Origin of the sequence: Bradyrhizobium sp. 149 (assembly GCF_023073915.1) — a bacterium.
Taxonomy (GTDB): domain Bacteria; phylum Pseudomonadota; class Alphaproteobacteria; order Rhizobiales; family Xanthobacteraceae; genus Bradyrhizobium.
In genome coordinates, this window is record NZ_JADPKK010000022.1 from 894,626 (window position 1) to 1,120,291 (window position 225,666).

Consider the following 225,666-nt stretch of genomic DNA (forward strand, 5'->3'; position numbering starts at 1 on the left):
GGCATCCGCGAGCTGCATTGGCACCAGGCTGCCGAATGGGCGATCATGACTTACGGCTCTTGCCGCATTACCGTGCTCGACACGCAGGGGCGCCCCTATGTCGGCGATCTCAAAGCCGGCGACCTCTGGTATTTCCCGCCGGGCGCCCCGCATTCGTTGCAGGGTTTGGGTCCCGATGGCTGCGAATTCGTAATCTGTTTCGACGACGGCCACGCCAATGAGTTCAACACGCTGCTCGTGACGGATTGGCTCGCCCATACGCCGCCCGAGGTGCTGGCAAAGAACTTTGGTGTGCCGGCTGACACGTTCGTGAATATCCCGCTGAACAATCTTTGGATTTTCCAGGGCACAGTGCCCGGAGATCTCGCTGCCGATCGAGCCGCAATCGCCAAGCATGCGGAGGCACCGCCCTATCCGTTTATCCATTCGCTCGGCAGCTCGACGCCGGTCAAGGAGAGTTCCGCCGGAAGCATTCGCGTCGCCGACAGCAGCAATTTCAAGGTGGCCACCACGGTTGCCGCGGCGCTGGTGACGATGCCGCCGGGAGCAGTCCGGGAGCTCCACTGGCATCCGAACGCCGACGAGTGGCAGTACTACATCAAAGGCAAGGCGCGCATGACGGTGTTCGACACCGGCCCCAACGCGCGGACGACGGATTTCTCAGCCGGCGATATCGGCTATGTCCGGCGCAATCTCGGCCACTATGTCGAGAATGTCGGCGACACCGAGCTGCAGTTCGTCGGTGTGTTTCGCGCGCCCCGCTACGAGGAGGTGTCGCTGTCCAACTGGCTGACGCACACGCCCCCCAGGTTGGTCGCCCAGCATCTCAGCATCGACGAAAAACTGATCGCCCAATGGCCGGACAACAGCCCGGGCGTCGTGCCCAAATCCTGAAGCAAGGCCATATAGGGCCAGAACGAGAAAGGCGCCGAAACCGGCGCCTTTCTTTTTTGTCCGCGGTTCGCGCCGTGCAGCCGTCAGTAGTGATCGTCCGCAGGGACCGCCTTGCCGCGGAAGACGCGATAGCCGACGGCGACATAGAGCAGCATCAGCGGGAATACGAACAGGCCGGCGCCCCAGAACATGAATGCGAGACTTGCATGAGGCGCCGCGGCTTCGTCGATCGTGACGACGAACGGAATCATGTAGGGCCAGAACGACAGAGCGAGCGTGGCGAAGGCCGCCACGAAGATCAACGCGACCATATGGAATGGCCAATAGTCATCGTGCCGCAGGATGCTCTTGGCCAGCATCGCGGCCGCACCGGCGCCGACTACGGGAAACACGAGCAGATAGGGCCGGTCGGTCCAGCGCTGCAGAATCGGAAGATGTTCGGCAAGCGCATAGGCAAAGACGATGACCAGGAACACCAGGACGCCGATCGCCAGCGGCGGGATCCGGCGCCGTGCGTCATCCCGAACGGGACCATCGCACTTCCGTACCAGCCAGCAGGCACCGAGCAGTGCATAGCCGAAGCAGAGCCCGATCCCGCACAGGGTGGAAAAGGCGGTCAGCCAGCCGAGCGTTCCGCCGGTATAATCGCCGTTAGAGAACTGAAGTCCTTCGACGAGAGCGCCGACCATCGCGCCCTGCATGAAGCTGGCGGCAAACGAGCCAGCGACGAAGCTGACGTCCCAGATCCAGCGCGAACGGCGCGCCTTCCCGCGAAACTCTAACGCGACGCCGCGCAGGATCAGTCCAAGCAGCATCACGACGACAGGGATATAGAAGGCCGACATCACCATGGCGTAGACCAGGGGGAACGAGCCCCACATGATCACGCCCGTGACGATCAGCCAGGTCTCATTGCCGTCCCAGACCGGAGCGACCGTGCTCAGCATGGCATCCCGCTTCGCCTCGCTGCCGGCCGCACCGAACAGCATGCCGACGCCGAGATCGAACCCATCGAGGAGGAGATAGATCAGGATGCTGATGGCAAGGAGGGCAACCCAGTACGTCACCATGGCAATTCTCCTGCCTCGAGATAGCCGCGCGCGCCCGACACCTGATCGGCGAGCGATATCGGCCGATTGGGCACGGGAACGTGGAGCGGCTTGCCGCCCAATCCCGCTGGGCCGGCACGCAGCAGCCCATAGATGTAGTACGTTCCGAACGAGAAGATGAAGGCGTAGACCGCGACGAACAGGATCAGGGAAGCCGTCGCCGCCGACGCGGTCAGGAACGGCGTCACAGCGTCCGCTGTGCGCAATACGCCGTAGATGGTCCATGGCTGGCGGCCGACCTCCGCGGTGTACCAGCCGGTGAGAATGGCAATCCACGGGAGCGGGAAGCTGAGGAAGATGCCCCACAGCAGGAGGCGGCTCCGATCGAGCCGGTGCTTGAGGCCGAGATACGTCCCGAGCCAGGCCAGCCCCAACATCACGAAGCCACAGCCGACCATGATGCGGAAAGCAAAGAACGGGATCGCCACCGGCGGCCGGTCCTGCGGCGCGAAGCTGGTGAGGCCGACCTCCCTCGACGTCAGGCTCATGCTGCCGATGATGCTCCCGAGCACGGGAATCGATATCGCGTATTTGTTCGACTCAGTGCTCGAATCGGGAATTGCGATCAGCACCTCCGAAGCTGGCTGCTCGTCATGCCAGCGGGCCTCGATCGCGGCGAACTTGGCCGGCTGGTAGTCGTGAACATAGTCGCCGACGAGATGCCCGATGAAGAGCTGGACCGGCAGCAGCATCGCCGCAAGCGCAAGGCCCATCCGCAGCATGACATGGGCCTCAGCGCGATAGGTCCGCCGCAGCAGGTACCACGCGCCGGTTGCGGCCACACAGAATGCGCCCGTCAGATAGGACGCAAGCAGCATGTGCGGAAACCGGACCCAGACCACCCGGTTGAAGATGATCCGCGCCCAATCGTTCGGTACGAACTGGCCGTTTTGCAGGACGTAGCCGGTCGGCACCTGCATCCAGCTGTTGTTGACCATGATCCAGAACGCCGAAAGCGTCGTTCCGAGTGCGACCATCGCGGTTGAGAACAGGTAGAACCACGGAGGCACCCGGGGCCGGCCGAAGATGAGGATGGCGAAGAAGCCCGCCTCCAGCATGAAGGCGGTGAATGTCTCGTAGGACAGAAGCGGGCCCTGGATCGGACCCGACATCTTCGAGAGCACGCTCCAGTTCGTTCCGAACTGAAACGCCATCACCACGCCCGACACGACGCCCATGCCGAAGGCCACGCCGAAGATCTTCAGCCAGAACCCGAACAGGATCCGGTAGACGGGCTTGCCACTGTATTGGTGCATCGCTTCCAGCACGGTGAGCCACGCGGCAAGCCCGATCGTGAACGCTGGAAAAATGATGTGGAACGAGATGGTGAAGGCGAATTGCAGCCGCGACAGGAGGAGTGCCGTCGGATCCATCGGACAATCTCCCGTTCGCTTACGCCCGATTCGCGGCCATTGGCGCGCGTGCGGCCGGGCGCTGGATATCGTCAGCCTTGAGAACCGCGGCCGTACCCCAGAGCTTATCCGAGGGAACGTTCACTCCACCCAGGCTGTCGTTCTCTTTACGGAGGTCGTTCATCCTTGCCTCTCATGGCGATTGATGTCGGAAGCACTTCGCCGCATCGATCGAAAGTGTACGTAGCGCAAGGTTTGCACGCTTCTGCGAACGAACGTGCTTTTGCCGAATGGCATGGTGGGAGCCTCGGCCTGCAGTGCGACGGGCGCGATGTCAGTGCGAATGGCTTCGCTTGCGGCACAGCCAGAGAACCCATGCCGACGATGCGATCGGCAGAGCGAGGCTCCATGTTCCCAGCCATTTCGTTACGCAACCACCGACAGCGACCCCGAGCAGGAACATCAGGCAGAGCGCAAGCATGGTTCCAGCGCCGCGCCCCGCATCGCGATCGGACGCCGCAACGAACTGATCGATGGCGCGGAGCATGTTTCCGGTGACGGCCACCGAGAGATACTTCCAGCGGCCGACCTCTCTAAAACTCGCCGATTGCAGCGCGACGCCAAACGAGATGACAAGGATTACGATCTCATTGGGAACACGATGGAGCAACGGCATCGCCGCAGCCAGGCAGACGATCTCTCCGACGAGACAGCGCAGCGCCGCCCGGGTGCGGATCGCCACCGCCGCCCCGACGATGAAGGCCGCGAGCGGAAGGAGATGGTGAAGCGCCCGCTGCCATTCCCCGGACAGGCCATAGAGCCCGAGGAAGACGACGTTGCCGGTCTGCGAGCTCGCGAAGACGCCGAGCGACAGCCAGGTAAAGGCGTCGAGGAAACCTCCCGACATGCTCAGCAGAGAGGCAACGAGCAGCGATCGTTCCGGAGCGCAGACCTCGACGCCTACCTCAGCCAAAGGCTCCGGTGATGCAGCTTGCATCGCCATGTTCGGTGGTCCGCAGGGTCAGCAGCCGGCGCGCGGCGCGGCCTCGTCAGGAAGCAGAACGCGGCGCGGGTGCGTGAAGACGCCGTATCCGTCATCGCGGGCGATGGCGAGCAGCGTGATCCCCGCCTCATCCGCAGTCCGGATTGCGAGCGCGGTCGGCGCAGAAACGGCGACGATGACCGGCGCGCCGATCATCGCGGCCTTCTGCACCATCTCCACCGAAACACGGCTCGTCAGCAGCACGGCGCCGTCACGGGCCGAGTTGCCGTCGCGGACGATTGCACCGGCGAGCTTGTCGAGCGCATTGTGACGCCCGACATCCTCCCTGACCAGGGTAATGGCGGTGAGAGGATGCCAGAAGGCTGCCGCGTGAACGGAGCGCGTGTGCTGATTCAAAGTCTGGAGAGGAGACAATGCGTGCATGGCGTTCAGCAGGTCTCGCGCCTGGAAGGCAAGGCCGCGCCCTTCGACCCGCGACGGCGCGCGACGTGCCTGTTCGAGGCTTTCGATGCCACACAATCCGCACCCCACCGGCCCGCTGATAGCACGGCGGCGCGAGGCAAGGGACGCCGCACGGTCGCCATCGAGCCATATCCGCACTTCCATGCCGAGCTCGTTCGAGATCAGCTCGATGCTCCTGATCTCGCTTGCGCAGCCGATGATTCCTTCGGTGAGGCTGAAGCCGACGCCAAAATCCTCCAGATCGGCCGGCGTCCCCATCATCACCGCATGGGTCGATCCGTTGTACGTGAGCGCGATGGCGCTCTCCTCGGCAATCAACCGTGACGTCGATTTCGTGCGACCGCCGCGCCAGGCGATCTCGCGGTGCCGCGTGAATGTCGAACCTGTCGTCATGGCTCACACCGTCGCCGGCTCGGCCGAATGCCGCGAGGCCCGGCTCCGGAGCGCGAGCCCGAATGCAATGAAACCCCAACCTTGGAAGACCAGATCGACGACCAGCATTGCACCGAGCAGCCACAGGCCAATAGCAGGCCAGACCGCAACCAGCATCACCCCGACGCAGAACGTCACAACGCCGGCGGCAACGATCCAGCGCCAGCCCGCGGCCGGCCGCATATGGAAACCTGCCCAGATCCGCGTCACCCCGGCGACGACCAGAAAAGCGCACATTACGAGCGACAGCGAGACCGAAGCCAATAGCGGATCGTAGAGGATGACGGCTCCGGCAGCGGCATAGACGATCCCGGCGAGCAGCCAGCACAGGAAGCCGCGCAGGCCGTGCACCGAAAAGGCATGCACGATCTGGAAGATCCCGGCGACTGCCATCGTGACGCCGATGACGAGCACGGAGGCGAGGCTCGCCGCCATCAGATTGGCCGACGCAATGCCGCCAAGAATCAGTTCACCGCCCCCCAGCGCAACGAACCAGCCCCACTTTCCGGCGATTGCGTGAATGGCCCTTCCGAGCGACGCCTTCGAGTTCGACATATCCGTCATGGCGTTATCCTTGTACGTATGACCGACCTGCCGGTCATGGATGCGGTCAAGTGTATAGGTATCTCTTCCAGTCATCTTTCGCGGATGCAGCGACATTGTTTCATCCGCACGATGCTGGCCCGGCGCGCCGGCCTGGCCGATCAATTCGAAGACAATCAACCACCAATACACGGGAGCGAGGGTCTCCCTCGCTTCCGCGCCGCCGCAACGATCGGCCGGCGCTTTCCGGCCGCATGACATACCAGGTATTTACGAGCTAGAACCGCCTCGGCCGGTCTCGTACAGGAACCAGATCCGTCGCTCCGTCTCGTCGATCCAGTTTTCCAGCAGGCTTGCAGTCGCGACGTCGCCGTATTCGTCGCAGAGCTCGTGGACCCGGCGCATTTCCCGTGTCAACTGTTGGTTGTCGCTGCGCAACTCGGCTAGCATGTCCTGCGGATCGACATAGTCGGCGTCGTTGTCGAGAATGCGCTGCTCGCGCGCGATCTGGCCGATCGAGCGCAGCGTCGTTCCGCCGATCTTGCGCGCCCGCTCGGCAATATCGTCGGTCATGGCAAAAATCTGCTCGGCCTGCTCGTCGAGCAGCAGGTGATAGTCGCGGAAGTGCCTGCCCGACACGTGCCAGTGAAAGTTCTTGGTCTTCATGTACAGCGCGAAGACATCCGCCAGCAGCGCTCTCAGCGCGGCGGGAACGTCACGGTTCGCATTGGCCCCAAGATCCGTCGGGCTCTGGAGGTCTGCCTTGGTCATTGTCGTCATCCTTGCTGGGGGTTGAAAAAAGTTAGCCGCGCGTTTCGCGGTCGCGCGAAGCGCTCATTCTGCCGGCGTCGTCCTGTTCCGAAGTGGAAAGAGTGCGATTGCCCCGAACACGCCGTCGCGGCGGATCAGTGCGTGGAACAGCGCTGCCGCCAGATGCAGCAGCACGAGGGCAAAGAATGCGAAGCCCAGATAGAGATGGGCATTCCACAGCAGCGTGTGCACGCGGTCGCTCTGCGGCAGCAACGCTGGAATGTGGATCCTGCCATACAGGACAACCGGATAAGCCGCAGCCCAGAGCATGCCGAGACCCAGCAGCGGCATGACGATCATGAAGCCATACAGGGCCAGATGGGACAATTGCGCTCCGAGCTTGATCGCCGGCGGCAGATCTGCCGGCAACGGCGGCGCGCCGTAATGGAGTCGCAGCGCGAGCCTGATCACGACGAGAGCAAGAAGCGTAACGCCGAGCGTCTTGTGGATCAGGATGAGCGGCAGATATGTCGGCGCCACGCTGGAGACCATGCCGACGCCGATGAAGAGCATGGCAATGATGCAAGCCGCCATCAGCCAGTGCAGCAACCGCTGGATCGGGGCAAAACGATGGGATGCGTTGCTCATGGCTTGGCCGCCACGGTTCGCGGATAGTCGCTGGCTTCGGCCGCACGCAAATCGTAGGACTTGCGGTAGACCGACGAGCGCGCGGCCGGGAAAGGATCGTCCGACACCCGGATTCCCCGCGGCAGAACGGTCGGGTCGAAGTTGATGTCGCGGCAAGGCCCATCCTGCTCCGGCTCGATCCGCTGCACGATGAGCGTCCCGACCTGCACCGTGCGGCGGTTCTCCGGCCAGGCCTTGCTCGGGTCTGCCGTCGGATCGCCGGGATCGGCAACCGTCGTGACCATGGTCCAGCGTTGCGGGCCGGCGGTCCGGACCCGCTCCGTTATCTCGTGCTCGAGAAAATCCGGACCGTGCGTTTTCAGCTCGGCTTGCGAAACCGGAAAGATCCGTGCCGCCGGCAGCAGCGACCACCGAACTGCATGCTCGCCGCCCCTCGCGTCCGTGAAGATAAAGCTGTTGAGCCCGTGGTAAGGCTCCTCCGCATAGCTGGCGGTCCAGGGCGCTGTCTTGGCCCAGGCCGCAAAGGCGGCGAATTCCGGATTTGCCTGGATGAAACTTTTCATCGCCTCCGGTTCTTTCTTTCCGGATGCAATCAGCAGATCGTGAAACGCCTGCGGCGTGGAAACTGCAAAGAACGGCGGATTGATCATCGCCATCCGCCATTCTTCGCCGTCAGCCGCTGCAATCTGCAATCCCAAACCGCGCACGCGGATAGTTGCATCCACGGCGTTCGGATCGGCGGTGCCGAGATTGAAGCGCCCCAGAGCCGGATAGGTGCCCCGCTCGAAGACCTTGGCCTGCGAGAGCTCGACGCCGTTTCCGTTCGCCTCGAAGATGCCGGTGAAGCAGATTCCCTTCGCGTGATTTCGCCGGTGCCCGAGCGGCGCGCCGCTCGGGGGCGTCAGCGCCGCGATCATCCGCTCCGGTGTCAGGCGCCCGGGCGAGAGCCAGCCTGCGGTATATGCGAACGCGGCGGCGCCACCTCCGAGGACTAATGCAATCATGACGAGCGATCCAAAACCCGATCGCGATAGCTTGCCTGGCAGATTCATTCGGTCTCCTTGTGGCGCGCGAACCGCATGGTGACCGGATACGCGCAGCCCTGTTCTCGAAAGATCGTTGTAGCGGGTCGCAACGGCCCTGATCTTCTCAGTCTCACCGCCAATTTCGCGAAGGCACGCCAGCATCTGCCGGACCTTTCCCGGTTCGAGCCTTGGCCGGAGGCTCATGCGCCCCCGCTTCGGGCGTTCTGGAAATATTTCGTGCTTTTTGAAAATGGCTGGTCAGGCTCGAAAGACCCGCCCCTGCGCCGGGAGCTATTTCAGATGCTCTTCTCGCAAGGGCAGCGGCCGATCACCAGACGATGGACCGCGTCGCAACGATGTTGCCACTCTCGCGAAGGCTGGAATGCGATTGGGAATCGAATGAGCAAAGTGATCATCTTCACAGGAGCTGCAAACCGCATCGGACGAAGCGCCTGCAAGGAACTGGCGCAGGCGGGCCACACGGTCTACGTTTCGATGCGGGAAGCAGCTGGCTACAATGCGCACGCCCTTGAGGAGACCGGAGCGGAGGCCGGCAAGGATGGCGTCGGTCTTCGCACCATCGCGTTCGACGTCTCCTCGGAAGCCTCTATGAACTCCGCCATTGAAGCCATCATCGCGGAAAACAGCCGCCTCGACGTCATCGTGCATAATGCACGGCAGGTCGTTTACGGACCCACCGAGGCCTTTACGCCGGAGCAGCTCGCCGAGCTATACGATACCAATGTGCTGAACGCACAGCGCCTCAATCGCGCTGCATTGCCTCTGATGCGTAAGCAAGGTCAGGGCTTGCTAATATGGATCACGTCGAGCAGTGCGCGTGGCGGCTCCGTCCCCTTCTTCGGCGCCTACGCTTCGTCAAAAGCGGCGATGGACGCGCTCGCAGTCGGTTATGCCGGCGAGCTCGCGCGTTGGGGCGTTGAGACAACGATCGTTGTTCCCTGTGCTCTCGGGCCCGGCCATTATCTTCGCTCCGGTCGGCCAGCCGATACCCTTCGCGCCGAGGAATATGCGGATGGTCCGACTGCCGACGTAAGCGAAATCGCCCTCTCGGGACTTGCACAGCTTTCGCCGGAGGATCGAACTCCGCAGGACGTCGCAACCGCCATAGCCAAAGTCGTCGATATGCCATTCGGACAGCGTCCGCTGCGAATTCATTTCGGTCCGGACGACGACGGAGCCGCAGCCCTCGACGCCCTCGCCGACCGCGCACGCGCGGAACTGCTCCGCCGCATCGGGCTGGAAGACATTCTCAAGCCGGCGTCCATCGGATAGAATACAGCCCGCTCTCACAACCCAACGGCAGGCGCGCATGAGCGATCCACCTGGACCACAAAGGCCGAGAGGCGCTCGCGCATATGGCACGGAGTTTGCCGACTGTTTTGCCATGCCCGAGCCGCCGACGCATGTCCACCGTTCTTTGCGCCGCGGACTCCTTGCGGTCACCGAATTGCGGTTCGACCAACCGATCGAGCAGAGCACCTCGTTGGGATATGATGACGCATTCCTCGCATCGGTCTTTCTCAAGGACATCGTCGATCACGAGTGCTGGTACAACGGCCGCCCTGTCCCGGTCGAGACCTGGGATGCAGGCAAGACCTATATCTTCGATCTGAGACAGGACCCCAGAGCACTCGTGCGCGGTCCTTCGCACGTCGTCCATTTCTATCTTCCGCTCGTATCGCTCAATGCCTTCGCCGACCAAAATGATTGCGGCAAGGTCTCGGAGCTGATCCACAAGCCCGGCATCGGCGGCGACGACAGCGTGATGAGGCATCTTGCACGAGCCGCCCTGGCGTCATTGAGAACGCCGCACGCGACGACTGGACTGCTGCTTGACGAGATCCTGAACGGAGCATGTGCGCATGCGCTCGGACGCTACGGCACCACGCGATTCCCTGCTACGCGCGCTGCGGGCCTTAGCCAATCGCAGGAACACCGGGCGAAGGAAATCATGAGCGAATCAATGGATGCGTCGCTTTCCGAATTGGCACGGGAGTGTGGTCTATCGGTGACCCATTTCACACGCGCTTTTCGACATTCGACCGGCGTATCGCCGCATCGATGGCTGCTTGGCCAGCGTGTGGGCAAGGCAAAGAGCCTCCTTGAACGATCGGACCTCACATTGGCGGAGATTGCAACACTCTGCGGCTTCTCAAGCCAGAGCCACCTCACTGCAGCGTTTAAGCAACATGCCGGCCTCAGCCCCGGACGGTGGCGGCGCACATTCAAGCCGTGACGACGATCAGCCGCTGCTGCGTCCGCTTACGTGAATCACGAGCACGGTTCTGGTTCTTTTCCGCAATCGAGGGTCATTTCCTGAAAAATTGGAAGACCAGTTGGCGCCCCGTCCTCACATAGACGAAAGTGATTTGCCTTCGATCACAGTGATCCTTTATCCCAATCGTACCGAATGTTACGCTTGAGACCGCCACTACGTTCATCCGTCTTGGTACGTTTCCAGGTCATAGAACGTGGCACGTCGGTTGTCGGATTGATATTTCCAAATGGCCCCACGCTGGCAAAGTAACAACATAACAGCCGCTGCTGGCCCGACCCAAGACGAAGCCGCCCAGGAGATCTTCGTCTTCGGGCCGTTTCGCCTCGTCCCCGCACAGAGGCGGATTGAAAGGAACGGGAGCCCGGTCCAGCTGTCGGCGCGCGCATTTGACATCTTGCTCGCGCTGGTCCGGCAGGCCGGCAACGTGGTCAACAAGACGGATCTGATAGCCACGACATGGCCGGGTGCCGACGTCGAGGAAAACAGCCTGCGTGTCCACATCGCGGCACTCCGCAAGGCACTCGGAGACGGCAACGGCGGCGCCAGATATCTGAGCACGGTCTCCGGACAAGGCTACTGCTTCGTCGCTGCGGTCTCGCGCCCGGAACAGAGGCAACCTGCACCGACCCATCCGACTTACGTCCACAACCTGCCGGCACAACCCCGGCAGGTGGTGGGACGCGAGCAAGCCATGCAGGACATCTCGGAAAGACTGAGAGCCAAACGCTTCGTCACGATCGTCGGACCGGGCGGCATCGGCAAGACCACGGTCGCGGTTTCCGCGGGACATGCGCTGCTCGCGGAATTCGCCGGGCACGTCCACTTCGTCGGTCTGGGCGAGACGGGCAACGCCGCGCTGGTTCCCGCAGCCGTCGCATCTTCACTTGGGCTGCTGGCTCGATCGAATGATCCCACCGGCAGTCTTGCGACACTCCTGCGCAAAGAGCGCATGCTGCTCGTTCTGGACTGCTGCGAGCATGTCATCGAAGCGGCGGCGGCGCTGGCCGAACGGCTCTATCAGGCGGCACCGGAGCTGCACATCCTGGCAACGAGCCGGGAGCTGCTGCGCGTCGAAGGCGAATTCACGTACCGTCTCCCGCCGCTGCCGAGCCCGCCAGAGAGGGCCGTTCTGACGGCCGCGAACGCCCTCGCCTATGCTTCCGTGAAACTCTTTGTCGAGCGCGCGACTGCGGGAGGCGGCGAATTCGCGCTGTCGGACGCGAACGCCTCTGATGTCGGCAATCTTTGCCGCCGGCTCGACGGCATCCCGTTCGCCATCGAGCTTACCGCCGCCCATGTGGGCGTATACGGCGCGAGAGCGATGGTCCAGCTCCTCGACCAGCACCTCAATCTGCTGTGGGAGGGACGACGCACCGCACTGCCGCGACACCGGACGCTGCGCGCAACCATCGAATGGAGCTACAATCTACTAAGCGAAACGGAACGCGTGATCCTCGGTCGGCTGTCAGTGTTCGTCGGCAGCATGACCCTGGATGCCGCGCGGTCGATTGCCGCGACCACGGAGGACGACGACACGATCCTGGCGATCATCGACAGCCTCGTCGCCAAGTCGGTGCTCGCGCTGAACATCGGCTCGCAACCGACCCGCTACCGCCTAGCCGACTCGACCCGGGCATACGCGCAAGAGAAACTTGCCGCCAGCGGAGAGGCCGGCGCGGTCTCGCGACGTCACGCCTGCTACTTTCACGGCCTCCTTGAAAAGATCGGCAGCGAAGCGAACCGAGACCTCTCGGCGGCTGCCGAAGAGTTCGGCAACGTCCGCGCGGCACTGGCGTGGTGCTTCTCCGATCAGGGGGACCGCAGGGCTGGCGTGGCCCTCGCAGCGGCATCAATACCGCTATTCTTCAAGCTGTCGCTCCTGGCAGAATGCGAACTCTGGGTCACCCGCGCCATCGAAGCACTCGATGAAACGACTGGGAGCATCCGGCACGGTCTCGTCCTTCACACTGCGCTTGGGGCGGCCCGCATGCTCACGGGACAGCTGGATGAATTGGGCGCAAGTCACCTCAACCGGGCGCTCGAACTGACAGAGAAGATCGGCGACATACAAGGGCAGATCCGCTTGATCGACCAGTTACATTTGCTGCAATTGTTCGTCGGCAAGTATGATGAGGCATTGAGTACTGCCAAACGCGGCGAAGCCATCGCTCTCGCCAGCAACGATTCCATTGCGGTGGCGCGCATGCGCGTGTTGCTCAGCATCTCCTGCCAATATCTCGGAAAGTTCGTAGCCTCTCGCTCGTACATCGAATCGGCGTTGCTGCATCCTGACCTGGGTGGGGACGTCCCTAGCAGACTTACGCTCGAATATCCCAGACGCGCTCAGATCACCCTTGCACGCGTTCTCTGGCTTCAGGGACATCCGGATCAGGCGACGCAAATGGTGCGCCGCGCCATCTCGGACGTCATTGCAGCGAACCATCCGGTGATGTTCTGCCGAGCGCTGCCATGGGCATTCGACGTCTTTTTCTGGAATGGCGACACGGAAGATTGCGAAGATCATATCGACAGATTCATCGTGGAGGCTCGAAGGCACGACCTCGCCGTCCTCCGGATGGTCGGCGAGGCCATGAAGGGGGTTACACTGCTGGCCCGGAGCGAGACCGACGTCGGGTTCGCCATGCTGAGAGGCTCGATCGAGAAGCTTCAGAGCCTGGATTTCGGTGCGGTGGCAGGGCTTCGCACGCCTCTCGCGGAAGCCCTGGCGGCGACAGGTCACGGGGACGAAGCCCTGGACACTATTGATCAGGCGATTGCTGAAGCCCGGCACAGCAACTTCATGATGGACATGCCCGACATGTTGCGCGCGAGGGCGGTAGCGCTGATGCACAAGAGCAATCCGGATCTTCCGCAAGCGGAGCTGAACCTCGTGCAGGCGCTCGACGTCGCTCGCCGTCAGGGGGCGCTGGGCTATGAGCTTCGCGCGGCGATCCCGCTTGCGAGACTGTGGCAGCGAAGCGGCCGCCGCCAGGAAGCGCACGATATCCTGGCGCCCATCTATCAGCGATTTACCGAGGGATTCCAGACACGCAGCCTCGTGATGGCAAAAGGCTTGCTTGCCGAGCTCAGCCCGCCACTCTCGTGCTCGTTTGCGGCCAAATGACCGCGGGGTGCGGTCACGAACGATGCGAGCGGGTTGCCGGTCCATGCTGGCATGCGATGAGCCGTCGGCGCGCAGCACAGGCGCCGTCACAAGCGAATTGCGAAAGGTTCTAGGGCACGGAGGGATGCGGCGCTGATGTCGCTCCCCGGGGCATCGCTTACGATCCCAACTTCGCCAGCATTGCGCGCGCGTCGCGGAGGTCGGCTGTCTCGAAGCCTTCGGTGAACTTGTCGTACGCGGACGCCAGAACATTGCGTGCATCGGCCGGACGTCGCTCGCTCATCCTCAATCGAGCCATACTGATCGCCGTCCTCAGCTCCCAGAACAATGCGCCCTGGTTCCGCGCTAGTTCGAACGCCCTGTCGAAGGCCCGCGCGGCAGAGATCGTCGAGCGGCGCTCGCCGGGAAGCAGCAGCAGTTCGCCCTTGATGCGCCAGAGTTCGGCGATATACCACCCCTCGTATCTCGCCTCGCATCGCGCGAGCGCGTCGGCGGCGGTCGCAAGCCCCTCCGACACGTCGCCGGCCTCGCCGAGACATGCCGCGAGTTCGCCGAGGGGAAGCAGAAAGCGCGGCAGGTAGCGCGCCTCGCCCGCGACCTCAAGCGCCTTGCGCAGCAAGGGTAATCCGGCCGCGAGGTCGCCTTGGCGCGAGATCAGCATGCCCCTGAAGGCGCGCGCCCATACGTTCCACAGGCGGATCGGGTGACGCTCAGTGTGCTCGATCAGCATCGTGCAATAGCGCTCGGCCGCGTCGAGATCGCCAGCGAGGAAGGCAATCGGGCAAGCGCCCTGGCCGAGGACGCTACAGAATGTAAGGGCGTGACCACTGATCCGGCCTTCCTCGACGTTGCTCTCAACGACGTCCAAGGCCTGATCTGCGAGGCCAAGCAGCCACAGGATCCGCGCCTGGAAGTAGCGCGTCGAGACCCGCAGGTCGAACCGGAACCGGATGACCTGAGGCTTGGCCGCCAGATCCGAGAGGCGAGACATTGTTCGTCCGATATGATGATACGCCTGCCGCTGATCGCCGAGATAATGCAGCGTAGTGGCGAGCAGCCGGTCGGCCATCATGCGGTCGACCGGATTGCCGGCGTCGGCCACGACCGTCGCGAAACGATGCGCAAATTCGAGGGCCCTCTGGAATTCGCCATTGTTGAACTGATCGATGCAGAGCCCCCAAAGCGCGCGCAGCAGATAGTCTCTGTCCTCGAGCTGCTCGGCAAGCTGCAGGGTCTCAGCCCAGGCGGAACCGGCCTCCCGGGCCCTTCCAACACCGTACATCAGCGACCAGCCGCGTGCGGCCGACAGCTGCATACGAATTCGCAGCCCGTTCGCGGCCGTCGGATCGAGGCGCGCCAGGGCGAGTTCGGTCCGCTCGCGGCATTCGGTGAGGAGCGACAATTGAACCCAGAGTGGAACCGCCGCCGCCGTCAAGGCTGCCCCGAGTTGGGGGTCTCCGCCGGATGAGAAGGCCCAATCAAGACTCGTGCGCACGTTATCGATGTGCCGCCCATAGACGGCGAGCCACTCCGCTTGCGACGTTGTTTCGCTGTCCGCTTCGGCGCCCGCGAAGAATCTGCAATAGTATTTCGCCTCGCGGCGGGCGGCGTCCGGATATTCTCCGGCGGCGTGCAGCTTCTCCAACGCATAGGCACGCGTTGTATCCAGCAAGCGATAATGAGGGCTGTCGCCGCGAATATCGGCCAGCACGAGCGACTTTGCCACCAGTCGGGAAAGCTGGCCGGTCGCGTCGCCGATGCCCTCGCCGGCTGCCGCAATCACTGCATCGAGCTGAAATTCTCCGGCGAATATGCCGAGCTGCCGGAGCAGCCACGCCTCGTGATCCGGCAGCAGGTCGTAGCTCCAGTCGAGCGTTGCGCGCAGCGTTTGCTGCCTCGGCAACGCCGTGCGCCGGCCGGTCGTCAGAAATTTGAACCTGTCATCGAGAAGTGCGGCGATCTTCGGCGGGCTGAGCATGACTGCGCGCGCTGCCGCAAACTCGATCGCGAGCGGAATGCCGTCGAGCCGCCGGCAGATGGCTGCGATGGCGCCGATGTTCTCCTCGTCGGACACAAAGCTTGAACCCAGCGCCTTCGCTCTTCTCGTGAATAATTCCACTGAGCTGTACGCAGATGCGGCGGCGGGTTCGAGCCGGACTTCAGGCGGCACACCCAGAGGGGGCACGCGGTAGACATGCTCCCCCTCGATGCGCAGCGCCTCCCGGCTTGTCGCAACAATGAACGTCCCGGAGCAGCGGCTGATAACCAATTCGGCCACCTGCGCCACTGCATCAATGACATGTTCGCAGTTGTCGAGGATGAGCAACAATGGCCGAGGACCGATCGCGCGCGCGATGGAGTCCGGCGAAATTTCCTCGCCCTCGAGCTTGGTGCCAAGCACTCCAGCGATGACAGAGCAGACGAGTCTGGGATCGGACAGTGAGGCCAGTTCGACCAGCAACCGGTCAGCCAAAAAGCCGGTCGGCGGCGTTCTGGCGGCCTCCAGCGCCAGCGCAGTCTTTCCGATCCCACCGGGCCCGACCAGGCTCACCACGCGATAGGCCGACAGAAGCCGCCACAAATGCGCGATCTCGGCGCTCCGGCCGATGAGGTCGAATGATGCGCTGGGGATATTGATCGACGGCGGCAGCCCGGTTGCGGCAGATCGTTGTGGCGTGTCCATATGCCGGATCCGCCACGTTCCCAGCAGGCGATAGCCTCGGCCAACGGCAGTTGACAGCATGTCGCGATCAGAACCAAGGGCTTTTCGGATCGCTGCGATATGGACGCGAAGTGCACTCTCCTCGACAAAGACGCCCCGCCAGACGCGCTCCGTGAGGTCCTTCTTGGTGACGAGTTGACCCTGCGCCTGAACCAATTCCGCAAGAATCTCGAAGGCACGTCCTCCCAAGGGAACGAGCTCCCCCGCCGAACGCAACTCGCGTCTGACAAGATCGATTTCCCATTCCGCGCAAATGTAGACGGGTCGCGGGCCTGGCTCAGCCATCATTGGGACAGCCCAAGCGGTTTCATCATTTTCAGTCCAGCTTACCATCAATCCTTCGAAGGACACAGGTCGCCGGACGGCGGGTGCCTGCGGCCCCGTGTCACGATGCGCTCTCTTCAGCAACCGCGGCAGATCGATCCTTCCAGCATCTTCTCGAGCCGAGCGTCTTCCTTGGTGATAGTCGAATCCGTGCCGAGCAACGGTCCCATGGTCGCGTGACCACGACTGTCCGACGGAAGCGCGGTGCCCAGCGAGTTCGTTCCAGGCGCGGCGGCGCTCGTGCCGAGCGCGCCGCCGCTCTCCATCGACATATGCGATCCCATGCCGCCGCGGGCCGACGCACTGTCCGAGAGGGCAACGCTAGCGAGGATAAAAATAACAGCAAATGATCTCATCGCTTACACTCCAGATGTTTTGAACTGTCCGCCTCCCAGAAACGAACACCGGACGAGTTTGACCACGCACAACCGCGCGAGAATTCTGACAACGATGACAGACTCTTCCCGCAAGAGTGATGCACATTCGCCAGGGTTTTCCACCAGGACAACCTACATAAGCATCATCAAGAACAAATTTCGGAAACGCCACCAGCCGAGCAGCGATCATCGCCAAGCGTCTCTCCGCACAGAGCAAGCAATGGAGAATCGCTATGAGTGCATTCAAGATCTTGATCGCCGCGGCGCTGATCTCAACGGCAACGATATCGTCCGCATCCGCAGCCTGGTCCTTCGCCGATCAGGAGCCGGCTGCCTTCGCATCGATGTACCCCGATCGCGACGTGCTGAATGGTGGCGCGCTGACGCCCGCCGGCCGAATGGGCCTCGAGCGGCCGGGTGGTGCCGCGCCCGTATTCGGCGTGGGCCGCCTTCACAACCAACATTGGCGTCGATGACGACACGCTGCAATCGGGCATCCTGCGTCCTGCGAGGTGCAGATGATGGTGTCCGCAGTCCGGGAGTGCGACCGCGCCGTGCGGCGCACCCTGCCGGCGTCTCAGCAAGGCCGATCACGAGGATCCCGACAACCGCGCCCCGGGAACTGCAGAACTTGACAGTTCTTCAGCATCCTAAACCGGCCGCGGCGCCGCGCTATAGTCGGACCGCCGGCTGCTACACGCCCTCCTCCAGCGCCCCGCAATGCACGGCCCTGCGGCGGCGATCTAGCGCACGAGAGAATCGTGCGGGTTGCCGCGGACCTCGAGCGCGACGCTTCCATTCCGGCATTCGAATAATGACATCGCCAACGGACTTCCGTCGATCGCGCATCTCCAGATGATGCGCTTCACCGGCGAGAGATGGGAATGGTTTTGTCCGCTGCCGGACGCGTGCGGACCAGGCGGCGCGTTCGCCTGACTAGTGCGCGACGGTCTCGGTCGGATCAGCCGTCGATGCCTGACGTCAACGCGCCCGGCGACTTCGTGCAAAGACGAAAAGGTTCGTTCGATCAACACTGCGGATGCGACGCGCGCATGCACATGTCTTGCGTGCGGGCCGAGGCGTTCCCGGCGTCGCTTTCTCAAGGAGATGTTCGATGACTACACTGAAGCTCTTGTCAGCCGGATTCGTGGTCGCAGCCATGATTGCCCCCCCCGCAATGGCGCGCGAAGGCAACGTGAAGCGTACCAATGCCGAGGCCTATGCGTCGGCTCAGCGCGTGCCTGACACCTCCAAGCGCGGCTGCACCCGTGCTCCCGACGTCGGCGCGTACGCAACCGCCCCCTGGCGCCGGCCGCCCTGCGAGCCCACGTCAGGCTACTGAGCTCGCGAACCGGACAAGTCCGGTTCACGCCGACTGGAAGTTGATCGTCTCAACGTTCCGGATCTTGACCTCTCGGCGGGAGTAAGACGGCGGCTCACGATCAGGCCGCCGTTCCTGCCGCTGGTTGCGCGTCTCCTGGAAGCATTTGCGCTCCGGAGCTGTTGCGCTGACCATTCCCGGCGATGTGGCAAATGATGCCTTCACCTGATGGCATCAGCCGCCTTCGACCGCCCCTCCCATTCTGACACACGCCCGACCTCGTCACGAATTCGTGTATCGAACACGAGCGCGTCGGGTGTCAGCATTGACGATGAACGAAGCGCCGGCGACGGAGCGGGCCTTCTTGACACGCCGGCGATCTCCCTGCAGGAGACCCAAGCGCATTGGCGCTTTCAAATTCTTGCCAAGGGTCGGTGATCTCAAGGACGGACTCGTGATTTCCGCCGGATCACAGCAACGGAATTGATTCACGGACCCGCTATGTCATCGCCGGTTGATCGCACTTACTCTTTCGGAGATTGGCTGATTGATTGCCAGCGGAGAGAGCTGAGGTACGACAACGTCGCGGTGCCGATCGGCAGCCGCGCATTCGAGATTCTCGAGAAGCTGGTCGGCTCGGCGGGTCTGCTCGTCACCAAGGACGATTTGATCGGGAGCGTCTGGTCGGGCCTGACCGTTGAAGACAATACGCTTCAGGTTCATATTTCGGCCGTCCGCAAGGCACTCGGCGAGGATCGCAATCTCCTCAAGACGGTTTCGGGTCGCGGATATAGTCTCGCGGGAGCCTGGCGAAGCGGACATCTGGATCACACCGCAGCCGCGCCTGTCGCTGTGCCGGCCGACGCGCTTTTCTCCAGCAACCTGCCTGGCATCCGCGCACCTCTCATCGGTCGCGAGGACTGTCTGAGCCAATTGGCCGATGTGTTGTCGGCCTTTCGGGCCGTGACCCTGGTCGGACCCGGCGGCATCGGAAAGACGAAGCTGGCAATCGAGCTCGCACGTAGCGTCGCGCTCTCGTTCAATGATTCCGTGGCATTGGTCGAGCTCGCGACCCTGCAGGATGCGGCACTTGCAGCATCCGCATGCGCCCGCGCCCTCAAGCTCGCCTCGAATGACAAGGGAGCCTCGGCCGCAAGCATTGCGCAAGGCATCGGGACCCGCCGTCTGCTTCTCGTCCTGGACAATTGCGAGCATGTGATCGAAGCGGCCGCGCAGATTGCCAGCGCCGTGCTGCGCTATTGTCCGAACGTCACGGTCCTCGCGACGAGCCGCGAAGGCCTCCGTATCGACGGCGAATACGTTGCGGCCATTCCGGCGCTGTCGGTTCCTGGCGCCGATGTGCACGATCCCGACCTGTTGCTCCGGGAAAGCGCTGTACAGCTGTTCGTCGCGCGAACGCGGGCCTTGCGCGCAAGCTTCGCCGCGGGCACGGACGAGCTTCAGAAGATCGCCGCCATCTGCCGTAGGCTCGATGGCATTCCGCTCGCATTGGAATTTGCCGCAGCCCGGGCCGCCAATCTCGGGGTGAACACCGTATTGCTTCGGCTGGACAAGCGCTTCGAGCTCCTGAACGGCGGTCGCCGCGATCAGTTGCCGCGCCACCAGACCCTTCGTGCGACACTGGACTGGAGCTACGACCTGTTGCCTCCGGCAGAGCAGAACCTGCTTTGCCAGCTCGCGGTGTTTCCGGCCGGCTTCACGCTCGATGCGGCCAGTGCGATGACGGACAACACATTGGCCCGGTCGGACGTCATCGAAACCCTCTTCAATCTGGTCGGAAAATCGCTGGTGTCGCTGGACCCCTCGTTCGAGGGACGATGGCGCCTCCTGGAGAGCACCCGCGCTTATGCGCTGGAGAAGCTCGCGGATGCAGGCCTTGTCGAGCAGGCTGCCAAACGGCAAGCCGGCTTTCTCAGGCAGATCATCGCGCCGCTCGGCGATGCCTCTCCCGCTCCTGACGACATCTCTCGTTTCGCCCAGGAGATCGGAAACGTGCATGCGGCGCTCGATTGGGCGTTCTCGCCCGGGGGCGATACGGCGCTTGGAATCGAGCTGACCGCCGGTTTCGTTCCGGTATGGATGCAATTGCTGTCCTTCGTGGAATGCTCGACACGGATCGAGCATGCGCTTGCGCATTTCAGTCCCGGGTTCAGCTGCGTTCCGAAGCTGAAGGCGCAGCTCTATGTCGCCTTGGGATTCTCACTTCTCAACACGACGGGATCGGCGGATCGCATGAAGGCGGCGCTGAGCACCGGCCTCGTGCTCGCCGAGGAATTGTCCGATCTCGAGCTTCAGCTCAAGGCGGTCTGGACTTTGTGGAGCTATAACCTCAACTCTGGTCAATATGCCGCGGCGAAGAAGGTCGGCGAACGCTACCTCGAGATCGCACTGCGCACCGAAAATCCCGCCAACGAAGCGGTGGGCCGTCGCCTGATCGGCGCCGCCACCCATTTCTTTGGCGCGCAGGAGGATGCTCGGCGCGAACTGACTCTGTCGCTGGACCATTCGGCTCACGGATTGAACGGCGGTGCGAACCAGGTGTGGTTTCTGCTGAACCAGAGCGTTCTTGCCAAGGCGATGTTGGCGCGCGTCCTGCTGTTGCAGGGAAAGATCGCCCAGAGCAGATCCCTGGCCGCCGAATGCCTCCAGGAGGCTGAGCGTGAGAACGACAAGCTTGCGATCGCCTACGCACTCCGGAATGCCGTCTGCCCCATCGCGCTGATGACGCATGACCTCGTCACCGCTGATCAGGCGATATCCTCCCTTCTCGATCTCGTCACACGCGAGGGGATAGCTTTCTGGACCAGCTGGACGTCTTGCCTGAAGGGACAATTGCTGGTCCTGCAAGGCAACCGTGGCGATGGAATAAGGCTGCTGCGCAGCGGCCTGAAAGCGCGAACCGAGAACGGATGGCTGATGCGCAATCCCGAGTTCCTCGGATCGCTCGCCGAAGGCCTGCTGGCGAGTGGCGAGGCTGCGCAGGCGCTGGCCGCGGTGGAAGAGGCCTTGTCCATGTCACGGCAAGGCCGGCAATTGTGGTGCCTTGCCGACCTGTTGAGGATCAAGGCTGAAATTCTCCTGACCAACGCCCCCTCCGACCTCTCTCGATCCGAATTGCTGTTTGCGAAGGGCCTATCCGTGGCCCGTGACCAGCAATGTCGCTTTTACGAGCTGAAGGTTGCGGCGGCGTGGGCAAGGATCATGGCTGGATCGAACCGTCCGCAGAGCGCACTTGATCTCGTCGGTCCAGTCAGCGCTCTGTTCGATCAGGCGATCGATCTTCCCGCGCTCGCCTTTGCCCGCGCTCTGGCTGAAATACCGGGCATCTTACTTGCGACAGCGACCGGCCCGCGTCTTGCACCTGCCACTAGGTTGCCAAGCCTCGGCCGGGACACATGTCTGCGCTGCCAAAAATAGCCGATCACTCCATGTTCCGGACTTGCTTGAAGAACATCTCTCGACGACAGATTCTGGCCGGCATCCGCGCTTCGGTGTTTTCGCCCGGCCTCATCCGTGCGCAGGGCACTCGACCGATCAGGATCGGCGAGATCAACTATAGAAGCGCACCTGCATTCACCCGCCCTATGGTCGCGGCTGGCAGCTGGCGGTCGAGCAGGTCAACGCGAAAGGCGGCCTTCTCGGGCGCGAGCTGCAGGTCATCAGCCGGGACGACGAAGGCAAAACCCAGCGCCGCATCCGCGCGGCAGAGGAGCTCGTGCACCGGAACGTGGCTCCCTTCGAGCGACTCGGGAGCGTCCAGACTGAGCGATGGCGGATGGCTTTGTCGATGTCAGCTTCGATACGCCGTTTGGAAGGGCAACCTGGCGTTCGATCGACCATCAAAGCACGATGGGAACATTCGTGGGCCGCACCGCGGTCAGGGGCAACAAGGCCGTCATGGTGGACTGGAATACAAAGATGGTAGAAGCATGCTTCCGCCGGATGTCGAAGTTCGCAAGCTGCGCCCGGCAACATGACAACGCGATGCCGTGTAATGCGATAGCACGGAAGGCCTGCAAGGCCACCTCAGCATCCCGGTGGCAGGATCGGCGACACCCCCGGCGTCGGTGCCGCTCCTGAGGCGTTGGCCGGCAGCACCGTCGCTGGCTCCGCCAAATTCATCGAGACCCCTTCCGCGCAAGCTGAACTGTTTGGGCTCGGCACGACGGCGGCATTCGGGTCTATGCCCGTGCCGCCAGCGCCGCTGGTGTCCACCAGGATCGTACCCGGCGGGGGGCTTGCAGGCACTTGCGAAATCGACAACGGCAGAGACGCAGCGCTCGTCACCTGCCCTCCCGACATAGAACTGCACGCCACACTCGCACCTGTTCCCGCCGGCGCGGCCGCGGAAATCGTCCCGATCGAGCTGCTGTTCGGTCCTGTAACAGGCAGGATCGGAGCCGCGATCCCCGAGGTCGGAAGGCCTGTGGGTGATACGACCGGAGTCGGCGGCACCGGCGTCAGCGATGACGACGGTGGGGCGCAGACGACCACCGTCCCCGGCGTCGTCGGATCCGACGCGAGCGGGACGGGCGCCAGCGTGGTATCAGGCGCGCCCGGGACGGTCGTCGCGGAAAACGGCCCCGGGCTGTTAAGCGGCGAGATCACGATCGCGCCCGGCACCGTCGGCAGATCCATTGCCGTACTGCCGGTCCTTGCGACCTGTGCCTGAACAGCACGGCCGCCGAGCAGTAGAGCCAACACCGCTACGAGCGCGATCCGCATCATCGCTCGTGTTCCTAACTCACTTGGGTCTTGCGAACGCTGACCTTGCTACCGTCTGCCAGATCGACCGCAGGATTGAGCACGACCTGATCGCCCGGCTGCACGCCGTCGCGCACTTCCACCGTGGTGCCAAAATCCCTCGAGATCGAGACCTGCTGAAAATGAACCGTGCCATTCCGCACGACCGCGACATGGAGGCCGTTCTGATCGAACACGAGTGCGTCGGAGGGGATCGTCGTCGACTGCGTCCTGCGCGGGATCGATAATTCGACCGTGCAATAGATGCCCGGACTCAGCAGACCATCGGGGTTAGGTACGTCGATCTCGGTCAATAGCGTCCGGCTCCCCGGCTGCAGCGCGGTTGCGATCCGCGTGACCTTGCCCGCAAATGTCCGTCCCGGAATCTCAGGGACACGGATATCCGCATCGACGCCCGGCCCGACTCCGAACGCCTCGTCCTGCGGTACGAAGACTTGGGTTCGGACCACGTCGGAATGCATCATCGTGAACATGAAGGTGGAGCCCGCTTGCACCAGGCTGCCATTGTCCACGTTGCGCTGGGTGACCACGCCGTCGAACGGCGCCACCACACGCTGGTAAGACTTCTCCTGCTGGAGGACGCGAATCTGCGCCTCCTGCGCCGTGATGTTCGACTGCGCGACGCCCACCGCCCCCTGCTGCGCGCGCAGGGTGAGACGGTCATTATCGCCCTGTTGCGCCGTCAACCAGCCTTGCTTGACCAGATTGCTGTCGCGCGAATTGGTGACGTCGGCCAACTCCCGGCTCGCTTGCGCCTGTTGAAGCGCGGCCTGGTCCTGAGCCAGCGTCGCCTGCGCCTGTGCGATCTGCTGGTCCAGCTCCGGCGCGGTGATTTCTACGAGGAGATCGCCCTTCTTGACCCGATCACCGATGTCGACGTAGCGCTTCTCGATATAGCCGCTGGTCCGCGCGAAGATGTTGGCCGCCTCGAATGCGGTCGTCGTCGCCGGCAGGCTGACCTTCATGACATCGCCGCTGGGCTTGACTGTCGCCACCCGCACTTCCGGAACGTGGATCCGAACCCGCTCTGCTACCGCGGCCACGTCATGCGCAGCCTGGTAGTGCCGCCACCCGCCGATGCCGAGGCCGCCCGCAAGCAGCAGGAGCACACCTCCCCCGAGCAGTGCGCCACCGTAACGGCGTCCGGATCGTGCGCTCTTGCCCGGCAGCTCCACGACCCGGAGGCTCTCCGCCCCCGGGCGGTCTCTCGTCGCCTCGCCATCGGTCTTTGCGCGAACATCACTCATTCCGGTTGCTCCTCGAATACGCCGTGACCAGCCTTGCCGTCATTGCCCTTGCGCAGCATCGCAAAGAGATAAGGCACGATCAGCAAGGTGGTCGGGGTTGCAAACAGCAGGCCACCGATGACCGCCCGCGCGAGCGCTGCATTCTGCTCCTCCCCTGGCCCACCGATCGCCATCGGAATCATGCCTACGATCATCGCTGCCGCAGTCATCAGCACGGGCCTGATCCTCGTCCGGCCCGCACTGAGCGCCGCCTGGAAGGCCGAGTGTCCGTTCAACTGCTCGTCACGCGCGAAGGTCACGAGCAGGATGGAGTTTGCCGAGGCAACGCCGATCGCCATGATGGCTCCCATCAGCGAGGGCACGTTCAGCGTCGTCCCGGTGATGAACAGCATCGTCACGATGCCGCAGAATGTCGCCGGCAGCGCCATGATGACGACGAAGGGATCGCCAAAATTCTGGTAGTTAACGACCATCAGCAGGTAGACCAGGATAGCCGCGAACAGCACTCCAATCCCGAGATCGCGGAACGACTGATGCATGCTCTGGATCTGTCCCAGAACCTGAATCGAATTGCCCGGCTGAAGCTGCTTTTGCAGTGTGGACGTCACCTTCGCGATATCAGTCGCAACGCTGCCAAGATCGCGCCCCTGCACGCTCGCATAGACATCGTACACTGGCTGGACATTGGCCTGGTTCGAGTTGGTGGGAACCGTTCCCCGCTTGAAGGTCGCTACATTGCTGAGCAGGCCCGGCACCGTCTGGCCGCTTGCAGCGAGCGAGGCTGACACCGGCGTGTTGCCCAAGGCGTTCAGCGAATTGGCCCTGTATTCGGGCGTCTGCACGGCCAGGTAATATGGGATGCCCGACGTGGGGTCGGTCCAGAAATTCGGCGAGACCTGCGCGGACGAGCTGAGGCTGACATTGATATTGGTCGCCACCGTGCTGGCGTTGAGACCGAGTTGCGCGGCTCGCGTGCGGTCGATGTCGGCATAGAACGCGGGAGCATCGACCTCCTGCTGTAGATGCGCATCGACCAGTCCGGGAACCGCCGCGAGACTCTTCCGTAGCTCCTTGGCGACGGCCAGATTGTTGTTGCCGTAACCGACCGTGCGAACATCAATCTGCGCCGGGAGACCGAAGTTCAGGATCTGCGTGACGATATCGGCCGCCTGGAAATAGAACGTGTCCTCCGGGAATGCCGACGGCAGCACCTGCCGCAGCTTCCTGACGTAATCCGCAGTCGGCTTGTGCCCGTCCTTCAAAGACACCAGAATTGTACCGTCGTTCACCCCGATCGTGGAGCCGTCGGTGAATGCGAGATTGTAGGCCCGCGCCGGGAGACCGATATTGTCGACGATCAGCGCCCGGTCACGCTCCGGTATGACTTCGCGGATCTTGTCCTCGACCGTCTGGAAGATCGCCTCGGTGCGCTCGATGCGCGTGCCCGCGGGCGCCCGAACGTGGAGCTGAATCTGGCCGCCGTCGATCAGGGGATAGAAGTCCCTGCCGACATAGACGAACATGGTGGCTCCGAGCGCCAGCACCAACACTGCAACGACGGGCACGATGGCGCGATGTCGCAGCAAATTCAGCAGGAGATCGGAATACCCATTACGCAGGCGCTCGAAGCCGCGCTCGAATGCCGCCGAGGCGCGCGCGAAGATTCCCGACGGGCGCTCGCCCTCACCATGGCGTCGCTCACCCTTCAGCAGCAGGCCGATGGTGATCGGCGTGAGCGTCCGCGACAGTCCGTATGACGCCAGCATTGCGAACACCACGGCGAGGCCGAGCGGCGTGAACAAATATTTGGCCGGCCCCTCCAGAAATACGACCGAGGTGAACACGCAGCTGATCGCGAGCGTCGACACCAGCGTCGGCACCGCGATCTCGGCGGCGCCATGCAGGGTCGCCTCCGACAACGGCATGCCTTCCTCGGTCCAGAGCCGGTGCGTGTTCTCGATCGTCACCGTCGAATCATCCACGAGAATACCGACCGCGAGCGCAAGGCCGCCGAGTGTCATCGTGTTGAGGGTCTCGCCGAGGAAATAGAGGACAATCAGCGAGGACAGCATCGCCAGCGGGATCGAGATCAGGACGACCAGCGTCGATCGCCACGATCCCAGAAACACCAGGATCATCAGCGCTGTGAGGCCGGCCGCGATCGCACCTTCGCGCAGCACGCCATTGACCGAATGGGTGACGAATATCGACTGGTCGAACAGCTCGTTGATCTTCAGCCCCGCCGGAGCCGACGCGCGGATCGACGTCAGGGCCGCCTTGACGCCGTTGACGACGGCGAGCGTGGAGGCATTTCCGTTCTTGATGACGCTGAGCAGGACGGCACGGTGGCCGTCCTCGCGCACGATGTTCTGCTGGACCTGGGCGCCGTCACGAACCTGGGCGACGTCCTTCAGGAAGATTGTGGCCCCGTTCGCGAACTTGACCGGAATCATGTTGAGATCCTGGATCGTGGCCGGCGTCGCGTTGGTACGAACAGTATACTGGGTGTCGCCGATCTTTGTCGTGCCGGTCGGCAGTGTCAGATTCTGGGTGTTCACCGCATTGACGATGTCAAGCGGCGTCAATCCGCGGGACAGCAGCTTGTTCGGATCGATATCGACCATGATCTGGCGGTATTTGCCGCCGGCAGGCGTGGGCAGAGTCACGCCCGGAACCGGAGCTAGTTGCTGGCGAACCCGGTAAATGCCGAAGTCATAGAGTTGCTGCTCATTCAGGCTGTTCGACTCGAGACTGAGTTGCAGCACCGGCACGCTCGAGGCATTGAACTGCACGATGATCGGCGGCTGGATGCCCGGCGGCATCAGGGCACGGATGGCGTTGGTCGCCGAGACGATCTGCGCGATCGCAAGATCGAGATTGACGTCCGGCTGAAAGTAGACCTTCTGAATCGACAGCCCGTTGAGGGTCTGCGCCTCGATGTTCTTGATGCCGCTGACGTTGGCGCTGATCGAATATTGGCTGTAGGTACTGACGCGCTGCTCCATCTCCGGCGTCGAGAGGCCCGTGTAGCTCCAGATGACCGTGACGACGGGGATACGGATCTCCGGGAAAATATCCGTTGGCATCGACCGGATCGCGATACCGCCGAGGAACAGGATCAGCGCCGCAAGCACATAGAATGTGTGCGGAAGCCGGAGCGCGAAGCGAACAATTCCCATGATGGTCTGCCTGGAGCAAATGTCTCGAGATCGTCAGACAAGTGAGGACGGCCGGAGCGCCGTTCAAATGAAAACGAATTCAGAGGCCACATTTGATGGCGCGTGGCGCATCCTGAGCGGCAAGCATGACGGCCCGCTTGATCTTGGCAAAGGCGCGCATCTCGATCTGCCTGACACGTTCGCTGGATATGGACAATTCGTGGGCCAGCTGATCGAGCGTAACCGGGCATTCCCTCAGCCGCCGCGCCTCGAAGACGTGACGTTCCCGCGCCGCAAGCCCGCCCAACGCAACACGCAAGGCTTTGGCACGATGCACCGTCTGCTCATGATCGACCAGCACCGTCTCTGCGTCGACCGTCCCATCGACCAGCAGGGCTTCAAGCTCGGTTCCGCTGTCCTCGTCGCCGACGCGCGCATTCAGCGACATGTCGCCATGCAGCCGCGCGTCCATCTCGATCACGTCACGCGCCGTCACTTCGAGCTTCGCGGCAATCAATTCGGCGACGTCAGGCGTGAGCCCTGCCATCGCGCTGCCGGTAGCTTTCCTAATCTCGCTGCGGAGTTTGAAAAACAGCTTCTTCTGCGCGGCCGTCGTCCCGATCTTGACGAGGGACCAGGACCGCAAAATGTACTCGTGGATGGCGGCCTTGATCCACCAGATGGCATAAGTCGAAAAGCGTGCGCCGCGGCCGGGCTCGAACCGCGACGCTGCGATCACGAGGCCCAGATTCGCCTCTGAGATCAGATCGACCAGCGGAAGGCCGTATCCCTGGTAGCCGCGCGCCAGCTTGGCCGCGAGCCTGAGATGACTGGTGACGAGCGCGTCCGCCGCGCTCCGGTCCCGCGTCTGCTGCCAGCGACGTGCAAGCTGCTGCTCCTGTCCTGGCTCGAGAAGCTCGTAGCGCCTGATCGCGGCGGAATACGCGGTGAGGAATGGCACCGGCACCGATGCAAGCGACGCTGCGGGGGAATTGTTGCTCGTAACTTCGTGGCTAGTCTGCATCTGTCACTCCCACACTCCGGGCCGGCTGGTCGATCTCGAAAGCATCGCGCGTCATTTGGCTCATCCCACCTCGTCCGCGTCTGCGCGCAGCAATGTCCGCGACCGGCGTGTGGCGGCCCTGCCCGTCCGTCCGGTCCAAGCAAGGATCTCGATCCGCCCTCCGGGCGCCGGACCGATGATCAACCGAAAGCCATGCAGCTTGACGATGGCGGCGACTAGGCTCAGTCCGAGCCCGACGCCCGGCGTGTTGCGCATCTTGTCGGAGCGATAGAACCGCCGCAGCACCGCCTCACGCTCCTGCTCGCTGATGCCGGGGCCGGTGTCGCGTACGCGCACGAGCGCCGTGTCGTCCTCCACCTCCAGAGCGAGCTCCACTCGTCCGCCTGATGGCGTGAACTTGACGGCATTGTCCGCGAGATTGGCGACCGCCTCGAACAGGAGGTCCCGGTCGCCCCACACCTTCACGTCGCGCTCGATAACGACACCGAGGGCGATACGCTTGTCCTCGGCGATGGGTTCGTAAACGTCGCACACCTCCCGCAGGATCTCGTCAAGCGCGACCTCGCCAAAGCCGGCGATGCGGCGGTTGTTCTCGATTTCGGTCAGGCGCAGCAGGGCGGTGACGATCGCGAGCGACTGGTCGATGCCGGCAATGGCCTTGTCGGTAATCTCCTGCAGCTCCTCCAGCGTCTCCGCATGCGTGCGCCCGCGCTCCAGCGCCAGGCGGACGCGCGTGAGCGGAGTCCGGAGGTCATGGGCGATGTCGTTGCCGACGCCGGCGAGCGCGTTGATCATCGTCTCCATCTCGTCGAGCATGCCGTTGACGATCCCGGCCAGCCGAGCGAAGGAATCGTCCGTATTGCCCTCCGGGAGCCGCTCGCGCAGCTCGCCGGCCACGATGCGCTGGACCCGGTGGTTCACCTCCTCCACGCGCCTCTGGGCGCGGAGGCTGAGCCAGGCACCGGCCAGCAGACAGAGGCTGAAGGCCGGCAGCAGGCCGAGGGCCAAGGCCTGCCCCACGACGCTCGATATCTCGCGCGTCTCGTCGACGTTCCGTCCCATCACCAGGACATCGCCGCCATCGAGACGCTTGCCGATCGCCCTGACGACGGGATCGTGGACCGGCAGCTTCTTGATGAGATCGAACCGCACGCCCTGGACCGCGCCGTCGAGCCTGAGTTCGCGCGGGACGCGGTCAATGTTGCCGGCAAGACGGGCGCCCGCGGCGTTGAACAGTCCTGCGTACTGCACGCCCCTGGAATCCTGCTCCAGATGATCTGTGATTGCGCTGACGCGGCGGGCCGGCGGCAGGTCTGCGATGAAGCGCATCTGCATGGTGATCATGCGATCGGATCGCGCGATCAGATAGTCGTCGAGCTTCCAGTAGACGAACGCGAACAGGCCGACCACGAACAGCGCGAAGGCGGCCGCCATGGCCAGGGCCCAGAGGAACGTGCTGGAGCGGATCAACCGGACCTGATGCATCCTGCGCCCCTATTGCCGCGAACGCAGGACGAAGCCGGAGCCTCGGACGTTGTGAATCAACGGCACCTCTCCGGGACCGTCGACCTTGTGCCGCAACCGGCCCATATGCACGTCGATCAGGTTCGTCGTCGCCGGAACGAACTTGTAGTTCCAGACCTCCTCGAGCAGCATCGCACGCGTCAGCAGTTGCTCGTTCCGGCGCATCATGTATTCGAGCAAGCGAAATTCGCGCGGCAACAGGTCGAGTTCGCGTTCGCCGCGTCGCGCGGTCCGCTCGATCAGGTCGAGCTCAAGCGGTCCGACATGGAGGATGGTTTCGCGGCTGTCGATCGGACGGCGCAGCAACGCCTCTATGCGCGCGACCAGCTCGATGATAGCAAACGGCTTTGTGAGATAATCATCTCCGCCCATGCGCAGTCCGCGCACCCGGTCGTCCACCGCGCCGAGCGCGCTCAGGACCAGCACGGGGGTCCTGACTTGATCCTTGCGAAGCGCCTCGATGACGGTCAGCCCGTCCATTCCCGGCAGCATGCGATCGACGATCATGGCATCGGGGCTCGACGCGCGGGCGCGGTCGAGGCCGTCGACGCCGTTGGCGGACCATTGCACCTCGAAACCACGATCGGCAAGTTCGGCAACAATCGCCTCGGCGGTCTCGGCGTCGTCCTCGATCAACAGAATCCGGTTCATGATCCTCGCCCCACGTCCCGCGCTGCGTTTCGGCGCGCGATGGGGAAGCGTGGGTTCGGCGACGCGCGGGCTCATGTCCAATGCCCGCGCTCGTTGAACGTGCGGCACCGACGCCGCCTGATGCCGGCCACTCCCCGCGGTACGGGATAGGCTTGCGGCGCACGGGGCGCCATTGAATTGCAGTTCATGATGTGGCTTGCGCGCCTAACGAGCAGCGCCAGTGCAAGAGCGACCGTTGTTGCCGTTGTCGTGATCATCTTCCGGACTCCGCTCCGAACTGCGCTGCATCGAACATATTTGTTCAACGCGCTCGCTGTCGTCCCACCGGCCACGGATGTTATGGATTCGCACGATCGTGGTTGGGACGCTGCATCGGCTCACAGGCTGTTGAATTACGGTGAGCAAATCGTGCGTTTGAATCACGCCCGATCGCGCACACCTCGATGACCAGCCGGCCTGGTCGGCTTGATGTCATCAAAGGAGAGAGCGAATGACTACGTCCAAACTTTTGTCGATGGGACTGATTGCGGCCGCCGTGCTCGGCGGGCCCGTCATGGCTCGCGAGCATCATGCCCCAACGCGGCAGCCCGCAGTGGAGGTCGATACGATCCCAACGAGTGGGCCCGTTTATCAGGGCGAGCGCGCCTGCATTCCGGCGCCGCGCGTCGGCGCCTTCGCCACCGCGCCGTGGACCGGCAACAACGTGCCGTGCGAGCCCGGCACGGGCAGCTTCTAATCGCGCCAGCGCGTCCGGCCGAATGACTTCGCCGGCCGCCGCACCTCGCACGATAGAGAGCGGGCTGATCCATTCAGCCCGCTCCCTTTGCGCGTGCCGGCACCGCGCGGCGGAATCACCTTGGTGCGCCGCGCCTCTGATGTCTGACGCAGAATTCAGTTGGATTGCCGCGCAGCGCTCTTACCTCCGTTGCATCACACGTCCAGCCATGAGTGGCCTCGCGCGCACGGTGCGGCAGCGGGCTTCAGGGATGACCGGGCTTAACTCGAGAGGAGTTTCCCATGAAACGAGCCATCATGATTTTGGCAACAGCAGCGCTTGCCTCGACGCTCGCCATCGGCGCGGCCAACGCGCACGGCGGCGGAGGCGGCCACGGCGGCTTTGGCGGTGGCGGCTTCGGCGGCGGACATGCGGGCTTTGGCGGCGGCGCGCATTTCGGCGGCGCGGGGCATGAGGGCGGATTGGTGGCGGTGCCCGGTTCGGAGGCGAGCATCTCGGCCTCGACGGCCATGCCGCAACCGGCGGCCTCCGCCAGCACGCGTTTCACCGCTATGATCGCTACCGGCCCGGATATGGATTCTACGGCGCCTATCCGGATTGCTACGATTGGTACGAGTTGCACCCCGGCCGGCCGTTGCCGCTGAGCTGCAGCTAGATCCGCGCGCACAGCGCCGATCGGTTCGGATCGCACAGCGTTACGGTCCGGGCCGATCGAGCTGCGCAGTTCGTAGCGTGGCTGTCGGCACGGGATGTGCCCGCAGACCACAATCGCCGCTCCAGCCTGCAGCCCCGGCTGTAGCAGCCAGGCCAGCAGACACGGGCTGGAGGCCGCTGCGGCGATGAGAAAGTCATGTCACCCGCTGGTGAGACGGTGGACGCCGGAAGAGCACGCACGCCTGTTGGCCATGGCGGCAGCGGGCAGTCGACCGAATGAGATCGCCCACGCGCTGGGCAGGACAGAACCGGCCGTGCGAGTCCGCGTACATCGACACAACACACCATTACGGCAGGTGACGCAGAAGCGACGCAGCTAAGGCGAACAGTCGGCGGCGTCCCAAGCCAGTCGAACCAATCGGAACAGGTCGTCTTATTCCTGCGCTCGCCTCTTGAACCGCCTGCGATCCAGTGCCCTGCGGGTCTCGAACAGGGCGACAATCGATCCGATGATCGTCAGCCCGATGGCCGCCATGACGAGGATGATCGCAAGCACGACTCGCTCCCGCAGTTGAGTTGGTCCTACATACCAAAGTGGACAATTGTTCTAAAGGCCCAACGTGCCGGCCCCCAACAACGGCGCCGCCCTCATCCCGCCAGCAGGAGGACAGCCGCTATCGTGTGCTCGCTGCCCGGCGTGACATTGGCGCCGCGCAGGTCACATGCTTTGCAGACAAACCGGGGTTCGAGATCGGAGAGCCGGACGTGGTCCGGCCACTGGTCCACCACCTTCGGCGAGAGGGACAAGTGGTGGCTGCACCTGTAATCTTGGCAGAAGACAATGAGACCGCGAACGCCAGTGGAGCGCATCTCGCCAGCGTGATCTTGACGGGGCGAGCATCAGGCAGGTTGCGGTTTTCGAGGCGGACAGGTTTGCGCATGTCGCGATCAATTCCGCGCAGTTCCTACTGGGCACTCATCGATCTGTAGAGGGTGGGAACGGCGCCGTGCTACTCCTAATCCTGGGTGTGGACAATCGCGTGATAGGGGCGGCCAACCGAGCGGGCCTCAGGGGAGCTAGAATATGCCGAACTGGCTTGTTCCACTGGTCTGTCTAGTCGCCCTCGTCGGGTTCATTTGCTTTGCATTTCGTCAGGGCACGAAGGTCAAGTCGGATAGGACCGACAATGGCGGCAGCGATCTGCCCGGCATTGGCGGCTCCGGCTAGAGACTCCTCTGCCTAAGCAGTCAGCCGATGGTCCATCTCGTCTTACGTCCAGCGCTTCGCATGACCCTCGAAGCGTAAGTCGTTGAAAATCAACGATCGATTCAGTGCACGACGGCGCTAGGGAGCGCCATTATCCGCCATCGGATGACGCGACGAAATCCGCCGCACCCATGAACCTCCCTGCCCCTCGGCTCCGACCAATGTCCTGTTGGAACCGGATGCAAACCCCATGGCGCAGCGTAGATCTCCGTCGGACGACCAGGCCGGCATTGCCTCGCCGGCGCCGCCGCCATGGATGCAGCGTACGACAGCTTACGCGCCGGAGCGGCGGGCCAGAATGCTGGAGCACATGGCGCGCGCCAGATCGTTGCCTCGGGCCACGGCTGCGCCGGGGGCGTCGCCTCTGGCCGGCAAGAATATCCTCGCTGACGCCTGCGGCTACGCTGTTTTGTTCGGTATCGTTGCGCTGCTGTTTCAATCGCGCGTTCCTCTCTATCTCGGCGCCTTCCTCTTCTTCACCGATGGCGAGCGCATCGAACTCGGGCTTGCCAAGATCGGCATCCGTCTCGAGGCGGGCACGATCGGGCCCGACATCATCAAGGGCTTCGCATCGCTGTTCGGATGGTTCGCGCTGCTGGCGTCGTTGAAAGCGTCCGTCCCCGCGTGGCTCGCGGCATGGCTGCTGCCGGACGCATCCTGGTCCTTCATCGCCGGTATCGCTCTTCTGCTCGCCATCGTCGAAGCATTCGCAACGCGCGCGATGCGGCGTGCACTGCCATGGTTCGGATTTCAGAGCAGGCCGGACGGCCTGGCCTGCGCGACGATCAAGCTCGTCTTGGCCCGTGGCGTGCTGGCTCTGTTAGCTCTACTGGTGCAGCTCGGATGACGCGATCGTGAGATCACGGTCCTTACAATCGCGGCGCTATGCCGCCCGCCCCGACCCGCGCGTTAACCGGAAATTTACCCTTGCTCGTGAGTGCCGGTATCATTTGCTTAGAATTTGATCGCTACCGTGGAATTACGGAAATACTCCGAAACACGATTGGCGCCCATGTCCGTCGCAGACTTCCTCAGGCAGCGTGCAGTGCAAGTCACCGTGAGTGGCAGCTACTCGCTGCCGCGCTGGTACGACTGCGAGGGCAAGCTGCGTAGCTTCGCCTGCCGCACCAGCCGCGTCTCGCCATTTCGCATGATGGTCGACGTGCCGGTGGTCGGCAAGGTCGGCGAGCGCGTGACCTCCTACTTCCAGGATTTTGGCGAATTCCAGTGCACCATCAGCGCGACGCTGAAATCGGGCTTCCTGATGGAGCTCGACATGACCCGGGCCCGGCGCGCCTGGATGTCGGAAAAGCTGACCTGGCTCGAGAAGAAGCAAAAAGACGCCAGCGTCCAGGAGCTGCGGAATGACGCGCGTTTCGTTCCGCAGGTCGCGCACACCTTCCTGACGCTCGCGGACGGCAGCACCCATGCCTGCTTCATTATCGACGTCTCCACGGCCGGAGTCGCGATCTCCTGCGAATACGACCCGCCACTGGGAACCGCGCTCGCGGTCGGCGCCTGCGTCGGGCGCGTGATCCGCAAGTTCGAACACGGCTTTGCCGTCAAATTCGCCGAAAAGCAGTCGCGGGACGACCTCGTTCGGCTGATTGTCCGTACGCCCCTGCTGCTGCAATCGGCCTGATCCTCCGCCCTATCGCAGCCCCATTCCGGGATCAGCTTTTACAGGTCCGCGCCTCGGGCCGGACGTCTTTTGCAGACTTGATTTACGGACTTGCGATCGGGGGACCGAATGGCAGTCGACAAGATCAAAGTGGACAAGATCACCTGGGACAGGGTCGGCCGGGTCACCGAGCCCGGACGCTACATGTACACGTTCGGCTGGCTCACCATCACCGCCGGCGATCTCGATATCTGGAAGCAATACCCGCAGGCCGCGTTCACGCTGATGGCGCAGCATTCCGAGCCAGACGAGACCATCGGCGAGGAATTCCATCTAGGCGCCTTCGACATTGCGCCCGACGCACCGCCACCCTTCACCACGCATTGAGGCAGTCGAAGCGGGCTTGGGATCGGCAGCCCTGCAGATGGCGCAGGCAGCGCAAGGGAACGCGTGGCAGGGGCGTTGCTTTATCATTGCCATGACTCAGATCCCTGCCGTCGACCAGGCCTTCCTGCTGTTGCTCATCGTGCTCTGTCTTGGCACGTGCCTCATTCGCGCCTTCTGGGAGCTGGAGCAGGTAAGGACGCGCCGGATCGCGTCACCCTCCCGCGCAACGAAGCGTGACTAGGCCGGCCCGCCCGGCCGTGCGTTGGCCGGACGAGGTAATCCCGGCTCTGGACTTGCCGCGGCGACGCGTGCATCGTGAATCGAAGAAACCTGCACATTGCCTTGATCTGACTTACCAATCGCGATCCGATGACGGGCGCGCGACTGTTGCCATGGATGACGAAGTGGTTCTGTCATGCAATTGATTGCGCTCGGTTATTCTACACCGCGCGTCGGAGGTCCTGATGAACGCCGGCTGTCGCGCTTGTTAAGGGACGCGACAGCAAGCGCATGACACAAGGTCGCATCGGTGACTGTAGATAAGCGGATCAAGGGAACCTATTTTCGGCGCCGATGTACCTGATTGAAGCGTTACCCACCGTCATCGGAACGGCCGCGATCGCCCCGGCGCTCCTGATGTTGTGGCTTGTCATTGCCGCCGAGGAACGCCCGGGACCGCCGGCCCAGGTCTGGACCGCGTTCCTGCTGGGCGCGGCCAGCATTTCGCTGCTGGGCCTCGCCCGCGCCCCTTTCGCCAAGATGATCGCAGCCCCGGACAACCCGTGGGCGGCGCTGGCCATGCATTCGATCTTCGGCGTCGCGCTGCCGGAGGAAGCGGTCAAGGTGATCGCCATCGTGCTGGTTGCCTCGACCAAGCGGCGGACCTTCGCCAATCCGATGGACACCGTGGTCTATGGCGCCGCGGTCGGCCTGGGCTTCGCCGCCTACGAGAACCTCGCCTATCTCGTCCAGCATGCCGAGATGTGGCGCTCGCTGGCCGCCTTGCGCAGCGTGCTGACCGTGCCGTTCCACGGCGCACTCGGCATCATCGCCGGCGCCTATCTGACCATCGCGCGCGCCGGCACGGCGCTGGGTGCGAACCGCCATCACCGCGACTGGGCCCGTCTCTCCAGCCGCCTGCTGATCTTCGCAGGCCCGCTCGCCCTGCATTCGGCCTTCGACTTCCCCCTGCTCACGCTCCAGCGCATGCCGGATCTCGACCCGACGCTGCGGATGTGGTTGGGCGGCGCGAGCCTGCTGATCGGCTTCAGCTCGATCGCCTTCGCCATCCGCCTGGTGCGGCGCGTCGCGCGCCATCACGCCCCCCGGACCGACGTCGCGCGCGAGCGCCTCAGCCAGCTCCGCCGGATGTGGGCGCTGCTGCTCGCAGGCGGCGGCGTCGGCTTTCTCGGTCTTGCCTTCGTGCTGACCTCGATCCATCACTGGCTCATCAACCCAGAACGCAATCTGACGCTGGCCCTGATCCCGATCGGCCTCGTCTCGATCCTGCTCGGCCTCGCACTTCTGATCGTCACGACCGCGATCTATGTTCTCGGCCGCAACCGCATCCGCACCAGCGGCGACGGTTTTTCGTCGGCGCACGGCGGCGGCTGAACCGCGGGATGGCAAGCGCGGTGTGCACGTACTAGATTAGATCGAGCGCACACCTTTCGATCCGGAGTCTGCCCATGACATCGCCTGAGGATTTTTCCCGGCTGCAATCCGCCATGAGCCAGACGGTCAAGGCGCATTGGAAGGCTTTCCTGTTCGAAGGCATCCTGCTTGTGGTGCTGGGCCTTGCCGCACTGATCCTGCCGCCGCTCGCAAGCCTTGCGATTGCGATCTTCCTCGGCTGGATGTTCCTGATCAGCGGCATCGGCGGATTGATCGCCACCTATTGGGCACGCAGCACGCCGGGCTTCTGGTGGTCGCTGATCTCGGCCGCGCTCGCCGTGCTCGCCGGCATGCTGCTGCTGGCGCGGCCGATCCAGGCCGTGCTGACGCTGACCATCGTGCTTGGCGCCTATTTTCTTGCCGAGGGCGTCGCCACCATCATGTACGCGCTGGAGCACCGCCGCGAGCCCGGCGGCCGCTGGTCGTGGCTCCTGATCTCGGGCCTCGTCGACATCGCGATCTCGTTCATGGTGATCACGGGATTGCCGAGCTCGGCGGAATGGGCGATCGGCATCCTCGTCGGCATCAACCTGCTGTTCGGCGGCGCCACGCTGATCGGCATGGCGCTGGCGGCGCGCAAAAGCAACAGTTGAGGCGCCCGGTGGCCCTCACGTGGCTTTGGGGGGTGACAACCCGCCGATCCCGCGCTATATGACTGACCATGATCAACGTCGCCACCAGCTTTTATTGGTATTTTAGCTACGACAGCTCGCTGGCGGTGGGAGGATCACGCTCAATCTGACAAATTGCAGCATCTAGTCCGAACAGCCGCCAGACCTGGCGGCTTTTTTATTGGCCGGCAGGTTCTCAAAATGACAGGAGCCCGCCGTGCTGAGCACGACCGACGATCTTCGTATCCGCGAACTGAAAGAGCTGAGCACGCCGGAAGAGGTGATGCGGGAAGTCCCGCGCACGCTCACCGCGACGCGCGTGGTGATGGCGGCACGCAACGCCATCCATGCGATCCTCAACGGGCAGGACGACCGGCTTCTGGTCGTGGTCGGCCCCTGCTCGGTGCATGATCCCAGGGCCGCGCTCGAATACGCCGAGCGCCTTGCGAGCTTGCGTGAAGACCTTGCCGACCAGCTCGAGATCGTGATGCGGGTCTATTTCGAGAAGCCGCGCACCACCGTCGGCTGGAAGGGCCTGATCAACGATCCTGATCTGGACGGCAGCTTCGACATTAACAGGGGTCTGCGGCTGGCGCGCAACGTGCTCTCGGCGGTGAACAATCTCGGCCTGCCCGCCGGCACCGAATTTCTCGACATGACGACGCCGCAATACATTGCGGACCTGGTGTCCTGGGCCGCGATCGGCGCGCGCACGACCGAAAGCCAGATTCATCGCGAGCTGGCCTCGGGGCTGTCCTGCCCGGTCGGGTTCAAGAACGGCACCGACGGCAATGTGCGCATCGCGGCGGACGCGGTGAAGTCGGCCTCGCATCCGCATCATTTCATGGCGGTGACCAAGCTCGGCCGCTCGGCGATCGCCTCGACCGCGGGCAACGAGGATTGTCACATCATTCTGCGCGGCGGCAGCACGCCGAACTACGATGGGGCAAGCGTCGCGGCGGCCTGCAACGACCTGGCGAAGTCCGGCGTCGCACCGCTGGTGATGGTCGATGCGAGCCACGCCAATTCGAGCAAGAAGCCGGAAAACCAGCCGCTTGTGACGGCCGACATCGCCGGGCAGATTTCCGGCGGCGAGAGCCGGATCATGGGGGTGATGATCGAGAGCAATCTCGTCGCCGGGCGCCAGGACGTGGTGGCGGGCAAACCGCTCGCCTATGGCCAGAGCATCACGGACGGATGCATCGACTGGGCGACCACGGCAACCGTGCTCAAGCAGCTTGCTGACGCGGTCGAGATCCGGCGCAACACCAAGCGCGCAGGGCGGCACGAGCGCTCCGCCTGACCGAACGATTGCGGGCGGGGTGAGGCTGTCGCACCCTGCCCGCTGCTCCGGCGCCTAGCAGCCGCGGCAGATGCTCTTGATCTTCTTGTCGAGCGCCTGATTTTCCTTGCTGAGGGGATCGTTCGGGTCGCTCAGGTTCTTCTCGCTGGGCACATCGGCGGCGCGCGGCTGGCGATGGCCCACGGGTGCCAACGGCGTGGATCCAGAGGTCGCGCCCCCCGATGTCGATCCCTTGGGGCTGCCGGTCTGCGCTACCGCCGCGCCGCCGAGCAAGACCACGAGCGATACTGCCACCATGATCTTCTTCATGTCTCTCCCTCCATTCCTCGAGCCAGCGTCCCCATCGCGACCGCTCAGGTCTCGGGCGGATAGAGGTGAACGTCGCCGCAATAATCCACAATACGATAGCGCGTTTCCGATGCCGCATCACCCGCATCAGGTGCGGTATTTTGCACCGGCGACACGTAATTCGGCCCCACCGGCGACTTGCCGGCGCCGCCGGGAATGTCGATGACATAGTCAGGCTGACACAGTCCTGACACCCGTCCGCGCAACTGCCGCATCAACTCCTGCCCCTCGGCGAGCGTCGTTCGCAGATGCGCCGTACCCGGCGCGAGATCGCCGTGATGCAGATAATAGGGCTTGATCCGGCATTCGACGAAAGCTCGCATCAAATCCGACAGAGCCGTCCCATTGTCATTGACGCCGCGCAAAAGCACGGACTGGCTCACCATGGGAATTCCGGCATCGACCAGCCGCGCGCAGGCGGCGCGTGCCGGGCCCGTCAGTTCGCGCGCATGGTTGGCATGCAGCGCCACCCAGGTGGTCGCGCCCTCGACTTTCAGCCCCGCAACCATCTCGTCGCTGATGCGCGCGGGCTCGGCCACCGGCACGCGCGAGTGAAGGCGGATGATCTTGACGTGATCGATGCCGGCAAGATCGGCCATGATCTCGCTCATCCGCCGCGGCGACAACATCAGGGGATCGCCGCCGGTCAGGATCACCTCCCAGATCTCCCTGTGCGAGCGGATGTAGTCGACCGCCGCGCGATAAGCGCCGTCCGAGAGCGCGTTCTCCTTGCCGGGTCCGACCATCTCGCGGCGGAAGCAGAAGCGGCAATAGACCGCGCAGACGTGAACGAGCTTGAACAGCACGCGGTCGGGATAGCGATGCACGATCGCGGGAACCGGCGAGTGCGGGTGATCACCGATCGGATCGGCGTTCTCGCCCGGCTGCATCTCCAGCTCCGCGGCCGTCGGAACGAATTGACGCGCGATCGGATCGTCGGGATCGGATTTGTCGATCAGTTCGACCAGCGCCGGCGTAATCGCAACCGCGTAGCGTGCGGCCACACGTTCGAGTGCGGGTAGCGCTTCGGCAGTTACAAGCTGCTCGGCGACAAGTTCGGCCGGCTCGCGCAAAGTGCGTGCAAGATTGCTCTTCGTCATGTCTCACTTAACGTTTCATTTGCAGGCGGCGTCCAGACCACCTGATCAATTCGCGATGCGCCGCTCGCCAGCATCACCAGCCGGTCGAAGCCGAGCGCGACGCCGCTCGCCTCCGGCATTTCGGCGACAGCGGCCAGAAAATCCTCGTCCAGCGGATAGGCCTCGCCGTAGCGGCGCTGCTTTTCCGCCATGGACTCCGTGAAGCGCTTGCGCTGCTCCTCTGCGTCGGTCAGTTCGCCAAAGCCGTTGGCGAGTTCGACCCCGCAGGCATAGACCTCGAACCGCTCGGCAACGCGGGAATCGCCGGCCTTCACGCGCGCCAGTGCCGCTTCTGGAGATGGGTATTCGCACAGAATGGTCAAACGCCCCTGCCCCAGATGCGGCTCGACATGCTCGACCAGGACCTTGCTGAAGAGGTCGGACCAGGTGTCGTCCTCGGCCACGCGGACCTTGCCGGCAGCAGCCCGCGCGAGCGCGGCGCGGTCGCCCTCGCTGCCGGAAATGGTCGCAAGCAGGTCGATCCCCGCGAACTGCTCGAAGGCGCCGGCGACCGTCAAAAGCTCCGGCTCGGCGAAAGGATCGGCGGTCCAGCCGCGGAACGCGAAGGTGCCGATACCGGTGGCCTGCGCCGCACGGGCGACGAGGACGACGCAGTCGGCCATGATGGCGTCATAGGGGGCGTCTGCCCGATACCATTCCAGCATGGTGAATTCGGGCAAATGCAGGTCGCCCCGTTCGCGGTCCCGGAACACCCGGGCGAACTCGAAAATCCGCCTCTCGCCGGCCGCCAGCAGCTTCTTGCAGGCGAATTCCGGCGAGGTCCGCAAATATCGGCTCACACGGCTACCGTCGGGCCGCATGATCTCCGTCCTGGGGGCGTGCAGGTGGGTCTCGTTGCCCGGGGAGACCTGGAGAACGGAGGTTTCGACCTCGACGAAGGCCTGCTCCGCGAAAAATCCCCGTAGAGCCCCGGTGATGGCTCCCCTGGCCTGAAGGAACGGCCGGCGGTCGAGATGCCGCGAGGGAGACCAGAACGGCGACATCGGCTTGTCCCCAGCCATCAGCCGGCCGTCCCGCAGGCCAGCAAAATGCTGGCATCCAACGGCAAAACCAGTATGTTGCGGCCCGAAACGGGTGCCGTGGTCTGATTTGGGGCCCCAGGTCCCCCATCAATTTGACCACGTCCTGGCCTGAGCCGGGCCAAGCAAGCAGGAAATACAGCTTTGAGAGTCATCGCCAGTTCTATTCGCAAGGGCAACGTGATCGAGCAAGACGGCAAGCTATATGTCGTCGTGACCGCCGAGAACATCCATCCCGGCAAGGGCACCCCGGTCAGCCAGATCGAAATGCGCCGAATCTCGGACGGGGTAAAGATCTCCGAGCGCTACAAGACCACCGACCAGGTCGAGAAGGCCACGATCGAAGAGCGCAACTACACCTTCCTGTATGAAGATGGCGACGGCTACCACTTCATGAACCCGGAGACCTATGACCAGGTCCAGGTGTCCAAGGACGTTATCGGCGACTCGGCGGCCTATCTTCAGGAGGGCATGACCGTCAAGCTGTCGCTGCACGGCGCCAACCCGGTGTCGATCGCCCTGCCGCAGCGCGTGACGCTGGAAGTGGTCGAGACCGAGCCCGTGACCAAGGGCCAGACCGCCTCCTCTTCCTACAAGCCCGCCGTGCTCTCGAACGGCGTGCGCACGACGGTGCCGCCGCATATTGCAGTCGGTACCCGCATCGTCGTGATGACCGAGGACGGCTCCTACTCCGAGCGCGCCAAGGACTGACGGGGACCAGAGCGAACACAACAGGTGCCGCCGGGGGGCGAGACAGTGGTTGGGAAGGGTTTCCGCTTCGTCTCGCGGCTTCTGGCGTCGCTTTCGCTCCTCATTGCCTCTCCGCTGGCTGCGGATGAATTCCGCAGTCCCTCGCTCACGGCCCTGCGCGTCGATTGGCGCGCGGCGCTCGACCAGCTCCGCACCGAAATCAACGCCCATCCCCGGGCTGCCGAGGATTTCATCTTCGCACCCCGTCGTTCGGTGCCGCGCTACGATCCGCGCGCGATGCCGGCGCTGGTGCAACTCAACGCGATCTCCTCGCAATTCTTCCCCGGCATCGCGCGCAGTTCCGTGCCCGTGCTGCTGCCGTTCGACCCCGCCGCCTATTTCGAAGCACAGCGCAATGGCGCGCCGGGAGCACTCGCGCTGGCGCGTTACCAGGCTGACTTCAATTCCGTCGATGTGTTCGATGTCGGCCCCGCCGGCTACAGCGCGACCTTCTCGTTCGAGCCCGGCGCCGGCGACGGCATGCCGAGCCGGGTGTTCGCAAGGCCGGTCGAGGTGCAGATCACGGGTTCGGCGCTTGTCTACGACATTGCCGATCCCTCGGGCGGCAAGGGCGAGCCGGTCAAACCGCTCGCAGCGCTTTACCCGGACCTGCGCAAATTCATCCGGGAAGGCTATGTGCGCTACGCTTTCGCCCGTTTCGGCGTCGCCTATGTGGTGTCGATCCAATGCCTCGACAGCGTCGCCAAGCCGCGGCGGCTTGCCTGCAAGGAGGCCTATCCGGTCGCCGAGCGTTTTCTGAAGGCGCTGCGCGTGGCCGGCGGCCAGCGCCTGCGGCCGCTGACGGACATCGCTTCCAGCATTCTCGATCGTCCCGCAGCCCGTTCGACAGATTTCAGTTACCGGCCGAGCGGGGACCTCATCCCGAACACCGGCTATCGCAATAAGAGCGGCCATCCCGACGTGATGGCCTATGCACAGATCCGCTTCCCCCTTGAGAAGGCGCCGGCGTTCGTACGTTCGCAATCCTATGCCAGGCGCGACAAGATCGAGAGCACGACCGCCCATCCCTGGCGCGACAATTTCTGCGAATCCCGCAGTTTCGAGGTCTGGCAATGCGGCGGCGGCTACGGCCACCAGGGCGAGGACATCCGCGCGGCCGAGTGCCCACCCTCCGGAGACGGCCGCGAAGCCTGCAATCCCAAGCAGCGCGGCGTTGTCGCCGTGCGCGATGCGAGAGTCATACGCGGCTCCAAGGACCAGGCCGTGACCCTTCAAGTCAACAGCCGGACCGAGCACATCCGCTTCCGCTACATGCATATGAATCCGCAGGCGATGAACGCCGACGGCCTACTCCATGGCCGCATCGTATCGGAGGGCGAGAAGATCGGCGTGGTCTCGAACTATCTCGACCATCCCGCCGGCACCTCGATGCACCTGCATTTCGACGTGCAAGTGTTTACCCACGACGGCTGGATCTGGGTCAGTCCTTACGTCACGCTGGTCGCCTCCTACGAACGCCTGATCCGCGCCCGCGGCCGCGAGGTCGGCCCGGAGATCGCGGGCACGCCGCAGCCGGTCGCACATGCGCTGCCGGAGGATGTGCTCAAGCCCGACCAACGCGAGGGATCGGGCCGCGACGAGAATTGACGGTTTGCTCGCTCCAATGCCGGGCCGTGCAAAAGATGTTCTCGCACGCACCGCCAGCTCAAAGGCATAGGGAACAGGATTGATGAGTGTCGGGCTGATTGGTCTTCTCGACGATATAGCGGCGATTGCAAAAGTGGCAGCAGCCTCGCTCGACGATGTCGCGAGCCAGACTGCCAAAGCGGGAGCAAAGGCGGCTGGCGTGGTCATCGATGATGCAGCCGTCACCCCGAACTACGTGATCGGCTTTGCCTCGAAACGCGAACTGCCGATCGTGGGCAAGATTGCGGTTGGGTCGCTGCGCAATAAATTGCTGATCCTGCTGCCCATTGCCCTGTTGCTTGGTTATTTCCTTCCCGCCGCGGTCACGCCGCTGCTCATGCTGGGCGGAGCCTTTCTCTGCTACGAGGGCGCCGAGAAGGTGCTCGAAGCTGCGATGCCGCATCATGCGCGCCACCACGAAGCTCAGCTTCAGCCGCTTGCGTTGAATGGGCCGTCGATTGAGGACGAGAAGGTCGCGAGCGCCATCAAGACGGATTTCATCCTGTCGGCGGAGATCATGGCGATCACGCTGGCGGCCATCCCGGCAGGCAGCATCTGGACGCAGGCGCTCGTGCTGGCGCTCGTCGCCATTTTCATCACAATTGGTGTCTACGGGGTGGTCGCCATGATCGTGAAGGCGGACGATGTTGGCGTGGCCCTTGCGCGGTATGACGGCCCCTCGGTCATTGGCGGCGCAATCCGATTGCTTGGACGTGCGCTCGTCCGCGGCATGCCTGCCTTTCTGGCAGTGCTGAGCACCATCGGCACCGCCGCGATGATCTGGGTCGGCGGCGGCATCATCCTGCACGGCATCGAACGATACGGCCCATCGGGGGTCGGCCAAACGGTCCATGCCGCGACCGAGGCTGCCGCGCACCTCCTTCCCTCCATTGCCGGCATCGTCGAATGGTCGGTCGAGGCAGCCATCTCAGGTGTCATTGGGCTCCTTGTCGGCGCGGTTGCGATACCGGCCGTCGCATACGGTCTTTCACCGCTATGGAAACGGTTTAAGCGGTCGCTGCCGACCTGAACAACGGCGATTTCGGATTGCGAGTCCCGGCTACTCCAACAACGTCGTCAACTGCGCGCCTTCGTCCGCCACGAACACCGCGATCAATTCCGCCGGCTCCGTGGTGCTGGCATTGGCCGAGACCAGATGCGTCGAGCCGGGCGGCTCGAAGAAGGATTGGCCGACGCCGAACGTCTCGACCGGGCCGCCGCCGAGCTGGGAGCGGATCTCGCCCTTGGTGATGTAGGCGGTAACGGATCCTGCGTGACGATGCGGCCGTGAGAACCCGCCGGGCCCGTAGAACACGCGCACGATGGTGACGCGCTTGCCCGGCACGTTCGGCAGCGCGTAGGAGCCAATCGGTTCGACCTTGTCGAGGGGCGAGCTTTCGGCGGCAGTGGCGCAAAGCGGCGAGAGTGCACCGGATATGGTGTCCATCGTCACCGGCAACGCCTTGCCGATCGCAAGCGCGCAGGCAAACCCGCCGGCGACGGCGATCGCCATCGAACGCGAGGGCATCGGGCGTTGGGTGGTGGGAAAACTCATTCCTGTCATCATGATCTCCTTCCTTGCAATCTGGATGCCGCCGCATTCGCTGCGACCGGCCGGCTCGCCGGTGTCCAGCGAAACGCCGCACCAAAACGGTTCCAGACGTTGATCGAGGCGACCGCGGAGGTCAGGTAGGTCAGCTCCGTCTCGGAGAATTCACGGCTCGCCTCGGAATAGACATCCTCGCTGACGCCGGCCGGCAGCAACGTCAGCGCTTCCGCCCAGGCCAGCGCGGCACGTTCACGCGCGGAGAAGATCGGCGCCTCGCGCCAGACCGCGACCAAATGGAGCTTGTCCACGGGGACGCCGATCCGCTCCGAAAGCAGGACGTGATGCTGCACGCAAAAGGCGCAGCCGTTGATCTGCGAGGCCCGGAGCTTGACCAGTTCGAGAAGCTGCTTGTCGAGGCCGGCCTTGGCCGCCACCCCGCCGAGCGCCAGCACCAGCTCATACGCATCGGGTGCGATCTTCTTGAAATCCCCGTATTCGCTGCGGGCGTGTGACATTGCCGTTCACCTCGTGGCATTGTAAGAGTCCTTATACAGTATAAGAGCCCTTACATGTCGCGCAAGCCGGCTGATATCACGAGATCGCAACCGCGGCGGAAGGTGCCCACGGCTGCCCCGGCGATCCGCGTGCCAGCTCCAGGAGAAGGCAAGCGCGGCGAGCAGGGCTATCTCGGCTATCTGCTGCGGCAGGCCCACGCCGCAGTCCGTCTGACGATGGAGCGGTCGCTGGCCGATCTCGGTGTCACCTCACCGCAATTCGCGGTGCTGACCATGCTCAATGCCTATCCGGGCCTCTCGGGCGCCGACGTTGCCCGCCTCACCTTTCTGACGCCCCAGACCGTCGGCGTCATCATCCGCAATCTCGAACGTGACGGTGCGATTCTGATGACACCCCATCCCGTCCACGGCCGCATCCAGCAATGGACGCTGACACCGCGCGGCGCGACGCTGTTGAAAGCGTGCCGGGAAAGGGTGATTGCGTTGGAGAAGCGCCTTGCCGCCGGGCTGGATGCCAAGGCCGAAGCAAGCATTCGCCGCTGGCTCGCGAACGTCGCGATGGAGTTGCAGGAGGACTAGGCGACTCTAGTCGCCGCTTCCCCCGTCTCCGCCACCGTCACACCCGCCGACATCCGAGAAATCGCCACCGGAGTCACCGCCACCCTGAATGCCGCGGCCAAAGTTCTCGGCAATGATCATCAGGATCACGAGGAACAGTCCGGCGCCGAACGGCCAGGGGTTGGCACGCATAATGTCGAACAGCTCCCGCATGCGCGCATCATACGCAGACGGAAGCGAACCGACCGTAAAACGTCACGCTTAAAAATGGGGGTATGCGGCCTGGCGTGACGCGCCCTAGCCGCCCTTCAACACTTTCTTAACCTCGCCGTCCGGCCAGGTCTCGCTTGCGGCAAGCACGCGCACCCGGCTTCCGTCGGTCGCGTTCACCAGCACATGCGAACTCACCCGGTCGCCGCTCGGCTCCAGGTGAAGATCAGTCTCGGGCTTCCAGCTCAGCGTCGTCGCGAGATCGCCGGGAAAGATCTGCCATTGCGATCCGTCGTCCAGCTCGACGACATGGCTTTCGGCGTGTGCACGTATCTTCATTCCACCCCAAAGTCTTCCCGAAAAAGCGGGCCCCGGCGATCGGCCGGGACCCAACTCCGTCAGTCGTTGTCGTGATGAATCACGGTCTTGCTGCGATTGCCGAATTCATCTTCCTTCTTGATCACCGTGGTGCGGTCGGCGGGCTCGCGCTCCTTGATCACGGTGGTGCGGTCGCGATCGCGGTCCCGCTCACGATATTCGTGAGACTGTCCGACCGTCACGCCGCCATCGACCGGACCGACGTGAACGCCGACTTCATCGGCAAACGCAGGCGCGGCGACGGCGGTGACCATGGCGGCGGCAAACAGATATTTCCTCATCTTCTCCTCCTCCAACGTGGTGCTGGGGGAATGCGGGAGTGCGACAGTTTGTTCCGGGGAACGCAGGCACGTGGTCTATCCCTCCAGTTCCAGGAACCGGGTCACAGCCGCCATGTTTCCCGCTAGAATGGGTCCATGAAACACGCTGATTCCATAGCCTCTCGCAGCCGCCGCGCTTTGCTTCGATCCACGCTCGGCGCAGCCGCACTCCTCGCATTTCCAACGCGCGTCCTGGCCGCCCCTCCGGGCTTTGAGGAATGGCGCGAGGGCTTTCGCGCACGTGCCATGGCGAAAGGCATTTCGGCCGCGACCTGGCAGCGCGCGATGGCGCGGGTCGAGCCCGACATGAGCGTGTTCAAGCAGATGCGCAACCAGCCTGAATTTCATGAGCAGCTCTGGCAATACATCAACCGCCGCGTCTCCGACTGGCGCATCATCAACGGCAAGCTCGCGCTGAAGAACAACGAGGCGCTGCTCGCGCGCATCGAGCGCGAGTTCGGCGTCGAGCGCGGCACGCTGCTGGCGCTGTGGGGCGTCGAGTCCGCCTATGGCGATCCGCTGGTGCAGCAGAACCACATGACGCCGGTGTTTCCCTCGCTCGCCGCGCTCGCCTGGAACGAGCCGCGCCGAAAGGCCTATTGGGAGACCGAGCTGATCAACGCGCTGCGCATCGTCGACAAGGGCTGGAGCACGCCGGAGCAGATGCAGGGATCCTGGGCCGGCGCGATGGGGCATTCGCAATGGATGCCGGAAGTCTGGCTCAATGTCGGCATCGACTATGATGGCGACGGCAAGGTGTCGCCGTTCGGCAAGCCCGACGACGCGCTGGGCTCGACCGCAAAATATCTGGTCAACCGCGGCAAATGGCACCGCGGCGAGCATTGGGGTTACGAGGTGCGCGCGCCCAGTGAGATGGGCGGAAGCCGCACCTATGCGGCATGGCAGGCAGCCGGCGTCACCCGCGCCGATGGCCAGCCGTTTCCGCAAGCCTCCGCATCCGCGCAGATGTGGACGCCGGTTGCGGGCGGGCCGACCTTTCTGCTGGGACCGAATTTCAACGCGGTGAAGAGCTACAATCCCTCGATGAACTATGCGCTGGCGATCTGCCATCTCGGCGACCGCTGCCTCGGCGCGCCGCCCTTCATCCAGCCCTTCCCGGGTTCGGAGCGCGCGCTGACGCTCGCCGAGGTGCAGGAAATGCAGACGCGGTTGACCAAGGCCGGTTTCGACACCGGCGGCACCGACGGCCGCGTCGGCAACGACACCATGAAGGCGGTCAAGGATTTTCAGCAGCGCGCGGGAATTGCGCCTGCGGACGGCTATGGCGGATTGAAGGTGCTGGCGAAGCTGCGCCAGGGATCGTAGCAAGGATCGTCGGCAGGCTCAGTGCCTATACTGCGGCTCCTCAGCATCGAGCTGGCGACGGATCGCCGCAAGATGCAGCCGGGCCGATTCGGAATCGCCCTCGCGCATCTGCCTGTAGGTTTCGGCGGCGATCGCGTGGTCGACCGGCAGCACCTGTCGCCCCGTCGACATCGCCAGCACCTGCACCTCGGCGGCTCGTTCGAGATAGTAGAGATCGTCCCAAGCCTCGGCGATGGTCGGTGCCAGCACCATCACGCCGTGATGCTTCATGAAGATGATGTCGGCATCGCCGACGGCCGAGGCGATGCGCGCGCCTTCGCGGTTGTCGAGCGCGAGGCCGTTGTAGTCGCGGTCCACGGCCGTGCGACCGTAGAATTTCAGCGCGGTCTGGCCGGCCCAGATCAGCGGATCGCCCTCCGTCATCGACAGCGCCGTGGCGTAGGGCATGTGGGTGTGGAAGGCGACCTTGGCGCGCGGCAGACGCTTGTGCATCTCGGCATGGATGTAGAACGCGGTTGCCTCGGGCACGCCCTCGCCGTCGAGCACGTTGCCATGGAAGTCGCAGATCAGCAGTTTTGACGCGGTCAACTCGCGGAAGGCGTAGCCGTAGGGATTGACCAGGAAGAGATCGTCATGGCCCGGCACCACGGCCGAGAAGTGGTTGCAGATGCCCTCCTCAAAGCCGTTGCGCGCGGCCATGCGGAAACAGGCAGCGAGGTCCTCGCGCGCACTCCGGATCGTGTCGGTGGCGAGGTCAGGCCGGTTCGAGCGGAACGGCGCTGGCGCGGATGACGAAGAGTGAAGGCTATGCGCCATGGCGTAAGGACACCTCTGTCGGTCGGGATCTGCCTGCGTTGTACGGGGGCTGCGCCTGCGCGTCAGCCCCTGCGGGCGCCACCCTGCCCTTCGCAGCCCGCGCGCGGCTTATTGCCGCCGCGGCACGCCACCGGCGTTCATGCCGCCGTCGATGACGAGTTCGCTGCCCGTGACGTAGCGCGAGGCATCGGAGGCCAGATACAGCACGCCGGAGGCAATCTCGGCGGCCTGGCCGGCGCGGCCGAGCGGCGTGACGACGCGCGCGCGCTCCTCCGGATCGATCGGCGCATTGCCCTGGTTTCCGGTCGCCCCGGTCGGGATCTTGCCCCAGATCGGTGTGTCGATGATGCCAGGATGGACGGAGTTGACACGGATGCCGTCGCCGGCTGCCGCACACTCCATCGCGATCGATTTTGCGAACAGCCGCACGCCGCCCTTCGTCGCCGAATAGGCCGACAGCCCGGGCGAGCCGCGCAGGCCCGCGAGCGAGGACATCATAATGATCGAGCCGCCGCCGGTCTTGCGCATCAAGGGCAGGCAATGCTTGACCGAGAGAAAGACGCCGTCGAGGTTGATCGCGTTCTGCTTGCGCCAGTCGCTGAGCGTCATGTCGACGATCGAGGGCACGGCAATGCCGATGCCGGCGTTGGAGACGAGAATATCGAGCCGGCCGAAGCGCTCCGCGACCTCGGCGACGATCTCGATCCAGCGCTCTTCGCTGGTGACGTCCTGCTCCAGGAAAATCGCCTTGCCGCCGGCCTTGGTGATGCGATTGGCGAGCTCGGGGCCTCTCAGCTCGTCGATATCGGTGGCAATGACGGTGGCGCCCTCGCGCACGAATAGCTCGACGATGGCCTCGCCAATTCCGGAGGCACCGCCGGTCACCAGCGCGACCTTGCCCTCAACCTGCCCTGCCATCTTCACTCCCTTTTTTATTGTTTGCTTTTTAGTTGTTTGCCGGACCTATCTAATCATGGATGGTCCCTTGTCGGGTAGCGCGACGTCGGTGACACGGAATTGCACACGCTCGGCGCCCTGGTAGCGATCGACCGATAATGATCCCGCGACATGCAATTGCTGGCCGCGATTGGCAACAAGCGCGTTGCCGAGCTTTTGTCCGACCGAACGGAACGCGATGCCGTTGACGATGGCGCCGTCGCCCGACTTGAAGCGTAGCCTCAGATGCGCCTGTCCGACCTCGTCGGCATAGACGAGCTGGTGCGCCGGCAGCGCCAGCACGACTTCCGGATTGCCGCTGCCGAATGGACCTGCGCGGTTGAGCGTTGTTGCAAGCTCCGTCGTCACGGCACGCGCGGAGACCGCGCCGTCGATATAGAGCTCGTTGACGTGGCGGGCCTCGGCAACATCGCGCGCCAGCGCATTCTCGAGGTAGGCGCGAAACTCGGCGAGCTTTTCCTTCCGCAGCGTCACGCCCGCAGCCATCGCGTGGCCGCCGCCCTTGAGCAGAATGCCGTCGGCGACCGCCTGCCGCACCGCCTTGCCGAGATCGACGCCGGCAATCGAGCGGCCGGAGCCGGTGCCGATGCCGCCGGGCTCCAGCGCGATCGCGAAGGCGGGCCGCGAGAACTTCTCCTTCAACCGGGACGCAACGAGACCGACCACGCCGGGATGCCAGCCTTCGGAGGCCGTCACGATCACGCCGATCTTGTCCTCGAAGCCGATCGAGGCCAGCGCCTCGGCTTCGGCCTGCGCTTCGGCGGCCTGCTCGATGACACGGCGCTCGCTGTTGAGGCGGTCGAGCTCGGCCGCGACCCGCGCGGCCTCGACGCTGTCACCCTCCAGGAGCAGCCGCACGCCCAGATCGGCGCGGCCGATGCGGCCGCCAGCGTTGATGCGCGGTCCCAGCATGAAGCCGAGATGCCAGGCATCCGGCGGGCCGTTGAGCCGCGCCACGTCCATCAGCGCGGTGTGGCCGACATGGTCGCGCCGCCGCATCGCGATCAGGCCCTTGGCGACGAAGGCGCGGTTGAGACCGATCAGCGGCGCGACATCGGCAACCGTGCCGAGCGCGACGTGATGCAGCATGCCGAGCAGATCGGGCTCGGGCATCTCCGCATTCCAGAACCCGCGCTGGCGCAATTCACGATTGACCGCGACCAGCGTCACCAGCACGAGCCCAACGGCGGCGAGATAGCCTAAGCCGGAGAGATCGTCGAGCCGGTTCGGATTGACCAGCGCGTCGACCTCCGGCAGCTCCGTGCCGGCCTGATGGTGGTCGATCACGACCACGGACATGCCGAGACGCTTTGCTTCGGCGAGCGGCTCGATGCTGGTGGTGCCGCAATCGACGGTGACGAGCAGCGTGGCGCCCTTGGCGGCCAGCGCACGCACGGCTTCCGTGTTGGGCCCGTAGCCCTCAAAGATGCGGTCGGGAATGTGGATCAGCGGATCGAGCCCGCAATGGCGCAGATGCCAGGCCAGCAGCGCCGCCGAAGTCGCGCCGTCAACATCGTAATCGCCGAAGATCGCGACCTTCTCGCCGTTCGCTGCGGCATCCGCGATCCGCTTCGCGGCGGCCTCCATCTCCGTCACCGTGAACGGGTCCGGCAGAAGCTTGCGGATGGTTGGATCGAGGAAATCCGCGACAGCATCGATGTCGACACCGCGCCCCGCCAGCACCCGCGCCAGCAGCTCAGGCAATTGGTGCCGCTGCACGATGGCAAGCGCCTTCGCCGCCCCGCGCGCGTCCAGCCGGTCGCGCCAGAGCTTGTCGGTGAGCGAACGTGCCACTCCCAGGAACGCCTGGGGCGCTTCGACGGGCAAGGCGGTGGCGGGCGGCGTCATGAACAGCGGTTGGTTTGAGGAACCTGGGAGCCGGAGGTAGCGCATACGCCCGGCCGGCGGGACGATTGGCCCGGAATCCTCCGGGATTTGCAATGTCTGCGCCGCACAAAGCAGTGGATTGCCGATTCGCTACGCGGACTGACTATCATTTGAGCATTCCGCAAAACAGCAAATTAAGCAGGCGTTAGGCGGAATCTTCGAAAAAGACTCGTATTCGATCTGTCAGTGATTGTTCCGGGTTCGTTGCAGATCAGACCTCATTGCCAAGGGAAGTCCCCCGATGTCCGCTGCGCTGGGTCTCAAGGCCAAGCCGACCGCAACAGAACCCGCCGATGATGATTCCGACATCTCCGCGCTGATCAACCGCCTCACGGCGGAGGTCAACCAAATCGCCGTGGACAAGACCAAGTCGATCCAGCAGATCACCAACCAGATGAAGATGCTGGCGCTGAATGCGCTGATCGAAAGCTCGCGCGCCGGCGCGCAGGGCGCGGGCTTCGCGGTGGTGGCGCAGGAGGTGCGCGGCGTCGGGCAGCAGGTCGAGACCATCGCCCGCGAGCTCGAAAGCCAGCTGACGAAACGGACCGGCGATCTCGTCGCCTCGATCAACCGGATGAGCCAGCGCTCGCGCGGCGAGCGCATGGTCGATTTGTCGCTCAACGCCGTTGAGCTGATCGACCGCAACCTTTATGAACGGACCTGCGATGTGCGCTGGTGGGCGACCGACTCCGCCGTGGTTGATTGCGCGGCCTCGCCAAGCGCCGCGGCCGTTTCCCACGCCTCGCAGCGTCTCGGCGTGATCCTGGGGGCTTACACCGTCTATCTCGACCTCTGGCTCTGCGACCTCGACGGCAACGTCATCGCCAACGGCCGCGCCGACCGCTTTCGCGCCGTTGGCCAGAACGTCGCCCACACCAAATGGTTTCGCGAGGCCAAGACCCTGCGCTCCGGCGATGACTATGTCGCCGGCGACGTCGAGAACCAGCCGCTGCTCGGCAATGCGCAGGTCGCGACCTATTGCGCCAGCGTCCGCGCCGGCGGCCAGGCCAACGGCGCGCCGCTCGGCGTGCTCGCCATCCATTTCGACTGGGAGGCGCAGGCCCGCGCCATCGTGCAAGGCGTGCGCGTCGGCGACAGCGACAAGGCGCGCGTGCTGCTGGTGGATTCCAATCTTCGCGTCATCGCCGCTTCCGATGGACAAGGTATCCTCAGCGAACGCATCTCGCTGTCGCTCAATGGCCAGCGTTCCGGCTTCTACCAGGATCGCACGGGCACGCTGGTCGCGTTCCATGCGACGCCCGGTTACGAGACCTATCGCGGGCTCGGCTGGTACGGCGTGATCGTCTGCGGCGCGTAGAACCGCACGTTCAACCAAAAAGGTGAAAAACAACCCCATGCACAGTAGCGATGGGGTTGAAGACACAGCGTTTTTTTTTGCGCAAGCGATTGTTTGACTCGTCGGGCAAAACACCGGCATTCTGTCATCATCGCAGAGACCATCAGGCCCAGCCATTGGCGCTCGCCTGAGCGCCGACTGCCTTCCTCCCGCAAATCGAAATGCGAAGCACAATTCGCAGCGCGCAGGCATCCGCTCGATGTGCGGACTGACCCCTGACTCATTGCCGACGCCTCGCGACGCGATGTCTTGAGCATTTTTCGGCAAGGCAGGCCCGTTCCAGGCAAGAGCCTGCCGCATTGCTCCTGTAAAACGCCGCCTACATCAGCAGAGCGTGGGCACCGCATGGCCCTGACCATCCCACGCTCGCAAAATGCCCAAGGAGACATGCCATGAAGATCATCGTGATCGGCGGGACCGGATTGATCGGATCCAAGCTCGTCGCGAAACTCAAGCTGCAAGGCCACGACGCCGTGGCAGCTTCGCCGAAATCAGGCGTGAACGCCGTGACCGGGGAAGGCCTCGCTGCGGCGCTGGCTGGCGCGGATGTCGTGGTCGACGTTGCCAACGCGCCGTCCTGGGAGCCTGCCGCCGTGCTGGAATTCTTCGAGCGTTCGAGCAAAAATCTCGCCGCGACCGAGGCGGCTGCGGCCGTGAAGCATCATGTGGCGCTCTCGATCGTCGGGACCGAGCGCTCGCCCGACATTGCCTATTTTCGTGCCAAGCTCGCGCAGGAGACCATCGTCAAGTCATCTCCGGTCCCCTATTCGATCGTGCGCGCCACCCAGTTCTTCGAATTCCTCGGCCCCATCGCCGAAACGGCTGTGGTCGAGGGAAAGATCGTCGTCCCTTCCGCACTGTTCCAGCCGATCGCCGCTGAAGACGTAGCCGATCGCCTCGCCGAGGTCGCGATGGGCCAGCCGCTCAACGGCACGATCGATATCGCGGGACCTGAGAAGGCTCCCTTCAATGAATTCATCGCACGGCGCCTGAAGGCGTCCGGCGACGTCCGGCCGGTGATGGGAGACCCAAAGGCAACCTATTACGGCGCTCCCATTGACGACACATCGCTGAACCCGCTCGGCGAGGCCAGACTCGGGAAAACGCCGCTGGCAACATGGCTTGCGGGGCTCTGAAGACCCGCAAGTCACGCAAATCACGATCGAAACAGCAATAAAGGAAATCCCATGCGCAGATTGCTGACGGCAATTGCGGTTTATACCGCATCTCTCCTGACGGCCCATGCAGCCGAGACGGCTGCGCCATTGGCCAAAGTGACGGTCGTGTTCGACCAGGCCCTGCCGAATGCCGCGGGCAAGAGCATGAAAGGCGTACTGGTCGAGTATGGTCCCGGAGGGTCCTCGCCGGCTCATATCCACGCGCGCTCGGCTTTCATCTACGCCACGGTCCTGGAAGGAGCGATCCGCAGTCAGGTGAATGACAGCCCCGCCAAGGTCTTTCACAAGGGAGAGAATTTCTCCGAAAAACCCGGCGACCGCCATGGCGTCAGCGCCAATGCCAGCGACACCGAGCCCGCGAAGCTGCTCGCCGTGTTCGTGGTGGATACGGCCGACAAGGAACTGACGACGCCAATCGCGAAGTAGCGCCAGGTCAGACAGCGATGCTGGAGCGAGACGCTGGCGTCAGCCGGCACTCGCCACAAACGCGACCGGCGTACCTTTCGAGACACTGGCTGCCACGCGTTCAGCGTCCCAATTGGTGAGACGCACGCAGCCGTGGGATTCCGCTTTGGAAATCTTGTTCGGCGAAGGCGTACCGTGAATACCGTAGCTCTCGGCGGAGAGGTTGATCCAGACGGTGCCGACCGGGTTGTTCGGACCGGGCTTGATGGTGAACGGCTTGCGGGAATGGACGCCCTTGAAGTGATAATCGGGATTGTAGCGGTAGTATGGATTGCGGCTGATCTCCGTGACCTTCAGCGTGCCCGAGGGAGACGGCTTCTCTTCGCTTCCGACCGTCGCTGGATAAAATCCGATCAACGCATTCGACTTGTCGAACAGCTTCAACGTCTGTCGGCTCTTGTCGATCTCGACCCTGTCGGCTTTGGCAAGCGCGGCGCCTCCGCTCGCAGTATCCACGACGACGATGGTGTCGCCGGCCCGATCGAAGCGGCGCCCGGGGTTGAGCGTCGCCAAGAGCTCCTCGCTCATGTGAAATTTCTCGGCCAATCCTTCACGCGGACTCGTGAATCCGAGCTTCGGAATTCCTTTCATCTGCTCCATCCTCGGCGGAAGCTTGCTCAGGAAAGGACCCGACACGTCCTGCTGAGTGATCGTGTAGGTCGCCGTTACCGGCCGGTCGTCCGCCAGCAGCGCCTTCCAGACGTCCTCCGACAGAGCCTCCGAACTCGGCGATTGCTGCGCTTCCGCATAGGCACGCAGCGCCTTCCTGGCGTTCTCTCCGAACTTGCCGTCGATCTCGCCGGGCGAGAAATGCGCCCTGTCCAGGAGCACCTGCAGCCGGACGCCGGCCGGCGTCGGCTTCTCGTTCGAGAGAGTCTTGTTGGTCGGCTGGGCGGAATTGATGGCGGCGGCGTCCATCCCCACGGCGAACGCCGGCGGCGCCGCCAGAGCGAAGACCAGAAAGATGCAAATCTGCCCCGCTTTTCCGAGCGACATCGCCGGGTCCTTTCACGTTTCCGACGGTTCAGTGATGAATTCCCGAGCGGCGGCCAGCTTACGGTACTGGTCTTCGTACTGCCTCGCCATTCGCCTTGCGGAGAAGCGCTCCTCGAAGCGGGCGCGCACCTTCCTTCGATCCAGCTTGCCCAATTCGCCGACTGCCTTGATGGCCTGCTCCTCGTTGTCGACGATGAAGCCGGTCAATCCGTGCTCGATGACTTCGGGGACGGAGCCGGAGCGATAGGCGATCACCGGGGTTCCGCATGCCATCGCTTCGATCATGACCAACCCAAACGGTTCGGGCCAATCGATCGGAAACAGCAGCGCAGCGGCTTCGGCAAGGAAGGGCTGTTTCTTCGCGTCATCGACTTCACCGACAAGCCGGATGTTCTCGCCGTCGATGTTGGGCTCGATGTGCTTGCTGAAGTAGGCTGTCTCGGCGCGCGGGATCTTCGCGGCGATGCGGAGGGGCATCTGGACTGCGCGCGCAATGCGGATAGCGTCCTCCGGACCCTTGTCTGCGGTGAGACGCCCGAGAAACGCCAAATAGGACCCCTGTTCGTAGGACGGGCGAAACAAATCGGACGGCAGACCGTGCGGGATGGTTCCGATCCATTTTGCATCCGGAAGCGGCAGGCGCTGATGATCGGAAATCGACACGAAGCATGCTTCAGGGAATTGCCGAACCACGTCGGGGAACCCAGGCAAGTCGAGGCGACCGTGCATGGTCGTGAGGAACGGCACGCCGAGACGACTGAGCAACGGCAGCGACAGCCAGTCGATATGCGCGTGGATCACGTCGAACTCCTTCGCACGCCTTGCGATCGCCTCCATCAGCATCGCGCTCGCGGCGGTCGGGTCCACCCCCTTCCGTCCGAGACGCAGCGCGCGCGGCCAGACCGGATGAAGCGCACCATTCGTCCTGGAATCGCCGCTCGCAAACAGCGTGACCTCGTGGCCGAGCTCGACCAGCCCGTCCACCAGCCAGGCCACTACCCGCTCGGTGCCGCCGTAGAGCTTCGGAGGGACGCTTTCGGCCAAGGGAGCAAGCTGGGCGATGCGCATGGAAGGCTACCCGTTAAACCGCCGCGCGCACGATCATCACGATCGCGGCGGACAGAAGGTTCGAAATCGCGAGCAGCGTCCACTTCGGCCTTGCACTTGCGGCCGCGACCCGGCAGACGAGCCCTTCCACGAGCCTCAACATTCGTCGTCGGGAAGCCGATCGAGGTAGGCGATCCCGAATCCCGTGAGTTCTTCGGCATCGCTCCCGCGCGCTTCCCATCTCCCTTGCAGATGACGTTCGAGCAGGCAACGACGACTATCCGCGGCATCGACGTCGCGATGCCGGGCGCGGTAAACGGACCAAGCAATATCCACCGCCATTCGTAGCGGATCGTCGTCGACCATGTTCCAGCTCCGAGATGGAGACGTTCATGGGACGGCAACTCGTTACGACGGCGGAAGTTTCCGCTTTTTCCCGGAAAACCCGAAACTACACACCGCCACCGCAGGCCCAAGCAGGCGCTCTCCTCCCCTCCGAGACATCAGGCGACGCGACGAGCCACCATGTCCGCGGCCAGCAGCAGTGCAGCGCGGCTGGCCCCGATTGATCCAATGCCCTGGCCTGCGATGTCATAGGCGGTGCCGTGGGCGGGCGTGCAGATCGGGAACGGAAAGCCGCCGAGCAACGTCACGCCGCGATCAAAACCCATCAGCTTCATCGCGATCTGGCCCTGATCGTGATACATCGTCAGCACCGCGTCGAAGGCGCCGCCCTTGGCACGCAAAAACACCGTGTCGGCAGGGAACGGCCCTTCGACGGCGATACCCTCGCTCTGGCCGGCCGCAACGACGGGCCCGATGACATCGATCTCCTCACGGCCGAAATTGCCGCCGTCGCCGGCATGGGGATTGAGCCCGGCGACCGCGATGCGCGGCCGGGCGAAGCCGGCATTGCGCATACAGGAATCGGTCAGCTTGAGCGCGCGATGGATGCGTTCGCCGGACAGTCGCGCGGCGACGTCCTTGAGCGGAATGTGCGACGTCACGCGTGCGTTCCAGAGGCGGTCCAGCACGTTGAACTCGCTTGCGGGGGTCTTCAGTCCGACCACTTCCGCGGAGAACGCGATCTCGTCGTCATACTCGGCGCGGGCGAGCCGCATCGCCTGCTTGTTGAACGGGGTGAAGCAGACGGCATCGACCCGGCTGTCGCGACCGAGTTCGAGCGCGCGCTTGTAGTTGGCAAGCGCGAACCGGCCGCCGGCAAGGCTCGCAATTCCCTGCCTGATGTCGCCGGGATCGAGGTGGCCGAGATCGACGAACAGCGTCTCGCCCTCCGCCGCGTGCAAGTCAGCCCCCTGCTCCACCATGGTCAGTTCCGGCGTGACGCCCGCAACGCGCGCGCCCTCGTCGAAGATGCGGCGATCGCCGACCACGACGATCCGGCTGTGGGCGCGGATGTCGTCCTGCACCACGAGCTTTGCAGTCAGCTCCGGGCTGATGCCGGCGGGATCTCCCATTGCCAGTGCAATGAGCGGCTTTGCGGTCATATGGTCACCTTCTCTCGAGCTGTCTCTTGAGCCGTTGTCTCGGTCGCGGCAGATGCGGGTTTGCGCCAGAGGCGCGGCAGCTGCAGCACGAGCGGAAGCAGCAACAGCGCGATGCCGGCCACGATCAGGCACGTCACCAGCTTGTTGGCAAAGAAGATTCCGAGTGTTCCCTTGGATATCAGCATCGACTGCCGAAACGCGTCCTCGGCCTTGTCGCCGATGACGATCGCAAGCACGAGCGGCGCCAGCGGATAGAACAGCTTCTTGAAGAGATAGCCGACGACGCCGAAGCCGAGCATCATGACCACGTCCAGATAGGAGTTCGACACCGAATAGGCGCCGACGACGCAGATGATCACGATCAGCGGCGCGATGACGACGAAGGGAATCCGCATCAGCGCCGCGAACACCGGCACGGTCAGCAGCACCAGCACGACGGCCACGATATTGCCGACATACATCGAGGCGATCAGGCCCCAGACGAAGTCCTTCTGGTCGACGAACAGCATCGGCCCGGGATTGAGACCCCAGATCATCAGCCCGCCCATCATGACGGCCGCGGTGGCCGAGCCGGGAATGCCAAGCGAGAGCATGGGCAGCAGCGCGCTGGTGCCGGCAGCGTGATCGGCCGTTTCCGGCGAAATGATGCCTTCGACCTCCCCCGTGCCAAAGTACCGGCCACGGCGCGAGAAGCGACGGGCGATGCCGTAGCTCATGAAGGATGCCGCAGTCGGGCCGCCCGGCGTGATCCCCATCCAGCATCCGATGGCGGCGCTGCGCAGCAGCGCCACGCTGTGGCGCGGCAGGCGACCGATCGCGCGAAACACCTCGCGCCATTCGATCTTGGAGGAGACCGCGCGGGCATGAAATTCTTCCTCGACCGCGACGAGCAGCTCGCCGATGCCGAACAGGCCCATCACGGCGACGACGAAGTTTACGCCCTTGACCAACTCGTCAACCCCCATGGTCAGGCGCACGCTGCCGGAGACGGTGTCGATGCCGATCGCGGCAATGGCAAAACCGATTGCAAGCGCCACGACGGTCTTGATCGGCGCCGCCCCGCCCATACCGACGAAGCTGGCGAAGGCCAGGAAATAGACCGCAAAATATTCCGCCGGCCCAAAGGCGAGTGCGACCTGCGCCACCCAAGATGCGAGGAAGGTGATCAGGATGACGCCGATCAGCGCGCCGAATGCCGCCGAGCCGAAGGCGGTCGCGAGCGCCCTCGTCGGCCGCCCGTCGCGCGCCATCGGATAGCCGTCGAAGGTGGTAGCGACCGACGACGGCTCGCCCGGGATGTTGAACAGGATCGAGGTCACGGATCCGCCGAACAGCGCGCCCCAATACATGCTCGAGAGCAGGATGATGGCGGAGACCGGCTGCATGCCGAAGGTCAGCGGCAAGAGCAGCGAGACCCCGTTCGGAGCACCGAGCCCAGGCAGCACACCGACGAGAATGCCGAGCAGCACGCCGATCACCATCAACGCCAGATGCGGCAGCGTGACCGCGATGCTGAAGCCGTGAAGGAGTTCCCCGAGATTGTCCATCGGCCTCTCCGTCAGAAGCCGAACGCCGCGGCGAGCGCGCCGTGCGGCAAGCTCACCTGGAACATGCGCTCGAACACGATGTAGAGCGCAAGCGCCGTCGCTGCCGCCATGCCAAGGGCGCGCGGCACGGATTGTTGTCTAGGGATCGCCAGCACCGCGAATATGTACAGGGCTGAGGCGACGTACATCCCGAGCAACGGGATCGCAGCCACGAAGATCGCGGCCGGCACGAACAGGCCGGCAAGCCGGCGCAGCTCAATCGCCGTGATGGCAATTGGTACGCTGGCGAGCGTCGCGGCCGGCACGACGCCCCGCACCAGATTGTAGAGGCTGCCGAGCACGATGATGATCCCGGTCAGGAACGGAAACGTCCCGGCGTCCACGCCCGCGCTCGACCAGCCGATGCCGTTATCGAGGCTGGAGACGACGACGGCCACACCAAAGCCGCCGGTGAGGAAGGCGGTCGCAAGTTCGAGAGCGCGGCGCGATATCATCGAGGGAGCTCCGGTCCGTCACGGGACGTCAGGACATCATTGCGGCTTCACCGCCTCACTTGACCAACCAGCCCTGCTCGCCTGCGACCTGCCTGACGCGCTCGAGGTCGTCCTTGATGAAGCTGTCGAGCTCGGCACCGGTCAGGAACGTATCGATCTGGGAGCTCTTCTCGATGTAGTCCTTCCATTCCGGCGTCGCCTGCACCTTCTTCATCAATTCGACATAGAACGCGGCCTGGTCCGGCGTGACCTTGCCGGGGAGCCACACCGTCCGCGGCTGCTCATATTGCTTGATGTCGAGGCCCTGCTCGACACAAGTCGGAACGTCGCCCCAACCTTCGGTCGCGGTGACCTTGGCGCCCTGCGGCAGCCGCTTCGGGCTGAAAACGCAAAGCGGTCGCTGCGTCCCACCGCGCCATTGCCCGAGACTTTCGCTGGGATTGTTGACGTGGGAGTCGAGGTGTCCACCGGCGAGCTGCACGGCGGTCTCGGCGCCGCTCTTGAAGGGGATATAGGTCAGCTTGATGTGGCCGGCCTTCTCGATCATGCGGGTCAGCACCTCGTCCGTGTCCTTTGACTGCGCGCCGCCCATCTTGAATTCGCCCGATGAGGCCGCCTTCAGATAGTCGCCCGCCGTCTTGTAGGGCGCGTCCTGCTTGACCCAGAGCAGGAACTCGTCCTGCGCCATCGCCGCGATCGGAGTGAGATCGGTGTAGTTGAAGGCGACCTTGGAGACGAGCGGCTGCTGCCAGGCATTCGACGTGCCGAAGATGACCTTGTGGGGATCGCCGGCGGACGCCTTGCCGTAGACATAGCCTTCCGCACCGCTGCCGCCGCCCTTGTTGACGACGACGATCGGCTGCTCCACCAGCTTGTGCTTGGTGATGATGTTCTGCACGGCGCGCGCGAGATTGTCGGTGCCGCCGCCGGGCCCGGCGGTCGCCACGAACTCGATCGGCTTTTGCGGCTGCCAGGCGCTGAGCGCCGGCATCGTGCCGGCGAGCACGGCTGCGGCTGCGGAGAGCAGAAGTTTTGACGTCCGACCCATGATTTCCTCCAGCTGATTTTTGTCTCTTGTTCTTGTCGTTCTCGACGTCCGGTCAGGCGACGCGTTCCTCGCGTCTTCCTGATGCCAGGACGATTGCGCCTTCTTTTTCGAGCGCTTCGATCTGCTTCTGGTCGAACCCGTGCTCGACCAGCACCTCGCTTGTATGCTCACCGTAGACCGGCGCGCCCGTGCGCACTTTGCCCGGGGTCTCCGAAAACTTGACCGGCAAGCCGATCGTCTTCACGGGACCGAGCGTGGAATGCTCGACCTCGACGACCATCTCGCGCGCCAGCGTCTGCGGATCGCTCAAGGCCTCCAGCATGTCGTGCACGGGTCCGCACGGCACGCCCTTCTCGTCCAGTGCCGCCAGCCAGTGCGCCCGGGTCTGGGTGCGGAAGCGCTCGCTCAGGACGGCTTCGAGCTCCTTCAAATGCGCCATGCGGTCGGCTCCGGTGACGAAGCGCGGATCGGAGGCAAGCTCGCTCGCACCAAGGGCCTCCAGCATCAACAGCCAGTGCTTCTTGTTGGCGCCGCCGACCACCAGCCAGCCGTCCGAGGCCTCGAAGGCCTGATATGGCGCGTTGAGCGGATGCGCCGAGCCCATCGCGCGCGGCGCCGTGCCGGCGGCGAGCGCGATGGTCGACTGCCAGTAGGTCTGCACCAGCGCGGCCTCATAGAGAGAGGTCTCGACCCACTGCCCTTCACCGGTCTTGAGACGGTGCGTATAGGCCGCGAGGATACCCATGCTCGCCAGCAGGCCGGCGGTGATGTCGGACAGCGGCGGGCCGCATTTCACGGGCGGACCATCGGGGCGTTCGCCGGTAAAGCTCATGATGCCGCTCATGGCCTGGGCGACCAGATCGAAGCCGCGGCGATGCTTGTAGGGTCCGGTACGGCCGAAGCCCGACAGCGAGCAATAGATCAGCGTCGGATGCTGCCTGTGCAGGTCTTCGTAGCCGAAACCGAGGCGCTCCATGGCGCCCGGCGCAAAGTTCTCGACCAGCACGTCGGCGCCCGCGATCAGCCGCCGCAGCACCTGCTTGCCGCCGTCGGTCTTGAGGTCCAGTACGACGCCGCGCTTGTTGCGGTTCATCATCAGGAAGGAGGCAGCCTCGTCGCCGATCTTCGGCGGCACCGAGTGGCGGGTATCGTCACCGTTCGGCGATTTCTCGATCTTGATCACGTCGGCGCCCATGTCGGCCAGCATCAGGGTGCAGGTCGGCCCGGCCATGACATGGGTGAGATCGATGACCTTGAGGCCGGCAAGCGGCCCCGAACGGCGGGAGGTTGATTGCGATCGGTCGCTTTGCATCGGGGCGTCCTATTGGCCGCGCCATTGCGGCGCGCGCTTGGTGAGGAAAGCATCGAGCCCTTCGCGAAAATCCTGGCTCGTGTAGCACATCAGGATGAGGTCCTCGCCCTCGTCCCGCGCCAGCCGCTTTTGCAGGCGCGCCACCGCCTGCTTGGTCGCATTCAGCGTCAGCGGCGCGTGGCTGGCCAAGAGCCGGGCAATCTCGTCTGCGCGCTTGTCGAGCGCGGCGAGATCCTCGACGATTTCGCCGAGCAGCCCGACACTTGCGGCCTCGACGGCGTCGACGAGGCGTGCGGTGAAGATCAGATCCTTGACGCGCGCGGCGCCGATCAGCGCGGTGAGACGACTGACATTGGACATCGACAGGCAATTGCCGAGGGTGCGGGCGATGGGAAAGCCGATTTTCGCGCTTTGGGTGCCGATGCGGAGGTCACAGGCCGCGGCAATGCCCGCGCCGCCGCCGGTGCAGAATCCGTTGATCGCCGCGACGGTCGGCACCCGGCACGCCTCAAGCGTGGTCAGCACCCGATCGATGCGGTTCTCGTAGTCGATCGCGTCCTGGGGCGACTTGAACTCGCGGAACTGGTTGATGTCGGTGCCCGAAGCGAACGCCTTGTCGCCGGCCCCGCGCAAAACCAGCACCTTGATCGCGTGATCGTCGTTGATCTCCTCGCAGATCGCGGCGAGCCGCTCGTACATCGCGAAAGTGAAGGCGTTGCGGGCCTGCGGGCGGTTGAAAGTGATCCGCCCGATACCGTCCTGGCGCTCGAAAAGAAGGTCTTCCGCCTCCACTTGCTGGTCCATTTCCTCATGTCCTTCTGCTTTTCTACATTTTTGAATGCAAAATTCTCGATTTACAAGCTGGAACTTGCAACACTCCGCATATAACTTCATTTCTGAATGCAAAATGGACTTTAGACCTATGCTTCATGAGGAAGTCGTCGGCCGCATCCGCGCCATCCTGCTCGACGGCGAAATCCCGCCGGGCGCGCGGATTCCCGAGCGCGAGCTGTGCGAGCGGCTGCAGATATCGCGCACGCCGCTACGCGAGGCGCTCAAGGTGCTCGCCGCCGAAGGGCTCGTGCAGCTCCTGCCCCACCGCGGCTCGCGCGCGGCAAAACTGACCGACAAGGACATGCGCGACCTGTTCGAGGTCTGCCAGGGTCTCGAGGCGCTCGCCGGCGAGCTCGCCTGCGAGCGCATCACGGACGCCGAAATCGACGAGGTCGCCGCCGCGCATGCCGACATGGTGCGGCACTATCGCGAGGGCGATTTGATCCAGTATTACCGCGGCAACCGCGCCATTCACGAAGGCATCGTCACTGCAGCCGGAAACCCCGTGCTCGCGGGCCTGTATACGTCCGTGACAGCGCGCATCCGGCGCGCGCGTTATGTCACGCCGATGACGCCCGAGCGTTGGGCAGTCGCCGTGAGGGAGCACGATGCAATCCTGAACGCGCTGCAGAGGCGCGACGGCGTCGGCCTCGCCCACATCCTGCGTGCGCATCTGCGCCACAAGCGCGAAGAGGTTTTGCAGGCAGGCTTTGCCGAAACGGAAGCCAATGACCTCGTGCCGCGAATTGCGTGAGGCGGCGTTCGCGACGTAGAAAGAATCTTGCGGTCCCGCAATATCGCGCGGCCAGCAGACACAATCGCGACACAATCATTGACTGCATTCGGCCGCACCGGTCGGATCGTGCTGACGAGAAGAACGTCGGCAACGGACGTCTTTTGTCGCGCGCCGGAATTGCGCATCAACTTCAGCAAGCCGCGATCATCACCAAATCAATTCCCCTTGCTCGCTTCCCTGAACCGGCGCAGCATTCGACGATCGGCGCAGGCCGAATGTAACGCGCGACCAATTGCGCAAAACAAAAGACAAAGCGGAGGAAACGCATGACAATCGATGTCTCACGTCGGTCCTTGTTGGCCCTCGGGGCTGGCCTTGGTGCCAGCGCAATGCTCGGCAGCAGCGCGATGGCGCGCGCTCCCAAGCTCGGCACCCAGACGCCCTACTGGCACCGCTTCGTTCTCGGCGATGCCGAAGTCACCATCGTATCCGACGGACCGCTTCCGCTCGGCGACCCCTCCGGGACCTTCACCGGCGTTCCCAAGGAAGAGGTCAAGAAGATGCTGGCCGACAATTTCCTGTCGCCGGACAATGTCGTGCTCGAGCAGAACTCGCCGATCGTCAATACCGGCGACAAGCTCATCCTGTTCGATACAGGGATGGGCAGTTCGAAGATGTTCGGCCCCACCACCGGGCGGCAACAGAAGAGCATGACCGAGGCCGGCATCAAGCCCGGGGATATCGATGCGGTGGTCTGCTCGCACGCCCATATCGACCACATCGGCGGCATCGTGGACGACGGCGGCAAGCCGCTGTTTCCGAACGCGCAGATCTACATCTCGCAGACCGATTTCGACTTCTGGACCGACGAAGGCAAGCTCGGCAGCGCGGCCAAGGATTTCGTCGTTCACGCGCGCAAGAACCTGCTGCCGGTGCGCGACCGCATCGTGTTCTTCAAGGACGGTCAGGAATTCCTGCCCGGCGTGCAGGCGATCTCAGCGCCCGGCCATACCGTCGGCCATAGCATCTTCCTGGTCTCCTCGGCCGGCAAGTCGTTCGCCTTCCTCGGCGACCTCTCGCACCATTCCGTGCTGCTGCTGGAGCGTCCGCGGATGGAATTTTCCTACGACACCGATCCGAGGCAGGCGGCCGAGTCACGCGTAAAACTGCTGACCATGCTTGCGGCGAACAAGGTCCCGGTGATGTCCTATCATTTCGCCTGGCCGGGCTATGGCCATGTCGCCAAGGCCGGTGAGGGATTCCATTATTATCCCGAACCGATGCAGATGACTTTGTAGCTCGTCAGGTCCGGGCGGCGCGTGCCGCCCGGACCTTTTGCTTGCCCCTCAAACGCCTACCACCTTTAATATCTAATATTCCGATTGCATCGGCTAATATTATTCGTTTGTCAAAATCGTCCTCCTGCGTAGCTTAGGCAGCGCAGCTATCGCCCGCGGCGAGCGGCCGCCACCAAGAATGGCGAAGCACGCGGAGGATGAAGATGACAACGACGCTCGACGCATCGGGAATGCCTGCACGCTCGCCACTGCGGTTCCTCGATCGCGAGCATACGATCGCAAGGCCGGGCTATAGCCGATGGATGGTGCCGCCCGCGGCGCTCTGCGTGCACCTCTGCATCGGGCAGGCCTATGCCTTCAGCGTCTTCAACCTGCCGATGACCAAGCTGCTCGGCGTGACGCAATCGGCACCCGGCGACTGGAAGCTGACCGAGCTCGGCTGGATCTTTTCCATTGCGATGGTGTTCCTCGGACTGTCGGCCGCAGTGTTCGGACGCTGGGTCGAGGAAGGCGGCCCGCGGCGCGCGATGTTCACCGCCGGCGTCGCCTGGGCGAGCGCGTTCCTGATCTCGGCGCTCGGCGTCTATCTCCACAATCTCTGGATCATCTATCTCGGCTACGGCGTCGTCGGCGGCTGCGCACTTGGCATCGGCTACATCTCCCCGGTTTCGACGCTGATGAAGTGGTTTCCTGACCGGCCTGGCATGGCGACGGGCATGGCGATCATGGGCTTTGGCGGCGGCGCACTGATCGCCTCGCCCTTCTCGGTCTGGCTGATGAGCAAGTTCGCCAGCACGACCGACGTCGGCGTGCTCGGCGCCTTCATCACGCTCGGCTGCGTCTATTTCGTCTTCATGATGGTCGGCTCCGCAATCGTGCGCGTGCCTGCGCCGGGCTGGAAACCGGAAGGTTACGTGCCGCCTACAACCGCGACCAAGCTGATGACGAAGAACGACGTGTTCGTCTACCAGGCGATCAAGACCCCGCAGTTCTGGCTGATCTGGATCGTGTTGTTCTGCAACACAACGGCCGGCATCGGCGTGCTCGGCCAAGCCTCGGCGATGAGCCAGGAGATGTTCCCGGGACAAATCACTGCGGTCGCGGCCGCGGGTCTGGTCGGCCTGATGAGCCTGTTCAACATGGGCGGACGCTTCAGCTGGGCCTCGTTGTCCGACTTCATCGGACGCAAGAACACCTATTTCGTCTACATGGTGCTCGGCTTCGCGCTTTACGTCACCGTGCCCTATGCCGGCGCGAGCGGCAACGTCGTGCTGTTCGTGCTGTGCTTCCTGATCATCGTCAGCATGTATGGCGGCGGATTTTCCACGGTGCCGGCCTATCTGCGCGACATGTTCGGCACCCGCTATGTCGGAGCCATCCACGGCATCCTGCTCACGGCATGGTCGATGGCCGGCATCGCCGGGCCGGTGCTGATCAACTACATCCGCGAATACAACGTCACCCACGGTGTGCCGAAGGCGCAGGCCTACAACACCACTATGTACATCATGGCCGGACTGCTCGTGGTCGGCTTCCTCGCCAACCTCTGCGTCCGTGCCGTCGACAAGCGCCATCACATGAAAGACGACAAGGCAGGTCTCGAGCCGGCGCGCGCTTAACGCGCGGCGGAACAGAAGGAGCAACCATGACAACGACATCGCGAAGCGAAGCGTCATTCTCCCAGCTGCTGCTGAGCTGGATCACCTATCGGGTGTTCCGGATGACGGCGGTCAAGCCGGCCCATCGCGCCAGCGAGATCGCTGCCGCCGCCGCGGCAAGCAACAATCCCTCGGGAGCGTGACATCATCATGCATAATGCCCGGACCGTAAAAACCACGCCGCTGCAATTGGCGCTGGCCTGGAGCTTTGCAGGCATCCCTTTGCTTGCGGGCGTCATCCAGACACTGTTCAACGCGATGAAGCTGTTTCAGTAGGCACGAACCCATGCGCTCGACGGACAGGTCCGCAACGCACCTCGGCAGCGCGCGGCAATTGATCGTCGATGAGGGTTTTACCTTCTGCATGCTTGCTGCGGTGGTCGCCGCTGCGGTTCTCGCATTCGGCTTCGATGCGACCGCGGACATCATCGTCGCAATGCTTGCGATCGGCGCGGTGACGGCGGTTGCCGAAACCCGCATGCACCGGCGCCGCTAGCACAGTCCGGCCGCTGCGAGCCAGCTGTCAGCGGATTTTGCGCACGCGCCGCGCCGGCGTTTCCATCACGCGCCGCGCTTGCTCGGCGGCGAGGCCGCGCATGATCGCGATCGCGCTCTGCACATGATCGTCCGACTGGTCGACCGAAGAGACGACATAGGCCGGCATGGAGAACTTTGGTGCGCCGGCCACCAGGTGCAGGCGCCGCGCCTTCAGCAGCGGCTCGACGATCCGGTGGGCGAAGTAGCCGGAGCCGCCGTTTGCCAGAACATGCTGAAGCCCAAGCCAGCCGATATTGGCCGTCAGCGCAGGCCCCGCGAAATTGGGGAAGACGGCGCTGTGGCGGGCATAGAACTCCGGTCCCCAGTCGACATAGACGTAGCCCTCCTGCGGCTCGGGCTCGCTTTTGGGATTGGTCGAGACCAGCACCAGTTGCTCCTCGATCAGCAGTTCGACTTTCAGGCCGGGCCGGCTTTGCGGCGTGTACATCACGCCGATGTCGATGCGGCCTTCGACCAGCCCCTGCATCAACTCCGGCTCGAGCGCGCTCTCCGCGCGAATGGAGATTTGCGGATTGGCCTCCTGCATGCGCGGCAGCCAGAGCAGCAGAAACTCCTCCCACAGCCCGATGCGGCCGCCAACCACCAACGCCCCGCTAAAGCCTTTGGGGAGGCCGACGTCATGCCGGGCCTGCTCGACGGTGCGCACCAGGGTCGAGGCGTGACGCTGGAATTGGCGCCCGGCTGCCGTCAATGCCGCGCCGGCCTTGTTGCGCACGAACAGCGTGCACCCAAGCAGCTCTTCGAGGGACTGAATCCGCGTGCTGACGGTGGACTGGCTGACGTGAAGACGCTCGGCGGCCGTGATGAAATTGCCCGTCGCGACCACGGTCAGGAATGTACGCGCAAGCTCGGTATCCAAAGGCGGCCTCACATCGACATATTCGATATGAAATGCGCTCTCTTGAGGGATGTCAAACCGAAGAAATGCTGATTGGCACTCCAGCGGTCGGCGCTTCCGCCAAGAGCCTTGGCCACGACGTCCCAATTGCCGGAGGCCTCGAGATCGACCTTCTGGAGTGGACCGTATTCGGTCGGCCTTCCGCGAAAGCGGTCTTATCCCGGATCTGGGCTGTCAGCTGCGCGAGCGCTCCTGGAGGGAGCGCAACAGCCTGCTGGCGTCCGAACGATCGCCGCCGTCCGGCTGACCGGCAAAGAACTGCAATTCGTGACGCAGGAGCGTGCGGGCGCGCTCGGTCTCGCCTTTGGCGGCGAGCAGGCCCGCAAGGCTCTCCGCGGCACGCAGGCCAAATCCGCGCTGGCCACGACGCTGGGCAAGCGCAAGCGCCAGCTCGAAGTTCCGTTCGGCGAGCGAGATGTCGTTGACCTGCGCATGTGCGGCAAATCGACCTTCGATCCGAAGGCACTCGGCCTCATACCAATAGTTGCCACCCCGCCCGAAGACGTTACGCGCCTGATCGAGACAACGCCGGGCGTCCGCCAGCCTGTCGGCGCGGACATAGGCCTCCGCGAGCCAGCAAAGATATGTGGGCAGCTGGTAGACGAGGTGTGCCGTCAGCAGGAAATCGCGCTGCTTCTCCAGCATATCGATCCCTTCCGCGAGGCGACCGCTCTCGACGTCGGCCCAACCGAGATAGGTCCGCGCCACCGAGACCCAGAGCGGCAATTCCCGTCTGATCGCCCCATCGAGCGTCCGCTGTGCCAGCGCCCGGACCGTCTGCACGTCCCTCTCCAGCGTGTACATCATGCAGACATGCGCGTAGGCGTAGCCGAGGGTATGGGCGTGCGACAATTGCTGCGCGTGTCCGAGTGCCTCTCGGCCGTGCGTGACCGCATCGGTCACTCGCCCCACCAGCCAGGAGCAGATGCACAGATTTGACAGGCTCGTGATCTGCACGTCGGTGCCGTATGTCACGGCCGTGGCGCGGTCGGCGGCAGCATCGTAGAGCTTGGCTGCCCGATCGAGATGAACGCACGCCTGCTCGGTCTCCCCGTCGAGCAACGACGTGCCGAGCAGCCGATGTCCGACCATCCGATCGGCCCTCGTTCCCTTTTGCTCGGCGAGCGTCAGAAAGTCCTGCGCCAGCGTGCCGGCCTCCCGCACGTTGCTCGCAACGCGCAAGTAAGACCATCTTGCGTACAGCGCCGGAAAGATGCGCGGATCGTTATCGAGGGCGCGGCAGAGCTCGATGGCACGGCTGCTCACGTTGGCGACCGCGTCGGCGCCAAATCCCTGTAGCGCGATCGTCGGTCCGATCAGCGCGAGTTGGGCGTTCAGCTCCAGATTGTTCCGTTCAAGTCCCTCTGGAAGCCTCCTGATCTCCTCCAGCGCCATGTTGAGCTCGGCGATCGCCTCCAGATTTGCCGAACGTTCTGCAGCCTGCTGGGCCGCCTTCAGCCGCATCTGCGCCGCTCGGGAGGTGCGTCCGGCCTCAGACAGATGCTGGGCGAGATAGCCGGGTTCCGTCATGGTAATCTCTGGCAGATGGAGCTCGATCTCCGCAGCCACGCGGTCGTGAAGCTCTCGTCTCTGCCGTTTCAGAAGCGAATAATAGGCGACGTCCCGGACCAAGGCATGCTTGAAGGAGTAGATCTTTTCGTCGTCGTTGCGCTCGAGCCCTATCAGTCCAGACGCTCGCAGCCGCTCGAGGGCGGGTTCGAGGGCGTCGTGAAGCTCGCCGGCAACGGCGTCAAGAAGCCGATGCGGAAAGGTTCGGCCGATCACCGACGCGAGCTGCGCGACCGCCTTGGCATTGCCGAGCCGCTCGAGACGCAGCATCAGGGAATCGTAGAGCGCCGATGGCACTTCGGAAGGTCCGCTGGCGCCGGCCGTTCTGACGCCGGGATCGACCTGGCCGGTCTCCAGGGCAGCCGCAGCCAACTCTTCCACGAACAGCGGCACACCGTCCGATCGTGCGACAACCTGCTGGATCAATTGGCTCGACAGCTGTTTGTCGCGTACGACCGATCCTGCGAGATCGCGGCAGTGCTCGTCGTCGAGCCGCTGAAGCACGATGCGCAGGATCATCGGCGATACGTTACCGACGACAGACGCTCGGCTGGTGACCACCAGGAGATTCCGCGTGGCACCGATCTGGCCGGCAATGCGCTCCACGATCTCGATCGTCGATGGATCGGCCCAGTGAAAATCCTCCACCAGAATCAGGCCGGCCTCGCCGCGCGCTTGCGAGATCAACAGCTGCACCGCCGCATCGCGCGTCTTCCGACGCTGCTCTTGTGCATCGGGAATTGTCGGGCCTGACGCCGCCGACATCGGTAAACCGAGCATCTGACCGATCAGCGTCAACTGCTCCTCGGCGCCGCCACACGTCTCGGCCATGAAACCACGCAGACGCGCCGAATTCGCCTCGGCGTCTTCATCTCTGGCAATGCCGATGCGCTGCTCAAGGGCTCTGATGATCGGGTATAGCGGTGTGCTCTGATGCGGGGCGGAGGCTTGGACCACCAGGATCAGCTCGTCCGGCAGCGCGGCCCTTTCGATCAGCTCCAATGCCAGGCGCGATTTGCCGATCCCGGGCTCCCCGGTGATCTCCACCGTACGCCCCTGCCCGGTCCGCGCCAGCTCCCACGCTTGCAGCAGCTGGCCCATTTCAGCGACCCTGTCCACCAGGCGCGAGGCATTGCGACGGCGTGCACGATGGCCGGCGCCATCTTCCAACGCCTCGCCCACGACGAGAAAGACCTCGACTTTTCGCGACAGTCCCTTGAGCGAACGCATACCGAGCGGTTGCAGGGCGAATTTGCCGCGGAGGAGGCGCCTGGTCTCACCGCTGATCACGAGTGAATTTGGCTCACCCATTTCCAGCAACCGGAATGCGATGTTGGGCGTATCGCCGACGATCTCCGTCGCATCGTGCACATGGCCCGGCCCCGCCTTGCCGATCACCGCTACGCCCGTATGGACCCCGATCCGAACGCGAAGCGGTTCCTGGATCGCCGCAATGGCGCGCTCACTGAGTTCGCGAAGTGCCCGCAACAACACCAGGCCGGCGCGTACCGCGCTCTCGGCCTCGTTCTCCGATGCGAGGGGATAGCCGAATTCCGCACGAATGCCGTCGCCGATGTAGTTGACGACGCTGCCTCCGGCATTGCTGATGCATTGCGAGCTTATCGCCTGGAATTCCAGCAATATTTCTCGCAGATCCTCGATGTCGCAACGCTCGGAGAGGCCCGTTGAATCAACGACGTCGCAGAACAGAACGGTGAGCTGCCGGCGTTCGGTTACTCTGTCGTGAGGGTCGTCCATCACTCATCCCGGAATTCTGACAATGTTCCGCGGTTCGATTTGGCGCCGCTGCCGTTTCCTGAGCGCGCAGAGATTGCGCCCTTCTCTTGAGAGAAGTCCACCTCTCGAGAGAAGTCTACGCCGCTGTGGGTGACAATCAATCAGCCACACTGTCCGACCACGCCCGACGAAATTTCCGGTGCAGGTCGGATACTGCAGGCACGTCAACTTCCGTATGATGGCTCCGGGCTGGCCATCACCGGCTCAGAGCAGATCGGCAAAGAATGGGTTCAGCATGCGTCCGTGCGGATCCTCCAGCCTGACTTGCGCAGAAAACCGCGTCCATCGCGCACCATACGCGGCCGTGACATGCTGCCGGGTGACGAACGGGCTCTGATTCAGCAACGGAATGCCATTCCTCTTGTGCGCGAAATCATTGAACTCTTTCAAAAACCCGTCCCACGCCGGCCTGTCCGTAAAGGCGTGAATGGGGTCGACCGAAAAAACGTCTCCGTCGTGCGAGTAGGACAGCAACGAATGCTCGTCCTTCCGGATGAAGTAGGAGCCAAGCGCCATGTTGCAGCGGAAGTCATGGTCCTTGAAATACTTTTCGCTGAAGTCCACGTAGTCGCGCAGCACATTCAGCCATTCAGCCCGCGGAAATGCCCAGAATGTAAATGCATATCGCGCCGACGGCGGCGTCTTGCTGTAGTCGATCGTCTTGTCGGGATTGTACAGCGTCGCTCCGCCGACCAGGTGCAGGAACGACATTAACAACCGGCTGCCAACGAACCACGTGTCGAGCGACGCATCCCTGAGAGGCTTGGTCGGGATGCTGCTGTCGATAAACCTGCCAACGCGGGCTTCCGTATGGTTCCAGAGGGCACGGCGGCTGGCCGCGAACAGCGACCCTAACGGCCCAACCCTATCGATAGGATGTCGCGTCTGGAAGTGTGCCTTTCGACCGACCGTCCAGCAAATCAAGCCTCGCGATGCATCGATGATTCCATCCACTTCCTTCTCGGTCAGCTCTCCGATCGGGCGCGGCAAATATCTGAAGTGGACCGCTTCCAGCGGCTTGATGCGAAACGTCACCTCGTAGATGACGCCGCACAGGCCATAGCTCGAGCGCATCAAGTACATCACTTGCGGGTTTTTATCCTCCGATGCTTCCGCCAACCCGCCGCTGGGCGTCACCCACTTCATCGCTGTGATGTACGAGCCGACCTGCCCGAACTCGCCGCCGTCCAGGCCGTCCTTGGTGTGGCAGCAGGCCGCCGCGCCGAGTGTCATGTTCCCGATCTCGATATTGGTCAGAAACTGGAGGTTCATCGCCCGCAACGCCCGCGATGCGGCAATGAACTGGAGACCCGCCTCGGCCGTGAACGTCATGCTGTGTGGATCGATCTTGAGGATACGGCTCATCCCGGACATGTCGATGATCGTCCCGTCCGAGGACGCGCAAGGCGTCAAGGAATGATAGCTGCCCATCGCCCGAACAGGGCTTGGGTAGCGGTCGGCATCCCTGAGGATCGATTGAATCTCGTCGACGGAGCGCGGTGACACCAGCTGCGCGGGTGAGCTTGTGATCCCGCCGTCGTAATTGCGAACCATATTGCCCATCTGCGTCACCCCCTTGACGGCGAAACACGCAACTTAAGATGGCTTTTCGGTCTTGCCGACGTCGGTGCCGGCCTGGTTCTCACGAGGTTGTAGCTCGTTGTCGCGCAGCTTCGCCCCGCTCACGAAATTCAGCCGGGTCGCCCGATGCACCCACGGCTGTATGACATCCTATCCGAGCAAACATTTAACCGACAGGAGAAATTGAGTGACGGGCGACCGCAGCGTCCGGCAAGCCGGCGTTGGCAGACGGGCATTTTGGTGCTAAATGAACTGCATTTACTAGTTGCAAGTCGAATTTATTTCACGCGATTGCGTCGGGGAACGTCGATGTCCCGCGAGAATGATGGTTTTGTCTTCCATCGTGGCCTGCTCCAGGCGGTCCTGGATGTTGTCTATCGGGCCATAAACTTCTTTGTCACATGGGACCACCTGCCGACCCTGCTCGGAGCTGCCAATCTTTCGGTGTTCCGCGACCGGCTGCGGGCGCACAACCTCCACCATACCGGCTACGGCACGACGTCGCCTGGCTGGAGCCCTGGCAACGACCGGTGGCGTTCCGCCGACGGCTCGTTCAACAACCTCGACCATCCGCGCATGGGCATGGCGGGCGCCCGGTTCGGACGCAATTTCCCGCTGCCGGAATGCGTCCCGGACAGCGTAGACGATCTGCTCGAACCCAGTCCGCGCGAGATTTCGGAGGAATTGCTGGCGCGCGACCAATTTATTCCCGCAACCAGTCTCAATCTGCTGGCCGCCGCCTGGATCCAGTTCGAAACGCATAACTGGTTCAGCCATGGAGTGCCCGAGTCGGGAAATGAGTTCAAAATCCCACTGAAGGCGGGCGACGAATGGCCTAAGGAGGAGCGGATCGGCGGCTACATGAAGATCCGTCGCACTGTTCGCGACGAGACATCGCGTGAATCATGGCTCGGCGCCGCACCGACATTTCGCAACCTCAACTCGCATTGGTGGGACGCCGGACAGATCTACGGCAGCGATCGCGCGAGGCAGATGCAGATCCGTTCCGGGGTCGATGGGAAGATCGAGATCGGCAACGATGGAATGCTTCCTGCCGATCCAGTTCACCCAGGTGCCGATCTCACCGGATTCAACGACAATTGGTGGGTCGGGCTCAGCCTGCTGCACAATCTCTTCGCGCGTGAGCACAATGTCATCTGCGACGGCTTGAAGACGCGGTATCCCACCTGGATTGACGAGGAGCTATTCCAGCGTGCGCGCCTGATCAACGGAGCCCTGATCGCCAAGATCCATACCATCGAATGGACGCCAGGCATCCTTGGCCATCCTGCACTGGACTTCAGCATGCACGCCAACTGGTCGGGGATACCGTACCGGGTGCTGCGCGCGGTGCTCGGCAAGAACAGCGAAGCCGCCTATGGCATCATCGGTTCTCCGACGGAGCAGCACAGCGCGCCCTACGCCATGACCGAGGAATTCACCGCCGTCTACCGCCTGCACCCGCTGATCCCGGACGACATGGATGTGCGGCGGCTCGACGCCGCAGAGGTCGAACACTGCAAGCTGGTCGACATGCAGGGAGGCGTCTCCCGCAAGTTCATGGAGACGCGCGGCTTCGCCAACCTGATGTACTCCTTCGGCACCGCTCATCCCGGCGCCATTCGCCTCCACAATTATCCCAACTTCCTGCGCCAGTTCACGAAGGACGGGCAGCCGCTGCTCGACGTGGCCGCGATCGATATCATGCGCGATCGCGAGCGCGGCGTGCCGCGCTACAATCGTTTCCGCGAGCTGGTCGGCAAGAAGCGAGTCAAGACGTTCGAGGAAATCACCAGCATCCCCGATGCGGCGAGGAAGATGCGCGCGATCTACAAGGGCGACGTCGACCGCGTTGATCTGATGGTCGGGCTCTTGGCCGAGGACCTGCCGGACGGTTTTGGCTTCAGCGATACCGCCTTCCGCATCTTCATCCTGATGGCATCGCGGCGTCTCAAGAGCGACCGCTTCTTCACCGACGATTACCGGGCGGAAGTTTACACGAACTTCGGTCTGGACTGGGTCCACAAAAACGGGATGAAATCGGTCCTGCTGCGGCATGTGCCGCAACTCGGACCGGCGCTCGAGGGCGTCAACAACGCCTTTGCCCCCTGGAACGTGCTGCGAGGCTGACCCATGGCCCTCATCCTCAGCATTCCGGGCCTCGTCCGCGTCGCGCTCGTCCGCGATCCCGACGAACTGCTCCGCGTCAACAATGCGGGTAGGGTCGCCCGCTCACTGTCTGGCCGCGGTGGCCTGTTCAATCGCTCGGTCGCGGCAAAGCTCGCAGTTTTCCGCACACCTGATGGCGACATCTGGCCGGCATTTCGCGACCGGCACGATCCATTGCGCGCGGCCCATCAGGCGACCCTCGAATCCGCGCTTTCGGATGTCGAGCCACTGTTGCAACGGATCGCGCCGGAGATCGCCGAGCTCGGCAACTACATCCGCGACGGGCACGCGCATCGCAGCATGGGCGTCGTTGTTCAGCAAGCGATAGGCCGGCTCTTCTTCGCCGACTATATTGCGAGCGAGGAGTCCTACGCCGCCGCGCGCACGTTGCAGGCCTGGCTGTCGGCCTGGCCGCTGCGTGCATACTGGATCAGGCGCAGCGGCGCGTTGAAGGCTTCGCTCGATCGAATTGAAGCAACCTCGCGCGGTAATATGGCTTGCGCGCATGCAACTGCGCTTGCAATGGGCAACATCGTAAAGTCGATCGATCTGATGCGCGAGCTGGTGCTTCGCGGCGACAGTCTGGCGAAGATCGAACCGCAGGATGCGCTGCTTCGCACCCTGCGCGCGCCCGCGCGCGTGGTCCGCGAGGCGCGCGATGGAGACTGCGTTGGTTTGATCCGGCTGCGGTCACGGACGTTGGTGCTGCTCGCGGTCGAAGACGCCCGCCAGCAACGTGCCTCCGATCCGGGCTTCGCATTCTTTGCCGACGCGTGGAATCGTTGCCCCGCGCACAGCATTGTCCCCGCGTTGCTCATCGAGGTGTGGCGGGCGGCAAGGACCAACAAGAAGCACAGCGCGACAGGCACGCCGCCGCAAGGTGGACGGCCAAAGTCGCAGCCGCCCTAGCACCCCAGCCGGTCGGCTATCCCGCCAAAATCCTTGGCCACGATGTCCCACTTGCCGGTGGCCTCGAAGTCGACCTTCTGGAGCGGACCGTATTCGGTCGGCCGCGCCACGAAGGCGGTCTTCAGCCCGTTCTTCTGCGCGGCGGCGAGATCGCCGTTGTGGGCGGCGACCATCATCACCTCTTCCGGCTTGAGGCAAAGCAGCCGCGCGGCGCCGAGGTAGGTTTCGGGATCGGGCTTGTAGTGCTCGAACAGCTCGGCCGACATGACGAGGTCCCACGGCAGGCCAGCGAACTTCGCCATGTTGGTCAGCAGCGCAACATTGCCGTTCGACAGCGGCGAGATCACGAATTTCGTCTTCAGCCGCGTTAGCCCCGCGACGCTGTCGGGCCACGGATGCAGGCGATGCCAGCCCTTGGTGAGGTGATCGAGATCGGCTTCGGTCAGGCCTTTGATCGAAAATTGCTCGACCAGCTTTTCCAGCGAGCGGCGATGCAGATCGTCCAGCATGACATAGCCGCGCTCGGGATGTTTGCGCACGTCGTCCATCGAGGCCATGTACATGCCGCGCCAGCCGTCGACCAGGGCGGTCCAGTCGGCGGAGATGCCGCGGCCCTTCGCCCACCACATGAAGTCCGTGATCAGGCTGGTGCGCCAGTCCACGACGGTGCCGAACACGTCGAACACGAGCGCTTTGATGGCCGTGAGGTCTGACATCGACGCTTCCCTGTGTTGCCTATTGTTGGTCATGCCGGGATGCGCCGCGAGGCGCAGGCCCGGAATGACGGCCGCACGTTGTGACTCAGTCCAGGTGGAACTTCGCCAGCTCGCGGTGCTCGGCCTTGATGTAACGCACGGTGCCGGTGACCGAACGCATCACCACCGTCTCTGTCTCGATCACGCCGTCCTTGCGGAATTTGACGCCTGACAGCAGCGAGCCCGTGGTGACGCCGGTGGCGGCGAACAGGCAGTCGCCGCGCGCCATGTCCTCGATGCCGTAGATCATCTTGGGATCGTTCACGCCCATCTTGGCGGCGCGCTCGCGCTTCTCGTCGGAGTCGAGGATGAGGCGGCACTGCATCTGGCCACCGATGCAGCGCAGCGCCACGGCCGCGAGCACGCCTTCCGGCGCGCCGCCGGTGCCGAGATACATGTCGACGCCGGTATTGTCGGGGTCGGCGCAGTGGATCACGCCGGCGACGTCACCATCGGTGATGAGGCGCACGGCGGCGCCGGTCGAGCGCACGCTCTCGATGATGCTGGCATGGCGCGGACGGTCGAGCACGAGAACGGTGATGCCGTCAGGCTTGACGCCCTTGGCTTTGGCGAGGCGGCGGACGTTTTCGGCCGGTGTCGCATCGAGCTCGACGACGCCCTTGTCATAGCCGGGACCGATCGCGAGCTTCTGCATGTAGACGTCGGGGGCGTGCAAGAGCGTGCCGCCGTCGGCCATCGCCATGGTGGCAATCGAGCCCGGCATGTTCTTGGCGCACAGCGTGGTACCTTCGAGCGGGTCGACGGCGATGTCGACCTGCGGGCCGGCGTTCATGCCGACCTTCTCGCCGATGAAGAGCATCGGCGCCTCGTCGCGCTCGCCCTCGCCGATGACGATGGTGCCCTCGATCGGCAGCTTGTTGAGCTCGCGCCGCATCGCGTCCACCGCGGCCTGGTCGGCCGCCTTCTCATTGCCGTGCCCGCGCAGGCGCGCCGAGGACACCGCCGCCCGCTCCGTCACACGCACGATCTCCAGCGTGAGAATGCGCTCGAGCAACGCTTGCGGCGGGACAGAAATATGGGTCGACATCGGCTCACTCCTTCGAAACGGTTTTGGACGGAAATCCCCGTCCGCATCAACTCGTAACACCCACAGTTCGTTCGAACCGTGTCATTGCTGAAGCATGCTCTTTCCGGAAAACCGCTTTGCACTTTTCCGGAGCATGCCCTAGTTCTTCTCGATCCGGATCACCTGCGGCCGCCCGCTGATCACCTTGTCCTTTTGCACGGCCGCGAGCGCGCGGCGCACGGCGTCCTCATGCGTGGCATAGGTGATGAGGATGACAGGCACCGGGACCGCCTTGCCGTCTGCCGGCGCAGCGCCGCCATTGGGATGGCGCTGCACGATCGACTCGATCGAAATCTTCTGCTCCGCGAGGCGGGTCGCGATCGCAGCCGCGGTGCCCGGGAAATCGCGTGCCAGAAGGCGGATGTAGTAGCCGCCCTCGTGGCGCTCCATCGGCGCCTTCTTGGTATCCTGGAGCTGCGAAATCGGCCGGCCGAACGGATTGGCGCGAATGCCTCGGGCGACATCGGCGATATCGGCGACGACGGCGGATGCGGTCGCAGCACCGCCGGCACCGGGGCCGACCAGCGTGATCGGCGGGATGCCCTCGCCATCGATCGTGACCGCGTTGGTGACACCCATCACCTGCGCGATCGATGAGGATTTTGGAACCATGGTCGGATGCACGCGCTGCTCGATGCCCGTGGCGGTGCGAACCGCGACACCGAGGAGCTTGAGCCGGTAACCGAGATCGTCGGCCGCACGGAGATCTTCCGGCGCGATGGAGGAGATACCTTCGACATACACCGCGCTTTGAGCAACTTTCGTGCCGAAAGCGAGGCTGGCGAGAATGGCGAGTTTTTGCGCGGTATCGTGGCCGTCGACGTCGAATGACGGATTGGCTTCGGCATAGCCGAGCCGTTGCGCATCCTTCAGGCATTCGGCGAAGGACAGGCCCTCCTGCTCCATCCGGGTCAGGATGTAATTGCAGGTGCCATTGAGGATGCCGTAGACCCGGTTGATGCCGGTTCCGGCAAGACCCTCGCGTAACGTTTTGATGACAGGGATCGCAGCGCCGACGGCTGCCTCGAAATTCAGCGCGCCGCCGTGCTTTTCGGCGGCCTTGGCCAGCTTGAGGCCGTGCTTGGCGAGCAACGCCTTGTTGGCGGTGACAACGGACTTGCCGGCACCGAGCGCGGCTTCGACCGCCGACAGCGCGGGATCGCCGGAACCGCCCATCAGCTCGACGAAGCAGTCGATGCCGGGATGCGTGGCGAGGGCAAGCGGATCCTTGACCCATTCGATGCCACGCAGATCGACGCCGCGCTTCTTGGCCTTCGAGCGCGCGGTGACGGCGACGACGCGGATTCCGCGGCCGCTGCGGCCCGCGAGCACGCGTGCCTGCGTTTCAATCAAACGGACAACTTCGGCGCCCACGGTGCCGAGCCCCGCTATGCCCACTTTCAGGGGTGCAACCATGATGCTTTGGAAAACCTGCGGAAGAGAACTTAGCGCCGAGTGGCGAGCGGAACGACGTTGTGCAACGTTTCGATGCCGCTTTCAAGGAAGCGGCGCACGCCGCGCGCGGCCTGCCTGATCCGTTGCTCGTTTTCCACCATGGCGATGCGGACATATCCTTCACCATGCTCGCCAAAGCCGACGCCGGGCGAGACCGCGACACCGGATTTCTCCACCATCAGGGTCGCGAACTGCATACTGCCGACGCTGCGGAAGGCTTCCGGCAGCGGCACCCAGGCGAACATCGATGCCTCCGGCGGCGGGATCTCCCAGCCAGCTCGGCCGAACGAGTCAACCAGCGCATCGCGCCGCTTGCGGTAGGTGTCGCGCATCTCCTTGATGCAATCGTCCGGTCCGTTCAGCGCGGCGGTCGCTGCGACCTGGATCGGCGTGAACGCACCGTAGTCGAGATAGGATTTGACGCGCCCGAGCGCCGCAATCACGCGCTCGTTGCCGACGGCGAAGCCCATGCGCCAGCCGGCCATCGAATAGGTCTTCGACATCGAGGTGAATTCGACGGCGACGTCGATTGCGCCCGGCACCTGGAGCACCGAAGGCGGCGGGTTGTTCTCGTCGAAATAGACCTCGGCATAAGCGAGATCGGACAGGATCAGGATCTCGTGCTTCTTCGCGAACGCGACCAGGTCCTTGTAGAAGTCGAGGCTCGCGACATAGGCGGTCGGGTTCGAAGGATAGCAGACCACGAGCGCCAGCGGCTTCGGGATCGAATGCACGATCGCCCGCTCGGCCGCCTCGAAGAATTGCGGCGTCGGCTCCGAAGGCACCGAGCGGATCACCCCGCCCGCCATCAAGAAGCCGAAGGCGTGAATCGGGTAGCTCGGATTCGGACAAAGGATGACGTCGCCGGGCGCGGTGATCGCCTGCGCCACGTTGGCAAAGCCCTCCTTGGAGCCGAGCGTCGCCACCACCTGGGTGTCGGGATCGAGCTTCACACCGAAGCGGCGGGCGTAGTAGCCGGCCTGGGCCCGGCGCAGCCCGGGGATGCCGCGGGAGGCGGAGTAGCGGTCGGTGCGCGGCTTGCCCAGCGTCTCCTTCAGCTTCTCCAGCACATGCGCCGGCGCCGGCAGGTCCGGATTGCCCATGCCGAGGTCGATGATGTCGGCGCCGGCATTCCGCGCGGCCGCCTTGGCCCGGTTGACCTGTTCGAACACGTAAGGTGGAAGGCGGCGGATGCGGTAAAATTCTTCCATGGCTCTCTCGGCTCCGGGCAACCGGTCTGGACAGAATCGACAGGCCATAACGACCATGCGGAAAGGCGCCCGCCTCCTTCGCGAAAATTACTCAAGATCAAATACTTAGAGCAATCATCGACGACGGTGACTGAAGTCGTTCGCCCTGACTCTCGGCTGAACTGAGGTCTTTTAGCACGGCAAGGCCGAGGCGCCAGCGATTACCTTGCAGCGCCTTATTTCGCGTCCTTGGTGGCAACCGCCTGACGGTCGCGCGCGGCAGCGAGCTCGGCCTCGATCTTGGCGCGTTGGTCCGGCGGCATGACCGCCTGATCGCGCTCCGGCGGCAGATCGTGCACCGGCAGATAGCTGCCGGGCTCCCTGGGATGCGCTTGCGCATCGGCGGGCGTCATATCCGCAAGCTGGCTCGAGCAACCGCCCAGGGCGAGCGCCGCCATCAGCAGCGCGCCGCAAATCAGCCGCGACTTTTGCAGGTCCCTCAACGCCAACACTTGGGAAATCCCCACCTCGTCCCAAAGCACGGCCCCGGGCAACCTTACCCAACTCCGCGCCCAAGCTCAAACCATTGCTGCCCAAATGGTGCGAGCGAGAAAACAGCCCGGGACCACCAAGCCGAGCGGTGCGGCTCGATTGTGACGGAACCAAGAAAATTTGTCGCACTGCAACACATCTTCGCGAGTGTTTAACGCCAAACATGCGAGCTTCGCGGTGACGAATACGGAATGAATCGCTACTGTTCTGCTCATGAATATGGCCACTACCGATACGCCCAAACCCGAAACGAAGTTCGATGCGGAAGCCTTCGCGATGAATGTCGCGCGGGCGATGGAGAACGGCGGCAAGGCGCTCGCCGCATATCTCAAGCCGCGCGAGAGCGGCGAGGTGCAGGATCGTCCGCCCGCGGAGCTTGCCGAGGTCGTCAAGGCCTTCACGGCTGTCGCCGAATACTGGCTGTCGGATACCTCGCGGTCGTCCGAGCTCCAGACCAAGCTTGCCAAGGACTATCTCGACCTCTGGGGCTCGGCGGCGCGGCGCCTGGCCGGCCAGGACGCCCCGCCTGCGATCGCGCCCTCGCCGCGCGACAAGCGCTTTGCCGATCCGGAATGGAAGTCGAACCCGTTCTTCGATTTCGTGATGCAGCTCTATCTGCTCACGACAAAATTTGCGCAGGAGCTTGTGCGCGACGCCGAGGGGCTCGATCCGCAGACCCGCCGCAAGGCCGAGTTCTACATCCAGCAGGTCACCAACGCGTTGTCGCCCTCCAACTTCGTGCTGACCAATCCGGAAGTGCTGCGCGCGACGCTGGCCAGCAATGGCGAAAATCTCGCGCGCGGCCTGAAGATGCTGGCCGAGGACATCGCCGCCGGCAAGGGCACGCTGAAGATCCGCCAGTCCGATCCGGACAACCTCGTCGTCGGCGTGAACATGGCGACGACGCCGGGCAAGGTGATCTTTCAGAATGAGATGATGCAGCTGATCCAGTATGCGCCGACGACGGAGAACGTGCTGCGCACGCCGCTCCTGATCATCCCGCCCTGGATCAACAAGTTCTACATCCTCGATCTCAAGCCGGAGAAATCCTACATCAAATGGTGCGTCGACCAGGGCATCACCGTGTTCGTGATCTCATGGGTCAATCCGGACAAGCGGCTCGGAGCCAAGAGCTGGGAAGACTACATGAAGGAAGGCCCGCTCACGGCGATGGACGTGATCGAGAAGGTCACCGGCGAGATGAAGGTGCACACCGCCGGCTATTGCGTCGGCGGCACCATGCTCGCGACCACGCTGGCCTGGCTCGCCGAGAAGCGCCGCCAGCGCGTGGCGTCAGCGACGTTCTTCGCGGCACAGGTCGACTTCACCCATGCAGGTGATTTGCTCGTGTTCGTCGACGAGGAGCAGATCGCAGCCGTCGAGCAGGACATGAAGGCGGCGGGCGTGCTCGAAGGCTCGAAGATGGCGATGGCCTTCAACATGCTGCGCTCCAACGATTTGATCTGGTCCTATGTCGTCAGCAATTACCTCAAGGGCCAGCAGCCAAGCGCGTTCGACCTGCTGCACTGGAATTCGGACGCGACGCGCATGACCGCGTCGAACCATTCCTACTATCTGCGCAATTGCTATCTGGAGAACCGGCTCTCGACCGGCACGTTGGTGCTGGACAACACTCTGCTCGATCTCTCCAAGGTCATGGTGCCCGTCTACAATCTGGCGACCCGCGAGGACCACATCGCGCCGGCGGAATCGGTGCTGTATGGCTCGCAGTTCTTCGGCGGCCCGGTGAAATACGTGCTGTCCGGCTCGGGTCACATCGCCGGGGTGGTCAATCCGCCCGCCTCGAACAAATACCAGTACTGGACCAACGACAACGTCAAGGCCACCAACGTCGCCGAGTGGATGAAGGGCGCGGTCGAGCACAAGGGCTCGTGGTGGCCGGACTGGCGGCAATGGCTGGGCGAGCTCGACCCGGAGGAAGTCCCTGCGCGCACGGTCGGCAGCGAGGCGTTTCCGCCGATCGAGGACGCGCCCGGCAGCTATGTCAGGGTTCGCGCATAGCAGAATCTTTCGCGCTTTCGTATAAGCTCCACGCCTGCAGCAGAGATTGATGAGGGGACCGGGTTATGACGCGTGAATTGTTCTGGCTGACACTGACGGTGGTCCTGACCGGAATCCTCTGGATTCCCTACACCATCAACCGCTGCCAGATTCGCGGTCTCGGTGGCGCGATGGCCAATCCCTCGCGCGGCGACAAGCCGCTCGCCGAGTGGGCGAACCGGCTCATGTTCGCGCACGACAATGCCGTCGAGAATCTCGTCATCTTCGCGTCGCTGGTGCTCATCCTCAACGCGGTCGACTATTCGACGAAATGGACGGTGCTTGCCAGCGCCGTTTATTTCTGGTCGCGCGTGGCGCATCTGATTGTTTACGTGATGGGCGTTCCTGTATTCCGCACAGCTGCCTTCCTGGTCGGCTTCGCTGCACAGGCCGTGCTGGCCGTCGCGATATTCAAGATGGTTTGATCGCGCGTCCCTGACAGGGCGAAGCGCGAGCCGGGATCCAGAAAGCCACAGGCGAAGCAGGAAGAATAGGCCCCGGCTCTGCAGCGCATCATTGAAGAAGTGCTGCGCTGTGCCCGAGGCACAAGTGCCCTACGCCTCCGGCAATCCCAGCATCAGCCGCATGTTCTGCACGGCCGCGCCGGACGCGCCCTTGCCGAGATTGTCGAGCCGGGCGACCAGCACCGCCTGGTGGTATTTGTCGCTGGCGAAGACGTAGAGCTCGAGCATGTTGGTCTCGTTGAGCGCTTCCGGTTCGAGCTTGCCGCCCTTGATCGCCTCGTTCTGCAGCGGCATCGCCGAGACGTATTTTGAGCCGGCGTAACGCTTTGCCAGCGCGGCCTGGAGATCGGCGCCGCTGGGCTTGCCGGGCAGCGTGTCGAGCTGAAGCGGCACCGAGACCAGCATGCCCTGCCGATAATTGGCGACGGACGGGATGAAGATCGGCCGCCGCGTCAGGTTCGAATAGAGCTGCATCTCCGGCAGATGCTTGTGCTCGAAGCCGAGGCCGTAGAGCTCGAAGGACGGCGCGCTGCCGTCCTCGAAGCTCGCGATCATCGACTTGCCACCGCCGGAATAGCCGCTCACCGCGTTGACGGTGATCGGATAGTCCTGCGGCAGCAGGCCGGCATCGACGATCGGCCGCAGCAGCGCGATCGCGCCGGTCGGATAGCAGCCGGGGTTGGAGACCTTCTTCGCAGCCTTGATCTTGCCGGCCTGGTCCGGTGTCAGTTCCGGAAAACCATAGGCCCAGTCGGGCGCAACCCGGTACGCGGTCGAGGCGTCCAGCACCTTCGGGGCCGAGACGCCCATGCTGTCGATGAGGGCGACGGTTTGCTTCGCGGCGTCATCCGGCAGGCAGAGGATGACGAGGTCCACCTCCTCCATCAGCGCCTTCTTGGCCGCGGGGTCCTTGCGCTTGTCGTCGGCGATCGTCTTCACGACCACGTCGCTCTGCAGCTTCAGGCGCTCGTTGATGCCGAGCCCGGTCGTGCCGGAGCCGCCATCGACGAAGACGGTGGCGGGCTTCTTCGTAGCGCCAGCAGTCGGTGCTTTCGTCGTTTCAGTAAGGCTGGTTTCAGAAAGGCTCATGGCGCGCTCCTTTCGAGCATGTTCGTTTCGTTCACGAAGGCTTCCGGCCTCACGTCCTGCATCAGTTGCGCGATCTCTCTGGCACCAGCATGGGCTTGCGCCCCGAGGGCGTTGGCGATCGCCATATAGTCGGCGTCGGATTTGTGCTGGTTGAGTTTGAAGCTGCCTTCGACCTCCTCAACCGTCATGACCAGACCCACGATCGCCTTCTTCAACGTTTCGAGCCGGCCGGCCGCCATCTTGCCCGACGTCCACGGCGTCTTCGGCAACAGCCAGCTCTCGAACTTCTCACTGAGCGTGTCGATCTGCACCGCCAACTCGCTATCCGACAGCAGCCGCACCGGCCCGCTCAGATGCACCGACTGGTAAAGCCAGGTCGGCACCTGATCCGGCGAGACGTACCAGTCCGGCGATACATAGGCATCGGGGCCGTTGACCGCGAGCAGCCAGGACGCCGCGCCGTCCGCCAGCTTTGGCAGCGGATTGTGACGGGCGACGTGAAAGGCGGCCTGCGGCGTGCCGTCAGCGGCATAAGTCAGGTAGAACGGAATTGGCGAGGCGACGGGCTTGTGGCCGTCGAACGCGCACATCGTCCCGAAGCCGCGCTCGCCCGCGAATTTGAGGCTCGCGGCGCGGTCCTGCTTGAAAAAGGGTGGCGTGTACATCGTGGTCTCCTGCTGGCCTCCTTGGGGGCCGCCGGATCAGATCGCGCTGACAGGAGAGAGAATGCCGCGGATCGGATCCAGCGGCAAAGACGATGATCTCAAACGCGATCGACCGCCCAAACCGCAAGACTGCGGCGGCGGCGACGGGCGAACAAAATGGTCGCGGCGTTGATCATGGCGCGGGGCTATAAGGCCATATCGGACGGACGTCAAGGTTTGGAACGATCGGCGGCGCCCCGCCCCGAAGCGACCGGCGGATACCCCGCTATCGCCCTACCATCGCGCGAGGCCGAGACCGCTGAAGAGCGAGCCCCAAAAGGAACTGCCGCCACGGGTCAGCTCGTAGAGACGAGCGCCTGCCTGTTCGTTTCCTCGATCGGACGCCTTGCTGTACCACCTGATCGCCTGCTGCTTATCCTTCGGCACGCCGGTGCCACTCTCGTAGGCCCAACCCAGATTGTATTGAGCCCAGCCGTCGTTCTGGTCGGCGGCCAAGCGTAGCAGGGATATGCCCTTGGCAAGATCCTGCGGCACGCCCTGGCCTTTGACGTGCAACAGACCGAGACTCATCTGCGCGTACGTGGAGCCCTGCTCGGCCGCCCGCGAAAACAGATCGAAGGCCAGGGCAAAGTCCTGTGGAACACCACGACCGTCCCGGTACAGGGCGGCAAGGCGCGCCTGGCTGTAGGCCTTACCCTGCTCCGCCGCCTTGGCGTACCAATCGGCCGCCTGCTTCTCGTCGCGAACCTGCCCCGGACCCGTTTCGTGGAGGTAAGCAAGCTGCTCCTGGCTGTAGGCGTCGCCCTGCTCGGCGGACAGGCGAAACCATCTGACCGCTTCCCCGGCGTCGCGCCTGGTCCCGCTACCGTCCCTGTACATCGCCCCCACATGGGCCTGGGCGCGGGCGTTGCCGATTTCGGCCAGCGGTTTCAACCGCTCCATCGCGCGTTCGAAATCGTGAGCAAGATAAGCATTCGCCCCCTCAGTGTAATCGGCGCTGACCTCAATGACCGAAAATGCGCCCTGCGGGGTCAGGCCGATCGGTGCAGACCTGAACTCATCGAGCTTGTCGAAGCCCTTCTCGATGATCGCGGCAAATTCCGCCGGACAGACCGGCGCGTCGAGCGTGAGGCGAAGCACCGCCGTGGAGCGGATGGTCTTTCCATCGATGTCGATGGTGCCGCGGACCTCAATCCGGCCGTGGACGGATCCGTAGCCCGTCCGGCCTTCGAACGTCTGCGAATAGTCGATCGGCGCAGGTTTCTCGTAGAAGAAGATGTTATCGGGGATCGCGAGTGAAGCGACCTCGCGGTATTCCATCGGCCGGCAAGTGAAAGGCCGGCCACTGGACTGACGCACGGCCAGCCGCAGCAGCGATCGCCTTGGATCGGTCAAAGGCAGCATCCTGACGCGGGCCGGCCTTTCGAGACTGACCGGTTTGGTAATCTGAAACGTGGACGTGATCGCGAAATCGTCCCTCAGCTCGCGCGGATTCGGATAGGTGTAGTCGCCGCTGCCGGTCAGGCCGGCCTGCTCGATCAGCTTCCTGGCGGTCATGCGCCGATCCGCATCATCCAGCCCCTGCGCGAACACGCGTCCCAGCTGCGCGCCGACCCCGGTGCCGGACAGGATCGACTGCGCCTCGCGTTTCCCGTCCTTGCCGAGAACGTAGTCCGTTTCCGCGGCCAGACGGAAGCTCGCCGCCTCGATCATTGGAATGCGTCCCAACGTGCCTTTGTCGATATTGAGGACCGGCTTGCCCGCGAGCTCCGGTGGCAGCGAACCGAAGGCAAAGAGTGAGGCCGTCGGATCGAGATACTGGTCGATCTCCGGGACATAGGCGATCGCATGGTCGAAATTCGGCGTCGCCACTTCGGTAAGCGTGTATCTGGCGCCCGCGTTCACCGCGACCAGATTGGCCTCTATGCCCTGGGCAGCAAGCAGCGCCTTGAACAACGTCGCGTGCGCCTTGCAATCGCCGTAGCGCGACGCGAGCACGGCCGAGGCCGGCTGTGAGATCCAGCCGCCGTCCTCCAGTCCAATTCCGACGTAGCGGATGTTGCGGGCCACCCAATTGTAAATGCGCTCGATCTTCGCCCGTGAGCCGGTCGCATCGCCAGTGATCTCCCGCGAAAGTCGCGTGATCTTCTCGTCCGGTCGCGCCATGGGCGCGTTGCGGGCGTCCAGCCTCGCCGCGAAAGCAGCATAGTCGGCAAATGTGCTCGCTTCGAAACGCGTGGCATATGAGAGAGTCTCATCGTCGATCTGGCCAGGCCTGGGCGTGTCCTGCCGGAAATGCACGCGATGGACAATGCGGTCGTCTACCCTCTCTTCCCAGTGCTCGACATTGCGCGTTGCGATGCGCAGCGGCCTGGACGCCGGTCCGTCCACGATCACTTCGAGCAATTCCGGCGGTTGGTTTGCCGGCTCGCGCCAGACGCGCGCAAATTCGCCTGGAAATCTCGCCTGCCTCGCCTTGTAAATCAGACGCCCGCGGACGCTGTCGCCGGCAGCAACGTGCGGAAAGGCGATGATCCTGTCGCGAACCTCGTCGAAATAGGGCGAAGAGGATTCTATCGAAGCCGGTTGATCGCGGATGGCACGTTCGTCAACCACGACGACGCTGCCATCGGCCTTGAGGGTGGCGAGCGCCGTTGACGACAATTCGTCGAAATAGCCGTTGTACTGAAAACTCTGCTGCGCGATCGCCTCGGCACCCTTTTCATCGAGCGCCTTGATCTCGAACTCGAAGACCTCGTTGCTCAGCCCCGTCTCATCGAATGTGACGGTATGACGTGCTATCGTTCGCCGCCAGCCGGGGTCGATCCAGCCGGTCTTCGTTTCCGGGCCGGGCGGCTCCGCGGCAAACGATCTCGTGCATGGCGTTAGCAGGAGCAACGCCGCCAGGAAGGCTGAATAAATTCGTACGATCATCTATGAGCGCTCGGCCAATCAGGTCCGCAGCTCAACTAGCAAGCGAAAATTACCGGCGGCACTCTCAGAAAGAACGACTTTTAAGTTTCTCCCACCTCGACGGGTCTCCCGACGATCCCCTTGGATCGCGAGCCTGGTTCAATCACACCACGCGCCAGATCCACTCCATGACCTTCGCGATCACGTCGCCGAACAGCAGCAGCGCCGCCGACCAGACCAGCGCCGAGACGAAATTGGCGGCCTGAAAGCTCCAATACGGCATCTCGAAAATGCCGGCGGCAAGTGGCACCGAGGCGCGCAAGGGACCGAAGAAGCGGCCGATGAAGATGCTCGGCACGCCCCAGCTGCGCACGAAGGCCTCGCCCCTGGGCAGGAGTTCCGGATAGCGCGAGAGCGGCCACATCTGGGCGACCTGCTCCTTGTAGCGGTAGCCGAACCAATAGGAGACCCAGTCGCCCAGCGCCGCGCCGATGCCGCCGGCGATCCAGACCGGATAGAAGCTGATGCCGCTCGCGCCAATCAGCGCGCCGATCGCGACCAACGCACCCCAGGCCGGGATCAGCAGCGAGATGAAGGCGAGCGACTCCCCGAATGCGAGCAGGAACACGATGGGAGCGGCCCAGGCCTGGTGAGCGCGCACGAAATCGGCCAGGGCGTGCGCATACTGCTCCATTCAAAAATAGCCTTCCCGCCCTGCCGCATCGTGCTGCCAGATGAAAAGGACTGGTAAGCCAAGGACTTGTGTGACATCAAGTCACAAAGCCCGGTCCAGATGGAACCTGGACGTCAAATTGCCGGGAATTGGTGGGGCTGCGGCGTAAAATCGCCGGGATTGGCTCCCAACCGCAGCCCCCGGCCCGCCCTGCGATAACCTTTCCAGGTCAGAAGTGGCATAGTCGGCCCAACCGATTCGCCGCTGATGCGGCCCCCAAAACGCATAGAGATATATGTCCAAGCAGTTGAAGCCCAAAGCAAAAGACGATTTTTTCGGCGGCGACGAACCGAAGTCGCGCTCTGCCAAGGCAGCGCCGCGCGCAGGCGGCGCCGAAGCCGACTACACCGCGGCTGACATCGAGGTGCTCGAAGGCCTGGAACCGGTGCGCCGCCGGCCCGGCATGTATATCGGCGGCACCGACGAGAAGGCGTTGCATCACCTCTTTGCCGAAGTCATCGACAACTCGATGGACGAGGCTTTGGCGGGGCATGCGACCTTCATCGAAGTCGAGTTGAGCGCGGACGGCTTTTTGACCGTCACCGATAACGGCCGCGGCATCCCCGTTGATCCCCACCCAAAATTCCCGAAGAAGTCGGCGCTCGAAGTCATCATGTGCACGCTGCACTCGGGCGGCAAGTTCGACTCCAAGGTCTACGAGACCTCGGGCGGCCTGCACGGCGTCGGCATCTCCGTGGTGAACGCCCTCTCCTCGCTGCTCGAGGTCGAGGTCGCGCGCAGCCAGAAACTCTACCGCATGACGTTCGAGCGCGGGCACCCGAAGGGCAAGCTCGAGGATCTCGGCAAGGTCAACAATCGCCGCGGAACCCGCGTGCGCTTCAAGCCGGACACCGACATTTTCGGCGCCAAGGCCGCGTTCAAGCCGCAGCGCCTGTTCAAGATGACGCGTTCGAAGGCGTATTTGTTCGGCGGTGTCGAGATCCGCTGGAATTGCGCGCCCGAACTGCTCAAGGGCGTCGACGACGTGCCGGCGGAAGCGACGTTCCATTTTCCGGGCGGCCTCAAGGATTATCTGGCCGCCGCGATCCACGCCGACACGCTGGTGCATCCCGACATCTTCTCCGGCAAGTCGGGCCGCAACGGCGCGCATGGCGCCTGCGAATGGGCTGTGGCCTGGACCGCGGATGCCGACGGCTTCTTGTCGTCCTACACCAACACCGTGCCGACGCCCGACGGTGGCACGCACGAATCCGGCCTGCGCAGCGCACTGCTGCGCGGCCTGAAGGATCACGCCGAGCGCGTCGGCCAGGGCAAGCGCGCGTCGTCCATTACGTCTGAAGACGTGATGGTCGGTGCAGCCGTGATGCTCTCGGTGTTCGTGCGCGAGCCTGAATTCCAGGGCCAGACCAAGGACCGTCTCGCCACCGCAGAAGCACAACGCATCGTCGAACAGGCGATGAAGGATCCGTTCGACCATTGGCTGTCGGGCAATCCGAACCAGGCCAACAGGCTGCTGGACTTCGTGGTCGACCGCGCCGAAGAGCGGCTGCGCCGTCGCCAGGAAAAGGAGACCGCGCGCAAGACCGCCGGCAAGAAGCTGCGCCTGCCCGGCAAGCTCGCCGACTGCAGCGATGCGGGCCTGGAAGGCTCAGAACTCTTCATCGTCGAGGGCGACTCGGCCGGCGGCAGCGCCAAGCAGGCGCGCGACCGCAAGACCCAAGCCGTGCTGCCGCTGCGCGGCAAGATCCTCAACGTCGCGTCCGCCGGCAAGGACAAGCTGACGGCAAACACGCAGCTCGCCGACCTCGTGCAGGCGATCGGCTGCGGCATGCTCGCGCAGTATCGCGAAGAGGATCTACGCTATCAGCGCATCATCATCATGACCGACGCCGACGTCGACGGCGCCCACATCGCTTCGCTGCTGATCACCTTCTTCTACCGCCAGATGCCGCGGCTGATCGACGAGGGCCACCTCTTTCTCGCCGTGCCGCCGCTCTACAAGCTGACCAACGGCACGAAGTCGGTCTACGCCCGCGATGACGCGCACAAGGAAGCGCTGATCAAGAGCGAGTTCAACGCCAACGCCAAGGTCGAGGTCAATCGCTTCAAAGGCCTCGGCGAGATGATGCCGGCGCAGCTCAAGGAAACCACCATGGATCCCGCCAAGCGGACCATGCTGAAAGTGGTTCTGCTCGCCGACGACCGCGACACTACGGCGGATTCGGTGGAGCGCCTGATGGGCACCAAGGCCGAGGCGCGTTTCGCGTTCATCTCGGACAAGGCCGAATTCGCCAGCGAGGAACTGCTGGACGTCTGATCCGCAGGCGCTGGCGCTCCGCATCCCATCAAGAGCCTCGGCACGAAGACCGGGGCTCTTTTGTTTTGGGACGGCAACGGCCCTACCCCGCCGATCCTGCCAATCGTCCGCCTCGCTTTGTTGATTCCCGGCCTCGTAGCATCGCGACTCGGCCAACGACTCACCGAGCAGGACTGATGCAGGACTGCCTCCATTTCGGACAAAGCCGGATTTGCTAACGAGAGGTTACCAAAACTCAAAACTCACAAATCGACATAACCTGCTGAGAATGTGATATTATTTCATCTTCGAGCGACAGCGCCCTGAATCCCCGCCGTGCGGCGTTTCCCGGCGACTGTGCCTGTCCTGCAACAGCAATTCCGCGAGAAGCGGCTATAGTCCGGGCATCAGATCACTCGGACTTCAGTGCGCTCGCGCCTGCCAGACAGACCAAAGCTTGGGGATTTAAAATGAAGAAGATTTTGCTCGCACTGACCACGGTTGCCGCGATGACCGGTTCGGCCTCGGCCGCTGACCTTGGCGCCCGTCCGTACGTGAAGGCCCCGATGGCGGCGCCCGTCGCCAGCTGGACCGGCTTCTACATCTTCGGTGGCGCCGGCGGCGGCCTCTCGGCCTCTGACCAGCGCGTGCAGACCACGGTCGGCGCAGTTCCCCTGACGATCGATCAGCGCCAGGGTGGCTCGGGCTGGTTCGGCACCGTCGGTCTCGGCTACGACTGGCAGTTCAGCGGTACCTGGGTCGCCGGCGTGTTCGCTGACGGTCAGTTCGGGAGCATCCGTGCTACCATCCAGGATCCGACCCTGCTCATCACCGGCAACCAGAAGCTGGAAGACTCCTGGGCCGCTGGTGTGCGCCTCGGCTGGCTGGTCGCTCCCAACGTTCTCTCCTACGTCAACGGTGGTTACTCCGGCGCCCACTTCGGCAGCACCAACTTCATGACCTTGGCTGGCACTCCGGCCGGTGTTCATCTCAACGGCTACAACCGCAACGGCTGGTTCGTCGGCGGCGGCGTCGAGAACAACCTGAACATTTTCGGCATCCAGTCGCCCGGCTGGTTCATGAAGACCGAATATCGTTCGGCCTTCTACAACGCCAAGACGCAGGACATCCTGTTCGATGCCGGCAACGTTCCGGTCGGCAACAGCATCCGCGCCAACAGCTGGAACCAGACGATCTCGACATCGCTGGTCTACCGCTTCAACTGGACCGGTCCGGTCGTCGCGAAGTACTGATCTGACCTAACCGTTCAGACGTCAAAGCCCCGGCATTGTCCGGGGCTTTTTCGTTGTGCGGTGCTTTTAGCGGCTGATGCCCGCTTTCAGTAATGTGTACGCAGAGGGTCGACGCGAGCTGCGGCCGCGACGCTTTCCACGGTCTTGCGTATAGACATGCATCCTCGTTGCGGCCTGCATCAGCGGCCGTTGTATCCGAACCACGGCTACGGCTAGTCTCCGCCAGGTTTTCGGGACTGCGGCAATCGTTTATGCCGCGTCACGACAGAAGCGGACCGATGGGGAGGAATGCATGCGCAGATTTCTGCTGATCGCAGGCCTGTTTGCCCTTGCCGTCGGGCTGCTCTGGATCGGACAGGGCACGGGCACCGTCGCGTGGCCGCGATCGAGCTTCATGGTCAACCAGTTGCAATGGGCCGGCTATGGCGCTGCCATGGCCGGCTTCGGGCTGGTGCTGATCTGGCAAAGCAACCAATAGAAGAAACCAGGGAATAGCAGCATGACATCCAGTCGGTTCGATCTCCGCGGCAAAGTCGCGATTGTCACGGGAGGCAATGGCGGCATCGGGCTCGGCATGGCCCGTGGCCTCGCCGATGCCGGCGCCAATATCGTCGTGGTCGGGCGCAACGAAACCAAATCCGGCGCCGCCGTCGCCGATCTCAGTCAGCGCGGCGTGAAGGCGATCTCTGTTCCCACCGATGTCACCGACCAGGCGGCGGTCGCGGCGATGATCGATCGCGTCGTCAAGGATCTCGGCCGTATCGATATCCTCATCAACAATGCCGGCATGAGCATCCGCAAGCCGCCGCACGAGCTCGAGCTCGACGAATGGAACAAGGTGATCGACACCAACCTCACCAGCGCCTTCGTGTGCTCGAAGCTGGCCTATCCGGCGCTGAAGGCGTCCGGCAACGGCAAGGTGATCAACATCGGCTCGATGATGTCGATCTTCGGCGCGAGCTTCGCGACGGCTTATGCGGCGAGCAAGGGCGGCATCGTTCAGTACACGCGCGCCTGCGCCAATGCATGGGCGCCCGACAACATCCAGGTCAATGCCATCCTGCCAGGCTGGATCGACACCGACCTGACCCGCGGTGCGCGGCAGCAGGTATCGGGATTGCACGAGCGGGTGCTGGCGCGCACGCCCGCGGGGCGTTGGGGCGACATCGACGACTTCGCCGGCATCACCGTGTTCCTTGCCTCGTCCGCATCGAACTTCGTCACCGGCACTGCGATCCCCGTCGATGGCGGCTTCTCGGTGATGGCGTAGGCCGCACGCGAAAAGCCTGCACACAAAAAGAAGCCCCGGACAATGCCGGGGCTTTTAAATTTGGGCCGTGATGGTCTTTTATAGCTGCTTGGTCGTTCGTTGACGCACTCAGTAGCGGGCGATGACCGGCGCGTCGAACTTGTAGCTGGCGCGCACGACGGCCCACTGGATGTCGCGCGGCTTGGCATCGAAGCTGTAATTGCCCGAGGTGCCGCCGAGTTGATAGGTCTGGCCGCCGAAGGCTGCGTAGTTGTACTCGAGGCCGACGATCCAGTTGCGGGTGATGCCATATTCCCAGCCGGCGCCGACGGTCCAGCCGTTGGCCCAATGCGTCTGACCGCCAGAACCGGTGGCCACGCCGACCGTGTCGGTGACCGACAGACGGTTGTTCACGCCGGCGTAGCCGCCCTTGATGTAGAACAAATTGTTCTGCACGGCGAAGCCGGCGCGGCCGACCACTGTCGCGAGCACGTTGGCGCGCCAGCTGAATTGATCATCAAGACCAGTGCCAAAGACATTGTTCGTGATGGAGCCCTTGTTGTCGAGGCCGGAGATGGTGCCTTCCATACCGAACACGTAGTTGTTGGCCTGCCAATTATAGCCGATCTGGGCACCGCCCATGATGCCGGACTTGCGCTGCCGGAAGGAATCGCCCGGTGAAAGATCGCCGAACGGCGCGCCGGTGCCGTTGTTGATGAACTGCTCGTTGGTCCATGCGCCGCCGATGTGACCGCCGACATAGAAGCCGGTCCAGTTGAACATCGACTCCATATAGGCCGGCGCCTTCGTGTAGCGCGCGCCGAGATCGGCGGCGGAAGCCGCGCCGGTCGAAACCAGAGCGGTCGTGCAGGCGAAGGCGGCAATCAATTTGTTACGCATGTTACACCCCGTGTCCTTTGATGGGTGCACGCTCACACGCAGATCTTACTCAAATTTGAATCAAGAAAGTTAAGACCTTGGATTGGCAGGCCGCGTGCCTTCAATCCGTCCGCGCTGTTGCACGCAGGCAACGCGCCGCGCCCGATTTAACACGGCGTTATCCCTACCAAGTCCTTGCAGTAAAGTCCTTGCACTACGGTGCCGGCGCAGCCTTCGACTGCACGTGCTCGGGCCGCACGCCAAGCGCAAGCAGGCGCGCCGGAATGCCCTGGAGCCACGGCAGCGCGGTGATGAGGCGCACGATCAGCGGCACTTTCAGCGGCCGATCGCCGCCCTGCAAGGCGCCGCTGATGATGTTGTTCTGCACGATCATCTGCATTCGCTGCGTCATCTTCACCGGGAATTGGCGGCGACGGCGCACGGCATCGAGCTCGTCCTCGGACGGGCAGCCGTGCCGCATCTTGTCCACCAGCAGGTTTGCGGTCGCGACCGCATCCTGCACGGCGAGATTGACGCCGACGCCGCCGACCGGCGACATCGCATGCGCGGCATCGCCGATGAGAAGCAGGCCCGGCCGCGTCCAGCGCGTCAGGCGGTTGATCGCGACGGTGAGCAGCTTGATGTCGTCGAAGCTCTTCACATCGGCAATGCCGCTCTTCAGGATCGGCGCCATACAAACGATGTCGTCGAGCAGCGCCTGCAATCCCCTCGCCTTCACCGCGTCGTATTGTCCCTTGGCGATGACATAGGCGCATTGCCAGTAGTCGCCACGGTCGAAGGTGATCATCATCTTGCCGGGCTCGACGCGCGCGAACAGGTTCTCGGTCTCGTCCGGCTTGCGGCCGACGCGAAACCACAGCACGTCCATTGGCGCGCCGATCTCTTCGACCTCGAGGCCGGAACGCTGGCGCACGGTCGAATGCCGGCCGTCACAGGCGATGGTGAGATCGGCTTCGATGTCCACGATGCCGTCCGGTGTCTTCGCCCGCACGCCGGCGATCGTCTCGCCGCGGCGGATCAGATCGACGGCTTCCGTGTTCATCATCACCTTCAGCGAGGCGAAGCGCTGGCCGGCCTGGCGCAGGAAATTCAGGAAATCCCATTGCGGCATGAAGGCGATGAACGGGTACTTGGTGCGCAGCCGGCTGAGATCGGCGATGCGAACGGGCGTGCCGCCGAACAGGCCGTCCATCTTCTGCAAGCGCTGATGCGGCAACTTCAGGAAGTCGTCGATCAGGCCGAGCTCGTCCATCACCTGCAGTGTCGAGGGATGCACGGTGTCGCCGCGGAAGTCACGGAAGAAATCCGCGTGCTTCTCCAGCACCACGACATTGATGCCGGCGCGCCCCAGGAGATAGCCGAGCATCATGCCGGCCGGCCCGCCGCCGACGATGCAACACCGGGCTTTTACGGAGGAACCTTGCGGAGCCTGCGACGCATCTGGTTTCACAGCCGGATCCCCCTTTACGACTTAAGTTTTCTGTGCAGTGCAGCAATCAGGATTCATTTGCCGCAATGGCGAATGGCCGTTAGCGTCGCAGCACATTACGATTGTTTCAGGGAATTGCAGTGCGAACTGTCCTTATCGTGCTCGGCGTCTGGATCCTGATCAACGTGCTTTTCGTCGTGATCATGATCCCGCCGCGCAAGCCGCGGAAGTCGAATCCGCAGACGGGCGCGCTCGCGCCCGTGCCGATCGACCAGAACGGCTACCCGTTCGAGGAGCAGGAGAAGCTCCTGCTGCGCCACGTCATCATCTCGATCGCGATGGGCGCGTTCTTCTCGCTGGCTCCGCCCTTGATCGAGGCCGTCGAGTCCTTCAAGCGCTACATCAAGAAGCGCCGCGGGTAGCGGAAGCGCGTACGACGCCTCCGGCGCCGTCATCAGTTGTTGCTGCGGTTCGCGCTGCGGAAGCTCTTGATCTCCGACACGCTGCCGTCGCGATAGGTCAGCTCCACCGAGATGAACTGCGTTGCCGGCGCGAGCTTCATGGAAAGCGGCATGCCGGCGCTGATCGCACTGGGATCACGCATGTCGCAACTCGGCATCTTCAACACCTGGTTCGGAACGGCGGTGTCGATGCCGATGCGCACCTCGCGGATGGCGCAGCGGTAGGACACGAGGTGCGTGTAGTAGACCAGCAGCCCGTTGAACTCGCGGAACGACAGCCAGCTCGTCGCGGTCATGTCGAGGATTTTGCGCTGGTCGCGGATCAGCGCGGCCTCGGGATCGAACCTGATCGGGAACGGCCCCTGCATGTCGCCGGACTGGTCGACATAGCGGACCTCGATGGTGCCGGCCTGCGCGTCCGGCGGCAATTCGATCGACGGGTTCGGCAGCCGCTTGCGCGTGCGCGGGTCGAGCGTGTCGATGAAGCCGGTTTCGCGGAAATCGGTATTGCCGGCCATGCGCCAGGAAATGCCGAGCGTCGGATCGGCGAAGGAGAACACCACGCTCCACCCGCCATTGTGGCGCGAGAAGCTCGCAATCGGCGCGTTGGTGGTCTCCTCCTTCGGCACGCGCGGCACCGACACCGGCGGCAGCGCCGCGAGCTTCTGCGCCGGCGGATCGGCGGGACGCGCGGCGGCGGCCGCGTCCTTGGCGATGCCGCTGAGGAAGACGTCGTCGACCATCTGATCGAAATAGACCGGCACCTGCCTGTGCTTGACCGTGTCTGCCATCTCGCTGACGAGACGGCGCGTACGCTGCGCCACCTGCACCAGGTTTTCGCCGGGCTGGAGCAGCTCCTTGGCGAAAGTGCGCGTGAACACCGAATTGGGATTGGCGTCGTCGTTGGAGAGGCGGTCGAGCGCGGTCTGGCGCGGGCCTGCGGAGAATACCGAGAACACGCCTTCGGGCAGCTGCACCATCGGGGCAAGCCCACCACCACCGGAGACGGCGCGGGTGCCCTTGCGCTCGAACGGGTTGTTGCGGCAGGCGTCGAACACCAGGATCGAGGTTCGCGCTTTCTTGTTCTGGAGGCGCTCCACGATGCGATCGGCCAGGATGGAGGCGTCACGCACCAGCTCTTCCTGCCCTTCCGTCGCCGCCGGCACGTCCGTCGGCAGCAGATAGTTCTGGCCGGCGATTTCGAAGCCGTGGCCGGCATAGAAGAAGAACGCGGTGTCGCCGGGCTCGATCGTCCGATCGAACGCGAGCAGCGTCTCGGAAAATTGCTGCCGGCTCTGGTTCTCGGCAACCATCACCGAGAAGCCGAGCTGCTTCAGCGTATCGCCCATGGTGCGGGCGTCGTTGACCGCCTTGAACAGCTTCGGAACGTTCCTGTAGTCGTTGTTGCCGACGACGAGCGCAACGCGCTTCTCGGCATAGGCGGGAAGCGCGAAACCGCTTAGGCCGGCCGCGAGGCCAAGCGCCGCCAGAATTCTGAAAAGCCGACACGTCATCGAAAAAATCCCTCAAGAACGGCCCACGCCGATTCCCTCGAACAACGGTTTATGGGAACTCCGCCGTTGATGTGATAGTCGGTCCAGCCATATCGCGGGTTCAACGGCCCTGAGGCCGTGAATCGCTGACGCACCGAGGATGTCGAGCCACGCGACCGCTTAGTGCGAAGTACACGCCAAGGGCCGTTCCGCGTCAGCGCCGACGTCGAGGGCGAACGCCCCGCTGATGTCTTCGAATTTTCGTTGCACCAGCTTGCCGGCCCGGTCGAGCCGAAGAGCCTCGCACTACAGTGTCGAGGGCAGCACGCCCGCCCGCTCTCGCTGGCACGACGTCTGATCGCGCGCCAGCTGCAAGACCCGGCCACGCTTTCTTCAAGGCTGCCTAGAGGATGGCCCCAGCGACTTCGGCGCCCAGCCGGAGGGGGCGTTAGCCGACGTTTCGGCAGCTCCGGCCGATCGCTGGATTGGACAGAAAACCGCAACGGCGCCCGCTATTTGGGCGAAAACCTCAGGTTTTTTAGGGTCTTCCCGCGCGTGCTCCATTGACTTTGGCCGATTCCCGCCTATGTTCCGAGGCGACGCGGCTCAGATCGACAAGCGATTCCTGAGCCTGGCGCTTTGTTCGCGTGAGTCAGCACCCCCAGCTTCTTTGAGAGCGCGCCGTTTCGGGGTGGAACGCGACAGCCTTATTACCCTCGATTCCGAACGGCGGTTTCGACCAGAGGCTCAATGTCTTTTAGCAATCTCGGACTATCCGAAAAAGTCCTCGCCGCAGTGGCGGCCACCGGTTACACCACCCCCACCCCCATTCAGGAACAGGCGATCCCTCACGTCCTTGCTCGCAAGGACGTGCTCGGCATCGCCCAGACCGGCACCGGCAAGACCGCGGCCTTCGTGCTGCCGATGCTCACCATCCTCGAAAAGGGTCGCGCCCGGGCGCGGATGCCGCGCACCCTGATCCTTGAGCCGACCCGCGAACTCGCGGCGCAGGTGAAGGAAAACTTCGACCGCTACGGTGCAGGCCAGAAACTCAACGTCGCCCTCCTGATCGGCGGCGTTTCCTTCGGCGACCAGGATGCCAAGCTGACGCGCGGCGTCGACGTGCTGATCGCCACTCCCGGCCGCCTGCTCGACCACACCGAGCGCGGCGGCCTGCTGCTCACCGGCGTCGAGCTGCTCGTCATTGACGAAGCCGACCGCATGCTGGACATGGGCTTCATTCCCGACATCGAGCGCGTCTGCAAGCTCGTTCCGTTCACGCGGCAGACCCTGTTCTTCACCGCGACTATGCCGCCGGAGATCCGGCGCATCACCGAAACCTTCCTGCACAATCCGCAGAAGATCGAGGTATCGAAGCCCGCCACCACCGCGGTCACCGTTACCCAGTGTCAGGTCCCGGCCGGGCGCGAGGCGCATGAGAAACGCGAGCTGCTTCGGCGGCTGCTGCGCGAAGCCAAGGATCTCCAGAACGCGATCATCTTCTGCAATCGCAAGCGCGAGGTCGCCGTCGTTCACAAATCGCTGCAAAAGCACGGCTTCAGCGTCGGCGCGCTGCACGGCGACATGGACCAGTCGGCTCGCACGGCGGCGCTCGAACAGTTCCGCAAGGGCGAGCTACCCCTGCTGGTCGCATCCGACGTCGCCGCCCGCGGCCTCGACATCCCCGAGGTCAGCCACGTCTTCAATTTCGACGTCCCTCACCATGCCGACGACTATGTCCACCGTGTCGGCCGCACCGGTCGCGCAGGCCGGTCCGGCATGGCAATCTCGCTCGTCACGCCGCTCGACCAGAAGTCGATGGTGGCGATCGAGAAGCTGATCGGCCAGACCATTCCCCGCGCCGAAGGCGATTTCGAGATCCGCACCGATGCTTCCGATGCGAGCGAGCGTCCTCGCGAGCAGCGCGGCCGTGAACGTTCACGCGGCGGACGCGGCAAGCCGCAGCGCGGTCGTGATCGTGAGCGCAGCCACGAACCGCGTGCCGAGGCACAGCCTTCAGCCGAAGCAAGGTCCGCTCCCGAGGCAAGGTCCGCTTCAGAAGCAAGGCCCGTTTCCGAAGCAAGGCCCGCACGCGAGGCAAGACCTCAGCGTGAAGGAAGACCTCCGCGTGAAGCAAGGCCTCCGCGTGAAGCCAAGCCATCATCCGAGCCGCGAGAGGGTGCGCGCCAGCAGGCCAATCCGTCGCATGTGCCGTCGATCGGCCGCCCCGAGCCGCGCCGCCAACGCGAGGCCGACAGCGAGCCGGGCGATCACTCGCACCTGCCGGCATTTCTGCTGCGGCCGGTTCGCTCCCCCGCCGGCGCCTAAAGCGCGATGCGGGCCGGTTTCGGTTGAGATAAAGCCTGCGCGCAATTTATGGATGCATTCGAGGACGTATATTTACGGGGCGTTCACGATCGTCCGTTAGCCTACGAACATAATTTAAGAATTGCTGCGGTCGACGGCGCGCCGATCGCTGTGGGGTATGTTCCGTGGTCAAGGTGCTCGACGAACACGAACGCACGATGGCGTTCGCTGAGGTAGCGCTCGGTCAGATCCGATCGCTACGGCAGACGGCAATTCCACGCAATTACGAGATCTGGTACATCTACGCCACCGGCTACAACGCCTCGCTCAACAAGATCATCAACGAGACGCTGGCGCGGAGCGGCAAGCTGACCGAAGCCGATCTCGATCAGATCTACGAGACCTACCTCTCCCACATCAAGACCACTGACCGCATCGACAAGGTCGGCGCGCGCGTCATCGGCGAGATCGACGACGTCATGAGGGTTCTCGGCGACGCGCTCGGGATGACCGGCAGCTACGATGCCAGCCTCTCGGGCGCGACCGAAAAGCTGTCAGCGGCCGAGAGCCGCGAGCAGATCAAGCCGATCGTCGAGACGCTGCTGCGTTCGACCAGCGAGATGCGCGAGACCAACAAGGCGCTGGAAGACCGGCTGACGCTGTCGAGGAGCGAGATCAACAACCTCCAGCAGAGCCTGGAGGCGGTCCGCGCCGAGAGCCTGACCGATCCGCTGACGGGGCTCGGCAACCGCAAATATTTCGATCGCATGATCGGCACGGCCGTGCAAAGCGCGCTCGCCTCCGGCGAGCCGCTGTCGCTGCTGCTGGTCGACATCGATCATTTCAAGTCGTTCAACGATTCCTACGGCCATCTCACCGGCGACCAGGTGCTGCGGCTGGTCGGCCTGTCCCTGAAGCAGACCATCAAGGGCCAGGACATCACCGCGCGCTATGGCGGCGAGGAATTTGCGGTCGTGCTGCCCAACACCGCGCTGCGCCAGGCCCTCACCGTGGCCGATCACATCCGCCGCGCGGTGATGGCGAAGGAATTGAAGAAGAAGTCCACCGGCGAAATCCTCGGCCGCGTCACCATCTCCGTCGGCGTCTCCATGCTCAAGCAGGGCGACGATACCGACGCGCTGATCGAACGGGCGGATGCCTGCCTCTACGCCGCCAAACGCAACGGCCGCAACCGCGTCATCTGCGAGGCCGATCCGGAATTCGCGGTCGAGACGCACAACCGGGTGGCGTGACGCCGAAGCTGCGCACCACCCGCGCTTGACATTCTGACCTGACGAACGACATCTCCCTCGCCGTCTTGAGGCGTCCGACTGCGAGGCATCCGGAGGACTTGTCGTCTTGGCCAACCCGCATGATTTTCACACGCCGCAACCGTCCTACACCAGGAACGAGCTGCTGAGATCGAGCGAAGGCGGCTATTTCGGCCCTGGCAACGCGCAACTGCCGGCACCGCCGATGTTGATGATGGACCGCATCACGGAGATCAGCCTGAACGGCGGCGAGTTTGGCAAGGGCCACATCGTCGGCGAACTGGATATCGCGCCCGGCCATTGGTTCTTCGATTGCCACTTTCGCGGCGATGCCATGATGCCAGCGTCTCTGGGGCTGGATGCCATGTGGCAGATGATCGGCTATTGGCTGGGATGGTCGGGCTCACCGGGCAAGGGCCGCGCCATCGGCGTCGGCGAGGTGGCGTTCACGGGCTCCATCACACCGGACACGCGATGCGTGCGCTACGAGGTCGTCATGCGCCAGGTGAGGCGCGGCAGGCTGATCCTGGGATTTGCCGACGGCCGCGTGCTGGCTGACGGCACCTGCGTTTACATCGCCAAAGACATGAGGGTTGGCCTGACAAAGGCCGTGGACTGAGCTTAACTTGGTCGCCTGGCGCGCTTCCCAACCGGGCTCTTTTTGCTGGCCTTCTTCGGCACTTTCGTAGGCTTGGCGGCCTTCTTCGCCGGCTTGCTCGCCGCTTTCTTCGTCGCCTTCTTCCCCTTCGGCCGCTTCTTCACCTTGGCGCGCTGGGCGGCGGCGAGAGCCGCCCTCGCCCATTGCGCAAACTCCTCGGAATCGTCGAACAGGCGGGCCGGCAGCTCCCAGTAGGAGTTCACCAGTACGGTCTTGGCACGGGTCGAGTATTGGAACGGCTTTGAGCCTTCCGCCTCATAGTCCGGGATGGTCGTCTCGTCGGCGCGGAAAAACAGGCCGGCGCGCAAGGCCAGCGCGAAGTTGATGCCGTCGGCGGAGATGCCGTAGCCGGAAAACATTTTCCGGATGGCGACGGGGCCGAAATCGGCGAACAGGTCGATCAGGAATTCGCGGTCCATGGGCTTCCCGGAGCAAGCAGGCCAGCCTTCATACCACCGCCGTCATTGCGAGCGAAGCGAAGCAATCCAGACTGTTTCCGCAGAGACAGTCTGGATTGCTTCGTCGCATCAGCGCAAAATTGCTCTGCAATTTTGTCGCGAGCTCCTCGCAATGACGGGAAAGACTACCCGTCGATTTGCGCCGGGCGGAGCTCGACCGACTCGCCGCAGCCGCAGGCGGAAATCTGGTTGGGGTTGTTGAAGACGAACTGGGCCTGCATCTTGTCGGCCTTGTAGTCCATCTCGGTGCCGAGCAGGAACAGCACGGCCTTCGGATCGACCAGGATCTTGACGCCCTTGTCCTCGACGACCTCGTCGGTCGGGCGGACATCATGGGCGTATTCGACGGTGTAGGACTGTCCGGCACAGCCGCCGTTCTTGACGCCGACGCGCAGACCCACGATCTCGGAATCGGCGCGCTGGGTCAGCTCGCTGATGCGCTGGGCAGCGGCGTCCGTCAGCCGCATCACCTGCGGGCGGGGCCGCCGCGGCTTCGGAGTGGATGCTGGTGTCGAGCCCGACGATATCTGTGTCATGTCAATGATGTGGTCCGTTGCGGCGCAAATTCAATGCCAAGGATCAAAAGCCAAGATTACGCGTCACCACATATTGAGCACGAGGCGGGCCTCGTCGCTCATGCGTTCCGGAGTCCAGGCCGGCTCCCAGACCACCTTGACGTCGACCACGCCGACGCCGGGGACGCTGGCGACCGCGTTCTCGACCATGGTCGGCAGCTCGCCGGCGGCCGGACAGTTCGGCGTCGTCAGCGTCATCTGGACGTCGACCGAGCGATCGTCCTTGATCTCGACCTTGTAGATCAGCCCGAGTTCGTAGATATCGGCCGGGATTTCCGGATCGAACACGGTCTTGAGCCCGGCGATGATCTCGGTGGTCAAACGCTCGGTCTCCTCGGGCGGCAGCGCCGACCGGGTCTCCATCGGATTGGCTTTGATTTCGGCCGTGTCACTCATGCGAACAAATCCCGCGCCTTCAACAGCGCCTGTGCCAGATGATCGACTTCTTCCCGCGTATTATACATGCCGAACGACGCCCGGCATGTGGCTGTGACGTTGAACCGCTCTAAAAGCGGCATCACGCAATGGGTGCCGGCGCGCACGGCGATGCCCTGGCGGTCGATTACGGTGGCGACGTCATGGGCGTGCGCGCCCTTGAGCTCGAACGAGATCACCGGGCCCTTGCCCCGCGCCGTTCCGATCAGCCGCAGCGAGTTGATCTCGCGCAGCTTGTCCTGGGCGTAGGTGACGAGATCGTGCTCGTGCGCGGCGATACGCTCCTTGCCAATGGAATTGACGTAATCGATGGCGGCGCCAAGTCCGACGGCCTCCACGATCGCCGGCGTGCCCGCCTCGAACTTGTGCGGGGGATCGCCATAGGTGACGACGTCGCGCGAGACCTCGCGGATCATCTCGCCGCCGCCGTTGAACGGACGCATCGCGACGAGGTGGTCGTACTTGGCCCAGAGCACGCCGATGCCGGTCGGACCGTAGACCTTGTGGCCGGTGAAGACGTAGAAGTCGCAGCCGATGTCCTGGACGTCGATCGGCAGATGCACGGCGCCCTGGCTGCCGTCGACCAGCACGGGGATGCCGCGGGCGTGAGCGATCTTCACGACCTCCTTGACCGGGACGATGGTGCCGAGCGCGTTCGACATCTGCGTGATCGCGACCAGCCTGGTCTTCGGTGTCAGCAGCTTTTCGAACTCATCGATGAGGAAATTGCCCTCGTCGTCGACCGGCGCCCATTTGATCACCGCGCCATGGCGTTCCCTGAGGAAATGCCAGGGCACGATGTTGGAGTGGTGCTCCATGATCGAGATGACGATCTCGTCGCCTTCTTTTATGTTCGGCGCGCCCCAGGACGAGGCGACCAAATTGATCGCCTCGGTCGCATTGCGGGTGAAGATCACTTCCTCAGGTCTCGGCGCGTTGATGAACTGCGCCACCTTGATGCGGCCGCCCTCATAGGCTTCGGTCGCGGCATTGGCGAGGTAGTGCAGGCCGCGATGCACGTTGGCGTATTCGGAGGTGTAGGCCTGCGTCATGCGGTCGAGCACGACGCTCGGCTTTTGCGCCGAGGCGGCGTTGTCGAGATAGACCAGCGGCTTGCCGTAGATCTGCATGGCGAGCGCCGGAAAATCCTGGCGCACGCGCGCGACGTCGTAAGAGCCGTTCTTGACTGCCGGATGCGTGCTCATTGGCGCCGCTCCAGCCAGCGCTCGGCAATGCCGATCACATGCTCGCGCAGATCATCATCGGCGATCTGCTCGATCGCCTCGCCGACGAAAGCCTGGATCAGCAGCGCCTGGGCCTGCTTCTCCGGCAGGCCGCGCGCCTTCAGATAGAACAACAGACTGTCGTCGAGCGCGCCGGCGGTGGCGCCGTGACCGCAGGAAACGTCGTCGGCGAAGATCTCGAGCTCGGGCTTGTTGTCGGCTTCGGCTTCGTCCGAGAGCAGCAGCGCGCGAATCATCATCTTGCCGTCGGTCTTCTGCGCATCCGGACGGACGATGATGCGGCCCTGGAACACCGAATGGGCGCGGTCGTCGATCACGGCGCGGAAAACCTCGCGGCTGACGCAGTTCGGCACGGCGTGGTCGACCACCAGCGTGGTGTCGCCATGCTCGGTCTTCTGCAACAGGTTGACACCGTTGACCGAGAGTTCGCTGCCCTCGCCCGCCAGCGTGATGAAGCCCTGGAGGCGGCTGACCGCAGCACCGGTGGTCATGTTGAAGAAATTGAGCTTTGTGTTCGCGCCGACCGTGACGAATTGCGAGGTGATGTTCACCGCATCCGGTGAATCGTCCATCAGGCGGATATGCGCGACGTCGGCCTCGTCGCCGACCGAGAGGATGACGGCATCATTGACCTGGTAGGCACTGGCACCGGCCGCGACAAAGCTCTCGATGATGGTGGCACGCGCGCCCTTCCCGATAGCGACCTGCGAGCGGGTGAAAGCCGACGCGGAAGCAGCAGTCGCGATGTGGATGATCTGGATCGGTGCGGACAGCTGCGCGCCGTCGGCGATATCAAGCACGACACCGTCGGTCGCCATCGCCGCGTTCAGCGCGATCACCGCATCGGTGGCCGCGGTCTTCAGCAGCCCGGCATCCTTCTCCAGCGTCTCCCGCAGGGTCCTGAATCCCGCCTCGGAGGCGAGCGCCTTGACGTCGGAGAGATCGGCGGCGAACACACCGTCGACCAGCACCAGCTTGCGGGCGCCGGCGATCGCATGCGCTTTCACCGCGTCCGCGGCGCGCTTCAACGCGGCAGCATCGGGCGCAGCCGCGAGCGGCAGCACCTCGCCGACCAGCGCACGCAGATCGGTGTATTTCCATTCTTCGATCCGGCGGTGCGGCAGGCCGAGACGCTCATAAGTCTCGAACGCCTCGCGGCGCGCCGCGATCACAGAAGGCGAACCCGGCAGGCGGCCTTCGGCGCTGGCGAACAGATCGCTCACCGCGCGGCCGTTTCCGGTCTTTGCCACAGCAACGTTCATCGCAAAATTCCTTACGCAGCGTCCTCGAACTGGGCGTAGCCGGACGCTTCCAGCTCCAGCGCCAGTTCCTTGCCGCCGCTCTTCACGACACGGCCCTTCGACATCACGTGCACGATGTCGGGCACGATGTAGTTGAGCAGCCGCTGATAGTGGGTGATGACGACCATCGCGCGCTTAGGCGAATGCAGCGCGTTGACGCCGTCGGCCGCGATGCGCAGCGCATCGATGTCGAGGCCGGAATCCATCTCGTCGAGGATGCACAGGCTCGGCTCGAACAGCGCCATCTGCAGCACCTCGTTGCGCTTCTTCTCGCCGCCGGAGAAGCCGACATTGACGCCGCGCTTGAGCATGTCCTGCGGGATGTTCAGCGACTTCGAGACCTCGCGAACCTTCTTCAAAAAGTCAGGCGTCGAATATTCGCTCTCGCCGCGCGCCTTGCGCTGCGCATTCAGCGCGGTGCGCAGGAAATTCATAGTGGAGACGCCGGGAATCTCGACCGGATACTGGAACGCCAGGAACACGCCCTTGGCGGCGCGCTCGTTGGGGGCCATCTCGAGCAGGTCCTCGCCCCTAAACAGGATCTGGCCGTCGGTGACCTCGTAGCCCGGCTTGCCGGCGATGACGTGGGACAGCGTCGACTTGCCGGAGCCGTTCGGCCCCATGATGGCGTGGATCTCGCCTTCGTTCACGGTCAGCGTCAGCCCGTGGAGGATCTCACGCTCCTCGACACGAACCTTCAGGTCTTTCACTTCGAGCAAAGCCATCTTGGTGTCCAGTTTATTCAAATGATGCATGGGGCGCGCGATGCGCGCCGCGAGGGTCGGCGCTAGCCGACCGATCCTTCGAGCGAAATCGAAATCAGCTTCTGCGCTTCCACCGCGAATTCCATCGGCAGCTGCTGCAGCACGTCCTTGACGAAGCCGTTGACGACGAGGCCGACAGCTTCTTCCTGCGTAAGGCCGCGCTGGATGCAGTAGAACAGCACGTCCTCGGAGATCTTCGACGTGGTGGCCTCGTGCTCGAACGTCGCCGACGAGTTCTTGGCTTCGATGTAGGGCACGGTATGCGCGCCGCATTTGTCGCCGATCAACAGGGAATCGCAGGCGGTGAAGTTGCGCGCGCCGGTCGCCTTGCGATGCGCGGTCACGAGACCGCGATAGGTGTTCTGCGATCTGCCCGCCGCGATGCCCTTGGAGATGATGCGGCTCGACGTGTTCTTGCCGAGATGGATCATCTTGGTGCCGCTATCGACCTGCTGATAGCCGTTCGAGATCGCGATCGAATAGAATTCACCACGGGAATTGTCGCCGCGGAGAATGCAGCTCGGATACTTCCAGGTGATCGCCGAACCCGTCTCGACCTGGGTCCAGGAGATCTTGGAATTGTTGCCACGGCAGTCGCCACGCTTGGTGACGAAATTGTAGATGCCGCCCTTGCCTTCCGAATTGCCGGGATACCAGTTCTGCACCGTCGAATATTTGATCTCGGCATCGTCGTGCGTGACGAGCTCGACCACGGCGGCGTGCAGCTGGTTCTCGTCGCGCTGCGGCGCGGTGCAACCCTCGAGATAGGAGACGTAGGAGCCCTTGTCCGCGATGATCAGCGTACGCTCGAACTGGCCTGTGTTGCGCTCGTTGATGCGGAAGTACGTGGACAGTTCCATCGGGCAGCGCACGCCCGGCGGCACGTAGACGAACGAGCCGTCCGAGAACACCGCCGAGTTCAGCGTCGCATAGAAATTGTCCGACGTCGGCACCACGGAGCCGAGATACTTCTGCACCAGCTCGGGATGCTCGCGGATCGCCTCCGAGATCGGCATGAAGATCACGCCGGCCTTCTTCAGCTCCGCCTTGAACGTGGTCGCAACCGAGACCGAATCGAACACCGCGTCGACCGCGATCTTGCGCCTGGCCGGATCTTCCTCGCCGGGCTTGGGCTCGACGCCTTCGAGCATGGCGACTTCGCGCAAGGGGATGCCGAGCTTCTCGTAGGTCTTGAGGATCTCCGGATCGATCTCGTCGAGCGAGGTGATCGTCTTCTTCGGCTTCGGAGCCGAATAGTAGTAGAGGTCCTGGAAGTCGATCTTGGGATAGTCGACACGCGCCCAGGTCGGCTCGGTCATGGTCAGCCAGCGCCGATAGGCCTCAAGCCGCCACTGGAGCATCCAGGCGGGTTCGTTCTTCTTCTCGGAAATGAACTTGACGGTCTCTTCCGACAGCCCCTTTGGGGCCTTGTCGGACTCGATCAGGGTCTCAAACCCATAACGATACTGATCGACGTCGATGCGCTTCACGCGCTCGACCGTCTCTTGCACGGCTGGCATTCTATCCTCCGCTCGCGGTTTCAAGGACCGCGGTGGATCATCAAATTCGGACGACTATTACGATGTTTCGGGGCGAGACGCACGCGCTTAGAACCGTTCAAGCCGTGTTTCATCGCTTATCCCTTAAGTAGGGTATTACCGAGCTTTCGCCAAGCCTCTAACGCCCTATTGATGTCATCCGGCTCCGTGGACCAGCCCAGACTGAGGCGCACCGCTCCTTGGGCGACGGTGGGATCATACCCCATCGCCGACAATACGTGGGACGGCTGCACTTTTCCTGAGGAACAGGCGGAGCCTGAGGACACAGCGACTCCCTCAAGGTCGAAGCCGATCACCGCGGTCTCGGCCTTAAAGCCGGGAGCCGTGAAAAGAACGGTATTGGGCAAACGCTTGACGTCGTCTGAGAAGACCATGGCGCCGGCAACGGCGCGAATGCCATTTTCCAAGTGATCTCTGAGAGTTGCCATACGCTCCGCATCCTCGGTCAAAGCCTGTACGGCGACCCGCACCGCTGCCCCGAAACCGGCAATCCCGGCGACATTCTCGGTTCCCGCCCGCCGGTTCAGCTCCTGCCCGCCGCCCCGCAGCACCGGCTCAAGTCCGGCCACGCCCTCGGCCACGACCAGCGCGCCGATTCCCTTGGGGCCGCCGATCTTGTGCGCAGAAAAGGTCGCAAGGTCTGCGCCCATAGTCTTGATTTCAAACGGGATCTTTCCGAGCGCCTGGACTGCATCGACGTGCAGGAGGCCACCGGCCCCGTGAACGATTCCCGCAGCCTCGGCGACCGGCTGCAGCGCGCCCGTCTCATTGTTGGCCGCCATGATGGAGACCAGCGCCGGCGGGCCGTCGCTGAGCAGCGCCTTGACATGGTCGAGATCGATCACGCCGGAGCGCGTGACCCGGATCTGGCCGATCTTGTCCGCCGGGAACCGGCCGCCTGCCAGCACCGAAGCATGCTCGATGGCCGAGACCAGAAGCCGCTCGACAGGCCTGCCAGACGGCCCCCGCAGGCCCGGCGACAGCGCCAGCGCATTGGCCTCGGTTCCGGAGGAGGTGAAGACGACGTTCCGCGGCAGCGCGCCGACGGACGTCGCAAGCGTCGCCCGTGCGTCCTCGACAAGCCGTCGCGCCTCGCGCCCCTCGGCATGGATCGAGGACGGATTGCCGATCAGCTCATAGGCTCTGAGCATTGCGCTTCGCGCCTCGGCGCGGAGCGGCGTGGTCGCATTCCAGTCGAGATAAACACGCATCGGCATAAAGTATTATATTACCTACTGGTGGCTGCTTCGGCTGCGCCGGTACCCGACATGGGCCCCGCTGGAGCACTTGGCAATCTCGATTCCGGATCCCCATCGCGCGATGACGCGGCCATGACACGCTAACATCTTGAGCTCATTGGGCGATGTTCAAGATGCTTGCTTTTTGACCCTCGCCTCATGTTAGAACGCGCGCGTCAGTTCACCGCGCGCCGCTCGCGCATCATCCGAGGGCGCCGCTCCACCCTTCCCTTCGCGGCTTGGTCGGCGCAGCAGCCGACGAAGTCCACGCAATCGGTTGATTGCTGAGGACCGTCTTCAAGGGATCAATCAAGAGATCATGCATGCCTGAAGTTATTTTCACCGGCCCCGCTGGCCGTCTCGAAGGCCGCTATCATCCGGCCAAGCAGAAGAACGCGCCGATCGCGATGGTCCTGCATCCGCATCCGCAGTTCCACGGCACGATGAATCATCAGATCATCTACCAGTGCTACTACGCGTTCGCGCATCGCGGCTTCTCGGTGCTGCGGTTCAATTTCCGCGGCGTCGGCCGCAGCCAGGGTTCGTTCGACCACGGCACCGGCGAATTGTCGGATGCCGCCGCGGCGCTCGACTGGGCGCAGACCATCAATCCGGAAGCGCGCGCCTGCTGGGTCGCCGGCTTCTCGTTCGGCGCCTGGATCGGCATGCAGCTGCTGATGCGCCGCCCCGAGGTCGAGGGCTTCATCTCGATCGCGCCGCCCGCCAACCTCTACGACTTCTCGTTCCTCGCGCCCTGCCCGTCCTCGGGCCTGATCGTGCATGGCGAGAAGGACGCGGTGGTGCCGCCCAAGGACGTCAACACCCTGGTCGAGAAGCTGAAGACGCAGAAGGGCATCGTGATCGACCAGCAGGTCATCCCCGGCGCCAATCATTTCTTCGACGCCAAGCTCGAGCCGCTGATGGAAACCATCACGGCCTATCTCGACATGCGCCTCGCCAACGTGCGCTAAGGCACGCGTTATGGTTTGAGCATGATCTTATCGGAAAACCGCTTCACACTTTTCCGGATCATGCTCTAAGCCAACTTGAGCGCGACGATTCCCATCAAGACGAGCGCGATGCCCGCAAGCTTCATCGCGCTCAAGGTCTCGCCGAACAGGACGACGCCCATGACGAACGTGCCGGCCGCGCCAATGCCGGTCCAGACCGAATAGGCGACGCCGACCTCCAGCACCTTCAGGGCGCGCCCGAGCAGGAAGACGAAGGCTGCGAGCAGCACAAGCGAGACGAAGCTCCAGCCTGCGCGCGTATAGCCCTCCGCATATTTCATCGAGATCGCCCAGCCGACATCGAGTGCGCCGGCGATCACCAGCATCAGCCAGGCCATGGATTGCGACATCGCCGTGGGCTCAGGCCGCAAGCTTGAGCAGATGCGCGTCGTGGCGCACGAGGAAGGCGCGCAGCAATTGCGGATAGTCCGCGCCGACCGCAGTGCGGACGCTCGGACGCTTCGCCAGCTCGGCGCGCCAGGCCCGGACCTTCGGCAGATCCTTGAAGATGCCGAGTTCGATCAATTCATCGAACACGTCGAAATAACGGAAGACCGGGGCAAACACCGCATCGACCAGACTGAACGCATCGCCGGCGAAGAACGGGCCTGCGCTCAGCGCGCCCTCGATACGCGCGAACTTCGCCACGAGCGCCTGGCGCTTGCCTTCGAATGTTGCGGGATCGGTCGTGGTCTCCAGGCCCCAGAGATCGCCCAGGATCGCCGAGCCGAACTCCATCCAGGCGCGGTGCCCTGCGCGCGCCAGCGCGTCGGCTGGATGCAATCTGGCGCCGCCTTGCGTCTCCTCGATGTACTCGCAAATCACGTTGCTCTCGAACAGCGCGACCTCGCCCTTGTCGGTCGTCACGACCAGCACCGGCACCTTGCCGAGCGGGGACAGTTTGAGAAACCAGTCGGGCTTGTTGGCGAGATCGATGTCGACCCGCTCGAACGGGACGCCCTTCTCCTTGAGCGCGATCACCGCGCGCTGCACGTATGGACAAAGCGTATGGCTGATCAGTTTGAGCGTGGCGGTCATGGCAACGATCCCGGCGGTTGGATGCAACTGCATCCAAGATAAATGCAAATGCATGCACCCGTCAAGGTCCATGCATTTGCATTATCCCGCGCTGATCTCGGGCTCGCTGATCTCAGGCTTGTTGATCCCAGGCTTGGAGATCAAGGCCGCGCCATCACCCCACCCGTCATCGGCATCGGCACGCCCGTGGTAGCCGGATAGGACAGCGGCAGGCCCTTCAGGCCACGGGCGGCGAGGAAGCCGAAGGCCTGCGCCTCGATGGCGTCGGAGGCCCAGCCGACCGTTTCGGCGGCCTCGACAGTCGCGGACCCCACACGCTCACGCAGCATCTGGAGCATGGTCCGGTTGCGGGCGCCGCCGCCGCAGACAATCCAGCTCCGGGGCCTGCGTGGCAGCAGCGGAATGATGCGGGCGATCGCCGCTGCGGTGAAGGCGGTGAGCGTCGCGGCGCCGTCCGCCGGCGGCACATCGCCAAGCTTCAGCGCGGCAAAATCGTTGCGGTCGAGCGATTTCGGCGGCGGGCTTGCGAAGAACGGCAGCTCCAGCGCCTGCGCGATCCAGGCTTCGTCCGCCTTGCCGAGCGCAGCGAGCTTTCCGTCCGCGTCGAACGCCTGGTTCATGGTGCGGTACATGAAATCGTCGAGCAGCGCGTTACCGGGCCCAGTGTCGCAGGCAATCAGCGTGTCATTGCCGTCGATATAGGTGATGTTGGAGACGCCGCCGATGTTGACGACAACGATCGGCCCTTCGCGCTCCAGCGACTGGACGAGCGCCCGATGGTAGACCGGCACGAACGGCGCGCCCTGCCCGCCGGCCTCGACGTCAGCCGCGCGGAAATCATGCATCACGGGGATATGGATCGCCCTGGCCAGCGCCGGCGCGTCGCCGATCTGCACCGTCAGTCGCTTCTCGGGGCGGTGCAGCACGGTCTGGCCGTGGAAGCCGACGATGTCGATATCCTCCGGCTTCATTCGGTTCTGGGCGAGGAAGGCGGCCACCGCCTCGGCATGCGCCTGGGTCACGGCGCGCTCGGCCTCGGCCAGAACGCCCGGCCGGGCATCGCGTTGCGGCAGGTGCACGGCCTCGCTCAGCGCCTGGCGCAGCAAATTGCGCTCCGCCGGGCTATAGGGCCGGTAGCCGGACGGCCCGAACGCCTTCACCTGCTTTCCGTCGGTTTCGATCAGCGCGACATCCACCCCGTCCAGCGAGGTGCCGCTCATCAAACCGAGTGCCGTCAACATCATGGATCAGCGTCCTCAAGAGCCCCCTCCGGCATGCCGATCTTGTGCCAGAGGGACACATCTTATAATGCCACAGGCCAAAGTGGCGGGCAGCAATCGAGTTCCCACGGAAGACCTTTAAATTGCGCCCAAAACAGTAAACCAAGAATTGTCAGGCACGCCGACAAATGACTGCATTCAAATCGGATTTCCTCAACACGCTGCAGGAACGTGGATTCATCCACCAGTGCTCCGATTTCGAGGGGCTGGACGCACTCGCGGCCAAGGGCGAGGCGACCGCTTATGTCGGCTACGATTGCACCGCCCGCTCGCTGCATATCGGCAATTACCTGACCATGATGATGCTGCACTGGCTGCAGCAGTCCGGCAACAAGCCGATCACGCTGATGGGCGGCGGCACCACCATGGTCGGCGATCCCTCCGGCAAGGACGAGACGCGTGCGATTCGCACCGTCGCCGAGATCGAGGCCAACAAGGCCTCGATCCGCGGCGTGTTCGCAAAAGTGCTGCGCTATGGCGAGGGCAAGAGCGACGCCATCATGCTCGACAACGCGGAGTGGCTGACCAAGCTCAACTGGATCGAGATGCTGCGCGACGTCGGCCGGCACTTCTCGGTCAACCGCATGCTGACCATGGACTCCGTGCGGCTCCGCCTCGAACGCGAGCAGGAGATGAGCTTCATCGAATTCAACTACATGATCTGCCAGGCCTACGACTATGTCGAGCTCGCCAGGCGGACCGGCTGCAGCCTGCAGATGGGCGGCTCCGACCAGTGGGGCAACATCATCATGGGCGTCGATCTCGGCCGCCGTATGGGCACGCATCAGCTGTTCGCGCTGACGACGCCGCTGCTGACGACGGCGTCGGGCGCGAAGATGGGCAAGACCGCGCAAGGCGCGGTCTGGCTCAACGCCGACCAGTTCTCGCCGTATGATTTCTGGCAGTACTGGCGCAACACCGAAGACGCCGACGTCGGCAAATTCCTCAAGCTGTTCACCACGCTGCCGATGAGCGAGATCAGGAAGCTCGAGGCGCTCGGCGGCTCCGAGATCAATGAGGCCAAGAAGGTGCTCGCCACCGAGGCGACCGCGCTCCTGCATGGTCGCGACGCGGCGAACGAGGCGGCCGAGACCGCGCGCCGTACCTTCGAGGAAGGCGCGCTGGCCGAGAGCCTGCCCACCGTCGAAATTCCGCGCGGCGAGTTCGACGCGGGCCTCGGCGTGCTCAACGCCTTCGTCAAGGCGGGCCTCGTTGCCTCCAACGGCGAAGCACGGCGCCAGATCAAGGGTGGCGGCCTGCGCGTCAACGACGAGCCCGTCACCGACGAGAAGATGGCGCTGTCGGCGGCCAACCTGACGCCCGAGGGCGTGATCAAGCTGTCGTTCGGCAAGAAGAAGCACATCCTCATCAGGCCTGCATAGGCGTATGAGCTTTTCGCTGCTTGTCAGGGCGCGCCGAAGCGCGCTCCCTGATCGGCAATGGATCAGAACACGCCCAAGGAACAGTCCAAGGAACAGTCCAAGCAAGCGGCCAGCGAACGCGTCACGGCGACGCCGCAGGGCGTCGTGCGCACCGCGCTCGTGGTGCTCGCGCTCTGCTTCACGCTCGCTGTGCTCGGCCGCGGCCTCAGCGAGAGCTTCACCGTCTTCCTGAAGCCGATCTCGGAAAACTTCGGCTGGGATCGCGCCCAGGTGGTCTCGATCTATTCGCTGACCTGGCTCGTCAGCGGACTGACGGCGCCGCTGGTCGGACGCCTGTTCGATCATTCCGGACCGCGCATCGTTTATGCACTCGGGCTGTTGCTGCTTGGCTCGGCCTTCCTGATCGCAAGCCATGCGCAGGCGCTCTGGCAATTCCAGCTCTCGATCGGATTGTGCGTCGGCATCGGCGTCGCCTTCATCGGCAATGTGCCGAACTCGATCCTGCTCGGCCGCTGGTTCGGGCCAAAGCTGCCGACCGCGATGGCGGTGGTCTACTCGGCGATGGGTGGCGGCGTGCTGGCGCTGCTGCCGGCCTCGCAGCTTTTGATCGATCATCTCGGGTGGCGCGAAACCTACCAGCTGTTCGGCTTCGCGACATTGGGCCTGCTGGTGCCGCTGCTGCTCCTGCCCTGGCGCATGTTCTCGGCCGGCTCGCCGCACGTGACCAAGAAGACCGATCCCGATTTCATCGACAACGGCTGGACGCTGGTGAGCGCGATGCGGCACCACGCCTTCTGGGCGCTGTTCTCGACCTTTTTCTTCACCGCTGTCGGCATGTATGCGATCGCAGCCCAGATCGTGGCCTATCTGATCGATGCCGGCTTCCCGCCGCTCCAGGCCGCGACCGCCTGGGGTTTTTCGGGCGTCGTGCTAGTGTTCGGCATGTTAGGGGTGTCCGCGCTGGACGGGCTGATCGGACGCCGGCCATCCGTGCTACTCAGCTACGCGATCTCGATCCTCGGCATCTTCCTGCTCTGGCTGTTGCAGTACTATCCAAGCATCATCCTGCTCACCGGCTTCGTCGTCTGCTTCGGCAGCATGATGGGCTCGCGCGGCCCGCTGATCACCGCGACCGCGATGAAGATCTTTCGCGGCAAGCGCGTCGGCACCATTTTCGGTACGATCTCGATCGGCAGCGGACTGGGCTCGGCGTTCGGCTCCTGGAGCGGCGGCCTCATCCACGACGTCACGCACGGCTACAATCTCCTGCTGGTCTTCGCACTTGCGAGCGTGATCCTCGGAATGATTCCATTCCTGGTCGTCCCTGCCTTGCGGCGCTAGGTCTCCCAGAGGTAACCTGAGCGCATTCGCGTCACCGGGAAATTACGGATGGGCGTGGCGCAAAAAGCCGAAAAAATGCGGATCGCGCGGGGCTGAAAGTGCTGGCTGCGGTGTTTTGTCCGACATGACAAAAATGTCAGCGCAAATTGCCCTCGGGTGGCTTGCGAGGCGGAACTGAATACGGTCCAAGTCGGGCATTGGATGGAGGGCACAAACCAATGAACTTTCCCTATCTCGTTCGCTTTCAACCGGTTCTCTTGAGCCTGTTTCGCTTCGTCACTGGCCTGCTGCTGTTCCAGTACGGCGTCGCCAAGCTGTTCAAGTTTCCGGTGCTTCCCTATTTCGCGAACATCCCGCCGATCATCTACGCAGCCGGTACGCTTGAGCTCGTGCTTGGCGCGCTCCTGATGATCGGCCTGTTCACCCGCCTCGCCGCTTTCATCCTCTCTGGTGAAATGGCCTTCGCATACTTCATGGGCCACATGTTCAAGGGCGAGACGCCGGTGTTCCTGCCGCTGCTCAATGGCGGCACCGCGGCGATCCTGTTCTGCTTCGCCTGCCTCTATCTCTCTGCGGCCGGCGGCGGCTCGGTCAGCGCCGATGCGGCGATGGGCAAGGACTAGCGGCGATCGGCAGAACTCACGCGGGCGCAATCAACGCACAAGCAACGAACGGCACCGGCAGCCTTGCCGGTGCCGCCTACCGCGAGCCCAGCACGTCCCAGATGAGAACCAAGGCCGCGACGAGCAGCACGGACATGATGAGGCGGTGAACGAATCGGTTCATGGCCTCTCCGGCTGAGCTCGATGACCACCAAACCCCGTGATCGATCTTCTCCACCGTGCGCGCTGAGGCGCGCCGGCGCATGACCGTTTGCCTGCACGATTGCGCATGAGGCTGCGAGCGGTCACGCGCACAGCCGGCCGCCGCATGGCTATGTTCATGATTAGTAAGAACTTCATGCTACCGCTGTTGACAATAACAACCATTCCGTCGAGGCCGTGATGAAGCTGCTGAGCCATTTGAAGATCCGCACCAAGCTCGCCAGCATGGTCTGTCTGTCGGCACTCACGGTCACGGCCATCATCGGGGTATCATCCGTCCTCAGCAAGAGCCGCATGCTGGAGGATCGCGTCCAGCAGATGCGGACCGCGGTTGATATGCTCTACAACCTCGCCCAATCACTTGAAGAGGAGGTCGGCGCCGGGAAACTGACGCAGGCCGAAGCGAAGGTCCAATTCCATCTGCGCGGCCGCCGCATGAGCTTCAATGGGGGCCAAGGCTATCCCGTGGTCTATAACGCCGATACCTCGATCCTGGTCAACGGCGCGAACCAGCAGCTCGAAGGCAAGATCACAGGCGCGAAGGACTCCAACGGTGTCCTCATCGCAGATGCGATCGTCAGTGCCGGCAACCAGGCCGCTCAGGGCGGCGTAACCTCATATCTCTATCCCCGCCCGGGCCAGACCGAGCCCGTGCGCAAGACGGTTTTCGCGCGCAAATTCGCGCCCTGGAACGCGACGATCAGCTATGGCCTCTATGTCGACGATATCGACGCCGACGTGCGAGCCTTGACGCTGGAGCTGGGTGCGATCGGCATCGGCCTGATGCTGCTGATGGCGACGCTGTCCTGGCTGATCGCCCGCGACGTGCTCGGCGCGCTCGACCGCCAGAAGAACCGCATGCAGGCAATTTCCGAAGGTGCCATCGACACGGCGGTCGAGGAGACCGGTCGCGGCGACGAGATCGGCCGCATGGCCGAAACCCTCGAAGTGCTCCGGCAGACCGCCTTGACGGCGCGCAAGCTGGAGGCCGAGCAGGTCGCCGCCAAGACCCGTACCGAGCAGGAGAAGCGCGACGCCCTGATCGCGCTGGCCGACCGGTTCGATGCCTCGGTGGGCCAGCTCGTCGGCCTGATGGCCTCGGGCTCCGGCGAGCTGGAGGTCACCGCCAAGTCGATGTCGTCGACCGCGGAAGGCACCAACCGCCGCGCCGCCGTCGTCGGCTCGGCCGCCACCGAAGCCAGCCAGCGCGTCCAGACGGTCGCGGCCGCCGCCGAGGAGCTCTCCTCCTCCATCACCGAGATCAGCCGTCAGGTCGCGCAGTCCGCCGAGGTCACCGGCCGCGCGGTCGACAGCGCACGCCGCACCGACACCATCGTGCGCGCCCTCTCCGACGGCGCCCAGCAGATCGAGCACGTCGCCGAGCTGATCTCCAGCATCGCGGCACAGACCAATCTGCTCGCGCTCAACGCCACCATCGAGGCCGCACGTGCCGGTGAAGCCGGCCGCGGCTTTGCCGTCGTCGCCTCCGAGGTGAAGTCGCTGGCAAGCCAGACCGCGGAAGCCACCCGCGAGATCGGCGACAAGATCGCCCAGATCCAGGGCGCGACCAAGGAAGCGGTGGACGCCATCGGCGGCATCACCGCCACCATCGAGGAGGTCAGCCGGATCGCCACCTCGATCGGCGCTGCGATCGAGGAGCAAGGCGCCGCCACCGCCGAGATCGCCCGCAGCGTCTCGCAAACCGCGGAGGCGACGCAGGAAGTCACCACCAATATCGGCGGCGTCAGCACGGCAGCGAACGAGACCGGCAATGCCGCCGGCATGGTGCTTGCCGCTGCCTCGAACCTCTCCAAGCAGGCCGAGCAGCTCTCCGGCGAAGTCGGGACGTTCCTGGCCGGCGTGCGCGCGGCATAACGGCCGGTACCAAACCCGGCAAATCGTCATGGCCGGGCTTGTCCCGGCCATCCACGTTCTGCGCGCTCATGGAAAGAAAGTTGGCGGAGCCCGGGCCCGGACGTGATGCTTCCGGCAGCCTCGCTGCTATCGCCGCGCGAGGGTGCAGCCGCTCGATAGCTGGCGCGTCGATGCGGTCGAGCCATCGTTCGACTGCGACGGGAATTCCTCGAACGGCGAGTTCTGCTTGCCGGTGTTGAATTCGAAGATCTTGCGGAACAGGCCGGGCGCCATCGCCGAAATCGGATTGACGCGCATCACGGGCGCGGCCGGCGTGCCGACCACCTCGTAGGTCACGCCGATCAATCCCTCATTGTTGCCGCCGCCGAGGAAGATGCCGAACAACGGGATCTGGCCGAAGATGTTGTTGACGCCATACATCGGCACGAAGGTGCCGCTCATGCACACCTGGTTGCCGGGAAAGTCGATCGAGCCCTCGATGGTGGCGCCGATCATCGGTCCCTTGACCACGCCGTCACGGATCGTGAGCGCGCCGTTCTGCCGCGTGAACTCCGCACGCATCGCCGTGAACGCGACGCCGCTCTGCGCCCCGTTGGGAGCACCCGCCGCGACGCGATCGAGTTGATCCATTCCCTTGACCGAGAAGTCGCGTACGTTGATCAGGCCTTCCCTTGTCGTAGGCTCCGATGTCGGCGGCTCCATTGCCACCACCATCTGGCCGCCGTAGACCTTGTTGGTGGTATCTGTGAAGCGCAGGAAGTTGCCGGCATCGCTGGTCTGGAGATAGATCACCTCGCGGTTGCCCTGGGCGCGGCCGCCGCGCAGATCGGCGGCCACTGGCGTGTCTTTTCCGATCCTGCCGCTCAGCGTGAAGGCTTTGACCGCACCATTGCGGCGCGACATCTTGGCCTCGACGCTGCGCATCGCCTCGCCGTTGAAACCCATGACGGCGCCGAGTTTCACGTCGATATCGAAGTCGACGTTCTTCATCTTGCTCTTGGCATCGTCCTTGGAATTGCCTGAGATCGCCGACTTCAGGAAGCCGCGGCCGTCGAATACATCGCCGCGCATCGTGCCCTTGACGACGCCGTCCGGGCTGCGCTCCACCTTCAACGACGCCTTGTCGCCGTCGGAGGGCGCGTAGGTCGGGAAGTTCGCGTTCATGAGGTCGCCGTTGGAATCGACCTCGAGCGATCCCTTGATCGAGGCGCCGCCGCCTTCGATGACGATGTCCTCCAGACGGGTCGATTGCGCCGTCGGCACCACCTTGAAGCTGGCCTTGCCGGCTTTACCGGGCAGCTTGACCCAGCCGGGCAGGATGTTGTCGAGCTTGACCGAGGTCAGGTCGGCCTCGATGCCGAGCCTCGTCGTCTGGTCGGGTCCCCCGGCGATCTTGCCCGACAACTTGATCGGCAGCGATCCGCTGACGGCGGGGCTCAAATCGAAACCGAGGCGCGCGCGGCTCGCATCGTCGAGCGTGGTCTGCAATTTGACGTCCGCATCGCCCTCGGCCGGCTTGCGGTAGTCGAGCGAGGCCGCCTGCCCGTTGATCTTGACGTCGCCCTTGACCTGGTAGCCCTGGTTGCTCGCGACGATCTTGAGGTTGTTGGCCTCCAGCTTCTGGTTCATCACCAGCTTGTCGGCGGCAAAGCCGTTGAGATCGGCGGTGACGGTGTAGGTGGTGTCGGCCTTGGTCAGCTCGCCCTTGACCGGCAACCCAAGCTGGATGTTCGCCGAGAACGTCCCCTTGCTGGTATTGGGATCGATGGTCGTCGAGGACAGATCGCTCAGGCGATCATTGGAAAGCATTTCGGCGGCCGCAGGCACCGGGCCTTCGGCACGGAACCTGGTCCGCGACGGCGACGGCTTGGGCGCCATGTCGGGCACCTCGAAGACGAAGTCGGAAATCGTGACCTTGCGGCCCGCCGGCGTATCGGCGATGCCCTGCCCGATATTCACGGTCGCGGTGCGGCCGGTCACGCGCGCCTTCAAATCGGCATCGTGCACCACAGGCATGCCGTCGACGGGGCGAACCGCGACACCGCTTGCCACGATATTGACCGACAGGCCGTCGTCGGGAATGGGCGGCCCCTTGCGCGGAAGATTCTTCGTCGGCGAATTGACGCCGATCTCGATGCGCTGGAGCGTTCCACGCTCGATCCGCTCGATCACCCATTCGCGCAACTCGGGAACGACAAGCGTCGGCCACATCCGCTTGAGCGCGGAGGCCGACATCGGCGTTCCCGCAAAACCCAATGTCAGCCGCGGCTCGCCCGAATAGTCGATGGCACCGGTGCCGGCGACGCCGATCTCGCCGTTGGAGATATCGGCCTGTGTCAGCAGCAGCCTCTTGTGGTCGGTGTCGAAGCGGAAGCCGATCGCAATGCGGTTGAAGACCAGCGGCGGCTCGTTGTCGATGCCGCCGAGCAGGATCGAGCCGCCGCTGAAACCGAGCTGCCAGTCATTGACGGTGCCGTTGGGCGGCTCGAGATGCGCCAGAAGGGTCAGTCGGTTCGCGCCCGAGAGGATCTTGAAGGGCGCGACCAGCACCCGCCGGTTGGCGTCCCACTCGACATTGATCTCCGCCGAGTCGATCCCCATCGGATAGTCGGGCGTATCGGTGTCGATGATGTTGCCCGCACCGACCGCGATCTTGCCGCGAAAGAAGGTCGGCACGCCGTCGCGGCCGAGCTCGCCCTTGAGCTCGCCGGTGAGCGGCAGGTCGGCAGTGTAAGTGAGGTCCTTCACCCGCAGCGCCAGCAGGATGTTGGCGGTCGAGACCTTGTCGGCGCGGATGTCGACCGAGCGCACGCCGTTCTCGGTGGGGCCGATCGTGGCACGCAGCGACCACGGATGCGCGCCCTCCTCGCCGAGGCTGAGCGCGACGCCACCACGGCTCGGTCGACGCAGGCTGAGCGTGATGTTCTCAAACGTCCATTTGCTGCCGCGCTGCTGATCGTCGACGATCAGATTGCCGTTCTTCAGGCCGATCTCGTTGAGGTTCTGGCCGTCGAGGCCGGTCATGCTCAGGCTGTCGAGCCAGTCGAGGCCCTGAAGAATGCCGGTCGGGGTCGTGGCCTGGGGCACGGCTTGCGATGCGTCGGGGTTTGCAGGCGTCGTGGCGAACGGCGGCGGCGGGACACCGTTGCGCGGGAATGTCGGCGGCAGCCCTGCGTCCTTCTTGGAGGCGACGCCGGTCGCGAGCGGCTTCGCGGTGTCGCCGGCCGACACCGTGACGGTGCCGTCCGGCGCGATCCGGATCGCGAGCTCGGCATCGACGAGGTTGAGGCTTTCGGCGCGCAGATGCCCCATCAGCAGGCCTGCCCCCGACAGCTTCACCTCGGCCTTCGGCGCGGTCGCGACAATGGCGTGATCCTGGTCGCGCACGACGATGTCGCGGATGCGCACGGCGATGCGGACCCGCCCGGCCCGCTCGATCTGCGTGCCGCCGACCTCCACGGTGTTGCCGTGGCCGATATTGTCCTCGATCGCGGCGGCGAGCCACGGTGTCGCAATGTCGAGATTGATGGGACCGGCGCCGAGCCGCCACCACAGCGCGCCGAAACAGCCGACGAAGATGACGATCAGGGCACCGACGACCACGGCCACGCGCTTCAGCCAGCGACCGCCGCCCAGCCAGCGGCGCAACGGCCCAAACCCGTCACCGATGCGATGGAAGCCTGAATTGGAACGCGACAACAGCCGGCGCGCCCGATGGCCCGCCGCCGCTTCCTGATCCGGATCCCAATCGGCGTCATCCCATTGCTGCGGCTCTGGTTGGCCGCCGCGCCGATCCAAATCCCGATTGTAATCCTGGGGCGACGTATTCCTTGCCATTGCCTCTCGATACAGGCGCCCGTCGTGGGATTGAGCGCCGCCGGGACCGCAGCCGTCGACCGGAAGCGAAGCTCCCTGCGCCGGCATTGCCGCCATACCTCGAATATTCCTGCTGTTCGTCATTTCGCCCCGGGAGCGCGTTCAACGAGCAGTGGGGTGGTGCGTGGAATTCCTTGTATCCAGACTCCGGCGTCGTCAGACTCGCCCAGCCGAGGGCACGATTCCGGCATACCGGACGAGGGCTGCAATACCGCTTTGGTTGACCCGCCGAAAGCGACGAAAGGAAGGCGTATGTCCCAGAAATCCCGAAAGAAATCGTCCAAAACGCCCTCCGCCAGTCCGACGGCTAAAAAGACGCCCGTAAAAACGCGGGCTGCGACTCAAACTAAGCCCGCGAAAACACAGCGGACACCGGCGAGCAAATCAACTGGGACCCTAGCAAAGACAGCATCGCACAAGGCCGCATCGAAACGGTTAATTTCTTCCAAATCGGCATCCGCGCCTGAAACGACGGCGAAGGCCGGCCTGGCCGAAGGCCAGAAGGCTCCCGCCTTCCGCCTGCCCCGCGACGGTGGCGGCGTCGTCGCGCTGTCGGATTATGCCGGCCAGAAGCTCGTCCTGTTCTTCTACCCCCGCGCCGACACGCCGGGCTGCACCAGGGAGGCCATCGATTTCACCCGGCTGGCCGGCGCCTTCGCCGCGGCTGGCACCGCCGTGCTCGGTATCTCCGCCGATCCGGTAAAGGCTCAGGACAAGTTCCGCGACAAGCACGGTCTCGGCATCCCCCTCATCTCGGACGAGAAACACGAGATGCTGGAGACCTACGGGGCCTGGGGAGAAAAGTCTATGTACGGCAAGAGCTTCCTCGGAGTTCTTCGCACCACGATACTGCTTGGCGCCGACGGCAAGATCGCCAAAATCTGGCGCAATGTCCGGGTCGAGGGCCACGCCGACGACGTGCTGGACGCGGCAAGGAGCCTTTAACCAATCCTTTAAATTCGAGCGGTTCCGTTTCCGGAAAATTAACCATGACCGGCCCAGATTGCCGCGGCAATTAGGCCGTACGGACTCATCCGACCGGCGCGGGAGTGCCGATGTCGAAAAGTTCTGCCCAACTTTCGCAGTACACCCAACATCACCCGCACGACCACGGACGGGCCTTTCATCGCCGTGCTGCCGCGTCGGCAACCGCCCTTCCCCTCCCGGACACCGACGACGCCTACACCATCGTGCATCACGGCAAGCAGGTTCGCCTGGGACCTGTGGTGTTCTGGATCGTGGTCGGCACCGTCGTGTTGCTCGGGCTCTGGTCGGCCGCAACCGCTACCTATTTCGCCTTCCGCGACGACGTCCTCACCCGGCTGATCGCCCGGCAGGCTGAGATGCAATACGCCTATGAGGATCGCATCACCGAGCTACGGGCCAAGGTCGACCGCACCACCAGCCGGCAATTGCTCGACCAGGAGCAGTTCGATCAGAAGCTCGACCAGATCATGAAGCGCCAGACGGCGCTGGAGTCCCGGGCCACGGCGCTCGGGTCCATGCCAGACGTGACCGGATCGATTGCCCGTTCCACCCCGCAGCGTGGCGATTCGAGCCAGACGACGCAGGGCACGCCAAAGCCCTCGCCGATCAGCGACACCGTGATCTTCGTGGCGCCGCCGGATCGCGAAGCCCGGCTCGAGTCGCGCGCGCCGACCCTCGCAGCTGCGCCCGTCAATCAATTCGCCAAGAACCAGGGGTTCGACAACATCGTCATCAGGCTCACGACCTCGCTTGACCAGGTCGAGCGTCGCCAAATGGCGGCGCTCAGCGCCGTCGAGGAAAGCATGGATTCACGCATGCGCCGGATGCGCGGCGTCGTCAGCGATCTCGGCCTGAACCTCGCGAACCTCGAAGCCGCCGTGCCGCGCACAGCGATGGGCGGGCCTTTCGTACCCGTTAAACTCACGGCAACTTCAGGGCCGTTCGAGAAGCAGCTCTATCGCATCAACAGCACCCGCGCCGAGATGGACCGGCTCAATCGCACGCTGGCACTCGTGCCCTATCGCAAGCCCGTCATCGGCGAGGTCGAGTTCACCTCCGGCTTCGGCGTGCGCAGCGATCCGTTCCTCGGCCGGCCTGCGATGCATACCGGGCTCGACTTCCGCGCCGCGACCGGCGATCCCGTTCGCGTCACCGCCAACGGCAAGGTCGTCTCGGCCGGCTGGTCCGGCGGCTACGGCCGCATGATCGAGGTCGATCACGGCAATGGCCTTGCGACCCGCTACGGCCATCTCTCCGAGATCAATGTCAGGGTCGGCGAGATCGTGAAGATCGGCCAGGTCGTCGGTCTCGTCGGGTCGACCGGCCGTTCCACCGGCCCGCATCTGCATTACGAAACCCGTATCGACGGCGAAGCGGTCGATCCGCAGAAATTCTTGCGCGCCGGCGTGCGACTCAGCGCGGGCTAGCGTCGGCTCACAGCCGACATTTCATTGGCTGCGCTCGTGGCCGACCTCACCGGTGATGACGTCGCCGAACAGCTCCCAGGCCTGCCCGTTGAAGCGCATCAGCTGCATCTGCTCGATCGGAAAATAATCGTCGGCTGAGGTGTTCACCATGATGCCGGGCAGCATCAAGTCGGTGTGAAAATTCTTCAGGCTCGTGGCCTGCTTCATGACGTTGTCACGCGTGAGATTGTCGCCGCACTGCTTCAGCACCTGCGCCATCGCCTCGGCCTGGACGTAACCGTAGACATTGTTGGAATTTGCCTTGTCGCCATCAGGGTAATATTTGTCCATGAACGCGCGCCATTTGATCACCGCAGGATCCTTGTCCCAGGTCGGATCGGTCGGGTCCTTGAGATAGACGGTCGAGATGATGTCCTTGGCATAATCAAGCCCGGCGGGCTTGAGCACCGAGGCGACCGAGGTCGCGGTGTTGGCCAGGAAGAATTTCGGCTTCCAGCCGAGTTCGCCGACCTTCCGGATCGCCTGCGCCGATCCCTTTGGCGCGGCCCATGAGAAGAAAATGTCGGCGCCGGAATCGTGCAATGCCACGATCTGCGAGTCGATCGAGGGATCGCTGACCTCGTAGGATTTGTCGGCGATGATCATGCTGGCCTTGTCGCCAAGCCCATCCTTCAGGCCCTTGAACTGGTCCTTGCCGGCGTCGTCGTTCTGCCAAAACACCGCGATCTTGCTGTTCGGAAAATTGTCACGGATATACTTTGCGTAGATCCGTCCCTCGCTCTGGTAGTTCGGCTGGAATCCCATGGTCCACGGGAAATTCTTGGGGTCACCGAACTTGGTGCCTCCGGACGCGACGAAGAGCTGCGGCACTTTCTTGGCGTTCATGTATTTCATGATCGCGGAATTGGAGGGCGTGCCGAGCGGCTGGAAGATCAGCAACACCTCGTCGCTCTCGACCAGCTTGCGCGCCTGCTCGATCGCCTTTGGCGGCGAATAAGCGTCGTCATAGCTGATGAAGTCGATCTTGCGGCCGTTGATGCCGCCCTGGTCGTTGATCATCTTGAAGAAGGCGGCCTCGGTCTTGCCGATCACACCATAGGACGACGCCGGCCCGCTATAGGGCATGATGTTGCCGAGCTTGATTTCGGTATCGGTGACGCCGGGATCGTATTTCTTCTGCGCCAGAGCTGATGTTGCCGCCGACACTGCGGCAGCAAGCATGACGAGGGCAGCAAGGTTGTTGCGACGACCCGGCATCGTTCTCTCCCCTGTATTTTATAGTCTTGTTTTGCCGAGAGTGTCGCAAGGCCGCTTGCGGCTGGCAAGCGCCGTGATTTTCCGCGAGGTGAAACGGCGGCTCTGGAACTTAAACGACGCGCCGCGGCAGGTTCATGAGGCGTCCGTCAATCACCAGCAATGCGCTGCCGATGACAATTGCGCCCGCGATCTCATGCATGGAGATCGGCTCATCCAGGACCAGCCATCCCAGAAGAATGGCGGTGACGGGAATGAGCAGCGTCACCAGCATCACATTGGTCGCGCCCGAGCGCCGCAGGATCTGGAAGAAGACGATATAGGCGAGCGCCGTCGACAAGCCGGCAAGGCCAAGCACCGCGAGCCATGTCGTGAGGCCCGGCATCGCCAGACGCCACGGCTGCTCCACCGCGCCCGCGACGAGCGCCATCATCACCGTGGAAGCCATCAGTTGAAACGCTGCCGTCCCCAGCGGGGTCGAGTCCTTCAACAGCCGCCGCGCCGCCAGCGCCGCAAAGCCATAGCTGAAGGCGCCGCCCAGGCAGAGCAGGATGCCGAACCCCTGTCCTGCCCGTGTTTCAACGCCCCATCCGCGCAGGATGATCACGCCGGCGAGGCCCAGGGCTACGCCGGCGACGCGCCGCAGCTGCAAGGCCTCTTCGCCCGCGGCCGCCATCACCATCACCGTGAACAGTGGCGTGGTCGCGTTCAGGATCGACGCCAAACCGCTCGGAATGAGAGTCTGGCCGATCACGATCAGAGAGAACGGGATGACGTTGTTGAGGAGCCCGATCGCGACGAACGGCTTCCAGCCCGTGATACCCTTGGGAAAACCGATGCCCTGGATACGGAGCAGCGGCACCAGAATGGCCGAGCCAAGTGCAACGCGCAAAAACACCAGCGTGAGCGGCGGCAATTCCCGTAGCGCGGCGCCGTTGAAAAAGAACGAGCCGCCCCAGAGGACCGAGAGCACAGCGAGCAGCGACCAGTCTCGCGCGTCAATCCGGTTGTCGTTCGGGGGCATGGCGTCTCACCTGGGTGGCCGAGCCTGCCGCCTAGTATGGCGCGTCCGAAACAGCCACCCGATTTCCGATGAAGCATCGGTTTACGAAGCCGATGCACGAACGGAGCGAACGAGGCTGCCCCATGTCGATGTGATCCGCTAGGACGGCTTCTTCGGTCGCGACACCAGCTCGATCATCTTGCCTTCGTCGTCATGCGGCATGGCGGCTTTCGCCCGCGCATAGGACTCGACGGCGGCACGCGCGACCAGCGGCTTGTCCGCCAGCAGGCCTTCGGCGAGCTTCACGGCGTAGGCGGCATCCTTGTGCCGCAGCGCCGACGTGAACGTCGCGCCGCTGAAATCGCGAGCCACCATGCGCTTGGAGTGGCGCTGCACTTGCGGGCTCGCGGCCACGCCTGACAGAATCGATTCCAGCACCAGGTTCATCTCGAGCCCCGCCTGCTCGGCGATCGCCAGTCCCTCTGCGAGGCCGGCGATCTGGATCGCACCCATGAGATTGTTGATGAGCTTGTAAACCGTGCCGGAGCCGACCGCGCCGAAATGGCGGATGGTCGAGCCGATCGGTTCGAGATAGGGCCGTGCCCGTTCGAGATCGGCCGCGTCGGCGCCAACCAAGAGCGTCAGCTTTCCGCTGGCGGCAGCATCCGGCAATCCGGTCACGGGGCAATCGATGTAGATGAGCCCGCGCGCGTTCAGCTCGCGGCCCATCTCGCGGGCGTGGTCATACGAGACGGTGGAGCATTCGACCGCGATGGTGCCGGCCGTGGCCGTCTTGCCCGCGCCCTCGGGTCCGAGCCAGACGGCGCGCGAGGCCTCGTCATCGGCGACCATGGTCACGACGGCGTCGGCGTCGATCGCGGCATCCTTCGGCGAGGTCGCCCAGAGCGCGCCGCGCGCGATCAAGTCTTCCGCCTTGGCCTTGCTGCGATTCCACAGCGTCACCGTAAAACCGGCATCGAGATAGCGGCCGGCCATGCCGTGGCCCATCCGTCCAAGCCCGATGAAGGCTATTCGGCGCATCAATCGACGTCCTCGATGTCCGCGCCCGTGGTGCCGAAGGCGCGCTGCGCCAAGGTCGCGGCCATGAACTCGTCGAGATCGCCGCCGAGCACGCCTGATGTGTCGGAGGTCTGCACGCCCGTGCGCAGATCCTTCACCATCTGATAGGGCTGCAGCACATAGGAGCGGATCTGGTGGCCCCAGCCGATATCGGTCTTGGCGGCCTGGTCGGCGGCGGCCTTCTCTTCACGCCGCTTCAGCTCGATCTGGTAAAGCCGCGCGCGCAGCATGTCCCAGGCCTGCGCCTTGTTCTTGTGCTGGGAGCGGCCGGCCTGGCAGACTACTGCCACGCCGGTCGGGATATGCGTCAGCCGTACCGCGGACTCGGTCTTGTTGACGTGCTGGCCGCCGGCACCACCGGAGCGCATGGTGTCGACGCGGACGTCGGATTCCTTGATGTCGATCTTGATGCTGTCGTCAATGACGGGGAACACGGCAACCGACGAGAACGAGGTGTGCCGCCGCGCGTTGGAATCGAATGGCGATATCCGCACCAGGCGGTGCACGCCCGCCTCGGTCTTCAGCCAGCCATAGGCATTGTGGCCGGAGACCTGGATGGTCGCGGACTTGATGCCGGCCTCTTCGCCCTCGGACTCTTCCAGCATCTCGACCTTGAAGCCGTGGGTTTCGGCCCAGCGCGAGTACATGCGGAGCAGCATCTGCGCCCAGTCCTGGCTCTCGGTGCCACCGGCGCCGGCATGCACTTCGAGATAGGAATCGAAGCTGTCGGCTTCGCCCGATAGCAGCGCCTCGAGCTCGCGCCGCGCGACTTCCTTTTTGAGGTTCTTCAGCGCAGCTTCGGCTTCCTTGACGACGCCCTCATCGCCCTCGGCTTCGCCGAGTTCGATCATGCCGACATCGTCTTCGAGCTCCTGCTCGACCTTGCCGATGCCGGAGAGCGAATCCTCAAGCGAGGTTCGCTCCTGCATCAGTTTCTGGGCTTTCTGGGGATCGTTCCAGAGATTGGGATCTTCTGCGAGCTTGTTCAGCTCAGCGAGGCGCGCCGTCGATTTCTCGACGTCAAAGATGCCTCCTCAGCAGCCCGACTGACTGCTTGATCTCTTCTACCAACCGTTCGATTTCGGCGCGCATGTGGTTCTCTGGTCTCGCGGAATGGTCCCGCGTGCATGGCGCATGATCCGGGAAAGTGTGCAGCGGTTTCCCGATCAGATCATGCGCAAAACAAAACTCTGAAGCGCGATGATTCATCATCGCGCTTTGTCGGATGTAGCGGCGGCGGCTGCAAAGCGCAACCGCCGCCGCGAAGAACGTCTGTCTTGTCCTAAGCCCTAGTACAACCCGCCGGTGCCCGGGCGCATGAAGAAGCCCGAATCCGGCTGCTGCTGCTGCGATGCCGGCATGCGACCGTCGGCATCGGCAACGCCGATGACGGAGTAGTTGTCCGGCGGCGCCGTGCCGGGCTTGAAGGCTTCGAGAATGGTTCCGCCGGTCTCGCCGGGACCTGCGCGCATGCCGGTCTTGGAGACGACGCGCACCAGCTTGATGCCGGCCGGCACCTTGAACGGGACCGCGGGCTTGTCGGCCAGCGCGAGCTGGAGGAAGTCGCGTGCGATCGGAGCTGCGAGATGGCCGCCGGTCGCAGCGTTGCCTTTGCCGAGCGGGCGCGGCTTGTCGTAGCCCATGTAGATGGCAACGGCGACGTCGGGCGAGAAGCCGACGAACCAGGCGTCCTTGGCCTCGTTGGTGGTGCCGGTCTTGCCGGCGATCGGCTTGCCGACCGCCTTGACCACGGTCGCAGTACCGGCCTGGACCACACCTTCCATCAGCTCGGTGATCTGATAGGCGGTCATGGAATCCAGCACCTGCTCGCGGCGGTCGATCAGCTGCGGCTCGTTCTGGTTCTTCCAGCCGCCCGGCGCGTCGCAGCCACGGCATTCGCGCTGATCGTGCTTGAAGATGGTGTGGCCGTAGCGATCCTGGATGCGGTCGATCAGGGTCGGCTTCACCCGGCGGCCGCCATTGGCGAGCATCGAATAGGCCGTGACCATGCGCATCGCCGTGGTCTCGCCCGCGCCGAGCGCGTAGGACAGATAGTTCGGCAGCTCGTCATAGACGCCGAAGCGGCGGGCATATTCGCCGATCAGGGGCATGCCGATGTCCTGGGCGAGGCGCACCGTCACCGTGTTGAGCGACTGCCGCAGCGCATTGCGCAGCGTCACCGGGCCCTGGAACTTGCCTGAGGAGAAGTTTTCAGGCCGCCACACGCCCGCGCCCTGGCCCTGGTCGATTTCAATGGGAGCGTCAAGCACGACGGTGGAGGGCGTATAGCCGTTGTCGAGCGCGGCCGAATAGACGATCGGCTTGAACGACGAGCCGGGCTGCCGATAGGCCTGCGTGGCCCGGTTGAACTGGCTCTGGTCGAACGAGAAGCCGCCGACCATCGCCAGCACGCGGCCGGTCCAGGGGTCCATCACCACCATCGCGCCGGACACTTCGGGGATCTGGCGCAGCCGGTACTGGCCCTCGACGGGCTGGCCGTCCTTGTACAGCGGATCGGCATAGATCACGTCGCCGGGCTGGAGCACCTGCGACACCGCGCTCGCCGCCCTGCCCTTCGCAGCCCCCGAGGCCGCCCTTGCCCATTTGATGCCATCGAGCGTGATGAGGCCGGTCTCGCGCTGCTTGCTCACGGCGCCGCCGAGCTCGCGGCTCGGCTGGAAGCCGATGCGCGCGGACTGATCGCTGGTCTCCAGCACCACCGCCATGCGCCATGGCGAGATGTCGGAGAGCGCCTTGATCTCGGCGAGTTTCACGCCCCAATCGCCCGAAATATCGAGCTTGCTCATGGCGCCGCGATAGCCCTGCTGCTCGTCATAATTCACGAGGCCGGAGACCATGGTCTTGCGCGCCATCACCTGGATCTTGGGATCGAGCGTGGTGCGGACAGAGAGGCCGCCCTCGTAGAGCTTCTTCTCGCCGTAGCGCTCGAAGATGTCGCGGCGCACTTCCTCGGCGAAATATTCGCCGGCGAAGGTGTGGGCGCCGTTGGAACGGCTGGTGACGGCGAGAGGCTCCTTGCGCGCCTTGTCGGCGTCGGCCTGCTTGACCCAGCCATTCTCGACCAGGCGGTCAATCACGTAGTTGCGGCGCTCGATGGCGCGATCGCGGTTACGGACGGGATGAAGCGTCGCGGGCATCTTCGGCAGCGCCGCGAGATAGGACGCTTCCGCCACCGTCAGCTCGTTCACCGACTTGTCGAAATAAACCAGCGACGCGGCCGCGATGCCGTAGGCGCCAAGGCCCAGATAGATTTCATTCAGATACAGCTCGAGGATCTTGTCCTTCGAGTACGTCTTCTCGATCCGCATGGCCAGCAAGGCTTCCTTGATCTTGCGGGCGAAGGAGACCTCGTTGGTCAGAAGGAAGTTCTTGGCGACCTGCTGGGTGATCGTGGATGCGCCCTGCGGACGGCGGTTGGAGCCGTAGTTCTGGATGTAGACCACGCCGGCGCGCGCCATGCCGGTGTAGTCGATGCCGCCATGCTCGTAGAAATTCTTGTCCTCGGCTGCGAGGAAGGCGTTGATCACGAGTTTCGGCACCGCCTGGATCGGCAAATAAAGCCGCCGCTCCTTGGCGTATTCGCCGAGCAGCGAACCGTCGGTCGCATGCACGCGGGTCATCACCGGCGGCTCGTAATCCTGAAGCTGAGAGTAGTCCGGCAAGTCCTTGGAGAAATGCCAGATCAGGCCTGCGACGGCACCGACACCGACGAGGAACAACACCGTTCCCGCGGCGAACAGGAAGCCCATGAACCGCACCAGCAAGCGCATTATGTATTTATCCGTTCAAACTCTGGTTCAGCCCAGGATCAGCCAAGATCAGCTCAAGATTGATCAGCCTTTGGCACATAAAACAGGCGCCAATCTCACGTCACGAATTCACCGGCCCACTCAATACTGTCCGTGCCGGAACCAAGACGCTTGCCGAACGGGATTCTCGCCGATTCCGGAACCCCCTGCGGGGTTTTTATAAAGCGCCCGCTGTGGCCAAACTAGGGCTTTTGCGGCGGGACGGAAAATCCCTCTCAGAATCCCTTGCTCAATTCGACGATCCCCCCGGTCGTCAATTCGACGATCCGGCCGTGACCAGCCGCTTGGCCAAAAACCCGTCGATCGCCTGCGCCATCGAGCCCACGGCACGCGACCGCCATCCCTCGGAGACCAGATGCTCGAGGTCGCCCTTGTTGGAGACATAGCCGATCTCGACCAGGACCGACGGCACGTCGGGCGCCTTCAGCACCCGGAAGCCGGCCGACTTCAGGGGATGCTTGTGCATCCGCACCGTCGACTTCATTTCGCCCATCAACAGGCGGGCAAAACGACTTGAAAAGGTGCGGGTTTCCCGTTGGGTGAGATCGATCAGGATGTCAGCGACATCGGTCGGCTCCTCCGCGAGGTTGAAGCCGGCAATAGCGTCCGCCCGGTTTTCCGCGTCCGCCAGTCGCTGCGCCTCGGCGTCGGAGGCCTTGTCGGACAAGGTGTAGATGGTCGCGCCCTGCGCATCGCCTTCGGCACGCGGCAGTGCGTCGGCGTGAATAGAGACGAACAATGCCGCCTTGAGGCTGCGGGCGACTTTGACCCGGTCGTTGAGCGGGATGAAGGTGTCGTCGTCCCGTGTCATTACCACGCGATATTTGCCGGTCTTTTCCAGCCGTTCGCGCAGCGCCAGGCCAAACGCCAGCACCAGATTCTTCTCGCTCTCACCGCTCGACTGCGTGCCGTTGTCGATGCCGCCATGGCCGGGATCGATCACGACCACCGCGCGGCCATCGGCCTTTTGCCCGGCGTCAGGGGGGGCGGACGCGGGAACCGTCGCGGGCGGCGGATCGGCAATAGCGGGCCGCAACTCAGGACGGTTTTCCGGAGGGAGCGACGCCACGAAGGCGGAGCGTTCGACTTCCTCCAACTCGAGCACCAGCCGCGCCGGCTGACCGTTGGCGGCCTCCACCACATAGGAATTGGCGATCTTGGCCGGGCCCGCCAGATCGAACACGATTCGCGACCCGCCGGGCATCACCAGCCCGTAGCGGAAGGCCTTGACCAGTCCCCGTCCCGCGGCCCCGGTCCCCGCGGGGAGTTGAAAATTGACCTGGGGGACGTCGACCACCACCCGATACGGGTCGGCCAGCGTGACGGCGCGGAAGGTAACGGCCTGGTCGATGTCGAGGATAAAGCGAGTCTGCTTGCCGTCACCGGCCAGCCGGGCGGCCGAGGCCGTTGGGAAATTCGCTGACGCAACAGTGGGTTGAGGCCGACTTTCCGCCGCCTTCAGGCGCGAGGAATCAGCGCACGGCAATACCGCGGCGCAGAGCAGCACGCATCCCAGCAAGATCCTTTGATTTGCGCGGCTCGCCACCGATTCCGTGCCTCCGAGCAGCCTCTTTAACGCAATAGAACCACAGGGTTAAACGATCCTTAATGACAGACACGCGAAACTCGCTGACTGTGACCACCGTGCGACGCTCCTTGCACGGATGGCCCAATCCACGTATGTACGGAATGCTGACGGCCGATATTTCCGGTTGTGTCGCATTCAGCCTCCCGGTGCAGCGCCGGAACTCTCAAGGTTTGGGAATTCCAGCGTTTTTCCGTTCCCCTCTAGGTCCAGCGCGGTGCGCGGCAGCGAGGTGGAGCGGGGCAAGCCCCGGCGGCGGACGGTCCCCGGTTACCACCACGTTTCCGGGACGGTTCTGACAGCGGCGCAACCCGTTACCCGGTCCCTTAATCCCAAGGGAGCGGTTCGTAATACCCAAGGCGAGCGCGCTCGCGCCATGCCTGGCCAGCAGCAACTGATTGATGGGCGGCCCCGCCGCCCAATGTTTCATACGGGCCGACGCTTGATGCGCCAGACTGTGCCGACCAATTCTGAAGGACCATTCGCGACGCTGCGGAGTGACAATTCCGCGCGCCGCTTCGGTCCTCCGGCTTCCGGTTCGGCAAGGCGCGAGAGACGGCGTTTCGGCCTTCCCCTCACCCCCGAATCAGGTGGACCGTCGCGTCACCCGGCAGCGCTGATGGCGCCCACGGTGAATCGCGCCCGCCGCCGCCAAGAGTTAAGACATGCCCAACAAGATGTTGATCGATGCCACCCACCCGGAAGAGACCCGGGTCGTCGTGGTCCGCGGCAATCGCGTCGAAGAGTTTGATTTCGAGACCGCGCAACGCAAGCAACTGCGCGGGAACATCTACCTCGCCAAGGTCACAAGGGTCGAACCCTCGCTCCAGGCCGCCTTCGTCGAATATGGCGGCAACCGCCATGGCTTCCTCGCCTTCAGCGAAATCCATCCCGATTACTACCAGATCCCGGTCGCTGACCGGCAGGCGCTGATCGAAGCCGAGGAGCAGGCCCATCGCGAGGCCGAGGAAGAGAGCGAGAACCGTTCCCAGGGCCGCCGCCGCTCGCGCCACCGCAACTCCCGCCGCCGCAGCCATGGCGAGCGCGTCCGCAGCGACATCGTCGAAGGCGCCGATCCCGCGACCCAGCAGATCCAGGGCGCGGCCCTGCCTGAGGGCGCTTCGCACGAGGGCGAGCACCTGCACGCAGGCGCGGAGCATCACGGCGAGCACGAAGGCCACGATCATCACGATCATGACCACGAAGGACATGACCACGACGACCATCATCATGCCCATGGTGAGGGCCAACACGCCCACGATCATGACGACCAGGGTCATCACGGCGAGCACGATCATCACGACCATGATCACGCCGACGAGACGCCGGCGCCTGTCGCAGCAATCGGCGCCGAGCCCGCGGTCGCAATCGAGGCCTTCGCCGAGCCGCAGGCGGTTGCCTCCGATGCACACGCCGACGATCTCGCCGAGGCCGTGACATCCGCCGTTGAGCCTGCCGACGCCGTGTACGCCGCAGGCGAGAGCGCCGAGACTCCGCATCACGAATCCGAGGACCACGACACCGACGAAGACGAGGACGACGAGGAAGCCGAAGAGGACGTCGTTGAATCCGTCGGCGGCGACGATGCGCTGGAGGAAGTGCCGGAGCGCACCTTCCGTCCGCGCCGCCAGTACAAGATCCAGGAAGTCATCAAGCGCCGCCAGGTGATGCTGGTGCAGGTCGTCAAGGAAGAGCGCGGCAACAAGGGGGCGGCGCTGACGACCTACCTCTCGCTCGCCGGCCGCTATGCTGTTTTGATGCCGAACACCGCGCGCGGCGGCGGCATCAGCCGCAAGATCACCAGCGCGCAGGACCGTTCACGCCTGAAGGAAGTGGTGCAGGATCTCGACGTGCCCGAGGGCATGGGCATCATTCTGCGCACGGCGGGTGCCGCCCGCACCAAACCCGAGATCAAGCGCGATTTCGAGTACCTGATCCGGATGTGGGAGACGGTGCGCGACATGACGCTGAAGTCGCAGGCCCCGACCCTCGTCTACGAGGAAGGCTCGCTGATCAAGCGCTCGCTGCGCGACCTCTACAACAAGGAGATCGACGAGATCCAGGTGGCGGGCGAAGCCGGCTACCGCGAAGCGCGCGACTTCATGAAGATGCTGATGCCCGCCAACGTGAGCGCGGTGAAGCAGTATCGCGACGGCCAGCCGCTGTTTTCGCGCATGGGCGTCGAAAGCCAGCTCGATGCGATGTTCTCGCCGACCGTGCAGCTGCGCTCCGGCGGCTATATCGTGATCAACCAGACCGAAGCGCTGGTCTCGATCGACGTCAACTCCGGACGCTCGACACGCGAGCATCATATCGAGGACACCGCGCTCAAGACCAATCTCGAGGCCTCCGAAGAGGTTGCGCGTCAGCTTCGGCTGCGCGACCTCGCGGGCCTGATCGTCATCGACTTCATCGACATGGACGAGAAGCGCAACAATCGCGCGGTCGAGCGCAAGATGTCCGATTGCCTCCGGCAGGACCGTGCGCGCATCCAGGTCGGACGCATCTCGCATTTCGGCCTGCTCGAGATGTCGCGCCAGCGCATCCGCGCCAGTGTGCTGGAGTCCTCGACCGATCCCTGCACGCATTGCGGCGGCACCGGCCATGTGCGCTCGGTGTCCTCGGTTGCGCTCCAGTTGCTGCGCGGCCTCGAAGAGACCCTGATGAAAGGCGCGACCCACAATCTCGTGGTCCGCACCCGCACCGACGTCGCGCTCTACGTGCTGAACCAAAAGCGCGGTCATCTGCGCGACCTCGAGAACGGCTTCAAGGTCACTTTGTCGGTCATCGCCGACGCAAGCGTCAGCGGACCGCAGGCCTATGTCATCGACCGCGGCGAGCAGGTGCATACGCTGGAAGCCGCCAAGGCTCTGCTGGCGGCGCAGGCGGCCGCAAGCCCGCCCCCCCTGGTCGAAGAAGCCTATGACGAAGAAGAGTTCGACCCGGAGACCGAATCCGAGGTCGAAACCGAGGAGACCGAAGGTCTCGCGGAGGAGCAGGTCGCAGGCGACGCCGCTTCCGAGCAGGACAGCCAGCGCCGCAAGCGTCGCCGGCGCCGTCGCGGTCGCGGTGGCCAGCGCGACGAGGAGTCGCGCGAGGATGGCGCTCCCGCTGTTGCCGAGACTGCCGTGGCGGCCGGCGAAGGCGAAGAGGATGTCGAGGCCGAGCCGGACGGCGAGGAAGGCGAGGACCAATCAGCCCGTGGCGAGCAACAGGGCAGCGCCGACCGCCGTCGCCGGCGTGGTCGCCGTGGCGGACGCCGCCGTCGTGGTCCGGGCGAGGAAGGTCTCGCCGGCTCCATCGGCGACGAACTCGCTGCCAATGCGCCGTCGGAGGCGACCGACGCAGTCGCCGATTTCGATGGTTTCGGCGGCGAGGCTGCGCCCTCGATCGCGCAGACGGAGCACAGTTCAGAGCCGCAGGTCACCCAGCCCGAGCCGCGCGCCGAGGCACGGATCGAGGCAGCGGCCCGGCCTGAGCCGGCTCCTGCTGCCGCGGACGAAGAGCGCGCCGACGACAAGGCCGCACGACGCCGTTCTACGGTTCGGGAAAAGGTAAGCTTCCTGTCGGGCAGCCAGAGTGAACCGGCACCCGTTACGCAAGCGGCCGAGCCGGTTGTCCCGCCCGCACCGGCTCCGAAGCCCGCGCCGACAGCGGCAAGCGAGACACCGACCGCACCGCGTCGCGCCGGCTGGTGGTCGCGCCGCTTCGGCGGCGGCGAATAAACAAGCGCCAATCAAAAACGCCCGGCCTTGGCCGGGCGTTTTTCGTTGCACGCTCGCTTTGCCGAGTTCAGAGCGACGGCGGATCGCCTGCGATCGGCGCCGCGTCGCGCGATGCGATCCGGCGGAGCTGATCATAAAGGTCAGGCGCCTCGCTGGTGCAGAGGCAGACGCCTGTCGCAGAAGGCGCATCGCCGGCGTTGAGGTAGGCGTGGCCCATGGTGCTGTCGAGATAGATGCCGTCGCCCTCGCCCAGGATCTCCGGCGCGTAGAACTCAGTGTGGACGGCAACGCGTCCGCTCGTCACCACGAAATATTCCTCGCCGGCGTGGCGCAGCAGCGGACCGAACTCCGCCAGTGAGCGCGCCCGGACTTCCGCCAGGATCGGCACCATGCGTTTGCCGATCAGATCGGTGCATTGGTACGTGTAGGTGTAGAAGCCCGTCGTGATCACCTGCCCCTGCCCGGCACGGCTGATGCTCCGGCGCGCCGTGACCGGCCGGGTCTGTTCGGGACGCGGGGGCGCCGGATTGAACAGCTCGGCGATCTCCATCTTCAAGCCCGAGGTGAGCTGGAGCAGCTTGTCGTAGGTTAGCGACATCAGCCCGTTCTCGACCTTGGACAGGGTCGACAGCGCCATCCCGGTCCGCTCCGCCACTTGCTTCAGCGTCAGCCCTCGCGCCTGCCGGGCAGCCTTGAGGCATTGGCCGAGCTGGGAGTTCGCGCCCTCCGGCGTCGTCATGATCTCGCTCATAGAGCAAGTCTATCACGGCGGCAGAGAAAATGTTGACCGATCCGTCTAATCTGTTCGGCCGAAATCGATCCCACGCTCCCCATTTGGTCGCCGGTTGAGTAGATTGGCCAGCATTTGCGCATGAAACAGCCGGATCTGGCGAATATTGATGCGCCGCTCCTACTTTCCGATATGCTAAATCGTTTTCAGAATATGAAAGGGATTGGCGTTGTCCGAACTCTGCGATTCCACCGCTATTGAGCTGCGCCGCCGCCTGGCCGCCCGGGAGATCTCGCCCGTCGAGCTGCTGGATTCGTGCCTGTCGCGGATCGCCACCGTCAATCCCGCCGTCAACGCCGTGGTGACGCTGGACGAACCTGGCGCTCGCGCCGCTGCCAAGAAAGCCGAGGCCGCCATCCTCCGCGGCGAGGATGGGGGCGCGCTCCATGGGCTTCCCGTTCTCATCAAGGACACCCAGGATACCGCTCGGCTGCGCACCACCTATGGCAGCCCGTTGCAACGGGACAACGTCCCGGCCTCCGACCAAGCCTCGGTCGCGCGGCTGCGCGCGGCCGGCGCCATCATCTTCGGCAAGACCAACACGCCGGAATGGGCGGCTGGGGGCAACACCCGCAACCCCGTGTTCGGCGCGACCGGCAATCCGTTCGATCCGATGCGCTCGGCGGCCGGCTCTTCCGGCGGCTCGGCGGTGGCGCTCGCCTGCGGCATGGCGCCGCTCGCCTCGGGCTCGGACACCGGCGGCTCGTTGCGCAATCCGGCGGGCTTCGCCGGCATTGTCGGCATGCGTCCGTCCTACGGCCTCGTGGCCAGCGAGAAGCGCGTGTTCGGCTGGTCCAATTTGTCGACCGACGGGCCGATGGCGCGCAATGTCGCCGACACCGCGCTGATGCTGTCGGTGATGGCGAGCGACGACGCTCGCGATCCGCTCGCCTATACCCTGCCCGGCGAGCCCTTGCGCGCTCGTGCCGAGCGCTGGGCCGCTCCGCGCCCCGCAGAACTCGGCGGGCTGCGCCTCGCCTTCACCGAAGACTTCGGCTTCGCCCCGACCGAGCAGGCGATCCGGCGCGTGTTCCGCCATCGCGTGAGCAAGCTTGCACCGCTCTTCGCCGAATGCCGCGAGGCGACGCCGGATTGCGCCGGCGCCGACGATGCCTTCGCGGTGCTTCGTGCCGGCATGTTCCTGGCGACGCACGGCAAGAACTACAAGGAGCGGCCCGAGATGCTCGGCCCCAATGTCCGCGCCAATGTCGAGGAAGGCCTCGGCTACACGCTGGAAGATCACGCCCGCGCCGCAACAACGCAGACGCGGATCTATCGCGCCTGGCAAAGCTTCTTCGAAAGCTGCGACGTGCTGATCAGCCCGACCATCACGCTCAGCCCGCGGCCGTGGTCGGAGCCTCATCCCGCCGAGATCGACGGGGTAGCTACGAAATCCTACTTCCATTGGCTCGCGCTCGCTTATGCCGTCACGCTTCCCGGCCATCCCGCGATCAGCATTCCTCTCGGCCTCGATGAAGCCGGGCTGCCTTTCGGTCTCCAGATCGTCGGTCCGCGTGGCGGCGACGCCGCCGTGCTGTCGGTGGCCGCGAGCCTCGAGGCGGCGTTCGCCGGCGACGCGCAATTGTGCCGGCCGGCGCCCGATCTGGCGCGGCTTGCCGCGGCGGCGCCGCTGTCGGCCGTACCCGGCTTCCTGACTTGGGAATGAACAAAACCTGGGAATGACCCGAAGCCAGTCCTAGCTGCAGCGCCGGCGCAACGGAGACGAGGATGACGGAATTGCCGAGGCGGACCAGCGCCGTCGCATTCGTCCTGCTCTACATCGCCTACTGCATCTCCTATGTCGACCGCGCGGCGATCTCGCTGGCGCTGGCGCAGATCGGCAAGGACTTCAACCTCCAGGCCGCAGATCTCGGCATCGTCATCAGCATGATGACGACGTTCTTCGCCGAGCGCGAAAAGTATCTGCTGATCGGCGCCTCCGCATTGACCGGCATCTTCCTCTACGCCATGTACAAGACGGAGACGATCGTGATGCTGATCACCTACCAGTCGGTGGTCTATTTCTTCAAATCCTTCGTGCTGGCCTCGGTGATTGCGCTTCCGACCAAGCTGCTGCGCGACGACCAGATCGGATCTGGGATCGGCATGGTCAATCTCGGCGGCCAGAGCGCGGGCTTCGTCGCACCCGTCGCCATCGGCTTCATCGTGACCGGAACCGGATCGTTCGATGCCGCCTTCGGCTTCCTCGTGGCGATGACGGCGTTGTCCGTCGTGGTCGCCGCGACCATCAATACGGCCGAGCCGAAGCTCGCTCCGCAGACGGCCTGACAGGGGATTTCTTCCGATGCAAAGCGCGATCGTACTCGGCGGCGGCATGATCGGCGTAAGCGCGGCGCTGCACCTGCAGCAGCGCGGCTGGTCCGTCACGCTGATCGACCGCAGGGAGCCGGGCCGCGAGACCAGCTACGGCAATGCCGGCATGATCCAGGCGGAAGCGGTGCGCCCCTATCCGATGCCGCGCGACCTCGCCACGCTCCTGAAGATCGCAACCGGCCGCACCAACGACGTGCGTTACAGCCTGTCGTCACTTCATCTCCATATCGAGCCTCTGCTCCGCTATTGGTGGCATTCCGCCCCGAAGCGGCACCGCGAGGCGATCGGCGCCTGGGCGCGGCTGATCGCCTACGCGACGGCGGAGCACGACATCCTCATTCGCGAAGCCCATGCCGACAATCTGATCCGCCGCGCGGGATACCGGCATCTGCATCGCGACGCAGTTTCGTTCGATCTCGCCGTCAAGGCGGCGGAAGAAGACCAGCGCGAATTCGGCGTGAGGTTTCGTGCGCTCTCGGGCGCCGAGCTCGCCAAGGCCGAACCTGTGCTGCGCGACGATTTGCCCGGCGCGATCCATTGGCTCGACACCTGGACCGTGTCCGATCCTGGCGCGCTGGTCACGGCCTATGCCGAACTGTTCGAGCGTCTCGGCGGCACCATCGTGCTCGGTGATGCCCAGAGCTTGCAACAGACCGCCACCGGCTGGTCGGTCGATACGGATCAGGGACGCATCGATGCCGCCCATGCCGTCGTGACGCTCGGGCCGTGGTCGCCAGATCTCCTGCTCAAATTCGGCTATCGCATCCCGCTGGTGCGCAAGCGCGGCTACCACATGCATTACAGCGGCGGCGCGTCGCTCGATCTGCCGCTGGTCGACAAGGCCGGCGGCTACGCCATGGGTCCGATGGCGAAGGGAATCCGCATCACCACCGGCGCGGAGCTGACCGGGCTGGACGCGCTCGCAACCCCCGTGCAGCTCGCCAGCGCCGAAGCCTCCGCGCGCGAGCTGATCGACCTCGGCAGGCGCGTCGAGCCCGACCCGTGGTTCGGCACCCGCCCCTGCACGCCCGACATGCTGCCGGTGCTCGGCCCTGCTCCGCGCCATCCAGGCCTCTGGATGAACTTCGGCCACGGTCACCAGGGTTTTACGCTGGGGCCAGCGACCGGACGCCTGCTCGCCGAGATGATGAGCGGCGAGACGCCCGCGATTGATCCGACGCCATACCGGCCGGAGCGGTTCTAGCTCGCTGCGCTCGCCGCAAGCACCGCGAGCGCCGAAAGAAACAGGGCTGATCGAGGATCTCGACCAGCCCTGTTATTTCAAGACCTGACGGCGCGCCGTCGGTGACGGCTTGCAGATCAGTCCGTCGTGACAGCGGTTTCCATGTCAGTGGGATCGATCTGCTTGGCGAGGTTGGCGTTGAGCTTGTCGCGATCGAGTTCGCCCTCCCACCAGGCGACGATCACGCAGGCAACGCCGTTGCCGCACAGATTGGTCAGCGCGCGGCACTCGCTCATGAACTTGTCGATGCCGAGCACGATCGCCATGCCCGGCACGAGGCGCGGATCGACCACGGCGAGCGTCGCCGCCAACGTGATGAAGCCCGCACCTGTGATGCCCGAGGCGCCTTTCGAGGTCAGCATCGCCACCACCAGGATGGTGAGTTGCTGGCCGAAGCTGAGATCGACGCCCAGCGCCTGCGCGATGAACAGCGTCGCCAGCGTCATGTAGATGTTGGTGCCGTCAAGGTTGAAGGAATAGCCCGTGGGCACCACGAGGCCGACCACCGACTTGGAGCAGCCAAGGCGTTCGAGCTTTTCCATCAGTGACGGCAGCGCGCTTTCCGAGGACGAGGTGCCGAGCACGATCAGCAGCTCGTCCTTGATGTAGGCGAGAAACTTGAAGATCGAGAAGCCGGCAAGGCGCGCGACGATTCCGAGCACGACGAACACGAACAGCGCTGCCGTTGCGTAGAATGTCGCGATCAGCCCGAGAAGATTGCCCAGCGCCGTCGGGCCGTACACGCCGATCGTATAGGCCATCGCGCCGAACGCCCCGATCGGCGCCGCGCGCATCACGATGGAGATGACGCCGAACACCGCATGCGCGGCGTCATCGATGAAGCTGCGGATAGTGTGGCCGCGCTCGCCGAGCCCCATGATGGCGAAGCCGAACAGCACCGAGAACAGCAGCACCTGCAGGATCTCGCCTTGCGCGAAGGCGCCGACGACAGTGTCCGGAATGACGTGCAGCACGAAGTCGACCGACTTTTGCGCCTTGGCCTGATCCGCGAATTTGGCGACCGCCTGCGCATTCGCCGCGGCATTGCCGAAGCCTGCGCCGGGCTTGACGAGGTTGCCGACCAGGAGGCCGATCACCAGGGCGAAGGTCGAGACGATCTCAAAATAGACCAGCGCCTTGACGCCGATGCGGCCGACCTTCTTGGCATCCTGGATGTGGGCGATGCCCGAGACCACGGTGCAGAAGATGATCGGCGCGATCACCATCTTGATCAGCTTGATGAAGCCGTCACCGAGCGCCTTGATCCATTCGTTCTTGGCGAAGTCCGGCCATAGCCAGCCGACGACGGCGCCGAGCACGATCGCGATCAGCACCTGGACATAGAGAACCTTGTACCACGGCTTGGCGGCGGGCGGCGCGACCGGCGCCCCCACCATCGTTGTCGTCGTCATCGTTTCACTCCCCCTCAAAACGCCAGGCCAGCCAAGATCAACTCGGCCGGCCCTGTCAATTGGAACTGCTCGTTATTGCGCGTTTTACCCGCGACCGACGACCCGGCGTATCGCCGGCATCAACGCCGCGCCCAGCGCGTTCTTGACCAGCGACGCCGCAATGAACGGCATCAGCCCGACCTGCCACGCCTTCGCGGCGCCCAGGCCGAGGCCGAAGGCCAGCCAGCCAAAGCCGGCGGCCAGAATGAGGATGTGGCCGACGGCCATGGCCGCAAACAGCCGCACCACGCTGCGATCCCAGCCGCGCTCCGCGAGCCAGCCGGTGACGAAGGCGGCGCCAATGAAGCCGAACAGATAGCCCGCGGTCGACCCGACCAGCGGTGCAATTCCACCGACCGGGCCGGCGAACACCGGCAGGCCCATCGCGCCCTCAGCGAGGTAGGCGATCATGGTTGCGCTGCCAAGCCGCCAGCCATAGGCGGCACCAATCATCAACACCACCAGCGTCTGCAATGTCATGGGCACGTAAGGCAGCGGCAGGTTCACCTTGGCTGACAGCGCCATCAAAGCGGTGCCGAGCGCAATCAGCACGACAGCGCGCAAGGCGCCGACGGTTTCACCCGGCCGGATCGGCCACATCAATGCGGCGAGAGGAGAATGCGGCGTGGCGACGGACGGGAGGGAACGGTCGGGCAAGATGAACTCCGCAGGGCTGTTTTCGAAACGGATGTTTTCGAAGAACGGCTGTCGAAAACTCGCGGCTATTTAAGCCAGTCAGCGATCCGGTCAACTGCTTCCCGCATCTCCTCAGCCGAACGCGCATAAGAAAGCCGTATGAATGAACGACCATGGACGGGATCGAAGTCGAGGCCGGGCGTGACCGCGACATGGGCCTGCTCCAGCATCTGCTTGGCGAACTCGAAACTGTCGGCGGTGAAGTCCGAGACGTCCGCATAGAGATAGAAGGCGCCGTCGGCCGGCAGGAACCTGGTCAGGCCGGCCTTGGGCAATCCCTCGATCAGGATGCGCCGGTTTTCCTGATAGCCATGCTTGATCTCCTCCATCTCGGCCGCGCCGTCGAAGGCGGCTTCGGCTGCGATCTGCGACAGCGACGGCACCGAGATCGACAGGTTCTGCTGGAGCCGTTCGATCGGCCGCACCAGGATCTCGGGCACGACCATCCAGCCGACGCGCCACCCCGTCATGCAGAAATACTTCGAGAACGAGTTGATCACGAGCGCGTGGTCCGACAGCGCCGCCGCCGTCACCGCCGGAAACGCGTAGTCGAGTCCGTGATAGATCTCGTCCGAGATGAAACGGATGCCCGCGTCTTCCGCCGCCGCGATCAGCCCAGCGAGCGCCTCGCGGGACATCATCGTCCCGGTCGGATTGGCGGGGCTACCGACCAGCACGCCCTTCAGCGGCGCCTTGCGATGGGCGGCCAGCAGCGCCTCGCCGGTCAGCGCATGGCGCGTCTCGTTGGTGGTCTCGATCAGCACCGGCTCGCAGCCGAGCGCGGACAGGATATGACGGTAGGGCGGATAACCCGGCACGGTCACGGCGACGCGGTCGCCCGGCTCGAACATTGCCAGGAAAGCCAGAATGAACCCGCCGGAGGAGCCGGTGGTCACCACGATCCGCTCGGGGCTGACGTCACAGCCATAGGCATCGCGATAGTGCCGCGCGATGCGCTCGCGCAGGCTGGGGATGCCGAGCGCGGAGGTATAATCGATCCGCCCTGCCTCAAGCGCCGCATGGGCGGCCGCAATCGCGGTCTTTGGCGCGCCGGCGGCGGGCTGGCCCACCTCCATGTGGATGACATGGCCCCCGGCCGCCTCGATTCGAGCCGCCGCGGCCATGACATCCATCACCATGAACGGGGGAACATCGCTGCGGTGGGAGGGCTCGAGCCACTGCCCCAACCGGTTCCTCAATGTCGCATCGTGCATCGATTTCTGCTATTCGCTGGCGGACCGGTCCGTCCGGCCCGGGAACGGGGTGCTTGCGCCCCAGACTGGCCGCATTGTACGGCTCATAAGGGGCACGGCTCTTGAGGGGTATGGCTCAAAGGGCATATCGCGTATCCGGGCCGCCGCCAATCGCCAAAACCAATCACGAAACTGCTTGACCAAAACTGCTTGACCAAGACCGTTTGACCCAGACCGCTTGATGTTGCTCCCGATCGCATTGCGCAAGAAGGCCACCGCCCTCACCTCCCTCGTGGCGGCGGCTGCGATCGCGCTGACGCCGTTCTCGGCCGCACGTGCGCAGGCCAAGGGGCCGCCGGTCCTGCGCGACACCGAGACCGAGCAGTTGCTGCGCGAATACACGCGCCCGATCCTGCGCGTCGCCGGTCTGGAAAAGCAGAACATCCAGATGGTGATCGTCAACGAGGGCTCGTTCAACGCGTTCGTCGCGGACGGACGCCGCATCTTCGTCAACTACGGCGCGATCCTGCAGTCGGAGACGCCGAACCAGATCATCGGCGTGCTCGCGCACGAGACCGGGCATCTGGCCGGTGGTCATTTGTCCAAGCTGCGCGAACAGCTTGCCAACGCCCAGACCCAGATGATCATCGCGATGCTGCTCGGCGCCGGCGCGATGGCCGTGGGCAGCACCCGCGGCAGCGGCAGCGCCGGCAACAATGGCCTTGCCAATGCTGGAGCCGCCGCCATCGCCGGCCCGCAGGAGATGATCCGTCGTACGCTGCTGTCCTACCAGCGCCAGCAGGAGGAGAACGCCGACCGCGCCGGCGTGAAATTCCTGACTGCGACCCAGCAATCGCCGAAGGGCATGTACGAGACTTTCAAGCGCTTCACCAGCGAGAGCCTGTTCGCTGCACGCGGCGCCGATCCCTATCTGCAGTCGCACCCGATGCCCGCCGAGCGCGTCGCTTCACTCCAGGAGTTCGCCAGCGCCAGCCCTTATTGGGACAAGAAGGACGATGCCGCGCTCCAGCTCCGCCATGACATGGTCCGCGCCAAGATCTCCGCCTTCATGGAGCGGCCGGAGACGGTGTACCGCCGCTATCCCCTGACCAACGACAGCATGCCGGCGCGCTATGCCCGCGCCATCAGCACCTATCTGCACGGGGATTTGCGCAGCGCGCTCGCCCAGATCGACGCGCTGATTCAGGTCCAGCCCAACAATGCGTATTTTTACGAGGTGCGCGGCCAGGCCCTGCTGGAGGGTGGCAAGCCGGCCGAGGCGATCCCTGCCCTGCGCAAGGCTGTCGCACTTTCGAACAATGCGCCCCTCATCGAGATGTTACTTGGGCAGGCTCTGGTTGGGTCCGATAATAAGGCCTACACCGATGATGCCGTTCGGATTCTCCGGGCCGCGGTGGCACGGGAACCGGAGGCTGCGCTCGGCTACATGCAGCTCGCGATGGCCTATGGCCGGAAGGGCGACTATGCCGAGGCGGATCTGGCGTCGGCACAGGCCGCTTATCTGCGCGGCGACAACAAGACCGCCCGCGAGCTTGCGACGCGCGCGAAAACCCGTTTCGCCGTCGGCACGCCTGGGTGGGTCAAGGCCGATGACATCGTGGCGTCAAAATCGCCGCGCAACTAGCGCGACCAAGACTAACGTGATCAAGACCAACTCGACCAAGACGACGCCTTGCGCCACGACGTCACGACAACGAGCCTAAGTCCGCCGGGACGTTTTCCGAAACCTGCTTTGGATAAGAGGATTTGCCTATGCCTTCGCTGCGCCTGCTTGCTCCCGCGCTGTTTGCGCTCGCCATGTTCGGCGCGGCCGCGCCCGCGTCGGCCGACAGCTTCTCCGATGCTCAGCGCACCGACATCGAGGCGATCATCAAGAACTATCTCGTCACCCATCCCGAGGTGCTCGAGGAAGCGATGACCGAGCTCACCAAGCGCCAGGCTACGGCCGAGACGCAGAAGCACGAGGCCAGCATCGCGCAGAATTCCGACGCGATCTTCAACTCGCCGCGCCAGGTCGTGCTCGGCAACAAGGACGGCGACGTCACCTTCGTCGAGTTCTTCGACTACAATTGCGGCTACTGCAAGCGCGCGATGGACGACATGCTCACCCTCATGAAGGCCGATCCGAAGCTGAAGGTGGTGCTGAAGGAGTTTCCGGTGCTGAGCCAGGGCTCGGTCGAAGCAGCCCAGGTCGCCGTCGCCGTGCGCATGCAGGATCCCTCCGGCAAGAAATATCTCGATTTCCATCAGAAGCTGCTCGGCGGTCGTGGCGCGGCCGACAAGGCGCGCGCGCTTCAGGCGGCCAAGGAAGCCGGCCTCGACACCGCCAAGATCGAGAAGGACATCGGCAGCGCCGAGGTGCGCAGCACCATCGAGGAGAACTTCAAGCTCGCCGAAGCCATGGGCATGAACGGCACGCCGAGCTACGTGATCGGCAAGCAGATCGTTGTCGGCGCCGTCGGTGTCGAAAGCCTCAAGGAAAAGATCGGCATCGCCCGCTGCGGCAAGGCGACTTGTTAAAAGGCGACTTGCTGATCTGGCATTTACAACGACACGATGAGACAAGGCCGGCTGATGAGCCGGCCTTTTTTGTTTGCACTGCTTTCATCGCGAACGTGGCGCGAATCCGACGTACGCATTCATCTCGCGTTTAGGAAACAAATGCCGCGGAACCCCCGATGTTCCGGAACAACTCAAATCTCCTTTCGTTGTCGGCGCGGGCAATGACGCAAAGAAACACGTGAGGAGAATTCCATGTCTAACCGCTTTATGATCTCGGTTGCCGCACTCGCGCTCGTCGCGGGCACCGGTCTGGCAAACGCACAGGGCACCACGAACCGCGAGAGCGGTGGCGGCGCCGGCGGTGCGCAGATGCAGCATTCGCAGCCTTCCGGCGGCGGTGCCGACCGCGGCGGCTCGATGGGCCGCGAATCCTCCGGCGCCGAGAAGGGCACCGTTGGCCAGGCGGGCGGCTCCAGCAGCATGAAGTCCGGCACGTCTGCCGAGGACAAGTCCTCCGGCGCGACCAAGGACGAGCACTCCGGCGGAGCGATGAACAAGAACGCGGCTGAGGACAAGGCCGGCGCCACCAAGGGCCAGCGCACCGACGAACGCGCGCAGGGTCAGCAGGACAAGTCCCAGCAGGACAAGTCCAAGAGCATGAGCCAGGACACCAGCAAGTCCGGCCAGAAGGACAAGGACCAGAAGGCTGAGGGCAGCAAGAGCGGCACCTCGACCAACAACGCCGACAGCCGTCAGGGCACCGGCACGAGCACCAACCAGAATGCGCAGGGCCAGACCGGCACCAGCACCAACCAGAACGCCCAGGGTCAGGGTACAACCTCGACCACGGTCGGCCAGGCCGGCGCGGCTGCGAAACTTTCGACCGAGCAGCGCACGCAGATTACCTCCGTGATCCGCGAGGAGCGCGTGCGGCCCGTGACCAACGTCAACTTCTCGATCTCGGTCGGTACCCGCGTGCCGCGCGAGGGCATCGAGTTTCACGCCCTGCCGTCCCGCGTCGCCACCATCTATCCGGAGTGGCGGAGCTACAAGTACGTCCTGGTGCAGCAGCAGATCGTGATCGTCGATCCCAACACCTATGAGATCGTCGCCGTTCTCGACGTCTAAGCCAAACCGGCAGTAACCTCGGAGGGCGGGCAGCGATGCCCGCCCTTTGCGTTAGGCCGGCAGCCATGCTTCGGACTGGTTAACAAGCAATTTCCGCAGCTTCCGCACAGGTTTTTGCACCCCGGATGAGGTATCTGAAGCCGCCTCCGAGGTCCTTCAAGGCTTCCCCTGCGCCACTTTGTTACCTATAACCCCCGCCACGCCGAAGCACCTCTTGCGGGATTGGAATGGCCGAACCAGCAACCGACACGATCCTTGTCCTGAACGGGCCGAACCTCAACATGTTGGGGACGCGCGAGCCCGAGAAATACGGACATGCGACGCTGGCCGACGTCGAGGCGCTGTGCCGGGAGAGCGCGGCGACGTTCGGTCTCAAGGCCGACTGCCGGCAGTCCAATCGAGAGGGCGAGCTGATCGACTTCATCCACGAGGCCTACGCCCGCAAGATGAAGGGCATCATCATCAATGCCGGCGGCTATTCGCACACGTCGATCGCGCTGCACGACGCGCTGCTCGCGGTGCAGATCCCGACGGTCGAAGTGCACGTGACCAACATCCATGCCCGCGAGAATTTCCGTCACCACTCCTATACCGCGCGCGCAGCCTTCGCCTCGCTCTGCGGTTTCGGCATCGAGGGCTACCGCCTCGCCATCCAGGGCCTTGCCGCCAAGCTCGGCATCAAGCCCAAAGCCTGACGCTCCCCCTTCACACAGAACATTCGGATCAAACAACATGGCGCGCCAGCCAGACGACAAAGCAGCCGCAAAGTTTTCCAGCGAGGATTCCGCCCTCGTCCGCGAGCTCGCTTTGCTGCTTGACGAGACCAGCCTCACCGAGATCGAGATCGAGCGTGCCGGCCTGCGCCTGCGCGTCGCCCGCAACATCAGCGTCGCCGCGACCATGCCGATGCAGATGGCGGCCCCCCCCGCCGCTGTCCAGGCTGCCGCAGCTGCCGCCGTGCCAGCCGCCGCCGACCTGTCGAAGCACCCCGGCGCGGTGACCTCGCCGATGGTCGGCACCGCCTATTGGGCGCCGGAGCCCGGCGCCAAGCCGTTCATCGAGGTCGGCAGCAAGGTCTCGGTCGGCCAGACGCTGCTGATCATCGAAGCCATGAAGACCATGAACCAGATCCCCTCGACGCGCGCTGGCACGGTGACGCAGATCCTGGTCGAGGACGGCCAGCCGGTCGAGTACGGCGAGCCGCTCGTGATCATTGAGTGACGGACGAGGGCGGCCATCACCGCCCTCGCCAATTCCCGCGCGTCAGTCCTTAAGGACACCATGTTCGACAAGATCCTCATAGCCAATCGCGGCGAGATCGCCCTTCGCATCCTCAGGGCCTGCAAGGAGCTCGGGATCGCGACCGTCGCCGTGCACTCCACCGCCGACGCCGATGCCATGCATGTGCGCCTGTCGGACGAGAGCGTGTGCATCGGGCCACCGGCGTCCAAGGACAGCTATCTCAACGTGCCCGCGCTGCTCGCGGCCTGCGAGATCACCGGCGCCGACGCCGTGCATCCCGGCTACGGTTTCCTGTCGGAGAACGCGCGCTTCGCGGAAATCCTCGCCGAGCACAATCTGCATTTCATCGGCCCGAAGGCCGAGCACATCCGCCTGATGGGCGACAAGATCGAGGCCAAGAGGACTGCCAAGAAGCTCGGCATTCCCGTGGTGCCCGGCTCCGACGGAGGGGTCGGCCCCAACGACGACGCAATGGCGATCGCCAAAAAGATCGGCTTCCCCGTGCTGGTCAAGGCCGCTGCCGGCGGCGGCGGCCGCGGCATGAAGGTGGCCGAGAGCGAGGCCGATCTTCAGGTTGCGCTATCGACGGCCGCCAACGAGGCCAAGTCCGCGTTCGGCGATGCTTCCGTCTACCTCGAAAAATATCTCCAGAAGCCGCGCCACATCGAGATCCAGATCCTCGGCGACGGCCGCGGCGGCGCGATCCATCTTGGCGAACGCGACTGCTCGCTGCAACGACGCCACCAGAAGGTCTGGGAGGAAGGCCCCTCGCCGGTGCTGACCGCAGCTGCACGCGCCAAGATCGGCGAGACCTGCGCCAAGGCGATGCGCGAGATGAAATATCTCGGCGTCGGCACCATCGAATTCCTGTTCGAGGACGGCGAGTTCTACTTCATCGAGATGAACACCCGCATCCAGGTCGAGCATCCCGTCACCGAGAGCATCACCGACATCGACCTCGTGCTGGAGCAGATCCGCATCGCCGCCGGCGGCGATCTGCCGGCGAGGCAGGAAGAGGTCCAGGTCATCGGCCACGCGATCGAGTGCCGCATCAACGCCGAAAATCCGCAGACCTTTCGTCCGTCGCCCGGCCGCATCACGCAATATCACCCGCCGGGGGGGCTCGGGGTGCGGATCGATTCCGCGGTCTATCAGGGCTACACGATCCCGCCTTATTACGACTCGCTCGTCGGCAAGCTGATCGTGCACGGCAAGACCCGTGGCGAGTGCTTGATGCGGCTGCGCCGGGCGCTGGACGAGATGGTGGTCGAGGGCATCGAGACCACCCTGCCGCTGTTCCGCGCGCTGGTGCGCGAAGACGACATCATCAACGGCGACTACCACATCCACTGGCTGGAACAATATCTCGCGGGCAAGGCGGAACCCGCCCCGAGGTAATCGTCCCTGCCGTTGGAACCCTTTGGCCCCAATCGCGTTCGGGACGATGGGGACAGTTCCGAGGGGGCGTTTTGAATTCCGCCAAGCCTGATCGAGCGAGACCGTCGTGACCGCTGAGGCGCAGCGACGGCGTAGATTTTGGCAGATCCTGCTGTTCGCAGCGGGGCTCGTGGTGCTGACCGTGATCAGTGCCGGCTCCGTCTACCTCGTCAACAAGGCGAGAGACGACAGCAAATGGGTGATTCACACCATTGAGGCCGAGAACCAGATCAACGCCCTCCTGCTGGAAATCCGGCGAGCCGAGAGCGCCGCCCGCGGCTATCTTCTGACACAAGGGGAGGATTTCAAGGTTGACCACGACATGGCCGTGGCGGCCATCATCCCGGCTCTCGACAGGCTCACGCGCCTGATCGGCGACAATCCGGCGCAACGCCAAAGCATCGAGAAGCTGAGCACGGCGATCGAGACCCGGCTCGGCCAGTTCGTGCAGGAGATGGATTTCATTCGCCAGGGTGAGCCGGAGAAGGCCGCAGCGCTGGTCCGCGAGATCGCCTCCGCGGACGCCACGGCCGCGATCGCCAAAGTCGCGACGGAGATGATTCAGGAAGAAGAACGGCTGTTCCGGCTCCGAACGGTAAATTCGGACCGCAGCCAGACACTCGCCGCCTCGATGACCGGCATTGGCTCCGGCCTCGTCGTGCTGCTGGCGCTGATCTCGATCTGGCTGGTGCGGCGCTCGGCGCAGGGCCGTGACGACGCCGAGGTGCGCCTGCGTGACGCCAATGTCAATCTGGAGGCCGTGGTCGACGAACGCACGGCCGATCTGCGCGAAGCCAACAACGAGATCCAGCGCTTTGCCTATATCGTGAGCCACGATCTGCGCTCGCCACTCGTCAACATCATGGGCTTCACCAGCGAACTCGAAGAGCTCGGCGGCGACATTTTCCGCCGTATCGGCAGCCTCACGCATGTCCCGGCCGACGGGCCGCCGCTGCCGGACGGCGGAATCGCGCTCGAAGGTCCCGACAAGCAGCTTTCAGAGGATTTTTCCGAAGCGCTGGGCTTCATCAAATCGTCGATCGCCAAGATGGACCGCCTGATCTCGGCGATCCTCAATCTCACCCGCGAGGGTCGGCGCGCGTTCCAGCCGGAAAAGATCGACACCCGCGAGCTGATCGAAGCGATCGTGTCAACGCTGGCACATCAGGCCGCCGAAGCGCAGGCTGAGATCCACGTTGCCCCCTTGCCGGATCTGGTCAGCGACCGCCTGGCGCTGGAGCAGATCTTCTCCAATCTGATCGACAACGCCATCAAATATCTCAAGCCCGGCGCCCCCGGCGAGATCAGAATCCGCGGGCGCACCAAGCTTGGCTACGCTATCTTCGAGATCAGCGACAACGGCCGCGGGATCGATCCGAAGGATCACCAGCGGATATTCGACCTGTTTCGCCGCGCGGGAACCCAGGACAAGCCCGGTCAGGGCATCGGTCTTGCGCATGTACGTGCACTTGTGCGTCGCCTCGGCGGCACCATGTCGGTATCATCGGAACTGAATCACGGCAGTACCTTCACCATCACGTTGCCCATCACCTGGAACGCCAGCAACCGGAACGTGGATCAATGACTCAACCGGTCAGCATCATCATGATCGAGGACGACGAGGGACACGCGCGGCTGATCGAGCGGAACATCCGCCGATCCGGCGTCAACAACGAGATTATCTCCTTCGCCAATGGCACCGACGCGATGAAGCACCTGTTCGGGCCCGACGGCAGCGGACTGGTGCAGAAGGGCAATGCGCTCCTGATCCTGCTCGATCTCAACCTGCCCGACATGACCGGGATCGACATCCTGAAGCAGATCAAGGAAAACAAATACCTGAAGGCCTCACCCGTGGTGGTGCTGACCACCACCGACGATTCCCAGGAAATCAAGCGCTGCTACGAGCTCGGCTGCAACGTCTACATCACCAAGCCCGTGAACTACGAGAGTTTCGCCAATGCCATCCGGCAGCTCGGCTTGTTCTTCTCGGTCATCCAGGTCCCGCCCGCCGCCCCATGAACCAGCGCATGCCCACACTGCTCTACATCGACGATGACGGGGCGCTGGCGCGCCTGGTCGACCGCGGCCTGACACGGCGCGGCTACAAGGTCGTTCACGCCGCGAGCGGCGAGGAAGGCCTCGAGCTGATCCGCCGCGCTGGGAGGACCGGCGGCATCGACGTCGTGGCGCTCGACCAGTACATGCCCGGTCTCGACGGGCTGGAGACGCTGGAGCAGATCATGGCGATCGCAGATGCACCGCCGGTGGTCTTCGTCACGGCGTCGCAGGATTCCAGCATTGCGGTGACGGCGCTGAAAGCGGGGGCGGCCGATTATCTCGTCAAGGACGTCAAGGGCGACTTCATCCCCCTGCTTCACGTCGCGGCTGAGGGCGCGCTGCGCCAAGCTGAATTGCAGAAGGCGCGCGAGGAAGCCGAAGCCGAGATCCATGCCTCGCGCGACCGCTACGCAGCGCTCGCTGCCGAACGCGAGCTGCTGCTGCGCGAGGTCAACCACCGCGTCGGCAACTCGCTCCAGATCATCGCCTCGCTGCTGCATCTGCAGGCAAGCTCCGCCGCGCAAGACGAGGTCAAAGCTGCGTTGACCAATGCGATGGGCCGCGTCGCCGCGGTCGCGCAGGTGCACCGCCGCCTCTACACCTCGCAGGATCTGAAGAGCGTGGTGCTGAACCAGTATCTGGACTCGCTGCTCGAGGATCTCCGCCGCTCGGCCGAGGGCAACCGGATGTCGCGTCTGACGCTGAAGGCCGAACCGATCGAGATCGATCCGGACCGTGCGGTCGCCGTCGGCATCATCGTCAACGAGCTGGTGATGAACGCGGTGAAATACGCCTATCCTGACGGCGCCGGCCCGATCCATGTCGAGCTGACCTCACACGGCGACGATCTCCTGCTGACGATCACCGACGACGGGGTCGGCGACAACGTCAAGGCGGATCCGCGCTCCACCGGCATGGGCCAGCGCATCGTCGCAGCCATGGCCGCCAAGCTCGACGCTTCGGTGGAGCGCGACACCACCCATTCCGGAACCCGCATCATGTTGCGGTTCCGCCGTGTGCCAGCTGCCGCGGGCAAGCCGAATGCTGCCGCAGCGAACTGATCCGCACCGCCCATCGCAACCGCATTGCGATCCTGCTATTGTGGCGAGCCATGACTTCGCGCGACTCTGCCCCGTCTGAAATCACGCCAGCCGTGCTGCTGCGCGCCTATGCCTGCGGCATCTTTCCGATGGCCGAAAGCGCCGACGATCCGTCCCTGTTCTGGGTCGAGCCGGAGTTGCGCGGGGTCATCCCGCTCGACGGATTTCGCGTAGCCGCCCGGCTGGCGCGCACCGTGCGTTCGGATTCATTCCGCGTGACCGTCAATACCGCCTTCAAGGCCACGATCGCCGGCTGCGCCGCGCCGCAGGCGGGGCGCGAGGACACCTGGATCAACAAGCGCATCCGCGACCTCTATGGCGGCCTGCACGAGCTCGGCCATTGCCACAGCGTCGAAGCTTGGCAGGGCGAGGACCTCGTCGGCGGGCTTTACGGCGTCAGCCTGGGGCGGGCCTTTTTCGGCGAGAGCATGTTTCACACTGCGCGCGATGCCTCAAAGGTCGCGCTGGTGCATCTGGTCGCGCGGCTCATCCATGGCGGCTTCGAGCTGCTCGACACCCAATACGTCACCGAGCACCTGAAGAGTTTTGGCGCGGCCGAGATTTCGCGGCGGCGCTACACCGCGCTGCTCGACAAGGCGCTCGCGGGCGAGCCCGGCGATTTCCTGAAGCTCTCTGCTGGTGAAGCGATCCCGGGCGCACGCGCGCTCGAGATCATCGCCTCACGGCAATAATCAGGGATATTACCGGCCGAACCCGGGGGGATTTGGCCTAGCGGCCAAACCCCGGGATACCGAACAGACCCGGCCGCTGCTCGGGCGGCGGAGGTGGCGGCGGTGCCGGTTGCTGCTGCTGGATCGGCGGCAATGGCTGCGGCGGACGCTGCTGCACGGCCTGCTTGGGCGCGGCCTTCTTCTGCGCGGGCGGCGGCGGCGCGGCCGGCCTGGTGCCGGGATCCGGTGCCGCGGTCGCGATGGTCTGCTGCGGCTCCTTGCAGTCGGTGAGCCAGATATCGTAGATCGGGTGCTCGACGCCGTGCAGGCCCGGACTTGCCGCATACATCCAGCCTGAGAAGATGCGCTTCACCTCACCCTGCAAGGTGATCTCGTCGACCTCGACGAAGGCGTCGGTGTTGGTGGCCTCCGTCGCTGGCCGCGTGTAGCAGGCGTTGGTTTTGACCCGTAACGCGCCGAACTGCACGGTCTCGCCGATCTCCTCGTCGAAATTGATGATGCGCCCGGTGATCTTGTCGAGGCCGGAGAAGGTCGCCTTCTTGTTCACGATCTTCTGGGCCGGCGGCTCTGTGACGACCTCGTCACCGGGCTGAAGGCTCGCCGGCGTCTGCGGGACAGTGCCGCCCTTCTGTTGCGGCTGGCGCTGACCGGGCGCACCCGGCTGCGGAGTGCCCTGCGGATTCGGCGGAGCGACCGCCGCGGACGGCGGCTGGTTTGGCGGAGCGACGCTAGAACCGGGCGGCGGCGCCAGCGGTTGGGTCTCGACCGGCCCCGGCATCACATTGCCCTGCCGGCCGGGCGGCGGCGGCGCCATTGGGCGCGAGGGCAGCACACGGCCCTGCGGCGGCAGCTCCGGCACCTCCTCATCGTCATCAGGGATCTGGGGCTGCGGCTGCGGCTGGCCGCGCGGAATGTTGCCGGGCGGCCGCAGCGGCGGCGGATCGGAAAAGATCGTGCCGATCTGCGCCTGCGCCGGTGTCGCAACCGTCAGTGCGGTGGCGGCCAGAAGCGCCGCAAGACCTGTCAGGGTAAATGTTCGAAACATCTCGCGCGGCTTCAACAGCGAATCGGGCTTGCTGGCATTCTACAGGGGATACCGCCGCTCGCAGGCCATCCGGTTAACACGGCGAATACGGCGGGGGAAGGGCGGCATCCCTGCCCTTCCCGGCCCGGTCTGGCCAGATCGGCCCCCGGATGGGATAGTCGAACACCCTTTCTAGGGGTTCGAGGCGGCCATCGCCCCCGAAAACGACGTTCAACCATAACTAAAACCCGGAGGTGGCCCCATGCCCGTTGTGCTCGATCCCGATGCCGCCGCCGTCTACAAGGCCTTCCAGGAGGCCGACCGCCCCGCCTACGAGACCCTGACTGCACCGGAAGCGCGCGCCTATTACGCGCAGGCGCGCTTTGCGACCAATCCCGAGCCACCGGAACTCGCGCGCGTCACGCCGCTGTCGATCCCGGCGCCGCACGGCGCCATTCCGGCGCGCCTCTACGTTCCGAAACAGCCGCGCCGGCATGACGGCTTGTCGCCCGCGCTGGTGTTCTTCCATGGCGGCGGCTGGGTAATCGGCGATCTCGACTCCCATGACGTCGTCTGCCGCCAGCTCGCCGACGCCGGCGCGCTGCTCGTGATCTCGGTCGACTACCGCCTCGCGCCCGAGCACAAATTTCCCGCCGCCACCGATGACGCGATCGCCGCGACCAAATGGGTCGCCGCCAACGCTCGCGAGCTCGGCATCGACGCCTTCGGGCTTTCGATCGGCGGCGACAGCGCCGGCGGCAATCTCGCCGCGGTCGTCGCGCTTGCCGCGCGTGACGGCGACGGTCCTGCGATCGCGGGGCAGTTGCTGATCTACCCCGCCGTCGATTTCGCCATGACGCACGGCTCTCACCGCGAGCCCGAGACCAGCGTGCTGCTGACGCATTCGGTGATCCGCTGGTTTAGCGACCATTATCTCAACGGCGCCGCCGATATCGACGACTGGCGCGCCTCGCCGGCACGCGCGGAAAACCTTGCCGGCCTGCCGCCGGCCTATGTGCTGACCGCCGGCGCCGATCCGCTGCGCGACGAAGGCGACGAATATGCCGATCGCCTCAAGCAGGCCGGTGTACCCGTCACTTACAAGCACTATCCCGGCCAGTTCCACGGCTTCCTCACCATGGGCAAATTGTTGCGAGAGGCCAATGTTGCCGTAAGCGAGATCGGCGCGTGGTTGAAGGGATTGGGCTGACGCCGCCGTCCCGCATGTCATCCGCCTTTCAAACCGTTGCCGCCCTCCCCCTGCGCGGGCTGACATGGCTCGGCGGCCAGGGCACCCGCGCGGTGGCCGCCGTCGTGTTCATTGCCGCTGCGGTCCCGCCGCTCGGCGTTCTGCTCCGCCCCTACGTCACGGAGGCGATCTTCGTTCTGCTCTGCATCTCCTTCATGCGGGTCGACCTCGCCGCGATCACCAGCCATTTGCGCCGGCCGGCGCTGGTCGCGACCGCGACTGCCTGGACCATGATCGGCGTGCCTGTGATCGTCGGGCTGATCGTGCATGTCACAGGACTCACCGCACGCTCGCCCGGCCTTGCCCTGGCCCTGATGCTCCAGAGCATGGCCTCGCCGATGATGGCCTCACCGGCGCTGGCCGCACTGATGGGTCTCGATGCCACGCTTGTGCTGATCACGCTGGTGAGCGCGACCGCGCTCGTGCCCTTCACAGCGTCGCTGTTCGCAAGCCTCTTCCTCGAGGGCATGCTCAGCATCTCGCCGCTTGCGCTCGGACTGAAGCTGCTCGGTATTCTTGCGGCATCGCTGCTTGCCGCGACCGTGATCCGATGGGTGTTCGGCGCGGCCGCGATCCAGCGCCACAGGCCTCCGATCGACGGCTTCAACATCATCATCCTGCTGATTTTCGCGACCGCGATTATGGGCGATGTCGCGAGCGATCTGGTATCGCAGCCGGTTTTCACCATCGGCCTCGCGCTGCTGTCCTTCGCGATCTATTTCACGCTGCTCGCAATCACCACGCTGCTGTTCCGCCGCATCGGCTATGAGCGCGCGCTGGCGCTCGGGCTGATGGTGTCACAGCGCAATCTGGGATTGATGCTGGCAGCGACCGCCGGCGCGCTGCCGCCCACCACCTGGCTCTATTTCGCGATGACGCAGTTTCCAATTCATTTGGCGCCCTACATGCTGATGCCGATCGCGCGGCGGCTGACGGCGCGCGCCAACACATCTGGCGCGGCGGCCGCGAACAGCACCAGCTAGTCGTGTATTTGTGAATCCGGGATCTCTGCTTTCGAGATGAAGTGGACGCGCGGTCCCCTGCTCGGAGTGTCCCCTGGGACTCGCGGCGGAACTCACACACAAACTGAACACGCTTTCTCGTGCAGATGACGCTCAGTAGCTCACGCGATTAATGGGTTGTTAGGAGCCTATACCGCAAATAGTTTCCGCCAACAATAACAACCATGCCGGGTTCCATTGCCCGGAGCAGATACATGAACATACCTGCTTTCCTGATCGCAACGGCTATGGGCGCAGCATTCCTTGCTGTCGAATATCGCTGGTACTACCAGCCGGACATGGTCAGCCCGGATGCGTTGATGAGCACCTTCTCCGGAGAGCACATCAAAGCTCGCGCAGCCGTCCGACATGCGCTGATCGATCCGGACTCCGCCAAATTCGGCACGTTACGTTCAGTCCTGGCAGACGGGACGCGATATGTTTGTGGCGGGGTCCAAGCAAGGGATAGGTCGGGCCATTTCATCGATGCAGCTTTCGTTTACGCTGTGGCCGTCGACTTTGCCCGCATCGACGATGGCGGTCGGATCACGCGCCAGCAGTCAGGATTTCGACCTTGCCCTGCCGAGGAGGACAAGATCGCGCAGCAGACGCCAACTCTGTCACCTGGCGTGTCGTCCCTCATCAAAACCGTGCAGAAGGTCGCCCCACAGGCCGATACGTCAGCTGCGTCAGCCCTGACAACGTTTGCGCCCTCGGGGGGTGGAGCGTCGTCCAGCGGGACAATGGAGCAACAGATCCGCGAGTTGGCCGCGCGCACTGTTCCGGCTGATTCAACAAATGGGCAGCAAGCAAGTCCGATGGTGAAACGCGATGGCGGCAAAGAGAGCGACTTGCGAGTGGATCAGCCTGCGGCCGCATGGCCCACCTTCCCTCCGGGTCACCCTTTGACGAAGCCGACCAGAACACGGACCCCTTCCGAAGCACTTGCCTTGGCGAAAGACGTCGAAGAACGCATCAAGCAAGCGGAATTGTCCGGAGACATCACGACGCGCCCTTCGTCGGACGAGATCAAGGAAGCTTGTCGCGCGCTGCTTACGATTGATCCTGCAGATCGCGAATATCGGGAAGCCTGGGCGGCTTTCTTGCAGCTGCAAAAAAGAGACCGCGACGACACCACCGCAGCGAAGCGGTCTGGCGTTGAGCCGTAGCTGACACGCGAAAGAACGTGCCGCCACCTGATGCGGCCTACTCGTGCACGGGCGGGACTTGGTTGAGGAGTTGTGAGATGGCCGTCACGACCTGTGCCGGCGCGAAGGGCTTTTGCAGAAGGATCGTGTTGGGAACGCCGAGTGACGGCCACTCATCAGCGGCGGCGCCGGTCATGTAGACGACGGGAATGTGGGGATTGAGTTCTCGTGCGCGCCTGGCAACGTCCCAGCCGGTGGCGGCGCCGGTGAGGTTCACGTCCGTGATCAAGGCGTGATATTTGGTTTCTTCGCTCTGGAGAAGCGTGAGCGCTTCTTCCCCGGATGAAGCAAGCTCCGGCTGGAAGCCACCTTCGGCCAGTGCCTCTTCTACGATTGTCTGAATAAGCGGATCATCTTCCACAACCATGATGACAAGCAACTCAGTGTTCACCGCTCACCTCCCATCCACTTCGGCATGGAGGACATCAAGCCGGAGCGGGAACTTTGGTTCCCATGTTTGTATAAAAATGCACACAAGCGGCTCCCGGGATCGGCGCGCAGCCGCCCGTCATGAGCGAACGATGGCTTCCGGCGGAACCTAACCGGCCCGTGCCGCGCGCCGGAGCGCTTGCGGCGGCTGGCCGAAGGCGCGGATGAAGGCGCGCCGCATGCGCTCGGGGTCGCCGAAGCCGGTCGCCTCCGCGACGAGCTCGATCGCCTCGCGCGAGGACTGCACGCGCTCGCGCGCGACCTCGATCCGCAAGCGCTCGATGGCCTTCGAGGGCGTCGTGCCGGTCTCGGCGGCGAAGGCGCGGGCAAAATGTCGCGCGCTCATGCCGGCGCGATCGGCGAGATCTTCCACGGTCAACCGGCTGTCCAGATTCTCGCGCGCCCAGGACAGCAGCGCGCCGAAGCGGCCGTTCGGCGTCTTCAATTCCAGCAGCGAGGAGAATTGCGACTGGCCGCCGCTGCGGCGATGATAGAGCACGAGCTGCCGCGCGGTCCCCTGCGCGATCTCCTCGCCATGATCCTCGGTGACCATCGCCAGCGCGAGGTCGATTCCCGCCGTGATGCCCGCCGACGTCCAGACATTGCCGTCGCGGGTGAAAATCTGGTCCGGCTCGAACTTCACCTTGGGATAGCGCGCGACGAAATCGCGCGTGCGGCCCCAATGCGTGGTGGCGCGGCGGCCATCGAGCAGGCCCGCTTCGGCCAGCACATAGGCGCCCGAGCAGACGCTCGCGACCCGCACGCCGCGGCGCGCCAGCCGCTGCACGAAGGCGCGCGTGATCTCGCACCGCGCGGCGTTCGTCACGCCCGCGCCGCCCGCGATGACCAGCGTTGTGATCGCATTTGCCGACTTTAAATCGCGCGCCATCATCTCCACGCCGGACGAGCTGCGCACAGGGCCTGCGTTCAGCGCCAGCACCCGGATCGCAGGCGCCTTGCCAGTGGCACGTGCCGCGATCTCGAATACCGAGATTGGGCCGGCCGCATCGAGCAACTGGAAATCCGGGAAGATCAGGATGCCGATCATGGGTCATGTCCGAAAGCGAGGGAAAAACGACATTTTGGACAGAAGGGCATCATGCCAATCTGCCGGCGTCAAGCTCATAGTTGGAGGCTCTCATGTCGTCACCGCTCCAGATCGGTCTCTTGGTATTTCCGCGCGTCACCCAGCTCGACTTCACCGGCCCCTTGCAGGTGTTCTCCTCCGTTCCCGGCGCAAAACTGCACCTGATCTGGAAGCGGATCGAGCCGGTGCCGAGCGATTCCGTGCTGACACTGACGCCGACCACGACATTCGCTGATTGTCCGCAGCTCGACGTGATCTGCGTGCCCGGCGGCGGCGGCACCAATGCTCTGCTGAACGACGAGGAGGTGCTGGATTTCCTGCGCCGGCAGGCCGAAGGCGCCAAATACGTCACCTCGGTCTGCACGGGATCGCTGGCACTCGGCGCCGCCGGCCTCTTGAAAGGCTACCGCGCCGCCACCCATTGGAGCGCGATGGAGATGCTGGGCGAGTTCGGTGCGACGCCGACCAAAACGCGCGTCTGCGTCGACCGCAACCGCATCACGGGCGGCGGCGTCACCGCAGGAATCGATTTTGCGCTGACGCTGGTGTCGATCATGGTCAATCGCACCACCGCGGAAGCGATCCAGCTTCAGCTCGAATACAATCCGGCACCACCGTTCAATGCAGGCTCGCCCGAGACGGCGCCCGCCGAGGTGCTGGCCTTGCTTAGGGAGCGTGGCGCAGCGAACCAGGCTCGCCGCTTCGAAGCGGTGAAGCGCGCGGCCGAACGGATGATGCAGCCGCGGTGACGCCCTCATGCCGGGGAGCTGGCGCGGCGCTGCTTCAGCGCTACACTGCTGACATCACGCTGGCAGGAGCCTGTCGCAACAATATGGACCGCGACTGACAGTCATGGACGCTTTCCGGTCGCGTGGGCCAGGAGGATCTGCCATGGCGCGATACCGGCTGCACTGCGTCGGAGCTTCGGGTAATTCGTTCAAGGTTGCACTATTCCTCAACTGCGCCGGCCTCGACTGGGAGCCGGTCGGCATCGACTTCGCCGGCGGTGAGACGCGCGCGCCTGACTGGCGGGCGGCAATCAACGTCATGGGCGAGGTCCCTGTCCTCGAGGCTGATGGCCAGCATATGAGCCAGTCGGGTGCGATCCTGCTGTGGCTCGCCGAGACTCACGGCGTGTTCGGTCTAAGCCGCGAGGAGACATTCGAGGCGACGCGCTGGCTGTTGTTCGACAACCACAAATTCACCTCGAGCTTTGCCCAACACCGGTTTCAGCGCTGCTTCATACCGGAGCCCGCCCATCCGGCCGTGCTCGCTTACTTGCGAGCACGGACCGAAAGCGCCTTCTCGATCGTCGACAGACACCTCTCCGATCGTCACTTCATGCTGGGCGACCGGCCGACGATCGTCGATTTCTCACTATTGGGCTATCTCTACTATCCAACCGAAGAGACGGGTTTCGACCTTGCCGCGACCTTCCCGGCCATTGACGTCTGGCGCCGGCGTGTCGCCGAGCTGCCAGGCTGGAAGCCGCCCTATGAGATGATGCCGCTCGGCAACTCACCGCCGCTCCATCTCCATCTCTGAGAAGGGAGCAAAGAGCAGGCCAACAGATCAAAGAAAAAGGCCGCCCGGTTTCCCAAGCGGCCTTTCCTGTCTTACGGCGGCTGCACATTTCATCGGGCGATTTCGGAGCTTCCAGACCGGGGGCCTATCTCCCGATCGAGTCCTGGTCGGCGGCCGCTGCATTTCGGGACAGTCGCGAACTGTTGCCCGAACCGAACGCGATGGTCTCCCATCTCCGTAAGATGGGACCATTGAGCCGCATCGCTCGCGTGCTTGCAACGCGCGCAGAGGCGTCATCCCCGCTGTTCGCGTTGTCCACAGCAAGGTGAGGCGGATGCGTGTGCATCCACTCCCACGAAGGAATCGGACGGGATCGGAAGCCTAGCCAGGCGTCCAGGGCTGATAGTCGCCGGTCGCCTTCGGCCGCTTTCCGCTGGCGAGCGTCGAGCCCGAGGGCCGGTAGGCGTTGGCCGTGCCGGTGAGATTCGGCTGGTGCGGCTTTTCCCACTCGCGCGGCTGGTAATTGTCCCGCGTCGGCGGCACGTCGACGGTGTGATGCATCCAGCCGTGCCAGGACGGCGGGATCCGGCTTGCTTCGGCATAGCCGTTATAGACCACCCAGCGCCGCTCGAAGCCGAGCACCGGATCGATCGCCCCGCCGCGGGTCCGATAATAGAGGTTGCCCTGCTCGTCCTGGCCGACCAGCTCGCCATAGCGCTTGGTCCAGAGTTGGGTGCCAAAAGTCTGGCCATTCCACCAGGTGAAGAACTTGAGGAAGAATTGTTTCATGCGGCAAGGGCCCTGCTTCGTCGGGTCCTGATGCCATCCGGACGGCGAAATGTCCAGTTCGGCGGGTGCGGCGGTGGCCCGCTGCGGATGCGGTCTCCCGGGACGGACGCTGCCGCAAATCGGACGCGATCCGTTCATGCCGGATACAGGCTCCTCATGAGAGCTTTTCCTCGCACGCAAACCGCCGTGATCCCAGGAACTACAGCCCTTTCATGGGGTTTGCTTCCGGGAAAAGGAGTTTGACCATGAAAAGCCTGAAAGTCTTGAGTGCGGTTGCAGCCGCGGCATTGGTTATTCCGCTGGCGACGCCGAGCTTCGCGCAAAGCCGTGCCGCTGTTGTCGGAGGCGGGGCACATATTGGGGGCGGCGGTGGCGGCGCCCACTTTGGCGGTGGCGGCGGAGGCGCGCGGATGGGCGGCGGCAGCTTTGGCGGCGGCGCCCGGATGGGCGGCGGCGGGGGCAATTTCGCGGCCGGCCCAGCGGTACGTCCAGGCGGTGGCAGCTTCGCAGCCGGCGCGGCTCGACCCGGGATGTCGTCTTCCTTTGGTGGTAGCCGCAGCGTCGCAACGGCCGGCAACTGGCAGGGCGGCGGTGGCAATTGGAGCGGTCGCCACTGGCATGGCGGTCACCATCGCGGCGGCGGCTTCTGGCCCGGTTTCGCGGCGGGTGCTGCGATCGGCGGCCTCGGCTCGTACGCCTATTACGGCGGCGGCTACTACAACGACCCCTACTATTACGGGGACAGCTACTATGATGAGCCGTCAGTGGCAGTGGTGGCCGATGACGGCGGCGGAGACTCGGCTGGCTACTGCGCCCAGCGCTACAGGTCCTACGACCCGGCGTCCGGCACCTATCTGGGTTATGACGGCCTGCGCCATCCTTGCCCGTAAGCACACCGACAACGCTTGAAGAGAGAGGCGTCGCAGCGATGCGGCGCCTTTTCCACATCGCGCGCGTCACCTGTTTCGTGCGCGTCGTGTTCGTCACTAGCGATGCCATGTACAACCCGATGCGAGTGGACCTCTATGCACCGCGCCGTGCATATCCTCGCCGACCCAATCCCAAATTGACCCGACGCGTGATTCACCTGTATCAACTTGGCTGTGGGGACTTCGATGACTGGGAAGTGTCATGCCGCGTATTCTCGTGGTTGATGACGATCCGATGGTCGGCGCGACCATCGAGGTCCTCCTGCAGCGTCAGGGCTTCGACGTCACGTTGACCGACGGCGGAGAAACGGGTTTGGCTGCGCTCGAAATGCAGAATTTCGACGTGATGCTGGTTGACATCTTCATGCCGCATATGCGCGGCTTCGAATCCATCCGTATCTTCCACGAGCGCGCGCCGACGGTTCCGCTGATCGCAATGTCCGGCTACGCCTTCGCATCGTCCGCCTCGCCCTCTCCCGACTTCCTCCGCATGGCGCTGGAGCTCGGTGCGACCCGCTGCCTGCGCAAGCCGTTCACGCCGGACGCGCTGCTGACCACGATTCGGGAATGCATCGCCGGGCCGGGCGATGGCTCGCAGCCGAAGGACAAGAAAGAAGCCCCTTGATCCCAACGCAGCGCGTCATTCTCGGTGCTGGACTTGCCATCCTCCTGATCATCACCGCGGCCTCGATCGGCCTCGATGTCAAGTCACGGTCCGATGCGGCCTGGGTCAATCATACCGTCCAGGTGCAGAAGAAAATCTCCGATCTGCGCGTGCTGATGCGCCGCGCCGAGAGCGCCGCACGCGGCTACGAGATCTATCGCAGCCCGAGCTTCAACGAGGAGTTCCAGGCGACGCACGCCCAGATCGCGCCGGCCCTCGCCGACCTCAAGCGCAGCGTGCGCGATAATCCCGAACATGTCGCGCTGCTCGAGGGCACCGAGCCGCTGGCGCTGCGCCGGATCGAGATCGCCGCAGAGGTGATGCGCCTGCGCGCCGGAAACGATCAGGCCGGCATTGCCGCGCTCCAGGGCAAGGGCGAGGGCCGTGGCCTGATGGACACGGTGATGGCCAATCTCGATCATTTGAGCGCGGACGAAGAGCGATTGCTCAACGCACGCTCGCAGGATTCGCGCCGCACCGGCATCGTGCTGCTCGGCATCGACGTCGCCGGCGCGCTGGTGATCCTGCTGCTGGTCGTGATGGTGGTGCGCGAGAGCCGGCGCACCGAGGTCGCGCTCAAGAGCACGCTATTGGAGACCACGGCAGCCAACCAGCAGCTCGAGGCCGCGGTGACCGAGCGCACCGAGCATCTGGTCACCGCGCATGACGAGCTGCGCCTGTCGGTCAACGTGCTCCAGAGTACCTTTCACAGCATGGCGGAGGCGGTGCTGGTCATCGATACCGAGGGCAATGTCGTTCTGTCCAATCCGGCCGCGGAGCGCATGCTGCTGCACCGGACCGGCATGAACCTGCGCAATCTGCGGGCGCTGTCCAACGTGTTTCACGGCGACGGCGTCACCCCGCTCAAGCCCGGCGAGCTGCCGTCGGCGCGCGTGCTGCGCGGCGAGCAGTTCGAGGATATGGAGATGATCGTCCGCCCGCACAGCGGCAATCCTCCCCGTCACCTCATGATCAGCGGCCGGCCGATGCTGGACGGCAAAGGCAACATTTCCGGCGCGGTGCTGGTCTATCACGACGCGACCACGTCGCGCGAGACCGAGCGGCAGTTGCATCAGTCGCAGAAGCTGGATGCCATCGGCAAGCTCACCGGCGGCGTCGCGCATGATTTCAACAACATGCTCACCGTGATCTCCGGCAATACCGAGACGCTGGTCGCAAGCCTGAAGCATCAGCCCGAACTCCAGCGCGTGGCGCGCCTGATCGACGAGGCCGCCGAGCGTTGCGCCGAGCTGATCCAGCATTTGCTCGCCTTCGCGCGCAGGCAGCCGCTGCAGCCGCGCAACGTCGAGATCAACGCTGCCGTTGCGGACATCGCAAAACTCCTTCGCCCGACCCTCGGCGAGCAGATCCAGATCGAGACGGTGCTGGAACAGGGGCAGATGACGGCGCATATCGATCCGTCCCGGCTCACCAATGCCCTGCTCAACATGGCCATCAACGCCCGCGACGCCATGCCGAACGGCGGCAAGCTGCTGTTCGAGGCCCACCGGGTCGTGCTCGACGAGGCCTATGCGCAAAGCAATCCCGACGTGCGGCCCGGCCCTTACGTGATGCTCGCCGTCAGCGACACCGGCACCGGCATGCCGGCCGAGGTCCAGCAGCAGGCGTTCGAGCCGTTCTTCACCACCAAGGAGGTCGGCAAGGGAAGCGGCCTCGGCCTCTCCATGGTCTACGGCTTCGTCAAGCAGTCCGGCGGCCACATCAAGATCTACAGCGAGGAAGGCCACGGCACCACGATCAAGCTCTATCTGCCGCCGGGCGAAGGCATGGCCGAGCCCGTCGCCTCCGCCGCGCCGCAGGCCGAGGGCGGCGCCGAGACCATTTTCGTGGTCGAGGACGACAGTCTCGTGCGCAACTTCGTCACCGCGCAGCTCCAGAGTCTCGGCTACCAGACCGTCGCCGCGCCCGACGGCAAGGCTGCGCTGGAGTTGATCGAGTCCGGCCAGCCGTTCGATCTGCTGTTCACCGATGTCGTCATCCCCGGCGGCATGAGCGGACGCGAGCTCGCCGACAAGGTGGCGACGATGCGCCCCGGCCTGAAGGTGCTCTACACCTCCGGCTATACCGACAACGCCATCGTCCACCACGGCAAGCTCGACGATGGCGTGATGCTGCTGACAAAACCCTACCGCCGCAACCAGCTCGCGCAGATGATCAGGAAGGCGCTGAACGGCGGGGTGGCGGCGGACTAGCTAGCGCGTCGCCAGCACCACCGCCGCCAGCGTGAAGATCAGCGATGCGATCTGCCCCGGCCCCATCGGCTCGCCCAGCGCGATCGCAGAGGCCACCACGCCGATGACAGGCACCGCCATGGTCCCGATCGCGGCGACCGAGGCCGGCAGGCGCGCCAGCGCGGCGAACCAGCTGACATAGGCGATACAGAACTGCACCACGGTCGAATAGACCAGCAGCCACCAGCCGAGCGGCGTCACCCGCTCCAGATGCGTGGTCTCGATGACGAGGCCGATGATCGTGATCGGCAGGCAGCCGATCCCGATCTGCCAGGCCGCGGCCGTGATCGGCGGCAGGCGGATCGGGTACTTCTTCGAGAACACCGTGCCGACGGCAAAGCCGGCCGCGCCGCACAGCGCCATGATGATGCCCGGCAGCTTTTCCGCCGTGGCGGCAAAGCCGTTGCCGCCCATGATCGAGGCGAGGCCGGCGAACGCCATCACCAGCGCGATGGTGCGCAACAAGGTCGGCCGCTCGCCCAGCACCGGCCAGGCGATCAGCGAGGCCCAGACCGGCATGGTGTAGGCGATCAGCGCCGCCTCGCTCGCCGGCAGCCAGAGCAGCGCCAGGCCCATCAGCACCATCCAGCCGGTGACGTTGAGGAGCGCGGCGGTCACGAGGCGCGGCCAGATCTCGCGCGCGACCTTCAGGCTGTCGCCGCGGATCAGCGCCAGCGCCGCGAGCAGCACCGCGCCCAGCACGCCCGTGACCCCGCGCAAGCTCAGCGGCGGCAGCTCGGAGAGCAGGAATTTCGTCACCGGCCAGTTGAAGCCCCAGCCCACCGAGGTGATGGCGAGGAACATCAGGCCGGCCGGGGCGATGCGAGCTCGCGCATCCCGGCGGGTCGAATCAAGCATGTGGGCAGTCCGGCAAAATCGGGCTCAACTTGGCGCGGATTCGCGCCTCCCACCACCTCCCCGGAAGGCATGCCTGCCCTCACCTTCCGTAGCGCTACGTGAGTCCCCCGGAGGCAAGCCCGCGCCTTAAAAATATACCTGCCCTGTGAACAGCGGGGTGAAGCCTCCGCGGCACCACAAGATGCAAATTTTTTCAGTTGGGAATCCGTGAGGACTCACCGATACTTGGCCCCACAACAGGCGCGGGCTTGCCCCCTGTTATCCCCCGCAATCCACCATATTTAGTATTTGATTCAGGAACTCGCACTAGTTCTTGACGGGCGCAACGGAGAGTCCTAGCTTTCGATCCGTTCGGCGCGAGTGTGTTTGCGTCCCGCCGGCACTCCCCCAAAGGGTCTGCAAAACAGCACTCCGCCACGCCAGACAAAGGCAGCGGGATAAGGGCTTGTCTGCCCGGCGAGAGCGGACTTTTCGGGCGCCGGAACGGGCTGGAAACAGGCTCGGATGGCAATTGTTGAAGACGTGGTGACGTTGTGGGGCGTTGAACGCATGTCGGGCTCATCGCTTTGGGGCGGATGGGTCTGGGCATGCCGGCGGATGATCGGTGCGCGCATCGAACAATCGCGTCGGGAGAAAAAATGGGTCGGGTCCACCGGCTGAAACTGCGGCGCCCTGGGGCCAAACGGCTCCTGGAAACCGCGAAATGAAATGATGACCCGGCACGCCTGAACGGAGGCGGGACCGGTCAAAGATAGGACGGGGCAAGACCATGCGGATTGAGCGGCGCCACACCACTTCGGGACAGTCACCTTACGCCGGCATCGATTTCCGGCTGACCACGTCGGAGATCAGGAATCCCGACGGCTCGGTCGTGTTCAAGCTCGAGAACGTCGAGGTGCCGACCGCATGGTCGCAGGTCGCCTCCGACGTCCTCGCCCAGAAGTACTTCCGCAAGGCCGGCGTCGCCGCGCGCCTGAAGAAGGTCGAGGAAGAGTCCGTTCCCTCCTTCCTGTGGCGCTCCGTGCCCGACACCGAGGCGCTCGCCCTCCTGCCCGAGAAAGAGCGCTATGTCAGCGAGCTCTCGGCCAAGCAGGTGTTCGACCGTCTCGCCGGCTGCTGGACCTATTGGGGCTGGAAGGGCAATTACTTCTCCTCCGACGAGGACGCCCAGACCTTCTACGACGAGCTTCGCTACATGCTGACCATGCAGATGGTCGCGCCGAACTCGCCGCAATGGTTCAACACCGGTCTGCATTGGGCCTATGGCATCGACGGCCCCGGCCAGGGCCATTATTACGTCGACCCCTTCACCGGCAAGCTGACCCGCTCGAAATCCTCCTACGAGCACCCGCAGCCGCACGCCTGCTTCATCCAGGGCGTCGGTGACGACCTCGTCAACGAGGGCGGCATCATGGACCTCTGGGTCCGCGAGGCCCGCCTGTTCAAATACGGCTCCGGCACCGGCTCCAACTTCTCGCGCCTGCGCGGCGAAGGCGAACGCCTCTCCGGCGGCGGCCGCTCGTCCGGCCTGATGAGCTTCCTCAAGATCGGCGACCGCGCGGCGGGCGCGATCAAGTCGGGCGGCACCACGCGCCGTGCGGCCAAGATGGTCGTGGTCGACGTCGATCACCCCGACATCGAGACCTATATCGACTGGAAGGTGAAGGAGGAGCAGAAGGTCGCGGCTCTCGTCACGGGATCCAAGATCAACCAGAAGCACCTCAAGGCCGTGCTGAAGGCCTGCGTCAACTGCGAAGGCTCGGGCGACGATTGCTTCGACCCGGAAAAGAACCCGGCGCTCCGCCGCGAGATCAAGCTCGCGCGCCGCAGCCTCGTGCCCGACAATTACATCAAGCGCGTCATCCAGTTCGCCAAGCAGGGCTACAAGGACATCCAGTTCGACGTCTACGACACCGACTGGGATTCGGAAGCCTACCTCACGGTCTCCGGCCAGAACTCCAACAACTCGGTCTCGCTCAAGGACGACTTCCTGCGCGCGGTCGAGACCGACGGCGACTGGAATCTCGTGGGACGCACCACCAAGAAGATCACCAAGACCCTGAAGGCGCGCGACCTCTGGGAAAAGATCGGCTACGCCGCCTGGGCGTCGGCCGACCCCGGCCTGCACTTCAACACCACCATGAACGACTGGCACACCTGCAAGGCGTCCGGCGACATCCGCGCCTCCAATCCGTGCTCGGAATACATGTTCCTGGACGACACGGCGTGCAACCTCGCCTCAGCGAACCTGCTGACGTTCTACGACATCCCCTCCAAGCGTTTCGACGTCGAAGGCTACGAGCACCTCTGCCGGCTCTGGACCATCGTGCTCGAAATCTCGGTGATGATGGCGCAGTTCCCGTCCAAGTCGATCGCCGAGCTCTCCTACGAGTTCCGCACGCTCGGCCTCGGCTACGCCAATATCGGCGGCCTCTTGATGACCATGGGCCTGTCCTATGACAGCAAGGAAGGCCGCGCCATCGCCGGCGCGCTGACCGCGATCATGACCGGCATCACCTACAAAACCTCGGCCGAGATGGCGTCCGAGCTCGGCACCTTCCCGGGCTACAAGAAGAACGCCGCGCACATGCTGCGCGTGATCCGCAACCACCGCCGCGCCGCCCATGGCCAGTCCAACGGCTACGAGGGACTGAGCGTCAATCCAGTGCCGATGGATCTCGTGTCCTGCCCGCAGGCTGACCTGGTGACGCATGCACAGGCGGCCTGGGATGCGGCGCTCGAGCTCGGCGAGAAGCACGGCTATCGCAACGCCCAGACCACGGTGATCGCGCCGACCGGCACGATCGGCCTCGTCATGGATTGCGACACCACCGGCATCGAGCCTGATTTTGCGCTGGTGAAATTCAAGAAGCTCGCCGGCGGCGGCTACTTCAAGATCATCAACCGCGCGGTTCCCGCCGCGCTGCGCGCGCTCGGCTATCGCGAGAGCGAGATCGCGGAAATCGAGGCCTATGCCGTCGGCCACGGCTCGCTCTCCAACGCGCCGGGCATCAACGCCTCGACGCTGAAGGCCAAGGGCTTTACCGACGAGGCCATCGCCAAGGTCGAGAAGGCGCTTCCGACCGCCTTCGACATCAAATTCGCGTTCAACAAATGGACCTTTGGCGAGGACTTCATCCGCGACCAGCTCGGCATCGGCGCCGAGGCCATCGCGGCCCCCGGCTTCGACCTGCTCCAGGCCGTCGGCTTCACCAAGCGCGAGATCGAGGCGGCCAACGTCCACATCTGCGGCGCGATGACGGTGGAAGGTGCCCCGCACCTCAAGGCCGAGCACTATCCGGTGTTCGACTGCGCCAATCCCTGCGGCAAGGTCGGCAAGCGCTATCTGTCGGTCGAGAGCCACATCCGCATGATGTCGGCGGCGCAGCCCTTCATCTCGGGTGCGATCTCCAAGACCATCAACATGCCGAACGACGCAACCGTGGAGGACTGCAAGTCCGCCTACATGCTGTCGTGGAAACTCGCCCTGAAAGCCAACGCGCTCTATCGCGACGGCTCGAAGCTCAGCCAGCCGCTCAACTCGCAGCTCATCGCAGACGATGACGACGAGGACGATGCGATCGAACATCTCTACGACAAGCCGATGGCGGCACGCACCGCCCAGGTCTCGGAAAAGATCGTCGAGAAGCTGGTCGAGCGGATCATCGTGATGCGCGAGCGCGAGAAGATGCCGGATCGCCGCAAGGGCTACACCCAGAAGGCGGTCGTCGGCGGCCACAAGGTGTATTTGCGCACCGGCGAATATGACGACGGCCGCATCGGCGAGATCTTCATCGACATGCACAAGGAAGGCGCGGCGCTGCGCTCCTTCATCAACAACTTCGCCATCGCGGTGTCGCTGGGCCTCCAGTACGGCGTGCCGCTCGACGAATATGTCGACGCCTTCACCTTCACCCGCTTCGAGCCGGCGGGCCCCGTGCAGGGCAACGACAGCATCAAGTACGCGACCTCGATCCTCGACTACGTCTTCCGCGAGCTGGCGGTGAGCTATCTCAGCCGCTTCGACCTCGCCCATGTCGATCCCAGCGAGACCGGGTTCGACGTGCTCGGCAAGGGCGTCGAGGAAGGCAAGGAGCCTGACGATCAGGGCCAGCGCGCCTCCAAGCTGGTGTCGCGCGGCCTCACCCGCTCCCGCACCGACAATCTGGTTGTCATGCGCGGCGGCTCGACCGCGGTCTCCTCCGGCAACGACAGCGCGCCCGCCGGCGGCTCCAAGGTCACCTCGCTCGCCTCGCACGGAGCGTCAGGCCGCGCCGGCGACGTCCTGGAAGGCGCGGTCGCGCTGAAGCAGGAAGTCCAGCACGACCTCTCGCCCACCGAGAAGCTGGAGGCCCTGCAGTGGAGCAAGTCCGGCACCGCGCAGACCATGGTGCCCTCCAAGGCCGAACGCCGCGCGGAAGCAAAGGCCAAAGGCTACGAAGGCGAGATGTGCGGCGAGTGCGGCAACTTCACGCTGGTGCGGAATGGCACCTGCATGAAGTGCGATACGTGCGGCAGCACGACGGGGTGTTCGTGAGAAGAAATTGCAGTCCGACAGAAAGGCCGCTTAAAGCGGCCTTTCTTAGGGTCACCACGACAACCTCTACGTGATTTATGGCCAGCAATAATCCGGAACGAGGGTGGCCGATTCAGATCGCTGGATCATTTGAGCATCCGGCATCAAAAGTCTCGGTCCCCGTTTGCGTATTAGGAATTTTGCTCTTTGTAGCGATTATTGTTGTTGGATTCGCGGCGATCGTTTGGCTGCTCGTCGACCTACTAAGCGGTGACCAAAAGCGCGCTGCGGATGCAGCCAGAGCAGCATTGCCTGTTGTAGCCGGCGCGGTGGGCCTACCCCTCATCATTTGGCGACTCGTGATTCTCGATCGTCAAACGAGGATTAGCGAAGAAAAGACTCAGATCGATCGCGAGACACATTACACCTCAATCTTTTCACGCGCGGTAGAGCAACTTGGTCAGACAAGGGAGATCAAGCGAACAGTAAATATAGACGGATCCTCCGCTGATACGACTATGACTGTTCCCAACATTGAGGTACGCCTTGGCGGAATCCATTCGTTGGCAAGGCTTGCGGAAGAGAGTTCGCGCGACACTGAAAAGATCAGCAATATGCTCCGATCTTACATTCGGGAGAACTCTTGGTCCGATCGAACGGGAAGCCAGCTAGCTAAGCCAAACTGGTCTCCGGAGAATGCTTGGGGCTGGGCAGGCCAGTTTGGTCACGATCCCACTGAACCGAACGCTCGCGACGCGATTGCGACCTGGAGTACGCAGACCAATTCGCAACTAGCCGAATTAAAGAAATGGATAGCTTCGGTTCCTGAAACAAGGGTTGATGTTAATGAGGCAACTGAGGCCCTTGCTCTTCAATCAACTTCCGAGGATGCTTCGGACAGACCGGTCCTGTACGAATGCCTCTTCGTCGGCCGGCGTTTTAGCCAGAAACTTCTGTCGCTCATCAATTTTAGACGGTGCACGTTCGTCAAATGTATATTCGACGCCACCGAACAGACTCTTCAAATTGAAGAATCCACAATTCTCGATTCGAGCTTCATCTCCAAAAGCGCCAACATTCAGATAATGTTCTCGGAGTTGAGCGGCGTCACCTTCCGAAGCGCAGATCAAGCAACAATTGCCTTATTCTATTCGCAGGCGTTCTCATTGAGAATCGCCGGCTTTCCAGATCGAGTCAATTTCTCAGATTCGACATTACTTGGTTTGACCCTCACCGGACCACCGGCACAACGCGGGGACAAGGTCACCAGCCTCCGCCTCGACGATACTATCCTGGTAAGCGGCCACCTGAGAGGACTCAAACTTTCCTCCGATTCCGACCTCGGCTATCAATGCGCGGTAGACCTTACTCTCGACGATGTCGACTTGAGTTCTGTAACAGACTTCGACTCCCAGAAACTTTCAATTGTCAAAGCCAACTCTCGATCGGTTCATCCGGCGTCAATCGAGCGGCCGGCTTCCTGGCCAAGATATCGTCCGAGACGGGATCAATCCGCGGACAAATCAGCCAACGTGCCCGCACCTTAAATATGAGAACGCGACAAGCAGCGCGAGGCTCCTATCGGCAGCGTCAGGATACAATGAGCCGAGAGTTTAGGGGTTGTTAGATTGCGTACTTCCCGGGAAGGACGAAACATTGCGAGTTCAGACCCGTGACTGAAACAATTTCCAACGCTAACGCGGCTGCTTCGACCTTGTTCTTAGGCCAGAATGGTGAATGGTGGGACCTTTGGTTGATTGTGTCCGTCGTTGCGGCTGCGATAGCGGCCACAGCAGTAGGTGTGACTACGGCGGGATCGCTCATTTCCCACAAAAGAGAAGCGGCGCAGGCAGAAGAAACGCTTGATCATTACAAGCTCGAAACTGCCATGCAGATTGCCGAAGCAAACGCCCGCCAAAAGGAAGCGGAATTCAAGCTTGCCCAATTGCGTAAACTTGCGGGCCCGCGGGAGATCAACTTCAGCGCGTTGAAAGAGGCGCTTGGGGGCCAGCCAAAAGCTCCGGTGGAGATCTGGTACGTGCCAGAGGTCTCGGACGGCTACTGGTTTGCCTCTAACTTGTTCTCGGCACTGCATATGGCTGGATGGGACGCGTCGTGGCCGCAAGCTGTTCCAAAATTGAGAAGGGAAGATGTAGATAAAGTCATGCCGGACGTTTCCGGTCAGCTATTTTCGCTGTTGCTTGGGCAACCACCTGCAATGAGCGCCGGAGGCCAGCCAAGTGGGATTACAGTCGTGGGCGACGGCGATCATACCGCGCTCGAACCAAATGCACCGGCATCGCCGTTTCAAGTGCTTTTCCAAGCGCTGTCGAAAAGCACAGAATTTGGAATGTACGGAAGCGGTGGCAGTCAATTCATGCCCGTTCCGAAAGGTGCGCTCAGAGTTGTGATCGCAGCAAAAACCGACCCGATATTTGTTGACAACCCAACGTCGCAGCGCAGGGGAACCAATCCATAGACCGCCTCAGCCGCCGAACAGCGTGGAGAACCTGCGAAACCACATCAAGAATTTACGGTGACAGCGCTGGACTGCATGTCACCGCAATCGCAGTTTGGTCCGGCTTCGATATTCATCAAACCTCGCGCACTGAAATTGCCTTTGCGGCCGAGCCCTTCCCTCCTAAACTCCTGACGTCATCGGCATGGGTTCCGACGGGCCCGGTAGAAGCGGAGTCGAGTTATGCCCAAACCGGAAAGCTTCCCGATCGAGAAGATCTTCGTTCCCACGAAGCAGAAGAAAGCCATCAAGCCCGAGATCGTCGGGGAGATCGCGGAAAGCATGCTGGAGATCGGACAACAAACCCCCATTTCCGTTCGGCGCGACGGAGACCGCCTTGTTCTGGTGGAGGGACTGCATCGGCTCGAAGCCTGCAAGGCGCTCGGCGAGACGACCATACTCGGTGTCCTGGTCCCGGCCGAGCTTGCTCAACCCAAGCCGCAGCTCGCCGACCGACCCGAAGTCGAGGCAGAGCGCATCAAGATGGCGCGATTGAAACAGCTTCGTCTCGAGAAGGAAGCCGCAGAGGCATCGACTTCTGCCTTGAGGAGCGTCAACGCATCGGATGCGCCGCGCACCCGTTCGACGAAAGGCACTCGCGACAATCCAAAGGCACCACCGGGCCGGACCGAGAAATCCAGACCGAAAACATTGTCGGACTGGATCACGCAGCAAAAGGGCAGCGGCAGCCGCTATTGATGGCCCAATTACGATCGCGGCAGAGCCGGCCCTCCGACCTATCAACCGCCATAATTTCTCCTTCGCGCGCGCGTTGTGTTGGGTAGCGGCGAGCCCTATCCTTCCAAGAATCGGACTGCCGCACTCCCATTGACGCCCGACTGGATCGAGAGCGCATCGGTGCCCGAAGCGAACGACCCCAAACCTGATCACCAGAAGCCTGATCACCAGAAGCCTGATGACCAGAAGCCTGACGCCCCCAAGCCGGACGCGGTGCGCGCCGATGGCGGGCTGGCGCGGGCCTACGATAAGATCAAGAGCGCCGAGGAAGACCTTGCCCGGCTGGACCGGATGGTTTCCGGAATGGAACGCGGCAGCGAACGCCCGCGGGCCTCGCGAGCAAGCGCCGGTGCGGAGGCAGCCAAGACTTCCGAGGGCAAGGCTCCCGAGAACAAGTCTCCCGAGGACAAGACACCCGAAGAGGGGCCCTCCAAGCACAACGCGCCGGCACCGAATAGCAAGCCTCGCGAACAAGACCTGAAGGAAGGTCGGCCCATGCTGCGCGCTTTGATCGGCCTCGTGCTGGCGATCGGCATTCTCGGCGTCGCCTTCGCTTCGCACTATCGCGATGAGGCCAGATCGGTCGTGGCGCGATGGGTTCCGCCGGCCGCGAGCGAGCCACCGCAAGCATCCGCGACTGAAAGTCCGGCGCAACCGCCGGCAGTGCAGCTGGCTGCCGCGGATGAGCCTGGTCAGGTCGCCCCGCCGCCGGCCGGCAAGGAAACGGAAAGCGCTCCAAAACCTGACGCTTCAAGACCTGACGTTTCGAGAACTGGCGCCACAGCGCCTGACCCGTCATCGTCCGATCTCGCGCAATCGCTCAAGACCATCACCAACGAGCTTGCGAGCATCAACGGAAAGCTCGAGCAACTGAAAAGCCGGAGCGAGCAGACGCTGCGCGAGCAGGCCGACACCATTCAAAAGCTCAAGGCGGCGCAGGAGAAGGATGCGGCGGACAATGCGCGCCTCGCCGCACAGGTCCAGGCGCTGCAAACGCAGCTGACGACGTCATCCGTATCTGCACCCGCGAAGCCCGCCGCGCGCAGCGTGATCAACAGCGATACGGCTGCGCCTGCACGGCCGCACGCGCAAGCGGCCGCGCCTCGGCGGCCCCGGCCGTCGCGAGAACCCTGGATGCCCCCGCGCTATATGCTCGATCCCTACTACGGCGATCCGGATTGGTGAGCCCACAGGGTGGACGGGTCGACAGCGCGGAGCGCCGCTCGCTGGCGAATGGCCCGCTTCCCGTAACTGCGAATGCTCCGCGACACAGCCGTAGCTCGCCATTGCCTGGCAGCTGCGCGGGCGTAGGCCGGCGCGAGCAGACGGAATTGATCCCGATCAAGAATGACGGTGACGGTGCAGTCCAGTGCACTCGATTCTCAGGGACGAATCGTTTCAGTGATATCCTGCCCATCGAACTTCAATCTGAGATGTTGCTACACCGAATTTGCTCTTATATAATTCCGGACTGAAGCAACAATAGACCACCTATCCCCAGCATGATCGGTTGAGCAAAAACAAACGCGACAAGGGCGCCGTTCGCCCTTCCGCTGCTGATGTCATGTATCACCGCGTACGCGCGCCACGCAAAGACGAGCCAAACAACGACTGACAGACCAAACAACAGGTAAACGCCTTTGATTGCCTGACCAAACCGATAGAGGACGTCCTTGATTGTGCCGCTGTCGTAGTGCCCAAAGACACTGCAAATATCCCGCAGGGGAGTATATGGAGTGCCGAGATCCGGACGGCGCTCCCATGACAGACACGGCAAGCTGTCGGGAATTGAGTAAGCGAGCAGCACGCCAACGTGAGCCACGACGTTGATGATACCGAAGAAGTAGGCACTTAGCGCCACTGTCTGCAAAAGCCCGCCCTTTCCGCCGAAGGCTCGGAGCAGCCCGAATACGACCATCGCCTCCAGCATGAAGAATATCGTCTTCCACGTTATGTCTTTTAGGAACATCGACGTTATCTCAGGGTGACCAGAGAACATCGGAAGTCGAATGAACTGCACTACGACAGTGCTGAGAATGAAAAATATCATTGCCTCGCCCACGGGCTTGTCTACATCCTCCTGGGCACTCGCGAATTCTTTTGGATCGGCGATAAGACGGAGAATGTTCGTGAAGAAGTTTTCGAAATATTTGGCGGCGAGCTCAATGAAGTCCTTCATCATATTGCCCTTCGGGCTGATGAGGTAAGATCATGATGAGACTAGCTCGTAAATTGCTTATCGGCAATTCTACAACCGGCCTGCCGTCACGAGGCTCGGCTCTTGCACGCTGACGCCGGGTTTCCCTGAGCTTGTAGGATCAATGGGGCCGAGCGATACCCATCAACTGCATTTTGATGACACAAGACCCATTCTTATTACACAAGGCCCATGCCAAGAAGAAGCAATAGCTTCCTCCTCCCTCGCCTTCGCAGCGTCAGGCGAGGCGCGCGGTGGGTGCGAAAGACATCCGCCCGCGCACCGCGAACGGTTCGGATCGCGGGCAGCCTGGCGATCCTGCTCGCAGCCTTCGCCCTTCTGAACACCGCCTATCAAACGATCCGCAAGCCGACCGAGTTGTTCGTCCTTGTCGGCAACGCCCTCGACAAGGAGCCGGCGGAGACTTGGGCGAGATACGGGCCGCTGTTCCGCAAGCATTCCACCGCGACGATCACGCCCGAATTGCTGGCCGCGCTGGCGCAGGTCGAGAGTTCGGGCAATCCGCTTGTGCGCACCTACTGGCGCTGGCGATGGAGTTTTAATCCGCTCGCGATCTACCGCCCCGCCTCCAGCGCCGTCGGCCTCTTCCAGATGCTGGACGGAGCCTACGCCGACGCCGCGCGGTTCTGTATCCGCGGCAACGCGGTCACGGAAACTGCTTGCGGGTTCACCAGCCTCTATGCCCGCACCATCCCGAGCCACGCCATCGAGCTGGCATCGGTATATCTGGACCGCAATGTCGCCGATGTTCTCGCCCGCGCCGGCGATGTGAAGGCAAGCGCGCGCGAGCGGCAGGATCTGGCCGCCTTCATCCATCTCTGCGGCGCAGGCCCCGCCACGGCCTATGCGCGCCGCCATTTCCAGATGATCGTCGGCGAGCATTGCGGCGATCACCTCGTCGCAAGCTATATCGCCAGGGTCAGCGCGATGAAGCGGCAGTTTCTGCGGCTTGCGGCGGATGACGGTTAGCCCGTGGTCCGTAGGATGGGTAGAGCACTTGCGAAACCCATCATTCACAACGGCTGTTGATGGGTTTCGCTTCGCTTTACCCATCCTACGAGCTTTCAGCGATCGATCGTCACCACCAATACGGCCAGCGCCAACCCTCATAGCGGACCCAGGACGACACCAGAGGCGGCCCGTAGGGATCGACCCGATCGTCTTCGGGGCGATAACGATAGCGTGGAACGATATTGTAATCCCACGGTGTCGGCCTGAGCACGGGCGCCGTGACGATAAGCCTCTGCTGCGGCTCACGAACGATCTGGGCTTTTCGCGCCCTGGCTTCAGCGCCAGACGTGCCGAGGTTCCCCAGCACCAGGGCCATTCCGAGAGCACACGCGACTTTCATTGTTTTCATGCGACGGTCTCCTTGCCGCAAGAGTGCAAAAGGACGCCGCGCAACGCAAGCCAAATTCGCTGCGACATCTCCGAGCGCGCGCCCTACTCGCGCGCGCGCCGCACCGCCTGCTCCAGCTTCATCCTCTGCTTGTCCCAGCGCGTCGCCTCCGCCTCGGCGCGCGCATCGAGCGCGGCGCGCTCGGCTTCAACTGCCTCCGCTCGCGCCTCGTGCTCCCGCCTCGCCTCGTCAAGCGCCGCCTGCGCGCTCGCCACCGCCTTGTCGCGGCGGGCGCGCTCCTTGGCCCGCGCGGCCTCTTCCTTCCTGCGCTCGGCGTCTCGGCGTTGTTCTTCCTTCGCGAATGCCGCGGCGGCCTTGCGGGCTTGTCGATCGTCGATCTTGGATGGATTTTTTGCAGCCTTGGCCGCAGGCTTTTTCGGCTTGGATTTGGACTTGGCTTTGGACCTGGATTTAGGTTTGGCCTCGTCGTCGGCAAGATCGGTCGGCAGTTCGGAATGCTCCGTGAACGGGCCGTCCGATCCGACCGGACGCCTGAGCACCACGCCCGGGCTTGCCATGGTCGCGGCGACGATGTCGGGGTCGTCGGTCTCCCTCGCGGCGCCCTGATGGAAGAGATTGGACCTGGCGCCCCAGGCGTCCAGCGCCGCCTTCATCGAGGGCGCGGCGACCGCCTGGTCGTAGAAGCCGAGCGAGGTCTGGTAGGTCTTCAGCTTTCGGCTTGGTCTTGTTTTCTTCGATTGTTTCGGCATGTCGCCCCGCGGCCGGCGAGCCACCAGCTTCCAGCGCCGCCATCATGCCATACTGCCCCTGTTTTGCCCGACGAGTCAAATTCTGATTCGGTATCGCCGAAATCGACCGGGACGATGCGTGGTCCACCACCACCGATTTTTCGGATTTACAAAACGCTGAAATCCTTACGGATTTCTACTGTGCATGGGGTTGTTTTCGACGCTTTGTTTTGACGGGCGCCAATTACGCCGCGTCGACGTCCTCAGGCGCAGGCCCCGCCACGAGCCCGTCGAGGCCGACCATCAAGAGATCGGCGATGTGCATCAGCTGATACAGCGGAATGTCCGCCTCGCCCTGCTCGGCCAGCGAGACGAAGGCAGATGTGGCGCCGATCAGCTCGGCGAGCTGGGCTTGCGTGTAGCCGCGGGTCTCGCGCGCAGTCTTGACGCGCGCGCCGATGCCGAGCCGGTGCCGGGACTGCTCGTCCGCCGTCATCATGACGGCCTGCTCGTCCGCGCTCGCATAGCCCTCAGTGAACGCGCTGCCGATCAGCCTGCCCTTGCGCCAGGCGACCCGGCAGTCCTTGCGCAGCCCGCTGCTGAACACCAGCGTGAACTGCTCGGCGACCCAGAGCGAGGCGTTGAGGCCGAGGCGAGCGCCGGTGCCCGAGACGTCACGGATCGTGCAGGGCGCGCTGATGACCTTGCCGGTGCCGTTGTCGAATGCGACAATGCCGGTCCGCAAAATGTGATGTCTGACTGCGGTGCGATCCTCGCTCATGACGGGACGTTCCTCCTGCGGCGACGTCCAACGGACGCCGCCGGTAACCCGGACCTCGATACCGCGGAAGTTTTCCTGATCTCCTAAGTTTCCCCGGGTTCGACCAGGACCGGAAGCCATGGTAAAGGATTCGCTCCCAATCCATCTTTTTCCGGCGGAAGGCGTGCGGCGCGCCCGTGACGGGCGACGAGGCCAATGATGACCGATACGATGAAATGCCCGACCTGCAACTCCGAGCACGCCTATCAGGATCGCGGCCTCTGGGTCTGCCCGGAATGCGGCCATGAATGGAGCGGCACGACCGAGGCCGCCGCGGACGCCGCGCAGGACGCGGGCGTGCGCGATGCCAACGGCAATGCGCTCGCCGACGGCGACAGCGTCATCGTGATGAAGGATCTCAAGGTCAAGGGCTCCTCCTCCGTCGTCAAGGGCGGCACCAAGGTCCGCAACATCCGCCTGCAGGAGGCCACCGACGGACACAACATCGCCTGCAAGATCGACGGCATCGGCGCGATGAACCTGAAATCGGAGGTCGTGAGGAAGGCCTAGCGCAGTCTATCGCTGCCGCAGCGCCAGGTAGAACCGCACAGCACGCTGCGGAGGTTACGCCTCCGCTCCAAACACCATCTGCCACCCCTTGCGCGTGTCCATGTATTCCCGCACCTCGCGGATCTTGCCGCCGGCCACCGTGAACACGAAGCAATAGTCGTTCTCGTAACGCGCGCCCCCGGCAAGCGTGGCGCGCATCCGCTCCTCCACGATCACGACATCGCCGTCGGCATAGACGCCGCGAAAGGCGATATCGATCTCGGAAAACATCCTGTGCATCTCCTGCGCGATGAAGCGCGCGATCGCCTGCGCGCCGATCATGTGGTCGGTGTGATCGAGCGCGACCGCGGTAGCGTTGCCCTTCGGCGCGATCCATTCGGCATCGTCCGTGAACAGCGCGGCGATGCGCGCCGCGTCGCGTGATGAAAAGGTCTTCCAGGCGTTGAGGACGGTATCTTTCGGGCTGGTCACGGCGGGCTCCAAACTGGCATCGAAGGGGCTTGCATTGAAGAGGCTTGCATCGAGGGCCGGCTTCTACGCCGCCCTGCGCATCGCGGCTCGCCGCAATCGGACTCGGTCATCCCGCGCCCCTTCCGCTCGCGCGGCTATGCGCTATCATCAGGCCATGCTGAGTTTTGACGTCTGCAACGCCGCGCGCCTGCGCCGGGATCCCCGATACGACGGCCGCTTCTTCACGGCGGTGAGGACCACGGGCATCTATTGCCGTCCGGTCTGTCCGGCCAAGCAGCCGCTGACGCGCAACGTCGCCTATCATCCAACAGCCGCGGCGGCGGAAGCCGCGGGCTTCCGCCCTTGCCTGCGCTGCCGCCCCGAGACGGCGCCGTTCTGCCCGGCCTGGAACGGCACGCGCTCGACGGTCGCACGCGCGGTGAAGCTGATCAACGAGGGCGCGCTCGACGAGAATTCGGTGGTGTTTCTCGCGCTGCGGCTCGGCATCTCCTCGCGTCATCTGGCGCGATTGTTCGAGCGCCACGTCGGCGCGACGCCGCAGCAGCTTGCGAAGACGCTGCGGGTCCAGCGCGCAAAACGCCTGCTCGATTCCGGCGATCACACTATGACTGACATCGCATTCCAGGCCGGCTTCGGCAGCCTGCGCCGTTTCAACGCCGCCTTCGCAGAGCTCTACGGCCGCTCGCCGTCGAGCCTGCGGCTATCGAAGCGTGCGTAGCCCGTCAGAAAAACCCGGGGCTGAGATCGAGCCCATAGGTCAGGCTCAGAACGAACACGAACAGCGCGGCGGCTACGAACAAGGCGAGATGCCTCAGAATGAACGCGCGCGGCGAGGCGCCTGCAATAACGGCCTTTTGTGCAACGGGCATGACTACTCCATTATGAAAATGATTCTTGGCTGCTCAATAAGCGGCGCCCGCATCAAGCGCTCCGATCCGCGCAGCAACTATTAAGGAGATCACACTCGCTTTCACCGCCGCGCCGGATCATGACTCGCGCGCCAAAAAAAGACCGCGCTCCCGAAAGGGAACGCGGTCCAGGCAGGCTCGGGAGGAAACGAGCCTGCATCATGTTGACTTGACGTTGGCCTGAGGCGCCCCCAGATCAGCGGGCGCTGCCGGTCGTGACATCGGCGGTTTTCACCTTGCGCGACGACAGAACGCGGGCCTGGTGGACCGAAGCGACGGTGGTTGGTGCCGAGACCTGCTGCTCGACATGCGCGGCACCGAGCACGCGCACTTGCATCGGGGAGACCGGAAAACCGTTGGCCTCATAAGTCGGCAGCTCGGCGGCGAAAGTCGCGGTGCTGCCCGCGATCGTCAGGATGGCGGCGGCGATCGACAGAGTCTTCTGTTTCATGGGTGATGCTCCTTCAGTGGAAGATTCGGAGCACATTTAAGCGCGTTTTGTTGCATTGCGACATGCGTTGTTGCAACGCAACAACGCGCCCGGTGCATGGCAATATGTTTAATGCGCGCAACGTCTTGGCCAAATCTCCGCCAAGCGCGACATGACGCTTTTATGGGCGGCGGTCAGCCGCCGAGCACATGGCCCCAACCATCGAACACATAGGCCTTCCACATCACGGTTCCGTCCCTGCCCGGCCGGCTGGCACGCCGGTAATCGTCGGCCTGCTCAGCGGTCCAGGTGATGATCGTATCGGAGAGCAGGTCGTGCAGGATGGCGGGCTCGGTGGGATCGAAGGCGTCCATGGGACGAAGCGAGGAATGCGTCATGGGCGCCCAACGCACCAGCCGGCTCAAGGTTGCAGCGAAGCCACACAGCTTATTTCAATGCCGCCGCCAGCGATTGCAGCTTCGCGACGAGGTTGGTACCGAGAGCGTAGATGATCTCGATGATCGCGAGCGCGATGCCGGCTGCGATCAGGCCGTATTCGATCGCGGTAGCGCCGGATTCATCCGCGGCGAATTCGGCCCACTTGCATTTCAATTTCACAGGCGTGTCCTTCCCACTCCAGCGAGACTCGCCGGCGCGGGAGATTTGCACGACCACAATCCAAGATTGAGTAAACTCGACCGCCTCAAATTGACGACAATGAATGCTGCATTTGCAGGCACTTTCGGCCGTGGCGCCGTCGAACCGCAATGGAACCTGCGTTGCCGCCGCGCAACACCCGCCCGAAAAGCCCGTTTTCGCCGAATTGCGCCATTGCGCCGCCACACCGTCCACCGAACAATCGGCGCGCGGCGTGCCTTTTCGTGCAAGGCTGTCTGATAGGACTGTTCGTATCGAGACTGTTCGGACCAGACGAGGTTCAAACAGAACCGTTTGGAGGCAGGGATCATGAATGATCGGCGGTCTCTTCTGGTGGCGGTCTCCTGCCCCTCGGCGGTTCTCGCCGGCTGGCTGGCGCTCTCTTTGTCCGCCTATGCCCCTGCCCTCATCGAGAACAGTGGCGCCAATGCTTCTGCCGTATCGCGCGCGAAAGATCTGGGTCGGCTCGACCTCGCCGACATCCCGCGCGCTGGGGCCATCGAGGACGGCGTCGCCCTGACCGCCGATATCGCGGCCGCCGTCGCTGCGACACCGGGCCCGGTCACCGCCGAAGCGGCAACGCCCGAGGCGCCGGCCCCGGTCATCAAGCTCGCCTCAGCCGATCCAGTGCTGATCTTGCCGGCCGAGGCGCCGCCCGCGCCGCAGATTTCGCCTGACCCGACACCGGTCGCCAGCGAGCTTGCTCCGGCTCCGGCGTCGGAGCCCGTGATAAAACTCGCATCCGCCGATCCCACCGCGATCGTGACGACAGAGGCACTGTCGCCCGCGGCGCTCGCGAGCGGTCCCACCGCTGCCGCGAGCAAGGCCTCGCCGTCCGCGGACACCACCGCCGTGCTCGACGAATGCTACGTCATTGAGGCCTGCATCGATCGCTATCTCTGGGCGCTCTACCAGCGCACGCCCAAGGAAGACTCGATCAAGGTCGAGGATCGCCGCGCCGTTACCGTCAGGCGCAAGGGCAAGATGGTCACGGTGATGCGCAGCTTCACGAAGCTGGTCGACGAGGACTTTGGCTGGAAGGATCCGAAGGCGGCCGACCACGCCGGCATGCCGATGATGGACTACGTCATCGGCGGCATGGACAAGAGTTTCAAGCGAAAGCTGTTTCGGACGCTGCTCGCGGCTGAGGCCGCCGGGCTTTCACCGGGCATCACCAGCGCGTTCCGGGACAACTACCGCCAGTCGATCGCGAGCGGCCTGAAGGCCGCCTCCGACCGCTCCTATCATGGCGGCAGCACGCGCGGCGGCTACGGCCACGGCATGGCGGCCGACATCGTCAGCACCAAGGGCGACAACCGCGCGCAACGCTGGGTCTCGACCGAGGTGCTGTGGAAGTGGGTCGACGCCAACGGCAAGGCGCTCGGCATCGGCCGGCCCTATCTTGGCCGCGATCCGCCGCATGTCGGCCCGATCGACGGTGCGGAATACGTCTCACGCCGGGGAACGTCGGACCGCAAGGAAGCCAACGCGAAGCCGAGGAAAGCGCGCGCTGTCGCCAGCGCAAAGCCGCCCAAGGCACAAGCGAAGGCACAGGCGAAGTCGCACGCGACGCGCGAGCAGAAGCTCCCGGCAAAGCCGCAGAAGTCGGCGCAATCGGCCGCAAAGCGCGCGACGTAAATCCGCTGGGGCTTATCGTCCTGCCCTCGGCAGTGGCACGAGCTGCATCTCGGCGGTGCCGGCTGCCTGCGTGCGCACCAGCACCGCAAAGATGGTCTCGACCGCGAGCCGCACCGCCGCCTCGGCTGCTTTGCCCCTGGCCAGATGCGCCGCGATCAGGCCGCTGAGGAGATCGCCGGTGCCTGAGGGGCGGATCGGTAGGCGGGGTGTCGCAAAGCGCGACAACTGACCGTCGGCGCACAAGATCGTCTCGACCTGCCCTTCCGCCGTATCGGTGAGCGTGCAGCCGGTGGCGACGACGTCGATGCGGCCGGTCCCGGCCAGCGCCGCGCACGCCGCGCGCAGGCCCTGCGCATCCGCGATCGTGGTGCCCGACAGCAGTTCGAGCTCGAACTGGTTCGGCGTGGTCAGGTTCGAGGCCGGCAGCAGCCGATGGCGAACCACCTCCAGGATTCCGTCGGCGACATAGACCCGGCCGTCATCGCCGATCACGGGGTCGCAGAGATAGATGAGCTTTGAATTGCGGGTCAGCGCCCGCTCGACAAAATCGGCAATGGCAGCGGCATTGCCGGGCGAGCCCAGATAGCCGGTGACGAGCACCGCGGCCTCATCGACGAGGTCGCGCTCCTCGAGACCTTTCAGCAGATCTGCAACGAGCTCTGTCTCCAGCACGCGCCCACGCAGGCTCGGATAGCGCGGATGGTTCGACAGCAGCGTCGTCGGCACCGCCGCGACGTTCACCCCCTCCGCCTGCATGGCATAGGCGGCGGCGCTGTTGCCGACATGGCCGTGGACGACCTGGCTTTGAATGGAGATGACGAGCATGAAAGAGGTCCGTAGGGGCAAACGCTGGATGTGGCAAGCGTAGATGGGGTAACGGCCGGCCGCCCGCCCGTACTCCATCTACAAATCTGAGGCATTTCAGGTCGGCAATGACTTAGCGCCGTGCCAGCCTCGCAAGACAGGCGCAGAGCATATCGGCCATGGCACAAGCCGCGATCTCCGCCTCCCTCACGTTCGTTGTCGCAGGCTCGTCACTCACTCGTGATACGGTTTCCCGGCAAAAGCCATCTTCCACACGCCAAACATACCTACCGCGCGGTATCTTTGGCGCGCTACGTTCGAGTTCGCCATGACCTCCGCCTATAGTGCCTACGCAGCGCTTGCCCTCGCCATCGTCTTGGAGGTCACGGCGTCCGCCTTCCTCCAGCAATCCGCGCAGTTCACGCGGCCGTGGCCGACACTGGCGATGGTGCTGTTCTATGTCGCCTCGTTCTACGCGCTGTCGGTCGCGATCCGGGTCATCCCCCTGAGCATCGCCTATGCGATCTGGGGCGGGGTCGGCATCATCCTGACCGCCACCGTCTCCGTGGTGCTGTTCCGCCAGATGCTGGACGCCGCGGCCTTCGTCGGCATCGCGCTGATCGTGTCCGGGGTCGTGGTTATCAACCTGTTCTCGGGAACCACAGTGCATTGATGCCCGCAAGCGCCTACACCCGCACCAAGCAGCCCGAGCAGGTCCGGCGGGCCCTGCTCGACTGCGCCGCAGCCATCGCCATGGACCATGGCGTCGCCGGCGTCACGGTGCAGGCGGTGGCGGCCGCGGCCGGGGTGACCAAGGGCGGGCTGTTTCATCATTTCGGCAGCAAGCAGGCGCTGATGGAGGGCCTGTTCGCCGATCTGCTCGCGCGCGTCGATACCGAGATCGACGCCGCCGTCGAGGCCGATCCCAAGCCCCGCGGCAGCTTTACGCGCGCCTACGTGAATGCGGTGTTCACCGGCAAGGCGTTCGGCTTCGCGACGCCCTGGGCGGCGCTGAGCATGGTCGTCGTCACCGATCCGTCGCTGCGTCGGCTCTGGAACGAGTGGATCAAGGGACGGCTGAAGCGCCACCGTGCGACAGACGGCACGCCGGAGCTCCACGTCGTCCGCCTTGCCGCCGACGGCGCCTGGCTGTCCTATGTCACGACGGGACAGACGCGCATGAGCGCTGACCTCCGCGCCGTCCACGCAGGGCTGATCGCGCAGACTTATCGACGCGCGTAACCGGCGGCCGGCTCACGCCTACTGGCTTTGCACGGGCTTGGAAGAACGCGGCCCGGATCGCTTCGCGCCAGGCTTGGTCGCAGCCCGCGGCGGCGGCGGAGTATCGACGGCTTCCAGATAGGCGGCAAGCGCCTTGGCTGTGTCCGAACTGGTTGCGTAATGGTCCTTCAGGAACCAGGACAGCGTCAGGTTGAAGCGCCCTTTGGCCAGTCCGTGCGGGCTGCGATGGCAGGTCGCGCAACCATCGGCAAAGAGCTTTTGCGGCGACTTGCCGGCATCGAGATTTTGCGCGGCGGCAACTGTCGCCGTCAGGACCGCGGCGGCTGCAAGAGTCATCAGGGGCGCGAGCAGGTCGCGCCCCGATCGAAAGTGCGAAATCAATATCGTCCCCTTGAGCGTTTTCGAGCGAAGTGGATATCCCGGTTCGCGTGAAGAAAACGCGTCAATAAGAGGCATCCCCGTTTTGCGGTCAGGCCGCCAATAGCTGATCGAATTCGGGCGGCGCGTAGGCTTTGCCGTCCTGGTCGGTGATGACGACCTTCCACCCCTCACTGGCCCAAACCTTTGCCTTGGCCACGATGAGCAACCGGCTCTCGCGGGCAAAGCTGCACTTCTCATTATCGCGTTCTGCGATCATCTTATAGGCCAATGGCGTCCCCTTGCGTTGCCCCGCACCCGTTCTCCTCGTGGCAGCGGGCTTTGGCGGCAATTCGCCGGCAGCGTGGCAATTTGATGCCCTCCATGGCAGCATTGTGCTTTGGCTCCGACGAAGGACGGAGATTGATCGTGCGCCGCATCATGAATGCGATTCTGCCTGTCGCGGGCTTGCTTGGTGCAGGCCTGCTCGGCGCCGCGCCGACAGCTGCGCAGACCTATGATCCGCGCTATCCCGTGTGCATCGAGATCTACACGATCGACGGCCGCAGCATCGATTGCAGTTTTGCGACAATTGCGCAGTGCGCCGCGACCGCATCCGGGCAGTCCGCCCAGTGCTACATCAACCCTTATGCCACGCAGAGCCGGCAGCTGAGCCCGGTTCCGTCGCCGCCGCGACGAAGCCGATAGCATCAGGTCTGCGCTCCGATCAGTGGATGCGAATGATGTGGGGACGGCCCAGATCGATCAGCCCCTGCACCGCCGAGAGGCGGTCGTCGAGGGCTGCGATAGTGAGCAACAGATTGTTGCGACGTTCGTCGAGAAGGCCCATCTCGGCGCCGGAGAGTTTTGTGCTCGATCGCTCCTTTTGAATCACCTCGAGGGATTGGCGCAATCCGGCAATCAGGCCGGACAGCTGCTTGGCCTCTTTGGTCATCGACCGCTTCGCGACGTTGTGGCGGCGTGTCTCCGCCTGGCTCTGTCTCATCGTCATCCTCCCGTGCCCCGCTGCCCCGAGTGGAATGCTTACAGCTTTGAGTAGACATCTTACGATCGATGAAATCTGCCGGCGAAGAACTTTCTTAAATTGTACGCGCAGGGAACCCGGCTCACACAAGCAGAAAGCCCGGCGCGAGGGCCGGGCTTTCGTTAGAGAATTTAATGCTTCTGGTGCCCGCCGCCGGGGCCACCGGCCGGCGCACCACCGCCGCGCGGTGCGGCGTTCATGTGAGGAGCACCGCCGCCGCCCGGCGCCATTGCGGGCGCAGCCGCGCGCGGCGCCGGCATCTGGGCGTGAGCATTCATCGGCGAGCCGTGGCTCACATTCGGCTGAGCTACATGCGGCATCGCGGGCCGGCTCGCCGGCGCCGCTGATACACGCGGCGCCTCATGTGCACGCGCCATCGGCTGCGCACGCGGGGCTGCGCGGCTCGCAGCCTGCTCGTGCATGATACGGGCCTGTGCATCGCGCGGATTGCGGCTTTGCAGATTGGTCCGCTCATGCGCGATGCGCTCGCCTCGTCCAGCACGGATCCGGTCCGTCGCAACCGCAGTGTCGCGTCTGCCGACGACGGCGGCGTCGTGCCGTGACGTGGCGGCATCACGGCCGGAAACCGCGGCGGCGCCCTTAACATTCCCGTGGACGTTTCCTTGGGCATCCGCACCGTTGCGCCCGACTGCGATCGCCGCGTCACGCGTTGCCGCGCGGCCGATGCGAGCCGCGCGCGGGTCGATCGTCATCCGCGTCGCGAAGCGCTGATGCGAGGTCCAGTAGCTATTCCAATGGGCCTGCTGCCGGTACCAGGGCCGCCCCGCATAATAGCTCGACCAGTACGAGGTCAGCACGAAGGGGACGGTTGGCACGTCGATCTCGTCGACATAGTCCGGGAGATAGACGTAGTGATTGCGGTAGAGATATTCGAGATATTGCGACGATACCCAGCCACGGTCATCCGAGAAGCTCACGTCGCACCAGGCGTTGCCACGCAGGCAACCATGGATGTTGACGCGGGCGCCCCCGGGGATGCGGTCGACCATGGGAAAGCCCGAACCCGGCCCGGCGCGCAGGCCGGTCGAGACGGTGACGATGCCCGGCGCGGCCAGTGCGGCCGTCGGGGCGAGCAGCAATGCGGCAACTAAGACGCTTCTGATTCTCATGGCGTAGTCCTCCTCTTTCAAGTCGGAACGCGCAAGCAGAACCGGCGTTCCGCGTACGACGGTCTCATCCGTCGAAAGATCGAGACGGATGCCGCGCGCGGTTCAATATTCATTCGCCGTTCATCGGCACTGCCCGCAAGAGCACTGCGAGCCGTCAGTTCGCTTCCAGCATGAAGGCGTCGAAGTACGCAGCAAGCGCAGCAAAATCATCGAGCGGCAGCACGGTCGCGACATACTGATCCGGCCGGACCACGACCATGCAGCCGGCCTTGCGATCGATGCCGCGCATGGCGAAGACGTCGTGACCAGTCTTGAGGTCCGGACAGAACATCTTCTCGTAGTCGATCAAGCCGTACCGGCCCTTGCGCGGAAGCAGCAGCGCGGGCATCGCCTCGATGGCGAGCTCGCGATGATCCTGCTGGAAGACCGCCCGCAGGTCGATCACGCTGTCGATGTCGGCGGCCGCGGGCGTGTAACGCCGGACCGGCGACTCCCGCGCCTCGAAGAGGAAATTGCACAAGGCGCGAATGGCCGAGCCGGCTACCGCCGGATCCCCCGCGCCAGAAAAAGCGTAGATACGAAAGCGGCCATCCGCCTGCCCAGCGTGACCGAGATGCACCGGCTTGGCATCCGCAAGCCGGATCACCGGTGCGGAATGAAAGCGCGTGCCGATCACGAGGCCTTGCGCGAGATGCTGGTGCGACGTCGCTCCGGTCAGAACCGACGGGCGGTAATGCGTCGCCGTGCCCGCGGTGTAGCGGCCGTGCCTGACAAAATAGTCCTGCGTCCTGGCGGCATCGGCGCCGCCGGCCTTGGCGGCGGACGCAAGAATCCCCGCCCATTCGCGATCGAAATCGATCAGCTCTTTCGCAACCGCCTGGCGCTCGGCCGAATAGGAATGCAGCAGGCTTGGTGCAGACTGCTTCCGCAAAACGGCGGCGAGCTTCCAACCGAGATTGAAGGCGTCCTGCATCGAGACGTTCATGCCCTGCCCCGCCTTCGGGCTGTGGGTATGGCAGGCATCGCCGGCGATGAATATCCGCGGTAGACGCCTATCGATCTCGGTCTCCGGGACGTCGTCGAATTTGTCAGTCAGGCGCTGGCCGATCTCGTAGACCGACCACCACGCGATCTCCTTCACATTGAGCGTATGCGGGTTCAGGATCCGCTGCGCTTTCGCGATCACGTCATCGGCGGTGATGTTGCGATTGGCGACGCGCTCGCCGATGTCGAGCTTGGCGAGCTCGACATAGAGGCGGACCATGTAGCCGCCCTCGCGTGGAATGATCAGCAGGCTGCCGTCCTTCGCCGACTGGATCAGGGCCTTGAAGCGGATGTCCGGAAAATCGGTCACCGCCAGCACGTCCATCACGCCCCAGGCATGATTGGCGGAATCGCCGTGCAACTCGCGGCCGATCGATTTGCGCACCATGCTGCGGGCGCCGTCGCAGCCGACGACGTAGCGCGCCTTGATCGTTTCGACCTTGCCCTCGTTTGCGGCATCGACCCGTTCGAGCCGCGCCGTCACGGCATGGTCGGCGGGACCCGCGGCCGGATCGACCTGAAGCTCGAGCAGGCGCCGGCTGTAATGCGGATCGAGCCTGGCCGGCGCTTTGCGCATGATATCGAGAAAGCCGTCATGGATGCGCGCCTGGTTGAGGATGACATGCGGGAACTCCGACAACCCGTCCTCGACGTCCTGCACCCGGCCGCTGCGGACGATATTTTCCGGCATCCGCTCGTCCGGCTTCCAGAACGTCGTCTCGTTGACCCAACACGCTTCCTTCAGAACGCGCTCGCTGAAGCCGAAGGCGTGGAACATCTCCATGGTGCGGCAGGCAATACCGTCGGCCTGTCCGACCAGCAGCCGCCTCGGCTTCTGCTCGACTATGCAGGTCTTGATGTCGGGAAACAGCGCAAGCTGGGCGGCAAGCGTCAGGCCCGCAGGGCCACAGCCGACGATGAGGACATCGACCTCTTCAGGCACGCTCCCCGTTGCGCCGGAGGCCTGAATGCGCGCGGCGGGATCGGCAATTTCAGGATCGCCCGGCTGAAATCCATTGAGATGGAATTGCATGAGCACCTCTCCCGCCGACGTTCTGTTTGGATATTGCTCAGTATGCTGACTATCAGTATACTTGTCAACGATCCCGGCCTTGCTGCCCAACGGAGACATTCGGTGAAAGACAACAACGACATGCCCGGACATCTGGCGCGCCGGTTCCAGCAGATCGCGGTGGCGGTATTTCTGGCGGAAGTCGGGGATGCCGGCTTTGACCTCACGCCGGTGCAATACGCCGCGCTCGCGACCATTAAGGCCAATCCGGGTCTCGACCAGGTGACGCTGGCAGGGTTGATCGCCTACGACCGCACCACCATCACCGGCGTGATCGACCGCCTCGTGCAGAAAGGGCTCGCGGAGCGCCGCGCCTCAAGCCGCGACCGTCGTGCCCGCGAGCTCGAGATCACCGACGAAGGCCGCCGCACGCTGCGCAAGATCACGCCGGCCGTCGAATCCGCGCAACGCATCATGCTGCGCGGCCTCAGCGCCAAGGAAGGTGAGGATCTGATGCGCCTTCTGCACAAGGCCATCGCCGCCGGCAACGAGCTCAGTCGCGCCCCGCTGCGCGAGGTGCAGGCATAACCAGCGCATTTCCATGCGTAATTGTCGCAGTATCGCGAAACCAGGAACTAACCTTCGGCTGTTACGGTCGGCAGCATTCGGCGTTAACGCGCGATTAACTTTGCCGGTCGGGAGTTTCGGATGTTCAGGTTCTTCATTGCGGCGGCGGCGATCGCGCTCTCGACCGCCCCTGCGCTCGCGAACGGCCATGGCGGCGGTGACCCTGCCCCGCCGAAGGTCGAGGCCCCAGTTGCGCCAGCCAAAGTCGTCCTGACAAAAAAGGGTCCCAAGCTCGTCGATCTCAAGGGAATGACGCTCTATTATTACGAGCGCGACACCACCGGGAAGACGTCCAGCTGCAACGGCAAGTGCGCCGAGAGCTGGATCCCGCTGCCCGCAACGGCCGACGCCAAGGCCGTTGGCGACTTCACCGTGATCAACCGCGACGACGGCAGCAAGATGTGGGCCTACCGCTATCGCCCGCTCTACACATCGCCCGCCGACAAGGCGCCGGGCGATGCGAACGGCAATGCCACGACGCTGCAATGGCGCGTTGCCCAGCCCGCGGAATAGGCAACCTCACCCGCGCCAGCTGCGTCCCGCCTCGACTTGCGCGTTCTGTCCGGGCGGCAGCACCACGACCGTTGAATTGAGCTTCACCCGGTCATAGAGATCGATCACGTCCTCGTTGCGCATCCGGATGCATCCCGACGAGATCGCCTGTCCGATATATTCCGGCTGGTTGGTGCCGTGGATGCGGTAGAGCGTGTCCTTGTTGCCGACATAGAGGTAGATGCCCCGCGCGCCCAGCGGATTGGCGGGACCGCCGGCGACGCGCGCTGGATAGGGTCCGAGGCGCGCCTGGATGTCGGCTGTCGGAACCCAGTCTGGCCATTCCGCCAGACGGCCGACCCGCGCGACGCCGGAGAACGCCATGGCTTCCTCGCCGACGGCGACGCCATAGCGGATCGCCTTGCCTTCGGGCAGCACGAAATAGAGGTAGCGCGCATCGGTATCGACCAGGATCGTGCCCGGCTGCTCCTTGCGCGGATAATCGACGATATGACGAAGATATTGCTCGGGCACGTTCGCCTGCGCGTAAGGCGTATGCGCAAGCAACTGCCGGTCGCGCGGCGTCATGCTCGCATCCGTCGATGGTGAAAGTGTCGTCTGCATGCAGCCGCCCAACGGAAGCATGGCAAGGACGAATAGAACGAATAAAGATCTTGGCACCGCCGGCCCCGATAGCGATAGCAGCACCCCCAGCAGCACCAGATGCTGCCAAAATCGTGCTGAAAACAAGGCATCGCGGAACACGTGCGCGTGTTTGACCCAGTGGGTTCCATCACCACAAACGGCGGAAGAGCGTCGCACAGTCTCCATCCCCTCGCCTTGCTTTGGTCAAACCCGGCTGGACTCGTGCGTCATCTCGCCCGTGATGGGATCACTTCAACGGATCGGATCGCGCCAATGCGGACGACGAAGGCATCAAAGGAGCTGCGATGCTCGCGACGCTGAACACCAGGCAAATCGTCGATGAGATCGTGAAGGACACGGTCACGACCAACGACCCGCACGATGCCGTGCAGATTTCGCCTGACATGGTGCTGGCCTCGCGCCCCCTCAGCGTTGCGCCAGCGCCCGCGCCTGAGATCGCGACCCGTCCGGAGCCCAAAATAACTCCAACGTTCATGCCGAAGCCCAAATTTGATCCGGGGCCGAAGTTCAGTCCCGTCGCGGAGCCGCAGGCAGCGCCCTCGGTCGACACCGCCGTGCGCCTCGCGGCCAGTGATGGTCCCGGCCGGCAGAAGCGATCCTCCGCCGGCAAATGGCTGCGCGGCGCTTTCGTCACGATACTGTTTGCGGGGGGCAGCGCGGCCGCCACAGTTGCCTGGGAGAAACATGGCGACACCGCAAGACAGATGCTCGCCGAATGGACGCCAGCATTGGCGTCGCTGCTGCCTTCGACGTCGCAGGCGGCACCCGTCGCCGCCGCGCAGGCAGCGCCGCCGGCGGAGCAAGCCGCAACGGATCAGACGACCGATCAATCTGTGGCTCCGCCCCCGACCCAGGCTGCGGTAGCAGCGCCCGCGCCAACCCAGCCCGAAGCAACGCAGTCGGTGCAGTCGATGACGCGCGACCTCGCCGCGATGGCGCAGCAGATCGAGCAGCTCAAGGCCAACATCGCCGAGTTGAAGGCCGGGCAGGAGCAGATGGCGCGCGAGATGGCGAAGCCCCCCGCGCCGAAGCCGGTGGCCGATGCGAGACCGCCCGTCGATCCGCGCGCGCGCGTCTCCGCGCTGCCGCCGCGGGCCGCGCCGCCGCCGGTTCGCAAGCCGAAACCGGTCGTGTCGCAGACTTACATGCCGGCCTATTCGCCCGCGCCGCTCGCTCCGCCGCCGCCTTCGCACGCTGCCGCGGCTCCGCCGCCTTCGCACGCTGCCGCGGCTCCGCCGCCAGCTGCGCCTGTGACGACGACGCAAGCCGTTGCCGACGATGACGGGCCTGTCGTGCGTCCACCAATGCCGCTGCGCTGAACGATCAGTCGCGCGACGATGTTGCGACTAACGACGCTGTCCGAGTCGATGTGATGCGTTGTGTCCGGGGAACTACGGGAAGCGCTGCTTCGCTCGTTTTTCGTCAAGAGAAAAGGCCGTCGGGATCTATGCCGGCGGCCTTCTCTTGCAGCTGCCGGTTCCCGGAGCCCGGTTCTGCTGCAATTCCATGCCTCATGATCGCGCCGACATATTTAATAAAATCTTAACGCGCGTGAATCCTGCACATCATTTCTGCGCCATAAGCATAGAGATTGCGCGCGCCGTTCATTCGATAAACATCGACTCAGTGGTACCATCGCTCGTGTGTTGAAACGTCCACCCGAAGCTCAATTCGTCATACCGGGGAATTCGGATGCCTTACTACTCCTTCGATCTCGTGGTTGGTGAAGAGTTCAAGAACCAGGGCGGAATCATCCTTGAAGACATCGAGGGTGCTTCCGACCGCGCCGACCAACTGGCCACCGAACTTTCGCAGGTGAAGCCGGAGTTGCAACGCAAGGGTTGCGCGGTGCGCGTCACCGACCGCGATCACAACGAGGTCTACCGCACGCCGCTCGATCCGGTACCGGCCTGGCGGCGCTAGCTCGCCGGGTCGCTTCGCGGCCGCTCGGTATCCCCATTGCGGAGCGGCGCTCCAGCCGCTAGCCTTCCCGAAAATCTCGGGGAGGTACCAAGGATGCGCACTGCTTTTCTGATGACGGCCCTGTTGCTGCTGGCGGCGCCGGCCCAAGCGGCCGAGGATCATGAACGCTCAAAATATGTGACGATGGTCTTGCAGGCCTTCGCCGCCAAGGTCGAATGTCCGGGCACGGATGTCGCCTACCAGGATCTGGTGCAGAAGGCGCAGCAGATGCACCTGCCAGACGGCACCACCGAGCAGGTGCGCAAGGCGATTGCCTGGATGCACACCGGCGGCAAGATGGGCGAGAAACAACCCGACGACGTCATGGCAGAGGTCGCAGTGGCGACGCAAGCGACTGATCTCGACCAGCGCCGCCTCGGCATGCCCGGCTGGTGCGAATTGCAGAAGACCAACCTCGCCGGCCTGATCCGCGCCAAGGGCGGCTAGCCGATTCCTCGCGGTGTTGAGCCCGCCGCGATTGAGCCGACTTGGCCAGAATCTCTTGGCCAGAATCTCTTGGCCAAAATCGTCTTGGCCAAAATTGTCTTGGCCAAAAATCGTCACAATCTTTGACACCATGCGGCCTCTTCGAATTCGAACAGGAGAGCCCTCATGCGGAGTATCCATTTCGTCTTCGCCGGCGCAGTTGCGGCCGCCGCGTTGCTGAGCGCGCCCGTCATGGCGAAGAATTCCGACGCCCAGAAGGGCGCGGACAAGTCGACCTCGTCGTCATCGTGTAGTGCCTATCAGCAGGCGCCGGACGGCTCGTGGGAGCAGCTCCCCTGCAAGGAAACGGGCGAGCGCCCTCAACCACAGACGCAGAATCGCACGTTGCCGCAAGGCGCCGACCGCGGGGAGCGTTGAGCGCGCGGGAGTGTCAGCTCTGGTGCGGACCGCGTATGATCTTCATCGCGTCGGCGATGTGACGCCACTCTTTGGCCTCATCGGCCTCGCCGCGGCTCTCGCAAACCTGCGCCTGTTCGGCGGCCTTCGCGATCGCCGCAAAGCCATGCCGTTCCAGCATCTGGCGCGCGACGGTGTGGACCTGGACCTCGGGCATCATGGGCGTTCTCCCGATTGACGAAACCGCGGTGCATCGCGCCGCCGTGGTTTTCACAACGATTGAGCCCCGGACCTCGTTCCGCAGCGTCCACGTCAGCGCGAAAAGGCGGCCCGCTATGCCCAGCGGACCGCCTTCTCGACCGCCTTCTCACCCACCCCAAATTGGAAGCGTCCGGCCGAAATCCCTACCCGACCGCCGCGCGCTTGTTGCGCTCGAAGTCGTTGGGCACCTCGATATCAACCTCGAGGGTCGAAACCTCGTCGCCGCGATCGAGCCGGACGATGACCTTGGTCGGGTCCAGCGTGACGTGCCTGGAGACGACCGCGAGAATTTCCTCACGCAGCACACCGAGCAGATCGGGCTGGCCGCGCAGTCCGCGTTCATGGGCAAGCAGGATCTGCAACCGTTCGCGCGCGACGGGTGCAGTGGCCTTGTTGCCGCGAAGAAGCCGAAGCAGACCCATGCTCATGCGGCCCTCCTTCGCAGCAGGCGATCCATGAAACCCTTGCGCTCGGTCGGCACCTGCATCGGCACCGTGTCGCCGCACAGCCGCCGCGCCGCATCGATATAGGCCCGTGCCGGCGCGCCTTCCGCGTTCGACAGCGTCACGGGCGTGCCGACGTTGGAGGCGCGCAGCACGTCCTGGCTCTCCGGGATGATGCCGAGCAAGGGAGTTGCGAGGATCTCGAGGATGTCCTCGATCGTCAGCATCTCGCCGCGCGCGGCGCGCGAGGGATCGTAGCGGGTGATCAGGATGTGCTTCTCGACCCGCTCGCCCTTTTCGGCCCGCACCGTCTTGGAATCGAGCATGCCGATGATGCGGTCGGAATCGCGCACCGAGGAGACTTCGGGATTGGTGACGATCACGGCCTCGTCGGCAAAGCGCATCGCCATGGAGGCGCCGCGCTCGATACCTGCCGGGCTGTCGCAAATCACCCAGTCGAAACGGCTGCGCAGATCGTCGATGACCTTGCCCACGCCCTCTTCGGTCAGCGCGTCCTTGTCGCGGGTTTGCGAGGCCGGTAGCAGCCAGAGGTTCTCCAGCCGCTTATCCTTGATCAGCGCCTGCGGCAGCTTTGCGACCCCCTGCACCACGTTGATGAGGTCGAACACGACGCGGCGTTCGGCGCCCATCACGAGGTCAAGGTTGCGCAAGCCGACGTCGAAATCGACGACGACGACCTTTTCGCCGCGTTGCGCGAGCGCAGCCCCCAATGCGGCGGTCGTCGTCGTCTTGCCGACGCCGCCCTTGCCTGACGTCACGACCAGTACCTTGGCCATCTCTCAAATCTCCTTCTGGTCAGTTCAGCGCGGTAATTCGCATGGTGTCGCCCTGGAGCCAGGCCTGGGCAGGCTTGCCGCGCAAGGCGGCGTCGATATCGTCGGCGGTCTGGTAAAACCCATCGATCGCAAGCAGTTCGGCCTCGATCTTCTGACAATAGATGCGTGCGCTCGTGTGACCGTTCACGCCCGCCATGGCGCGGCCGCGCAGCGCGCCGTAGATGTGAATGGAGCCGCCGGCGACGACCTCGGCGCCGGAGCCGACCGAACCGAGGATGGTGACGTCACCGTCCGGGAAGATCACGGTCTGGCCCGACCGCACCGGGCTTTCGAGCAGCAATGAGGTCGGCTTTGCGGCGGCCTTGGTCTCGGCCTTCTTGGGCGCGCTCGGCTCGACCACGCAGCTCCGCCCGCCCGAAAGCAGCGGCGGCATCATCGGGGTCAGCCGGCCCTCCTCCACGCCCTCGATGCCGAGCACGCGGATGTTGCGGTCCTGAAGGCTGGTGAGCAGATGGCCAATGCCGGATTGGCTGAGATCGACCGAGGACAGGTCGATCACCACGGGCCGGCCGGCGAAGAAGCCCGGCGAGCGCGCGATGGTGGCGTCGATTTCCTGCAGCCAGTCCTGGATCGGAACCGTCGGCACAAACACGAAGGCCACATAGGAGCGCCCGCGCAGGCGCACCATTTGGCGTTGAGGTTTTACTGCAGCCTCCATAGCGGCCGACTCGTTCCCTGTTATTGAATGGTTAACGATGCGGCGGATATGGTTAATGGCCGGTTAATTTCTCCGTGGGGTTACGTGGGATGACCGGTATCCTGCTCTCGTGTCCCGGACGCGCTGCAACGCCCAAGCGTTGCTGCGCAGAGCCGGGACCCAGGCCACACGGGTCATGCTCTCGGCAAATATGGGCCCCGGCTCAGCAGCGCACCGCCGAAGAGGCGCTGCGCTGCGTCCGGGGCACGAGATCAGGATCCGGCACGCGTCCTTCGCAACGGCGGGACGCCTCCGCCCCCTACTTCTTCACCTTGCTCGCGTCCATCTTGATCGCGGGATCGAGCATCCTGGTCGTGAACGCCGTTGTGACGTCGAACGGCTTCTCCATGCCGAGATAGGTCTGGACCAGCTCGTAGTCCCTTTTCATCCGCTCGCCGTCGATCCAGCCGAGCGACTTGGTCGTCGTGAATTCGTCCGTCATCAGGAACTTGATACGCTCCCACTGGCGCTCCTGGTTCGCCTTGTCGAGACCGGAGACCTGGTCGAGCAGCGCCTTCAGGCAGGGTGCGGCGTCGGCGACGCAAGTCGCGAAGGCCTTTTGCGTGACGCGCACGAACTCCTCGACCAGCTTCGGGTTCTTCTGCAGATAGCCCCCATTGACGATCAGCGAATTGCCGTAAGGGTTGAGCCCAATGTCCTTCCAGTTGACGTAGCCGAGATCGGGCCCGAACTCGATCACCTTCAAATCGTGCTCGTTGTAGAAGTCGCTGATGATATCGACGGTATGGCTCTTCAGCGCCGCGATTTTCGCGGTCGGCCCGACATTGACGAAGCCGACGGAGTCGGGCGCAAGCCCTGCGGCCTTGGCGAAGGCCGGCCACATCACGCGCGAGGCGTCCCCGGGCGGATTGCCGATCTTGTGGCCCGCAAAATCCTTCGCCCCGTTCACGCCGTAGCTCTTCAGCCAGTAGAAGGTCTGCCCGGTATTGGCATAGACGCTCATCACGGCAACAGCGTCGGCCCCCTTGCTCTTCGCCACCAGCATGGTGGCGAGATCGGCGACGCCGAAGGGCGAGCCGCCGGAGCCGACCTTGGCGGCGGAGACGCCGGAGCCCTTGCCGACCTCGATGGTCAGATCGATGCCCGCCTTCTCGTACCAGCCTTGCGCCTTGGCGTAATAATACGGCGAGTGATCGGCTGTCGGTGCCCAATTCAGGATCAGATTGACCGCCTCGCCCGCGGTCGCCGGCACCGCCGCTGAACCGCACATCAGGGCCAAAGCCAGCGCCGAGCCCGCCGCCTGCAAACGCTTCATCGCATCTCTCCTCGTTGCCCGCGACCCGGCTTGTCGCTCTCCCCCTGTGAGGATACCAATGCAACAAGGCCGCCCTCCACTTGTCAACTGTTTGGTTGGAAATGCCCGCAAAACGTCCAGGCGACACCGTGCCGCAGCGGCGCGATCCCGTCGCCACACGCAAGAAGCTGCTCACCGCGGCGCGCGAGGAGTTCGCAAGGCACGGCTTTGCCGGCGCCCGCGTCGACGAGATCGCGATGCGCGCCGGCGTCAACAAGCAGCTCGTCTACCACTATTTCGGTGACAAGGATTCGCTCTATCTTGCTGTCCTCGAATGGGTTTACGCCGACATCCGCGAGCAGGAGCGCCAGCTCAATCTCGAAGGTCTGGCGCCGGAAAAGGCGATCAGGAAACTGATCGAGGCCTCGTTCGATTACCTCGCGGCAAACCCCGATTTCATCGTGCTTCTGAACGACGAGAACCGCGGCGGCGCGCGCCACGTCCGCGGCTCGACGCGGCTGGAGGCGATGCATTCGCCGCTGGTGAAGAGCGTGTCCCACATCCTTCACGAGGGCGTCCGCGCCGGAATGTTCCGCAAGGGGATCGACCCGATTCAGCTCTATATCTCCATTGCCGGCCTCAGCTATTTCTATCTCTCCAACACACCGACGCTGTCCGCGATCTTCGGCAAGGACCTGTCGAGCCGGGCCGCAAAGCGCGCCCGCCGCCGGCACGTCGCCGATCTCGTGCTGCATTCGCTCCGGCCGTAATCAACCAACTGGTTGAAACTTCCCTCAAGGCCGGTTAGGCTTGCGACCAGCGGCAAGGTGGCCGCTGGCAACAGGAGCAACCGGTGGCAGGAGACGGCGCCCGCAATACGCGCAGCTTTGCGATCGTTCTGATCGTGCACCTCGCGGTGCTCGTGCTCTGGCAGGTCCTGGTCGATGCCTTCCACGTGCCGAAGTTCATCCTGCCCTCGCCGCTCGCGACCATCCAGACGCTGGGCACTGCAAGTTACGCCTGGGGCGCCAATACGCTGGTGACGGCGATCGAGATCCTGGGCGGCTTTGCGCTCGGCGCATTCGTCGGCGTGGCGCTGGCCGTCATCTTCAGCTGGGCACCGCTGATCAGCCTGGTGCTGCTGCCGCTGTTCGTGACGCTGAACATGATTCCGAAAGTGGCGCTCGGCCCGCTCCTCATCGTCTGGTTCTCCTACGGCATCGTGCCGAACATCCTGATCGCCTTCAGCATCTGTTTCTTCCCGATCCTGCTTACCACCGCGCGGGGCTTGCGCGAGGTCGAGCCGGATCTGCTCGATCTCGTCAAATCGCTGCGCGGCTCGCGCTGGACGCTGTTCCGCAAGATCCAGCTGCCGGGATCGCTGCCTTACATATTCTCCGGCATGAAGGTCGGCGCCATCCTCGCGGTCGCCGGGGCCATCGTCGGCGAGTTCATCGCCTCCGAGCGCGGGCTCGGCTACCTCATGATCCAGGTGCAGTCGTCGCTCGACACGCCCGCGATGGTGATGGCCGTCGTGCTGCTGACGCTGCTCGGGGTCGCCCTTTATGGATTCGTGCTAGCCCTCGAACGCATATTTGTCGTCGGCGACGCAAGACAAACCTGAAAACGGCAGAATTAGAGACCAAGGACGAAATCCATGCTCCTCACCCGCCAGACACTGCCGAAAACGATCCCTGATATCGCTGCGCTCGACGATCTCCTGTGCCGGCCAACGCAGGCGTTGATCGACGACCTTGCCAAGGTCAAGGGCGACATCATGATCCTCGGCGTCGCCGGCAAGATGGGCCCAACGCTGGCGGGGCTTGCCAAGGCGGCGGCGCCCGATCGCCGCGTCATTGGCGTCGCTCGCTTCAGCGACCCAAGCCTCAAGGACTGGCTGCATGCGCGCGGCGTCGAGACCATCAATTGCGATTTGATGGACGAGACCGCGATTCAGGCGCTGCCGAAGGCGCCCAACATCATTTTCATGGCCGGCCGCAAATTCGGCGCCGAAGGCGATCTGTCGCTGACCTGGGCGATGAATGCGCACGTGCCGGCGCTGGTCGCGCAGACCTTCCCGTCTTCGCGGATCGTGGCGTTCTCGACCGGCTGCATCTATCCCTTCGTCGCCGTCGACGGCAAAGGCTCGACCGAAGACATGGCGCCGAACCCGCCGGGCGAATACGCCCAGTCCTGCGTCGGCCGCGAGCGCATGTTCGAATATTTTTCGCGCAAGTTGGGAACGTCGGGGCGGCTGTTCCGCCTCAACTACGCGATCGACATGCGCTATGGCGTGCTGCACGACATCGCAATGAAAGTGCTTACGGGCACGCCGATCGATGTCAGCATCAGCCATGTCAATTTCATCTGGCAGGGCGATGCCTCGTCGCAGGCGCTGCGCTGCCTCGCGCATTGCACCACGCCGACCTCGCCGATCAATGTCAGCGGCCACGAGATTCTGGCGGTGCGCGATCTCGCAGCAAGATTCGGCGCAAGGTTCGGCCGCGCGCCAGTGCTGACAGGAAACGAAGAGCCGACGGCGTGGCTGACCGACACGTCCAAGTCCGTCGAGCTGTTCGGGCTGCCCGTCGTCGACACCGAGCAGCTGATCGCCTGGACGGCGGATTGGGTCTCCCGCGCCATGCCGAGCCTCGGCAAGCCCACCAAATACGAGGTGCGCGATGGACGCTACTGACGATCCGCGCATCATCAGGCTTGGCGTCGAAGACGCGGCGGCGGGCCTCGTGCTCTCAACCGAGGCGCACTGGAACCAGAATGAAGACGACTGGCGCTTCTTCCTAGGTGAAGGCGTCGTGCTCGGCATCCGTGATGGCGCACAACTGGTCGCGACCGCGGCGCTCCTGCCCTACCCCGGCAACAACGCCTGGATCAGCATGGTGCTGGTGACGGCAAGCCATCGCCGCCGCGGCCTCGCAACCCGGCTCGTCGATGCCTGCCTGGAGACGGCGCGCAAAAGCGGCCTGACGAGCTGGCTCGATGCGACGCCTGATGGTGCTGCCGTCTATGGGCCGCTTGGGTTCACGCCGACCCTGCAATTGCGCCGCCTCAAGCTGATGACATCCGGTCAGGCGGCCGCGCGACCACCTTCAACCGGGACGCTCGACGCGCTTCGGGCGCGCGACCGGCGGACCACCGGTTTCGATCGAACCGCCCTGCTCACGGCTTTCGCGCAGCGGCCAGGCTCGAGCATCGTCTCCGCGAACCGCGCCATGGCGCTGGTTCGCGGCGGACGCACTGCGCGCCATATCGGCCCGGCGTTTGCCGACAACGCGGCCGCCGCGCTGGCCCTGGTCGATGCCATCGCGCGATCGGAGACCGGGCCGCTACTGCTCGACGCCGTCGCGTCGCAACCTGCGTTCCTGGAAGGACTGACCGGCTCCGGCTGGACCATCGAGCGGCCGTTCCAGCGCATGCGGTTCGGCCCCGCCACTGCCACGGGTGAGGAAATGCCATTCGCCGTCGCCGGCCCTGAATTCGGATAGGACATCATGCACCACAGCCAGATCAACAGCGAAGTCCGCAAGCTGATCGCCGACGGCACCGTGCTGCCGGCACATCCCCTCGCGCTCACCGCCGAACGTCAGCTCGACAAGAAGCACCAGCGCGCGCTGACGCGCTACTACATCGACGCCGGGTCCGGCGGCCTTGCGGTCGGCGTGCACACCACGCAGTTCGCGATCCGCGATGTCGGCCTCTACGGTCCCGTGCTCGAGCTCGCCGCCGAGACGGCGGCGAACTGGACCAAACGTCCGCTGGCGATGGTCGCAGGCCTTGCCGGCCCCACCCGGCAGGCAACCACTGAAGCCCGCACCGCGCGCGACATCGGTTATCACGCAGGGCTCCTCAGCCTCGCTGCGATGAAGAACGCGTCGGAGGACGAGATCATCGCGCATTGCGCAGCGATCGCAGCCGAAATCCCGCTGATCGGCTTCTACCTTCAGCCGGCGGTCGGCGGCGTGGTCCTGTCGAGCCGGTTCTGGCAGCGCTTTGCCTCGATCGACAACGTCATCGCGATCAAGATTGCGCCGTTCAATCGCTACAAAACTCTCGATGTTCTGCGCGGCGTCGCGGCGGCCGGCGCGCTTGACCGCGTTGCGCTCTATACTGGCAATGACGATCACATCCTGCTCGATCTGATGCTGCCGTTCGATCTGCGCGACAACGGAATCACCACGCGCGCTTATTTCAAAGGCGGCCTGCTCGGCCACTGGTCGGTCTGGACCGCGAGCGCCATAAAACAGTTCGAGCGCTGCAAGGCGGCGCGGCACAGGGATAGCGTACCGGCCGACCTGCTCGCGCTCGATGCCCGCGTCACCGACTGCAACAGCGCTTTCTTCGACGTCGCCAATAATTTTCACGGCTGCATTGCCGGCTGCCATGAGGTGCTGCGACGGCAGGGTCTGATGCAGGGCCTGTGGTGCCTCGATCCAAAGGAGGGCCTGAGCCCCGGCCAGAAGGACGAGATCGATCGCGTGTACCGGGAGCACGCCGACCTCAGCGACGACGCGTTCGTAGGCGCCAACTTGGACAAATGGCTGGCATGACCGAAGAGCCCTTCATCAGCCTGCAAGGCGTCCGGAAGGTTTACCGCAGCGGCGGTGCCGAATTCCTGGCGGTCTCCGACGTCACCATGGACGTGCAGGAAGGTGAGCTCGTCTCGCTGGTCGGCCCGTCCGGCTGCGGCAAGACAACGGTGATGAAGATTCTGGCCGGGCTACACGCCGCCGACGGCGGCACGGTGAAGATCGGCAATGCCACAAGCCCGTTCGATCCGGCTCGTGACATCGGCATGGTGTTCCAGCAGGCATTGCTCTTGAAGTGGCGTAACGTCCTGGACAACGTGCTGCTGCCGGCCGAGATCGTCGGCCTTCCGATGAAGGCCGCGCACGAGCGGGCGCGCGATCTGCTCAATCTGGTCGGGCTTGCCGGCTGCGAGCAGAAATATCCGCAGCAGCTGTCCGGCGGCATGCAGCAGCGCACGGCGATCGCGCGCGCCTTCATTCATGACCCGAAACTGATCCTGATGGACGAGCCGTTCGGCGCGCTGGACGCCTTGACGCGCGAGCAGATGAATCTGGAGATGCTGCGGATCTGGCGCGAGAGCGGCAAGACCATCGTCTTCGTCACGCACTCGATCCAGGAGGCGGTGTTCCTGTCCTCGCACTGCGCCGTGCTGAGCGCGGGCCCGGCGAAGATGGCCGATTATTTCCCGATCGACCTGCCCTTCCCGCGCGACCTTCCGCTCAAGACGACGGACGCGTTCGGCGCCTATGCACGGCGGATCTATGCGAAGTTGGGGCTTACCCCGTAGCCTGCGCGCGGCGCAAGCACCGCGCCCCTCTTGCGCTCAGGTCTTGTTGCGCATCTTGCCGAGCAGATAATTGTCGTAAAAATTCTCCGCAATCTGCGTGTAGAACAGCAGTTCCTTCATATAGGCGTCGTGGCTTTCCTTGGTGCGCTTGAACAGCTCGCTCTTGGCGGCGAGCTCGTTCAGATGCTCCTGGGTCGCGGCGTAGCAGGCCTCCAGCACCGGCTGCGGAAATGCCTTCAGCTCTGCACCATTGGCGATCAGCCGCTTCAGCGCCGCCGGATTCACGCTGTCGTACTTTTCGAGCATCCAGGCGCCGGCTGCCGAGCCGGCCTGGTTGACGATCGCCTGATACTGCTTCGGCAGCGAAGCCCATTTCTCGTCATTGACGATCATGTGCAGCATGGCGCCGCCCTCCCACCAGCCAGGGAAGTAATAGTACTTTGCGACCTTCTGGAAGCCGAGCTTCTCGTCGTCATAGGGACCAACGAACTCCGCGGCGTCAATCGTTCCCTTCTCGAGCGCAGGATACACGTCGCCGCCGGCGATCTGCTGCGGCACCACGCCGAGCCGCGCCAGCACGTGACCGCCCATGCCGGCGATGCGGAATTTGAGGCCCTTGAGATCGTCGACGGTCTTGATCTCCTTGCGGAACCAGCCGCCCATCTGGGTGCCGGAATTGCCGCAGAGAATGGCGTGGGCCTTGAACGGTTTCAGCGCCTCGTTGGTGAGCTCGGCGCCGCCGCCGAAATGCCACCAGGACTCCTGATGACGATGGTTCATGCCGAACGGCGCACCGGTCGCGTAGGCCAGCGCCGGCTCCTTGCCGATGTAGAAATAGAGCGGCGTCTGCGCCATCTCGACGGACGCGGTGCTGACGGCGTCGAGCGCCTGCAGGCCCGGCACGATCTCCCCGGCCGCAAAGGTCTGGATCTGGAATTTGTTGTCGGTCGCTTCAGCGACGTATTTCGCGAAGGTCTGCGCGGTGCCATAGATGGTGTCGAGCGATTTCGGAAAGCTCGAGGTCAGGCGCCACTTGATCTCGGGCATCGACTGCGCAATCGCAGGTGCGGCAACCAGCGTCGTCGCGCCGGCGGCCGCGCCGACCGTGAGGAATGTACGGCGTTTCATGATGGGTCTCTCCCTTGAGATCAGCTTGAGTTGATGGCCTTTGCCACGGGTCCTGGCCGACCGTTTGCCCGTTCCGGATGCGGAGTTCAAGCTGACAGAAAGGCCGAACCGCGGCGGGCGCCGAGGCCGCTCAGGCATCCTCAAGGAAGATCGACAGCGCCCGCTGCAATTCCTTGAAGGCGCGAACTCCGATCTTGGCCGCGAGGGCCTTTTCGCTTTCGGCGATCGCCGGCCGCAGGCGGCCGAGAAGTGCGGTGCCGGTCTCCGTCAGATACAGCACATAGTAGCGGCGGTTGATGGCGGAGGCCGAACGCTGCACCACGCCGCGCCGCTCCAGATGATCCACCAGCCGCCCAAGCCCCGCCCGCTCGATCGATAAGGATTGCGCGATGGCGAGCTGGTTGACGCCCGGATTGGCCTCGATCACCGACAGCACGGAAAACTGCGCCGGACTGATGTCGAAGGCTGCGAGCCGCCGGCTGACATCCTTGAACACCCAGAGCTGCGCCCGCCGGAGGCGATAGCCGAGCGAACGGGACAGATCGACCGAGGCCAGCAGCCTTGGCCGGGCTGGCTTTGCGGCCAGTGCCGAGCGCGGCGCGAACCGCGAGGGCTTGGCAACTGACGGTTTTGCAACGGGCGCACTGCGCTGGGCTGCCTTGGCGGATCGCTTCCTGACACCAGCCTTCTCCCGCTCCATCGACGACCATCTTTCACACGCCGGCGCAGCGGCATCAGCCCGGGTGTTCCGGGATTCGATCGCCAAGACTATCGCACTCGACCCGGATCGGGAAGCAGAGCGACCTGCCTTGCCGGTACAGCTTCGACGAGAGGTTGCATCGCGAACTCGCGCAGTGCGTCATGTTGACACGTCAACATCGCTCGCTTAAGGATCGGGAAAACCTGCCAACGCACGAGCAGGCTTCAGGGGAGCTAACGTCCTTGTCTTCATCCGGGATGGGCAACGATCCGCATGCCATGGCATCGCGGCGAGACGATCGCCTACGTCCGCGCGTTGTCTCGTGCTTCGCATCGCGGAGTTCGCGGCCTTTCGACGACCCCGAATTCTCAATCAACAGCGACATCGCTCACAGCCGCGACGACGCCCACAGCCAGGGCCGGCGCCGCACGATGCCGCGTGGACGACCGCTGTTCGGACCATCATCAAACTGGGAGGGCATGACATGAAACGACTACTTCTCGCCTCGACGATCGTGGCCGGTTGGACGGCGCTCGGCTCACAAGCCATTGCGCACGGACTGCCGCCGAGCGGCGTTGCCCCGCGCTCGTCCTGCACGGCGCTCACCGGCCTCACACTGCCGAACACGCAGATCCTGAGCGCGACCCAGAAATCGGGTTATTGCAACGTGATCGGCATCATCAACAAGCGGGTCTCGACCCAGGACCCAGACCACTTCACCTATGGGATCGGCTTTGCGCTCAACCTGCCTAATACCTGGCATGGGCGCTTCGAGATGATGGGCGGCGGCGGCACGGATGGCAGCCTCCAGGCCGACCCGCAAGGCGCCGCGGGTGTCGAGCTCGGCCAGGGCTGGGCCGTCGCGGCCAATGACGGCGGCCATGAAGACAGCGCCAGCAACGTCGTCGGCGGCCATCAGGACGACGATCCGAATGCCGGCGGGTCGGCGCACTTCGCGATCGACGCCCAGGCGCGCAGGGACTACGGCTACAACGGCATCGAGAAGACCGCGATGATCTCCAAGCAGATCATCGCCTATTTCTACGGCTTCGAGACCGTCCATTCCTACATCATGGGTTGCTCGAACGGCGGTCGCGACGCGATGGTTGCCTCGCAGCGATCGCCATGGCTGTTCGACGGCGTGATTCAGCAAAATCCCGGATTCAACCTGCCGCAGGCGGGCATCGCGGAGGCCTGGAACGAGCAAGTGCTCGGCAAGCTCGCAACCAGCACCGACATCAACGGGCAGCCGTTCATTCCCGACACGTTTCCGCAGCAGGACCTCCAGGTCGCCTCGGCCGCGATCCTGAGCGCCTGCGACGCCCTCGACGGACTGGTCGACGGGATCATCGACAATTATCACGCCTGCACCGCGAAGAAGGTGTATCCGGCACTCGCCAGTTACACCTGCGGCACCGGCTCGCACGGCAGCACGCCCCATGGCGGCACCTGCCTGACCGACGCGCAAGTGGACGCGTTGAAGAAGATCTATGCCGGGCCGGTCAACTCCAAGGGGCAGCGGCTCTATTCGAACTGGTTCTGGGATGCCGGCATCTGGACGCCGCCCACCGCCCCCGGCGCGGGCTGGGGTTTCTGGAATGTCGTCACCGCGCCGGTGCCCGGCGTCAACACCGCGATCAATCTGACGCTCGGTGCGGGCGCGATCCCGATGATCTTCCAGACGCCGCCCGTGGTCACGCCGGTCAACGGGCCGAACGGACAGGAAGCCTTCGTGTTCCGCTTCAATTTCGACACCGACGCGCCGAAGATCTTCACCAGGACTCAGGCCTATCCCGAAAGCGCGATGGACTTCATGGCCGCGGTCTCGACCGATTTGCGTCCATTCAGGGCGCGCGGCGGCAAACTGATCATCTCCTCCTCGGTCAATGACGGCATATTCTCCGGCGCCGCGATCGCGCGTTGGTATCGCAACATGGACCGGCACACGAGCGGTCGCGCGACCGATTTCGCCCGGCTGTTCATGGTGCCGAACATGGCCCATTGCGGCGGCGGCGCGGCCACGACGAGCTTCGCGGCGAACGAGCTCAAGGCCATCACCGATTGGGTCGAGAAAGACATCGCGCCGGAACGCATCGTGGCGACCAACACCAACGCCACCTCGCCCTATCCGAGCGGCGGCGTTTTCGATCCGCGAATTGCGATGAACTTCCCGACGGGCGGCACACGACCGCTGTGCGTCTATCCAAAGATCGCCGCCTACAAGGGCAGCGGCATGACCAACGATGCCGGCAATTTCGCCTGCATCGACCCCGGCTTCAAGCCGGGCGGCGACCACAATTTCCATGACGATGATGACGGACGCGGAGACGACAGGCACTGATCCCGTACAGACTCGTTAGCGAGCTCAACTAGCACGGCGCGCGGTTCTGCCGCGCGCCGCATGCGCAAGAGTGCGCACGATCGCACTCCAAGCAATGACGGATGGAAGGAGCCGCTCCTAGAGCAGCTTGGCGCTCACGAACAGCGCGCGCACGGCGTTGGTCGCCTGCACGACGAGCATGGCGTCGTCGGCGGCGCCTTCGAGCGCGGCGACCGCGTCCTCGTGCAGCGAGCGGAATTCCATCCACTCCACCGACTTGAAGTTGGTGAGGAATTGATAGGCCTGGCCGACGGTCGCAATCGCCAGCGTGTCGCCGTTCAGCTTGATCTTGAACGTCGTGCGCAGCGGGGTCTCGGAATTTTGCGGATCACTCATGGGCTGCTTCTGGAGGATGACGGCTTAACGAAGGGAAAACGGCAGCCCCGCCGTGGCAGACAAAGATCAGGAGTCGGTGCTCGCGCGCTGCGAGGCGGTCGCCGATGGGCTCAGCCTCGGCACCACGACCAGACGGTTGAACTCACCATTGTCGTAAGCCTTCATGAATCGATCATAGTCCTTGATCGAAACGCAGCCGTTGGAATCGCCACGCGGCCCGAGCATGTAATTGTGGGTGAGCAGGCCGACGCGGCCGAGCGCGCTGGTGCCCTCGGTGGGCGTCAAGCGCAGCGCGCGGACGCCGTGGAACAGTTTTTCGCGCGGCTTCAGGTCGTAGGTCGCGGGCGGGGTTGCGCCGACCATCCGCTGGTCGACGTGCTCCGGATCGTCCATCAGCGCGCCCATGCCGGAATGCGCTTCCAGCGCGACGCCGCTCGGCAGGTAGAGCGCCTTGGCGGAGATGTCGTAGACCGCCGTCCGCGAATCGTAACCGAGCGCGGCGAGATCCGGCGCCTTGCCGAACAGGCCGCTGTCCGGCGTCAGCGAGGCGAGCTTGATCTTGTCGGTGAATTTTTCGAAGAAGTTGCGGTTGTCGATCCTGGGGTTGGTCTCCGCATAGGCTTGGCTCGAGGCGATTTGGGCGGAGAAGTCTGCCTGGGTCGGGCGCGAGCGCGGCATCGGGACGGCATCGGCTTGTTGCAAGGGTCTCCTCTCGTCAACCACGTGCCGGTCGTCGTCGGTCAGGGTCGAGCGCCAATCGTCGCCCTGAAGCTTCTGGGCGAGCATCGCCTTGGCGTCGCGTAATTTGAGCTGGACCGCATTTACCGCTGAGCGCTCGAGCGTCCGCAGACCGAGCTCGCGGGCGGGCGGATTGCCGGACGCCGAAGCGAAACGATCATCGAACGAGGGCGCATTGGCCGGCGGCAGTGCGGCGGTGACCAGCGAGGCCGAATCGCCGATATCCGCGACCCAGGCGGCAGCGCCCAGCGCCAGCGCGACGCCAGCCAGAGACAGCAATATCGTCTCGGCTCGCCCAATACGGCGGCGCGACAATAGCCTCTCGGCTTGTGCGCGGTCGGAAACCATCAGATCCCCAAAATCGACCCCCAGGGAGACCCACCCCCACCCGGAGACTCTGTACCAGCTACCACATTGGGAGCCAAAAGTTAGGCATAATCGCGGCCGACAAGGATTCGGCAAGGGGTTCAGCCAAGGTTCGGCAAGGGTTCAGCAGGCATCCCAAGGTATCTAATGACCGATCCTTTCGACCTTATTCGCTTTGTCCGGGCCCAGGACCCGGTCTATCGCGACATCCAGGGGGAGCTGATCCGGGGTCGAAAGCAGAGCCACTGGATGTGGTTCGTCTTCCCGCAGATCGCCGGCCTGGGCTTCAGCGCCATGTCGCAGCGCTACGCCATCGCCTCCCGCGCCGAGGCCAAGGCCTACCTCGGCCACCCCATCCTCGGTCCGCGCCTGATCGAATGCACGAGGCTCGTGCTTGCCGTCGAGGGCCGGACCATCAACGCCATCCTCGGCGCGCCCGATGACACCAAATTCCGTTCGTCGATGACGCTGTTCGACGCTGTGTCCGACGAACCCGTTTTCGACGAGGCGCTCGCCCGATTTTTTTCCGGCGAGCGCGACGGCGCTACGCTGGAGATCCTGTCGAAGCTCGATCGGCCGACATAGCGCGTCGGATCAGCGCCCCTGAAAGACCGCCGCGCGACGCTCGATGAAGGACTGAATGCCCTCCTTCGCGTCGGCACTGGCAAGCACGCGATCGCGGATTGTCGGGATATAGGCGATCGCCGCCGCCTCGCCGCCTTCGATATATTTGGCCGCGGCTTCCTTGGTGACCTGGAGACCGAGCGGCGCATTGCGCGCGATGATGGCGGCGAGCGCCATCGCCCGCTCGACCTGCTCTCCCGCCGGCACAACCTCCTGGACGAGACCGATCGTGTGGGCGCGCTCGGCTGAAAACTCGTCGCACAGGAACAAATGATACATCGCGTCACCCCAGCCGGCGCGCGACAGAAAGCGGAAATGCGCGCCCCCGAGCGGCGCAATGCCGCGCTTGGACTCCATCTGGCAGAAGCGCGCATCGGCGGCGGCGACCACGATGTCGCCGGCGAGCATCAGCTCGATGCCCATCGTGAACACGATGCCCTGCACGGCGGTGATAACAGGCTTGCGGCAGCGCTTGGCAAGGCCGAACGGATCGACATTGCCTTCCCTGATATTGCGCTTCTCCGCAGTCGGGCCGAAGAATTTCGGCATGTCCAGACCGGCGGTGAAATCCCTGCCCTCGGCGCAAACCACGCCGACGCGATAGGCCTCATTGTCGTCCAGCTCAGTCAGCGCATCGGACAATTGCTCCATCATCGCCGGCGTGAACGCGTTCTTCTTCGCTGCGTTATCGATGACGATCTTGAAGACATGGCCGTGCATCTGGGTGCGGATCTGACCTTCGCTCATTTCGTTTCTCTCCGGATTGGTCGTCGGTGTCGGCAAATCAGGTCGCCGGCTGAATTGCCGCGCGGATAGCCTCGATCCGCTGCGGCGTGAATACGCCGGAATCCAGGAGCTGGAGGATCGAGAGCACGCCGCCGCGCGATCCCCAGCTTCCCTCCTCGATGATCTCGAAATTGACCCACCAGCTTGGCGCAGGCGCCTGCATGCCGCAGGCCTCCGCAAGCCGCGCCAGCACATTGCGGATCACCTCCGCTCGCACCTCGGCAGGCCAGGCCGCGTTCATCACCGCGATGTTGACGGTCATCACGTCGCGGGGCGTTTCCTGGTCGGACAGGAGCCGCCCGCCGATCGCCATGCAGTCGGCTGGCAGGTCATGGAAATGCACCTGAAAGCCCATTCGCGCCGCCGGCGCATGCTGGCCGATCTCGGGCGCGAGCACGGCGTCGGTCAGGCTTTTGGCGAGGCAGCGGCGCTGCGCCAGGCCGAGCCGGCCGGCGGGTGCGGTCACGGTGATGATGGTCAACGTATCCCTTTCCGCGATTATGACGTGCGTCATATCGCAGTGGCACTTGCCTATGTCAAGCGTCATAGTCTAGATGAAGCACGCCAACTACGGAAGTTCCGATGACCACCACGCGCGACAAGATGATCGCCGGCGCCGCCGACCTGATGAGCCGGCGCGGCATCAACGCCACCAGCATGCGCGACGTCGTCCGCCATACGGCAACGCCACGCGGCTCGATCAGTCACCACTTCCCGGACGGCAAGCGCCAGTTGATCGCCGCGGCCGTGACCTTTGCCGGCAAGCAGGTGTCGATTCCCCTGGAGAAGGCCATGAAGGAACGCGGCGTGATCGGTGGCTTGCGAGCTTTCGTCGCATCGTGGCGCCGCCAGCTGGAAGCGACCGGCTTCGAGGCCGGCTGCCCCGTGCTCGCGGTCGCCGTCGACCGCTATGTCGGAGAAGCCTCCGACAAGGACGACAAGACGGCGCAACAGCATCTGCTCGATCTTGCCGACGGCGTGTTCGCCGATTGGCGACAGATCATGCGCTCAGCCCTCCTGCGCGAGGGAGTGGCCGCCGATCGCGCGGAGCGGCTTGCAACGCTGGTCGTCGCCTCGATCGAAGGCACGGTCGCAATGTGCCGCGCAAATCGCAGCGCCGACGCGCTCGATCGGGTGCAAGAGGAGTTGGAGACGGTTCTGTCCTCTGCCCTCGCCCGCACACCAGGATAGAATGGAGACGCACCGATGGATCTCGCTCGACAACGCGAACTCGCCCGCCATCTCGCCGATCTGCGCCGCGCGGGCCGGCAGCAAAGCGGCCTCGAGCACCGGCTGGTACCGCCGGATGCCGACACGGCGTACCGCGTCGCGCAGATGGTGGAAGAAGAATTGGGCTGGGACGTCGTCGGCTGGAAGATCGCCGGCATGAAACCCGGGCTCCAGCGCCAGCTTCGCATCTCCACGCCGATCTATGGGCGGGTGTTCGCGCCACTGATCAAGACCTCGCCCGCGAGCGTGGAACACATCAAGCAATGCAGTCCGATTCCGGAGGTCGAGTACCAGGTCCGCCTCGGCGCTGACCTGCCGCCGCGCGCGAAGCCCTATGCGGTGGAAGAGGTCGGCGATGCCGTCGCTTCGCTGCATCCCGGCATCGAGCTCGCCGAATGCCGCTTCGTCCACGACGCGGCGTTTCCCCCGATGCCCGCGATCATGGCCGACGGCTCCGGATCGGGAACGATCGTGCTTGGCGAGCCCATCGCGGACTGGCGCAAACGCGACATTGCCAATCAGGAGGTCGTCCTGAACTGCAACGACGCCGAGAGACGACGCGGCAGCGCTGCAGAGGCGATCGATCATCCGCTGGTGCCGCTCGCCTGGCTCGCCAATGAGCTGTCACGAACCGGCATCGGCCTCAAGGCCGGCCAGACCATCTCCACCGGCACGCTGACAGGCATGCTGCGGCCGAAGCGGGGCGAGACTTACGTCGCCGATTTCGGTCCGCTGGGAACCGTAAGCGCGACCTACGCCTAGACGGACGGACCCAGCGCGCGGTTGTCCGCGGTCATCAGCGTAAACCCGGGATTAACATCGCCTGCCTATTGTCCGGGCAAATATTCTCCCCGCGCCAATTGCCGGACAGATCATGAAAATCGGTACGCTTCTGACCACCGCCATCGTCTCGCTCTCGACCGTCGGCGGCGGCCTCGCCGTCTACGTCGCCGTGACGAAGTACCAGACGATGGAGCGGATCACCGAAGCCCAGGGCCGGCTCGCGATCGTCCGCGCCGTCAGCGACATCCCGCGCTATCTCAATCCCGAGCGCGGCTTTTCCACCAACATCCTCTACGGCCCTGCCACGGTCGACCCGGCGCAGCTCGCCGAGCAGGGCAAGCTGCGCAAGCAGACCGACGGCGCCCGCGACAGGATGAACGCGCTGCGCAAGGACCTGCCCGGCCCGTTCGACGACGGCAACACCATCGGTGGCGGCATCGACGGCATCAATTCGAAATTCACGTCGCTGCGCGAGGCCATCGACAAGGCGATGGCCGGGCCGCCGGAGGCGCGCAAGGACGCGGCGAAGAAGATCGTCGCCGACAACGCCGTGCTCAATGGCAGCGTGACCGCGCTGCTCAACGAACAGGTCCGGCGCATGGCGATCCTGAACGGCGATGCCTATCGGCAGGCCAGCTACGCCAACATCGCCATGACATTGCGCGACGTGGGTGGCTTCAATTCGAGCCTGCACAAGAATCTCGTCGGAGGCAACAAGCCGGCAACGGACACCGAGAAGGCCGAGATCAGCCGCTCACAGGGCCGCAACGACCAGATCGTGATGGCGCTGCTGGAATTGCGCGGCAATCCGGCAACTCCGGCGAACGTCGCCGCCGCGCTGGAGAAGTTCAACGCGGTCTATATCGAGGAGTTCGGCCGCGAGCTGAAGCTGGTGAAGGACGGTGCGGTCAGCGGCAAGTACGAACACGACATGGACACCTATTACACCGCCACCCAGCGCGGCCTCGGCACCATCATCGAGGTCCGGGACGCCTTCTACGACAACGCCGAACATATCCTCGCCGGCGCTTCCTCGGCTGCGCGCACGAGCTTCACCATCGCGCTGCTCGGCCTTGCTGCCGTGCTGATTGCGAGCGTCGGCCTTGTCGTGATGGTCCGCCGCCGCGTCTGCGCCCCGATCGTCAGCCTGACGACGCGGATGTCGCGGCTCGCCGAGGGCGATGTTGCGGAAAAGATTCCCGGCACTGACCGTTCCGACGAAATCGGCGCGATGGCCGCGGCTGTCGGAGTGTTCAAGGACAATATGATCCGCGCCGACCGGCTCGCGGCGGAAAAGCAGGCCGAGAACGACGGCAAGATGCGCCGCGCACAGGCGCTCGACGGGCTCACCCGCGCGTTCGAAGCCAAGGTCACCGAGCTCGTCGGCGGCCTGTCGAAGGCCTCCTCCACCATGGAAAGCACGGCGCAGTCGATGACCTCGACGGCGGCCCAGACCAACAGTCAGGCCGCGGTCGTCGCCGCCGCCTCGCAGCAGACCTCGACCAACGTGCAGACCGTCGCGAGCGCCACCGAAGAGCTGACCTCCTCGATCTCGGAGATCGGCCGTCAAGTGGCCCAGTCCACCGTGATTGCGGCCCGCGCCGTCGACAACGCCCGCCGCACCGGCGACACCGCCCGCACGCTCGCCGAGGGCGCGCAAAAGATCGGCGACGTCGTGACGCTGATCCAGAGCATCGCCGAGCAGACCAATTTGCTGGCGCTCAACGCCACCATCGAGGCCGCCCGCGCCGGCGATGCCGGCCGCGGCTTTGCGGTGGTGGCTGCCGAGGTGAAGTCGCTGGCGGGCCAGACCGCCAAGGCCACCACCGAAATCTCCGAGCAGATTTCGGCGATCCAGGCCGCGAGCGACGAGACGGTGGCCGCGATCCGCAACGTCGCCGACGTGATCGGCGAGATCGACCAGATCGGCACCGCGATTGCGGCCGCGATCGAGGAACAGGGCTCGGCGACCAAGGAGATCGCCCGCAGCGTCCAGGAGGCCGCACGCGGCACCCAGGAGGTCAACACCAACATATCGGGCGTGCAGCGCGCCGCCGACGACACCGGTACGGCCGCGAGGCAGGTGCTGGGCGCAGCCGAGCAGCTCTCGACCCAGTCACGCGACCTCGCCGGACAGTTCGACCGCTTCCTCGGTGAGGTCAGGGCCGCGTAAGGCGCTCAATACGGCGGCGCCTTGCGCGCCCGCTGGGCCTTGGCGGCCTCGATCCACCACGAGAGATCATCGGCAAAGCGCGGGAAGGCGCGTTCGAGCGCCTTGCCGCCCTCGCCGATCGGCTCGCCCGCCTCCGACAGCGTCTGCGCGATCGGGCCGACGCCGATGGTGCTCGATACCACCACCATACCCATCTCCGAAAGCGTGCCGTGCCATGCGGTCGAAGCGCGTGCGCCGGAGAGGCGGCCGGCGGAATAACTGACAATCGCGGCCGGACGCCAAAACCATTCCTCCAGGAAATGGTCGGTGAGATTCTTCAGACCAGGCTGGATTCCCCAATTGTATTCGCCGGTGACGAAGACAAAACCGTCGGCGCCGCGGATCTCTCCGGCGAGCTTCTCCAGCGCCTCGGGTGCGGAGCCCTTGGGATATTCCTTGTACATGCGATCGAGCATCGGCAGGCCGATCGCCTTGGCGTCGATCAACACGACGTCGTCGCCGCGGCCGCGCAGGCGATCGATGACGAAATTCGCAAGGCGAATGCCCATGCGGTCGGAACGGTAGGAACCGTAGAGGACGAGGATGCGATTGCTCATGGCCGGTGGTCTAGCACGAGTCAGGAGCGCGGAGTGGCTCCTTTGTCAGCGGCGCTTCAGTGTGCAGCGCGATGTCTGGCGCGGTGCGGAATGGACCGGCAGGCCAGTCCTTCCGCCAGCAGCTTCATGTCCTCGTGCCGGCCGCTGCGGATCAGCCTGCTGAACTCTTCGGCCGTGAAAGGAAGAGTTGGATCATCATCGATCGGGCGCCGCACTCGCGGACCGAAGAACCGTCGAACCAGGCTAGCCAGCCGCCGCATGTCAATTCCCTCGCGCCAGCATCAAACCTCTCAGTGCGCACATTGTTCCTCCTGCATGATCGAGATTGCAAGAGGCCGCCAAGCGCTCAGCACTAAAAATTTCGCGAGAGAATAATCTCCTCTGCGTGCACTACTCGGCGAAGCCGACGTAGCGAACGAAATCATCGTTGCCCTCGCGATCCGAGCGAACGGCGTTCGCGGCAAAGTTGTCGTCGGGATAACCCATCGCGACGCAGGTCATGATCACCTCGTCCTGCGGAATGTTTGCGACCTCGCGCACGATGTCGGACCGCATGATGCCCTGCCCGTTGATCACCGAACCGAGACCGCGGTCCCAGGCCGCGAGCACGATGCCGTAGCAGAGCGCGCCCAGATCGAAATGACAGACCGCGCCGGGATCTAGCACGCGGTCATAGGTCAAGACCAGCGAGACCGGCGCGTCGAACTGGCGGAAGCCGCGCAGCACCCAGTCCTGGCGCATCGGTTTGTCATCCCGCGCGATCCCCATTGCGCCGAACAGTTTCTTGGCGACGTCGACCTGCCGCGTCCGGTGCACACCCTGGTACTCGCCGTGGCTGACGATGTCGCGCTTGACCTTGGCGCCGCCGACCATTTCCTCCATGTTGCGTCGGCGCAGCTGTTCCAATGGCCTGCCTGCGAGCACGTGGACATGCCAGGGCTGGGTGTTCATCGACGACGGCGCACGTTTGGCGCTGTCGATGATCGCCTCGATCACCGCGCGCGGCACCGGCTCGTTCCTGAAGCCACGCACGCTACGGCGCGACTGGACCAGCGTTTCGAATTCCACCTCAAGGCCTCCCTGCCCGTTCATCCCTTGGCACCCAACATGCGAGCGGTTGCCGATGCGGCGCGCAAAATCTATGCTAACCCGCAAGCAAGACCAAGAACCCTGTGAGGACCCCATGGCCGCACCGCTCGATCCCGTCATCGCCCAGATCATTCCCCTGCTGCCGATGCGCGATGCCACGACGATGACGCCACAGAGCGCCCGCGATTCCTTGCGTGCACTGGCTGCCTCGCGCGCGGCCATACCGCCGCCGCCGGTCGACATGGTTGCGGATATCAAGGTGAAAGGCGGGGCAGGCCCGCTCGATGCACGTGTCTACCGGGTCGGCACCACGCCCGCGCCGACCGTGGTGTTCTTCCACGGCGGCGGCTGGGTCGCGGGCGACCTCGAGACCCACGACCGGCAGGCGCGCAACCTTGCGATCGAGACCGGCGCGGTCGTCGTCTCCGTCGATTATCGCCGCCCGCCCGAAACGCGCTTTCCCGGCGCGTTCGAGGACGCCTTTGCCGCGGTCAGCGACGTGTTTGGCCGCGTCGCGGAATTTGGCGGCGACGCAAAACGCTTCGGCGTTGCCGGCGACAGCGCCGGCGGCAATCTCGCGGCCACCACCGCGATCGCCTGCCGCGACGCCGGCATCAGGCTCGCTGCGCAACTGCTGGTCTATCCTGTGACGGACGTCCTCGGCAGCTATGCGGACGCGCGCGAGAACGCACGCTTTCCCTCGCGCGCCGAGAATGCCGAAGGCTACTTCCTCTCCCGCGCCGTGATGGAGTGGTTTTGCGGTCATTATCTCGCCGATCCCTCGCACGCGACCGACTGGCGAGTTTCACCGCTACGCGCGACCTCGCTCGCCGGCGTCGCGCCCGCGATCGTCACCACCGCCTGGTTCGATCCCCTGCGCGACGAGGGTGCCGCCTATGCACGGGCGCTGGAAGCCGCCGGCGTGCGGGTGAAGCACCATGAAGGGCCCGGCCTGATCCATGGTTATTTTGGTCTCGGCGATGCCTCCGAGGTGGCGCGCGCCGAAGCGCAGCGTGCACGTGCGGACTTCAAGGCGCTTCTCGCGCGCGGCGTCTGAGGGCCATGACCGGAGGGCAGTATCGACCTCTGCCGGCCAGCGGTCAGGCCTTGGCTGCGGGCACCTCGAAGAAGCCCGTCGCCTGAACGAGCCGGCCGTCGTCGCCGAAGCGGCCGAAGCTCTCGCCCGTGACGAACACGCGACCGGCGCCGTCGTACATCGTCCAGCGAAAAAGCCCCTGCCCGTGGTGTTCGAGGAAGCTGTCATTCCTGAAATGCGCGCCAGGAAACTTGAGCTGGGTTTGACCGATGCGGGCCAGCAAGGCGTCACGTCCCTCGATCTGCGAGCCCGGATCGGTATACACGCAGTCCGCCGCCACGCTTTGCTCGAGCAGCCGACGCCGCTCGTCCTCGTCAATTGGTCCCCACGCCGCCTGATAGGTGTTCCAGGTTTTCAATCGCGCTTCATCGTTCATGTCACAGAACCTCTCATGGCTTCATGCCGCTTCCGACAAATTGACAATTGTCGATATTTTGTCAATATAGGCGACGCGCGGTTCCGACGTTCGTGAGGCTCATGGCTCGTTCCAGCATTTCGAAAGAGGAGCTAGCCCTCGAGGCTGCGACGGAGGTGTTCTCGCGCTACGGTTATGCCCGCACGACAATGGGCGACATCGCCGCCGAGGCGGGAATGTCGCGGCCGGCGCTCTATTTGCTCTTCCCCGACAAGGACGCCGTGTTTGCGGCGGTGATCCGGAGAATGGACGAGCAGAAGCATCGCGACATCCGGGCCGCCATCGCGCGCCTCGACGGCCTTTACGCCAAGCTGCTCCACGCCTGCAAATCCTGGGGATCGCATGGCTTCGACCTGATCGAGGCGCATCCCGATTCGGCAGATCTCTTCGACCTCCGTTTCCCGGCGGTCCGGACGGTCTACGACAACTTCCAATGTTTGGTCGCCGACCTCATCCGCGATCAGGTGAAGGCCGCTGGGATAGCGGACGAGCCGGAGGTGCTGGCGCGATGCTTGGTGTTCGGCATGCGGGGGCTGCGCGAAACGGCCAGGAACGGCAAGGAGATGCGGCGGCTGATCGCCATTCAGGTCACGATGCTCGTCAGAAGCATCGATGACAGCACTTGAGCTGCGAAGAGCCGCCTATTGCACGCTGCGCGCCCGTTGCGCGCCGGTGTGCCCCCACGTCTGGTCCCAATCCTGACCGGCGGCATCGACGACGCGGCCGTCGGCTTCGAAGAACTTGTTCGGTACCTGGAAGATCGCCAGAATCAAGGCGCCCTCCGGGCACCAGGCGGCGTGCCGACTGCCCGCCTCGCGCCAGATGAATTCGCCGGCCTTGCAGGCGATCCCCCTGGCCGGCCCCTCGTTGTCGACGAGAGCGCCCTCGATGACATAACTCTGCTCGACGCCGACATGCTCGTGATCGGGCAGCACCGATCCCGGCGCAAAGCGCATCAACGCAGTCATCAGGCCGCTGCTGCGATCGAACAGCAGCGTCTTGGCCTCGCAGCCGGGAAAGCGCGTCTTCTGCCATTCCATCTCTTGCGGCCGAACCAGATGCGAATGCTGATCTGCGGCGGCTTGCGGCACTTTCGGAATCACGGCGTCCATCACGATGCTCCCTCCGGCTAAACTCGCCCGAAGCTAGCAGGGTCGCCCGGCCCGGTCAGCGAGCACTGCAGCAGACGGTGGGCCTCGCGCTCGAAAAATCGCCGATAGACCGGACCACAGACGCTCATCCAGCTTGATTGCGCCACGATTCCCGGTTCCAATCCGGGCGCCATTTCTGGTTTAGGGAGACAATCATGATGAAGCGGATTTTGCTGACTGCGATCGTTGCCACCTTTGCAGCGGGTTCGGCCTTCGCGGAAGACACCTGCGAAAGTAAGGCGGTCGGCAAGGACGGCAAGGCGTTGGCTGGTGCCGCCAAGACCTCGTTCATGAAAAAGTGCAAGGCTGACGCCTGCGCGCCCAAGGCGGTCAGCGCCGAAGGCAAGCCGCTCGCCGGTGCCGCCAAGAACAGCTTCATGAAGAAGTGCGAAGTCGGCGCGTAATCGCGCTGCGAATTTGTTGTTGCCTTAGCGACATCTGCTCCACGAGATCGTGCTGCCCGGGCTTATCCCGCCTGCGAGGCCGAAGCCTCTTCGGCGAGGCGAAGGCCCGGGCATTCACGTTCCTGTTTTCGAGCAACAGAGGCGCAGAACTTTTGCCGCCTCCCCGCGCGTGCCGCGCGCCAGACCAAATCATCCCAAGGTTGCGCCACACTAGACAGCAGGCCTCGACTGACGGATCATGCCGTGCTGAGCGAACCGGGGCGCATCAACGAGGCCATCTAGGAAAAGGAAGTCGAGATGTGGCAGTTTCGAGTGCGGGATCACGCAATGGCGACAATGAGCTTGCTCTTCGCGCTGCTCATCAGTCTTGACGTCGCGAATGCGAGGGGCCCCGGTCTGCCCAACGTCATGGTCCTGGCAACCGGCGGTACGATCGCCGGCAGCGGGGCGAGCAGCACCACCGTGGTCGGTTACACCGCCGCCACGGTGGGCATAGAGACCCTCCTGAACGCGGTCCCCGAACTGAAAACGGTGGCTAACGTCAAGGGCGAGCAGGTCTTCCAGATCGCCAGCGAGAACATGAACAATGACTACTGGCTCAAGCTCGCAAAGCGCGTCAACGCGCTTCTCGCGCAGGACGACGTCGATGGAATTGTGATCACGCACGGGACCGATACGATCGAGGAGACCAGCTATTTTCTAGACCTGGTCGTCAAGAGCAAGAAACCTGTCGTCGTCGTCGGCGCGATGCGGCCGTCGACCGCAATCAGCGCGGATGGGCCGATCAATCTCTTTAATGCGGTGATCCTCGCAGGCAGTGACGAGGCTGTCGGCAAGGGCGTGCTCGTTGCTCTCAACGATCAGATCAACGCGGCTCGCGATGTCACCAAGAACAACACCTCGACGGCAGACACCTTCCGCACACCTGAACTCGGCTTTCTCGGCTACATGCAGGGCAACAAGCCGTACTTCTATCGTCAATCGACGCGCCGGCACACGGCGGACTCCGAATTTGACGTCTCCAGCCTCGATGTCCTGCCGCAAGTCGACATCGTCTACGGCTACGCCAACATGAACCGGGTCGCGATCGACGCTTTTGTCGCCGCCGGAGCCAAGGGGATCGTGCATGCCGGCGTTGGGGACGGCAGCCTGGCTCGGCCCGCGGTGGAGCCGGCCCTCGACGAGGCCCGCAAGAAGGGTGTCGTGATCGTTCGCAGCAGCCGTGTCGGGAACGGCATCGTCGCGCGCAACGGCGAGGCCAAGGACGACGAACACGACTTCGTCGTCTCCGATACGCTTAATCCCCAAAAGGCGCGCATCCTGCTGATGCTGGCGCTGACCAAGACGACTGATACCAAGGAGATCCAGCGGATGTTCTACTCTTACTAGAGTGTCCGAAGCGCGGTCGCTCCACGAATTCGTCAAAGGTCGTGGATGGCCGGGACAAGCCCGGCCATGACGGCGAGGCGATGGTCAATCCCGCTTGAAACGATAGTCAAAGGCGGCGCCGAGCGGCTTGATCAGCCCGAGCGTCGGCGCCGGAAAATGAATCGGCAGAATCAGCGTGTCGGTGTCGGCGACGGAAGCAAAAAACTTTCGCCGCGACACCGCCGACTGTTTCGCATCCCAATCCGGCTTGGCCGACCAGTCCGGCTCGCGGCACTGGATCTGGTGATGCATGAGATCGCCGGCGACCACCGCGCGTTGCCCCTTCGAGAAGATGTTCACGCAGCAATGACAGGGCGAGTGCCCCGGCGTCGGCGTCAGCGTGACGGTGTCATCCAACGCATAATCATCATCGACCAATAGCGCCTGCCCGGCCTCGACGATCGGCAGGCAATTGTCGCGAAAGACGGTGCCGGGCGGATTGCTGCCCTTGGCGTGCTCGGCCTCCCAGGCCGCATACTCACGCTTGTGGAAGACGTATTTCGCATTCGGAAACGTCGGCACCCAGCGGCCGTCGCGCAAGGTCGTATTCCAGCCGGTGTGGTCGACATGCAGATGCGTGCAGAAGACGTAGTCGATCTGCTCGAAGCCGATACCGAGCGCGAACAATTCGTTGCGCCAGCGCTCCTTGCCGGGAAAGTCGAACGGCGGCGGATGGCCCTTGTCCTCGCCGGTGCAGGTGTCGACCAGAATGGTGTAGCGCGGCGTCCGCACCACGAACGTCTGATAGGTGATGACCATCATGCCGCGCGCGGCGTCGAACACCTCCGGCTCCATCGTCGGCAGATGGCGTTTGAACACGCCCTCGTCATAGGCCGGGAAAAAATCCTGCGGCCGCCGCCACGGCCCTTCCCGCTCGATCACCGCATCGATGGTGACGTCGCCGATCCTGAGCTGCCTCATTGCTTGTTTCGCTCCTTTTTTAAGGGAGCGTAGCGGTAGGCGTTAACGCGTCAAGACGCATATGGAAATGCTAGCTCC

Annotated in this window: 216 protein-coding genes and 2 pseudogenes (2 of these 218 only partly in view); 105 read left to right on the forward strand and 113 right to left on the reverse strand. The window is 64.0% G+C overall.

Annotated elements, in window-relative coordinates:
• Positions 1-894, forward strand: the 3' portion of a protein-coding gene (locus tag IVA88_RS21965; RefSeq protein WP_247500385.1) for an oxalate decarboxylase family bicupin. 354 nt of this gene lie to the left of the window's left edge; the window shows 894 of its 1,248 coding nt (coding positions 355-1,248); its start codon lies beyond the left edge, outside the window; it ends in the stop codon at positions 892-894.
• Positions 895-977: 83 nt separating this feature from the next.
• On the opposite strand, the gene cydB is transcribed toward IVA88_RS21965, so the two are convergent.
• The 8 genes from cydB to IVA88_RS22005 form a co-directional block, all read right to left on the reverse strand.
• The gene (cydB, locus tag IVA88_RS21970) at positions 978-1,964 is read right to left on the reverse strand and encodes a cytochrome d ubiquinol oxidase subunit II (protein ID WP_247499255.1); all 987 of its coding nucleotides are present in this window, start codon (positions 1,962-1,964) and stop codon (positions 978-980) included.
• The gene (locus IVA88_RS21975) at positions 1,958-3,376 is read right to left on the reverse strand and encodes a cytochrome ubiquinol oxidase subunit I (RefSeq protein WP_247499256.1); all 1,419 of its coding nucleotides are present in this window, start codon (positions 3,374-3,376) and stop codon (positions 1,958-1,960) included. The genes cydB and IVA88_RS21975 overlap by 7 nt, the downstream gene beginning before the upstream one ends.
• Before the next feature lie 313 nt (positions 3,377-3,689).
• Positions 3,690-4,358, reverse strand: a complete 669-nt coding sequence (locus IVA88_RS21980) for a YoaK family protein (protein WP_247499257.1) — start codon at positions 4,356-4,358, stop codon at positions 3,690-3,692.
• A gap of 18 nt (positions 4,359-4,376) precedes the next feature.
• Positions 4,377-5,213, reverse strand: a complete 837-nt coding sequence (fdhD, locus tag IVA88_RS21985; protein WP_247499258.1) for a formate dehydrogenase accessory sulfurtransferase FdhD — start codon at positions 5,211-5,213, stop codon at positions 4,377-4,379.
• Between the two features lie 3 nt (positions 5,214-5,216).
• Positions 5,217-5,816, reverse strand: coding sequence for an HdeD family acid-resistance protein (locus IVA88_RS21990; RefSeq protein WP_247499259.1), 600 nt, complete (start codon positions 5,814-5,816; stop codon positions 5,217-5,219).
• A 249-nt stretch (positions 5,817-6,065) separates the two neighbouring features.
• Entirely contained in the window at positions 6,066-6,566 is a 501-nt protein-coding gene (locus IVA88_RS21995; RefSeq protein WP_247499260.1) for a DNA starvation/stationary phase protection protein, read from the reverse strand.
• Positions 6,567-6,629: 63 nt separating this feature from the next.
• Entirely contained in the window at positions 6,630-7,193 is a 564-nt protein-coding gene (locus tag IVA88_RS22000; RefSeq protein WP_247499261.1) for a cytochrome b/b6 domain-containing protein, read from the reverse strand.
• Entirely contained in the window at positions 7,190-8,245 is a 1,056-nt protein-coding gene (locus IVA88_RS22005) for a catalase family peroxidase (protein WP_247500386.1), read from the reverse strand. Before IVA88_RS22005 ends, IVA88_RS22000 begins: the two co-directional genes overlap by 4 nt.
• A gap of 372 nt (positions 8,246-8,617) precedes the next feature.
• Between IVA88_RS22005 and IVA88_RS22010 the strand changes: the two genes are divergently transcribed.
• From IVA88_RS22010 to IVA88_RS22020, 3 genes are all read left to right on the forward strand, one after another.
• A complete protein-coding gene (locus IVA88_RS22010; RefSeq protein WP_247499262.1) occupies positions 8,618-9,511 on the forward strand; it encodes an SDR family NAD(P)-dependent oxidoreductase in 894 nt (297 codons plus the stop codon).
• A 37-nt stretch (positions 9,512-9,548) separates the two neighbouring features.
• Positions 9,549-10,475: an AraC family transcriptional regulator gene (locus IVA88_RS22015; protein ID WP_247499263.1), complete on the forward strand. Its 927-nt coding sequence runs from the start codon at positions 9,549-9,551 to the stop codon at positions 10,473-10,475.
• A gap of 268 nt (positions 10,476-10,743) precedes the next feature.
• The gene (locus tag IVA88_RS22020) at positions 10,744-13,641 is read left to right on the forward strand and encodes a winged helix-turn-helix domain-containing protein (RefSeq protein ID WP_247499264.1); all 2,898 of its coding nucleotides are present in this window, start codon (positions 10,744-10,746) and stop codon (positions 13,639-13,641) included.
• 157 nt (positions 13,642-13,798) lie between these two features.
• On the opposite strand, the gene IVA88_RS22025 is transcribed toward IVA88_RS22020, so the two are convergent.
• A complete protein-coding gene (locus IVA88_RS22025; protein ID WP_247499265.1) occupies positions 13,799-16,651 on the reverse strand; it encodes a winged helix-turn-helix domain-containing protein in 2,853 nt (950 codons plus the stop codon).
• A gap of 113 nt (positions 16,652-16,764) precedes the next feature.
• Positions 16,765-17,043, reverse strand: coding sequence for a hypothetical protein (locus IVA88_RS22030; protein WP_247499266.1), 279 nt, complete (start codon positions 17,041-17,043; stop codon positions 16,765-16,767).
• A 254-nt stretch (positions 17,044-17,297) separates the two neighbouring features.
• On the opposite strand from IVA88_RS22030, the gene IVA88_RS22035 reads away from it, so the two are divergent.
• The 5 genes and pseudogenes from IVA88_RS22035 to IVA88_RS22055 all read left to right on the forward strand — a co-directional run bounded on the left by IVA88_RS22035 (position 17,298) and on the right by IVA88_RS22055 (position 23,078).
• On the forward strand, positions 17,298-17,540 hold the full coding sequence (locus tag IVA88_RS22035) for a hypothetical protein (RefSeq protein ID WP_247499267.1): 243 nt from the start codon (positions 17,298-17,300) through the stop codon (positions 17,538-17,540).
• 638 nt (positions 17,541-18,178) lie between these two features.
• Positions 18,179-18,406: a hypothetical protein gene (locus tag IVA88_RS22040; RefSeq protein WP_247499268.1), complete on the forward strand. Its 228-nt coding sequence runs from the start codon at positions 18,179-18,181 to the stop codon at positions 18,404-18,406.
• Between the two features lie 567 nt (positions 18,407-18,973).
• Positions 18,974-21,823 (forward strand): winged helix-turn-helix domain-containing protein, encoded by a 2,850-nt coding sequence (locus IVA88_RS22045; protein ID WP_247499269.1) that lies wholly within the window; start codon positions 18,974-18,976, stop codon positions 21,821-21,823.
• 62 nt (positions 21,824-21,885) lie between these two features.
• A pseudogene (locus tag IVA88_RS22050) lies at positions 21,886-22,088 on the forward strand (ABC transporter substrate-binding protein); the annotation flags it as partial.
• Between the two features lie 501 nt (positions 22,089-22,589).
• Complete coding sequence (locus IVA88_RS22055; RefSeq protein WP_247499270.1) at positions 22,590-23,078, forward strand: hypothetical protein; 489 nt, start codon at positions 22,590-22,592, stop codon at positions 23,076-23,078.
• 67 nt (positions 23,079-23,145) lie between these two features.
• Here the strand turns inward: IVA88_RS22055 and IVA88_RS22060 are convergent, their stop codons facing one another.
• From IVA88_RS22060 to IVA88_RS22080, 5 genes are all read right to left on the reverse strand, one after another.
• On the reverse strand, positions 23,146-24,417 hold the full coding sequence (locus IVA88_RS22060) for an efflux RND transporter periplasmic adaptor subunit (protein WP_247499271.1): 1,272 nt from the start codon (positions 24,415-24,417) through the stop codon (positions 23,146-23,148).
• Complete coding sequence (locus tag IVA88_RS22065; RefSeq protein ID WP_247499272.1) at positions 24,414-27,596, reverse strand: efflux RND transporter permease subunit; 3,183 nt, start codon at positions 27,594-27,596, stop codon at positions 24,414-24,416. Before IVA88_RS22065 ends, IVA88_RS22060 begins: the two co-directional genes overlap by 4 nt.
• Before the next feature lie 79 nt (positions 27,597-27,675).
• Positions 27,676-28,599 carry an RNA polymerase sigma factor RpoH gene (gene rpoH, locus IVA88_RS22070; RefSeq protein WP_247499273.1) on the reverse strand — a complete coding sequence of 308 codons (924 nt, stop codon included), beginning with the start codon at positions 28,597-28,599 and terminating at the stop codon, positions 27,676-27,678.
• A 60-nt stretch (positions 28,600-28,659) separates the two neighbouring features.
• Complete coding sequence (locus IVA88_RS22075) at positions 28,660-30,084, reverse strand: HAMP domain-containing histidine kinase (RefSeq protein ID WP_247499274.1); 1,425 nt, start codon at positions 30,082-30,084, stop codon at positions 28,660-28,662.
• A gap of 9 nt (positions 30,085-30,093) precedes the next feature.
• Positions 30,094-30,774, reverse strand: coding sequence for a response regulator transcription factor (locus IVA88_RS22080; protein ID WP_247499275.1), 681 nt, complete (start codon positions 30,772-30,774; stop codon positions 30,094-30,096).
• 490 nt (positions 30,775-31,264) lie between these two features.
• On the opposite strand from IVA88_RS22080, the gene IVA88_RS22085 reads away from it, so the two are divergent.
• Together IVA88_RS22085 and IVA88_RS22090 are read left to right on the forward strand one after the other, a co-directional pair.
• Positions 31,265-31,510 (forward strand): hypothetical protein, encoded by a 246-nt coding sequence (locus tag IVA88_RS22085; protein ID WP_247499276.1) that lies wholly within the window; start codon positions 31,265-31,267, stop codon positions 31,508-31,510.
• Positions 31,511-31,791: 281 nt separating this feature from the next.
• Complete coding sequence (locus IVA88_RS22090) at positions 31,792-32,154, forward strand: hypothetical protein (protein ID WP_247499277.1); 363 nt, start codon at positions 31,792-31,794, stop codon at positions 32,152-32,154.
• Positions 32,155-32,597: 443 nt separating this feature from the next.
• On the opposite strand, the gene IVA88_RS32480 is transcribed toward IVA88_RS22090, so the two are convergent.
• Complete coding sequence (locus tag IVA88_RS32480; RefSeq protein ID WP_256466819.1) at positions 32,598-32,720, reverse strand: hypothetical protein; 123 nt, start codon at positions 32,718-32,720, stop codon at positions 32,598-32,600.
• Positions 32,721-33,621: 901 nt separating this feature from the next.
• Here IVA88_RS32480 and IVA88_RS22095 point away from each other — a divergent pair.
• The 6 genes from IVA88_RS22095 (at position 33,622) to IVA88_RS22120 (ending at position 39,027) form a co-directional block, all read left to right on the forward strand.
• Positions 33,622-34,278 (forward strand): hypothetical protein, encoded by a 657-nt coding sequence (locus tag IVA88_RS22095; RefSeq protein ID WP_247499278.1) that lies wholly within the window; start codon positions 33,622-33,624, stop codon positions 34,276-34,278.
• Between the two features lie 165 nt (positions 34,279-34,443).
• Positions 34,444-35,073 (forward strand): PilZ domain-containing protein, encoded by a 630-nt coding sequence (locus tag IVA88_RS22100; protein WP_247499279.1) that lies wholly within the window; start codon positions 34,444-34,446, stop codon positions 35,071-35,073.
• Positions 35,074-35,181: 108 nt separating this feature from the next.
• Positions 35,182-35,439, forward strand: coding sequence for a hypothetical protein (locus tag IVA88_RS22105; RefSeq protein WP_247499280.1), 258 nt, complete (start codon positions 35,182-35,184; stop codon positions 35,437-35,439).
• Between the two features lie 573 nt (positions 35,440-36,012).
• On the forward strand, positions 36,013-37,053 hold the full coding sequence (locus IVA88_RS22110) for a PrsW family glutamic-type intramembrane protease (protein WP_247499281.1): 1,041 nt from the start codon (positions 36,013-36,015) through the stop codon (positions 37,051-37,053).
• 74 nt (positions 37,054-37,127) lie between these two features.
• The gene (locus IVA88_RS22115) at positions 37,128-37,706 is read left to right on the forward strand and encodes an HdeD family acid-resistance protein (RefSeq protein ID WP_247499282.1); all 579 of its coding nucleotides are present in this window, start codon (positions 37,128-37,130) and stop codon (positions 37,704-37,706) included.
• 235 nt (positions 37,707-37,941) lie between these two features.
• Entirely contained in the window at positions 37,942-39,027 is a 1,086-nt protein-coding gene (locus IVA88_RS22120; RefSeq protein WP_346657623.1) for a 3-deoxy-7-phosphoheptulonate synthase, read from the forward strand.
• 54 nt (positions 39,028-39,081) lie between these two features.
• On the opposite strand, the gene IVA88_RS22125 is transcribed toward IVA88_RS22120, so the two are convergent.
• The 3 genes from IVA88_RS22125 to epmA are packed head-to-tail and all read right to left on the reverse strand — an operon-like array spanning position 39,082 to position 41,536.
• Positions 39,082-39,336, reverse strand: a complete 255-nt coding sequence (locus IVA88_RS22125; protein ID WP_247499283.1) for a hypothetical protein — start codon at positions 39,334-39,336, stop codon at positions 39,082-39,084.
• 44 nt (positions 39,337-39,380) lie between these two features.
• Positions 39,381-40,475, reverse strand: coding sequence for a lysine-2,3-aminomutase-like protein (locus tag IVA88_RS22130; RefSeq protein WP_247499284.1), 1,095 nt, complete (start codon positions 40,473-40,475; stop codon positions 39,381-39,383).
• Positions 40,472-41,536, reverse strand: coding sequence for an EF-P lysine aminoacylase EpmA (gene epmA, locus IVA88_RS22135; protein ID WP_247499285.1), 1,065 nt, complete (start codon positions 41,534-41,536; stop codon positions 40,472-40,474). Before epmA ends, IVA88_RS22130 begins: the two co-directional genes overlap by 4 nt.
• A 162-nt stretch (positions 41,537-41,698) precedes the next feature.
• Between epmA and efp the strand changes: the two genes are divergently transcribed.
• The 3 genes from efp to IVA88_RS22150 all read left to right on the forward strand — a co-directional run bounded on the left by efp (position 41,699) and on the right by IVA88_RS22150 (position 44,981).
• Complete coding sequence (gene efp, locus IVA88_RS22140) at positions 41,699-42,265, forward strand: elongation factor P (protein WP_148738367.1); 567 nt, start codon at positions 41,699-41,701, stop codon at positions 42,263-42,265.
• 24 nt (positions 42,266-42,289) lie between these two features.
• Positions 42,290-43,912: a M23 family peptidase gene (locus IVA88_RS22145; RefSeq protein ID WP_247499286.1), complete on the forward strand. Its 1,623-nt coding sequence runs from the start codon at positions 42,290-42,292 to the stop codon at positions 43,910-43,912.
• Between the two features lie 82 nt (positions 43,913-43,994).
• Positions 43,995-44,981, forward strand: coding sequence for a DUF808 domain-containing protein (locus IVA88_RS22150; RefSeq protein WP_247499287.1), 987 nt, complete (start codon positions 43,995-43,997; stop codon positions 44,979-44,981).
• 30 nt (positions 44,982-45,011) lie between these two features.
• Here the strand turns inward: IVA88_RS22150 and IVA88_RS22155 are convergent, their stop codons facing one another.
• Positions 45,012-45,515 carry a cupin domain-containing protein gene (locus IVA88_RS22155; RefSeq protein WP_247500388.1) on the reverse strand — a complete coding sequence of 168 codons (504 nt, stop codon included), beginning with the start codon at positions 45,513-45,515 and terminating at the stop codon, positions 45,012-45,014.
• The gene (locus tag IVA88_RS22160; protein ID WP_247499288.1) at positions 45,515-46,015 is read right to left on the reverse strand and encodes a carboxymuconolactone decarboxylase family protein; all 501 of its coding nucleotides are present in this window, start codon (positions 46,013-46,015) and stop codon (positions 45,515-45,517) included. The genes IVA88_RS22155 and IVA88_RS22160 overlap by 1 nt, the downstream gene beginning before the upstream one ends.
• Before the next feature lie 54 nt (positions 46,016-46,069).
• Between IVA88_RS22160 and IVA88_RS22165 the strand changes: the two genes are divergently transcribed.
• The gene (locus IVA88_RS22165) at positions 46,070-46,594 is read left to right on the forward strand and encodes a MarR family transcriptional regulator (RefSeq protein WP_247499289.1); all 525 of its coding nucleotides are present in this window, start codon (positions 46,070-46,072) and stop codon (positions 46,592-46,594) included.
• 6 nt (positions 46,595-46,600) lie between these two features.
• On the opposite strand, the gene IVA88_RS22170 is transcribed toward IVA88_RS22165, so the two are convergent.
• The 3 genes from IVA88_RS22170 to IVA88_RS22180 all read right to left on the reverse strand — a co-directional run bounded on the left by IVA88_RS22170 (position 46,601) and on the right by IVA88_RS22180 (position 47,442).
• Positions 46,601-46,786 (reverse strand): hypothetical protein, encoded by a 186-nt coding sequence (locus IVA88_RS22170; protein ID WP_247499290.1) that lies wholly within the window; start codon positions 46,784-46,786, stop codon positions 46,601-46,603.
• A gap of 84 nt (positions 46,787-46,870) precedes the next feature.
• Complete coding sequence (locus IVA88_RS22175) at positions 46,871-47,122, reverse strand: hypothetical protein (protein WP_247499291.1); 252 nt, start codon at positions 47,120-47,122, stop codon at positions 46,871-46,873.
• 59 nt (positions 47,123-47,181) lie between these two features.
• Complete coding sequence (locus IVA88_RS22180; RefSeq protein WP_247499292.1) at positions 47,182-47,442, reverse strand: hypothetical protein; 261 nt, start codon at positions 47,440-47,442, stop codon at positions 47,182-47,184.
• Positions 47,443-47,577: 135 nt separating this feature from the next.
• Here IVA88_RS22180 and IVA88_RS22185 point away from each other — a divergent pair, with 135 nt between their 5' ends.
• Entirely contained in the window at positions 47,578-48,807 is a 1,230-nt protein-coding gene (locus IVA88_RS22185; RefSeq protein ID WP_247499293.1) for a lytic murein transglycosylase, read from the forward strand.
• A gap of 18 nt (positions 48,808-48,825) precedes the next feature.
• Here the strand turns inward: IVA88_RS22185 and IVA88_RS22190 are convergent, their stop codons facing one another.
• The 3 genes from IVA88_RS22190 to recJ all read right to left on the reverse strand — a co-directional run bounded on the left by IVA88_RS22190 (position 48,826) and on the right by recJ (position 52,428).
• Complete coding sequence (locus IVA88_RS22190; RefSeq protein ID WP_247499294.1) at positions 48,826-49,623, reverse strand: aldolase; 798 nt, start codon at positions 49,621-49,623, stop codon at positions 48,826-48,828.
• A gap of 108 nt (positions 49,624-49,731) precedes the next feature.
• Entirely contained in the window at positions 49,732-50,541 is an 810-nt protein-coding gene (locus IVA88_RS22195) for a glucose 1-dehydrogenase (RefSeq protein WP_247499295.1), read from the reverse strand.
• Positions 50,542-50,586: 45 nt separating this feature from the next.
• A complete protein-coding gene (recJ, locus tag IVA88_RS22200; protein WP_247499296.1) occupies positions 50,587-52,428 on the reverse strand; it encodes a single-stranded-DNA-specific exonuclease RecJ in 1,842 nt (613 codons plus the stop codon).
• A 280-nt stretch (positions 52,429-52,708) separates the two neighbouring features.
• Between recJ and IVA88_RS22205 the strand changes: the two genes are divergently transcribed.
• The 3 genes from IVA88_RS22205 (at position 52,709) to IVA88_RS22215 (ending at position 55,428) form a co-directional block, all read left to right on the forward strand.
• A complete protein-coding gene (locus tag IVA88_RS22205) occupies positions 52,709-53,785 on the forward strand; it encodes a methyl-accepting chemotaxis protein (RefSeq protein ID WP_247499297.1) in 1,077 nt (358 codons plus the stop codon).
• A 431-nt stretch (positions 53,786-54,216) separates the two neighbouring features.
• Positions 54,217-54,960 (forward strand): SDR family oxidoreductase, encoded by a 744-nt coding sequence (locus IVA88_RS22210; RefSeq protein ID WP_247499298.1) that lies wholly within the window; start codon positions 54,217-54,219, stop codon positions 54,958-54,960.
• A gap of 51 nt (positions 54,961-55,011) precedes the next feature.
• Positions 55,012-55,428 (forward strand): cupin domain-containing protein, encoded by a 417-nt coding sequence (locus tag IVA88_RS22215; RefSeq protein ID WP_247499299.1) that lies wholly within the window; start codon positions 55,012-55,014, stop codon positions 55,426-55,428.
• Positions 55,429-55,467: 39 nt separating this feature from the next.
• Here the strand turns inward: IVA88_RS22215 and IVA88_RS22220 are convergent, their stop codons facing one another.
• The 10 genes from IVA88_RS22220 to IVA88_RS22260 all read right to left on the reverse strand — a co-directional run bounded on the left by IVA88_RS22220 (position 55,468) and on the right by IVA88_RS22260 (position 64,223).
• The gene (locus IVA88_RS22220) at positions 55,468-56,463 is read right to left on the reverse strand and encodes a L,D-transpeptidase (protein WP_247499300.1); all 996 of its coding nucleotides are present in this window, start codon (positions 56,461-56,463) and stop codon (positions 55,468-55,470) included.
• Between the two features lie 12 nt (positions 56,464-56,475).
• Positions 56,476-57,531 carry a glycosyltransferase family 4 protein gene (locus IVA88_RS22225; protein WP_247499301.1) on the reverse strand — a complete coding sequence of 352 codons (1,056 nt, stop codon included), beginning with the start codon at positions 57,529-57,531 and terminating at the stop codon, positions 56,476-56,478.
• Positions 57,532-57,544: 13 nt separating this feature from the next.
• Positions 57,545-57,673 carry a hypothetical protein gene (locus IVA88_RS32485; RefSeq protein ID WP_256466820.1) on the reverse strand — a complete coding sequence of 43 codons (129 nt, stop codon included), beginning with the start codon at positions 57,671-57,673 and terminating at the stop codon, positions 57,545-57,547.
• Complete coding sequence (locus tag IVA88_RS22230; protein WP_247499302.1) at positions 57,667-57,876, reverse strand: hypothetical protein; 210 nt, start codon at positions 57,874-57,876, stop codon at positions 57,667-57,669. The genes IVA88_RS32485 and IVA88_RS22230 overlap by 7 nt, the downstream gene beginning before the upstream one ends.
• A gap of 137 nt (positions 57,877-58,013) precedes the next feature.
• The gene (locus IVA88_RS22235; RefSeq protein WP_247499303.1) at positions 58,014-59,018 is read right to left on the reverse strand and encodes a 4-hydroxythreonine-4-phosphate dehydrogenase PdxA; all 1,005 of its coding nucleotides are present in this window, start codon (positions 59,016-59,018) and stop codon (positions 58,014-58,016) included.
• Positions 59,015-60,565 carry a tripartite tricarboxylate transporter permease gene (locus tag IVA88_RS22240; protein ID WP_247499304.1) on the reverse strand — a complete coding sequence of 517 codons (1,551 nt, stop codon included), beginning with the start codon at positions 60,563-60,565 and terminating at the stop codon, positions 59,015-59,017. The genes IVA88_RS22235 and IVA88_RS22240 overlap by 4 nt, the downstream gene beginning before the upstream one ends.
• An 11-nt stretch (positions 60,566-60,576) precedes the next feature.
• The gene (locus IVA88_RS22245; protein WP_247499305.1) at positions 60,577-61,059 is read right to left on the reverse strand and encodes a tripartite tricarboxylate transporter TctB family protein; all 483 of its coding nucleotides are present in this window, start codon (positions 61,057-61,059) and stop codon (positions 60,577-60,579) included.
• 55 nt (positions 61,060-61,114) lie between these two features.
• On the reverse strand, positions 61,115-62,107 hold the full coding sequence (locus IVA88_RS22250) for a tripartite tricarboxylate transporter substrate-binding protein (RefSeq protein ID WP_247499306.1): 993 nt from the start codon (positions 62,105-62,107) through the stop codon (positions 61,115-61,117).
• Positions 62,108-62,159: 52 nt separating this feature from the next.
• A complete protein-coding gene (locus tag IVA88_RS22255; protein ID WP_247499307.1) occupies positions 62,160-63,419 on the reverse strand; it encodes a CoA transferase in 1,260 nt (419 codons plus the stop codon).
• Between the two features lie 9 nt (positions 63,420-63,428).
• Entirely contained in the window at positions 63,429-64,223 is a 795-nt protein-coding gene (locus IVA88_RS22260; protein WP_247499308.1) for an enoyl-CoA hydratase/isomerase family protein, read from the reverse strand.
• A 118-nt stretch (positions 64,224-64,341) separates the two neighbouring features.
• Here IVA88_RS22260 and IVA88_RS22265 point away from each other — a divergent pair, with 118 nt between their 5' ends.
• The 6 genes from IVA88_RS22265 (at position 64,342) to IVA88_RS22285 (ending at position 68,441) form a co-directional block, all read left to right on the forward strand.
• Positions 64,342-65,007, forward strand: a complete 666-nt coding sequence (locus IVA88_RS22265) for a GntR family transcriptional regulator (protein ID WP_247499309.1) — start codon at positions 64,342-64,344, stop codon at positions 65,005-65,007.
• Positions 65,008-65,315: 308 nt separating this feature from the next.
• A complete protein-coding gene (locus tag IVA88_RS22270; protein WP_247499310.1) occupies positions 65,316-66,287 on the forward strand; it encodes an MBL fold metallo-hydrolase in 972 nt (323 codons plus the stop codon).
• A 203-nt stretch (positions 66,288-66,490) separates the two neighbouring features.
• Entirely contained in the window at positions 66,491-67,906 is a 1,416-nt protein-coding gene (locus IVA88_RS22275; protein WP_247499311.1) for an OFA family MFS transporter, read from the forward strand.
• Between the two features lie 26 nt (positions 67,907-67,932).
• Positions 67,933-68,088, forward strand: coding sequence for a hypothetical protein (locus IVA88_RS22280; RefSeq protein ID WP_247499312.1), 156 nt, complete (start codon positions 67,933-67,935; stop codon positions 68,086-68,088).
• Positions 68,089-68,095: 7 nt separating this feature from the next.
• The gene (locus IVA88_RS32490) at positions 68,096-68,221 is read left to right on the forward strand and encodes a hypothetical protein (RefSeq protein WP_256466821.1); all 126 of its coding nucleotides are present in this window, start codon (positions 68,096-68,098) and stop codon (positions 68,219-68,221) included.
• Between the two features lie 10 nt (positions 68,222-68,231).
• A complete protein-coding gene (locus IVA88_RS22285; protein WP_247499313.1) occupies positions 68,232-68,441 on the forward strand; it encodes a hypothetical protein in 210 nt (69 codons plus the stop codon).
• Positions 68,442-68,468: 27 nt separating this feature from the next.
• Here the strand turns inward: IVA88_RS22285 and IVA88_RS22290 are convergent, their stop codons facing one another.
• The 4 genes and pseudogenes from IVA88_RS22290 to IVA88_RS22305 all read right to left on the reverse strand — a co-directional run bounded on the left by IVA88_RS22290 (position 68,469) and on the right by IVA88_RS22305 (position 74,330).
• A complete protein-coding gene (locus IVA88_RS22290) occupies positions 68,469-69,362 on the reverse strand; it encodes a LysR family transcriptional regulator (protein ID WP_247499314.1) in 894 nt (297 codons plus the stop codon).
• Positions 69,363-69,445: 83 nt separating this feature from the next.
• Positions 69,446-69,541, reverse strand: a pseudogene (locus tag IVA88_RS22295) (haloacid dehalogenase type II); the annotation flags it as partial.
• A gap of 34 nt (positions 69,542-69,575) precedes the next feature.
• Positions 69,576-72,728 (reverse strand): adenylate/guanylate cyclase domain-containing protein, encoded by a 3,153-nt coding sequence (locus IVA88_RS22300; protein WP_247499315.1) that lies wholly within the window; start codon positions 72,726-72,728, stop codon positions 69,576-69,578.
• A gap of 243 nt (positions 72,729-72,971) precedes the next feature.
• Positions 72,972-74,330, reverse strand: a complete 1,359-nt coding sequence (locus tag IVA88_RS22305; protein ID WP_247499316.1) for an FAD-binding protein — start codon at positions 74,328-74,330, stop codon at positions 72,972-72,974.
• Between the two features lie 327 nt (positions 74,331-74,657).
• Here IVA88_RS22305 and IVA88_RS22310 point away from each other — a divergent pair, with 327 nt between their 5' ends.
• Positions 74,658-76,478, forward strand: coding sequence for a peroxidase family protein (locus IVA88_RS22310; protein WP_247499317.1), 1,821 nt, complete (start codon positions 74,658-74,660; stop codon positions 76,476-76,478).
• Between the two features lie 3 nt (positions 76,479-76,481).
• The gene (locus IVA88_RS22315; protein ID WP_247499318.1) at positions 76,482-77,426 is read left to right on the forward strand and encodes a hypothetical protein; all 945 of its coding nucleotides are present in this window, start codon (positions 76,482-76,484) and stop codon (positions 77,424-77,426) included.
• Here the strand turns inward: IVA88_RS22315 and IVA88_RS22320 are convergent.
• The 5 genes from IVA88_RS22320 to IVA88_RS22340 form a co-directional block, all read right to left on the reverse strand.
• A complete protein-coding gene (locus IVA88_RS22320; protein ID WP_247499319.1) occupies positions 77,423-78,142 on the reverse strand; it encodes a haloacid dehalogenase type II in 720 nt (239 codons plus the stop codon). The two genes, IVA88_RS22315 and IVA88_RS22320, sit on opposite strands and share 4 nt — an antisense overlap.
• Before the next feature lie 85 nt (positions 78,143-78,227).
• Complete coding sequence (gene glpX, locus IVA88_RS22325; RefSeq protein WP_007609885.1) at positions 78,228-79,229, reverse strand: class II fructose-bisphosphatase; 1,002 nt, start codon at positions 79,227-79,229, stop codon at positions 78,228-78,230.
• A 138-nt stretch (positions 79,230-79,367) separates the two neighbouring features.
• Positions 79,368-80,684: a homoserine dehydrogenase gene (locus IVA88_RS22330; protein ID WP_247499320.1), complete on the reverse strand. Its 1,317-nt coding sequence runs from the start codon at positions 80,682-80,684 to the stop codon at positions 79,368-79,370.
• Between the two features lie 29 nt (positions 80,685-80,713).
• Positions 80,714-81,934 (reverse strand): LL-diaminopimelate aminotransferase, encoded by a 1,221-nt coding sequence (locus tag IVA88_RS22335; protein ID WP_247499321.1) that lies wholly within the window; start codon positions 81,932-81,934, stop codon positions 80,714-80,716.
• A gap of 215 nt (positions 81,935-82,149) precedes the next feature.
• The gene (locus IVA88_RS22340; protein ID WP_247499322.1) at positions 82,150-82,425 is read right to left on the reverse strand and encodes a hypothetical protein; all 276 of its coding nucleotides are present in this window, start codon (positions 82,423-82,425) and stop codon (positions 82,150-82,152) included.
• Positions 82,426-82,678: 253 nt separating this feature from the next.
• Here IVA88_RS22340 and phaC point away from each other — a divergent pair, with 253 nt between their 5' ends.
• The gene (phaC, locus tag IVA88_RS22345) at positions 82,679-84,487 is read left to right on the forward strand and encodes a class I poly(R)-hydroxyalkanoic acid synthase (protein ID WP_247499323.1); all 1,809 of its coding nucleotides are present in this window, start codon (positions 82,679-82,681) and stop codon (positions 84,485-84,487) included.
• 65 nt (positions 84,488-84,552) lie between these two features.
• Complete coding sequence (locus IVA88_RS22350; RefSeq protein WP_247499324.1) at positions 84,553-84,951, forward strand: MAPEG family protein; 399 nt, start codon at positions 84,553-84,555, stop codon at positions 84,949-84,951.
• 129 nt (positions 84,952-85,080) lie between these two features.
• Here IVA88_RS22350 and argC read toward each other — a convergent pair whose 3' ends face one another.
• The 4 genes from argC to IVA88_RS22370 form a co-directional block, all read right to left on the reverse strand.
• A complete protein-coding gene (gene argC / locus IVA88_RS22355; protein WP_247499325.1) occupies positions 85,081-86,079 on the reverse strand; it encodes an N-acetyl-gamma-glutamyl-phosphate reductase in 999 nt (332 codons plus the stop codon).
• Positions 86,076-86,744, reverse strand: coding sequence for an FMN-binding negative transcriptional regulator (locus tag IVA88_RS22360; RefSeq protein ID WP_247499326.1), 669 nt, complete (start codon positions 86,742-86,744; stop codon positions 86,076-86,078). Before IVA88_RS22360 ends, argC begins: the two co-directional genes overlap by 4 nt.
• A gap of 273 nt (positions 86,745-87,017) precedes the next feature.
• The gene (locus IVA88_RS22365) at positions 87,018-89,678 is read right to left on the reverse strand and encodes a DUF3857 domain-containing protein (RefSeq protein ID WP_247499327.1); all 2,661 of its coding nucleotides are present in this window, start codon (positions 89,676-89,678) and stop codon (positions 87,018-87,020) included.
• A 142-nt stretch (positions 89,679-89,820) separates the two neighbouring features.
• Positions 89,821-90,351: a DedA family protein gene (locus IVA88_RS22370; RefSeq protein ID WP_247499328.1), complete on the reverse strand. Its 531-nt coding sequence runs from the start codon at positions 90,349-90,351 to the stop codon at positions 89,821-89,823.
• A gap of 274 nt (positions 90,352-90,625) precedes the next feature.
• Between IVA88_RS22370 and parE the strand changes: the two genes are divergently transcribed.
• From parE to IVA88_RS22390, 4 genes are all read left to right on the forward strand, one after another.
• Positions 90,626-92,668, forward strand: coding sequence for a DNA topoisomerase IV subunit B (gene parE, locus IVA88_RS22375; RefSeq protein ID WP_247499329.1), 2,043 nt, complete (start codon positions 90,626-90,628; stop codon positions 92,666-92,668).
• Positions 92,669-93,117: 449 nt separating this feature from the next.
• Positions 93,118-93,900, forward strand: coding sequence for an outer membrane beta-barrel protein (locus IVA88_RS22380; protein WP_247499330.1), 783 nt, complete (start codon positions 93,118-93,120; stop codon positions 93,898-93,900).
• Positions 93,901-94,192: 292 nt separating this feature from the next.
• A complete protein-coding gene (locus IVA88_RS22385; RefSeq protein ID WP_007609848.1) occupies positions 94,193-94,378 on the forward strand; it encodes a hypothetical protein in 186 nt (61 codons plus the stop codon).
• Positions 94,379-94,399: 21 nt separating this feature from the next.
• Entirely contained in the window at positions 94,400-95,170 is a 771-nt protein-coding gene (locus IVA88_RS22390; protein ID WP_247499331.1) for a glucose 1-dehydrogenase, read from the forward strand.
• A 108-nt stretch (positions 95,171-95,278) separates the two neighbouring features.
• On the opposite strand, the gene IVA88_RS22395 is transcribed toward IVA88_RS22390, so the two are convergent.
• Together IVA88_RS22395 and IVA88_RS22400 are read right to left on the reverse strand one after the other, a co-directional pair.
• Positions 95,279-96,049 (reverse strand): outer membrane beta-barrel protein, encoded by a 771-nt coding sequence (locus IVA88_RS22395; RefSeq protein WP_247499332.1) that lies wholly within the window; start codon positions 96,047-96,049, stop codon positions 95,279-95,281.
• Between the two features lie 193 nt (positions 96,050-96,242).
• Positions 96,243-97,499 (reverse strand): FAD-dependent oxidoreductase, encoded by a 1,257-nt coding sequence (locus IVA88_RS22400; RefSeq protein WP_247499333.1) that lies wholly within the window; start codon positions 97,497-97,499, stop codon positions 96,243-96,245.
• Positions 97,500-97,618: 119 nt separating this feature from the next.
• Here IVA88_RS22400 and IVA88_RS22405 point away from each other — a divergent pair, with 119 nt between their 5' ends.
• Positions 97,619-97,900 (forward strand): hypothetical protein, encoded by a 282-nt coding sequence (locus tag IVA88_RS22405; protein ID WP_247499334.1) that lies wholly within the window; start codon positions 97,619-97,621, stop codon positions 97,898-97,900.
• A gap of 32 nt (positions 97,901-97,932) precedes the next feature.
• Here IVA88_RS22405 and IVA88_RS22410 read toward each other — a convergent pair whose 3' ends face one another.
• Complete coding sequence (locus tag IVA88_RS22410; protein ID WP_247499335.1) at positions 97,933-99,453, reverse strand: caspase family protein; 1,521 nt, start codon at positions 99,451-99,453, stop codon at positions 97,933-97,935.
• 729 nt (positions 99,454-100,182) lie between these two features.
• On the opposite strand from IVA88_RS22410, the gene IVA88_RS22415 reads away from it, so the two are divergent.
• The 3 genes from IVA88_RS22415 to fabA all read left to right on the forward strand — a co-directional run bounded on the left by IVA88_RS22415 (position 100,183) and on the right by fabA (position 103,629).
• Positions 100,183-101,760, forward strand: coding sequence for a DEAD/DEAH box helicase (locus tag IVA88_RS22415; protein WP_247499336.1), 1,578 nt, complete (start codon positions 100,183-100,185; stop codon positions 101,758-101,760).
• Between the two features lie 164 nt (positions 101,761-101,924).
• Complete coding sequence (locus IVA88_RS22420; protein WP_247499337.1) at positions 101,925-102,992, forward strand: GGDEF domain-containing protein; 1,068 nt, start codon at positions 101,925-101,927, stop codon at positions 102,990-102,992.
• 106 nt (positions 102,993-103,098) lie between these two features.
• A complete protein-coding gene (gene fabA, locus IVA88_RS22425; RefSeq protein ID WP_247499338.1) occupies positions 103,099-103,629 on the forward strand; it encodes a bifunctional 3-hydroxydecanoyl-ACP dehydratase/trans-2-decenoyl-ACP isomerase in 531 nt (176 codons plus the stop codon).
• Between the two features lie 2 nt (positions 103,630-103,631).
• Here the strand turns inward: fabA and IVA88_RS22430 are convergent, their stop codons facing one another.
• The 8 genes from IVA88_RS22430 to IVA88_RS22465 all read right to left on the reverse strand — a co-directional run bounded on the left by IVA88_RS22430 (position 103,632) and on the right by IVA88_RS22465 (position 111,221).
• Positions 103,632-104,087, reverse strand: a complete 456-nt coding sequence (locus IVA88_RS22430; protein ID WP_247499339.1) for a TfoX/Sxy family protein — start codon at positions 104,085-104,087, stop codon at positions 103,632-103,634.
• 164 nt (positions 104,088-104,251) lie between these two features.
• On the reverse strand, positions 104,252-104,662 hold the full coding sequence (locus IVA88_RS22435) for an iron-sulfur cluster assembly accessory protein (protein ID WP_007609828.1): 411 nt from the start codon (positions 104,660-104,662) through the stop codon (positions 104,252-104,254).
• Between the two features lie 63 nt (positions 104,663-104,725).
• Positions 104,726-105,097: an SUF system Fe-S cluster assembly protein gene (locus tag IVA88_RS22440; RefSeq protein ID WP_007609827.1), complete on the reverse strand. Its 372-nt coding sequence runs from the start codon at positions 105,095-105,097 to the stop codon at positions 104,726-104,728.
• Entirely contained in the window at positions 105,094-106,341 is a 1,248-nt protein-coding gene (locus IVA88_RS22445) for a cysteine desulfurase (RefSeq protein ID WP_247499340.1), read from the reverse strand. The genes IVA88_RS22440 and IVA88_RS22445 overlap by 4 nt, the downstream gene beginning before the upstream one ends.
• Positions 106,338-107,642, reverse strand: coding sequence for a Fe-S cluster assembly protein SufD (gene sufD / locus IVA88_RS22450; RefSeq protein WP_247499341.1), 1,305 nt, complete (start codon positions 107,640-107,642; stop codon positions 106,338-106,340). Before sufD ends, IVA88_RS22445 begins: the two co-directional genes overlap by 4 nt.
• An 11-nt stretch (positions 107,643-107,653) precedes the next feature.
• Positions 107,654-108,406 (reverse strand): Fe-S cluster assembly ATPase SufC, encoded by a 753-nt coding sequence (gene sufC, locus IVA88_RS22455; RefSeq protein ID WP_247499342.1) that lies wholly within the window; start codon positions 108,404-108,406, stop codon positions 107,654-107,656.
• 62 nt (positions 108,407-108,468) lie between these two features.
• Positions 108,469-109,965, reverse strand: a complete 1,497-nt coding sequence (sufB, locus tag IVA88_RS22460) for a Fe-S cluster assembly protein SufB (protein WP_247499343.1) — start codon at positions 109,963-109,965, stop codon at positions 108,469-108,471.
• A 116-nt stretch (positions 109,966-110,081) separates the two neighbouring features.
• Positions 110,082-111,221, reverse strand: a complete 1,140-nt coding sequence (locus IVA88_RS22465; RefSeq protein ID WP_247499344.1) for a cysteine desulfurase family protein — start codon at positions 111,219-111,221, stop codon at positions 110,082-110,084.
• A gap of 344 nt (positions 111,222-111,565) precedes the next feature.
• On the opposite strand from IVA88_RS22465, the gene IVA88_RS22470 reads away from it, so the two are divergent.
• Positions 111,566-112,213 carry an alpha/beta hydrolase gene (locus IVA88_RS22470; protein WP_007591562.1) on the forward strand — a complete coding sequence of 216 codons (648 nt, stop codon included), beginning with the start codon at positions 111,566-111,568 and terminating at the stop codon, positions 112,211-112,213.
• A 65-nt stretch (positions 112,214-112,278) separates the two neighbouring features.
• Here IVA88_RS22470 and IVA88_RS22475 read toward each other — a convergent pair whose 3' ends face one another.
• From IVA88_RS22475 to IVA88_RS22485, 3 genes are all read right to left on the reverse strand, one after another.
• On the reverse strand, positions 112,279-112,602 hold the full coding sequence (locus tag IVA88_RS22475) for a multidrug efflux SMR transporter (protein WP_247499345.1): 324 nt from the start codon (positions 112,600-112,602) through the stop codon (positions 112,279-112,281).
• A 10-nt stretch (positions 112,603-112,612) separates the two neighbouring features.
• Positions 112,613-113,290 carry a glutathione S-transferase family protein gene (locus tag IVA88_RS22480; protein WP_247499346.1) on the reverse strand — a complete coding sequence of 226 codons (678 nt, stop codon included), beginning with the start codon at positions 113,288-113,290 and terminating at the stop codon, positions 112,613-112,615.
• Between the two features lie 140 nt (positions 113,291-113,430).
• The gene (locus tag IVA88_RS22485; protein ID WP_247499347.1) at positions 113,431-114,534 is read right to left on the reverse strand and encodes an anhydro-N-acetylmuramic acid kinase; all 1,104 of its coding nucleotides are present in this window, start codon (positions 114,532-114,534) and stop codon (positions 113,431-113,433) included.
• Positions 114,535-114,698: 164 nt separating this feature from the next.
• On the opposite strand from IVA88_RS22485, the gene tyrS reads away from it, so the two are divergent.
• The 4 genes from tyrS (at position 114,699) to IVA88_RS22505 (ending at position 119,992) form a co-directional block, all read left to right on the forward strand.
• The gene (gene tyrS / locus IVA88_RS22490) at positions 114,699-115,952 is read left to right on the forward strand and encodes a tyrosine--tRNA ligase (protein WP_247499348.1); all 1,254 of its coding nucleotides are present in this window, start codon (positions 114,699-114,701) and stop codon (positions 115,950-115,952) included.
• Positions 115,953-116,009: 57 nt separating this feature from the next.
• Positions 116,010-117,293 carry an MFS transporter gene (locus IVA88_RS22495; protein ID WP_247499349.1) on the forward strand — a complete coding sequence of 428 codons (1,284 nt, stop codon included), beginning with the start codon at positions 116,010-116,012 and terminating at the stop codon, positions 117,291-117,293.
• Between the two features lie 218 nt (positions 117,294-117,511).
• On the forward strand, positions 117,512-117,916 hold the full coding sequence (locus IVA88_RS22500; RefSeq protein WP_247286218.1) for a DoxX family protein: 405 nt from the start codon (positions 117,512-117,514) through the stop codon (positions 117,914-117,916).
• Between the two features lie 381 nt (positions 117,917-118,297).
• On the forward strand, positions 118,298-119,992 hold the full coding sequence (locus tag IVA88_RS22505; protein ID WP_247499350.1) for a methyl-accepting chemotaxis protein: 1,695 nt from the start codon (positions 118,298-118,300) through the stop codon (positions 119,990-119,992).
• 126 nt (positions 119,993-120,118) lie between these two features.
• On the opposite strand, the gene IVA88_RS22510 is transcribed toward IVA88_RS22505, so the two are convergent.
• A complete protein-coding gene (locus IVA88_RS22510; RefSeq protein ID WP_247500389.1) occupies positions 120,119-123,916 on the reverse strand; it encodes a DUF3971 domain-containing protein in 3,798 nt (1,265 codons plus the stop codon).
• A gap of 204 nt (positions 123,917-124,120) precedes the next feature.
• Here IVA88_RS22510 and IVA88_RS22515 point away from each other — a divergent pair, with 204 nt between their 5' ends.
• Positions 124,121-124,813, forward strand: coding sequence for a peroxiredoxin (locus IVA88_RS22515; RefSeq protein WP_247499351.1), 693 nt, complete (start codon positions 124,121-124,123; stop codon positions 124,811-124,813).
• Positions 124,814-124,923: 110 nt separating this feature from the next.
• On the forward strand, positions 124,924-126,282 hold the full coding sequence (locus tag IVA88_RS22520; RefSeq protein WP_247499352.1) for a M23 family metallopeptidase: 1,359 nt from the start codon (positions 124,924-124,926) through the stop codon (positions 126,280-126,282).
• Positions 126,283-126,303: 21 nt separating this feature from the next.
• Here the strand turns inward: IVA88_RS22520 and IVA88_RS22525 are convergent, their stop codons facing one another.
• The 6 genes from IVA88_RS22525 to IVA88_RS22550 form a co-directional block, all read right to left on the reverse strand.
• Positions 126,304-127,539, reverse strand: coding sequence for an ABC transporter substrate-binding protein (locus IVA88_RS22525; protein ID WP_247499353.1), 1,236 nt, complete (start codon positions 127,537-127,539; stop codon positions 126,304-126,306).
• Positions 127,540-127,648: 109 nt separating this feature from the next.
• The gene (locus tag IVA88_RS22530) at positions 127,649-128,560 is read right to left on the reverse strand and encodes a DMT family transporter (protein ID WP_247499354.1); all 912 of its coding nucleotides are present in this window, start codon (positions 128,558-128,560) and stop codon (positions 127,649-127,651) included.
• A 138-nt stretch (positions 128,561-128,698) separates the two neighbouring features.
• On the reverse strand, positions 128,699-129,580 hold the full coding sequence (locus tag IVA88_RS22535; RefSeq protein WP_247499355.1) for an NAD(P)-dependent oxidoreductase: 882 nt from the start codon (positions 129,578-129,580) through the stop codon (positions 128,699-128,701).
• Positions 129,580-130,711, reverse strand: a protein-coding gene (gene prfB / locus IVA88_RS22540) for a peptide chain release factor 2 (RefSeq protein ID WP_247499356.1) whose coding sequence is annotated in 2 segments (ribosomal slippage) — positions 129,580-130,641 and positions 130,643-130,711 — 1,131 coding nt in all. Because the reading frame shifts where the segments join, the coding sequence is not laid out codon by codon here. Before prfB ends, IVA88_RS22535 begins: the two co-directional genes overlap by 1 nt.
• A 197-nt stretch (positions 130,712-130,908) precedes the next feature.
• Positions 130,909-133,410, reverse strand: a complete 2,502-nt coding sequence (locus tag IVA88_RS22545) for a penicillin-binding protein 1A (RefSeq protein ID WP_247499357.1) — start codon at positions 133,408-133,410, stop codon at positions 130,909-130,911.
• A gap of 292 nt (positions 133,411-133,702) precedes the next feature.
• On the reverse strand, positions 133,703-134,995 hold the full coding sequence (locus IVA88_RS22550) for an N-acetylmuramoyl-L-alanine amidase (protein ID WP_247499358.1): 1,293 nt from the start codon (positions 134,993-134,995) through the stop codon (positions 133,703-133,705).
• 704 nt (positions 134,996-135,699) lie between these two features.
• On the opposite strand from IVA88_RS22550, the gene IVA88_RS22555 reads away from it, so the two are divergent.
• The gene (locus IVA88_RS22555; protein ID WP_247499359.1) at positions 135,700-138,759 is read left to right on the forward strand and encodes a ribonuclease E/G; all 3,060 of its coding nucleotides are present in this window, start codon (positions 135,700-135,702) and stop codon (positions 138,757-138,759) included.
• 67 nt (positions 138,760-138,826) lie between these two features.
• Here the strand turns inward: IVA88_RS22555 and IVA88_RS22560 are convergent, their stop codons facing one another.
• On the reverse strand, positions 138,827-139,510 hold the full coding sequence (locus tag IVA88_RS22560) for an XRE family transcriptional regulator (protein WP_247499360.1): 684 nt from the start codon (positions 139,508-139,510) through the stop codon (positions 138,827-138,829).
• A 208-nt stretch (positions 139,511-139,718) separates the two neighbouring features.
• On the opposite strand from IVA88_RS22560, the gene IVA88_RS22565 reads away from it, so the two are divergent.
• The 3 genes from IVA88_RS22565 (at position 139,719) to IVA88_RS22575 (ending at position 143,087) form a co-directional block, all read left to right on the forward strand.
• Positions 139,719-141,215 (forward strand): amidase family protein, encoded by a 1,497-nt coding sequence (locus IVA88_RS22565; RefSeq protein WP_247499361.1) that lies wholly within the window; start codon positions 139,719-139,721, stop codon positions 141,213-141,215.
• A 62-nt stretch (positions 141,216-141,277) separates the two neighbouring features.
• Positions 141,278-141,838: an MFS transporter gene (locus IVA88_RS22570; RefSeq protein ID WP_247499362.1), complete on the forward strand. Its 561-nt coding sequence runs from the start codon at positions 141,278-141,280 to the stop codon at positions 141,836-141,838.
• Between the two features lie 16 nt (positions 141,839-141,854).
• Entirely contained in the window at positions 141,855-143,087 is a 1,233-nt protein-coding gene (locus IVA88_RS22575) for an FAD-binding oxidoreductase (RefSeq protein WP_247499363.1), read from the forward strand.
• A 116-nt stretch (positions 143,088-143,203) separates the two neighbouring features.
• Here the strand turns inward: IVA88_RS22575 and IVA88_RS22580 are convergent, their stop codons facing one another.
• The 3 genes from IVA88_RS22580 to IVA88_RS22590 form a co-directional block, all read right to left on the reverse strand.
• Positions 143,204-144,538, reverse strand: a complete 1,335-nt coding sequence (locus IVA88_RS22580; RefSeq protein ID WP_247499364.1) for a dicarboxylate/amino acid:cation symporter — start codon at positions 144,536-144,538, stop codon at positions 143,204-143,206.
• Between the two features lie 84 nt (positions 144,539-144,622).
• Positions 144,623-145,177 (reverse strand): biotin transporter BioY, encoded by a 555-nt coding sequence (locus IVA88_RS22585; RefSeq protein WP_247500390.1) that lies wholly within the window; start codon positions 145,175-145,177, stop codon positions 144,623-144,625.
• Between the two features lie 122 nt (positions 145,178-145,299).
• On the reverse strand, positions 145,300-146,487 hold the full coding sequence (locus tag IVA88_RS22590) for an aminotransferase class I/II-fold pyridoxal phosphate-dependent enzyme (RefSeq protein ID WP_247499365.1): 1,188 nt from the start codon (positions 146,485-146,487) through the stop codon (positions 145,300-145,302).
• Positions 146,488-146,707: 220 nt separating this feature from the next.
• Between IVA88_RS22590 and IVA88_RS22595 the strand changes: the two genes are divergently transcribed.
• The 10 genes from IVA88_RS22595 (at position 146,708) to aat (ending at position 156,649) form a co-directional block, all read left to right on the forward strand.
• On the forward strand, positions 146,708-148,111 hold the full coding sequence (locus tag IVA88_RS22595; RefSeq protein WP_247499366.1) for a M48 family metalloprotease: 1,404 nt from the start codon (positions 146,708-146,710) through the stop codon (positions 148,109-148,111).
• A gap of 128 nt (positions 148,112-148,239) precedes the next feature.
• Positions 148,240-149,007, forward strand: a complete 768-nt coding sequence (locus IVA88_RS22600) for a DsbA family protein (RefSeq protein WP_247499367.1) — start codon at positions 148,240-148,242, stop codon at positions 149,005-149,007.
• Between the two features lie 234 nt (positions 149,008-149,241).
• Positions 149,242-150,117: a DUF1236 domain-containing protein gene (locus IVA88_RS22605; protein ID WP_247499368.1), complete on the forward strand. Its 876-nt coding sequence runs from the start codon at positions 149,242-149,244 to the stop codon at positions 150,115-150,117.
• Between the two features lie 227 nt (positions 150,118-150,344).
• The gene (gene aroQ, locus IVA88_RS22610; protein WP_247499369.1) at positions 150,345-150,812 is read left to right on the forward strand and encodes a type II 3-dehydroquinate dehydratase; all 468 of its coding nucleotides are present in this window, start codon (positions 150,345-150,347) and stop codon (positions 150,810-150,812) included.
• Between the two features lie 37 nt (positions 150,813-150,849).
• Positions 150,850-151,338 carry an acetyl-CoA carboxylase biotin carboxyl carrier protein gene (gene accB / locus IVA88_RS22615; RefSeq protein ID WP_247499370.1) on the forward strand — a complete coding sequence of 163 codons (489 nt, stop codon included), beginning with the start codon at positions 150,850-150,852 and terminating at the stop codon, positions 151,336-151,338.
• A 60-nt stretch (positions 151,339-151,398) separates the two neighbouring features.
• Complete coding sequence (gene accC, locus IVA88_RS22620; protein WP_247499371.1) at positions 151,399-152,757, forward strand: acetyl-CoA carboxylase biotin carboxylase subunit; 1,359 nt, start codon at positions 151,399-151,401, stop codon at positions 152,755-152,757.
• A gap of 106 nt (positions 152,758-152,863) precedes the next feature.
• Entirely contained in the window at positions 152,864-154,381 is a 1,518-nt protein-coding gene (locus IVA88_RS22625; protein ID WP_247499372.1) for an ATP-binding protein, read from the forward strand.
• Positions 154,378-154,818 carry a response regulator gene (locus IVA88_RS22630; protein WP_247499373.1) on the forward strand — a complete coding sequence of 147 codons (441 nt, stop codon included), beginning with the start codon at positions 154,378-154,380 and terminating at the stop codon, positions 154,816-154,818. Before IVA88_RS22625 ends, IVA88_RS22630 begins: the two co-directional genes overlap by 4 nt.
• A complete protein-coding gene (locus tag IVA88_RS22635) occupies positions 154,815-155,918 on the forward strand; it encodes a histidine kinase dimerization/phosphoacceptor domain -containing protein (protein WP_247499374.1) in 1,104 nt (367 codons plus the stop codon). Before IVA88_RS22630 ends, IVA88_RS22635 begins: the two co-directional genes overlap by 4 nt.
• 50 nt (positions 155,919-155,968) lie before the next feature.
• Positions 155,969-156,649, forward strand: coding sequence for a leucyl/phenylalanyl-tRNA--protein transferase (gene aat, locus IVA88_RS22640; RefSeq protein ID WP_247499375.1), 681 nt, complete (start codon positions 155,969-155,971; stop codon positions 156,647-156,649).
• A gap of 37 nt (positions 156,650-156,686) precedes the next feature.
• Here aat and IVA88_RS22645 read toward each other — a convergent pair whose 3' ends face one another.
• Positions 156,687-157,694 carry a DUF2155 domain-containing protein gene (locus IVA88_RS22645; protein ID WP_247499376.1) on the reverse strand — a complete coding sequence of 336 codons (1,008 nt, stop codon included), beginning with the start codon at positions 157,692-157,694 and terminating at the stop codon, positions 156,687-156,689.
• A gap of 241 nt (positions 157,695-157,935) precedes the next feature.
• On the opposite strand from IVA88_RS22645, the gene IVA88_RS22650 reads away from it, so the two are divergent.
• The 3 genes from IVA88_RS22650 to IVA88_RS22660 all read left to right on the forward strand — a co-directional run bounded on the left by IVA88_RS22650 (position 157,936) and on the right by IVA88_RS22660 (position 161,092).
• Entirely contained in the window at positions 157,936-158,883 is a 948-nt protein-coding gene (locus IVA88_RS22650; protein ID WP_247499377.1) for an alpha/beta hydrolase, read from the forward strand.
• A 14-nt stretch (positions 158,884-158,897) separates the two neighbouring features.
• Complete coding sequence (locus IVA88_RS22655; protein ID WP_247500391.1) at positions 158,898-159,905, forward strand: Na+-dependent transporter; 1,008 nt, start codon at positions 158,898-158,900, stop codon at positions 159,903-159,905.
• Between the two features lie 233 nt (positions 159,906-160,138).
• Entirely contained in the window at positions 160,139-161,092 is a 954-nt protein-coding gene (locus IVA88_RS22660) for a hypothetical protein (RefSeq protein ID WP_247499378.1), read from the forward strand.
• Between the two features lie 37 nt (positions 161,093-161,129).
• Here the strand turns inward: IVA88_RS22660 and IVA88_RS22665 are convergent, their stop codons facing one another.
• Together IVA88_RS22665 and IVA88_RS22670 are read right to left on the reverse strand one after the other, a co-directional pair.
• Positions 161,130-161,498, reverse strand: a complete 369-nt coding sequence (locus tag IVA88_RS22665; protein ID WP_247500392.1) for a response regulator — start codon at positions 161,496-161,498, stop codon at positions 161,130-161,132.
• A gap of 171 nt (positions 161,499-161,669) precedes the next feature.
• Entirely contained in the window at positions 161,670-162,608 is a 939-nt protein-coding gene (locus IVA88_RS22670; protein ID WP_247499379.1) for a GlxA family transcriptional regulator, read from the reverse strand.
• Positions 162,609-162,700: 92 nt separating this feature from the next.
• On the opposite strand from IVA88_RS22670, the gene IVA88_RS22675 reads away from it, so the two are divergent.
• Both IVA88_RS22675 and IVA88_RS22680 read left to right on the forward strand, forming a co-directional pair.
• Positions 162,701-163,396, forward strand: a complete 696-nt coding sequence (locus tag IVA88_RS22675) for a DJ-1/PfpI family protein (protein WP_247499380.1) — start codon at positions 162,701-162,703, stop codon at positions 163,394-163,396.
• Between the two features lie 142 nt (positions 163,397-163,538).
• The gene (locus tag IVA88_RS22680) at positions 163,539-164,192 is read left to right on the forward strand and encodes a glutathione S-transferase (protein ID WP_247499381.1); all 654 of its coding nucleotides are present in this window, start codon (positions 163,539-163,541) and stop codon (positions 164,190-164,192) included.
• Positions 164,193-164,552: 360 nt separating this feature from the next.
• On the opposite strand, the gene IVA88_RS22685 is transcribed toward IVA88_RS22680, so the two are convergent.
• Positions 164,553-164,960 carry an NADH:ubiquinone oxidoreductase subunit NDUFA12 gene (locus IVA88_RS22685; protein WP_247499382.1) on the reverse strand — a complete coding sequence of 136 codons (408 nt, stop codon included), beginning with the start codon at positions 164,958-164,960 and terminating at the stop codon, positions 164,553-164,555.
• Between the two features lie 245 nt (positions 164,961-165,205).
• On the opposite strand from IVA88_RS22685, the gene IVA88_RS22690 reads away from it, so the two are divergent.
• The 3 genes from IVA88_RS22690 (at position 165,206) to IVA88_RS22700 (ending at position 168,766) form a co-directional block, all read left to right on the forward strand.
• Complete coding sequence (locus tag IVA88_RS22690) at positions 165,206-165,850, forward strand: BA14K family protein (protein ID WP_247499383.1); 645 nt, start codon at positions 165,206-165,208, stop codon at positions 165,848-165,850.
• Between the two features lie 241 nt (positions 165,851-166,091).
• A complete protein-coding gene (locus tag IVA88_RS22695) occupies positions 166,092-166,514 on the forward strand; it encodes a response regulator (protein ID WP_247499384.1) in 423 nt (140 codons plus the stop codon).
• The gene (locus IVA88_RS22700; RefSeq protein ID WP_247499385.1) at positions 166,511-168,766 is read left to right on the forward strand and encodes a CHASE3 domain-containing protein; all 2,256 of its coding nucleotides are present in this window, start codon (positions 166,511-166,513) and stop codon (positions 168,764-168,766) included. The genes IVA88_RS22695 and IVA88_RS22700 overlap by 4 nt, the downstream gene beginning before the upstream one ends.
• On the opposite strand, the gene IVA88_RS22705 is transcribed toward IVA88_RS22700, so the two are convergent.
• Positions 168,767-169,663, reverse strand: coding sequence for a DMT family transporter (locus IVA88_RS22705; protein WP_247499386.1), 897 nt, complete (start codon positions 169,661-169,663; stop codon positions 168,767-168,769).
• A 769-nt stretch (positions 169,664-170,432) separates the two neighbouring features.
• On the opposite strand from IVA88_RS22705, the gene IVA88_RS22710 reads away from it, so the two are divergent.
• From IVA88_RS22710 to IVA88_RS22730, 5 genes are all read left to right on the forward strand, one after another.
• Complete coding sequence (locus tag IVA88_RS22710) at positions 170,433-174,200, forward strand: vitamin B12-dependent ribonucleotide reductase (protein WP_247499387.1); 3,768 nt, start codon at positions 170,433-170,435, stop codon at positions 174,198-174,200.
• Between the two features lie 77 nt (positions 174,201-174,277).
• On the forward strand, positions 174,278-175,726 hold the full coding sequence (locus IVA88_RS22715; protein ID WP_247499388.1) for a pentapeptide repeat-containing protein: 1,449 nt from the start codon (positions 174,278-174,280) through the stop codon (positions 175,724-175,726).
• Positions 175,727-175,851: 125 nt separating this feature from the next.
• A complete protein-coding gene (locus IVA88_RS22720) occupies positions 175,852-176,658 on the forward strand; it encodes a hypothetical protein (RefSeq protein WP_247499389.1) in 807 nt (268 codons plus the stop codon).
• Between the two features lie 222 nt (positions 176,659-176,880).
• Positions 176,881-177,396, forward strand: coding sequence for a ParB N-terminal domain-containing protein (locus tag IVA88_RS22725; RefSeq protein ID WP_247499390.1), 516 nt, complete (start codon positions 176,881-176,883; stop codon positions 177,394-177,396).
• Between the two features lie 159 nt (positions 177,397-177,555).
• Positions 177,556-178,620, forward strand: a complete 1,065-nt coding sequence (locus IVA88_RS22730) for a hypothetical protein (protein WP_247499391.1) — start codon at positions 177,556-177,558, stop codon at positions 178,618-178,620.
• A 271-nt stretch (positions 178,621-178,891) separates the two neighbouring features.
• Here IVA88_RS22730 and IVA88_RS22735 read toward each other — a convergent pair whose 3' ends face one another.
• Entirely contained in the window at positions 178,892-179,617 is a 726-nt protein-coding gene (locus IVA88_RS22735) for a YIP1 family protein (protein WP_247499392.1), read from the reverse strand.
• A 207-nt stretch (positions 179,618-179,824) separates the two neighbouring features.
• Between IVA88_RS22735 and IVA88_RS22740 the strand changes: the two genes are divergently transcribed.
• Positions 179,825-180,622 carry a transglycosylase SLT domain-containing protein gene (locus tag IVA88_RS22740; RefSeq protein WP_247499393.1) on the forward strand — a complete coding sequence of 266 codons (798 nt, stop codon included), beginning with the start codon at positions 179,825-179,827 and terminating at the stop codon, positions 180,620-180,622.
• A gap of 109 nt (positions 180,623-180,731) precedes the next feature.
• On the opposite strand, the gene IVA88_RS22745 is transcribed toward IVA88_RS22740, so the two are convergent.
• The 3 genes from IVA88_RS22745 to IVA88_RS22755 form a co-directional block, all read right to left on the reverse strand.
• Entirely contained in the window at positions 180,732-181,013 is a 282-nt protein-coding gene (locus tag IVA88_RS22745; protein ID WP_247499394.1) for a hypothetical protein, read from the reverse strand.
• 83 nt (positions 181,014-181,096) lie between these two features.
• Positions 181,097-181,762: a cell envelope biogenesis protein TolA gene (locus IVA88_RS22750; RefSeq protein WP_247499395.1), complete on the reverse strand. Its 666-nt coding sequence runs from the start codon at positions 181,760-181,762 to the stop codon at positions 181,097-181,099.
• 223 nt (positions 181,763-181,985) lie between these two features.
• Entirely contained in the window at positions 181,986-182,522 is a 537-nt protein-coding gene (locus IVA88_RS22755; protein ID WP_247499396.1) for a helix-turn-helix domain-containing protein, read from the reverse strand.
• A 198-nt stretch (positions 182,523-182,720) separates the two neighbouring features.
• Here IVA88_RS22755 and IVA88_RS22760 point away from each other — a divergent pair, with 198 nt between their 5' ends.
• The gene (locus IVA88_RS22760; protein ID WP_247499397.1) at positions 182,721-183,071 is read left to right on the forward strand and encodes a zinc ribbon domain-containing protein YjdM; all 351 of its coding nucleotides are present in this window, start codon (positions 182,721-182,723) and stop codon (positions 183,069-183,071) included.
• A 54-nt stretch (positions 183,072-183,125) separates the two neighbouring features.
• Here the strand turns inward: IVA88_RS22760 and IVA88_RS22765 are convergent, their stop codons facing one another.
• Positions 183,126-183,542, reverse strand: coding sequence for a nuclear transport factor 2 family protein (locus IVA88_RS22765; RefSeq protein ID WP_247499398.1), 417 nt, complete (start codon positions 183,540-183,542; stop codon positions 183,126-183,128).
• A gap of 154 nt (positions 183,543-183,696) precedes the next feature.
• On the opposite strand from IVA88_RS22765, the gene IVA88_RS22770 reads away from it, so the two are divergent.
• Positions 183,697-184,260 carry an Ada metal-binding domain-containing protein gene (locus IVA88_RS22770; protein WP_247499399.1) on the forward strand — a complete coding sequence of 188 codons (564 nt, stop codon included), beginning with the start codon at positions 183,697-183,699 and terminating at the stop codon, positions 184,258-184,260.
• 4 nt (positions 184,261-184,264) lie between these two features.
• Here the strand turns inward: IVA88_RS22770 and IVA88_RS22775 are convergent, their stop codons facing one another.
• From IVA88_RS22775 to IVA88_RS22790, 4 genes are all read right to left on the reverse strand, one after another.
• Positions 184,265-184,411 carry a hypothetical protein gene (locus tag IVA88_RS22775; RefSeq protein ID WP_247499400.1) on the reverse strand — a complete coding sequence of 49 codons (147 nt, stop codon included), beginning with the start codon at positions 184,409-184,411 and terminating at the stop codon, positions 184,265-184,267.
• Between the two features lie 235 nt (positions 184,412-184,646).
• Positions 184,647-184,901, reverse strand: coding sequence for a hypothetical protein (locus tag IVA88_RS22780; protein WP_247499401.1), 255 nt, complete (start codon positions 184,899-184,901; stop codon positions 184,647-184,649).
• Between the two features lie 173 nt (positions 184,902-185,074).
• Positions 185,075-185,278, reverse strand: coding sequence for a hypothetical protein (locus IVA88_RS22785; protein WP_247499402.1), 204 nt, complete (start codon positions 185,276-185,278; stop codon positions 185,075-185,077).
• Between the two features lie 49 nt (positions 185,279-185,327).
• The gene (locus IVA88_RS22790; protein ID WP_247500393.1) at positions 185,328-185,498 is read right to left on the reverse strand and encodes a Flp family type IVb pilin; all 171 of its coding nucleotides are present in this window, start codon (positions 185,496-185,498) and stop codon (positions 185,328-185,330) included.
• A gap of 348 nt (positions 185,499-185,846) precedes the next feature.
• Here IVA88_RS22790 and IVA88_RS22795 point away from each other — a divergent pair, with 348 nt between their 5' ends.
• Positions 185,847-187,175: a hypothetical protein gene (locus IVA88_RS22795; protein ID WP_247499403.1), complete on the forward strand. Its 1,329-nt coding sequence runs from the start codon at positions 185,847-185,849 to the stop codon at positions 187,173-187,175.
• A gap of 12 nt (positions 187,176-187,187) precedes the next feature.
• Here the strand turns inward: IVA88_RS22795 and pdxY are convergent, their stop codons facing one another.
• Complete coding sequence (pdxY, locus tag IVA88_RS22800) at positions 187,188-188,000, reverse strand: pyridoxal kinase (RefSeq protein ID WP_247499404.1); 813 nt, start codon at positions 187,998-188,000, stop codon at positions 187,188-187,190.
• 307 nt (positions 188,001-188,307) lie between these two features.
• On the opposite strand from pdxY, the gene IVA88_RS22805 reads away from it, so the two are divergent.
• Positions 188,308-188,652: a multidrug efflux SMR transporter gene (locus IVA88_RS22805; RefSeq protein WP_247499405.1), complete on the forward strand. Its 345-nt coding sequence runs from the start codon at positions 188,308-188,310 to the stop codon at positions 188,650-188,652.
• Positions 188,652-189,221, forward strand: a complete 570-nt coding sequence (locus tag IVA88_RS22810; RefSeq protein WP_247499406.1) for a TetR family transcriptional regulator — start codon at positions 188,652-188,654, stop codon at positions 189,219-189,221. Before IVA88_RS22805 ends, IVA88_RS22810 begins: the two co-directional genes overlap by 1 nt.
• 18 nt (positions 189,222-189,239) lie before the next feature.
• On the opposite strand, the gene IVA88_RS22815 is transcribed toward IVA88_RS22810, so the two are convergent.
• Together IVA88_RS22815 and IVA88_RS22820 are read right to left on the reverse strand one after the other, a co-directional pair.
• Entirely contained in the window at positions 189,240-189,557 is a 318-nt protein-coding gene (locus IVA88_RS22815; RefSeq protein ID WP_247499407.1) for a hypothetical protein, read from the reverse strand.
• A 133-nt stretch (positions 189,558-189,690) separates the two neighbouring features.
• On the reverse strand, positions 189,691-189,858 hold the full coding sequence (locus IVA88_RS22820) for a hypothetical protein (protein ID WP_247499408.1): 168 nt from the start codon (positions 189,856-189,858) through the stop codon (positions 189,691-189,693).
• Positions 189,859-190,007: 149 nt separating this feature from the next.
• Here IVA88_RS22820 and IVA88_RS22825 point away from each other — a divergent pair, with 149 nt between their 5' ends.
• Positions 190,008-190,286, forward strand: a complete 279-nt coding sequence (locus IVA88_RS22825) for a DUF3551 domain-containing protein (protein WP_247499409.1) — start codon at positions 190,008-190,010, stop codon at positions 190,284-190,286.
• Between the two features lie 19 nt (positions 190,287-190,305).
• Here the strand turns inward: IVA88_RS22825 and IVA88_RS22830 are convergent, their stop codons facing one another.
• From IVA88_RS22830 to IVA88_RS22840, 3 genes are all read right to left on the reverse strand, one after another.
• Complete coding sequence (locus IVA88_RS22830) at positions 190,306-190,584, reverse strand: hypothetical protein (protein WP_247499410.1); 279 nt, start codon at positions 190,582-190,584, stop codon at positions 190,306-190,308.
• A gap of 170 nt (positions 190,585-190,754) precedes the next feature.
• Complete coding sequence (locus IVA88_RS22835) at positions 190,755-191,753, reverse strand: SH3 domain-containing protein (RefSeq protein ID WP_247499411.1); 999 nt, start codon at positions 191,751-191,753, stop codon at positions 190,755-190,757.
• A gap of 154 nt (positions 191,754-191,907) precedes the next feature.
• Positions 191,908-193,830, reverse strand: a complete 1,923-nt coding sequence (locus IVA88_RS22840; protein ID WP_247499412.1) for an FAD-binding monooxygenase — start codon at positions 193,828-193,830, stop codon at positions 191,908-191,910.
• Positions 193,831-193,932: 102 nt separating this feature from the next.
• On the opposite strand from IVA88_RS22840, the gene IVA88_RS22845 reads away from it, so the two are divergent.
• A complete protein-coding gene (locus tag IVA88_RS22845; protein WP_247499413.1) occupies positions 193,933-194,397 on the forward strand; it encodes a MarR family transcriptional regulator in 465 nt (154 codons plus the stop codon).
• Between the two features lie 120 nt (positions 194,398-194,517).
• Entirely contained in the window at positions 194,518-194,949 is a 432-nt protein-coding gene (locus IVA88_RS22850) for a hypothetical protein (RefSeq protein WP_247499414.1), read from the forward strand.
• A 6-nt stretch (positions 194,950-194,955) separates the two neighbouring features.
• On the opposite strand, the gene IVA88_RS22855 is transcribed toward IVA88_RS22850, so the two are convergent.
• Positions 194,956-195,573, reverse strand: coding sequence for a L,D-transpeptidase (locus IVA88_RS22855; protein ID WP_247499415.1), 618 nt, complete (start codon positions 195,571-195,573; stop codon positions 194,956-194,958).
• A 305-nt stretch (positions 195,574-195,878) separates the two neighbouring features.
• Between IVA88_RS22855 and IVA88_RS22860 the strand changes: the two genes are divergently transcribed.
• From IVA88_RS22860 to IVA88_RS22875, 4 genes are all read left to right on the forward strand, one after another.
• Positions 195,879-196,913: a hypothetical protein gene (locus IVA88_RS22860; protein ID WP_247499416.1), complete on the forward strand. Its 1,035-nt coding sequence runs from the start codon at positions 195,879-195,881 to the stop codon at positions 196,911-196,913.
• A gap of 373 nt (positions 196,914-197,286) precedes the next feature.
• Complete coding sequence (locus IVA88_RS22865) at positions 197,287-197,517, forward strand: hypothetical protein (protein ID WP_247499417.1); 231 nt, start codon at positions 197,287-197,289, stop codon at positions 197,515-197,517.
• Positions 197,518-197,610: 93 nt separating this feature from the next.
• Positions 197,611-198,003 (forward strand): hypothetical protein, encoded by a 393-nt coding sequence (locus tag IVA88_RS22870; RefSeq protein ID WP_247499418.1) that lies wholly within the window; start codon positions 197,611-197,613, stop codon positions 198,001-198,003.
• Between the two features lie 165 nt (positions 198,004-198,168).
• Complete coding sequence (locus tag IVA88_RS22875; RefSeq protein WP_247499419.1) at positions 198,169-198,420, forward strand: hypothetical protein; 252 nt, start codon at positions 198,169-198,171, stop codon at positions 198,418-198,420.
• Between the two features lie 13 nt (positions 198,421-198,433).
• Here IVA88_RS22875 and IVA88_RS22880 read toward each other — a convergent pair whose 3' ends face one another.
• From IVA88_RS22880 to IVA88_RS22900, 5 genes are all read right to left on the reverse strand, one after another.
• The gene (locus IVA88_RS22880) at positions 198,434-198,619 is read right to left on the reverse strand and encodes a hypothetical protein (RefSeq protein ID WP_247499420.1); all 186 of its coding nucleotides are present in this window, start codon (positions 198,617-198,619) and stop codon (positions 198,434-198,436) included.
• Positions 198,620-198,803: 184 nt separating this feature from the next.
• Entirely contained in the window at positions 198,804-199,088 is a 285-nt protein-coding gene (gene minE, locus IVA88_RS22885; protein ID WP_247499421.1) for a cell division topological specificity factor MinE, read from the reverse strand.
• Positions 199,085-199,900: a septum site-determining protein MinD gene (minD, locus tag IVA88_RS22890; protein WP_007591740.1), complete on the reverse strand. Its 816-nt coding sequence runs from the start codon at positions 199,898-199,900 to the stop codon at positions 199,085-199,087. The genes minE and minD overlap by 4 nt, the downstream gene beginning before the upstream one ends.
• A 19-nt stretch (positions 199,901-199,919) precedes the next feature.
• The gene (gene minC, locus IVA88_RS22895) at positions 199,920-200,618 is read right to left on the reverse strand and encodes a septum site-determining protein MinC (protein WP_247499422.1); all 699 of its coding nucleotides are present in this window, start codon (positions 200,616-200,618) and stop codon (positions 199,920-199,922) included.
• A 298-nt stretch (positions 200,619-200,916) separates the two neighbouring features.
• Positions 200,917-201,933 carry an ABC transporter substrate-binding protein gene (locus IVA88_RS22900; protein WP_247499423.1) on the reverse strand — a complete coding sequence of 339 codons (1,017 nt, stop codon included), beginning with the start codon at positions 201,931-201,933 and terminating at the stop codon, positions 200,917-200,919.
• A 101-nt stretch (positions 201,934-202,034) separates the two neighbouring features.
• On the opposite strand from IVA88_RS22900, the gene IVA88_RS22905 reads away from it, so the two are divergent.
• The 6 genes from IVA88_RS22905 (at position 202,035) to IVA88_RS22930 (ending at position 207,244) form a co-directional block, all read left to right on the forward strand.
• Positions 202,035-202,682, forward strand: a complete 648-nt coding sequence (locus IVA88_RS22905) for a TetR/AcrR family transcriptional regulator (RefSeq protein WP_247499424.1) — start codon at positions 202,035-202,037, stop codon at positions 202,680-202,682.
• Between the two features lie 83 nt (positions 202,683-202,765).
• Positions 202,766-203,536, forward strand: a complete 771-nt coding sequence (locus IVA88_RS22910) for an ABC transporter permease (protein WP_247499425.1) — start codon at positions 202,766-202,768, stop codon at positions 203,534-203,536.
• A gap of 33 nt (positions 203,537-203,569) precedes the next feature.
• Positions 203,570-204,607 (forward strand): NAD-dependent epimerase/dehydratase family protein, encoded by a 1,038-nt coding sequence (locus IVA88_RS22915; protein ID WP_247499426.1) that lies wholly within the window; start codon positions 203,570-203,572, stop codon positions 204,605-204,607.
• Entirely contained in the window at positions 204,594-205,415 is an 822-nt protein-coding gene (locus IVA88_RS22920; RefSeq protein WP_247499427.1) for a GNAT family N-acetyltransferase, read from the forward strand. Before IVA88_RS22915 ends, IVA88_RS22920 begins: the two co-directional genes overlap by 14 nt.
• A 6-nt stretch (positions 205,416-205,421) precedes the next feature.
• Positions 205,422-206,477, forward strand: coding sequence for a dihydrodipicolinate synthase family protein (locus IVA88_RS22925; RefSeq protein WP_247499428.1), 1,056 nt, complete (start codon positions 205,422-205,424; stop codon positions 206,475-206,477).
• A complete protein-coding gene (locus IVA88_RS22930) occupies positions 206,465-207,244 on the forward strand; it encodes an ABC transporter ATP-binding protein (RefSeq protein WP_247499429.1) in 780 nt (259 codons plus the stop codon). The genes IVA88_RS22925 and IVA88_RS22930 overlap by 13 nt, the downstream gene beginning before the upstream one ends.
• A gap of 36 nt (positions 207,245-207,280) precedes the next feature.
• Here IVA88_RS22930 and IVA88_RS22935 read toward each other — a convergent pair whose 3' ends face one another.
• On the reverse strand, positions 207,281-208,372 hold the full coding sequence (locus IVA88_RS22935; RefSeq protein ID WP_247499430.1) for a TRAP transporter substrate-binding protein: 1,092 nt from the start codon (positions 208,370-208,372) through the stop codon (positions 207,281-207,283).
• 130 nt (positions 208,373-208,502) lie between these two features.
• Positions 208,503-209,072: a MarR family transcriptional regulator gene (locus IVA88_RS22940; protein ID WP_247499431.1), complete on the reverse strand. Its 570-nt coding sequence runs from the start codon at positions 209,070-209,072 to the stop codon at positions 208,503-208,505.
• 484 nt (positions 209,073-209,556) lie between these two features.
• On the opposite strand from IVA88_RS22940, the gene IVA88_RS22945 reads away from it, so the two are divergent.
• Positions 209,557-211,413, forward strand: coding sequence for a tannase/feruloyl esterase family alpha/beta hydrolase (locus IVA88_RS22945; protein WP_247499432.1), 1,857 nt, complete (start codon positions 209,557-209,559; stop codon positions 211,411-211,413).
• Between the two features lie 117 nt (positions 211,414-211,530).
• On the opposite strand, the gene IVA88_RS22950 is transcribed toward IVA88_RS22945, so the two are convergent.
• Both IVA88_RS22950 and IVA88_RS22955 read right to left on the reverse strand, forming a co-directional pair.
• Positions 211,531-211,788, reverse strand: coding sequence for a hypothetical protein (locus IVA88_RS22950; protein WP_247499433.1), 258 nt, complete (start codon positions 211,786-211,788; stop codon positions 211,531-211,533).
• A 66-nt stretch (positions 211,789-211,854) separates the two neighbouring features.
• Positions 211,855-212,805 (reverse strand): DUF2778 domain-containing protein, encoded by a 951-nt coding sequence (locus IVA88_RS22955; protein ID WP_247499434.1) that lies wholly within the window; start codon positions 212,803-212,805, stop codon positions 211,855-211,857.
• Between the two features lie 234 nt (positions 212,806-213,039).
• On the opposite strand from IVA88_RS22955, the gene IVA88_RS22960 reads away from it, so the two are divergent.
• Positions 213,040-213,477 carry a DUF1810 domain-containing protein gene (locus IVA88_RS22960; protein ID WP_247499435.1) on the forward strand — a complete coding sequence of 146 codons (438 nt, stop codon included), beginning with the start codon at positions 213,040-213,042 and terminating at the stop codon, positions 213,475-213,477.
• A 9-nt stretch (positions 213,478-213,486) separates the two neighbouring features.
• Here the strand turns inward: IVA88_RS22960 and IVA88_RS22965 are convergent, their stop codons facing one another.
• Positions 213,487-214,263: a crotonase/enoyl-CoA hydratase family protein gene (locus tag IVA88_RS22965; protein ID WP_247499436.1), complete on the reverse strand. Its 777-nt coding sequence runs from the start codon at positions 214,261-214,263 to the stop codon at positions 213,487-213,489.
• Between the two features lie 37 nt (positions 214,264-214,300).
• The gene (locus IVA88_RS22970) at positions 214,301-214,783 is read right to left on the reverse strand and encodes a tautomerase enzyme (protein ID WP_247499437.1); all 483 of its coding nucleotides are present in this window, start codon (positions 214,781-214,783) and stop codon (positions 214,301-214,303) included.
• Between the two features lie 101 nt (positions 214,784-214,884).
• Between IVA88_RS22970 and IVA88_RS22975 the strand changes: the two genes are divergently transcribed.
• From IVA88_RS22975 to IVA88_RS22985, 3 genes are all read left to right on the forward strand, one after another.
• Positions 214,885-215,493, forward strand: a complete 609-nt coding sequence (locus tag IVA88_RS22975) for a helix-turn-helix domain-containing protein (protein ID WP_247499438.1) — start codon at positions 214,885-214,887, stop codon at positions 215,491-215,493.
• Positions 215,494-215,508: 15 nt separating this feature from the next.
• Positions 215,509-216,294 carry a fumarylacetoacetate hydrolase family protein gene (locus tag IVA88_RS22980; RefSeq protein ID WP_247499439.1) on the forward strand — a complete coding sequence of 262 codons (786 nt, stop codon included), beginning with the start codon at positions 215,509-215,511 and terminating at the stop codon, positions 216,292-216,294.
• A 112-nt stretch (positions 216,295-216,406) separates the two neighbouring features.
• Positions 216,407-218,488, forward strand: coding sequence for a methyl-accepting chemotaxis protein (locus tag IVA88_RS22985; protein WP_247499440.1), 2,082 nt, complete (start codon positions 216,407-216,409; stop codon positions 218,486-218,488).
• Between the two features lie 5 nt (positions 218,489-218,493).
• On the opposite strand, the gene IVA88_RS22990 is transcribed toward IVA88_RS22985, so the two are convergent.
• Together IVA88_RS22990 and IVA88_RS22995 are read right to left on the reverse strand one after the other, a co-directional pair.
• Positions 218,494-219,084: an NADPH-dependent FMN reductase gene (locus IVA88_RS22990; protein WP_247499441.1), complete on the reverse strand. Its 591-nt coding sequence runs from the start codon at positions 219,082-219,084 to the stop codon at positions 218,494-218,496.
• Between the two features lie 390 nt (positions 219,085-219,474).
• Positions 219,475-220,152 (reverse strand): nitroreductase, encoded by a 678-nt coding sequence (locus tag IVA88_RS22995; protein ID WP_247499442.1) that lies wholly within the window; start codon positions 220,150-220,152, stop codon positions 219,475-219,477.
• A gap of 115 nt (positions 220,153-220,267) precedes the next feature.
• On the opposite strand from IVA88_RS22995, the gene IVA88_RS23000 reads away from it, so the two are divergent.
• Entirely contained in the window at positions 220,268-221,230 is a 963-nt protein-coding gene (locus tag IVA88_RS23000) for an alpha/beta hydrolase (protein WP_247499443.1), read from the forward strand.
• Positions 221,231-221,273: 43 nt separating this feature from the next.
• On the opposite strand, the gene IVA88_RS23005 is transcribed toward IVA88_RS23000, so the two are convergent.
• Entirely contained in the window at positions 221,274-221,645 is a 372-nt protein-coding gene (locus tag IVA88_RS23005) for a nuclear transport factor 2 family protein (protein ID WP_247499444.1), read from the reverse strand.
• A gap of 101 nt (positions 221,646-221,746) precedes the next feature.
• On the opposite strand from IVA88_RS23005, the gene IVA88_RS23010 reads away from it, so the two are divergent.
• Positions 221,747-222,310 carry a TetR/AcrR family transcriptional regulator gene (locus IVA88_RS23010; RefSeq protein WP_247499445.1) on the forward strand — a complete coding sequence of 188 codons (564 nt, stop codon included), beginning with the start codon at positions 221,747-221,749 and terminating at the stop codon, positions 222,308-222,310.
• 15 nt (positions 222,311-222,325) lie between these two features.
• Here the strand turns inward: IVA88_RS23010 and IVA88_RS23015 are convergent, their stop codons facing one another.
• Positions 222,326-222,796 carry a cupin domain-containing protein gene (locus tag IVA88_RS23015; RefSeq protein ID WP_247499446.1) on the reverse strand — a complete coding sequence of 157 codons (471 nt, stop codon included), beginning with the start codon at positions 222,794-222,796 and terminating at the stop codon, positions 222,326-222,328.
• Between the two features lie 194 nt (positions 222,797-222,990).
• On the opposite strand from IVA88_RS23015, the gene IVA88_RS23020 reads away from it, so the two are divergent.
• Entirely contained in the window at positions 222,991-223,239 is a 249-nt protein-coding gene (locus IVA88_RS23020) for a hypothetical protein (RefSeq protein ID WP_247499447.1), read from the forward strand.
• A 336-nt stretch (positions 223,240-223,575) separates the two neighbouring features.
• Entirely contained in the window at positions 223,576-224,628 is a 1,053-nt protein-coding gene (locus IVA88_RS23025; protein ID WP_247499448.1) for a type II asparaginase, read from the forward strand.
• A gap of 84 nt (positions 224,629-224,712) precedes the next feature.
• Here the strand turns inward: IVA88_RS23025 and IVA88_RS23030 are convergent, their stop codons facing one another.
• The gene (locus IVA88_RS23030) at positions 224,713-225,588 is read right to left on the reverse strand and encodes an MBL fold metallo-hydrolase (protein ID WP_247499449.1); all 876 of its coding nucleotides are present in this window, start codon (positions 225,586-225,588) and stop codon (positions 224,713-224,715) included.
• Between the two features lie 70 nt (positions 225,589-225,658).
• Positions 225,659-225,666: the 3' portion of an ABC-F family ATP-binding cassette domain-containing protein gene (locus tag IVA88_RS23035; RefSeq protein WP_247499450.1), read on the reverse strand. Its footprint extends 1,615 nt past the window's final position; 8 of the gene's 1,623 nt are visible here — the last part of the coding sequence; its start codon lies off the right edge, out of view — the gene reads right to left on this strand; the stop codon is at positions 225,659-225,661.

What these genes read in the sequence shown, in the direction of transcription:
- IVA88_RS22335 (WP_247499321.1), bottom strand. Translation starts at nt 81,934, where the DNA reads ATGGAAGAATTTTACCGCATCCGCCGCCTTCCACCTTACGTGTTCGAA.
- IVA88_RS22945 (WP_247499432.1), top strand. Translation starts at nt 209,557, where the DNA reads ATGAAACGACTACTTCTCGCCTCGACGATCGTGGCCGGTTGGACGGCG.
- IVA88_RS22395 (WP_247499332.1), bottom strand. Translation starts at nt 96,049, where the DNA reads ATGCGTAACAAATTGATTGCCGCCTTCGCCTGCACGACCGCTCTGGTT.
- IVA88_RS22245 (WP_247499305.1), bottom strand. Translation starts at nt 61,059, where the DNA reads ATGATATCGCGCCGCGCTCTCGAACTTGCGACCGCCTTCCTCACCGGC.
- epmA (WP_247499285.1), bottom strand. Translation starts at nt 41,536, where the DNA reads ATGGCTGGGGACAAGCCGATGTCGCCGTTCTGGTCTCCCTCGCGGCAT.
- IVA88_RS22850 (WP_247499414.1), top strand. Translation starts at nt 194,518, where the DNA reads ATGTTCAGGTTCTTCATTGCGGCGGCGGCGATCGCGCTCTCGACCGCC.
- IVA88_RS22685 (WP_247499382.1), bottom strand. Translation starts at nt 164,960, where the DNA reads ATGAAACAATTCTTCCTCAAGTTCTTCACCTGGTGGAATGGCCAGACT.
- IVA88_RS22990 (WP_247499441.1), bottom strand. Translation starts at nt 219,084, where the DNA reads ATGAGCAATCGCATCCTCGTCCTCTACGGTTCCTACCGTTCCGACCGC.
- IVA88_RS22960 (WP_247499435.1), top strand. Translation starts at nt 213,040, where the DNA reads ATGACCGATCCTTTCGACCTTATTCGCTTTGTCCGGGCCCAGGACCCG.
- IVA88_RS22555 (WP_247499359.1), top strand. Translation starts at nt 135,700, where the DNA reads ATGCCCAACAAGATGTTGATCGATGCCACCCACCCGGAAGAGACCCGG.
- IVA88_RS22435 (WP_007609828.1), bottom strand. Translation starts at nt 104,662, where the DNA reads ATGACACAGATATCGTCGGGCTCGACACCAGCATCCACTCCGAAGCCG.
- IVA88_RS22915 (WP_247499426.1), top strand. Translation starts at nt 203,570, where the DNA reads ATGCTCCTCACCCGCCAGACACTGCCGAAAACGATCCCTGATATCGCT.
- accB (WP_247499370.1), top strand. Translation starts at nt 150,850, where the DNA reads ATGGCGCGCCAGCCAGACGACAAAGCAGCCGCAAAGTTTTCCAGCGAG.
- IVA88_RS22260 (WP_247499308.1), bottom strand. Translation starts at nt 64,223, where the DNA reads ATGGACCAGCAAGTGGAGGCGGAAGACCTTCTTTTCGAGCGCCAGGAC.
- IVA88_RS22475 (WP_247499345.1), bottom strand. Translation starts at nt 112,602, where the DNA reads ATGTCGCAATCCATGGCCTGGCTGATGCTGGTGATCGCCGGCGCACTC.
- IVA88_RS22315 (WP_247499318.1), top strand. Translation starts at nt 76,482, where the DNA reads ATGGCCCTCATCCTCAGCATTCCGGGCCTCGTCCGCGTCGCGCTCGTC.
- IVA88_RS22880 (WP_247499420.1), bottom strand. Translation starts at nt 198,619, where the DNA reads ATGATGCCCGAGGTCCAGGTCCACACCGTCGCGCGCCAGATGCTGGAA.
- IVA88_RS22515 (WP_247499351.1), top strand. Translation starts at nt 124,121, where the DNA reads ATGTCCCAGAAATCCCGAAAGAAATCGTCCAAAACGCCCTCCGCCAGT.
- IVA88_RS22310 (WP_247499317.1), top strand. Translation starts at nt 74,658, where the DNA reads ATGTCCCGCGAGAATGATGGTTTTGTCTTCCATCGTGGCCTGCTCCAG.
- IVA88_RS22865 (WP_247499417.1), top strand. Translation starts at nt 197,287, where the DNA reads ATGCCTTACTACTCCTTCGATCTCGTGGTTGGTGAAGAGTTCAAGAAC.
- IVA88_RS22505 (WP_247499350.1), top strand. Translation starts at nt 118,298, where the DNA reads ATGAAGCTGCTGAGCCATTTGAAGATCCGCACCAAGCTCGCCAGCATG.
- IVA88_RS22110 (WP_247499281.1), top strand. Translation starts at nt 36,013, where the DNA reads ATGTACCTGATTGAAGCGTTACCCACCGTCATCGGAACGGCCGCGATC.
- IVA88_RS22280 (WP_247499312.1), top strand. Translation starts at nt 67,933, where the DNA reads ATGACAACGACATCGCGAAGCGAAGCGTCATTCTCCCAGCTGCTGCTG.
- IVA88_RS22130 (WP_247499284.1), bottom strand. Translation starts at nt 40,475, where the DNA reads ATGACGAAGAGCAATCTTGCACGCACTTTGCGCGAGCCGGCCGAACTT.
- IVA88_RS21980 (WP_247499257.1), bottom strand. Translation starts at nt 4,358, where the DNA reads ATGGCGATGCAAGCTGCATCACCGGAGCCTTTGGCTGAGGTAGGCGTC.
- IVA88_RS21995 (WP_247499260.1), bottom strand. Translation starts at nt 6,566, where the DNA reads ATGACCAAGGCAGACCTCCAGAGCCCGACGGATCTTGGGGCCAATGCG.
- IVA88_RS22810 (WP_247499406.1), top strand. Translation starts at nt 188,652, where the DNA reads ATGCCCGCAAGCGCCTACACCCGCACCAAGCAGCCCGAGCAGGTCCGG.
- IVA88_RS22655 (WP_247500391.1), top strand. Translation starts at nt 158,898, where the DNA reads ATGTCATCCGCCTTTCAAACCGTTGCCGCCCTCCCCCTGCGCGGGCTG.
- IVA88_RS22025 (WP_247499265.1), bottom strand. Translation starts at nt 16,651, where the DNA reads ATGATGGCTGAGCCAGGCCCGCGACCCGTCTACATTTGCGCGGAATGG.
- phaC (WP_247499323.1), top strand. Translation starts at nt 82,679, where the DNA reads ATGAATATGGCCACTACCGATACGCCCAAACCCGAAACGAAGTTCGAT.
- IVA88_RS22015 (WP_247499263.1), top strand. Translation starts at nt 9,549, where the DNA reads ATGAGCGATCCACCTGGACCACAAAGGCCGAGAGGCGCTCGCGCATAT.
- IVA88_RS22090 (WP_247499277.1), top strand. Translation starts at nt 31,792, where the DNA reads ATGAAACGAGCCATCATGATTTTGGCAACAGCAGCGCTTGCCTCGACG.
- IVA88_RS32485 (WP_256466820.1), bottom strand. Translation starts at nt 57,673, where the DNA reads ATGTTGAGGCTCGTGGAAGGGCTCGTCTGCCGGGTCGCGGCCGCAAGT.
- IVA88_RS22530 (WP_247499354.1), bottom strand. Translation starts at nt 128,560, where the DNA reads ATGCCCCCGAACGACAACCGGATTGACGCGCGAGACTGGTCGCTGCTC.
- IVA88_RS22650 (WP_247499377.1), top strand. Translation starts at nt 157,936, where the DNA reads ATGCCCGTTGTGCTCGATCCCGATGCCGCCGCCGTCTACAAGGCCTTC.
- IVA88_RS22160 (WP_247499288.1), bottom strand. Translation starts at nt 46,015, where the DNA reads ATGTCACACGCCCGCAGCGAATACGGGGATTTCAAGAAGATCGCACCC.
- IVA88_RS23020 (WP_247499447.1), top strand. Translation starts at nt 222,991, where the DNA reads ATGATGAAGCGGATTTTGCTGACTGCGATCGTTGCCACCTTTGCAGCG.
- IVA88_RS22590 (WP_247499365.1), bottom strand. Translation starts at nt 146,487, where the DNA reads ATGCACGATGCGACATTGAGGAACCGGTTGGGGCAGTGGCTCGAGCCC.
- IVA88_RS22150 (WP_247499287.1), top strand. Translation starts at nt 43,995, where the DNA reads ATGAGTGTCGGGCTGATTGGTCTTCTCGACGATATAGCGGCGATTGCA.
- IVA88_RS22175 (WP_247499291.1), bottom strand. Translation starts at nt 47,122, where the DNA reads ATGAAGATACGTGCACACGCCGAAAGCCATGTCGTCGAGCTGGACGAC.
- IVA88_RS22230 (WP_247499302.1), bottom strand. Translation starts at nt 57,876, where the DNA reads ATGGTCGACGACGATCCGCTACGAATGGCGGTGGATATTGCTTGGTCC.
- IVA88_RS22840 (WP_247499412.1), bottom strand. Translation starts at nt 193,830, where the DNA reads ATGCAATTCCATCTCAATGGATTTCAGCCGGGCGATCCTGAAATTGCC.
- IVA88_RS22185 (WP_247499293.1), top strand. Translation starts at nt 47,578, where the DNA reads ATGAAACACGCTGATTCCATAGCCTCTCGCAGCCGCCGCGCTTTGCTT.
- IVA88_RS22750 (WP_247499395.1), bottom strand. Translation starts at nt 181,762, where the DNA reads ATGCCGAAACAATCGAAGAAAACAAGACCAAGCCGAAAGCTGAAGACC.
- IVA88_RS22440 (WP_007609827.1), bottom strand. Translation starts at nt 105,097, where the DNA reads ATGAGTGACACGGCCGAAATCAAAGCCAATCCGATGGAGACCCGGTCG.
- IVA88_RS22560 (WP_247499360.1), bottom strand. Translation starts at nt 139,510, where the DNA reads ATGAGCGAGATCATGACGACGCCGGAGGGCGCGAACTCCCAGCTCGGC.
- IVA88_RS22080 (WP_247499275.1), bottom strand. Translation starts at nt 30,774, where the DNA reads ATGAACCGGATTCTGTTGATCGAGGACGACGCCGAGACCGCCGAGGCG.
- IVA88_RS22580 (WP_247499364.1), bottom strand. Translation starts at nt 144,538, where the DNA reads ATGACGACGACAACGATGGTGGGGGCGCCGGTCGCGCCGCCCGCCGCC.
- IVA88_RS22605 (WP_247499368.1), top strand. Translation starts at nt 149,242, where the DNA reads ATGTCTAACCGCTTTATGATCTCGGTTGCCGCACTCGCGCTCGTCGCG.
- IVA88_RS22165 (WP_247499289.1), top strand. Translation starts at nt 46,070, where the DNA reads ATGTCGCGCAAGCCGGCTGATATCACGAGATCGCAACCGCGGCGGAAG.
- IVA88_RS23000 (WP_247499443.1), top strand. Translation starts at nt 220,268, where the DNA reads ATGGCCGCACCGCTCGATCCCGTCATCGCCCAGATCATTCCCCTGCTG.
- IVA88_RS22465 (WP_247499344.1), bottom strand. Translation starts at nt 111,221, where the DNA reads ATGCCGATGCGTGTTTATCTCGACTGGAATGCGACCACGCCGCTCCGC.
- IVA88_RS22815 (WP_247499407.1), bottom strand. Translation starts at nt 189,557, where the DNA reads ATGACTCTTGCAGCCGCCGCGGTCCTGACGGCGACAGTTGCCGCCGCG.
- IVA88_RS23030 (WP_247499449.1), bottom strand. Translation starts at nt 225,588, where the DNA reads ATGAGGCAGCTCAGGATCGGCGACGTCACCATCGATGCGGTGATCGAG.
- IVA88_RS22270 (WP_247499310.1), top strand. Translation starts at nt 65,316, where the DNA reads ATGACAATCGATGTCTCACGTCGGTCCTTGTTGGCCCTCGGGGCTGGC.
- IVA88_RS22695 (WP_247499384.1), top strand. Translation starts at nt 166,092, where the DNA reads ATGCCGCGTATTCTCGTGGTTGATGACGATCCGATGGTCGGCGCGACC.
- parE (WP_247499329.1), top strand. Translation starts at nt 90,626, where the DNA reads ATGTCCAAGCAGTTGAAGCCCAAAGCAAAAGACGATTTTTTCGGCGGC.
- IVA88_RS22060 (WP_247499271.1), bottom strand. Translation starts at nt 24,417, where the DNA reads ATGAGTGATGTTCGCGCAAAGACCGATGGCGAGGCGACGAGAGACCGC.
- accC (WP_247499371.1), top strand. Translation starts at nt 151,399, where the DNA reads ATGTTCGACAAGATCCTCATAGCCAATCGCGGCGAGATCGCCCTTCGC.
- IVA88_RS22735 (WP_247499392.1), bottom strand. Translation starts at nt 179,617, where the DNA reads ATGATGAAGGACTTCATTGAGCTCGCCGCCAAATATTTCGAAAACTTC.
- IVA88_RS22785 (WP_247499402.1), bottom strand. Translation starts at nt 185,278, where the DNA reads ATGACGCATTCCTCGCTTCGTCCCATGGACGCCTTCGATCCCACCGAG.
- IVA88_RS23010 (WP_247499445.1), top strand. Translation starts at nt 221,747, where the DNA reads ATGGCTCGTTCCAGCATTTCGAAAGAGGAGCTAGCCCTCGAGGCTGCG.
- IVA88_RS22775 (WP_247499400.1), bottom strand. Translation starts at nt 184,411, where the DNA reads ATGCCCGTTGCACAAAAGGCCGTTATTGCAGGCGCCTCGCCGCGCGCG.
- IVA88_RS22055 (WP_247499270.1), top strand. Translation starts at nt 22,590, where the DNA reads ATGCCCGTGCCGCCAGCGCCGCTGGTGTCCACCAGGATCGTACCCGGC.
- tyrS (WP_247499348.1), top strand. Translation starts at nt 114,699, where the DNA reads ATGACTGCATTCAAATCGGATTTCCTCAACACGCTGCAGGAACGTGGA.
- IVA88_RS22670 (WP_247499379.1), bottom strand. Translation starts at nt 162,608, where the DNA reads ATGATCGGCATCCTGATCTTCCCGGATTTCCAGTTGCTCGATGCGGCC.
- IVA88_RS22385 (WP_007609848.1), top strand. Translation starts at nt 94,193, where the DNA reads ATGCGCAGATTTCTGCTGATCGCAGGCCTGTTTGCCCTTGCCGTCGGG.
- IVA88_RS22820 (WP_247499408.1), bottom strand. Translation starts at nt 189,858, where the DNA reads ATGATCGCAGAACGCGATAATGAGAAGTGCAGCTTTGCCCGCGAGAGC.
- IVA88_RS22360 (WP_247499326.1), bottom strand. Translation starts at nt 86,744, where the DNA reads ATGTACACGCCACCCTTTTTCAAGCAGGACCGCGCCGCGAGCCTCAAA.
- IVA88_RS22035 (WP_247499267.1), top strand. Translation starts at nt 17,298, where the DNA reads ATGAGTGCATTCAAGATCTTGATCGCCGCGGCGCTGATCTCAACGGCA.
- IVA88_RS22715 (WP_247499388.1), top strand. Translation starts at nt 174,278, where the DNA reads ATGGCCAGCAATAATCCGGAACGAGGGTGGCCGATTCAGATCGCTGGA.
- IVA88_RS22745 (WP_247499394.1), bottom strand. Translation starts at nt 181,013, where the DNA reads ATGAAAACAATGAAAGTCGCGTGTGCTCTCGGAATGGCCCTGGTGCTG.
- IVA88_RS22795 (WP_247499403.1), top strand. Translation starts at nt 185,847, where the DNA reads ATGAATGATCGGCGGTCTCTTCTGGTGGCGGTCTCCTGCCCCTCGGCG.
- IVA88_RS22390 (WP_247499331.1), top strand. Translation starts at nt 94,400, where the DNA reads ATGACATCCAGTCGGTTCGATCTCCGCGGCAAAGTCGCGATTGTCACG.
- IVA88_RS22115 (WP_247499282.1), top strand. Translation starts at nt 37,128, where the DNA reads ATGACATCGCCTGAGGATTTTTCCCGGCTGCAATCCGCCATGAGCCAG.
- IVA88_RS22860 (WP_247499416.1), top strand. Translation starts at nt 195,879, where the DNA reads ATGCTCGCGACGCTGAACACCAGGCAAATCGTCGATGAGATCGTGAAG.
- IVA88_RS23015 (WP_247499446.1), bottom strand. Translation starts at nt 222,796, where the DNA reads ATGGACGCCGTGATTCCGAAAGTGCCGCAAGCCGCCGCAGATCAGCAT.
- IVA88_RS22900 (WP_247499423.1), bottom strand. Translation starts at nt 201,933, where the DNA reads ATGAAGCGTTTGCAGGCGGCGGGCTCGGCGCTGGCTTTGGCCCTGATG.
- recJ (WP_247499296.1), bottom strand. Translation starts at nt 52,428, where the DNA reads ATGACGCCGCCCGCCACCGCCTTGCCCGTCGAAGCGCCCCAGGCGTTC.
- IVA88_RS22645 (WP_247499376.1), bottom strand. Translation starts at nt 157,694, where the DNA reads ATGTTTCGAACATTTACCCTGACAGGTCTTGCGGCGCTTCTGGCCGCC.
- IVA88_RS22075 (WP_247499274.1), bottom strand. Translation starts at nt 30,084, where the DNA reads ATGCATCAGGTCCGGTTGATCCGCTCCAGCACGTTCCTCTGGGCCCTG.
- IVA88_RS22220 (WP_247499300.1), bottom strand. Translation starts at nt 56,463, where the DNA reads ATGTCGCTCGGAAAAGCGGGGCAGATTTGCATCTTTCTGGTCTTCGCT.
- IVA88_RS22495 (WP_247499349.1), top strand. Translation starts at nt 116,010, where the DNA reads ATGGATCAGAACACGCCCAAGGAACAGTCCAAGGAACAGTCCAAGCAA.
- aroQ (WP_247499369.1), top strand. Translation starts at nt 150,345, where the DNA reads ATGGCCGAACCAGCAACCGACACGATCCTTGTCCTGAACGGGCCGAAC.
- IVA88_RS22595 (WP_247499366.1), top strand. Translation starts at nt 146,708, where the DNA reads ATGTTGCTCCCGATCGCATTGCGCAAGAAGGCCACCGCCCTCACCTCC.
- IVA88_RS22350 (WP_247499324.1), top strand. Translation starts at nt 84,553, where the DNA reads ATGACGCGTGAATTGTTCTGGCTGACACTGACGGTGGTCCTGACCGGA.
- IVA88_RS22675 (WP_247499380.1), top strand. Translation starts at nt 162,701, where the DNA reads ATGTCGTCACCGCTCCAGATCGGTCTCTTGGTATTTCCGCGCGTCACC.
- IVA88_RS22155 (WP_247500388.1), bottom strand. Translation starts at nt 45,515, where the DNA reads ATGACAGGAATGAGTTTTCCCACCACCCAACGCCCGATGCCCTCGCGT.
- IVA88_RS22705 (WP_247499386.1), bottom strand. Translation starts at nt 169,663, where the DNA reads ATGCTTGATTCGACCCGCCGGGATGCGCGAGCTCGCATCGCCCCGGCC.
- IVA88_RS22770 (WP_247499399.1), top strand. Translation starts at nt 183,697, where the DNA reads ATGCTGAGTTTTGACGTCTGCAACGCCGCGCGCCTGCGCCGGGATCCC.
- IVA88_RS22940 (WP_247499431.1), bottom strand. Translation starts at nt 209,072, where the DNA reads ATGGAGCGGGAGAAGGCTGGTGTCAGGAAGCGATCCGCCAAGGCAGCC.
- IVA88_RS21975 (WP_247499256.1), bottom strand. Translation starts at nt 3,376, where the DNA reads ATGGATCCGACGGCACTCCTCCTGTCGCGGCTGCAATTCGCCTTCACC.
- IVA88_RS22635 (WP_247499374.1), top strand. Translation starts at nt 154,815, where the DNA reads ATGAACCAGCGCATGCCCACACTGCTCTACATCGACGATGACGGGGCG.
- IVA88_RS22105 (WP_247499280.1), top strand. Translation starts at nt 35,182, where the DNA reads ATGGCAGTCGACAAGATCAAAGTGGACAAGATCACCTGGGACAGGGTC.
- IVA88_RS23005 (WP_247499444.1), bottom strand. Translation starts at nt 221,645, where the DNA reads ATGAACGATGAAGCGCGATTGAAAACCTGGAACACCTATCAGGCGGCG.
- IVA88_RS22030 (WP_247499266.1), bottom strand. Translation starts at nt 17,043, where the DNA reads ATGAGATCATTTGCTGTTATTTTTATCCTCGCTAGCGTTGCCCTCTCG.
- IVA88_RS22755 (WP_247499396.1), bottom strand. Translation starts at nt 182,522, where the DNA reads ATGAGCGAGGATCGCACCGCAGTCAGACATCACATTTTGCGGACCGGC.
- IVA88_RS22740 (WP_247499393.1), top strand. Translation starts at nt 179,825, where the DNA reads ATGCCAAGAAGAAGCAATAGCTTCCTCCTCCCTCGCCTTCGCAGCGTC.
- IVA88_RS22875 (WP_247499419.1), top strand. Translation starts at nt 198,169, where the DNA reads ATGCGGAGTATCCATTTCGTCTTCGCCGGCGCAGTTGCGGCCGCCGCG.
- argC (WP_247499325.1), bottom strand. Translation starts at nt 86,079, where the DNA reads ATGAGCCTTTCTGAAACCAGCCTTACTGAAACGACGAAAGCACCGACT.
- IVA88_RS22125 (WP_247499283.1), bottom strand. Translation starts at nt 39,336, where the DNA reads ATGAAGAAGATCATGGTGGCAGTATCGCTCGTGGTCTTGCTCGGCGGC.
- IVA88_RS22180 (WP_247499292.1), bottom strand. Translation starts at nt 47,442, where the DNA reads ATGAGGAAATATCTGTTTGCCGCCGCCATGGTCACCGCCGTCGCCGCG.
- IVA88_RS22275 (WP_247499311.1), top strand. Translation starts at nt 66,491, where the DNA reads ATGACAACGACGCTCGACGCATCGGGAATGCCTGCACGCTCGCCACTG.
- IVA88_RS22630 (WP_247499373.1), top strand. Translation starts at nt 154,378, where the DNA reads ATGACTCAACCGGTCAGCATCATCATGATCGAGGACGACGAGGGACAC.
- IVA88_RS22320 (WP_247499319.1), bottom strand. Translation starts at nt 78,142, where the DNA reads ATGTCAGACCTCACGGCCATCAAAGCGCTCGTGTTCGACGTGTTCGGC.
- IVA88_RS32490 (WP_256466821.1), top strand. Translation starts at nt 68,096, where the DNA reads ATGCATAATGCCCGGACCGTAAAAACCACGCCGCTGCAATTGGCGCTG.
- IVA88_RS22870 (WP_247499418.1), top strand. Translation starts at nt 197,611, where the DNA reads ATGCGCACTGCTTTTCTGATGACGGCCCTGTTGCTGCTGGCGGCGCCG.
- sufB (WP_247499343.1), bottom strand. Translation starts at nt 109,965, where the DNA reads ATGCCAGCCGTGCAAGAGACGGTCGAGCGCGTGAAGCGCATCGACGTC.
- IVA88_RS22265 (WP_247499309.1), top strand. Translation starts at nt 64,342, where the DNA reads ATGCTTCATGAGGAAGTCGTCGGCCGCATCCGCGCCATCCTGCTCGAC.
- IVA88_RS22805 (WP_247499405.1), top strand. Translation starts at nt 188,308, where the DNA reads ATGACCTCCGCCTATAGTGCCTACGCAGCGCTTGCCCTCGCCATCGTC.
- IVA88_RS22010 (WP_247499262.1), top strand. Translation starts at nt 8,618, where the DNA reads ATGAGCAAAGTGATCATCTTCACAGGAGCTGCAAACCGCATCGGACGA.
- IVA88_RS22485 (WP_247499347.1), bottom strand. Translation starts at nt 114,534, where the DNA reads ATGATGTTGACGGCACTCGGTTTGATGAGCGGCACCTCGCTGGACGGG.
- sufD (WP_247499341.1), bottom strand. Translation starts at nt 107,642, where the DNA reads ATGAACGTTGCTGTGGCAAAGACCGGAAACGGCCGCGCGGTGAGCGAT.
- IVA88_RS22575 (WP_247499363.1), top strand. Translation starts at nt 141,855, where the DNA reads ATGCAAAGCGCGATCGTACTCGGCGGCGGCATGATCGGCGTAAGCGCG.
- IVA88_RS22370 (WP_247499328.1), bottom strand. Translation starts at nt 90,351, where the DNA reads ATGGAGCAGTATGCGCACGCCCTGGCCGATTTCGTGCGCGCTCACCAG.
- IVA88_RS22690 (WP_247499383.1), top strand. Translation starts at nt 165,206, where the DNA reads ATGAAAAGCCTGAAAGTCTTGAGTGCGGTTGCAGCCGCGGCATTGGTT.
- IVA88_RS22480 (WP_247499346.1), bottom strand. Translation starts at nt 113,290, where the DNA reads ATGACCGCCACGCTCAAACTGATCAGCCATACGCTTTGTCCATACGTG.
- IVA88_RS22195 (WP_247499295.1), bottom strand. Translation starts at nt 50,541, where the DNA reads ATGGCAGGGCAGGTTGAGGGCAAGGTCGCGCTGGTGACCGGCGGTGCC.
- IVA88_RS22855 (WP_247499415.1), bottom strand. Translation starts at nt 195,573, where the DNA reads ATGCTTCCGTTGGGCGGCTGCATGCAGACGACACTTTCACCATCGACG.
- IVA88_RS22085 (WP_247499276.1), top strand. Translation starts at nt 31,265, where the DNA reads ATGACTACGTCCAAACTTTTGTCGATGGGACTGATTGCGGCCGCCGTG.
- IVA88_RS22255 (WP_247499307.1), bottom strand. Translation starts at nt 63,419, where the DNA reads ATGCAAAGCGACCGATCGCAATCAACCTCCCGCCGTTCGGGGCCGCTT.
- IVA88_RS22365 (WP_247499327.1), bottom strand. Translation starts at nt 89,678, where the DNA reads ATGATCGTACGAATTTATTCAGCCTTCCTGGCGGCGTTGCTCCTGCTA.
- IVA88_RS22535 (WP_247499355.1), bottom strand. Translation starts at nt 129,580, where the DNA reads ATGCGCCGAATAGCCTTCATCGGGCTTGGACGGATGGGCCACGGCATG.
- IVA88_RS22020 (WP_247499264.1), top strand. Translation starts at nt 10,744, where the DNA reads ATGGCCCCACGCTGGCAAAGTAACAACATAACAGCCGCTGCTGGCCCG.
- IVA88_RS22190 (WP_247499294.1), bottom strand. Translation starts at nt 49,623, where the DNA reads ATGGCGCATAGCCTTCACTCTTCGTCATCCGCGCCAGCGCCGTTCCGC.
- IVA88_RS22545 (WP_247499357.1), bottom strand. Translation starts at nt 133,410, where the DNA reads ATGCGCTTGCTGGTGCGGTTCATGGGCTTCCTGTTCGCCGCGGGAACG.
- IVA88_RS22240 (WP_247499304.1), bottom strand. Translation starts at nt 60,565, where the DNA reads ATGGACAATCTCGGGGAACTCCTTCACGGCTTCAGCATCGCGGTCACG.
- IVA88_RS22005 (WP_247500386.1), bottom strand. Translation starts at nt 8,245, where the DNA reads ATGAATCTGCCAGGCAAGCTATCGCGATCGGGTTTTGGATCGCTCGTC.
- IVA88_RS22330 (WP_247499320.1), bottom strand. Translation starts at nt 80,684, where the DNA reads ATGGTTGCACCCCTGAAAGTGGGCATAGCGGGGCTCGGCACCGTGGGC.
- IVA88_RS22680 (WP_247499381.1), top strand. Translation starts at nt 163,539, where the DNA reads ATGGCGCGATACCGGCTGCACTGCGTCGGAGCTTCGGGTAATTCGTTC.
- IVA88_RS22305 (WP_247499316.1), bottom strand. Translation starts at nt 74,330, where the DNA reads ATGGGCAATATGGTTCGCAATTACGACGGCGGGATCACAAGCTCACCC.
- IVA88_RS22935 (WP_247499430.1), bottom strand. Translation starts at nt 208,372, where the DNA reads ATGAAACGCCGTACATTCCTCACGGTCGGCGCGGCCGCCGGCGCGACG.
- IVA88_RS23025 (WP_247499448.1), top strand. Translation starts at nt 223,576, where the DNA reads ATGAGCTTGCTCTTCGCGCTGCTCATCAGTCTTGACGTCGCGAATGCG.
- IVA88_RS22980 (WP_247499439.1), top strand. Translation starts at nt 215,509, where the DNA reads ATGGATCTCGCTCGACAACGCGAACTCGCCCGCCATCTCGCCGATCTG.
- minD (WP_007591740.1), bottom strand. Translation starts at nt 199,900, where the DNA reads ATGGCCAAGGTACTGGTCGTGACGTCAGGCAAGGGCGGCGTCGGCAAG.
- IVA88_RS22225 (WP_247499301.1), bottom strand. Translation starts at nt 57,531, where the DNA reads ATGCGCATCGCCCAGCTTGCTCCCTTGGCCGAAAGCGTCCCTCCGAAG.
- IVA88_RS22780 (WP_247499401.1), bottom strand. Translation starts at nt 184,901, where the DNA reads ATGAAACAGAAGACTCTGTCGATCGCCGCCGCCATCCTGACGATCGCG.
- IVA88_RS22510 (WP_247500389.1), bottom strand. Translation starts at nt 123,916, where the DNA reads ATGCCGGCGCAGGGAGCTTCGCTTCCGGTCGACGGCTGCGGTCCCGGC.
- IVA88_RS22570 (WP_247499362.1), top strand. Translation starts at nt 141,278, where the DNA reads ATGACGGAATTGCCGAGGCGGACCAGCGCCGTCGCATTCGTCCTGCTC.
- pdxY (WP_247499404.1), bottom strand. Translation starts at nt 188,000, where the DNA reads ATGCTCGTCATCTCCATTCAAAGCCAGGTCGTCCACGGCCATGTCGGC.
- fdhD (WP_247499258.1), bottom strand. Translation starts at nt 5,213, where the DNA reads ATGACGACAGGTTCGACATTCACGCGGCACCGCGAGATCGCCTGGCGC.
- minC (WP_247499422.1), bottom strand. Translation starts at nt 200,618, where the DNA reads ATGGAGGCTGCAGTAAAACCTCAACGCCAAATGGTGCGCCTGCGCGGG.
- IVA88_RS22660 (WP_247499378.1), top strand. Translation starts at nt 160,139, where the DNA reads ATGAACATACCTGCTTTCCTGATCGCAACGGCTATGGGCGCAGCATTC.
- IVA88_RS22205 (WP_247499297.1), top strand. Translation starts at nt 52,709, where the DNA reads ATGTCCGCTGCGCTGGGTCTCAAGGCCAAGCCGACCGCAACAGAACCC.
- IVA88_RS22830 (WP_247499410.1), bottom strand. Translation starts at nt 190,584, where the DNA reads ATGAGACAGAGCCAGGCGGAGACACGCCGCCACAACGTCGCGAAGCGG.
- IVA88_RS22585 (WP_247500390.1), bottom strand. Translation starts at nt 145,177, where the DNA reads ATGTGGCCGATCCGGCCGGGTGAAACCGTCGGCGCCTTGCGCGCTGTC.
- IVA88_RS22445 (WP_247499340.1), bottom strand. Translation starts at nt 106,341, where the DNA reads ATGAGCACGCATCCGGCAGTCAAGAACGGCTCTTACGACGTCGCGCGC.
- sufC (WP_247499342.1), bottom strand. Translation starts at nt 108,406, where the DNA reads ATGGCTTTGCTCGAAGTGAAAGACCTGAAGGTTCGTGTCGAGGAGCGT.
- IVA88_RS22725 (WP_247499390.1), top strand. Translation starts at nt 176,881, where the DNA reads ATGCCCAAACCGGAAAGCTTCCCGATCGAGAAGATCTTCGTTCCCACG.
- IVA88_RS22250 (WP_247499306.1), bottom strand. Translation starts at nt 62,107, where the DNA reads ATGGGTCGGACGTCAAAACTTCTGCTCTCCGCAGCCGCAGCCGTGCTC.
- IVA88_RS22525 (WP_247499353.1), bottom strand. Translation starts at nt 127,539, where the DNA reads ATGCCGGGTCGTCGCAACAACCTTGCTGCCCTCGTCATGCTTGCTGCC.
- IVA88_RS22215 (WP_247499299.1), top strand. Translation starts at nt 55,012, where the DNA reads ATGCGCAGATTGCTGACGGCAATTGCGGTTTATACCGCATCTCTCCTG.
- IVA88_RS22600 (WP_247499367.1), top strand. Translation starts at nt 148,240, where the DNA reads ATGCCTTCGCTGCGCCTGCTTGCTCCCGCGCTGTTTGCGCTCGCCATG.
- IVA88_RS22835 (WP_247499411.1), bottom strand. Translation starts at nt 191,753, where the DNA reads ATGAGAATCAGAAGCGTCTTAGTTGCCGCATTGCTGCTCGCCCCGACG.
- IVA88_RS22410 (WP_247499335.1), bottom strand. Translation starts at nt 99,453, where the DNA reads ATGACGTGTCGGCTTTTCAGAATTCTGGCGGCGCTTGGCCTCGCGGCC.
- IVA88_RS22040 (WP_247499268.1), top strand. Translation starts at nt 18,179, where the DNA reads ATGACTACACTGAAGCTCTTGTCAGCCGGATTCGTGGTCGCAGCCATG.
- IVA88_RS22925 (WP_247499428.1), top strand. Translation starts at nt 205,422, where the DNA reads ATGCACCACAGCCAGATCAACAGCGAAGTCCGCAAGCTGATCGCCGAC.
- rpoH (WP_247499273.1), bottom strand. Translation starts at nt 28,599, where the DNA reads ATGCAGACTAGCCACGAAGTTACGAGCAACAATTCCCCCGCAGCGTCG.
- IVA88_RS22100 (WP_247499279.1), top strand. Translation starts at nt 34,444, where the DNA reads ATGTCCGTCGCAGACTTCCTCAGGCAGCGTGCAGTGCAAGTCACCGTG.
- aat (WP_247499375.1), top strand. Translation starts at nt 155,969, where the DNA reads ATGACTTCGCGCGACTCTGCCCCGTCTGAAATCACGCCAGCCGTGCTG.
- IVA88_RS22210 (WP_247499298.1), top strand. Translation starts at nt 54,217, where the DNA reads ATGAAGATCATCGTGATCGGCGGGACCGGATTGATCGGATCCAAGCTC.
- IVA88_RS22985 (WP_247499440.1), top strand. Translation starts at nt 216,407, where the DNA reads ATGAAAATCGGTACGCTTCTGACCACCGCCATCGTCTCGCTCTCGACC.
- IVA88_RS22965 (WP_247499436.1), bottom strand. Translation starts at nt 214,263, where the DNA reads ATGAGCGAAGGTCAGATCCGCACCCAGATGCACGGCCATGTCTTCAAG.
- IVA88_RS22975 (WP_247499438.1), top strand. Translation starts at nt 214,885, where the DNA reads ATGACCACCACGCGCGACAAGATGATCGCCGGCGCCGCCGACCTGATG.
- glpX (WP_007609885.1), bottom strand. Translation starts at nt 79,229, where the DNA reads ATGTCGACCCATATTTCTGTCCCGCCGCAAGCGTTGCTCGAGCGCATT.
- IVA88_RS22930 (WP_247499429.1), top strand. Translation starts at nt 206,465, where the DNA reads ATGGCTGGCATGACCGAAGAGCCCTTCATCAGCCTGCAAGGCGTCCGG.
- IVA88_RS22500 (WP_247286218.1), top strand. Translation starts at nt 117,512, where the DNA reads ATGAACTTTCCCTATCTCGTTCGCTTTCAACCGGTTCTCTTGAGCCTG.
- IVA88_RS22095 (WP_247499278.1), top strand. Translation starts at nt 33,622, where the DNA reads ATGGCGCAGCGTAGATCTCCGTCGGACGACCAGGCCGGCATTGCCTCG.
- IVA88_RS22170 (WP_247499290.1), bottom strand. Translation starts at nt 46,786, where the DNA reads ATGCGGGAGCTGTTCGACATTATGCGTGCCAACCCCTGGCCGTTCGGC.
- IVA88_RS22000 (WP_247499261.1), bottom strand. Translation starts at nt 7,193, where the DNA reads ATGAGCAACGCATCCCATCGTTTTGCCCCGATCCAGCGGTTGCTGCAC.
- IVA88_RS22380 (WP_247499330.1), top strand. Translation starts at nt 93,118, where the DNA reads ATGAAGAAGATTTTGCTCGCACTGACCACGGTTGCCGCGATGACCGGT.
- minE (WP_247499421.1), bottom strand. Translation starts at nt 199,088, where the DNA reads ATGAGCATGGGTCTGCTTCGGCTTCTTCGCGGCAACAAGGCCACTGCA.
- IVA88_RS21990 (WP_247499259.1), bottom strand. Translation starts at nt 5,816, where the DNA reads ATGACGGATATGTCGAACTCGAAGGCGTCGCTCGGAAGGGCCATTCAC.
- cydB (WP_247499255.1), bottom strand. Translation starts at nt 1,964, where the DNA reads ATGGTGACGTACTGGGTTGCCCTCCTTGCCATCAGCATCCTGATCTAT.
- IVA88_RS22905 (WP_247499424.1), top strand. Translation starts at nt 202,035, where the DNA reads ATGCCCGCAAAACGTCCAGGCGACACCGTGCCGCAGCGGCGCGATCCC.
- IVA88_RS22430 (WP_247499339.1), bottom strand. Translation starts at nt 104,087, where the DNA reads ATGGACCGCGAATTCCTGATCGACCTGTTCGCCGATTTCGGCCCCGTC.
- IVA88_RS22950 (WP_247499433.1), bottom strand. Translation starts at nt 211,788, where the DNA reads ATGAGTGATCCGCAAAATTCCGAGACCCCGCTGCGCACGACGTTCAAG.
- IVA88_RS22760 (WP_247499397.1), top strand. Translation starts at nt 182,721, where the DNA reads ATGACCGATACGATGAAATGCCCGACCTGCAACTCCGAGCACGCCTAT.
- IVA88_RS22065 (WP_247499272.1), bottom strand. Translation starts at nt 27,596, where the DNA reads ATGGGAATTGTTCGCTTCGCGCTCCGGCTTCCGCACACATTCTATGTG.
- IVA88_RS22235 (WP_247499303.1), bottom strand. Translation starts at nt 59,018, where the DNA reads ATGACCGCAAAGCCGCTCATTGCACTGGCAATGGGAGATCCCGCCGGC.
- IVA88_RS22285 (WP_247499313.1), top strand. Translation starts at nt 68,232, where the DNA reads ATGCGCTCGACGGACAGGTCCGCAACGCACCTCGGCAGCGCGCGGCAA.
- IVA88_RS22470 (WP_007591562.1), top strand. Translation starts at nt 111,566, where the DNA reads ATGCCTGAAGTTATTTTCACCGGCCCCGCTGGCCGTCTCGAAGGCCGC.
- IVA88_RS22415 (WP_247499336.1), top strand. Translation starts at nt 100,183, where the DNA reads ATGTCTTTTAGCAATCTCGGACTATCCGAAAAAGTCCTCGCCGCAGTG.
- IVA88_RS22300 (WP_247499315.1), bottom strand. Translation starts at nt 72,728, where the DNA reads ATGGACGACCCTCACGACAGAGTAACCGAACGCCGGCAGCTCACCGTT.
- IVA88_RS22710 (WP_247499387.1), top strand. Translation starts at nt 170,433, where the DNA reads ATGCGGATTGAGCGGCGCCACACCACTTCGGGACAGTCACCTTACGCC.
- IVA88_RS22665 (WP_247500392.1), bottom strand. Translation starts at nt 161,498, where the DNA reads ATGGTTGTGGAAGATGATCCGCTTATTCAGACAATCGTAGAAGAGGCA.
- IVA88_RS22920 (WP_247499427.1), top strand. Translation starts at nt 204,594, where the DNA reads ATGGACGCTACTGACGATCCGCGCATCATCAGGCTTGGCGTCGAAGAC.
- IVA88_RS22520 (WP_247499352.1), top strand. Translation starts at nt 124,924, where the DNA reads ATGTCGAAAAGTTCTGCCCAACTTTCGCAGTACACCCAACATCACCCG.